Here is a 230,686-nt window from a genome sequence, read left to right as displayed (position 1 = left end):
TCTCCTCATGAAGCCGTTTGATTTTATCAGCTCCGCTGTGTGTTTTACCTTGATATTGATGGCCATCACAAATAAATAGGACTTTGGGATCAATTTGTCCAATTCGGTCAAGAGCAGCTTGGCTGCCAAAATCAGGTGAGCAAGAAGACCAAATAGCTCCTAAGGACGCTGTTGCAAGCATTGCTATAATGGTTTGGGCTGTGTTGGGCATTAATGCGGCAACTCGGTCACCAATAGTGACTCCGGCGGCTTTTAACCCTGCAGCACATTGAGCAACTGCAAAATATAATTGGTCGTAGGTGATGCTCTGTTTTTCATCATTTTCATTAATACTGACTAAGGCAGGGTGATTATCTCTGCGACTTAACAACTTTTGAGCAAAGTTAAATCGAGCACCAGAGAACCATCGCGCATCCAACATTTCTTCATAATCATTTAAAATTTGATGAGCAGGGGTATCAAATTTAAGCTCGAAAAAGTTACACAGGGTTTGCCAGAACAAATCAGGGTGGTTTATGGACCAAGTATGAAGATCTTGATAATTATCAAAAAGCTGATTGTTTTTTTCTGCAGCAAACTTCATGAATTGCCACATTTTGCTGTTTTTAGGGTGTTGAGGTGTCCATATTATTTCATTCATTGATAGTTCTCTCTTGCGATTTTACTTCCCTACGCTTTACTTTATTTAGAAACAGTAAAGGGTCGACTTATTTTTGATTAACAGGGGTTTGCTAACATAGCATTAGCTACTTTAGACTGATTTTTCTTGCCTAGTATTTTGCACATCATGTCACCAATCGCCACAATTTTAAAAATATCCACTTCTGTTTTAATTCCTAAACCGTGCATTAGATACAACAGATCCTCGGTCGCAACGTTTCCACTTGCTCCTTGAGCATAAGGGCAACCACCTAAGCCAGCAACAGAGCTATCAAAACGATGCACTCCGTAGTGTAAGGATGCATAAATATTGGCGATTGCTTGCCCATAGGTATCATGAAAGTGCATAGCTAATTGCTCTAAAGGCACTATTTTCAATACCTTATCCAGTACTAATTGAGTCTGTCTTGGAGTACCTACACCTATGGTGTCGCCTAAGGATATTTCATCAACACCGAGATCCATGAGTTGTTGGGTTAATGTAGCGACCTGCTGTGGCTTTATCTCTCCCTCATAGGGACAACCTAAAACGCAGGAAATATACCCGCGTATTTTAATCTGCTGAGTTTTAGCTATATCGATGACGGGGATAATACGCTCAATGCTTTCTTTAATAGAACAATTGATATTACGTTGATTAAATAATTCACTAGCCGCTGTAAATACAGCAATTTCCTTAACGCCTACTTCAAGTGCTTTATTCATACCGCGTTCATTAGGGACTAAGGCAGAGTAATGGATTCCAGGTATTTTCTTGATCGAGGAAAATACTGTATCGTGATCAGCCAACTGAGGAATGGCTTTTGCAGAAACAAAGCTGGTAACTTCAATGTGCTTTAAGCCAGTTTCACTTAGCAAATTGATGAATTCAACTTTCTGTTCACTGGATACAAAAGACGATTCATTTTGCAAACCGTCTCGAGGTCCAACTTCTATTAATGTTACATGTTGAGGATAATCCATAATGATCTCTTAATTTTACCACAACGCTAGGAGTCTGCTTCACTCAGTGACAGTAACTCCGCTCCTTCATTCACTTGGGCACCTACCTCAAAAAATATATCTAACAACACACCATCCGCTGGGGCATGAATTGCATGCTCCATTTTCATGGCTTCTAGAATAATTAAACGTTCTCCCGCTTTCACTTCATCACCAATCTTTTTAAGTATAGCTACTATTGTTGCTGGCATAGGGGCGGTAAGTTGCCCTTTATTAGTTGCTACATGTGAACTCAGTTTATTCCAATGAAAACGCTCTATGGTGATTTGACCTTGGTCAGTATATAAAGTCAGAAACTGAGGAGTATCTTCAGTTAAGGCTTTATAACTTTGTTGTTCCGTTTTAATGGTCAATACATTATCACTTGCATTAGTATAGATAGTTTGTTTTTTATTGTTTAGCAATAAATGAAATTGATTTTTATCTATGGGAGTTATAACTGCTTCTATCAATTTTCCTTCGTCGAGATAACGCACCATCCATGAGCCCAAAGTATGGGCTTGCCAGGAAATGGCAGTTTGAAGCAACGGATCTTCGATATCCTTTATTGTACTTAAATAATCAAAACTTGCCGCCATTAATAAAGCCAATTCTTTATCTGCGCCCACTAAGTAAATTTCTTCGTTGCTTAAAAAATCAGTACTTAATTGAGCTTGAGTAAATTTAGGATGTTGGCAAATAGCTTGTAAAAAGGGAATATTAGTTTTTACACCACCAATGAAATAATGAGACAGCGCCTGCTGTAATCGTTGCAGCGCCTCGGCTCTGTCATATCCCCAGACAATCAATTTTGCTATCATGGGATCATAGTATTTAGTTATTTGAGAGGAAAGCGTAACTCCAGTATCTATACGTATGCCATCAGCGGAGGGTTCTTTTAAAAAGTGAATCTGACCAATTGAAGGAATGAATCCATTATGAGGGTCTTCAGCGTAAATACGACATTCTATTGCATGACCTTTAGCTTGAATCTGTTCTTGAGTTAGGGGTAGGGGATTATTGGCGGCAATATGTAGTTGCCAAGCAACTAAATCAAGGCCAGTGATCATTTCAGTCACTGGGTGTTCCACTTGGAGCCGTGTATTCATTTCCATAAAATAGAAATGATCAGTCCCATCTACTAAGAACTCTACAGTACCAGCCCCTCTATATTGGATAGAGCGCGCTACTTCACAAGCTGCTTCGGCTAAACGATGGCGCATTTGCGAGCTTAACTCTGGAGCCGGTGCTTCTTCAATTATTTTTTGGTGTCGACGTTGAATAGAGCAGTCTCTTTCAAACAGGTGAATCACATTGCCGTAATTATCTGCCATGACTTGCAATTCAACATGTCGAGGATTGAGAACCAATTTCTCAATAATCATCGTATCATCAGCAAAACTAGCCATAGACTCTCTTTTGGCTCCAGCCAGAGATTCGCTGAACTCTGTTTCATTATGAACCGCACGCATTCCTTTACCACCGCCACCATTAGCGGCTTTTATCAGGACAGGGAAGCCTATTTTTTTAGCTTCAGCAAGCAGTTTTTCTTCCGTCTGTTCACTTCCATGATAGCCTGGAGTTAGAGGGACATTGGTCCGCTCAAGAAGTTGTTTTGCTAATTGTTTCGAAGCCATAGCTTCCATAGCTGAAATCGATGGGCCAATAAAAATAATTCCAGCTTGTTCGCATGCTTTAGCAAATTGAGGATTTTCCGATAAAAAGCCGTAACCTGGATGGATTGCTTGCGCGCCACTGTCTAGCGCTGCTTGAATTATATTAGCGATATTTAGGTAACTATCTTTAGCAGGGGCATCACCAATGTAATAAGCACTGTCAGCAAGCCGAACATGAAGACTTTCTTTATCCACGGTCGAATAAATGGCAACAGAATGTATGCCCATGGAGCGGGCGGTTTTGATGATTCTACAGGCTATTTCACCACGATTAGCAATAAGAATTTTATTAAACATGCAAGCCTCTAACTCCAGTTCGGTGTTTCTTTATTCAAAAATGCTTTTAGGCCTTGTTGTCCTTCAGCGGATACTCTTTTACGAGCGATTAGGGACGCCGTATGATAAACAAGTTCTTTGTCTATGGTTTTTCCCGACACATCATGAACCAATTTTTTAGATAGTTGAACGGCTTCTGGCGCATTATTACTGATTTGTTGTGCATATTTTAAGGTAAACTCCAACAACTCCTCTTCAGGAACACAGTGCTGTACCAAATTTAATGACATAGCTCGTTTGGCATCAAAAACCTCAGCACTCATAAATAACATTTTGGCTGCACGCACTCCAATAGCCTTGACCACATAAGGGCTAATAACCGCCGGAATTAAACCTAATTTGACTTCTGAAAAGCAAAAACGAGCGGATTCAGCAGCGATAGCGATGTCACAGGCAGCAGCTAAACCCGCCCCTCCACCAAATGCTGAACCTTGCACCATGGCAATAGTTGGTTTGGGACTTTGATTGAGACAATGCATCAAATTTCCTAGAACCATAGCATCTTTTAAGTTTTCTTCTTCACTAAATAAAGCCATGCTTTGCATCCATGCTAAATCTGCGCCAGCGGAAAAATGCTTTCCATTGGCTTTAAGCACAATAACGCGCACATCAGAGTTATTAATTGCGGAGTCGAGTTGCTTTTGCATTTCAGCTAAAAGCTGATTATCAAAAGCATTGTGTTTATTTATGCGATTAATGGTGAGTAAACATACTCTATCTTGAATTTCGTTTAATAAGTCACTCATGTGTCATCATCCTTTACATACGAAATACGCCGAAGCGTGTAGATTCAATGGGTGCATTTAATGCAGCAGATAATCCCAGTCCTAATACCAAGCGGGTATCTTGAGGAGCTATAACTCCATCATCCCATAATCTGGCACTAGCATAATAAGGATTCCCTTGCGCTTCATATTGAGAGCGCATTTCTGCCTTAAAGAGTTCTTCCTCTTCAGAGGACCAATTTTTCCCTTGTTTTGCATATTTATCTCTATTTACCTGCGCCAGAACATTTGCAGCCTGTTCGCCACCCATTACAGAAATACGCGAGTTAGGCCAAGTCCAGATAAATCGTGCATTATAAGCACGACCGCACATTGCATAATTTCCAGCACCGAAACTTCCACCGACTATGACGGTGAATTTGGGTACATTAGCATTGGCAACGGCAGTTACCATTTTGGCTCCATGCTTTGCTATGCCGGAAGCTTCGTATTTGGAACCAACCATAAAACCGGTAATATTTTGTAGGAAAACTAAAGGAATTTTTCGCTGACAACATAACTCTATAAAATGAGCTGCTTTTAGGGCACTTTCACTAAATAGAATACCGTTATTAGCAATAATCCCTACTGGGTATCCGAACAAATGAGCAAAGCCGCAAACAAGCGTAGTTCCATAGAGTGCTTTGAATTCATCAAACTCTGAACCATCAACTATACGTGCTATGATTTCTCTAATATCAAAAGGCTTTCTTGGATCGGCCGGTATTATGCCATTGAGTTCTTTACTGTCATAAAGTGGTTCTGAGCTTGCTATACGCTTCAGCGGCTCTGTTTTTTTGCGATTTAAATTATTAACGGCAACTCGTGCCAAATGAAGAGCATGAGCATCATGTTCGGCATAATGATCTGCAACGCCAGAATGTCTACAGTGAACTTCGGCTCCACCTAATTCCTCCGCACTAATAATTTCTCCCGTTGCTGCTTTTACTAGGGGAGGGCCACCAAGAAAAATAGTCGCTTGATTTTTTACCATAATGGATTCGTCAGACATCGCGGGAACATAAGCTCCTCCAGCGGTGCATGATCCCATTACTACAGCAATTTGTGGGATATTTTGCGCTGACATTTGTGCTTGGTTATAAAAGATACGGCCAAAATGTTCTTTATCCGGAAAGACTTCATCTTGCAATGGCAGAAAGGCACCACCAGAATCTACTAAGTAAATACAAGGTAAATGATTGCTTAATGCTATTTCTTGAGCTCTTAAGTGCTTTTTTACCGTTAAAGGATAATAAGTACCGCCTTTGACCGTAGCATCGTTGACCACTATCATGCATTCGGTGCCGGCAACACGGCCAATGCCTGTAATAATACCTGCAGCAGGTACTACATCATTATAGACTTCATAAGCTGCAAGTTGGGACAATTCAAGGAAAGGGCTTCCTGGATCTAATAATTGTTGTAACCGTTCTCTAGGTAATAATTTACCGTGTTGTAAATGTCTTGCTCGAGCCTTCTCATCACCACCTAAAATGATTTGATTAATTCTAGATTGAAGCTCGTTAACCAGAGCTTGCATAGCCGCCTGGTTGTCTTTGTATTCTTGGCTGTTGGGATTAATTTGACTCGTTAACGTGGCCATGTATCTGTCCTTATCGCACTAATATATTGCTCAATACGATGACCGCCCAAACTATCCAAACGATAGCGATAAAATTGGGCATGTCATGACCTTTGATTAATCGGTAAATGAGCGCGGGGATTGCTGTGATAATTATAGGCATTAACATGAGCACTATAACTTTTCTGATGATGGGTCCCCATCCTGTTTGGCTGAATATAGGAGCCAAATGATAATTAACATAAGCGAAGAACATATCGATATAAACGATAAGAAGGTGAGCGTATCGTGCAAAAACGACTACTAAAATACTTAATAGTAGATAAATGATACTTTGTCTTAACATGTACATCCTTAAATAATCAATCATATTATGCTTCCCCCAAATTCATGAGGAGAGCATATTATGCACAAATTTTAGAGAATTAAATTCTCGTTCTGTCACCAGAACTCTCTTTTCGTTTAGAACTCTCTTGTCATCCCGAGCTTTCTTGTCATCCTGAGCTTTCTTGTCATCCTGAGCTTTCTTGTCATCCTGAGCGCAGCGAAGGATCTCCCGTAAAGTGGTACCCAATCTTTTCAGGAGATCCTTCGCTGCGCTCAGGATGACAAAGGGACAATAATTGCCCCTGAAACTATAGGTTAATTTTTTAAATCAACTCTATAGCCATAGCTGTAGCCTCACCACCGCCGATACATAAAGAAGCCACGCCACGTTTTTTGTTTTGCTGTTTTAGAGCATGCATTAAAGTGACTAAAATACGTGCGCCAGAAGCTCCAATAGGATGACCTAAAGCACAAGCCCCGCCATGAATATTAACCTGTTCTGGATTTAATTCAAGTTGGGTAATTGCAGCCATTGCTACTACTGCAAAAGCCTCATTAATTTCATAGAGATCAACATCATTTTGCTTCCAGCCCGCTTTATTCATCACTTTGCGAATAGCATCGACGGGAGCGGTGGTAAACCATTCTGGAGCTTGGGCATGGCTTGCATGAGCAACAATTCTAGCTAAGGGTTGAATACCGCGTTTTTGAGCTTGTTCCGCACTCATGATGATTAAGCTAGCCGCACCATCAGAAATTGAACTGGAGTTCGCTGCCGTGACGGTACCATCTGATTTAAAAGCTGGTTTTAATTGAGTGATTTTATCTAGCTTGGTTTTATCTGGGCCTTCATCCACGCTAACAGTCACCTCGCCTTTACGTGTACTTAATGTAACTGTGGCGATTTCTTTAGAGAAAGAACCATTTTCAATGGCTTTAAGAGCTTTGATCATGGATTGAGTCGCATATTCGTCTTGTTGTTCTCTACTGAATTTAAAATGACTGGCTGTAGCCTCAGCAAAACAACCCATTAATTGGCCTCTATTGTAGGCATCTTCAAGTCCATCTAGGAACATATGATCCTTCAACTCTCCATGTCCTAATCTGTAGCCTGAGCGAGCTTTAGCCAATAAGTAAGGAGCATTACTCATGCTTTCCATCCCACTTGCTAAAACGATATTTGCCGAGCCGACACGTATTAAATCATGCGCGAACATAACGGCTTTCATTCCAGAACCACACATTTTATTAATTGTGGTAGCTCCTGCAGAGTTTGGAATTCCTGCTTTGATCGCAGCTTGTCTTGCCGGGGCCTGACCAATACCGGCTTGTAATACGCAACCACTGATTACTTCATCAATTTCTGAGGGAGATATTCCTGATTGCTCCAATACAGCTTTATGAGCTACTGCTCCTAATTCTGGGGCTGACAAAGCAGATAATTCGCCTAACATTCCTCCCATAGGAGTTCTTTTTGCTGCAACAATTACTATATCGTTATGTTCCATGTCGCTCTTCCTTATGCTGTTTCTTTAAAAAGTTCACGCCCAATGAGCATTCTTCTGATTTCAGAGGTTCCTGCTCCTATCTCATACAGCTTTGCATCTCGTAATAATCTACCTGTAGGGTATTCATTAATGTATCCATTTCCACCTAAAATCTGTATTGCTTGTAATGCCATTTGTGTTGCTTTTTCAGCTGTGTATAAAATAACTCCCGCTGCATCTTTACGGCTTACCATCCCATTATCACATGCTCTGGCAACTGCATATAAATAGGCTCTGCACGCGCTGATTTCTGTATACATATCAGCTAATTTGCCTTGAATGAATTGAAATTCCCCTATAGCCTGATTAAATTGCTTACGCTCATGGACATAAGGCAAGACGACATCCATACAGGCTTGCATAATGCCCACAGGACCAGCTGCCAAAATAGTGCGCTCATAATCGAGGCCACTCATTAGCACCTTAGCTCCTTTATTGACCTCGCCAAGCACATTTTCTTCAGGGATTTCACAATGCTCAAAAACTAATTCACAGGTATTAGAACCACGCATGCCAAGTTTGTCTAATTTTTGAGCCGTTCTAAATCCAGGCATTCCTTTTTCAACGAGAAAAGCAGTAATTCCTTTACTTCCTGCCTGTTTATCCGTTTTGGCATAAACAACCAAGACATCAGCGTCAGGACCGTTAGTGATCCACATTTTAGTGCCATCGAGAATGTATTTATCTCCAGAATGACGTGCATGTAATTGCATACTAACAACGTCGGAGCCAGAATTAGATTCACTCATAGCCAACGCGCCAATGTACTCTCCGCTAATTAGTCTAGGCAAATATTGGCGTTTTTGCTTGTCATTTCCATTTAAATAAATTTGGTTAACACATAAATTAGAATGAGCCCCATAACTTAAACCTACAGAGGCAGATGCTCTTGAAATTTCTTCCATAGCAATGGCATGAGCGAGATACCCCATGTTGGCTCCACCATATTCTTCACTTACGGTAATGCCTAATAATCCCATATCCCCTAGTTTTCTCCAGAGATGATTGGGAAAAACATTATGTTCATCGATTTGGGCGGCAATCGGTGCAATTTCTGTACGGGCAAATTGATAGACACTGTCCCGCAACAGGTCGTATGTTTCGCCTAATTGGTGTTGTAACCCTGTATGCATAAATGACTTCCTGTTACTTTAGATAAATATCGCTAGACTATACCCAATCAATCTAAACTTGCAACCCCAAACTGTTATTGAATATCAATCATATAGGAAAAAATAAGTATGCTCCTATCGTACGCCGTGCTTTTTTCTGAGACTTGTATTTGTGACCATGGTTTATAATGAATTGTTTATTTTTTAGCGAATGTTTTGAGACCAATTTATTAGGGTGATTTCTATTTATATGGCAAATGATGCTTTACCTGATTTAAAAAATCCCCTAATCTAAAGTCAAAAGTTTAATCATTAGGATTGCTGTTTATTTGATCCCGAATTCAGTGTAGTCATCCTTCGTAGCAGGTTCAGTATTCCTGGCTTGCGCAGTAGGGCTCAACTGCTTTTTTAGGCTTGTATATAAGGAGAGTTACTTATGCGTAAACTGGTACTCTGGGGGCATAGTGCCGATGAATATCGTGAGATGTTTGATCTATCTCAGGATGAAATAAATTCTAATATTTTAGAGTATGGCTGTGGACCAAGTGCAGTTAATTATCAGCAAACACAAAAAGATCGTAAAGTAGTCAGTTGTGATCCTTTATTTGTATTGGATAAAGATACCTTATCTTCTAAAGTTGTTATGATTTTTGCTGGTATGGCCGAGCAGGTAAAAAAGGAACAAGATCGATTTGACTTTACCCGTAGTGGTAGTTACGAGCATTTGATAGCAGAAAGGCAGCAAGGGATGAAACAGTTTTTTACTGACTATGAGGCAGGAAAAGCTCAAGGACGGTATGTTGGCGTCGCTGATTATCATTTGCCTTTCGCTGATTTTTCTTTTGATTTTGCCCTAAGCTCTCATTATTTATTTGCTGATTTGGATGAACAAACCGTAGAGTTTCATCTAGCAGTAATTCGTGAGCTAGCGCGAGTTGCCAAAGAGGTTAGGATTTTTCCTTTGATTGATAGGGAGGGGAATACTTCAGAATTTCTTGGGCCTGTATTATTAGGGCTGCAACAAGATAACTATGGGGTAGAAGTCAGGGAAGTTGCTTTTCATTTACATAAAACAGGAAATGCCATGCTTAGAGTATGGGCACAACAATGTTCTATCTGAAGTAGGAGCTCTACTAGCTTGAGCGTAAATGCCATGAAAATCGTGATACTTACGCTCAAGCTAATGAATTGTAAACAACGTCTAATATCCTTAAAATGGCATACATTTCAATGGGGCCTTTACTTACAGTCCCGGCGTATTTTGTCCATTGGAGTCATTTATGTATTCAATAGCACGTCCTTTACTCTTTAAGCTGGATGCAGAAAAAGCTCATAATCTTGCTTTATCCGCTTTGTCTTATTTACCGCGATTTTGTTTTAGGCATCCGCAAGGAGCTGGGGTTAAAGCAATGGGTTTGGACTTCGCTCATCCAGTAGGGTTAGCTGCAGGCTTAGATAAAAATGGAGAGTACTTGGATGGGTTGGCTAAGATAGGATTTTCTTTTATTGAATTAGGAACCGTGACTCCTAAACCCCAAGAAGGAAACCCTAGGCCGCGTTTATTTCGTCTACCAGAGGCTCAGGCGATTATTAATCGTATGGGATTTAATAATCAGGGAGTTGATGCTTTAGTTGGTCATATAAAAAAAGCGCGTTACCAGGGAATATTGGGGATCAATATCGGCAAAAATAAAGATACCCCCCTAGATAAAGCAGCAGAAGATTATCTTTATTGTTTAGGCAAGGTCTATGCGCATGCTTCTTACATCACCATTAATATTTCCTCTCCTAATACCCCTGATTTACGTCAACTCCAGCAGGGCGAATATTTTGCTAATTTATTATCGCAATTACATGAAGAACAAAAAAAGTTAGCAGATCAATTACAACGACACGTACCATTAGTAGTGAAAGTATCTCCTGATGAAACTGATGAGACATTGAAAGAAATGACGGAGGTCATTTTGCATCATAACATTGAAGGTATTATTGCTACCAATACAACCTGCTCGCGAGAAATGGTTAAGAATGTCCCTTATGCTGATGAGTTAGGTGGGCTTAGTGGTAAACCGGTAACAGATCTATCGAATCGTTGTTTGCGTTTGTTAAAACAGTATGTTGGAAATGAGCTGACGTTAATCGGCGTGGGGGGGATTGATAGTTGTATCAGTGCTCAGGAAAAACTTAACGCAGGAGCTTCGTTGGTACAAGTATATAGTGGGTTAATCTATCAAGGTCCCTCTCTAGTTTCTAACTTAATATCAGGACTAAAGGTTTTTTCTGGAAGGAAATAATGTACGTTGATAAAAATTTAGCATTGCAAATGGAGTCATGCATCAAACAGACTCATATCGAGGTAACCAAACAATATACACAAGGTAAAATTTTAGAGATCAATGGAGGAGCGGCCTGTTTTTCGGGCTTTGATTCTTTTCTATCACAAGTTGTGGGTTGGGGATTTGCAACAACGCCTAAGCAATTTAAATCAGAAATTACAGCTATAGAGCAATTTTATAAATCATTAGGACATCAACGAATAGATATAGAGCTATGTCCTTTTACGGGCAACGAATTGGCTGTTTTTTTAAATAAGCGTGGCTATACTATTGATGAGCTTAATAATGTATCTGTCCTCGATTTGAAACATCATAAAATGGAAGCTGTTCCTGAGGGTGAAATCGTTATACGGGAAGTACTTGAGTATGAGATTGATGAATGGGCTAAAAAAGTTGCTTTAGGTTTTGGTTATCCGGAGGCTCAGACTCAATTTTCACATTACGCTAGGGCAAAAGGAGTTAGTGCTTTTGCTGCCTTAGTACACGATCAAATAATCGCTGGGGCAACTATTGCCATGCATGAAGATGTTTGTGATTTGGGAGTCACCAGCACTCTTCCTTCTTACCGAGGAAGGGGATTGCAAAAAAAATTATTACTGGCGCGTCTTAATTTTGCTAAGCAGCATGGTTTGGCCTTGGCGACTGTGACTACAGAACCAGGTACGGTTTCTGATCTTAATGTGCAAAAAATTGGTTTTCGCTGTGCTTACACACGTATTAAGATGTCTTTAGATCCTTTTAGCTAAATTATTTGATCTTGGAGGGGTATTGCCTATCTATTATCTATCTTATTTTGTTGGATGCTTTTGTTATTATTGTGATTTCTCATTACAATATGTGTCAGCAAATCATCTGGGAAATCGATTATAAAATTGGGGGATTGGCGCTTCTCCTGAATAAGAGTTACAATTCGACTCATTTTGCTTTGTTTGAACCCTAATTAATGAAAAATAAAGAACCTGTTAAAAACGCTTATTTATATAGACGTTTATTCACTTATATCACGCCATTTTGGCCAATACTGTTTTTGGGCGTTTTTGCTAATGTTCTGTATTCAGGCATAGATGCAGGCTTTACCTACATGACTAGGCCTTTTTTGGATAAGGGGTTTATTCATTTAGATATGGAATTTGTTAAAAAAATTCCCTTTATTGTTCTTATAGGTATTACTTTTAGAGGATTAGTTAGTTCATTAGGGAGTTACTGCATGACGTGGGTAGCTCGTTCCGTAGTGAAAGTTCTAAGGCAAAAAGTGTTTGCCCATATCTTACGGTTGCCAGCAGATTTCTATGATGAAGCCACTTCAGGCCAGATGCTTTCTAAAATTCTCTATGATGTCGAGCAAGTTGCTCAAGTAAGTGCTGATGCGTTAACTGATTTTGTCCAAAATGCATGCTTGGTTGTTGGATTAATTACAGTCATGATGGTAATTAATTGGCAATTGTCTTTGATGTTTTTATTGACTGTGCCTTTTGTTGGTTTAATTGTTAATTATACTAACAAACGAGTGCGACGCATTAGCCATAAGGTCCAAAAAACGATGAGTGAAGTGACTGAAATTGCTGGTGAGGCAATTGAAGGGTATAAAGTAGTGCGTATTTTTGGTGGAGAGGATTATGAGCAAGGCAAATTTAATCAGGCTACAGAGCGTTCTCGCCAAAATGATATGAAGGTCGCCGTGAGTGATGCCGTCAATGTTTCGGGTGTGCAATTTGTTATTGCTCTTGGAATCGCCATGATTATTATGGCCTCCATTCAATTATCTACTGTTATGGTCATTACAGCGGGCTCCTATTTGGCAATTATTGCTGCGATGTTGCAATTGATTAAGCCTATGAAGCGATTAACTACTTTAAATGTGACGATTCAACGAGGACTTGCTGGGGCAGAGAGCGTTTTTAATTTACTAGATCTGCCTATAGAACAAGAGCAAGGGGTAACTTTAGCGCAAAAAGCATTAGGTAAAATTGAGTTTAAAGATGTTTCTTATGCCTATAGACAAGGTCAAACAGTATTGCATGGGGTCAGCTTTACTATAGAGCCAGGTACGTCAGTTGCTTTAGTAGGCCATTCAGGAAGTGGTAAAACCACTTTGGCTAATTTGTTGCCACGATTTTATGAGATAACCAAAGGGGTAATTACTCTTGATGGTATTCCTCTAAATCAGCTTAGTTTAGCGAGTTTGCGTGAGCAAATGGCCCTTGTAAGCCAAAACGTAACTTTATTTAATGATACTTTGGCCAATAATATAGCCTATGGTTGTTTTGATGTAACACGGCAACAAGTTATAGAGGCTGCCAAGTTGGCGTATGCTCATGAGTTTATTTCCCAATTACCTCAAGGCTATGATACGCGTATAGGTGAAAATGGTGTATTATTATCTGGAGGCCAAAGACAGCGATTAGCTATAGCTCGGGCTATTTTAAAAAATGCACCTATTCTTATTTTGGATGAGGCTACTTCAGCATTAGATAGTGAATCAGAGCAATATATTCAAGCGGCCTTAGAACAGGTTATGAAAAATCGTACTACATTGGTCATTGCTCATAGATTATCAACGATTAAACATGCTGATAAGATTATTGTTATGCAACAAGGGCGTATTGTAGAACAAGGCAGCCACCAGCAATTAATACAGCTAAACGGCCACTATACCCAATTGTATAAAGTGCAACAATTAGGTTTAGCTCATGAGGAAGCTCTCGTCTAATGTCCCTAACCATTGATAAATTATGGTATGGTAATCATCCTTTAAAATGGACGCTTCTCCCTGTTTCTTGGGGGTATCGTCTGATTGTAGGGATCAGGCGTTGGTATTTGCAGAATTTTTGTCAGGTTAGTTGTTCGGTACCGCTTATAGTAGTTGGTAATTTGACGGTAGGTGGTGTGGGTAAAACACCTTTAGTCATTGCTTTAGCAAAAAAAATGCAGCATCAAGGCCTAAAGGTAGGGATAGTCAGCCGAGGCTATGGGGCAAAAACTAAGAATTATCCTCATGAAATTCAATTAAGTGATTCTGCGGAGTTAGTAGGCGATGAACCTTTATTGCTCGCTCGCAAAACAAATTGTCCTGTAGTGATTTCTCCTGTACGAACTAAGGCTGTAGATTATCTTTTAGAAAAGCATCGCGTACAAATCATTATTAGTGATGATGGTTTGCAGCATTATAGAATGGGGCGAGCCATAGAAATCGCTGTGATTGATGGGACGAGAGGCTTAGGTAATGGCTTATGTTTGCCTGCGGGGCCGTTAAGAGAATCAGAAAGTCGATTAAAACAAGTCGATTTTGTTATTGTTAATGGAGGGACTTGGGGTAATGCTTATCGTATGAGTCTAGTCCCCGGCAGCCTAACAAAACTATCTACCCAAGAAACAATAAGTTCTAGTTCTCTTGCAGGGACAATCGCGGCAGTTGCCGCCATAGGTAATCCACAACGTTTTTATTCCACTTTAGGGCAATTAGGGATAGAATTCACTACCTATACTTATCCTGATCATTATCAGTTTAAGTCCAATGATTTAAATTATGCAGAGTCTTTTATTATCATGACGGAAAAGGATGCCGTGAAATGTTTTTCCTTTAGTTCTGATAAGATGTATTATTTACCGGTCGAGGCTCAATTGGATGATGCATTTTGGCAAGCATTATGGTCACACCAACAATTAAAAGGTTATTGTTACTATGCTCATTAGAATTTGCTCTAACTTATTATTTGTAATTCTATTTATTAGTACAGCGGTATTTGCTGTAGAGAATGAGGCGATGGAAGAGGGGAACGCATTTCAACCGGTTGAACCTTTAGTGGGTAGTTGGACTTTTTCAGGCATGGTGACTAATGAAAGCGGGGAGCGCTATGGCTATTTTTTTCAAATGCAGAGACAAGGTTCTGATTTTCACACCAAAACCGCTTTAATTGATGGGCAAACTAATAAGTTAGTATTATTTTATGAAGATAGTGAGAAAATAGATAAATCAACCCAATTCAACTGGCACGTTGGCCGCTCCTTTATGCGTTACAATCCTATAAATGATAGCTGGGTTTTTGGAGTAAAAACTGAAAAAGAGCAGGGCTTTAATTTTAAAGTGGATATGTTAAAACAAGCCAATATTGACAGTCAGCATGAAACTTTAGTGTTGCGTCCAGGAGTAGAACTGCAAGCCTTGCAAACTAGCCGTTTGAACGGTCATATACAAACAGGTGCTGATAATAAAGAACAGTTTGTTACCGGAAATAATGCTTGGTTTGGTAAGTTATGGTTTAGTAAAAATCAAAAAGCCCCTCATGACATCAGTACTACTTTTTGTCGCTTGAGCAATGATAATGGATTTTATTCTGCTAATCTGAAGGAAACTGATGCCACTGGCGCTGCTGTAGCGGGTTGGCGAGATGCATTAGGGAATAAAGTAAAAATGTCGCAGTTTCTTTCTATTAAACCCTTACCTCAAGATCAATGCTTACTTAGTTTAGGGCTACCTAAACTGAATTTAAAAGTATTGAATACTTTAAAGGAAGTTGATAGTTCTTCTTTTTCCATTGCAGGTTTTTCCAAAGAAAATCAGGTGGGATTTTGCTTTATCAATGAACAGTCATTTGCCAAATTCCAAGAGCCTGACAAAGAAGATAAGAAGGGTGCTGTTTCGGTTGGTTAGTGTTTTTATCTGTCTTCTATTAGTTAGCCATAGCAACTACCATTTAAAGCCCTCTCCCTAACCCTCTCCCGCGATTTATTATCGATTTCCAAACAAAGCTTCTAGTGCGGGCGAAGGGACTTTTCGTGCCATCGAACATAGTTAGACCTCGCTCCAAGCTCGCTGTGGGGATACACGGAATGCAGAACCGGGGTGTGCACAAAGAGGGGGCTCATGAGGGTTTGATCGCTTTAGCGACGAGGCAATTTCTTTCCTCAGTCGAATTGTTGACGAAAGTTGGCATCCCTCAATCTTTCAAAATCTCATGAATACCGGCTTTCGCCGGTAATTAGGATTTCGTTCCAAAAAATCTCTCTTGTGAGCGAGGAGTAAATCTATCTCAATCTAACACAAGTCAAATTATTACCTGAACGGTAGTTCTTTTAATCAAGTTACTGAATTTTTAAAATAGTTGTACTATATTTTAATCATAGGCATCTAAAGTTGTACATTTCGAATGGATTTGTGCCGAATAATAACAAAAGAAGGGCGATACTATTTAGGGAAAAAAAATGTTAACGGCTGCTTTTATTTGTTTGATATTCGCAATAATAGCTGTTTTTTTGGGGTATAAAAGGACTCAGACTACTTATACCTTAATTGCTAAAATCTTTTTTTATTTCTTCGCAATTACATTTTATACCTTAGTAGTAAGTCATATAGTGAATACTTCTCCACCTATATCTCCTGCCCATGCGAGCCAACGCCTTCTATAACGAAGTAGCTTTTGGCCGATATATGGAGTCTAGCATTCTGCTTCAATAGCAATAAGTTTGCTTTTTACTTCTAGTTCTGAATTTTTTTCCGGAAGATATTGTGTTAATAGTGATGCTACAACCAAAAGGACAGGGATAAGCAACAGGGCGGATTGATAATCTGTTAAAGTATAAACGCCGGGAGTATTGCTAAAATAGTCTAACAAATATCCAACCAGTGGCTGTAAAAGAGGTGCGGAAAGCATAGCCAGGGTATTAGTGAAACCAGTACAGGTCGATAGAGATTCGGCTGGAGCTAATTCATTGGAAATAGAATAAGCGAGCATATATGCTCCACAACATAATCCAATAATAAACAAAAGAAAACCTATCAACAATTGATTATGGGTTGGTAAATATAAAGTAATAAGAAGCAATACTGCTGTTGATAAACAGGAGAAATGAATTAAGGGTTTGCGCTTAGTTAAGCGAATGGAAAGTTGGCCATAAATAGGACAGCTTAATCCGGCGCCTAATAATGTCATAGACGTCAGGATACTGGCTGCTTTAAGTGTGCAGTCCAGCTTTAATTGTAAAAAGGGAACAGCCCATAAAGCAGCAAAAACAGTAATAACAGAAAATTCTAGACAAACAAACATGCCATTAATCCATGCCAATTTGTTTTTTACGATGGTAATCAGTTGCTGCCTGTAATTCAGTGTAATCTTGACGACAGGTTTATAGTTGGGAATTACAATCCAGCATAAGCTCGCGATAATGAGACCCAAAAATCCTGCGCCACTAATAAAATATCTCCAACCTAAATGACCGATGAACGATCCCATGCCTATCATGCCAAATACCGTAATAGTAAAACCTAAGGTTTCAGAAAGTCCTATCATAAATGCATAGCGCTTTAATGGATAGGTTTGGCGCAGGACATGAGATAGGCCAACGAAAGCAAAAGCGGAGCCCGCACCTATAATTAAGCGACCAATAAATAAAGACAATATGCTATGGCCAGTGGCAAATAGAAAACAACCTATGGCACAAATAATAGCATTGATAGAAAGTAAGGTTCGGGTGTTATAACGATCAAAAAAAAGACCGACTGGGATCTGAAAAGAGGTGTATACATAATAAAAAGCGCTACTTAAAAGACCAGCGCAAAGAGCTGATAGCTTTTGTTCATGCATAATGGAACCGATAATGATTCCTGACGATAGTTGTAAAAAAAACTGAAATAGTAAAAAGAACACTCCGACTAGCCAGATAATTGTCCTCGATCTTACAGTTGTTGAATTTGTTTGTGTCATTCATTTCCTCGAAAAAAAGCGAATATATAGGAACAATAAGGATGTGTAAATTTTTTTACGCTATTTTCTGAAGAAAACACTGATTAATGTTTGTTTCTAGAAATTAATTTTCATAGTCTTTGTCGATGGACTTGTCTGAAGTATCGTCTGGTTTTAAGTGAAATACAATTATAGGTAAAAATATATGAATTTTGCTATATTAATAGATAATATCAATTATTCGGTATTTTTATGAATCTAAGAGATTTACATTATTTTGTGGTTTTGGCAGAAGTCAGGCACTTTGGAGAGGCGGCTAAGCGTTGTTATGTGAGTCAACCTACGTTGAGTATGCAAATTAAGAAACTGGAAGACAGTTTGGGAGTCATTTTATTTGAACGTACTAACAAACAAGTCTTGTTGACGGATCAAGGACAAGAGCTGCTGTCTAAGGCAAAAAAAATACTTATCTTATGTGATGAGATGAAAAATGCAGCTCGTCAGGCCCATGATCCCTTTGCGGGTGACTTGCATTTAGGAGTTATTCCTACTGTTGCACCTTATTTACTTCCCACTGTAATGCCCACTATAAAAGATAATTTTCCAAATTTAAAAGTCTGGTTAGTTGAGGAGCCAACGCATCGTTTAATTGAACAATTAGAGAGTGGTAAAATTGATGCAGCAATTATGGCCCAACCCATTTCCAGTAATTTTGTGTATCAAAATCTATTTGATGAGGCCTTTTATTTTGCTTGTGCGAAGAGTCATTCTTTAGCGCAAAATAAACAAATTACATTAAACGACTTAACCAATCAACAGGTGATGTTGTTGGCTGAAGGGCATTGTCTACGTGATCAGGCTATGGCTATTTGTCATATGGCAAAGGCTAATGAGGTTGCTGATTTTACAGCGACAAGTCTTGAAACGTTAAGGTTAATGGTAGTGGCTGGGATGGGTGTAACATTACTACCTGCTTTAGCGGTCAATTCTGAGATGTCTGAGTTATTAACATGCATTCCTTTTGAATCGCCAGTTCCTACACGCGTAGTTGCGTTATTTTGGCGATCGGGAACTCCTAAAAACAAATGTCTTTTAGCTCTAGCAGATACCATTACTCAATTAATTATGCCTAAATTAGAATCTGTATTAATGGAGTAGAGGGGCTTGTTTCTTCAACATTCTTTGGTGGGGCAGGGAGCTATATAAGGAGTAAATAAGGCGGCTGCCCACTAGCTATTATTGATTTATTTACGCTGGTTTATGAATCTTAACTAACATCCCCACTTGAGGGTGATCTAGAAAATAAACTACCCCGCCTTTTAAGCGTTGATCTTGGGTCACAGTAAAATAAGATTCAGGATGGTTAGGAGGGGATAATTGTAAACGCGCATCAAACAAATAATAGCTATTTTGACGTACGCGCAAAGTACCTTGCATTTGCCATCCATTGTGACTGAGTTTAGGTAAAGCAACACTACTTTGATTAGCAGCTGGTTGTATCCAAGAGTAATGACCGAGAACTTTATAATTAGATTTACGACTTAATAAGTAATATTGATCTTGTAAACTAGACTTGGAGTTTGCAAGTAAGCCATAAGCTTTTCTGGAGTTAGACCGCAGAGCAATCGCATTTTGACTGATTGGGAGCAGAGGAGATGTCATAGCCAAGCTATTACTTTTGTCCCCGCTTTGCGGATAGGCAAAAATAATTAAATCAACCTGGTAACTTGATTGAGCTAAAGTGATGCAGGAATATAAAATACTGATGGATACTATTAATAGTCTTAACATGGTTTTTTCTTTTTGTTTTTGGACATTATCCTAAAAAAATCAATGAAGTACTAGGGGGGAAGGGCACTAAGTTACGCTTTATGTGGCTTGGATGAGCGCTGCGTAATCTGAGGTTTTGTGCACTATGTTAAGGTATTCCCGTATTACACTATGTTAATACGGGCTACAACGTTCCCAGAAATTCCTTAACTTAACATCATTCGTATTAGAGCTTGTTTACAATTCTATATACTAGGCTTCGTTAGGCTCAAGCAGACTCTATTCTTACTCCACAACAATCGGTGGGAATTTGTCGGCATAGTTGATGGGTTTGCTTGCTAACTCTATGGCTGAGCGCATGGCTGTTTTCAGAAAGGCATCTGTTAATTCATTCCGTTCTTGCATTGCTGTGGGACTGCCATCATCACATTGTTGACGTATGCGACCATCTAAAGGCAGTTGTCCTAATAAAATACTATGGTGCGATTCGCATAAAGCAGTTGCTCCACCTGAGCCAAATATGGCTTCCTGATGGCCGCATGCACTGCAGATGTGGGTGGACATATTTTCTATAACACCGAGTACATCGATTCCAGTTTTGGCAAACATGGTCAGTGCTTTTTGCGCATCCAAAGTAGCCACATTTTGTGGCGTTGTTACTACAATAGCTGCAGTAAGAGGGATTTTTTGTACAAGAGTCAGCTGGATATCACCTGTTCCTGGGGGTAAATCAATAAATAAATAATCTAATTCATCCCAAAGGGTGATATCGAGCATCTGGATTAATGATTTAGCAAGCATAGGACCACGCCAGATTAAGGTTTGATCGCTCGTTAAATAGCCAATGGACATGGCTTGTATGCCGTGAGCTTGTATTGGTAAATAAAAATCACCGCTAATTTGTACTGGCTCAGTTTTTCCCAACATTAATGGCATACTGGGGCCATAAATATCTGCATCTAATATGCCTACTCGCGCACCCAATCGGGCCAGAGCTGTTGCTAAATTAACTGTTACTGTAGATTTTCCCACTCCTCCTTTACCAGAGGCTACTGCTATGGTGTTTTTTACCCCACGGAGGCCTTTTCCTGCCATTTGCGTTCTATGGGCTTTAATGAACTGGTTCAATGTGAGGCTAATCTCTATATTAGGGAATAGCTTTTTGAGATGGGCCAACGCTAAGTCTTTAAATGTATGTTCTATTAAGACTATGGGAAATCCGGCAGTTATATTGATGGAAAGGGTATTGGGTGTTGAATCCACACGATATTGTAAATGCATTTCCTTACCGTTTAACCCAAGAAACGGATCTTTTAATGAGTCCAACAGATTGGTCACAGCTTGTTCTACAATCATCTCGTTCACCTTGTTCATTGCAAAAAATGCATGATAACGCAGGAATCCAGGAATCACTAGGGCGGCAGAAGGGATATGAGACATTATTAATCAGGATTCATTATTCTCTAGCATATCAAGCTTAGTGGCGGCGCTATAATTATGCATTAGCCATTAATAAAATATTGGCTGTGGATTCCTGGAAATCATCGAGCTTTTTAGTTGAATCAGTTCGAGTAAATAGGTTGAATTGATTTCTAACGAGTCCGAATGTAAGTAAGGATAGAAGGTCCATGATAAATTTGGCAATGGCTCCCGTCCACTCTCTATGATCTATTATTTCTGGTCGCAGCAGCCCAATCGCTAACTCACAATCATCTTTAAGTTGAACTTTAGCCTGTAAGATAGGTTTTTTTGTAGATAGAAAGTTATTTTTGGCCTGCTCTAAAGAATTACAAAATCGCTCCATTTCTTTTGCAGCATTTGTATATGAACTGTTGTATTTTGCTTTTTCCGACATTTCAGTAGTTTTAGCAATAAATTTATTTAAATGATCATTGAAATGTACTTGAGAAAGCATATTAAAACGTTCATCTAATATTCTACAAACTTGATGAATTTCTTGTTGTTTACGAATTAATGCATTAAGTAGATCTCGATGCTGTGTATCTAATTTTAAAACTTGATGTGCCTGAATTAGCTCGTCACTTTTAGTTAACTGAGTTGTTTGCTCTAATAAACTTTGTTCGTAAGCAGAGATGCCTTCTTGATTGACGATATGAGTACAATCAACATTAATACTATTAATGTTATTAATGGTTTGTTGAATCAATTTCTCTGCTGCTTCAGTTCTTCTTACTTGATTAATTTGAGCATGAGCAAGAGAATTAATTTGTTCTTCTTTTTGTATTAGAGCGGTTTCTATAGTTTTACTTAATGAGGCTAAATTTAATTGCTTATGCGCCTCAATCACTCGGGGTTCTTGGGAGAATCTCTGTATGTGATTCAATAAGCGCGTTCGATGCTGAATGACCCCGTCTTGAGTCTTCTGATTGGTAAAATCTATTCCGATGTTATTTATATATCCAACAGTTTGCTGAATTGTTTGGTCTGCCGCATAGATTTCAAATATTCGCTGTTTTGCAGCCTCTTTAAGCTTCATTTTTTTGACTTCAATAAAGCGAAAAGCGTTTTGATTCAGCTGTAAACTATCTATTGTCTTACTATGCTGCTCAATTAAATATAAATTTTTGTTAAGCAGTTCTTCGATGTCAGTGATTGAATAAAGAGATTCGAAATGTATCCTAATACTCTGAATTGCAAACAGAGCTTGCTCTGTTTGAAGATGTTTTTGTTGGGCCAACATTTTATAGGCCTGAATTTCTTCTAGCAGTCTATTTTGATAATCGACAGATAAAGAAATAGTATGACGTTGTTTATTGGTAAATAAATAGCCATTTGTATTTTCAATGCAAAAGATACCTGTATTCACATCTTCGTAATAATAGCCATCTAGATAAGGCCCATGATATTGAATTGCTGGTCTTTGGTAAGGTTTTTGAGGTTGAGGGAGTAATTCTGCTACCAATGTTGCATAACTATTTTCTAATTCAGCATGCTCCGTTGGTTGAATAATCGGTTGTATCCCATTAGCAAGAAATCCTTTCATATGAATTAGATGGGTACGAATATCGTCTTTTGCTGCTTGACTTAATAAGTAGTTTTGAAAAGAGGCATCCTGTAAAGCGATTACCTTTAACTCTTCACTCCTTTTTTGTAAAAAAGTAATAAAACGATCGGCATAAGAACCAACTGGAATAAAGGCATCAACAAAGCTTTTAATATAATTATTAGGCAATAAAAGAGTTTTTAATATGGCTTGATTGACTTCATTACGAAAATGAGGAGCATGAGATAAAGCAGGTTCCACAATATGGCCATCGCCTTCAAAGCTTTCCTCCTCGATAATATCAAGCCAGTTGAATGCATAAAATTGGTTGAGATAAGGTAAGCCCTTTAATAATTGTGCAGTAAGGGCTTTAGGTTTAGAGCTATAGTTAGGAGCTCTAATACTAGCGAAACACCAATCCCCATCAATTTTTACTACCCGGTTTTTGTTATTAAGACATATGTTACTGTTTTTTAGATCAATTTCTTGTAAAAATGCAGCTAGAAAAGAGATTTGACCTAGGCCCAAATAGGTTCCCTTGGTAAATTCTTTTTGTTGAGTGATTGGTAACTTACGGTAACCTAGAACTTCTTCTGACAATATGTAATAAATATTGGTTATTCGATTTCTAGCGATACGTGTTTGGGGTTGGGTAGGAATAATAAGGCGGAAGAACTCCTGAGCTAGAATCTCGAGGCGTGCCACCATAGGAGACTCCATTTCTTTAACGTACCAAGTTTTATATGAACTGGGTAGTTGACCTTTAGTAATCGTGTGGAAATAGTTGCCAGTTCCGTGACCTGGAATTTTTCGTAAAGTTCTAATATCTATTTCTGGTACGGACATCTACATTCCCTTACATTATGCAACACAGGACTGATTGACTCCATTATCTAAACTATGATCTAGCTAAAGAAGGTTAAATTAAGAGACATCTAATCTCTAATTTAAACTAAATGCTCCTGTTTTTGGTATTTCCAACTGAGCCAATGATTATTTGTTAAGTAGTAAAGACCGCAATGGATAGGAAGGTTAGTGCAACTGGATAAATAAAATCCGTATTCATTTAATTGCTTTTGATGCTGAGTCATAGCCGTATGGTCTTCCTTACCTGTTTTAAAATCAATAATCCATAGTATTCCCTGATCTTCAAAAGTACGATCTATAATACGTGTTGCCAAATTATTTTGGAATTCTACAAGCAATTCATATTCATTTCGTTCATTGTCATGCTTAGCAATAATCCATAAACCTATTTTATCCTGAAATAATTGAGTTATTTGAGCTTGCAAAATAGATAATGCATGGTGTTGCATTGCCTCATCAAAACCTGATTGTTTGAACTCATCACGAGCCAGACTCCACGGAATTTGAGCGCTACTTTGAGGATGGTTATCACAGATCCAGTGCAAAAGCTTATGGGCCACTATGCCTGTTAGACGAGGAATACCCGTGATTAGTTTGGAAATAATGGCATTGGTGGATGAAATATCATTGGCTGGTTGTTTTAAATAAAACTCTAAAGGAAGTTTGTTCAGTTTAGGTAGAGGAATAGATGCTTTTCCTTCTACATCTTTCGTAGATTCTATAACAGTAAACTCTTGATGCTTTAACAAGCTACGAAACGATCTTTTATTTGATTTTGTAGAACCATCCATTAAATACAGTCGTGATTTTGCTCTTGTTGCCGCCACGTAAAGTAATCTTTGAGCTTCATAATTACTTTTCTCTTCGTCAAGTTGGCCTAAATAATGATAGAGCGCGCAGCCATCTTGATGGGCCCCTTGAATGGGAGAAAGCAGTAATAAATCGCCATGATTTTGAGTGGGTATCTTAAGCCAACGCAGCATAGGGTTATCGCCTGAGTTGGGCTGAGCCCCTAGTCCAGGAAGAAAAACAGTATCAAACTCCAGTCCTTTAGATTTATGAATAGTCATAATTTGTAGACGAGAAGGAGTAGACTGTTGAGAGTAGAGGCTATTAAATTCCTCAATGAACTCGTTCATGTCAGGCAATCGACCTTCTTGCTCGTAACGGTCTAATAGAGTCCAAAGTTGTTCTAAATCGTTTAATTGATTTTGATTTACTATTTTATCAATATGTAGTTCTTTTAATGTGTAAATTACCCAGTCAGATAAGTGGTATTGATATCTTTGTGACAGGGCATTCTGCATTACATGAATAAAAAATTGAGCGCGAATGCGTCCTTCATCACTTAAACCTTGAATTTTATCCAACTGGACTAGTGCATAATAGATGGATTTATTTTTATTAAATTGGGCTATGCATAAAATATCTTGCAGAGAAAGGCCACAATAAGGACTACGCAGTAAAGCTAACCATGAAAGTCTATTGCCTGGAAATAACAGAGCATTGGTTAAAGACCATACATCGCGTAAATGTTCTAAATTAGCGAGTAAATCAATATCAGTCCCTTGATAAGGAATCTGATGTTGACGCAGGAGGTTTATAATCAGTCTTAATTGACTTCTGGAACGTACTAAAATGGCTAGGCTTTGATTAGGGTTAATATTTAATTCATATTGAATTGATTGAATGAGTTGTTGTGCTTCTTGTTCTTTATCGCCAAATTGTAGGGCATGTACAGCACTTGATTCTTGATCTTTAATGACGTTAACCGACGGATGGAACGAGACGGCTCCTGACTCAATATCAACCTGCTGAGGGAAGATTCTGGAAAAATGGGAATTGACCCAGTTAACTATAGTGTCTGCAGAGCGGAAATTACAACTCAATTGTAGTGAGTGTAGTTGCACCGACCCAATACCTTGTTCTTTTGCACGAAAAAACAATCCCACTTCTGCTTGTCTAAATCTATAAATAGATTGCATGGGATCGCCAACAATAAACAATGTTCTGCCGTCATTATTTTGCCAGCCTTGAACCAATTTAGTGAGCAATTCAAATTGACTAATCGAAGTATCTTGAAATTCGTCAACTAATAAATGATGAATGGCATTATCGAGATACAAAGCAAGATCTGTCGGATTGTCCGCATCTCCTAAAGCAGTTAATGCTTGCTGTGCAATCGCTGTGAAATCGACCTCATTATGTTCACTAAAAAAAACATGTAAATGGCCGACCAATAAAGGCAGTAAGACAAATAATGCTTGCAGCACCTCCCATTGTTGCAAATCATACTCAGGTTGGGGTAATTGGCTTACTTGTATTAATGAATTCAGAAAATCAGGGTAGTCATTTAATTGAGCTAGAAGTTCTTTACTCGCTTGTTTCAGAATATTAAATTCGCTGTCGGTGCAACTACCTTTTTTTAAACCCACGTGATGATCAAAGCTCTTGCGGAAATTATCTCCTGTTAGTAATGTTTTACTTAGTGCCGCCACTATTAGTTGACTCGCTTGATGAAAATCATACCAATCTCTTAGGGGATAACGCGGTGACGTAGGATCATTTTCTATCAGTGCCAATTCACGTGTTAATCGGGTTAGTTCTGAGGCTAGTAATTGGGGAAGACTTTGCTTGAAACGAGTTAATTCATGCTGTTCTATGAAGTGCAATGCCTGCTCAAACGTTGATTTTTCCTGCGCCCTAGCTTGAAATAGGGGAGATAACCATTGGTCTCTTTGCGCTAAAAGAGCTTGAAATAAACTCAGTAACCGATCTTGTTTATTGTCTACATGCAGCAGTAGCGTTTTAATTGCCTTCTGATATTCAGGCGTTTCTGTCGCAAATTGAATACAACGTCGAGCGGCATTGAGGTAATGGCTATCAGGTTTATCTGTAATTTGTGGGTAGGCTATTTGTTGCTCTAATAATGGAATAGCCTGATTAATACTCTGACATAGTGAATCTATAGTTATAACTTTTAATCTATTGGGTTGCTGCAACAAATCCCAATGAAATTGCTGACTACGAATGAGCGCTTGTCGGGCGAAATCTAAAGTCATTTGTTGATGGGGGTTGGATGCAGGCTGGTTCGTCTCCGCACGTCGTAAGGCGATAATAATGCGCTCTCGCATCTCACTTGCCGCCTTACGGGTAAAGGTTAATGCGATGATTTGCTCTGGCGCAGTAACCGTACCTAGTAAGCGGAGATAGCGTTGGGTCAAGATTTCTGTTTTTCCTGACCCGGCGGGAGCTTGTACTATGAATGACAAATTAGGATCAGTAGCTTGGCTCCTTTGTTCACCATCAATCAACGACATATCTTTAGTCCAGTACTATTTCTTGGGCAGCAGGCCGTAAATTATAGTTGGAGCTCATGCAGTGACCATAGGCTCCAGTATTAGCAATTAACAGCACGTCCCCTTCATGAGTTACTGGTAACAAGCGATCATAACCTAAGGTATCTCCTGACTCACAAATCGGACCAACAATATGAGCAAATCCCGCTTTTTCTTCATGCAGACGACTGAGGTTGACTATCTCATGATAAGCCCCATAGAGAGATGGCCTGATTAAAGAATTCATTCCTGTTTCAATACCTACAAATTTTACTTTACCTTTTTCTTTACATTGGGTCACTTTAGCAAGAATAACACCACTCTCTGCCACAAAATAACGGCCTGGCTCAAGCCAGATTTTTAACTGCGGGTAGCGTGATTTGACAGCAAGCAAGGAGGCATCTAGCGTACTAAAATCTAAAGGATGTTGTCCTGGTTTCTCTACTATTCCTAAGCCACCACCTAAATTAATGGAGCGTACATCAGGAAATTGATCTGTTAATGAAGCAAGCATCAATGCTGTTTGTTGCCATAATTCAGGAGTCAGAATTCCACTGCCAGAGTGAGCGTGTAAGCCAATCACTTTAATATGGTTCTTTTTTGTCAAGGCAATGATTTGCCCTACATCATTTTGCGTGATACCAAATTTGGACTCATTACCTCCTGTTGAAACATGCTTATGATGGCCTGCACCAGTGCCTGGATCAATACGTACAATGACTTCGCAATTTTTAAATAATTGAGACCAATGTTGCAAAGGATATAAACTATCTATGGTGATATGGCATCCAATTTTTAACGCATATTCATACTCGGACTTTGGAGCAAAATTAGGAGTAAATAAAATTCTTTTTCTATCAATTGTCGGGAATAAGTCGAGCACTAAATCCAACTCTTGTATCGAAACACATTCAAAACCAATTCCTTCTTTCTCCAATGTTTTTAGTATAGAAGGGTGGGGATTCGCTTTGATAGCATAAAATAAATTATCAATAGATTTTAACGCCAGTAACTGTTTTGCTTTTCCTGCTTGAGTAGGGCTATGGTACACATAACAAGGAGTATGTGGCGCACTACTTGCGAGTAAACGATCTCGTTCTATTTCCCACCAAGGCACAGGGCGTTTGTTGGGTTTGCCAAACTCCTCATGCCAACTTTTAGAGTAATAAAAAATTTGTGGATTACTTTCTATCAGTAGGTGATGTAGTTTTTGACATAATTTATCTGCATGTGATTCATCCACGACAAAAGTCATATTCAGATCATTGGAGGCTAACGACATCAAATAAATTTGTTTGGCTTCAAATACTTCTAATGCTGGACCGAGATGGGGCAATACGGTTCTTATATGATGACCAACCATACTAACGGCGCTACAAGGTTCAATTAGTTTGGCTCGTCCAAATTGATTTAAATCTGCTAACAGAGCATTAATTGCAGGCCTGTCATGTAATTTTACGTTGTTATCTAATGATATTGTGACGTTAAATTCAGAAGAAGATAACAGATCAACAGAAAAGCCATGCTTTTTAAATGTAGTAAAAACATCCGCCAGGAAACCAACTTGTTGCCACATGTTTAGAGTATCAATGGATATCAACAAAATACTATGCTTTACCTGAATTGATTTGATTAGTGGCGCGGATTCATCAGTATCTTTGGTAATCAGTGTCCCTGAATGTTCTGGCATTTGAGTATATTTGACCGACATGGGGATTTTTGCAAGTCTTACTGGAGGAATGCAATTAGGATGTAAAACTTTGGCTCCCATAGAGGCAATTTCTTGAGCTTCATCGTAGTTTAATTGTTTTAACAAACGAGCATGGGGTAGTTGGTGAGGATTCGCTGTATAGATACCTGGAACATCGGTCCATATTTCACAAGACGATGCTTGAAGTTTAGCCGCCAAAAGTGCTGCGGAAGTATCTGATCCACCTCTACCTAGTAACACTGTTTCTCCATGTGGATTAGATGCAATAAAACCTTGAGTAATAATTGCTGGAGCACCACATGTTTGAAACCGCTCTACCAATTGGGGATCGTAGGCATGTTCGCAACGAGCAGAAAGATAATTAACGGCCTCTCCTCCTAGAGTAGAAGTGCTTACTAGCAGCTCACGGGCGTCATACCATTTATTCTGAATACCTTGCTGTTCTAAAAAAGCATGGCCAAGGCGAGTCATCATTAACTCACCAAGGCTTAATATTTGGGCATGTGTTTTAGCCGGAGCTTGCTTTAGCAAAGCAATTCCTGTTAACCATTGCTCCAGTTGCTGTAAATCATCAGAAATCAGATCGGGGTTTACTTCAAGCTCTTCCGCTAGGTTTAAATGACTGTTACGAATATCAGTATAAATACTATGATGTTCATTTAAGAGTGCTGCATCTATAGCTTTTTCGAGCTTATTAGAAATTTGAGTGAGGGCAGAACAAACAATAACGGGCTGTACTCCTGTACTCATATGTTTTTGGGTAATAGCTGCAATATTATTCCAAGTGCTTCTACTTGAAACACTGGTACCTCCAAATTTAGTAACGAGCTGTTGCATAATATAATTCCGCACAAAATTAATACACGTTACCATGGACTAAAGCATCTGCACAAGTATTTTGACATTAGAAAGACAAATTCTTTTATGCATTAAATTGCCCATAGTGATCTCAAAAAGATCACTATGGGCTTAATTTTGTTAGTCGTTGAATCTATTAAAAAATAATTCTTTTTTATCATTTGAAATTAGGGTAATTTCATTTATCATCGAAAACTTAAATTTGAATTGGAAGTACTATAAATTATAAGGAGTGTGGAGTGAACGACATGCACAAACCCCTAAGAACGCTAGTCAGTGTTGCAATAGTAGGCATTATGGCAACAAGTACTGCTTATTCTGGTGGATTTTCGCTGTATACTGAGGATAGCCCATCAGCTATTGGCAACTATGCTGCGGGTATTGCTGCAGAAGCTGCGGATGCTTCTACTGGTTGGTATAATCCAGCGGGTTTAGCATTAATTCATAATCAACAAATAGTCGCTGGGGGCGTTGGTATATTTCCTTCTGCTAGACTTAGTGGCACTAGTACTTTTATGACCCAAGGGCTCAATAATTACGTACAGAATTTCCAAGATCTCCAAGGTGGTGATAATGCATTTGTTCCTGCATTTCACTATGCTTTACCCGTAGGTGAAAATGTTACCTTTGGATTCAGTAGCGTTTCTCCTTTTGGTTTGTCAACTGATTGGGATCAAGACTCTGCAGTACGTTACCAAGCTACTTTATCTGAGTTGATTACGGTTAACCTGTCACCAGAATTCGGTGTGAAATTGTCCGATCATTTCTCTTATGGCGCAGGACTTGATTTTCAATATGCCAGGGTAAAATTTAATACTATGCTTGGCGCTCCTAATTTGTTTGTGCCTTTCTTCCCTGCGACCACGGTAGATACTTTAAGTTATAATAATGGCAACTCCATAGGAATAGGATTCCATACTGGCGTTATGGCTATGTTTAATGACAATCATACCCGTATTGGTTTGAATTATCAGTCTAAAATGAGGCACACTTTCCATGGCCAAAGTAGACTAGTAGGTAAACTAGCTTCCCCAGGTTTAGTATTGGCTAACCCTGCTTCTGTAATTGGAGCAAATCCTGACGCGGTATTTAGAAATACTAATCTATTTTCCAATCCTATCGAGTTACCTGATGTAGTTACGTTGAGTGGATATCAAGATGTCAATGAAGCCCTTGCTTTATTAGGTTCTGTTGTTTATACAGCATGGAGTTCTTTTGACACGATTACATTAAATAATGTAGCAGCTCCGTCTATCAATCCTTTTACTAGTCAAGTATCTCTTGTTCAGGCCGTCAGTTCAAAGCAACAGAACTATCTTGATGCCTGGCGCTTTGCTTTAGGTGCAAATTACCGTTTAAATCAACAATGGATGTTACGTGCAGGTGGCGGTTATGATGCGACTCCTACGAACAATGCATTTAGAGATGTCAGATTACCTGACGTAAATCGATGGGCTCTTTCAATTGGTACTCATTACCAAGCGCGTCCTTCTATTGGTGTTGATGTAGGCTATACTCATATATTTTCTGCTGAGGACTCTACAGTGAACCGAACAGATCCTATAGGTCTTACTTCAGCGTTTAATGTTAATGCTACTTCTAATGCTCATGTAGACCTAGTGGGTGCTCAAGTAGTTTGGAACATCGATCAAGCACTAGAAGCTCCAACAAAATAGTACTCATTAATAATGATGAAAAAAGCCACGCCAAGCGTGGCTTTTTTATTGTAAAGTGAAGCAGTTAATGACATGAAGATCCCGATCTAAATCATCTGTGTAGCCTTGATGCAGCGCAGCGCAATCAAGGTTTATTGGAGACTTCGATTAATATTTTTAGACGGGTCTTGGTGGTTTATCCAAGCATTAGCCTCGTTGTAGTGAGCTGCATAAGAACTTTAGTAAGCTTAATAACACCTTGATTACGCTGCGCTGCATCAATGCTACATTGGTGGGTTTGGCATTCCATGCGCTTTGGCTAGACCAACGGCTCAACCTGGGTTACAAAAGCTTATTAGACAACTTATCCCTTCTTTAATTTGAGAGAAGGGATAAGGGAGAGGGGGAGGTGAACGATGATATATAATCTTTAGGGACATTGCCTAAATATCTTTTCTTAATTTTTACTAATGGTTGCTTCACCTGGTCCATTCACCCGTATGGTGTATCCATTATTCGAAAGCTGTTTCGGAGTGATATCACCAGATTCTAAATCTAAAGTTACATATCCTATGTCTACTGGATTAGCTGTATTAGTACCCACTTTAATTAAAGCAGAGCATTTTTTGTCTGCAGTAGTATGGCCATAACATGCCATTCTTACCATATTCCAATAAACACTACGAGTATCATGAGCTGGTGTCCCATATGGGGATGGTATAGTGCCTGCTATATAGGCATTGGACTCTAAATCTGTGTTATTATGTGTGGTCAAATAAGCCGGCATTGCTAAAGCGGTTGCGGCAATTAAATTTAAGGCTATTGCCGATAAACTTTTAAGCATGAACTTCATTTATATCTCCGTTAAGATTATAAGGGATTGGCAGTTACCAATCGGGAATTACTATAGGTGATTGTCCTTCTAGAGGCAAGTCTTAAACTCAAATTGCAGTTCTATTACTTAATATTCTTGCTATATCTTTGGCAAAATAAGAAATAATAAAATCTGCTCCTGCTCGTTTTATTGCTGTTACGCTTTCTAAAATGGCTTGCTCCTCATTAATAAGATGATTCTTTGCTGCAACCCTTATCATGGAGTATTCGCCACTGACTTGATAGGCACAAAGCGGTATTTCGGCATAGCGTTGCTTTAGTTTGTAAATAATATCCAAATAAAAACCGGCAGGTTTTACCATAATCATATCGGCTCCTTCCTCAATATCCAAAGCCGTTTCTCTTAAGGCTTCAGCACTATTAGCAGGATCCATTTGATAGGCTTTTCTATCGCCAAACTGAGGTGCTCCTTGAGCTGCCTCTCTAAAGGGACCATACAAACAGGAACAATATTTGGCACTGTAACTTAATATGGGAATGTGTTGATATCCTGCGCTATCTAGAGCGGAACGAATAGCGCTGACCATGCCATCAGTCATACCACTGGGGGCAACCCAATCTGCTCCTGCCTTGGCATGGCTTACTGCTTGTTTGCCAAGCAATTCTAGCGTTTTATCGTTATCAATACGCTGGCCATGTAATACCCCGCAGTGCCCATGATCGGTATATTCGCAAAAGCACAAATCAGTAATAATTAATATGTCTTTATTAATCGAGCGAATTTTTTTAATTGCTCGGGCTATTATTCCATTTTCATTGAATGACTCGCTGCCGTAGGCATCTTTTTGATTTGGTATACCAAAAAGTAAAACAGCCGGGATACCTAGAGCACTGAGCGTTTCAATTTCCCTGGGCAGACAATCTAGTGAGAGTTGATATTGGCCAGGCATCGCTTGGATTTCTTTTGCTTCAGTTAATTGCTCGCTAATAAATAAGGGAGCTATAAATTGTTGTATGTGTAATCGGGTTTCTTTCACTAAAGCGCGAGACATGGAATTGCTTCTTAAACGGGTCATTCTAAGAGGGATGTTATAGTGACTCATACGTTTTATCCTTATTTATTAGAGGTATATAAAATATCAATGCCGCTACTCGTGGTACTGCTGCTGATTTGGATACTGTAAAATTTATTAAGTAAGTATTTCAAAGTAAGCACGTTGGGATCGTTTTGAGATAAGCCTACGTTATAACTTACATAAATCTTTTTGGAAATAGATTTACCTACTACAACGGCTGTTGAGTCAGTAATCTGATTAGTTGCCAAATTGTAATTACTGGTTGTTTGCACATTTACATCGAATCCTAGGTTCTTTTTTAGCTGTTCTAAAAGTTGAGCACCATTAGTTCCACCACCTAAATTCATCGAAGAGATTGCCGCCATCAGTAACTGTCCGCCTGCTTTATTGGCTTGACTGGCTGGACGTCCTAATACAAGCATGGACAGTATATCGGCTTGAGAAAGGATAGAGGGATTCGAAAATAGTGATATTTTGGGTTCGGTCAAACGTCCTGATACTTCAACTCCTACGCTGATATTACCACGAACATTAGCGTTTTGCAGATTATCATTATTGAAATCAAAAGGCTGATTCGATCCAGGGGTTGTGGCTGTAGTGGTATCAATTTTTTTGGATGCTCTTACATTAATTCCGGGATTATCCAAGCGTCCACCAGTGAAAATGAGTTGCCCTTGTTCTATAGTCAGATCTTGCCCATATGCTTTATATTGTCCTTTTTTAACCGTTAATTCTCCAGTTGCATTCACCGGACCTTGAGGCAGTTGAGTGAGATTGACCGATCCAATCAATGTTGCATGTAATCCTTTGTAGGTTAGCTCTACATCATTGCCCATTTCTACATGTAGATTCATGTTGGTATTGAATGGGGTAGAGGGCGTTTCATTTGGAGTTTTAAAGACTACATCATCGGATAAAGAAATGCTGTTGTTGAATGTTTGTGGTTGTATGTGAGCGAAGGGAACTAGAATTGATCCGCTAATCTTTAATCCTGACGAGGAGATATTCAAGGCGACTTGGGGTGATACTTTAACTTGGAATTCTTTGGTATTCATCACAGGGAAATCGGTCCCAATTAGTGATAAATCGCCACCGAATGAAGCACCAAGAGGGCCTTTACCCTTGATGTTTAATTTTTTATTTTCTGAAGAAATAGAACCTTCTGCTTCCCATTGTTGTCCTTGAGCATGAGCAATAAATTGCATTGAATTAAGCTTAAGACCTAATCCCGGAAGATCTACACGACCTTGGCTTAATGTAAGGGTACTTTTAATAATCTTTTTGTTCCAAGTCCCTGTAGCTTGTAATGAGGCAGTTAATTGTCCTTTGGGATTATTGATTTCAGAGCTGAGACTTTGTAAAAATTCAAATGAATTAACTATAAGGGATAAATCGGCGTTGATCGGCTGGCGAGCAACTAAGCCTTGATTTAGATCAAATTTGGGGAGCTTAAAGGCCAGAGTTAACTTTTTGTTTTCATCTATAGCTATAGAGCCTTTTCCTGCTAATTGTTGTGGTGAAAGAATGATACCCAGCGTTCCGCCTTGGAATTCTAATGAAGGTATTGGACTGTCATCAGGCATCTCATAATGGCCAGGCTTTAAGGTTATGATCATATCGCCTTGGTTACTTGCTGTAATTTTTCCTTTTGCAGAAAGGCTAGTATATAAACCTTCATGCTTAGAAGATGATTCCATAGGTTGTGAGATATTGATATCGAAATACCATTTCCAGGGAATGGTTCCATGAATCGTTGACGCGATTTGCCAATGTTCATTTGGTGCTTTATTGATTTTAGAGGTTAAGGTGACATTTAAATCAGGTAAGGTTCCTGAAAGAGTAAGCCTTCCTTCTGGGCTATTGATTATGGTTTGAGGATCCTTCTGCCATTGGACATTATGCCATTTTATCGTTTGCTCAAGTCGAGCTAATTTTGTTAGATTTCCATTGAGGGATAATGATGCTGGGCCATGAAAATCACCAGTCCACTGCAGGTGATTGAGATCCCCTCCTATATCTAAAGCTCCAGTGAATATCTCGGGATTTTTAGTATCAGGATTTAATTTTAATTTAGCCGTTAATTGAGTAAGAGAATCGAAGCCTATTTGCAATCGGCTGGTAATGATTTGATCTAAGTAATTAAATCGTAATGAGTCTATTGCTAAGCCCGTTTTCTTTATTTGTCCACTTAGGGCAACTTGTTCTATGTAAACGATAGGTTTTTCCTGTTGAATTTCTATGGACTTCGCATTTAACTTATTGATTATTAATTTATTTTGTAAAAGTGATAGTAGCTGCCAATTAACGGTTAGATTTTTTATAGTTATGGTTGTTTGATTTATTTTATAGTCTACTTTTTTCACGCTAAATTGTTTGAATGCAGTGCCGCTTAGCTGCTGTACTTTCAGGGATCCGGGCAAATAGGCTCTACTTATTTTGATAAGCGTATACAAACCTGGCGTCGTCGTAAGGAGAAAGGATAAGAGACTCCCTACAAGGATTATGAAGATTAAGACGCTATAGAACGCTTTTTTGATCAATTTTATCATAAGTCTGGCCCCATGCTAACGACCAAGCGAGGGCTACTTCCATCAACTCTTTGTAGTCTATTGGTTATGGGTTGCGCCACTCCAACTTTAATCGGACCAATAGGTGAAACCCACATCAAGCCACCACCTGCATCATATTTCATTGCTCTGGCTATGGGATTATAAACATCTCCTGAATCAGCAAATCCTACCAGGTACCAATTTTTTTTGATTTCCTTTTGAATTTCGAAGCCAGTATAAGTGATGATTCTTCCTGGACCTATGGAGTTAAAACTATAGGCTTTCAAATTGTCCGTTCCCCCTAAGAGCAACGCTAGGGACAGGGGAAGCTGATTAATATTGCTGGTCGCAGTGAATCCTTGAATGGTATGTCCATAGAGACGTAAACGCCATGGTTCTATCATGTACGCTGCTTTGGCATCTAGGGATGCTTGTACAAAGTTGATCTTGGATATGGTGAAGTGGCCAGCTCCTAAACCGTTTAAGGTAATGTTATAACCTGATGGAGTAAATAGTGCATCTGCTGTTTTGTTGAATGAAAAAGCCGCTTTAGGATAGAGCATATGCTGATAGTTATTCGTCTGTAAGGTGTAATGAAATCCTTCATAAAGGCTGTTAAGTGATAATACTCGCTTAAATGACTTTACTTTATGCTGCTGAGCAAGGGATATAAGAAAGGCATTACTGTAACCGCTAGTGTAATTTAAATTGGAAAAATTACCGGTAAGGCTGTATTGATCGGATATGGGATTTTTACCTGGGACTATGTATTGCGCCTGAAATGCATTTTGAGTAAACGAGCCTTGTGCTAAGGCATTAAATTTATGTCCGTATTTATTGACAGGTATTATATTAAGACCTGCTCTACCACGCACCCCAGTATCTGTTCCATAACCGGCTCCTACAGTATAAGTATATTTGTGTACAGGCTGTAAATGCACTAGAACTGGAACGGTCTGAGAATCAGTGATTTGTGGCTTCACAAGTACAGAACTAAAATATCCACTAGCGGAAAGATAATTATTAAATTTAAGAATTTCATCTGTGGAATAAGGTTGACCGTGCTTAAATGGCACAAAGCGATGTAGTAAATCAGGATTGATGTTTGTAGGATCAAATTGTATCTGACCAAAATAGTAGAGCGGGCCTGTGTCAAAAATAAGGGTAATAGCGGCCGTGTTTACATTTTCATCTACTAAAATTTCAGCTTTTTTAAATGAACCATGCAAATACCCCAAGTTTTCTGCTGTGTTAATAATATTTTGTTTGGCTTGGTTATAAGTTTCTGTAAATAGCGGATCGTCTACGTGTAATGGTATTTGCTTTACTGTTTTAAGTATCAGTGGATTTTTTGCGCCTTCGCCGATTAGTTCAACACGTAAAGAAGTAATATGAATTTGATTACCAGGATTAATAAAGATGGATACTCTCTTTTTATCGAGTGTTTTTATATCGATATCTGCTTTGAAATAGCCAAATGGTTCTATAGCCTTCATTACCTGAGTGCGTAAGTCATCTAAACTGAGTTCATCTAATGGTTTTATTTCCTGTAACTCATTAAGACGCTTTTCAACATTAGCCAGCACCTTACCGGTGACTCCTTTGATATCAAGAGAAGCCGGCGTAGTGCTTGCTGCAAACAATGGAAAACAGACAATAAAAAATATCAGATAAACTAATTTATTCATGTGATGCTGGTATGATTAAGTAGCATCCGCTGCCTCCATATTTTTTAATTGATAAATTAAATCCAAAGCTTGTTTTGCAGAGAGTTTATCGGGATCAACTTTAGCTAGTGTTGTTACTATGGGCGAAACCAATGGTATTGAAACGGACTGAGGACTGAATGCTTGCTTTGGCTCTTGCATTAGATTTAAATGAGCATGCGCCAGTTTTAATACTTCTGTTGGAATGCCAGCTAGAGCAGCAACTTCAAGGCCATAACTGCGATCAGCAGGACCTTCTTCAACGCGATATAAAAATACAATTCGCCCTGTATTTACAGACGCTTGTAAGTGTACATTACGGATACAAGGCCACTCTTTGGGAAGGCTGGTTAGTTCAAAATAATGAGTAGAAAATAAAGTATAGGCTTTAATGACCGTTGCTAAATAAGTGCAGCAGGCGTAAGCCAAGGCCATTCCATCATAAGTACTGGTGCCCCGTCCAATTTCATCAATTAAAACTAGGCTTTCTGCTGTTGCTTGTCTCAAAATTTGAGCCGTTTCCGTCATTTCCACCATAAATGTAGAGCGCCCTGAGGCCAGATCATCGCTAGCACCTATACGAGTAAAAATTCGGTCTATCGGGCCTATAATTGCTGATTCAGCGGGTACAAAGCTACCTATGTAAGCCAAGAGGACTATCAATGCAGTTTGACGCATGTAGGTGGATTTACCCCCCATGTTGGGGCCTGTAATTAATAATATATTTTGATCAGGTTGCAAATGAAGATCATTAGCAATGAACTGTTCTTGGAGTAATTGTTCGATAACAGGATGACGCCCTCCTTGGATGGTAATGCCTGGAGTGGGGACTAATCGGGGGCTTTTCCAATTAAAACTTTGAGCTCGTTCCGCCAGAGTAACTAATACATCCAATGATGCTAAGGCTTGAGCCAGATGTGTTAATTCAGACATATAATTCTGAATTTCAATGAGTAAGTTGTCATACAACCATTTTTCTCTAGCTAAGGCTTTAGTTTGGGCGGATAGTACTTTTTCTTCGAAAATCTTTAATTCAGGTGTAATGTAGCGCTCTACATTTTTTAAAGTTTGTTTTCTTTGATAATGGACAGGGGCTTTTTCTGACTGTGATTTAGACAGCTCAATATAAAAGCCCTGAACGCTGTTGAAACCAAATTTTAAGGTTGATAGACCAGTACGTTCTTTTTCATCTTGCTCCAGTTTCAGCAAGGTTTCATTAGCATTGGTACTGAGAGTTTTTAACTCATCCAGCTCCTCATCAAAACCAGCCGCTATAACGCCTCCATCACGAATCAATACGGGTGGATTTTCTACAATTGCTGAATTGAGCAATTCTAAGAGTATTGGTAATGGAGTAATATGTTGTTTCAGCTGCGTAATTAGCGGTGCCGCATTTTTTTGTATAGAGGAGTTCAGCTCAGGAAGTATGCCTAAGGTATGGCGCAAGGCGATGAGATCACGAGGACGAGCAGACTTTAGAGCAATGCGTGATACGATTCGTTCTATGTCACAGATTTGTTTTAAAAATTGATGTAGCGATACATCTTGCTGATAATTGATGATTTCTCTAATTGCTTCTTGACGCGCTTGAATTAAATGCTGTTGCTTTAACGGCCTTCCTATCCAACGTTTTAATAAGCGACTTCCCATGACACAAGCCGTATGATCTAGTACTGAGAGCAAACAATGCTCGTTTTTACCCTGAACATTTTCAAATAACTCTAAGTGTTTTTGTGTTGCCGCATCCAATTGCAGATATTCTTGTGAATTCTCAAGAGTTATGGCGGATAGATGAGGTAGCGCTTGCTTTTGAGTCGTTTGTAAATAGGCCAGTAAGGCTCCGGCCGCAATTAATGCTGTAGGGTATTCTTGCTCCCCAAATGCCGTTAAATCTTTGGTTGTAAATTGATCGCATAATAATTTACGAGCACTATCTGCGTTAAATTCCCATCCAGGTCTAGTTTTTACAGGAAAATGGCTGCAATGGTCGTATAGAGGTGATGATTCTTGTAGCAGAAGTTCTGCGGGTTGTAATCGTGTTAGTTCTGCTGCTAGTTGATTGTTTTCTTGCAGTTCGAGTAAGTGAAAACGGCCACTACTTAAATCAACCCAGGCTAGGCCTATTTTTTGCTTGAGTTGGTGTAGCGCTACTAAAAGGTTATCTTTTCTTGCATCAAGGAGCGCTTCATCAGTTACTGTGCCTGGCGTGATAATACGGGTTACCTGTCGTTCAACGGGGCCTTTGCTTGTAGCCGGGTCGCCTATCTGCTCACAAATTGCTACAGACTCTCCTTTTTTAATGAGTCGAGCCAAGTAATTTTCTACTGCATGGTAGGGGACACCTGCCATAGGAATTGGTTTATCAGCAGATTGACCTCTATGAGTTAGAGTTAGGTCTAATAATTGAGATGCACGCTTCGCATCATCGAAAAATAATTCATAAAAATCGCCCATACGATAAAATAAAAGCATGTCTGGGTATTCAGATTTGATGCGTAAATATTGTTGCATCATTGGGGTATGAGAAGTCTTCATAAGGGGTTGCTATAATTGAATTGCGGTGATTCTAACAAACTCATAGTTATAAGTCAGTAATGAGAAGAGTATTCAAGAATTCGCACGGCCTGTTTGCTGATGGGATGAAAAAGAGGACGAATTGCAAATAAATACTTCATTTAATGATACTATTTGCTACACTTAAAATGATTTAAAATAAAATGTTATCTTAAGGAGAATGGTAATGAATCGTTTAGCTATGATTGCTGCAACTTGTATTTTAGGTCTGGCTTTAGCTGCTTGCGGTGAGAATAACACACCTAAGCCTGCCGCAGATAAAACAGGGACCACTACCCCAGCTCCTACTCCAGCTAAAACTGACAATACTCAACACCACTAGAGTGGGCTGATAATTTATAATGTAACACATTTTTAGAATGTTAAAATGCCGCGAGCATACCGCGGCATTTTATTTATCGAACCAGAGCGTACTTTAGGAGCTTGGGTATTTTCTTTATTATCTTTAGCTTATGCTCAATATGAAAGAACATACTCAAAGTGATAATAGGGTGTACTAATATGAGTCAATTCGCAGGAATAATTCAAGAAATAGCGTCACTTTTAAAGAGACGCAATTGGCAACTAGTTACAGCAGAATCATGTACTGGTGGATTAATTGCCAGTTATCTCACGGAAATTCCTGGTAGTTCTAACTGGTTTGAGCGCGGTTTTGTTACCTACAGCAACTTAGCAAAGCAGGATATGTTAGGTGTTCCTAAGGAACTAATAGACCAATTTGGCGCGGTGAGCGAGGAAGTTGCTCAGGCTATGGCTATTGGCGCCATACAACATAGCGCAGGTGATATTGCCGTATCTGTTACGGGTATTGCTGGTCCTGATGGAGGCACTATAGAGAAGCCAGTTGGTACTGTATGCCTTTCTTGGGCTACGCGCGAAGGTTTACCACTGACTGTAAAAAGACAATTTCACGGAACAAGGCAGGATATTCGTATTGCTTCATGCCAAGAGGCCTTGCATGGCTTGCTGAATAAAATTCAATTAATTAGTAATTAATCACTTTGCTGCTTACCCTTATCTGTGTGATAATTTTCGCCTTATATTATTATTTGGGTGAAATTATGGAAGAGAATAAACAAAAAGCACTAGCAGCGGCTCTTTCGCAAATCGAACGCCAATTTGGCAAAGGTTCGGTAATGCGTATGGGTGATAGTACAGTATCTCGTGATATAGAAGCTATTTCTACGGGGTCATTAGGTCTTGATATCGCACTAGGCATTGGCGGTTTACCTAAAGGGCGTGTCGTTGAAATATATGGTCCTGAATCCTCTGGTAAAACTACATTAACACTTCAAGTCATTGCTGAATGCCAAAAAATGGGTGGGACAGCAGCATTTATTGATGCGGAACATGCTTTAGATCCAAGCTATGCGCAAAAGCTAGGGGTGAATGTTGATGAGTTGTTGGTTTCTCAGCCTGATACAGGGGAGCAAGCTCTGGAAATCACTGATATGCTGGTGCGTTCTTCTGCCGTTGATGTAATCATCATTGACTCGGTCGCTGCTTTAACACCTAAGGCTGAAATTGAAGGGGAAATGGGTGACTCTCATGTTGGTTTACAAGCCCGATTGATGTCACAGGCTTTACGTAAATTAACAGCAAATATTAAACGTTCTAATACTTTGGTTATTTTTATTAACCAAATTAGGATGAAAATTGGTGTTATGTTTGGTAGCCCAGAAACAACAACAGGCGGTAATGCACTTAAGTTTTATGCATCGGTTCGTTTGGATATTCGCCGCATAGGATCAATTAAGAAGGGTGAAGAAATATTAGGTAGTGAGACACGTGTGAAAGTAGTTAAAAATAAAGTGGCTCCTCCTTTCAAGATGACTGAATTTGATATTTTATATAATGAAGGTATTTCCCGCGAAAGTGAGATCATCAATTTAGGTGTTCAATTGAATCTGATTGAAAAATCAGGAGCTTGGTATAGTTACAAGCAAGAAAAAATTGGTCAAGGTAAAGATAATGTCCGCCTTTATCTCAAAGAAAACCCACAAGTGGCAGAAACACTTGAGCGGCAGATTAGGAGTGAATTGCTAGAAAATAAATTACCTATGCTAGCTACTACAGATGAAGAAGACTTAGAGACTATGTAATGACTGAAGCATTTGAAAGTGCCTTACGCCTGTTAACCAGGCGTGAGCACGGCGCTTTGGAGTTATGTGATAAGTTAGAACAAAAAGGATTTAGTCAGAAAGAAGCCAAGAATGCATTAGAAGCGTGTCAACGTCTTGGTTTACAGAGTGATAGCCGTTTTGTTGAGAATTATACCAATTCGCGTCTTCGCCAAGGCTATGGACCTTTAAAAATTAGTCAGGAATTGAAAATAAAAGGTCTTGATAAGGAGCTCATTCTCGAAAAATTAGAGCAAGAAAAGGATAATTGGCTGGCTCATGCAGTGAAGGTATGGGAAAAAAAGAGTAGAGGAAAAAAAGATTTATCTTTTGACGAGATGCAAAAGCTGCAAACTTTTTTGCTTTATCGAGGATTTACAATGGATATCATCGCGCAAGTGGTCAAAACATTGAAATGATTTTTTAGAGTAGGTTTAAGTACTCTATAGATTTAATTAACTTAACTGGTAAGTAGTAAACATGAAAAGTTCTGAAATTAGACGGGCATTCTTTGATTATTTTACACAACGTGGTCATCAACTAGTAGAATCCAGTTCATTGATTCCTGCTAATGATCCAACTCTATTATTTACTAATGCAGGAATGGTGCAGTTTAAAGATTTATTTTTAGGTCTTGAAACACGCCCTTATCACCGCGCAGTGACTGCTCAGCGTTGTGTTCGCGCGGGTGGAAAGCATAATGATTTAGAAAATGTAGGTTATACAGCAAGACACCATACATTTTTTGAAATGTTAGGTAATTTTAGTTTTGGCGACTATTTTAAACGAGAAGCAATCCAATTTGCCTGGGATTTTTTAACTACCGTACTACGTTTACCAGAAGATCGTCTATGGGTTACTGTTTATAGGGAAGATCAAGAGGCGGAAGACATCTGGCTTAAAGAAATAGGTGTTTCTCCCGAGCGATTTTCTCGTTGTGGGGAAAAGGATAATTTCTGGTCTATGGGCGATACAGGTCCTTGTGGTCCTTGCACAGAAATTTTTTACGATCACGGTTCTAAAATCGCGGGTGGACCCCCAGGAAGTCCTGAAGAAGATGGTGATCGATACATCGAAATTTGGAACCTAGTGTTCATGCAATATAACAGAGACAAAGATGGACACTTGCACCCATTACCTAAACCTTCTGTTGATACTGGTATGGGGCTAGAGCGACTTGCCGCTGTGGTGCAGGGGGTTCATAGCAATTATGAGATCGATTTGTTCCAATATTTGATTAAATCTATCGCTAAACTCGGAAATAATATTGATTTAAACCACACCTCTTTAAAAGTAATCGCGGATCATATTCGCTCTTGCTCTTTCTTGATTGCCGATGGGGTAATACCAGGAAATGAAGGGCGTGGTTATGTACTCAGAAGAATTATTCGCAGAGCAGTAAGACATGGCAATAAATTAGGTTTATCTAATTCATTCTTTTCACGATTAGTTCAGCCCTTGATTGATGTTATGGGTGATGCATACCCTGAGTTGGGTACTGCAAAGGAACATATAGAAAAAATATTGGCACAGGAAGAAAATCAATTTGCTCGTACTTTGGAGCAAGGATTACGTTTGTTACAAGAACAAATGCATACCATGGGTGGGGATGAGATACCTGGTTCTATCGCGTTTAAGTTATATGATACTTATGGTTTCCCTGCTGATTTGACTGCCGATATAGCGCGTGAACAAGGTTTGCATGTTGATATGGAAGGTTTTAGTCAATTAATGCAACAGCAAAGAGAGCAATCGCAAGCAGCAAGCCAATTTACTACAGATTATCATGCGACGTCCCAGTTAGATCATAAGTCAGAGTTTCATGGTTATGAAAAGGAAATTGCTGATGGCAAGATAATCGGATTGTTAGAAGACGGGGTTGAGGTCAAAACCTTAAGTAAAGGTGTTAAGGGGGCTGTTATTCTTGATCATACGCCTTTTTATGCCGAAAGTGGTGGACAGGCTGGTGATAAAGGTATTCTTGCTGGAAAGGAATTTAGTTTCCGTGTTGATGATACTCAAAAAGTAGGCCTTGCTATAGTGCACTATGGTGAGGTTCTTGAAGGGACATTGATTTTAAATCAAGGGGTTAAAGCGCAAATAGATAATGTGAGACGTGAGGCTATTCGTTTGAATCATACTGCGACTCACTTATTGCATGCGGCCTTGAAAACCATAGTAGGCCCGCAAGTGCAACAAAAAGGTTCTTTGGTCGAAGCAGAACGAGCTCGTTTTGATTTTTCTCATTTTGAAGCATTAACTCCTATACAAGTTAGACAAATTGAATTATTAGTGAATGAACAAATTCGGCAGAATAATGAAGTTGTCACGCAGATTATGGATATAGATACAGCCAAGAAGAGCGGAGCTGTTGCCCTATTTGGGGAGAAATATGCTGATTCTGTTCGTGTGTTATCCATGGGGGATTTTTCAAAAGAACTTTGTGGTGGGACACACGCTCGTAGAACAGGAGATATAGGCTTATTTAAAATCGTCGCTGAATATGGTATTGCTAGTGGTGTACGACGTATAGATATGGTTACTGGTAGTTATGCTTTGGCTTGGGTTAACGAGCAGCAAGATCTTTTAGGTGAACTGGCTCAAAATCTGAAAACTACAGTCGGCAGTTTACGAGATAAGGTAACACAGTTGCTTGTAGATAATAAAAACCAAGAGAAAGAAATTACTAAGTTGTTAAGTGAAAAAGCCCAAAAATCTGGTGCGGATCTTTTAGCTGAAGTAGAATCGGTCCATGGAGTTAATTTGTTGATAAAACAACTCGATGGTATGGATAGTCAAACATTGAGAACGACCTTAGATAAACTTAAATCTTCCTTGGATTCCGCTGTGATTGTTTTATTCACGGTAGATGATAATAAAATGAATGTTATCGCCGGAGTCAGTAAAAATATTTTAGGAAAAGCGCCTACCGCCGCTACCTTAGTTCGTCATCTATGTGGAAAAGGAGGGGGCAGAGATGATATGGCTCAAGGAGGAGGAGTAGTTCCAGATAATTTGCCAGAAAAAATAAAGCAAATAAAGGAAATGATAAAGGGGGCGTAGTTATTTGCAGTGCTTTGTCGGGTCACTGCCATTAAGTTAAGGGATTATTTAATGCCGCGGGGATCGAAGATGGCAGTACGTTGTGGGATTAAGGGAGGCGAGGGAGAAGGATAAGGTTATTCAGGAGCTTAGCCTCGTCGGGCAACAAATTGCCCGACATTGAGCTCCGATCCCACTACCGGATTCCATGATGCGTGGCAAAAGAGTAAAACCTCTTAAGAAAAATCTTGATTTGAGATAAAGTAATTTAAAGTAGCGCTGATACAAGGAGCACGAGATGAGTTTCTTAAAAGAATTTAAACAATTCGCAATGAGAGGTAATGTAGTCGATTTAGCTGTTGCTGTCGTCGTAGGGGCTGCATTTGGCAAAATTGTTGCTTCGTTAGTTGATGGGATAGTGATGCCTTTAGTAGGCTTACTGCTCGGTGGAGTTAATATCGCTAATAAATCACTTACTGTAGGGGACGCAGTCGTTAAATGGGGTAGTTTTCTGCAAAGTGTTATTGATTTTACAATCATTGCCCTTGCCATTTTTTTAGCTATAAAATTGGTGAATCTTTTAAAGAAAAACGAAGAAGAACACCCTCCAAAGTTATCTCGCGAAGAAATATTGTTAACGGAAATTCGTGATTTATTAAAAGATAAAGTGAAGCCACTTAATAACTAATTGTAATATCCTGTATTAGGCCTTTTGTAGGGTATGTAAGAGGTCTGTTATTTGTACGAATCAGAGCATCCACCAGCTGTACTTTCATCGAAGATCTTAATCTATTTACATTTTTGGTTTTTTTAATCAAATGATGCGGATATTTGCTATACTCAATTTAGCAGTCACTTAATAAGGAAGTTTTATGAACGATCTATTCAATTTAATCGCGCTTATTATCGTTTTTGGCGTAGTTCTGTGGTTGATTAATGCTTTTATTCCTATGCCAGGAGCAATTAAAAGCCTGCTCAATGTGTTAGTTTTGATTGTTTTAATTATTTATATCCTACAATTTTTTGGTATTGTGAAAACAATTTTACCGACAATTAGGATTTTAAAATAATGAAAAGGTAGTTGATTTTATGAATTAGCTACATCAATCGAATTGGAGTTGCTACGCTTCTTGTTTGATTTGCTCTTCGATACAATTGTTACGAGAAGGCCTCTGATTTGAGTATGATATTTATTATCAACATTCATATCTTATGCAGAAGCCTATTCGTAGCATTCAATATAAAAGGATTATCTTTTTATCGAGAATACTCTTATTCGATGCGTTATTCCTCAATTTTAATTTCTATTCTTTTTTCCACTGCTTGTTCTTTTTTAGGAATGGTTATTTCTAAAATGCCATTTTTATATTTGGCACTGACTTTATTACCATCAGCAGTTTGAGGTAGGGTAAACTGTCTATGGAATTGACCCAGTGTACGCTCAACTCTGCTATAACCTTCCTGAGTTGTACGTTTTTCCTCAGAACGAGAACCGTGCAGTGTCAATATATTATTTTCCAAGGAAATATGGATATTTTCTTTTTCCACTCCCGGTAAATCGGCAATGACAAGAAATTGGTTTTTCTCTTCTTTTATATCTACTGCAGGAGCCCATTTTCCTGAGTCACTAAAGGTAAGATCATCAGTTTGGCTACTTAAGAAATTATCAATTAACGAGCCAAAATCTTTATAAATTGGAAAATAATTACGGCGTAAGCTATTCATAATAAACTCCTTATAAAATGATTGGTGTTATAGGATATATGTGGTTAAGCAAAAAAATTTCAATATTAAAGATAAGGAAAATTTTATAAGTCTCTCTAATTTATGTTTTCAATATTCAGGTATAGGCATATGAGTTATTGGTGCACTGGCGATGATATAATTCCTGGAGTGTTGTAGTATTGAATATACGCTAATTTAAACTGACTTTACCCTGTTCCATTGGGTGAGTTTAGGAGAAGACCGTATCTACATTGTCTCGCGATCTTATCCTAAATTAGTATTTAATTGCCTCCACTTTAATGGAGAGAGTGCGTTTTTTGCCTGTTTAAGCATTCGGTCACGGGTTTGTTCCTCCGCTTTTGCTAAAATTTTTTGCATCATGTTGAGTTGTTCTTGTACATTTAAAGCAGGTAACATATAGGTAATGCTATCTAAGATTTCTTCTTGAGTGAAACTTTTGAGAAGGGTCTCAAGAGCGTGTATTAGTTCTTGATCACTAAAAGATTGTTGAATTATAGGCGTCAAAGACTCTTCATCTTCAAGGTGACGCAAATAATTTGCAATAAAGCAGTTGAGTTTTCGATAAAAAAGTAATCCTTTATAAATACGTTCTTGTTTATCGGAAGAGCATATAATTTCTAAGCTGGCTTGCTCTAGCGCGACTAATTCTGATTCTTGCATTTGATGCTCATGATTGAGCTCATCTACTTGGTTTAATTTTTTTTTGATTAGCGGATGAAGGAATTTCTCCTCATGAACTGCATGAAGTTTTAATAAATCTAAAACACGCATCAAATCATTATGATTATGCTGACCAACACTGGGTAACGTGTAATCACTGCTACCAATTTGTATGGAAAAGGTAAATAAACAGTGACGCAAGGCTTTATGAATCTGAGTATAAAAATCTGTTTTCATGATTTTTCCTTATCCCGAACCGATATTAAATTTACTGCACTATAGGATAAGGATATCTATTTGACAAATTATTAATTATTATGACATCTATAAATTTTTTTATATAAAGATCATGTCTCATCATTTAATGTTTCAGAGCTTTCTTGCTGTTTATAGAACAGGATCACAAACTAAGGCCGCTGCAGAGTTATCACTGACTCAACCCGCGATTTCTCAGCACATTAAAAATCTTGAAATGCATTTGCAAAAAACATTATTTCGACGAGTAGGCAAATTTTTGGAGCCTACGGCTTTAGCACATCAATTGGCATTTTCCATTGGTTCGCATGTCGATATTTTAGACAATATATGGAATGCCTTTAAACCTAAGTCACTTTCTCAAGGAGGAATTGTTTATTTAGGGGGAATTGCCGAATTTTTTGCTACGGCTCTTGCTCCTTATATTTCGAGTTTAAACGAACATAAGATTCAAATTCGTTTTGAGATTGGCCGTGAAGTATTATTGGAAAAGCTATTGCAAGGTGAGTTGGATCTCGCACAGTTTTGCACACATGTTGTTCATCCAGGAATTACTATTGAGCGTTTATTTCACCAAGAATATTATCTTGTTGGCTCTCCTCAGTTTATTGATCTGATATCAGAAGAGGAGTTAAAAAGAGGGGATACTCGGTCTATAGACGCGCTCCCATGGGTTGCCTATGACGAAAGTTTATTGTTTATTAAAGAATATTTTCAGACGGTATTTAATAAAAGTTTTAGTGGGCACATAGCCTTAATGATTAAAGACTTATGGTCTATAGAGGCTGCTGTTGCAGGCGGTTTAGGAATTACTGTACTTCCTTCCTACTTTTGCCAAGAAATATTAAAAAATAAGAAACTAGTCATACTGCATTATCCTAAAAATCATCCAAACCACTATTTTTATCTAGGATGGAAAGATGGGGCATTGCACAACAACAAGATAAAAGTGGTGAGACAATTGTTATTAAAGGCCGCAAGTAATAAATCCTTATAAATTATGATTCGTAGGACAGAGAACCTCAAACATATTGTCTTTCTGGACTGCTTTTGCCAACATTGGTTGCGGTTCATATGGTAGGTTCTATAGCGTTTATACTAGTTAAATGCATAAGCCATGGAATATCATTTTATTGAGTAAATTGATTATTATATAACCTTTTATAGGAGAAAGTCCGTTACGAATACGGATAACTTCGCTAGGGAGAGAGATTAGAAGCACAGGGAAATTGCATCATGCTACGTTAATCATTATATAAAATGGATTGGGTGACTGGAATTATCACACATGCTGTCTTAATGAGTGTATACTCATTATAAAAGGGATTTAAATGAGGGGTTGTTTACATTTCTACTGTCGTTACCAAGCTGTCCCGATTTCTTGGCTTAGGTGGCAAAAAATGAAAACACCCTATATTGGCGAAGGTAGTTAATATGAACAGTCTAAGAAGCGATAGGAGTGCTGTAAGCAAATTGGACAAATTTAATTACTATGGGGATTTTTTTCTGTTACCGCTAATTGTTTTAGGAGATTTATTTTACATAATTAATTATTGTGTTTTTGATATCCTCGTCATTTTGAGTTTTATTGCGGGAGTTATCCTCTATGGGGCTGTGATTGAATATGGATTTCATCGTTATGTTTATCATGGCAAGATAAGAACGATAACTAGACTTCATTTAATTCACCATAAATTTCCAAAATCTTATATTTCTTCACCTCCCTATGTTACTGCGATTATTTTATTTGTGTTTCATTTGCTTTTTATCAATGTACTGGGTGTTAAATTGGGGTGTGCGCTTGCTGCTGGAATAACTTTCGGCTATTTATGGTACATTAGCATTCATCATCTCATTCATCATGTATCTTATAATGGATCTAGAGTATTAAATTATTTCAAAAGAGAACATTTGTCTCACCACGAACATGCCAAAATCAATTACTGCGTCAGCCAGCCTATATGGAACACTCTTTATCGTTGGTTAAGTTAAATAATCTTACCTTAGAGCGCTCGTAAGAAATCTAATGACCTTCAGTATTAAAGTAATAATGCAAGTTGCCGTTATTGATGTAACAGGTCGGACAATTGTGTCAGTTTAGAAGTAGGATGAGTTCCTGTCCATTGGATTAACGTGAGGTCCGGATAAGAATGTCACCTACATCGGAGGGGGAACCCCGTCTCGAAGTATCCACCAAGACAAATGTTTTGTGCATATGCTTCGAGATGGCGCAAAAAAGCTCCTCCTCAGCACGAACAAACTGGTGAGATGCTTGTCCCCATTAACTTCCTTATTCGAGGCTGACGTTAGGCCAAGCAATAAGTATAGGATGGACTATTTACCATGACCGTCCGGCTAAGGAGTTAATGAGGTAGATTTCTCTTCTTCCTCGATGGCGAGGGGATACGAAGTGGAGCAATAGTTCGAGGGCACGAAAAATCTCCTCGCACACGCTAGGAGTTTTGTTTAGAAATCGCCAATAAACCGGGGGAGAGGGTTAGAGACACCGCCATTAAGGTTAAGATATTTCAAGTTCCCGCGGTCTCGACCGCAGGGTCCATGATGTGGTTCCTGTTATGGATACCGTGGTCGATGCCACGGTAATTCGGCATTAAATAATCCCTTAACTTAATGGCAGTGAGGGCTAGGGAGAGGGCATTGGAACGGCTAATGAGCATAAAAAAACCCCGGCATAAGCCGGGATTCAGGTAGAGGAGACGGTTATAATATTAATCGCGGCCTGAAAATGCACTTAGCAGATTAAGCAGGCTGACGAACAAGTTATATATTGAGACAAACAAACCAACAGTTGCTGATATATAGTTTGTTTCACCGTTATGAATTATTTCACTGGTTTGGAGCAGAATTAGTCCAGAAGACAGGAGGACAAAAACGGCGGAGATGGTTAATTGTAAAGCAGGCATTTGAAAGAAAATACCAGCCACCATCGCTAATAAAGCAACCATGGTACCTATGAATAAAAATCCGCTTAAAAAGCTAAAGTCTTTCCTAGTGGTTAGGGCATAACCTGATAAGGCAAAGAAAATCATTCCAGTGCCACCTAAAGCAGTAGCCACTAACTGTGGGCCATTGGAAAAACTGGTTAGGTAATAGCTCAGTATTGGGCCTAGGGTGTATCCAAGAAAACCAGTAAAGGCAAAAACACTTACTAATCCCCAAACGCTATTTCTTAATGCTTGTGTTAAAAACATTAAACCATAAACACCGACTATCATTAGGATTGGGTTCATGGGACGCGCGCCAGAAGAAAAAGATAGATAGGCTGTAAAGGCGCTAAATAAGAAAGTTAAACTTAGCAACATGTAGGTATTGCGTAATACCTTATTAGTAGATAGAACTGATTCACCACGTCGTGTAAGAACGTTGACTTCATTTCTGTTCATTCTTTAGAACTCCAGTTATTTATAATTAGTCTAGCATATCTATGGGCAAGTTTCCTACATTTCAAGTTCATACCTTGAAATTTTCTAATTAACCTTTATTTAAAGATTAATAGACAAATTATTATTAGTGGGAAAAGGGGATTCTGTCAATTTTGTTTTTGGTTCCATGCTTCTATTATAGTAATATGAACCCAGGATTAATATTGGACTTCTGAGGGCAAGGTTATGGCACAAGTTGGACTAGTACAAATGGTATCCTCTACTAAAGTTACTGAGAATTTGTTACAAGTTGAACACTATATGGCTCAGGCTAAGAATGAGCAAGTAGAACTAATTGTCCTTCCTGAGAATTTTGCGTTTATGGGTATGAACGATACAGATAAATTGCAGATCGCAGAGACTTATGGGGATGGCCCAATACAGCAAAAAATAAGTCAGTTAGCTAAAAAATTTGGTATATGGATCGTTGCCGGCACTATCCCGCTAAAAGGCATGGGAACAAAAGTGAGAGCCAGCAACATTGTTTATGATGATCAAGGTTTAAGTGTTGCGCGCTATGACAAAATTCATTTATTTGACGTACGTGTTTCAGAACATGAGGCGCACCAAGAGTCTTCCACAGTAGAGCGGGGAAATGAATTAGTTGTTGTGGATACACCTGTGGGTAAGATTGGACTCACTGTTTGCTATGATCTGCGGTTTCCTGAGTTATATCAGCAACTTATGATAAGAGGTGCGCAAATATTTACAGTACCCTCCGCATTTACATCCGTAACTGGCCAAGCGCATTGGGATGTATTGCTGAGGGCTCGTGCCATAGAAAACTTATGCTATGTATTGGCAGCAAATCAAAGTGGTCAACATGAGAATGAGCGTCAAACTTATGGGCATAGTATGGTAGTTGAACCTTGGGGCAGAGTGCTGGTACAAAAAGAAGTAAGTACTGGATTAGTAACCGCTGACATTGATTTACAACGCTTACAGCAATTACGGCAGCATTTTCCGTGTATCGACCATCATGTTCTGTTTTAGACAGTTTATTAAAAAGGTAATCAAATGACACAATCATTAGCAATAGCAAAACAACTTTTACTATCTCCTGCCTCTTTAGATGAATCAGGAATAGAACAGTTATTTAAGACAATGGCAAGTCATCATATAGATGATGCTGATCTTTATTTTCAAAGTTGCAGTTATGAGTCCTGGTATTTGGAGGATTCCGAGGTAAAAAGTGGTAGCTTTTCCCTGGAAAAAGGGGTTGGTATTCGTGCTGTGAGTGGTGATAAAACAGGCTTTGCTTACTGTGATGATATTTTGTTGCCTTCGATGTTACGAGCTGCAGAAGCCGCGCGCTCCATTGCTCTTACTGGTTCTAAAGCAGTGCAATCGTTTAAAGTGAATACCACGCCAATCAGTCGTTATCAAGGACTAAATCCTATTGAGGGAATGAGCAAGCAAGAAAAGATTGCCTTATTGGAAGCAATTGATAAAGAGGCTCGCAGAATAGATCCGCGAGTGATCCAGGTGAATGCTTCATTAAGTGGTTGTTATGAAGTCGTTATGGTTGCTGCTATGAATGGCCAGATGATAGCCGATGTGCGGCCCTTGGTAAGCATTAATGTTAGTGTCATAGTTGAGGACAAACAAGGCAGAAGAGAGTCTGCTCGATCAGGAGGGGGCGGACGAGTCGCCTATTCTTATTTTACGCAAAAAGAAAATGCCTTAAGTTATGCACGTGAAGCCGTACGTGAAGCGCTCATTAATTTGGAGGCGCAACCAGCTCCCGCCGGAACCATGCCGGTGGTTCTAGGCCCAGGTTGGCCAGGGGTATTGTTGCATGAAGCAGTGGGGCATGGTTTAGAAGGTGATTTTAACCGAAAAGGTTTGTCCGCATTTTCTGGTCGCTTAGGACAGCAAGTAGCTGCTCCTGGGGTTACTGTAGTTGATGATGGAACCTTGGTCGATAGACGGGGCTCTTTAACCATTGATGATGAAGGCACTCCTTCTCAGTGCACGACATTAATTGATAATGGCGTATTAGTAAATTACATGCAGGATAAATTAAATGCCAAATTGATGGGCATGCAATCGACGGGCAATTGCCGTCGTGAATCTTATGCTCATGTACCTATGCCAAGAATGACCAATACTTATATGTTAGCAGGCCAGCATGATCCGGAGGAAATTATTCGCTCGGTACAACATGGTTTATATGCTGTAAACTTTGGTGGTGGGCAAGTTGATATTACCTCCGGCCAGTTTGTATTTTCTGCCAGCGAAGCTTATTTAATTGAGAACGGTAAAGTGACTAAACCGGTCAAAGGGGCAACTTTAATTGGTAATGGTCCTGACGTGATGAAAAAGATCAGTATGATAGGTAATGATCTCGCTTTGGATAGAGGTATTGGCGTTTGTGGTAAAGAGGGGCAGTCAGTACCTGTGGGGGTTGGCCAGCCTACTTTGAAAATAGATGCTTTGACTGTTGGTGGAACTGGTTAGTCTTAAGATCTTTAGTGGTCGGGCCTTTGGTTTAAGAGCCTGTACTGTCATCCAGAGTGTAGCGAAGGATGACAGTACTGTAGGCCGCAAAACTTAACTCAAGACAGTTGCTACGTTTTGAGCATGTTATAGGCAATAGCGGGGTTGATATGCTACTTCTTGTTCTTCAGATTGCTCGATGGAGTTGATTGCTTTTATTCTTTGCTCAACTAGTATCTTAAATTGCTTCCATAAGTCTTTTTGCATGACGAGCCATTTATATCTTAAGGCAAGTTCTTCCTCTTTGGGAGGTTCTTTAAATGAAGATAAAATATCATCTAATTTGTTTATTGAACCACACAGTTTTTCTCTTTGAGAGTTTAAAGACTCAATATTATCATCTAAATTAATGAACAAGTTAGAATGGGATAGCTCCATGACCACTTGGTTGAACATACTGTTGTCTTTAAGTGCTTCAAAGAACTCTTGTAGCTCCTCTATAGAAGGAGGGCGTCTATTTGTTGCATTAATTTCGTAGTTGACTATAAACAAAAATATTGCATGACAGTTAACAGCATGGATATAGCGGAATTCATCCATGCTATCTATGGACAATGAATTACGTAACAGAGGGTCCTTAATTTGCTGTTTAATAATGTCAAATTGTAGTTCATGCTCATTCATCAGTAGAATTGGGGAAATAGGTATTCGTAGTGGCGGTAACTGAAAGAGCGTGGTTCCTTTACACACGGATGTTGGTTGCAGCTGCGACACAGATGGAACAGGGGTATTGACAACTGGGGTGGGTGTTAGTGGTAGTGCTTGTTTTTTTTCACGAGCTATGGCAATGAGCTGATCTATGAGAACTAAATCATGGTTACTGATGGGCAAAGCTATTGTTGTTTGTCCTTTACCTAATGTTTCTCCGAGGACAAATCTGTTCGCCGAGGGTTTTAATGCTATAGTTCGACAGCCTAGCAGATCAGTTTTTTCCCGCTTGCTTAAGGCTATACCCATTAGGTTTCTAAATGAGTCGCACTGTTCAAAACCTAGTAGAGTAAGAAGCATAGGATGAACAGTAAGTCCCTGTTCTTTTAATTCGCTCATTATTCTGTCATTAAAGTGTAAATCAACTGCTTTTTTACATTGCTCAGGTGCTTGCAAAAATAGTTCAAAATGATGGGCATGATTTTCTACTAATTGCTGCAAAGCCATAGGTAGTTTCTTATCTGCATAAGTAAAATTTATTAAAGAATGATGTATTTCTGCTTGTTGTAATATAAGAAGAACAGCGTAATAAATCAGTTGCGGCCATTCTTTTTTGGTTAAACCCGGAACTTTTGTCAGATCTTGTCTTAATAATAGTTCTAGATCCTTGTCTAATTGACTGGGAATTTGAATACCTAGACTGGTGCAAAGAGACTCTAGAGTTGTTGGAAACTTGGGGGCTAATAACATAAAGACTTCACGATAATAATTTAATATTTCTGGACAAAGATTATTTTTGTCCAATTTATCCAATTTATCCAATTTATCCAATTTATCCAATTTATCCAATTTATCCAATTTATCCAATTTATCCAATTTATCCAATTGATGATTTATTTTAGTTAGAAATTCATAAATCATACGTTGTGGATAAGGATGGGAGTGTAACAACTCAATCTGAGATAAAAGAGCAACAAAATTAGCTATACTTTTTTCGCGATCGCCATTACTGTGCATTGTGCCCAGATACTCAGTAAACATCTCCTCATCTAAATCACTAATCTCTTCTCCTTCATACCACTTTAAGAAAAATATTAATTCTTTAGGGCATTGTAAGTAGGACGCCAGCAATTTATAGGTAGGTTTGTCTTTAAGAAAATGAGTTACTTGAGTTGGATTGACCCATGGTGAACGGTCAACAGAAAGAGGATCCACTTCGGAACCTGGAATGCCATTATCCTGAAGGGAATTATCTAATACTATAGATACTTTGGATTTAACAGCGCTATAAAATTTTTTAACTTGTTCTAAGGAAATTTCGCCCAGAACTGTTTTAGGTTTTGGTGCTTTCTTAGGGTTGATCCAACCGTCTCCATAAAGGAGGATAATGGTTATTAAATCAGGGTACTCTTCCTCTTTAAACAATGAGAGAGGGAGAAGCAGTAGAGGTGAATTTGGATTAATCTCGTGATAAATATTTAACTTTGCTAATAAACTGGCTATGGTATTCGACATAATAGAGCTCTTGAAAAAAACAAAAATACGAATATACATTATTCAATATTAAGGAACAATAAATGTTTATTTGTTGGTCTAGAATAAAAATTAAGGCTAAATGTGTTGTAAGAAGACTTTAGGATAAGGAATGAGCATGTCGCAACAGTCTATGACTAATTCGTTAAGTCAGTTACTTTTAAGAAAAGAAAAAGAGTCGGGCACTAAAATTTATTTAAGACAGCCCAAAAATGGAGTTTGGCATGAGCTAACTTGGGCCGATGCCATGTTGCACGCTAGGAAATTAGCTGCATTTCTTCATCAATTGGGGCTGAAAAAAGGTAGCCATGTTTCTATTTTTTCTAAAAACTGCGCTGAATGGTTTATTGCGGATTTTGGTATTTATTTGGCGGGTATGGTTAGTGTTCCTCTTTTTACTAACCAGCATGAAGAAAGTATTCATTATATTCTGGAGCACGGAGATGTTGAGTTAGTTTTTGTTGGTAAATTAGATGATCATCAGCTAGTACGTCATTATATCCCCAAGCATTTAATCACTATTAGTTTCGATTACCATGATGATTTAGAGGTGAACCACCATTGGAGTGATGTGTTGGCATCCCCACCTCTTTTTGATGTCCTGGAGCCTGATCCTGAAGACTTATATACTATTATTTATACTTCAGGGACTTCAGGCGCACCTAAAGGGGCCATGTTTACCAATCAAGCTATAACTAATTATCTGACTCTTTTTCCTCAAGACTTGAAGAACATTCGAAAATTAGATCATTATAAATTAGTTTCCTATCTTCCTTTAGCCCATATCTATGAGCGATCGGCTATTGAATTAGGGAGTGTTGCAATCGATAGTGATGTATCTTTTATTGAAAGCTTATCTCTATTCGCTAAAAACCTACAAAATATACAGCCTACATTTTTTACAGCAGTTCCTCGTATATGGAGTGTATTTCAAGAAAAAATTGAAGCAAAAATTTCGTCAAATTTATTAAAATTCTTATTAAAAATCCCTTTTCTTTCTTGGATGATAAAAAATAAAATCCTCAAAGAATTAGGATTAAACCAATGCACTAATTCCTTTTCAGGAGCCTCTTCTTTACCTTATTCTCTAATAAAATTTTTTGACAAACTTGGCGTTTATATTCAAGAAGGATATGGGCAAACAGAGGATTTAGCCTATGCTACTACTTCATTGTTGCATGATAGACGACTCGGCTATGTCGGTACGCCAAGGCTAGGAGTAGAAATTAAAGAGGGAGAAGATGGGGAGTTATTGCTTAACTCTCCTTGTTTGATGTCGGGCTATTATAAAGAAATGGAAGCAACCAAAAGAGCTTTTTCTGCGGAAGGATGGTTGCGCACCGGTGATATTGCAGAAATAGATACACAAAATAGAGTTAAAATAATAGGAAGAGTTTCTGAAAACTTTAAAAATCAGAGCGGGGAATTTGTTGCTCCATCTCCTATTGAGCAACAATTTCTATCTAATGAATTAATAGACCAATTATGCTTGGTGGGACGTGCTTTGCCTACTAATGTATTACTCGTTACTTTAAGTAATCGTGCGCGAGTGATAACTAAAGAAAAAACTGAGCAATCATTGCAAAATCAGTTAGTACAGGTAAATAGCCATCTAATGAAATATGAACGAATTAGTCATATTCTTATTGCCAAGGATGAGTGGACTCCTGGTAATGATCTACTAACCCCTACACTTAAAGTGAAACGGCGAACTGTGGAGCGGTATTATAGTAACTTAATTCAGTCTGTTTTAACGCAATCACAGCATATTGTTTGGGAAGAGGGGTTAAGTTAACCTACTGAAAAAAAACTATAATCATCTTATGTAAATGGATTTTAGTATGAGAAGAGGATCATGATGAATTACACACGTTTTTTCCCTTTAGTATTTTCTTTTTTCACCGCCACTGTTTTTGCCCAAAATTTAGTCATAGGTACTATAAATGACGATCCTCCTTTTGAGTATCAAGATGAAACCAAGAACCTTTCGGGTTTTGACATCGATGTTATGCATGAACTATGTAAGAAAACGGGAAATGAATGTACTTTTAAGACACTTAATTTTCATCAATTATTTGAATCTCTTGAGCGAAAAGAGATTGATCTGGCAATTGCCGCAATTGTCATTACCCCTGAGAGGAAAAAGCAACTATTATTTAGTATTCCTTATAAACGTAATGATCAGCAGTTTATCACATTAGCTTCCTCAACATTGAAGGACTCCTCTCAGCTTCGTGGTAAACGAGTAGGCATTTATAAAGGCGCTCCAGAAGACGCTTATGTTTATAGCCGATTTAAAGGAGATATAAATATCAAATTATATTCGGACGTTGATGATCTACTTAGTGCTTTAAAGATGAAGCAAGTTGACGCTGTTGTATTAGAATATCATCGTGCTAAGTATTGGCTTTCTGTTACGAATGATTTTAAATCGCTTGGTCGTCAATTTGAAGCCGGGGAGGGATATGGGATAGCTGCAAGATTGGGGAGTGGGAATTTAATACAACAAATTAACTCCGCCTTAGAGCGAATGGAAAACGACGGTACTTACCTGCATATATATGAGCTTTACTTTTAATCCTTAAGACGTTTGAATTGTAAACGATCTGGTTTTAACCTAAAGAATCAATCGTGTATGGCCTAGTTGTAGCTTGGCTGCAGCATCCGGAAACCCGTACAGCAAGTACTGATTAAGAGGCCAATTTATTGAGCAAGGAACTGATCTCAAAGATGCGCTCTTCAGGGGTGGTACTGTCTAAAGTAAAACGCAAGCGTTGAGGGCCTTCCATCTGATAACGTTTAGCGTGAACCTGAATTAAATTGATTAAAACAGCAGGATTTATAGATGGTTTTTCAATAAAATCCAATTTGGCTTTTTCAGCAGCTGCACTGATCTTGTGAATTCCTAATAGTTCCGCCTTTAATTTTAATTCAGTAATTAATAATAAATGTTTCACAGGGGCAGGCAATAACCCAAAGCGATCGATTAATTCGATTTGTAAATCATGTAATTGCTCTTTTGTTTTCGCGTTGGAAATTCTTTTATACATAATTAAGCGATTATGGATATCCCCTATGTAATCGTCTGGAATAATGGCGCTAATACGTAAATCAATTTCAGGCCCTTGATGTATCGGGGCTGCTAATTCCGGTATTTTTCCTGCTTTTAAATCACTTACTGCTTTATCGAGCATTTCCATGAATAAGTTAAAGCCAACAGCCTGCATATTACCACTTTGCTCTTCTCCTAAAAGCTCGCCAGCTCCTCTGATTTCAAGATCATGAGTCGCTAGGGTAAATCCTGCACCCAAATCCTCTAATGAGACTATCGCTTCCAAGCGTTTGACTGCATCAGGAGTTAGTGATTTTTCATCAGGGGTTAATAAATAGGCGTATGCTTGGTGATGAGAGCGTCCTACTCGCCCTCTTAATTGATGTAGCTGGGCTAAACCAAATTTATCTGCTCTATCGATGATAATCGTATTGGCTGTAGGTATATCTATTCCAGTTTCTATAATGGTGGTACAAACTAGGACATTAAAACGGTGATGATAAAAATCAGACATCACTCGTTCTAATTCTCTTTCTCGCATTTGTCCGTGAGCACTACGGATTTTTGCCTCAGGAACGAGAGTTTGTAAGTCCTGGCATATTCTATCTATAGTCTGTACGTTATTATGGAGAAAGAATACTTGACCGCCTCTTAATATTTCACGTAGTACGGCCTCTCTAATCACTATATCTTTTTTCTCTTGCCAAAATGTTTTAATCGCTAAGCGTTTAGCGGGCGGAGTAGCGATTAAAGAAATGTCTCTAATTCCCGCCATAGCCATGTTTAATGTCCTGGGAATGGGAGTGGCTGTCATTGATAAAATATCAACATGAGTCCTAAGCGATTTGATATGTTCTTTTTGCTTGACCCCAAAGCGATGTTCTTCATCAATAATTAGTAAGCCCAGATTCTTAAAAGCTATATTGCTTTGAAATAATTTATGAGTGCCTATCACTATATCTACTTTTCCTGAAGCCAATGCTGCAAGGACGCTTTCAGTCTCTTTGGCACTACGAAAACGAGATAATAACTCTATATTAATGGGAAAATCGGCAAAGCGGTCTCTAAATGATTCAAAGTGCTGTCCTGCTAGTAGCGTGGTAGGAACAAGTACGCAGACTTGTTTCTCATTTTGCACCGCTACAAAAGCTGCGCGCATGGCTACTTCTGTTTTGCCAAAGCCGACGTCACCACAGATGAGTCGGTCCATAGGACGAGAGGATTGCATGTCTTTTACAATTTGTTCTACGGCATTTAGCTGATCTTGAGTTTCAGTGAAGGGGAAACCACTAGCAAACTTTGTATATTCTGTTTGATTAAAATCATATTGATGGCCAGGCTGAGCCTCTCTTTTGGCATATAGATCTAGCAATTCAATAGCCACATCGTGGACTTTTTCTGCAGCTTTTTTCTTCTCTTTTTGCCATAGATCCGAACCTAGCTTATGTAAGGGGGCATGTTCACTATCTACTCCAGTGTAGCGGCTGATTAAATGTAATGAAGTGACAGGGACATAAATTTTGTCCTCGCCTGCGTAGGTTAAAACTAAAAACTCGCTGGAAATATTATTGGTAGTGATGTGCTGTAGACCTTGATAGCGTCCTACTCCAAATTGTAAATGAACTACAGGCGCGCCTAATCGCAGCTCAGCCATATCGCGAATAATTAAATCGGGATCAACCGTTTTTTGCGAACCACGGCGTTGGGGGGTACTCTGCTCACCAAATAATTGTGACTCAACAATGATGCTTATGTTGTTATTTGTTAATTCACAACCATAAATCAATGGCCCCGTTGTAATATTGATTAGTGCATTATCATGAATAAAATCATACCAGGATGATTGTATTTTGGGGGTGATGCCACTGGGTTTTAGTAGATCGAGTAATACTTCTCTGCGCCCTGCACTTTCGACGACTATTAAATAGCGACGAGAGTGAGATTGACAATACTCGCGTAAGCGACTGAGGGGCTCAGGAGTCTTCCTGTCTATAGGTAGTTGAGGTGCCTCATTAATATCAAAGTTAACTACTGTTCCCTTTTTTTCTGAAGATTTGTGATACAAGCGGAGTTGTTCGTAGGTATTTGCCTGAGTTAATAATTCGGTCGGGTTAATAAAACATTCTTGAGGAGAGAGAATAGGACGACTGATATCATAGCGCCTTTGTTCATATCGTTCAGTAAGCTCCTGCCAGAATTGTTCGCCACTATCTTGAATATTTTCAATAAGACAAATTTTGGCATTTTGAGGGAGATAATCAAAGAAAGTGACCGTCTTTTCAAAAAATAAGGGAAGAAAATATTCGATACCTGAAGGAAATTGGCCTTCAGTTATTGCTTCGTAAATGGGGCATTGACTTGGGTTTACTGGAAATGCTTCTCTAAACGCCTTTCTAAAGAGAAGTTGGCTTTGCTCATTTAAAGGAAACTCGCGCGCAGGTAAGACATTAATTTGTGGTATTTTTTCTATAGTACGCTGAGTTTCGGTATCAAATTTTCTCAAGCTCTCTATTTCGTCATCGAATAATTCAATACGAAATGGCATGTTACTTCCCATGGGGTACACATCAATAATAGAGCCACGTAGCGCAAATTCACCATGTTCTAAAACTTTATTAACACAATGATATCCGGATTGTTGTAGTTGGTTTCTAAATGCGTTCAGATCTAGTTTTTGCCCTTCTTTTAGCATTAGAGCATATTGATTTAAAAACTCTGGTGGGCAGAGTCTGTGCATTAAGGTACTGGCTGATGTGATAATTACCGCGTCAGTCACTTGTTGTAGCCGGCTTAAAGTATAGAGTCTTTCTGAGATAATATCTTGATGAGGGGAGAATTGATCGTAAGGTAATGTTTCCCAATCTGGGAAAAACAATATCTCTTGAGGCGTATTGGAGCCATTCAGAAAGAATTGTAATTCATCTTGTAATTGGCTTGCGCTAAGATTGTCTTGCGCAATAAGTAATTTTACGCCAGACGTTTGCTGACAATATTCTGCCACGGCAAGAACAAGACTACTACCCTGGAGTTGTCCCCATATTTGCTTGGTATGTGTTGGTCGATAGAGTAGTGTATTAGTCACCATGGGATTACGAAGATTATATAGCTCATCAGAAGGGGCATATTATACCTGCATATTGATTATTCTGCACCTTTAATCTGTTTGTTAGTTCGATTCAACTCAGGAAAAAGTTACAGTCTACTCAGGAAAATAATCTAGACTTTGTTGATGTTGTGAATCAAATCTTATCATTGGTTACTTTGGACTCTGACAATCAAGCGGCTATATGTGTGTAAAAAAAACACAAAAGCAGGCTGTAATTGCAAGATGCTGTATTTTTTGTTGTCAGTTATGGAGTGATTGTGTATAACATACAAATAAGGATCACGGGTGATATATCTGTTGAAGGATTGACTGAAAAATGAGCAGAATACCCGCTGAAGAACATGAAATAGTTATTCCATTAATATCCATCTCTTTCTTATTACCAATCGCCCAGTCTTTTAACTGATTTGTGACTTCTAGAGCAACCTGTTTGCCTTGATCATCATGAATCTTAGATAAAGTTGCCGAAATTTTTTCACTTGCCAATTCTCCTTCTGGTAAGCCATAGTCTGTTAGGAGACGAGGATAGCAGAGCTTTGACTCAGTAAAGAAAGCTTCTTTACTTGTTGCTTTTAATTTCCGAGTAGCAATTATAGTTTGTACTCTTTTCACTACGAAGTGTGAAAAGAGACTAAAGCCTTGCTAATTGATTCCACTTCTGTCGTGCAACCTCGGCTGTCTAGGTGGACGTTCGACCCGGATGTTACTTTGTTTCACCCGGGCAATTGAGTTTATTTGGCTTAGAGATTACTCATGCATTAAGCTGCAGCCCCCTCTATTTCAAAATTGATTTCTCTATGTTGCTCATGATTGAGTACTAGCTGGGATAAATAGAGAGTCACAAGACTAAGAGGCAAAAGAGCAATTAAATCATAGGGAAAACTCAACACTCCTATACCACCGAAAGAGCCTAAATAGGAAACGAGGAGTAGCGAGGTCATATAAAACATAAACCAGTACAGGGGATAGTTGGGAGTAAAGAGACTTTTGCCTTGATAGAACAGGGTAATGGCAAGCCCTATAACTAATGCTACATCCAGTTTCCAGAGAATGGAAAAACCGCACCAGTACAACATCAAATTACAAAAATAAAATGCTGAATAGGAGCAAAGTTTATGACCAGCCAGTTTGAATGGTCTGGGGGTGTCGGGTTGTAATTTTCTCATGGCAAGAAGGCATATAGGGCCGATGCTATAAGAAAGAATACTGGCTGAAGACAGAAACGCGACAAGTTTTTGCCAACCGGGGAAGGGGAGGAAAGAAAAAATCCCTACTAAAAAATTGGCATAAAGAGTGATGTAGGGAATTTTATGGCGATTTACTTTTAAAAACACTTTAGGTAAGTGTTGATTTAAAGCCATTCCATAGACAATACGCGATGTTGCTGCAGTATAAACAAGGGTTGTGCCGAAAGGAGAAAAGGCTGCATCTATCATTAATAAGGTTGCTACAGTACCGAGTCCAAGTAATAAGGTTAATCCTACTAAGGGGCCGCTATCGCCGGGGTAACTTAAAGCATGCCAACCTTGGGTTAAATATTTTTGTGGCATGGCGGCTATAAAGCTTAGTTGCAACAGGAAGTATAAAATAAAACCTATCAGAACCGCCCCTAAAATAGCTATTGGAATATTGCGTTGAGGGTTTTTTACCTCACCGGCGAGAATTAAACCATTTTGAAATCCGGTAAAGGCAAAAGCGATTCCTCCCGCAGAAAGTGCAGTAAAGATATTGACCCAACTGGTTTTATCTCCTAATTGAATAGCAACATTTGCCATAGACGGGGCGCTCTGCAAAAGAGCAATAATGGCGATGCTGGGTAAGGCAAATTTGATGATACTTGCGTATTTATTACATTCAGCAAGCATTTTAATGCCATAAGAGTTTAACAAGACAACAAAAAGCATAATGCCTATGGCTACTACATAACCATAACCAGAGAGCGTTAGCGTGGATGAATCAGCGACGATGAGGGAGGGGAAAAAATGGCTGGAATATTGCAAAATAGCTTGAATTTCTATAGGTGTCATCACCACATAGGAAAGCCATGAGGTCCAAGCAAATAAAAAACCCACTTCACGGCCATGAGTGTAAGTCGGGTAATTAGACATACCGCCAGAAACAGGGAACATGGTGCCCAGCTCGCATAGAGGTAAGGCAATGAATAGCATGAATAGGGTAGCGATTATCCAACTAATTAATGCATTAGGTCCCGCCATTTGAGCACTTATGAAGGGGCTGAAAAGCCATCCCGAACCGATCATGCCTCCCGCAGAAGCAACTAGAATATTGGTTGTTGATATATCTCTCTTAAGCACAGTCACTTCCTTTTCTAGGTTTAATGATATTAGATCTTTTATCTAACCCCCATTGCTCTTCAAATTACCCCTCTGCATCTGCCGCTATTAATGATGTTTCTAATTCTTTTAAATCCATTTCAACAGACTCAATTTTTTGAAAACGAGAAGTGATTTTTTTAGCCGAAGTATTCACTTCATTGACATCCTGATGAGCCAGATCAATATGTTTTGATAATTTATCCATGCGCTTTTCAAAACGTTGGAAATCATCAGCAAGAGCGTGCAGATGCTTTTGGATAATGTGTACTTGTTTCCGCGTTGCGTCATCTTTTAGTACCGCTTTGGCTGTAGTAAGAACGGCCATTAGCGTGCTTGGTGAAACGAGCCAAACCTTGAGTCTTTGTGATAAGGAAATTAAATCAGGGTAGTTAGCATGAATTTCTGCAAAGATAGACTCCGCAGGGATAAACATCATTGCACCATCAGTAGTCTCATTAGGAACAATATATTTTTCAGCGATGTCTTTAATATGTTTTTGAATGTCTTGTTTAAATTGCTGTTGTAAGGATTTTCTTTCAATAGATGCAGCATCTGCATTAATTAACCGTTGATAAGTTTCTAAAGGGAATTTGGCATCTATAACCACATTTCCAGTAGGATCTGGTAAAAATAAAATGCAATCAGCTCGCTTTTGATTGCTTAACGTATACTGCATTTGGTAATGAGTCGCAGGTATCATATTGCTGATTAAAGTCGACAGCTGTACCTCACCAAAAGCTCCTCGTGCTTTTTTGTCTACAAGTACATCTTGTAAACTGACTACATGACTGGAGAGTTCGGTTATTTTCTTTTGCGCTTCATCAATAATAGTTAATCGTTTGACCACATCAATAAAGGTAGAAGATGTTTTTTCAAATCCTTCATTGAGTTTATGATTGACTTGTTGTGTTAATGAGTGCAGATGAGTGCGAATTTCTTCAGTCAAGGTTTGCAAATGAGAGGTAAGTGAGCTGGCATGCTGTTTAAAACTATGGCTCATTTGTTCGCGAACGTCACTCATTTGTTTTTGTACAGTATCACTGATAAGTGATTGAACAGTTAGTTGTCCCTGAGCAATCTTTTCATTGACTACAGTTTGGCTGCTTTGGTATGACTGAGCCAAGTCGAGTTGCAGCTGATGAAGTTGCGTGGTAAAGGTTTGCTGCATTTGTTGACTGAGTTGTTCACTTAATATCCTTTGTTGATTTTGTTTTTTTAAAAACCAAAATAGCAGAAAAAACTGAAGGGCTATAGCATAAGCCATGCCCTCCATAAGGGTCATAGAAGAAAAAAATAACATCATTATTCCAACAGTTGGGTTACCTTAATGGGCTTATTATAGTGATATACAGTTTTTAATTGGCCGTAATCAATCAAATGTAAATAGCCTAGATATAAGTTATCCTCTGATAATTGACTCGAATTGTCAAAGGTAAATTGAATAACATGTTTGCCTGGTTCAAACCACTGTGCTTTTTGTGATATTTCAATGGGTCTAATCGCAGCACCTTCCCCAGTTTGGTAAAACAAAACGCTTTGTAAGGCGTAGCGACTGGCTGTTGCTACGTCAATAGTTGCTGTAAAGGTTAAATGGGTAGCGGATAATTTTTTGATAGAGAGTAGACTTGCTGATGGAATAGCATACGAGAAGGCCGCATGACCGCTCCTTCTAATTACTTTTTGATCCAAAGTCGTATTTACATTAGCGTCAATATACCAATTTTTTCCCTGATCGTTAATTTCTGAGTTAAGAAAGGTCGATCCTTGAAACTTATTATGCTTTATTTTGGTTAGTGTGAGAGGAGTTATTTCCCCTTGAGGGCTTACCAACGATACATTGACATCATCAACCGAGTAATCCTCTTCGCTATCTTTCAGGGAAACGGTTGCTGTTAATTTATCTCCATACTGATAATGAAGCGAATCAGACTCTACCAGTAAATAGGTTAAAGAAAACTTATCGAAGACATTAATTAAGTAAGTATCCGAACTCTTTCCATCAATATCATCACTTTTAAGAGTGAATTTACCAGCTCCTAATTCGGGTTTAATTTGTAGCATGGTTTGATGTTTCATGAAGAGCGTCTCTTCTCTTGTACCTTCATCTTGATTAAATAATGCGGAAGCTTCTTTTAAGGGAACTAATTGTTCCTTTGGTGTTTTAAGCATCAATCGGGGCATGGCTTTTTTTTGTAAAGGGGTAATTCGAATTACTGCTCCGGGCGCTAGTGTGGAAATAACTACGCCGTCCTTTAATTGCTTTGCAGTAACTTTTTCCCTATAGCTATAACTTTTTTGCCTATTGTTTACTTCATCGTGTAAAGGTTGGTCAGTAATACTCCATTGGTCCTGTAGTTTGTCATGCGATAAGCTACTACACTCCTTACAATCATAGGACTTTGTTAATTGTTTAGGTAAAGGGTAGGCATGAATTTGAGACGTGCAAAATGCGGACATCAAAATAAGAAGAGTAGTTTTCATTGCGCAACTCCTTTTGTAGCTAATTCATTAGCAAGAATTTGAGCCAGTCCGAGACATGTATGACGACTCTGATTATGGCTTAGCGGGGCATTATTTTCCGTTTTATCTATATCATAAAACCATACAGTTCCCACTGCTGCTTGTGAGGCGCAATTTAGGAAGCCATCTGCACATTGATCAAGATACAGTTTGGTGAGCTTTAAACCGCTATTCAGGAAATAACCATTGCAATAGCTGGCAGAAGAGAACGGAGAGGCATGGACGTCAGTACCCACGATTACGTTAAAAGGTAGTGATAAAGAAGGACGGCCTTTTGATCCTAGTAATAATTCTTGATTATAAATAAGCATATCGCCAACACGTTGTTGTCGTACGGCGTCAGAAACATAACCCAGCAACCAGCCTAAGCTTGATTCAAATATTCCGCCATTAAGTACTTCATCAGCAAGCGGTGTTCCTCCACTAGATGGCGCTATGGCAATGATCTGATTAATTTTGTGTTTTAAGGTCAAATATCTTTTATCGTAGGTAGGATTGGATAGAATCCATCTTATAACATTTGCACCATCTGAATGAGTATAAATAGTAAGGGCACTAATATTTTTTTCAGTAATAAACTCGAGTAATTGATCGGCGACGCAATCAGCGGAATCTTTATGCCACATGTAACGACTAAAATCACAGTGCACTACATGATGATTTTCTGGCTTTTTTAAACCCTGACTCACGCTTTGAATAAAATCGATCTTCCAATAATCTCCATAGGCATCTTCTCTATGATCACGAGTACCATGAATAAAAGCAATACCCGGATTGGGATAAGTATCTGGAAGAGCTTGTATTAAGGTAGAAAATAAAAATAAGAGAAGAGTAACTAAAACACGTCGAAGATCCATTTCTTTCATGCCTCATTTGATGCCAAACAGTATCTATAGCATGTTTTTTATATGGGGTTCAAGCGGTTAAATTAATAGCCTTAATATTCGAAAGAAACAATAATAATGATAAACTCACGTTTTAATTTTTTCGGTGGATTAGATGGGTGAAGAAGAGATAAAACGAAGGATCGATGCATTGAAAGAGCAAGTAAGAATGTTTGATTATCATTATTATGCTCTGGATGAACCTCTCGTCCCCGATATTGAATATGATAGATGTTTTAGAGAGTTACAAAAACTAGAATCTGAATATCCACAATTTTTAACCACAGACTCTCCGACTCAACGAGTGAGCGGTACAGCATTAGACGCATTCATGCCAGTGGTTCATAAAAAGCCTATGCTTTCATTGTCTAATGTGTTCACCACTGAAGAATTACAAGCATTTATTAAGCGGGTAACCGATAAACTGGATGAACCGAATCAGCAATTGATTTTTGCCTGTGAACCTAAATTAGATGGTTTGGCAGTGAATCTAACCTATGAACAGGGCGCATTAACTCATGCGGCTACACGAGGCGATGGCACAACAGGCGAAAACATCACCGCAAACATCAAGACTATAGCTGCCGTTCCTTTAAAATTAAGGACAGAAAACCCTCCTGCTTTTATCGAGGTACGTGGTGAGGTCTATATGCCTAAAGCAGGATTTGAAGAGTACAATAAAAAAGCAAGACAGTTAGGAGAAAAGACTTTTGCTAATCCACGTAATGCGGCTGCAGGTAGTTTAAGACAATTAAATCCAGCCATTACTGCCAGTAGACCTTTATCTATCTATTGTTATGGGATTGGTGCGTGTGAGGGTTATGAGTTACCTGATAGTCACTTAGCCCAATTACAATTACTCAAGGATTTTGGCTTTAGGGTTTCTTCTGAAACCAGGAAAGAGATAGGATTAGACGGGTGTTTGGCCTATTATAAAAACATGTTAACTCAAAGAGAGCAGTTACCTTTTGAAATCGATGGCGTAGTCTATAAAATTGATAGCATTCCTTTTCAGCAGCAATTGGGTTTTGTTTCGCGTGCCCCCCGATTTGCTTGCGCTCATAAATTTCCCGCTTCTGAAGAGATGACTCGATTACTCGCAGTGGATTTTCAAGTGGGCCGAACAGGGGCGTTGACACCCGTTGCTCGTTTAGAACCTGTAAGTGTTGGTGGTGTTACAGTGAGTAATGCTACGTTACATAATCTTGATGAAATTGCTCGTAAAGACATTCGTATTGGCGACATGGTCATTATTCGTCGGGCAGGTGATGTAATTCCTGAAGTAGTTTCCGTAGTATTAACTCAACGCCCCGAGTTAACTCAAACGATTAGTCTACCTCAACAATGTCCAGTATGTGGTTCTGACGTCATTAGAGAAGAAGGGGAGGCTATTGCTCGTTGCATTGGTGGATTATTTTGTAAGGCTCAGTTAAAAAGAATGATGTGGCATTTTGCTTCGCGAAAGGCAATGCACATTGATGGATTGGGAAGCGTTCTTATAGAGCAATTAGTCGATGAAGGAATTGTTCATCATCTATCTGATCTTTATGAGCTCGATTTAGCCACCTTGGCAAGTCTTCCCAGAATGGGAGACAAATCAGCCCAAAATCTATTAGCGGCATTAGAGCACAGTAAGACAACAACCTTCAATCGTTTTATTTATGCTTTAGGAGTTAGGGAAATAGGGGAATCTAGTGCTAGAGTTCTTGCAGAACATTTCCCTGATATAGAAGCAATACAAGCAGCTACTGTTGATGAGCTGATGAGCTTAAATGACATAGGGCCAGTTGCTGCGTCTTATGTTATGCACTTTTTTGCCCAGCAGCATAATCTTGATGTAATTCATCGGTTAATCGAGTTAGGAGTGCACTGGCCTAAAGCAGAGAGAAAAACAATTAATCAAGAGCATCCTTTATTCGGTAAAACAGTAGTGCTCACTGGGACGTTGAATACTATGGGACGTGATGAAGCTAAAGCAAAATTATTGGCCTTAGGTGCGAAAGTCAGTGGTAGCGTTTCACGCAAAACAGATTATGTTATTGCTGGGAGTGAGGCTGGTTCTAAATTAACTAAAGCAACGGAATTGGGTGTTCCTATTTTGGAAGAGGAGCAATTATTAAAAATGCTCTCTTAACTTGTCCATAGTAACCACGGCGATTCTATTTTATTAATTAGGAGGGAACCTTAGTGTAAATTAACGTCTTCCTTTAGACTATACTTTCAATAATTGATTGATTTTTAATCATTTGGTATAATTAGTAAATTAGTTTTTTATTTGGAGTAAACTATGGGCAAAAGATTGGCGTTAAATGTAGCGTTGGATTCTTTTGAAGAAATGTGTCTACGAGGGGTGAGAGATAAAATTAAATCTCTTAATCAAGAGTTTCAGGACACTCACGATAGTAAGGAACGAACACGACTATCAGGAATAATAAAAGAATTCCGTCAATTTGAGACTTATCTTATTGCAGATATTCGCGGTTTGATGGAGCAAAAAACGTACCCTACCAATGAGGAGGTTATTGATGTATTTGTGAAGTGTATTAAAGACGCTGAGGGTTTGAAAGATTATATTAGAGATAATAGAAGTTTTGGAGAACTTATAATAGATACATTGAAAAATATCGCTAATTTTTTTATTAAACTTCTCACAATAGGAAATACTCCTTGTTTTTTTGATACAACAACTACAACTGTGGCTCGTGTACAGGAAGCTGCTGCAGTAATTGCTACTAAACTTGATGAGGCGGTGGCATTAATTGATACTATTCTTAACGAGGAAGAGGGCGAACGAGTACATATACAAGCGAATGCATAAATACCTACGATTTGATGCCGTGCGGCGTATAATCAAGGCATACTTTATAACTCATAATGATTATAAATTTAATGAGCTCCTGCTGATGAATCGGTCGAGCTTCCAGGCGCTGCTTTTTTAGTAATCCACACTACAGGAATAAGCGCGATAAAGATTATGGATGAAATCCAAAAGACATCATTTAGTCCCAGCATATCTGCTTCAACATTCAAAATACTATTAAAAAGTCCATAACTTTGTTGGGTCGTGATGTGAAGAAGGCTCTTGCTTGTATTTATGAATCCAACGAAATTCGGATTAGAGAGGGTTGCTTGTTCTGTTAATTGTGCGTGATGCAAAATAGAACGGTTATTCCATGCTGTTGTTGCAATTGAGGTGCCTATAGCTCCACTGAAGATTCGGGCAAAATTAGATAAGCCAGCCGCTGCGGGGATCCTTTCGGGAGGAAGTCCAGAAAGGATGATTGCAGAAAGAGGAATAAAAAATAAAGCTATAGGTATACCTTGGATTAGGGTGGGCACTACCAAATGCCAGGTATCAACGTACGAGGTATAAAGCGAACGTAAAAAGAATACCAAGCCTAACAAAAGGAAGGCTATAGTTACTATGATTCGAGCATCAACTTTGGGTAGAATTTTTCCAACAATGGGAGAGCAAATTACAGCAAAAATGCCCAAAGGTGCCATGACTAATCCTGCGTTTACTGAAGGATAAGCCTGATCTATTTGCAGCCATTGTGGTAGCAATACTAAATTACCAAAAAAAACACCATAACCCACTGAAATGGCAATAGTTCCACCAGTAAAGTTGCGACTGGCAAATAGAGTTAAATCAACAATTGGATTTTTTTCTGTTAACTCCCAAACCAAAAAATAGCAAAAAGTAATTGCTGAAGTGATCCCAAGGGTGATAATCACTGGCGAATTGAACCAGTCTAAATCTTTACCTTTATCCAGCATAATCTGTAAAGCGCCTACCCAAATAACCAATAACACAAGACCAACAACATCTATAGGAAGCGATACTCTAGGGGTCTCGCGATCTTTATAGATAATCCAGGTAAGAGTCGCAGCGAATATTCCTACGGGGATATTGATGTAGAATATCCATGACCAACTGTAGCTATCCGTAATCCATCCACCAAGAGTAGGGCCAGCAATCGGGCCAACTGTTGCGGTCATACCCCAAAAAGCTAGCGCTAATGAGCTTTTTTCTTTCGGATAGGAACTCAATAAAATGGACTGAGATAGAGGAATCAGTGGTCCAGCAACGATTCCCTGAAATACTCGGGCACATAGTAAGAAGGTAAAATTATTAGCTAAACCACATAACCATGAGGCAAGGACAAAAAGTACTATAGCGACTACGAATAAGCGAATTACACCGAAGCGTAGCGTCAACCAACCTGTTAAAGGGATGGCAATAGCATTCGCTGCAGAAAAGACTGTAATGACCCATGTCCCTTCATCGGCAGAAACCCCGAGGTTACCCGCAATAGTCGGGAGCGCCACATTAGCTATTGATGAGTCAAGGACAATCATAAACGTTGCTAAAGCAACAGCTATAGTTGCGATGACAAGTTGTACCCCTTGTAAAGGTGGGGGCGTACCTTTAGCCGGTTGCGGTGGTTGAGCACTCATTTTGCAGATCCTTTAAAAGTGCTTTTTTCCATTGGCGGTTGACTATCCGCACTTTTATTGTCGTGATTCAGGCTTGAAGTCTTGCCTACATTTTCTTTAATGATTTCTGCTATTTCAGCATTAGATTCTTTTTCTAAATTCTCATAAATTACTGTTTTATAGTTTGGTGGATTGATTGCTTCACTAATAAATTTTCCACTACGCTCATGAGTATTAACGGTCACGTCCATTGATAATCCAATACGTAAAGGATGTTGTTCCAGCTCTTTGGGATCTAGTTGAATACGTACGGGAAGACGTTGCACCACTTTAATCCAGTTTCCAGTAGCGTTTTGCGCGGGTAACAGTGACAAGGCACTACCTGTTCCACCAGAAAAGCCCATAATTTTTCCATGATATTCAACAGATGTACCATATATATCTGCTGTTAATGTCACAGGTTGTCCAATACGCATATTACGTAACTGTTTCTCTTTAAAATTAGCGTCAACCCATACTTCTTCTAGGGGAATAATCACCATTAATTGAGTACCTGTAGTGACACGTTGACCAACCTCTGCTGTACGTTTGGATATTTCTCCTGCAATAGGAGCACGAATAGTGGTACGTTTAAAATCAATAAAGGCTCTTCGTAATCTTGCTGCTGCCTCCATCACATTAGGATGATGCTCCAGATCTGTATTATCAGTTAATGCTTTATTTGCCAAAAGAGCTGCTTGGGCTTGAGTTAGCGAGGCTACAGCACTTTTAAATGCATCTTGAGCATGAGTTAGCTCTTCTCTAGAGACTGCACCATATCCCACAGCATTATTACGACGTTTTAAATCGTCTTTGGCTTGCTCTAGGCTGGTTTCGTGTACTACAACACTGGCCATTAATCCCTTGTTATTAAGGAAGTACTGATGAGTAGCTCTTACTGTTTGAGCTAAATTAGCTTTTGCTTGTTCGAATGCTACTCTAGCATCAATAGGATCTAATTGAACTAAGGTTTGTCCTTCTTTTACAAAACGAGTATCGTCTGTTTTAACCGCAATGATAATACCATCCACTTGTGAGATAATAGGAATGATGTTGCCATTAACATAAGCATCATCTGTTTCTTCATAAAACCGAGCAATAATTAGCCAATAAAGAAAACAAAGCAAACCAATAGTTACGAAAACAGCCGTCATAATAGTAAGATAGAATCGTCTTTTTTGATTTTGTCGATCGCTATCGGTGGGTAAGGTAATTTTCTTTTTTATTTCACTTTCGCTCATTACTTATCCTTTTGGGCTTTGTGATTAGGCGCATGGCAGCATGCATCAAATCCACCGCCAAGTGCTTTAATCAGCGCTATTTGTTGATTTCGTCTATTTGCAATCAATTGTAATAGTGTTTGTTGTGCATTGAGATAGAGTGTCTCAGCATCTAAAACAACTAGTTGCGAAGCCAGACCAGTGCGATATTGCAATCGCGCTAAGTTATAAGCACGTTCTGAAGTATATAGTGCTTGTTTTTGAGTAACTAATTGATTATCAGTAGAGTTAATGGACGTAATTTGAGAGGCTACATCGGATAAAGCATTATTTAAAGTCACATCATAGTTGGCAACAGCCTCTTCATAATTACCGTATTGTCCTCGCAATTGTGCTCTTAAACTACCCCCATCAAAAATAGGTAATCTTAGCGCTGGGCCTATTTGATATTCAGCACTAGCTTGTTCAAATATGCGGCTAATCCCAAGAGAGAGAAGACCCGCTATTCCCAGGATATTAATGTCTGGGTAAAACTTGGCTTTTACATTTTTTACACCTTGGCATGCTGCTTCAACTGTCCAACGTGCATTAACTATATCTGGGCGGCGACCTAATAGATTTAATGGTAAATTAGGAGGTAATTGCGGGGTATAGGCGGATTTTAGCTGAGGACGTCTAATTGCTAACCCTCTGTCCGGTCCTGCTCCAAGTAATGTACCTAATTGCTGACGAGTTAGTATTATTTGTCCTTCTACATCACGCAATTGTGTTTTTGCATTTGCGGTGGTATTACGTGATTGAAAGTATTGTACCTTGGTATCTAATCCTGTTTTGAGCCGAACAGCTGATATTTTATCTAAGTCTTCTCTTTGGGTTACAGTAAGGCGTAACACATGACGTAAATCATAATAATAGGCTAGTTGATTGTAGGCAGAAGCGACAGATGTAGCGATAGAGAGTCTCGCTTCTTGTTCTGCTGCTTCTGCTGCTCTTTCTTGGGAAATTGCTTGCCTGTGGCTGGCTAAGTTCTTGCCCCAAAAGTCTAGCTCATAACTAGCCGAGGATAAAAACTCGCCAAAATTATACCAGCTGCCCCCACCTATTATAGGGGGAAAAAGAGTCGCTGAAAGCCGGCCGCGAGCTACTTGAGTGGTAAAATTTGCTGAGGGCAAAAATACGGAGGCTCTTTGGGAGGCTAATGCTTTGGCTTGGACTATTCGTGCTTTGGCAACTTCCAGGCTCGGATTATTTTGTAGTGCTTCATCAATTAATGAAGCAAGTTGAGGATCGCCAAATTGTTTTGCCCAATTAGTGGTTGGCCAATGGCCGTGTTGTCTAGGGATGCTTTTCTTCGTTTGAAACTTAGTAGGAGGTGCAATTTTTTTATTGCTTTTAATTCCTATATAATTAACACAGCCTATAAGGTTAACAATGATCGTAAAAAAGAAACAAATAATAAAAAAAGCGCGTTTATTTGAGTATTTACTATTTAAAGTTGAGCCCATCATTAAGTTCCAAAAAATCCTATTGGCTTGCATTTGTTCCCTGAACCTCAATAGGCGAATGCTTGAAGCTCATGAATGTGATTTACAAAATTAGCTTAAATTCGGAGCAATAAATCATTGGGTTACAATATTGCATCCAGATCTCGTTTTTCAATCCCAATAACTACTCGTTCTTTCATCTTTTGCAGCGAGGGATGTCAATTTAATTAATAGACTTCTTCGGAAACTCTACCTCAGAAGAGAATTGCATTGTCGATGCAGTGCTCGAACCCGCGTGTACATTCCGGTTCCGTATTTCTCTCTGGAGCGAGTTTCTGAAGAAGAGTAATTTATTGTTAACCTTACTTGATGTGGCTTAAATTATCCATACTTTTTAATGGTAATTATTAAGGTTTTTGAGAGTTGCTCATGTTGGGACTGTTTAAAAATAGATTAAATATTTTCAATGGGTTATATATAAATCAAATTGGTACAATTAATAACTTATAGCAACGTCCTTGCAGCTTACACAAATGATTATTTAGGGATATACTTAGTTTTAATTGCAGTTAATTGAGCAGGGATGGCTGGTGGGACGATTCGTCTTAGTAGGAATATTGTTTGCTTATATGCTGAACGGTTGGGGTTTAGGGTATGCTAGCAGTTGGGTAATGAATGATCCTTACCCAAAAAGTGAATCTAAAGAAAATATTTATTATTCATCTTTTACTCAACAACCCAAAACATTGGATCCTGCACGTTCTTATTCAGTTAATGAGTATGTTTTTATTGGTCAAATTTATGAGCCGCTCCTTGAATATGATTATTTCATTCGCCCTTACCAATTAATCCCTTTAACTGCTACCCAGCTACCGCAGATCAAGTATCTTGATGCTCAAGGAAATATCATTTTAAATAAGTACATCATCGAACCTAGTTATACTGTGTACACGATACAAATCAAAAAAGGAATTATGTACCAGCCTCATCCTGCATTGGCCAAAGACAAACAAGGCTCTTATTTATATCTTCACTTGCCAGAGGATTATCTGGATGATCATGATATTAATCGATTAGCTGATTTTAAATATACAGGGACTCGAGAGTTGGTGATAGACGATTATATTTATCAGATAAAACGCTTGGCCAATCCCGAAGTAAGTTCCCCCGTTTATGGGCTAATGAGTGACTATATCCTTGGATTTAAAGAGTTTGCTAATTCTTTACCTACTAGCAAATCAGATGGCACACATTATGTCGATTTGCGCAATTACCCATTAAAGGGAATAAAAAAAATAGATGATTATACAGTCGAAATTACTTTAAAAGGGCAATATTCGCAATTTTTATTTTGGCTAGCCATGCCTTTTTTTGCCCCAGTACCTTGGGAAGCTGATCTATTTTATTCGCAATATGGAATGGAAGAAAAGAATTTAACTTTTGGTTGGTATCCTATAGGAACTGGGCCATTCATGTTAACTGAAAATAATCCTAACCGACGTATGGTTTTGCAAAAAAATCCTAACTACAGAGAGGTCTATTTTCCAGTAAATGCTTCTGGAGAGGATAAGAAAGAAGGGTATTTAAATAATGCAGGTAAACGCTTGCCTATTATAGATAAAGCAATTTATACATTGGAAAAAGAGTCTATCCCTCGATGGAATAAATTTCTACAAGGATATTATGATGCTTCAGGGGTTAGTGCCGATAGTTTTGATCAGGCCATTCGTATTAATCAATTAGGCGAGCCCGTACTCAGTAAAGAAATGACCGACAAAAAAATCTATCTAACGCAAACGTTACTGCCTTTTATTTATTATATGGGATTTAACATGCTTGATGGAGTTGTGGGAGGAACCGGTGATCGAGCAAGAAAGCTAAGACAAGCTATTTCCATTGCGGTTAATTATGATGAAAACATTGCTATTTTTTATAATGGCCGCGGACTCCCGGCTCAGGGCCCAATTCCGCCAGGTATTTATGGTCATAGGGCGGGTGAAGCGGGAATAAACCCTTATGTCTATGAGTGGAAAGATAATGCAGTAAAAAGACGCTCTTTAGAGGATGCTAAAAAATTAATGGTTGAAGCAGGGTATCCTGGTGGTATAGATCCTAAAACAGGCCAAAACTTGATTTTACACTATGATGTAACTACAACGGGTGGTCCTGAAGATAAGTCAATGATGGATTGGATGCGTAAGCAGTTTGCCAGCATTGGTATTGACCTTAATATTAGAGCAACCCTTTATAATCGTTTTCAGGAAAAAATGCGTACTGGCAATATACAAATCTTTAGCTGGGGCTGGAATGCTGATTATCCGGATCCTGAGAACTTCCTCTTCCAGCTTTATGGACGTAATGGCAAAGTAAAATTTGGCGGTGAAAATGCGGCCAATTATGAGAACTCCGAGTTTGATCATTTGTTTGATTTGATGAAAAATCGTGACAATGATGAGCAAAGGCAAGTACTTATAGACAAAATGTTAAAAATTGTAAGAGATGATGCTCCTTGGGTTTGGGGAGTGCATCCAGAAGAATTTACCTTATCGCAGAATTGGGTTTCTAGGGTCAAACCCAATACTATTTCCTTCAATAATTTAAAATATGTGGGGATCAATGTTACTGAGCGTAATAAATTACGTCTTGTTTGGAACCAACCTATTTTATGGCCTCTTGGTCTTTTGTTTCTATTTATTCTAGCACTAATTGTACCGTTGATTTTCGCTTATTTAAAAAAGGAAAAGCAGCCGGCAGCGAGGATTAAAATACAATGATTAGGTATATGATACGCCGAACCCTTTACGCCATTCCCATTCTTTTTGGCATTAATCTGCTTACTTTTGCTTTATTTTTTATGGTGAATACGCCTGATGACATTGCGCGTATGCACTTGGGAAATAAACATGTAGAACAACATGCGGTCGATGATTGGAAAGCGGTTCATGGTTACAATTTGCCATTATTTTATAATGAGCAACAGTCAGGTTTTCATCGTATTCAAGACACTTTATTTTTCCAAAAATCATTGAAGTTGTTTACCTTTGAGTTCGGTATCTCTGACGAAGGACGAGATATTAGTCAAGACATTACTTATAGGATGTGGCCTAGTCTGGCCATAGCTTTGCCTATTTTGTTTTTAGATGTGATAACCAATATTATTTTTGCTATGTCTATGGCCTTTTTCCGTACTACTTATCTTGATTTAAGCGGGGTAATTATCTGTATTATCCTAATGTCCATCTCTAGTTTATTTTATATCATAGGCGGTCAGTATCTGTTTGGTAAGCTCTTACGATTATTTCCTATTTCAGGCTATGATGGAGGGCTTAATGCGTTGAAATTTATTACTCTTCCTGTACTCGTAGCCGTCTTAGGACAGATAGGTGCTGGTTCTCGTTGGTATAGAACTTTATTTTTGGAAGAGATTAATAAAGATTATGTGAAGACTGCTAGAGCTAAAGGTTTGTCGGAGCAGCGAGTTCTTTTTAAGCATGTATTAAAGAACGCGATGTTACCCATTCTTACCGGTATAGTCGTCATCATTCCTTCTCTGTTTATGGGCAGTTTAGTCTTGGAGTCCTTTTTTGGGGTACCTGGATTAGGTAGTTATATTATTGATGCCATTCAACAGCAGGATTTTGCTATAGTCAGAGCGATGGTTTTTTTAGGCTCCATACTTTATATCATAGGATTAGTGTTGACTGATTTTTCTTACATGATAGTCGATCCCCGCGTACGATTATCATGATTAAAATTAAGGAAAGGATTTAAGAGACTATAAATGACATTAGAACTGCTCTGGACAGACAAGTGTTTTCTGACCCTTTTAGTATTAGGATTTATTACTATCCTAGTTAGTCTTCGTAAACGACATATTAGAATGTCTTTTTCTATTATTCTACAAAGACCTTTAGCCGTGAGTGCAGGGATCGTTTTATTATTGTTTTTGACTATAGGGGTGTTAGATTCAATTCATCTTAATTCAGTACAAGATAAAACGGAGAATGCCGAATCTCTTCTAGATAAACTATTAGACCCTTTAGGTAGTAGTTACGAAAAAACTTACTCTGAACCCTTAGCCCTAAACATGTTTGTAACAGAGACCGTAGTAAGTGAGGGACTCCCAAAGCAAATATATCCACGTCTTGCTTATGTTCCTGAGACTATAAAAACTGACGCGGATAAAGACTCAGTTATAAAAGAAGTTGCCCTACGTTCTTTATTATTTAGTTTTTTAATCGTTACTGGATGTTGGTTACTGGTTATTATTAGCAAGTTTTGTGGGGGCTCAAGCCAGATTTTTAAAATGAATTCGTCTGGAGTTAGCGCCTTAGTAACCCTGGGCATTCTTATTTTTGTTGTTTTGTTGTCTTACTGGTTGTCACGATCATTCCATGTATTGGGAACTGGGCAAATTGGACAAGATATATTTTATTTCACCATTAAAAGCGTACGCACAGGCCTAGTCATAGGCCTTCTGACCACTTTATTTATGTTGCCTTTAGCGTTATTTTTAGGGGTTGCTGCAGGTTATTTCGGTGGGATAATCGATGATATTATTCAATATATTTATACTACTCTCAGTTCTATACCAGGGGTTTTATTAATTACAGCTTCTATTTTGTCGTTACAAACTTATATAGCCAGTCATCCTGAGCAGTTTACTACGTTAGCCCAAAGTGCTGATGCCCGTTTATTAGCGTTATGTTTTATTTTAGGCGTGACTAGTTGGACTAGTTTATGTCGTTTGCTACGAGCTGAGGCATTGAAACTACGTGAAGTTGATTATGTTATGGCAGCTCGAGCTCAAGGAAGCAATTGGTTTACTATTATTCGCAAACATCTATTACCTAATGTAATGCATATAGTGGTGATTACTCTAGTCCTTGATTTTAGTTTCTTGGTTATGGCTGAGGCTGTTTTGTCGTACGTTGGGGTGGGAGTATCGCCAATGACCATTAGCTGGGGAAATATGATTAATGGAGCGCGATTAGAACTAGCGCGAGATCCATTGGTTTGGTGGCCAATGTTTGCTGCTTTTTTATTAATGTTCCTTTTGGTCTTGGCCATTAACTTATTTGCTGATGCAGTTCGCGATGCCTTTGACCCTCATCAATCCAACTGGTAAGAACGATTTACCTCTGTGGACTCACTATCTAATCCCAGCGCTATAAACGGCTGCCTGGTAAAAACCTTACTATCGAATCCCGGCGCTATAAACGGCTGCCTGGTAAAAGCCTCACTATCGAATCCCGGCGCTATAAACGGCTGCCTGGTAAAAACCTTACTATCGAATCCCTGCGCTATAAACGGCTGCCTGGTAAAAACCTCACTATCGAATCCCCGCGCTATAAACGGCTGCCTGGTAAAAGCCTTACTATCGAATCCCCGCGCTATAAACGGCTGCCTGGTAAAAATCTCACTATCGAATCCCAACGCTATAAACGGCTGCTTGGTAAAAGCCTCACTATCGAATCTTTGCGCTATAAACGGCTGCTTGGTAAAAACCTTACTATCGAATCCCAGCGCTATAAACGGTTGCTTGGTAAAAGCCTCACTATCGAATCCCTGGGTATAAACGGCTGCTTGGTAAAAAGCTCGAATCCCCGCGGCATCGACCGCGGGGTCCATACGACTCTAACATAAACTGGCTGATTTTTTGCTTAAATCCATATTTTATCAGGACTTAAGCATCCCATACTGATATAATTTACACTGTTGTACGTTATTATTCCTTATACGCTTTAGCGAATATAAAGAATAATAAGTTTACTAATAACCCTTATAATGGAATTGGGAAAAAACCTCATGAAAGAAAGCTACGTGTATATCCTCGCGAATAAGCACAATGGGACCTTGTATATAGGATTGACCTCTGATTTGATTAAACGAGTTTGGGAACACAAAAATAAATTTGCCCCAGGATTTACCCAAAAATATAATGTTACTATCCTTGTGTATTATGAAATTTTTACTGATATTACGTTAGCTGCTGCTCGAGAAAAAAGATTAAAAGAGTGGAAACGCCAGTGGAAGGTAGATCTCATTCAAAAAAATAATCCTAAATGGAAAGATTTATACCTGGAAATAGTTCAGTAAATGGACCCCGCGGTCGATGCCGCGGGGATTCGAGCTTTTTACCAAGCAACCGTTTATAGCGCGGGGATTCGATAGTGAGGTTTTTATCAAGCAACCGTTTATACCCGATTCGATAGTGAGGCTTTTACCAAGCAGCCGTTTATAGCGCTGGGATTCGATAGTAAGGTTTTTACCAAACAACTGTTTATAGCGCCGGGATTCGATAGTGAGGCTTTTTACCAAGTAAGAGCTTATACAGCAGGGGCTCGAAAAAGAGTCTTTTTCAAAAAAAGCAAGTTTTCGGAATGAGGGGAGAGCTGAACCTGAAGTTCGGTATTTGTTTTGAGCTGGTTTTAGGTTAAAGTTCACCAATTATGCTTAATGAGTTTAACCCCTATGCAACAACGATTTGTTCATTTGCGCGTACACACTGAATTTTCTCTAGTCGATGGTCTAGTGCGTGTTAAACCATTGATGAAGGCATTGCCTGCTAGAGGAATGTGTGCCGTAGCCGTGACTGATTATTGTAATTTATTTGCTGCAGTTAAGGTGTTTAAAAATGCAGTGGATGCGGGTATTAAACCCATTATTGGTTGTGATTTACCTTGTCACGATCCGGAACATCCTGAAATTGTTTCGTCTTTAGTATTGCTATGTATTAATTCAGAAGGGTACCAGAACTTAACTTGTCTGGTATCGAAAGCGTATCAAGAGGGGCAATATCAAGGAAAGCCACGCGTACATTACTCCTGGATAGAGGAATTTTCTGCTGGATTAATTGCTTTATCTGGTGGGAAATTTGGTGATATCGGACAAGCATTATTAGCTAATGACCATGATTTAGCTAAAGCACGTGCTTTACACTGGAGCACCATGTTTTCGGGACGTTTCTATCTTGAGATTCAGCGAACAGGGCGATCCGATGAAGATATTTATAATGAGAAGCTAATCGCTTTAGCCGATGAGCTGGGGTTGCCTCTTGTTGCGACCAATGATGTCCATTTTATTGACAAAGAAGATTTTGATGCTCATGAGGCTCGTGTCTGCATTCATGAGGGCTACAGTTTGGCTGATCCGAGACGGGTTCCGCGTTATAGTTCACAACAGTATCTGCGATCTGCGGAGGAGATGGAGGCTTTATTCTCTGATCTGCCGAGCGCATTACAAAATACGGTAGAAATTAGTAAACGATGCAGCTTAAAAATTAATTTGGGTAATAACTATCTCCCTAATTTCCCTATCCCTGAAGGCTCTACTGTTGAAGATTATTTATCTCATTTATCCCGAGTCGGCTTAGAAGAGCGTTTACATCAACTGTTCCGAACAAAATCGGAGGAAGCGTTAAACTCTGCTCGAGGAGAGTACGATAAGCGATTACAGATTGAATTAGACGTAATCAATAAAATGGGTTTCCCAGGTTATTTTTTGATCGTAGCTGATTTCATTCAGTGGGCAAAGAACAATGGTGTTCCTGTTGGCCCGGGACGGGGCTCTGGTGCGGGATCATTGGTTGCTTATGCTTTGGGAATTACCGACCTTGATCCCTTGGAGTATGAACTGCTTTTTGAGCGTTTTTTGAATCCCGAGCGCGTTTCAATGCCAGACTTTGATATCGACTTCTGTATGGAAGGTCGGGATAGGGTAATCGACTATGTAGCAGAAAAATATGGACGGCAGAGTGTATCGCAAATTATCACTTTTGGTACTATGGCGGCCAAAGCGGTGGTGCGTGATGTTGGTCGAGTTTTTGGCCATCCTTACGGCTTTGTCGATAAACTGGCTAAATTAATTCCTTTTGAAATAGGAATAACTCTAAGTAAAGCGATGGAGCAGGAGCCAGAGCTTCGTAGACGTTATGATGAGGAAGATGATGTCCGAGAGTTAATTGATTTGGCATTAAAACTTGAAGGCATAACGCGTAATGCAGGAAAACATGCCGGGGGAGTCGTTATTGCTCCGTCAAGACTTACCGATTTTACTGCTATTTATTGTGAAGAAGGTTCTTCACAAATAGTAAGTCAGTTTGATAAAGACGACGTCGAAGCTGCTGGCTTGGTCAAATTTGACTTTTTGGGACTCAGAACACTCACTATTATTGACTGGGCATTAGCTATAGTAAATAAACAACGTGAAAAGGCAGGTTTAGACCTTGTCGATATTAGTCAAATACCTACCGATGACTCGGCAACATTTGATCTATTGAAAGCGTGTAAAACAACAGCAGTGTTTCAGCTTGAGTCCCGTGGGATGAAAGAGCTGATTGGTAGGTTACAACCGGACTGCTTCGAGGATATTATCGCTCTTGTTGCTCTGTTTAGACCCGGTCCACTACAGTCTGGTATGGTGGATGATTTTATTGACCGTAAGCATGGTAGGGCTGCAGTCGATTATCCACATCCTGATTTGGAACCCATTTTGAAACCCACTTATGGGGTTATTTTGTATCAAGAGCAAGTGATGCAAATTGCTCAGGTATTAGCTAATTACACTTTAGGCGCCGCTGACTTATTGCGACGAGCTATGGGTAAGAAAAAGCCCGAGGAAATGGCTAAGCAACGTGAAATTTTTACCACCGGGGCAACTGAAAGAGGCGTGGATGAGAAAGTTGCAACGCATATCTTTGATTTGATGGAAAAATTCGCGGGTTATGGATTTAATAAATCGCACTCCGCTGCATACGCTTTAGTTGCTTACCAAACTGCTTGGTTAAAAGCCCATTATCCAGCAGCATTTATGGCTGCCGTTATGTCGTCTGATATGGATAACACCGATAAAGTAGTAACCTTTATTGATGAGTGTGCTCATATGAAGTTAGACATTCTTCCGCCGTCTATTAATCACTCATTTTATCCCTTCACCGTTAATGATAAAGGCACTATTGTTTATGGACTTGGTGCTATTAAAGGAGCAGGGGAGTCAGCTATTGATTGCATTATAGAAGAACGAATACAAAATGGTGCTTATGATGATTTATTCAGTTTTTGCCAAAGACTTGATTTGCGCAAGGTCAATCGAAGAGTACTTGAAGCGTTAATCAAAAGTGGCGCTTTTGATGATTGGAAAGAAGAGCGATCCGTATTTACTGCTTCGTTAGAGAAAGCGTTAAAAGTTGCAGAAAAAGAGCATCAAAATCAGTCAAGTGGACAGTTTGACTTGTTTTCCCTTTTAGAAGATAACGCCAGTGAGCAAAAGTATGTCCCATGCAAACCCTGGTCTGAAGCGCAGCGGTTAGAAGGAGAGCGAGAGGTATTAGGTTTTTACCTTACAGGACATCCTGCAGACCACTACCGCCGTGAGTTTAGCGATTTTATTATTCCATTAGGACAACTGAATCCATCGAACCATAAAAAAGCAAATATTTGTGCTCAGGTTGCTAGTATTCGAAAGATTATTACCAAACGGGGTAAGAAGTTGGTGATTATTGGTATGGATGACTCAACTGCACGATTAGATGTTGTTGTTTTTGGAGAGGTGTTTGAGCAGTTTACCGACCCTTTAGCTTCAGGAGACATGCTTGTTATAGAAGGGGAAGTCGCTCACGATGATTATAGTGGTGGAGTGAAAATGACCGCTAGTCAACTTTACAATATTTCCAGCGCCCGTACTAAATTTGCACGTTGCTTAGAATTACGTTTAACACACAACAGTCAATCAATCTTAACCTCCATGCAAGCCTTATTAAAAGCTCACCCAGGTCGCTGCATTGTTCAGCTATCGTATACTAATGAATCCGCACGAGTGCACCTCAGTCTACCGCAGCAATGGCATGTTACACCATCAGATGAGTTAATTTCTCTTTTGTCTAATCTTTTGGGCGAAGAGCAAGTTGTGATGCAGTATGGTTCTTTTCTCCGATAATTAATAAAATTATTGGGGAGCTGATGTCGCTTGCTGAGCTAAAGAAAGGGCTTAGTGGGAGTGTATTCAATGGTATTGTGGAGCCAGCTCTAAAATTATAATTTTAGAGCTGGCTTATTACGTCGCTATCACATAGTGCACGTTGTGGTTTCTTCTTGTGGCATATTGGTTGTAGCTTGTGATGTTGTTGACTCAAGTTCTTTACCTGCAGCCTGAGTTTTCAACAATTCTATCGCATAGATTTTTAAATGCTCTTTTAATTGATCAACTACTTCCACAGGGAGTTGGAGCCCATTTTCTGAAGTAATAATGGGCTTGCCCCCTAAATACATAGAGCCGTCTTCTCTTAGCTCTATAATTTGCTTTTTATCATATTGCGCTAGCTCCTCTTCAGAGGTGATACCCACGGCTACACCGCCTATTATCGTCATACCATCAGAAAGACGCATACCGGTGATCGCCGGTTGTTTGGGCATGGTATGACAGTAATTATTTATTAAATTGCATACTTTCCACAGTAGGTGGTATGCCAAATCCAGTGGGAAACCGACTACGGTACCTACTCCATAACCTAGCATTCCCATAGTGGTGCCAAGGACGTGAGCTAAAGTGATACTACAAAAAGCTGTAATTAATTTACTGGCTATAACCGGAGCAAATAAAGCAACACCTGTTGGTCCAGCAGGACCAAACATCAGCAAGCTACCGCCTATCAATGCTGTAAGTTGATACTTTGCAGACATAGCCTTAGTCGATTTGCTAATGACATCGCCGCTTAATAATCCGACAGTTGCCCCTGTATAAGTGAAGGTTGCACTAAATAAGGGTTGGGTAATAGAGGTGATAGGGTAATTGGTGTACATATTAGTTGATTCTTTTTTTACATGGAATTTAGCAATAAACTCAGTAAACTCGCCCCATTCTTGTTCGGTGAAAGGTCTTTGTTTTGCTTGAATCAGAGCGACGTTGGCATCATCTAATGCATCTTTAGCATTGACAAACCGATTGGCTGTTGCATAGAAATTATCTTTATCCTCTTCATCTGCGAAATTCTCTGCGGTGATTCCTAAGTCATGATTAATCAATAGATTAAATTCACTGCCGCTCGAGTTTTGCGATTGAACATACCAACATGCTGTAAGATAAACTCTCCATGCGGTAATCGCAGCGGGTAATTGTTCTGGGCTGGTAATTTCATCTAATCTTTTCAGATTAGGGCTAAGAATAGTATGTATTTTTTCTAGGAATACAATTTGTCTTTTTCTCGCTTTGACATCGATCCCCCCAAACATGGTAGGCATCCTTATCATGGAGGGTTCATCATCGATATTAATATTTTTTAATTTCTGAAATTGCTGACGTAATATACTGATTTTATCTGGAGCATCTATTGGAAAAATATAGCGCATAATAACCTCATATCCGTTGAGAGTAGTCCACCCACATTTCGTCATAGTTAATATTCGTTAGAAATGACTCCCCCCATTACGAATCATTTTGGTGTTCACTAAACGAAAAATAACTTCTATTGCCGAATGTGATATCCATGTGTCTATTAATCTTACTTCTTAATTGTTTAATTGCAACGTTATTTGATTATTTTTTACTAAAATGTTGCAATCTCTTACCTCTTTATTTTTTATTTGATAATTAAGGTATTGAAATGATGATTTTTTTCATGATTATGCTAATTTGTAATGATATATTCAGGCGTCTTGAGTGCCGCGACAGGTAGTGGCTTGAGTTGTTGCCAAAAAGAGATGAGTCGCATTGAGTTATATGTTTTATAGGTTTTGGAAGATTTCATATGTTTGAACTAGCAAATAACATTATAAAGGTAGGTTGCATGGAAAAACTGAGCCATTTTTTTTTATTACTGCGAATATCTCATTGGACTAAAGCTGCATTTGTAATGCTCGGTTTTTTTTATGCCCCCGCGACTGGCTACTTTGTTCCTGCTTTACTTGCGTCCTTATCTTTTTGCCTCATTGCTAGTGCTGTATATGTCTATAATGACATACAGGACCGTACTGAGGACAGTTTACACCCTCATAAATGTCGTAGGCCTTTAGCCAATGACAGCATTACCGTTTCAGAAGCAATCTTTATGTTATTCTTGCTGTTGATTACGGGTTTAGTTTTGGGTTGGTTAATATCAAAAACTCTGGCGATTATCCTTACTGTTTACTTAGTTATTAATTTAGCCTACAACCATGTATTAAAGTTAATTCCTATTTTGGATGTTGTCTGTATTGCTGCAGGTTTTATGTTGCGGGTCTTAGCTGGTACCATAGGGATAGGACTACCCATTTCTATTTGGCTAACCGTCGCGGCAACTTTATTGAGTTTATTTATTGCATTAAACAAGCGACGCTTGGAACTGCAATTGGGATTAAAACATTCTACACGTAAGGTTTTAAAAAAATATAATCCAATACATTTACAGCAGCTTATTAATGGTACTGGGGCTGCTTGTTTTTTTACGTATTTGTTGTATACGATCTACGCCCGTGATGAGGCTTTTTATTTTATGTTAACTTTGCCTTTTGCCGCTTTTGCCTTATGGCGTTTTTCTTGGCTGTCAACTCAAGAAGTAGATAATGATGACCCAGTTAATGTTTTTTTAAGCGATAGATTATCAAGACTTAATCTGTGGTGCTTTGTTATTTTAACCTGCATGGCTATCACGCAATGAAGGGAAGGGTACGTTGGTTTGATAGTCTATTTATTCTTATTTTTTCCTACTTGTTTGTTCTGCAAATACAGGCAATTTGGCCATTCACTATAGATGATATGTTTATCTCTTTGCGCTATGCCAAAAACTGGGCTGCGGGAGATGGCTTATTATGGAACATTAATTCGCCGCCAGTAGAGGGGTATTCCAACTTTAGTTTTGTAGTACTAGGGACTATATCAATTCTTTTTCATATTGATCCGGTAATTTCTTTAAAAGTTGCTGGTTTAATTGGACTTTTTTTTACTTGTTTTTTCATTTACCTGATCAGTCGATTTTGGTTTGATTGGCGACAATCTTTGCTTCCTTGTATGGCTCTATTATTTTATAAAGGGCAAATAATATGGGCTGTCAGTGGATTTGAAACTACAGTATATCAAGCATTGCTTTGCGGTACGGTTTATTTTTCTTTTCGCGGCTTGGGATATCATTTTTTTCCTAATACACGTGGTACACCTAGAGTATTATCATTCCTTGGAGCTGGATTTTTGCTGTCGTTAGCGGGGTTAACTCGCCCAGAAGCTCCATCGTTGATGGCTGTTTTTTTTATTTTATTGTATTGCGATAGACCTAAAGCTGAGAAAACTGCTTATTGGCAGGGGATGTTTCTTTTTGTACTTATGTTGCTGTTAATTTTTGCCCCTTATTTTTTGTGGCGTTGGCACTATTATGGTTTTTTGTTTCCCAATTCGATTTATTGTAAAGGCTTTGCTAATACCTCTATGTTATTAGATATTAATTACCTTAAATTAATCTGGCCTTTTGCCTTATTAGCCCTTTATGCGTGGACTAAAAAACGAAATGATATTCGTTATTATTTTTTAGGCCTACCTAGCGTACTTTATTTAATCATGCTTATGGGGGCTGATCCTATAGTTGCCTTCGACAATCGCTTGTTCTTGCCTGCCTTCGTATTGTTATTGCCTTTGGCCTGGAAAGGCATCAGTGAGATTCTTTTATTGTATTTAAAACAACGAGATCAGTTTTTTACTCTGTCTTTGTTCATTGTTACATTTTGTATTGCTTTTTTCTTAATCCCCATGATGACTCTTGCTGATTATCGTTATTTTAAGAACAATCCACTAGAGGGAGAGAAATTAAGAGGTAGTGTAGTACAATGGCTAAATACTCATACCAAGCAAGGCGATACGGTGGTTATTGCTGATGCCGGATATGTTCCTTATAAAAGTAATTTAAAATTTATAGACTCTTATTGTTTGAATAATGTTTCTATGACGAAATACCCTAAGGCGTATATGTATGAACAGTTTTGTCATGATATTTTAAAAGAAAAACCAGACATTGTTATTTTGACTTCACTATTAAAGCAGGGGCAAGTTATTTATACACCAAGTGATGTGTGTTTGAAACAGCTGCTTGAAGGCGGAAATAAGTATAAATTGTCGAAAACAATATCTACTGATAATCAAGATTCATCATATCGTTATGAATTGTTTACTATGGTATACTAATTTTTAATGCGATGCTGTTGAACATAGTGTACTATCTCTGTATTAAAAAGGATTAGGCCTTTTGTTTTTATGATGAAAAAACTAATTTTACTCTTAAGAAAATTCTACTGTCTATTGCCTGTTATTTTATATGATATAGCAGCAATCCCTATTTCTTGGTATGGTGCTTATTGGCTGCGTTATAATCTGCATCCTTATCCCAGTATTTTAAATTCCACTCACTCCGTCATTGCCCTGATTTCACTCAGTGTTGTCCAGATCGGTTGTTACTATTATTGTAAAATTTATAGAGGGTTGTGGCGATTTTTTTCATTAAATGATGTTCTTCGCATTGTAAAAGCGACTGTCAGTACTGTTGTTTTAGTGATTCCTTTTTTCTATTTGACCTCATTACTGAATTATGTTCCTCGTTCAGTTTTTCCCTTATATTGCATGATCCTCGCTACCTTGCTTTGTAGTGGTCGATTAATATGTCGCTTACATTGGGACAAGCGTAGCCACGATAATAAAGAGACAGATATTAAAAAAGTGCTTATCGTTGGGGCTGGCCTGGCTGGTGAGGGACTGGTTCGTGATTTAAAACGTGGAAGTCCTTATAAACTCATCGGATTTGTTGATGATAATATCAGCAAGACTGGTTTAGAAGTTCATGGGATTCGAGTGCTCGGCACCACGCGACAGATTGTTGAGTTTGTTAATCGTTATTCTGTCGATTTGATTTTTATTGCCATACCATCCGCTCGATCTTCGACCATGCGGCGCATTGTTACTCATTGTGAGGCGAGTAAAGTAGCTTTTAGAACTTTACCTGGTATTTCAGCCCTAGCCGCGGGACGAGTGGAGGTGAATGCCTTAAGGCCCGTGAATATTGAAGATTTATTGGGTAGGGATGAAGTTACTTTACAATGGGATAAAATAGCAGCCAGTGTTTTGGGTAAAAGAATTCTTGTCACGGGCGGTGGGGGCTCAATAGGATCTGAATTATGTAGACAGGTTTTAGCGCTTAAGCCAGCAGGTTTGACTATAGTAGAAAATAGCGAATTTAATCTTTACAAAATAGAACAAGAACTTAAAGAACATTTCCAAGAAATACCGATAACATCTGCATTAGTCAGCGTTACTGATGAAATCGCAATAAACCACGTCTTTGAACACTTTCAACCAGAAATAGTATTTCATGCTGCAGCATACAAACACGTGCCTATGCTACAGAATCAGATACGTGTTGCCGTCTATAATAACGTGTTGGGTACGCAGACAGTGGCTAAAGCCAGTGTGAATTATGGAGTGGAAAAATTTATTTTAATTTCCACTGATAAAGCCGTAAATCCAACTAATATCATGGGGACTACCAAGCGTGTTGCTGAAATTTATTGTCAGAACTTAAATGATAAAGTTGAAACTCAGTTTATTACGGTTCGATTTGGTAATGTTCTTGGCTCCGCAGGTAGTGTTGTTCCTTTATTTCAAAAACAATTACAGGCAGGGGGACCATTAACGGTAACTCATCCAGACATGCAGCGTTATTTTATGACTATCCCTGAGGCATGCCAATTGATATTGCAAGCTATGGTGAATGGCCATGGCGGTGAAATTTTTGTATTGGATATGGGAGAGCCTGTCAAAATAAGTTATTTAGCAGAGCAGATGATACGTTTGGCTGGAAAAGAGCCAGGAAAAGATATTCTAATTGAGTATACTGGTCTGCGTCCTGGTGAAAAATTATACGAAGAATTATTTCATGAATCAGAGCAATTGGCATCTACAGAGCATGAAAAGCTATTCAAAGCCAAGTTTCGTGAGTTAGAGTGGAATGAACTGACTCAAACCATGAGAATGATCAATACAGCATGTTCTGAGTATCAAGAAGGTGAGTTGTTAATTTTATTGAGAAGTTTAGTCCCTGAGTTTCAAACAAGTGAGCTCATTGTAGTTTGATGATGCTTGGCTTAGATATTTGACATAGGTTTTAAGCCATGGTTCACTGCATCTGGACGTCTTTAAAAGCTCGTTTGCAACGTATCACTCAAGGGGAAAAAGACTCTTTTAACTGGGTGTTTTTGCCTGGTGGACCAGGCATGGGCTCCGAGTCATTGTCTGGTTTAACTTCACTACTTAGGCTTCCAGGTTCAATGTGGCATCTCGATTTACCTGGGGATGGCTCAAATACTACTGAAAATGACAGCTACTATTTTTCTCACTGGTCTTCTGCCTTAGCTGATGTGGTTGCTTCTTTAGATAATGTTATTTTAGTCGCTCATTCCACTGGTGGCATGTATGCCTTAGCGACGCCTATATTACAATCTTGGCTAAAAGGTCTGGTATTGATGGATTCCGCGCCTAATTCTTCATGGCAACATCTTTTTAGCAAGTACGTGCAGCAAAATCCTATAGATGAATTGAACAACCTGCATGAGCAATACCTAATCTCTCCCAATAATGAGCTATTAAAAAAAATGGTCTTAGCCTCCATTCCTTATTTATTCTCTGAGGCAGGCTTAACGAGGGATTTATCTTTTCTTGAAAATCTGCCCTATAACCATCAGACTTGTGATTGGTCGGCACAAAATTTCGATAACATTTATCAAGCACAATGGATTCCGGAATTTATACCTACGTTAATTTTTTCTGGGGAAAACGACCATATTACCCCATTGCAACTTTTTCATGATGCTACTCAATTTAGACGCAACAATATATTAATGAAGACAATCTCTCAAGCGGGACATTTCCCCTGGATAGATAATCCTGAGGCTGTTTGCTTAGCCTTTAGCGAATACTGCACGATGCTGTAGTGATTGCGGGCAATTTGCCAAATTAAGCACTCATTGTTGGCCTGATGTTTTAATTGTCCATGGCTCGAAAAATTCTTTCTCCCACCTAAGGAGTTTTGTTAGGAAATCGATAATAAATTGCAAGAGAGGTCTGGGGACATTGCCATTAAGTTAAAGGATTATTTAATGCCGAGTTCCCGCGGCTTCGACCGCAGTATCCATAACTGGAGCCACACCATGGATCCCGCGGGGATTCGAAATTTCTTAAATTAACGTCGGTTTCGGATAAGGAACTCAGAATTTACCTTGCCCCGCTCGAACTGATGAGGTTTTTGCCCATCTCGAAAGCTAGGCACTGTACCAAAACCCTTCGAGACGTGCTAAAGCGACTCCTCAGGAATGGATCGAGATAGAGACTGGATCTAATAAGCTTCTTATCCAAACTGACGTTAAATTAATGGCAGTGAGGTTTAGGGAGAGGGCATTAGTACGCTCTTTGCTCTAGCCCGATAATCAAATACGTACTGAGAATGCATGCCAAGATTGACAATCCCAAAGTAATTAGTTTAGTTTCTGAGAAACAGCGTATTACGCACCGATAATAAGAACTATTAAGAAGATTGATAAAGGCTTAAAACATGATAGTAACTTATGATGATTTTGCAAAAATAGAACTTCGCTCTGGAACTGTAGTTAAAGTAGAGCCATTTCAACGAGCGAAAAAACCAGCATATAAGGTTTGGGTCGATTTTGGTAAAGATATTGGCATCTTACAGACATCTGCTCAGGTGACGGTACATTATACCCCAGAATCTTTATTAGGGCGCTCCGTAGTAGGGTGTGTGAATTTGGGAGAGAAGAATATAGCCGGGTTCATTTCACAATTCTTATTAGTCGGTTTCTCTGATGAAAATGGTGCTATTTGTTTGGTTACCACTGATCCTAAAGTACCTAACGGGAAAAAACTTCATTAGTATGTATCTAGCTCCTATCAGAGAGAGTGCTCGCTAGAGCATCTATGGGGAGCCTCTTCTATCGGCCTCGTGGGGCATATACGCTTAGCCTGATTACAATCAACCAGGCTATATGTACTGAAGTTGAGCCACTTTTTTTCGCGAATTTTAGAGCGGAGGGAATACATCTTGGAATTTGACCCTACTTTTCACATGTAAGGCTTTACGTCGGTTCTTGGACAAATCAAATAACTTGTATAGAGCTATAGGCACTATAAAGCTCACCATACCAAAGCCAAAAGCTAATTTATAGGTTGGATCTTTATTCAATACAAGGAAAAACAAAGCGATGAGCATTAGGACAATCGCTATAATTCCAGTGTAAGGCGAGTAGGGGGTGACATAACGTAAATCTTTAGTAGTATAACCCGCCTGATACAACCTTCTTCTGAAATTGATTTGCGACGCACACAAAGAAATCCATGCTAAAGCGCCAGTGAATCCAGAGACCAATAGTAATGCTATATAAAGCTTCGTTTGGCCAAAAAAGTATCCCACACCTAATAGCATCCAAACACCAATCAATGTAGCAATTACTGCATTTTGTGGGATGGCGTTCTGATTGAATTTGGCAAAAGTATGCGGAGCCATTCCATCACGTGCTAAGGCATTAAGAGAACGCACCGTGCCATAAAACCCAGAATTTGCACAAGATAAAGTGGCGGTTAGAGTAACAAAGCTCGTCACAGCTCCTGCCCATTTGAGGCCATAGAAATTAAGAGCATCAGCGAATACTGAATTGGATAAACCTGCTTTTTGCCAAGGAAATATTAACACCAAGCAAAACACTGGAATAATATAAATAAACAGAATTCTAAGGGTGACATTACGAATAGCGTGAGGAATCATACGAGCAGGATTTTCTGACTCACCTGCTGCAAGACCAATGATTTCAGAGCCTTGATAGTTAACAAGCAATAAGACCATGGCGGTTAGCAGTGACATAGGACCATTGGGAAGCAGCCCCCCGTCTCCCAGCATGTATTTAAAGCCAATAAATCCGGGAGGCTCTGTGCCATTGTAAAGACCAAGGAAAATTACAATCGCTAAGACGACGAATACCATCAAGGCAACGATTTTAATTAGAGCTAACCAAAACTCTATTTCGCCAAAAGTATCGACCTTAGCCAGGTTGATATAGGTAATTAAAAAGCCGAAACAAATAGCCCATAGATAACCATTAATTCCGGTAAACATCTCCATGATAATACCACCAGCAACACACTCAGCAGGGATATAGGCCACCCAACTGATCCAATAAGACCATCCCACGCCACAGGCGACCGCCGGGGAAATAAAATCAGAAGTATAAGTAACAAACGAACCTGAAATGGGAATAGCAACCGCCAACTCTCCCATACACAGCATAGTCAAATAAATAATTAATCCGCCCAAAATATAGGCAATAAATACAGCCGGCCCTACGAGATTGATGACCTCTCCAGTCCCTAGAAAATAACCTGATCCAATAATGCCGCCTAAAGCAATTAACTGAACATGGCGATCTTTTAACCCTCGGCGGTAACCGCTATCCTTAATTGGTTTGGATATAGTTGGAATATTCTTTTTCACAGGCTGTTTAGTTCTCTCAATAAATTAAAGAAGGTAATGTTATATTTATCTTAAAAAGATTAAAACCATTACACCCTAAAAAAATTAGAAAATTACTTATCTATTTGATTTATAGCAGGAATTATTTTATCTCGGTATTGAAATAAATAATCAAGATGAGCATTTTTAGTGTTTATAGCATAATATTTGAGCTTTTGAAAGAAATAATTTTTATGCCCATTTTCTCAACAGTATAGAAATTAACTTGCCAACTGCTTTATTTAATCCAAATAAAGGCAAGTTTTACTGTAATAATAGATATTTACCGACTTGTTTTAACCGGTCAATCATTAATAAAAACATGTTTTCCAACCCTATAAAACTACAGTATACTTTTTCTCAAGCCGCTGTAGCTCAGTTGGTAGAGCAGTTGATTCGTAATCAAAAGGTCTGCGGTTCGATTCCGCGCAGCGGCATTGAGTTATCGGTGAATTAAGTCCTCCATGGGGCACTAATAAATAACAAATCACAATAAAGATCACTCTTACTGATCCTGTAGCATCGCTAAAGCTTTCGTAATTGGAATAAATCCTTGACTGATAGTGGACTTGTCATTTTTTTCTGATCCTACAATTGCTATACCAATTACCTCGTTGTTGGCATTGAGTACTGGACCACCGCTGATGCCGTGTGTAATGGGAATATCTACTAACCATACATCAAATCCATATAGTTTTTTTTTCTGAGTTATTTTCCCATTATCACAATGACACTCATCACCAGTGTTATAACCTGGAAACCCGAATAGTTTAATTTCTACCCCACGCTTTAATTTTGAAGCGTCACCTAATTTAAGAGGTGTTATATCTTGAAAATTATTATTTAGTGTAAATATTGCTATATCGTTTTTTTGTGACGTCTTAAATAAAGTTGCTTTTCTTTTTTTATCTACTTCATTGCATCTAAAGAAATCAATTAGACAGCTATTTTCTTCATTAATATCCTCTATAACATGGTAAGCGGTAACTAAACCGAGTTGTTCGACTAAAAAGGCAGTTCCTTGAGCAATGCCTATATTATTTTCTAGAATAAAAACACTTTCTGATAGAATATCATCCAAGGATTTTTTTAGATTTTCATCTGGAACGCCAATAAGACAACTATATTTATAACGAATTTTTCTATATATCTCATCATTAATGCCTCGCACCATCCCTATATAATTAATCCTACCGCTTATAACTTGCTTAAAAAAAAGTGATTCATTGCTGTTAATTCTGTTCTTATCGTTATTGCTATAGTCTTTTTCTATGTATTTGCTTAGATATTCTTTCGCAGCTTGCTCTAATCCATATTTATCCCAAGCGTGAAGCATCGAGCGAGTTTTAATTATATAACTCCTATGGATATTTAATTTTTGATTAACCGTTATGCCTGTGACTTGCTGTCTTTGAGTCTTATTTTGTAGTCGTACCTTGTTATTATTAATTTCAAAACCATTTTTCTCTATTACTTCCCTTAATTTTATGCCCGGCACTATTTCTTTAGCTTTATTAAAATACAAAATATCTTTTGGAAAATTACGCTTGTTACAAGAAAAAGAAAATGAAACATCATCTGCATATCTTGTTACGGAGCATTTATTATCAAAAGATAGCTTGAACAAATCATTGTCAAGTTTAAAAGAAATGATGTTTGTTAATACAGGTGAGGTAGGCGCACCCTGTGGCAGTCGATTATTATGGCAGCATATATGCGCTAAAACAGTAGCTACTTCATATGTAAACGCAAATAAGTCACTCATAAATAAGTTTCTTATTCTTCCAAAATGTATAGAGTGGAAGAAGTCCTTAAAGTCTATATTAAAAATATATCTTTTATTGATATGCTGATTAGCATTTGTGACTATACTTTTTCCGCAGATAAATCCATGAGTATTTTTTCTAGGGTTATATATTTTATTGAATTCTATAGATAACTTACGCTGAATTGCTTTCAATATTGGCTTAGGCGCATCAATTGTTCTATCTTCTCCACTTTTTTTCGGAATGATGAATGTTACATAAAGGCGATTTGTGTTTGGATAAATTAAAGAAGAAAGTTTCTTATAATTCATCCCTAAAAAATGGGATAAATCTTTAACTGTTCGACAGTCCTTGAAATCAATATTATCCATATAATTTGCCCAGTTATTATGGGTGGTAAAAAATTTTTCTTATATAATTAATGCGAGCTCATTGTAACTATTAATATCGAGCGCGTAATAGATAATAACCATCATAAAAATAGCCATCGCAGATAGACAATGGAAAGTTAATTTATACCACCCATTTAACAGTAAAGTTCAGATTAATGAAGAATTCAAATTATTATTATAATAAATTGATAGTCCGCCCTTATTAAGGCAGGAGTAATCGTTATTCATGTTTATTTTGTATTTGAGGAGATTAGTCAAATTCGCAGAAGGAATCATTTAGCGAGCGTAGCCTGTATTAGCGCAGAGTAATACGGGATTTTATAAATTGATATTGCTAACTTGTTCATTTTTTAATGTTGTTCATTTAAAATGAACAACATTAAAAAATGAACAAGTTAGTCTATTAGACATTTTATTTAGGTTAATAATACATTGCAGAAAGCAAAGTGAATAGTCCATATTAAGTGCGAAGTAGTAATAAGAGATAATTCTTTGTTTATCATAAAGAAGCATATTTAAAGTTAAAGATAAGTTAGTAGTGACTGCATAAATCCCTTCTTACTTTATTTAACATTTTAGCAAGTGTAGCCCGTATTAGACGAAGTCGTAATACGGGAAATCATCTTCATAAAAGCCGATACAACCTAATATATTTTTACTTACATCTTAAAAATACGTCGAACAAATAGGGCAAGTGGTACACCCTTGTGGTTACTGGGCTTTAGGCGTACCACCATCAAAATCACAGGTGGAACGAGTGGGACAATTAGAATTCATGAGACCAGACTTTCTCGGTAAAAATATGGCATCTAGGAATACGTATCCCTTAATTCTTCGTTTTTGTGAGGCATTACCGTCATTGCCAGGTACTATCCAACCTGCGTTAGTAAGCACTTTATTCACCATTTTAGGTTCAAATCCTTGGCATATTTTGCATCTTATTATTTAAATTTACATGATGAAAGTGAATATGAAATATTTAATATACTAATTCAACACGCAGCTCTTCTTCAGTGGGTAAGCGAATGCCTAGGATCAGATCTTGCTTTTTTCCAACTTCTAGTCAGAAGACAAAAAGCAAGGCCTGCCACGAGATATGCTCTTAATTCAGAATCTGGAAATGCCAGGTCGTTAGCCTTATTTAAAATTAGGCAGTGATTAATAAAGCTATATTTTATTAATCATAATCATGCTATATTTTGATTAATAAAAAGAGAGGTTATTAATCATGAAATGGAATTGGCAGCTGGAGAATTGGCCTAATTTTACTTGGGACTCCGATAAATTAGTTGTGTATGAACAGTCTTTTACTGAGCATGCGGGTATCATTATTGGTTCTTCACAGCATATTTCGCAAGAAGGTAAGCAAAATTTATTTATCGATTTAATGTGTACGGATGCTTTGGATAGTTCTGAAATTGAAGGGGAGTATTTAAACAGGGATAGTGTTCAATCTTCTATAAAAAAAGAGTTAGGGTTATCTGCAGAAGCTCCTAGAGCTAGCATGGCAGAACGTGGGATCGCTAAAATGATGGTTAATTTATACCAAACGATTTCTAGTCCACTAACACATCAGGTCTTATTTGAATGGCATCAATTTTTAATGGGCAATAGCCATCATTTGGAACATATTGGTCACTATCGTAAGCATGAAGAAGCAATGCAAATTGTTTCTGGGCCTGATTATGATCGAAAAATCCATTTTGAAGCGCCTCCTTCACACTGTGTTCCGGACCAAATGGAGCAATTTATTGATTGGTTTGAACGGAGTTCTCTCACAGGTTCTGCTCCTTTACCCACATTAACCCGAGCAGGAATAGCTCATTTATGGTTTGAGAGTATCCATCCTTTTGAAGATGGGAATGGAAGAATAGGGCGAGCTATAGCAGAAAAAGCCTTATCTCAAGGATTTTCAAAACCAGTAATGACGGTATTGGCAAAAATATTATTAAAAAAAAGAAAGGAATATTATCAACAATTAGGTTTAGCAAGTAAAACCTTAGATCTAACATCTTGGTTGATATGGTTTGCTAACATCGCTCTGGAAGCGCAACAAGGTACTTATTTATATATTGATTTTATTATTAAGAAGGCTGTTATTTTAAGGGAAGCGGAAGGAAAAATTAATCCAAGGCAAGAAAAAGTTTTATTAAGATTATTTAATGCGGGGCCTGATGGATTCGTAGGTGGTTTAAGTGCTAAAAATTATATGAGTATAACAGGCGCACCGATCGCTACAACAACCAGGGATCTAAACGACTTAGTTAAAAAAAATATCCTCAAACGAACTGGCGAACTTAAAGCAACTCGTTATTTTTTAAATCTCGATAAGACTTAAATGGAATAATTTGAGATTTGGTACGCAGTGCGTACCAAATTTAAGTGTCTAGCAGTGAGTTCCAAAATGGAACTGATCTTCCCTCGAAATACCGGACCCCAACTTTATGCGGCTAACTCAAATTCATCTGGTGTCTGATATCCCAGAGTTGAGTGAAGTCGATGCTGATTCAAGACTATTCGCATTTTGAAAAACAATTTTGTCTCAGCATCGTTGGGTTCTGCAGACAAGCCACAGAACATCGAGGCGGAGATCTGTGTACACATTTAAACCGTTTGGCACTCTAGTGATCAGAACACTTATTGAGATAACCCCTTAGACTCTTCCTCATCCTCCTTAGGCTCCTCGGCATGCTCGGATGACACTAGATCAGAACTCGTCGTTGGCTGCGACGAGAAAAAAACGATATCGGCATACTTTTCTTTGGATGAGCGTTTTATGCCCGGCTCTTGTGACACGAATTGTGACGCAAAAAATTCACTTAGCTCTTTTTTGATGTTCTCTGTCAGGTCTTGTGTGGCACGACCTAAAACAATTACTTCATTTTTTGTATTCACGAACACAGCTAAATTTTTATTGTTGCTGTACATCCCGATAATGGGAGAGTCGCCCAGCTGAATTGGCTGCGGCACAACATTTTGCTTATTTACATGTTCTGGACCAAGAACTCCCGAGTGGCCTGACCCCCAGCCAAATACAACATTCTCTGTACTTAAAGCAAGAACAAACCCATTGCCTGCGATGAGGTGCTTAATCTTAACTCCTTCTGGCAAGCGAACACGTGTGAAATCAGGAACTTGTGCAGTACCTGTTTTCACACCTAATTCACCAGCGTCACTTTGTCCACACCCATACACTTGCCCATCTTCTGTTAATAAAAAGCTGGAGCCGAAAGATACAACTATTTTTTCGATTTTTTTTCTATCAGGAGAAGGAATTTTAGTAAACTGATGGACTGGGTTACGATGTTTTAAGCCAAGTTGACCATAAAAATTGCGACCGCAACCGAGAAGCACACCTTCTTCAGTTAATATAAAACTATTGTTATTCGCCGCCGCGATTTGCTTTACCTTTGAGGATAAGTTAAGAGGTTCAAAAGTGTAAACTGAGGGATCATTATCTTTATCAAAGCCCAGTTGAAAGAATTTATTACTCCCTGAACCATACACATCCCCTTTAGTACTCAAGAACAGTGTATGCCCCTCTCCAATTGCTATTGCTTTTATTGATGTTCCTTTGGGATTAAGTTGTTGGGGTTCATAAACAATCTTTGGACTCGAATCTTCACCTGTCTCATTGTTTTTGCCAAAGTCTTTGCCTAACTCGTTGTTGCCTGCGTAGCCACAAGCCAATACATCACCCTTATTCGTAAAAAGAACGCTAATATACTCCGAAGCAAATACATGAGAGATAGGGTCACCATCAAATGGGACGCGGAGAAAAGTAGAACTATAATCCTCTTCTTTACCTTTACCCAATTGCCCGCATTCATTAGAGCCAGCCCCCTTTAGTTGATAATCTTTACTAAGCAAGACATGTTCAGGACTCATGGCAAAACAAGAAAAAGGGAATGAACGAGACATTATAAACCTCCAACGACAAGAGTTAAGGATAATATATGTGTTAGTTTATGATCATATTGATTTAAAATCAATCATTTCATGATAAGACTTACGAGTAGACCTTCGCATGCAATAAGAGAACCAGGCTTTGCATCCAGTTGTCGGAGTACATAGAGGTACGTTTTTGGGGATACGCGCACCACCTCATATTTCTATGTCAGCTGCTTAAAGTTTAGAAATAACATCGCAGGGGGTACTTTTTCGTCTTGGTGCATCAATTGTCCAGAAAAATCAAAGTTGATTGGGTACCATAATGTAAATATAGCTGTAGCCATATGGCCGGAGTGATGTAGGAAAAAATGGAGCCACAGTGGGATGAACGATAAAACATACTGCTTTATTTTGATCTATTCCTGTACCGAAACGTCCCCCTTCTTCATCTATATTACCTAAATTATCTCTTGAGTCTTTAGATTCAATGGCATCAATATACCATTCGGGATCATTGTTTATTTTTCTGGGAGTGAATGGCCTATAAGGTAAGGCTAGTGTCACTGAGTGGCTCTGATTCGTTTATGTTGAGTTCCTTCTGGAAACTTTTTTGTAACGTATCCAGAGCAGACAAGATTTTTTTAAGCGTCAATGAGAGTGGGCTTGCTGTGATTGAACTCCAAATAGGATGCTTTTTAGCAAAAAGGGCATCTGCTTTGTTTATGATGCTTAATGTTGCTTTAAAAAAGTCATTTAATTCGTCTGGGCTCGTGGCTCGAAATAAGTGTCCAAAGAGGAGCGTCCATTCTTTTTTTAAAGTTATTTCTCTTTTAGATATGGGATTCGAACTATTATTTAAATAATTATTGAAATATTTTTCCAGTGTTGGGCGAATATTATGGAGCATGACTGCAAAATACATGCGCTGAGTAATTTGTATGAATGTTTCATCAACATTATTTTTTTTAAGTCCCGAGGTTTCCAAATAAGCAATACCAAGTTGTTGAGCCATTTGTTGAGCCTGAACAACAGAGACCATGCGCCGATGTGTTAAATCCGATTTACAACCAATGAGCATTATCGGGACATTAGGTTGGACTTCTCGCAGTTTTTCAACGTATGCTCTCACATTATTCAATGAGAATGGGTTGGTTACATCAAAACAGATCAGGGCGCTATTTGTATCAGGGAGGTATCTTTTAACAAGGTTCCAAAGCGTTGGGTCTCCTGTTGCATCCCAGATTTTTAAATTGATTTGCTTATTAAAAATGCGCAGTGAATTTAATTTTTGGTCAACACCGCAGGTTGCATAATAGCAATCAGGGTCCAGTTCATTGACGAATTTTTGCAACAAAGTTGTTTTTCCAACAGCCCGATCGCCAAGGATCAGTATCTTAAAAGAAATATCTGGTTCTTGTTTTTGTCGCATAGCACACCTCACATCCATTTGTAGTATTTATTATCGAGCAATAACAGACGCGGTCATTCTGCAATACAGCTTTTTTTCCGTCTTCATTACAAATAGTAATTTCCCAGACGTGGGTTGTCTTTTCTAGATGAACAGTAGTGATTACCGCAGTGACGATGCCTTCATTTCAATGAATTGAATACCAAGAAATTCAGACTTGGGATTTTTCCAAAAGTGGTTCAGTTTCTCGATAGAAAATTCTTTAACCCAAATAGCCATTTTTGATCTCCTTTCTTCCTCAAGATAAGATAAACTGTATTATAGAGAAAACCAATAAGAAAATTTTATTTGTTATGAGCTGAAGACACCTTATAAAAATGTACTACACATGTGGTCTTTGAGCCGCTGGATTTTATTGCTCGCTTAACGGTATTAGACCTAAACCTTGAGTTCACTTAACGCGCTTTCATGGATTTTTGGCACCAAACAGTACGTTTCGGAGGGGGGTAACCACCGAGTCTAAGATAAGCAATCAGTCAGCCGTTGATGTTTCAAAAGATCGTGAAGAGCGTCGTTCAAAAATGAGCTGGGCGAAGCACTTGAAGTGAGTCTTCAATATTGACGTTGCGGTGTGCGGGCACCGGGACAGTAATACTTGGAGAAGGGAAAATCCCTTTTGATAAATCATTTTATTCTTCCGGAGGTTGGATGCTAATCAAAGACGACCTTGTCCTTACTAAATGTACAAGAAATGTCATTGTAAATATTTAATTAATAATGACGGTCTATAATTTATTCACATTGATCGTTTTTTCTCAATTAGGGCGATTTCGAATAAATAACTTGCAAGAGATTAAACAATGCCTCAAGTAGTTATCATAGGTGCTGGACTCATAGGTTTAGATCTGGCGCATCAACTTGTAAAAGCTGGTGTAAAAAGCAGTATATTGTTATTTTTGACCCTCGTGCCAATGAATATAAGAGACCTGGTCATATCGAGGCTAGAGTTTTTTTTCAGCTGTATCAACAACTAAATGACCAATTCTGGTCAGGTGGACATGGCCATATTAAAGATGTCGAGCGAAATTTGTATGAGCGTGTTACAAAATTAAATATTCCTGTTGAAAAGAAAAGCTTTATTCGCTTTAGTGATGATCCAGCCCATAAAGGGATTATCGTTAGCGATGGGGGTGGGGGTGAGGAATTAAATGATGGTTTATGGACTTTCGTTTTCCTCATCAAAATAAAGGTGGACGTTATTTGTTCAGCAGTTAAACTTAACTCTTTTAAATTTGCAACGCTATCTAGTTTTTATGGCTCACACGATTGATGTATGAATTCTACATCAGGAAAAGTGTTTTCATAGCGTTTATCGTTTTTGGAAAAAAACGAAGGGTAATCATTAGATTTTTTGTTATCTGATTTAAGTAGGTTAAAAGATTTTGGACTGGTTGGTTCAGAAAGAGGTAAGTAATTATCCTCTGCATTGGTTTTAACTGATGAGTGGTGAGTATGTAAGTAATTCGCCAATGGGAGTAATGCGGGTCTTCGTAATTTCGTTGCATAGATGTCGTATTCATTTAATAGTTTTTGTCTTGCGTTGACTGTGTTGGTTTCCAGGAAAAAAAATTGCATAAAATTGATTTCTGATTTTGCATATCTAGATTTAGAACATTCAAAATCTGAGTAAAGTTCCATGCAATAAAGATCAAACAAATTCTTTAAAAATTCCGTTACATTATTCCAACTGTTCTTTTCATCACAAAAATAAATTTGACCTAGGCAACTATCAAAAATTTGATAACCTATGATCTGATTTTTATCATTTTTATATGCTCTGATCCCAATAACGTGTTGCATAATTTGGGGTTCATCACCATCTGGAGCAATCAAATTTACCCCGAATATCAGACTCATAGAGATACAAAAATCTATTTTTGCGTCGATGTGATTTTGTATCTCTTCAAAAACGTCTTCCAGTTGTTTTAATCTGGTACGGCACCTCTCGTTTGTTTTGGTATAAATTCGGTCACAACTAGATTGATGCTTTAAAAAGAATTTATCGAAGTACTCATCTTTTGCTGCCTGGTTGATATCAAGCACCTCCAATGGCAAGTCCCTTTTATTTTTTTTAAAAATAAATAGACCAAAGTCAAGTTGACCGGGAGTTATATTATCTGATAGATACACATATCGTCTGTACTGAGATGACTGAAGGGCTGAAATAAATTTTGCAATAGATGGAGCAAGGTTATTTTTGTTGTCTTCCTGAATAATGCTCGATTTTTGGGAGCTATCTAGATCCGTTAGTGGCCCCATTAGGCTTAAATTGTAATTAAAGTCTCCCATTGTGTTATACAAATCATGTAACCATAGTGTTGTTAAACCATCACATATACCTTGCTCCGGTAGGATTACTCGATTACTATCACCAAATTGAGCATTTACTAAATCTATGTATGTCCCTTGAAAGAAAACCATATATTTAGAAAAACAATGAACATTCCTATCCAGAAATTGTTGAAACATATCTATTGGATGTTCCTGATTATCAGTCATCGAATAAGCACCATACTATTTATTTGACAAATAATTATACAATTAAATTATTAACATTATATTAAAAACCACATTTAAGCTTAACATCTCCTCTCCTTTGCTGAAAAAAGAGCAGAATAGGTAATGTTAAGGCATTGCGGTCGATGCATTTTTTAGGGGCGCTTACATTGCTTATCGCAAGCAGGAAAATATACCGCCTTCTCTAATACAAAATTTGCGCGTTGTGAAACAGCAAGATATTAAAGTTAGCAATCTAATTAGAATTGTTGAGGTGTTGGGTTACAGCGTAGTCCTACAAAAGTGTGAAGAAAAGTTAACTTTAGATGATGAAGTAAGGGAAAATAAACATCATTTGATGCATGAGCTTCGTCTTATATTAAAGCGTTAGGGGTACTTGACGGGTGAGCCGCATGAAATAATTATCAATCACATGTTGTCCTGCTTCCCCAGCATATTGACAGTGAGTAAATACATTTTTTAGCTTTTCAGGCTCACTAGCAAAAGATATTTGTTGGTGTGTAGCGAGTTTTGCCGCTGAAATTTGCGCCGCTACTTGGTCTTTAGTATTAGACCTCTTGCATAACCAGTGGATTTTGCTTAAGGGCAAAAGTCGCGGTTATGCGAGAGGTAATCAGGCAAGAAGAATGAAATATTCGGCATCCTATACTATATTAAAAGTAGTTGTTCCCTAAATTTTGAGTAAAATATAATGGCTCGGCCTAAAACTATCTTACTTCAACTGTTTGCAGAACAAGGTTGCCTGCTAAGAATGGTTGGGGGAAAGGATGATGCGACGAAAAAAGAACTTCAAGCCATTCAAGAAATTGAAGGTGGTAAGCTCTATAACCGTCCGTCTAGCTTTATTGTAAAGGATATTGCTGTTCCTCCGTACGGTACTGAAACGCAATTTGGCATTTTTGTTGCTCCCACGGCTGCAAGAGCATTTTATAAGCAACAAACCTATTCCAATTCAATACCTAACATCATTGAAAACTATTTCGAAGAAAGACCAAATACAAGTCAACTTGAATACATGATTAACAAACTAAATAGGCTAGATGGATCAGGCCATGGCAAAATCCAATTAAAAAATTTAGAAAGACAAGCCATCTTTGATAAACTATTGGAGATGCGAGATAGATCAACCGGTAAAATTCCTGATATCGATACCAAAAGTCATGTATTGAATTTTCTTACACAGTTAGCCAATAACCCTAAATTTGCCAATATAGAATTCACAAAAGCTTTTGAAAAAGCAGTTTCTGAACAAGATCTACCCGAATATTTAAAAAGACAAATAAGAAATACTTTTTCTAAGTACTTATCTGTATGTGAAGATAAAAGTATCAAAGGATTACAAGCATTCATCCAAGAGCGCCAAGTATTAAAACTTTCTAACTGGAACGCCTTAGCAGCGGATATTTGCTATAATTCGAATAATACGAGCGGCCAAAATAGTTTTGACGGCTTTTTTGGTGGTGATAGTAGTAATGCTGAAGAGAAACCCTTTAATATCGAAAATTTTCTCGATACCTGCTTGCAAGAACAACCCGAAACAGATTTTTTTATTAATCCTTCTCTGTCTAATGATGCGGTTGAAATGCCTATTAGTTTTGATGGTGTATTTAGCATTAATACGACATTAAAGGAAGGCTCGATCAGTCTTCAAATGTTATTTGAAGAGCATCCATTGCCCGAAGCTTCGAGAATACTTTTTATTAAAACGTTCCAGGAACTATATCCTGGAATTAAAACAACTGACATGGTAGGTTACGATAAAATCAAAGTCGTCTTTGATACCTTACATGATAGACAGATAATGCAGGGAATCCGCTATGCTCAGAGTACATCTCAATACACAGATCCAACTAAAGAAAATTACAAGCATATAGAGATTAATGAATGCATTGCCTTTCCTTGTTTTGAGGATATCTTAGGCATCCATTTTCATCCGGATATGAGCGAAGCCAATTGGCAGCAAGCTGAACTTTTTTATAGGGCCATGTTGGATAAAGAAATTGAACTATCCTTTTTCTGTTATGACCCCAAAAATCCAGAGCAGCTCGCAGGCCCCTTTAATTTAACTGAGGCTCGCCAATATAAAATTAATAGATGTGAGGACACATCAAGCCAAGAGTCAAGCGTTAAAATCCTTAGACGGTTAGGTGCATCCAAAACCTTTAAGCCGAGCATAACCAATGAGTATGATGAACCTCCAACAGTAGTAGAAAACTCCACGGTTGACCAGGATGAGCCTACAGATCAAGAAAATGAACTTGATACAGGCAGTAATAAGAATTTTCGTGGTTAATTTCATTATTTGCAGGCTTTAATGAGGTCTTGATATGATATAATCAATATAAACCAGTATATTAGATTATATATTACATACTTCTTAGCTAACGTAAATTAACGAAAATCACTATGAATAACCAGAAAAGAATCACCTGCCCCACTTGTGGTAAAGAAAATACCTGGCATCCGGAAAACCTGTTTAGGCCTTTTTGCTCCGACCGTTGTAAACTGATAGATTTAGGTGAATGGGCGAGCGACACTCGAAAAATTCCAGGAAATTCTATTGATCCAGAGCTTGCTGTTGCAATCCATATACAAAGCAATGAACCACCCAATAAAAAATAAGATCAGAAAATACTGATACCCCACCAAAAGCCTGGAGTCCATTCTAAAAACCAGCGGGTAGCGTAACTGTCTTGAGTTTTTCAAGACAGTTGCTACAAGTATTAATAATATCCTAGATTAGGAATGCAGTTCCATTTGTTAATTAGTGCTATGGAATTGACTTTAGCAACCCCGTTTGTAAGCAAACGGGGTTTAACGTTAGTCATTGAATTCTTGTTTGATCATCATTATTCCATTTCTTTTTTAATGTATTGTTCATAGATAAGTCTCGCTGTTTCCTGATTTCTTTCATTCAGAGAATTTAATAAATCTGCATATACGAGAATATGAGGCACAACGGTTACTTATGGTTTGGGGTTTCTCGGTTATCTTGTTTTAAGAGAATCTTTGAACACCTTGATTCAAGGTAACATTTGCTATTCCGCTCCAGGATCACCGCCCATTGCTACGCAAGTTTTTGTGATCTGAAAGAACCTCATTAATGATACGTAAAGCTTGCGTGGCTTCAGCTGCATTTGAGTTAGTAAGATTTGCAGCACAGATTAATGCTTTCCATAAAGTCCACGCCCGACCCCGGGCCCATGTATCGGCATCAAGATTAATCGTCGAACGAAATGCTTCGCGGCTTTCGTCTTTAAACAGTGTCCATGAAATGGCTAAATCACATGCTGGATCGCCTACTGCTAATTGTCCAAAATCAATGACAGCGTTCAACTGCCCATCCTTTACCAGCAGATTACCCACGCTAATATCGCCATGAACCCATACTGGTGAATCATGCCAGTGGGTCGCCAGGGCTGCTTCCCAGACTTCACTTGCTGTATTCACATCGATTGAGTCCCTAAGAACTTCAAGTGCTTGTCGCGTTTCAGCATCATAGGTTTGTAGAGGACCTCCGCGATAGAAGCTGTGAGGGCCTGCTAATGGTCCATCAGTTGAATCAATTTGTTCTAATGCAGCAAGAAACTGCGCTAGATCGGTTGCAAATTTTTTTAAGTTGTTTATAGGAGCAGATGCTGCAGCTTCCCCATCAATCCATTGATAGACTGACCAGTGCCAAGGATATTCTACAGCGGGTTCTCCTAAGGCCAATGGTGTCGGTATCGGTAGCGGTAACTTGGGTGCTAGTTTAGGAAGCCATCGTTGTTCTTTGTCCACCTGCAGTGCATATTCAGCATCACTTGGCATGCGTACAAGCATCTCATTACCCAAGTGAAAAGTTCGGTTGTCCCATCCACTACGTGCAACTGGTCGAACAGGAAGATTCTTCCATTGAGGAAATTGAGTAGCCACTAAATGGCGTACAAGAGTATCATTGATTACCAATGGCTTATTATGATTCATTTGAATTTTAGCCTAATTAAAGTTAAATTAAGGAATGCATCTCGCAATTTCCCATCCTTGTAATATAACGATTTCCCTTAAAGAAATATCATAAAACTTTGTTGTCTTATCATTATCAAACGTAACAAAGGCTGGTTGACAATGTTCTCCATGATCTTTAACGCCGGTTAATACCAGTTTATGTTTTTGTATAAATGCAGGTAACTCTTCTCCCACAACAACACCGATGCTTTCTAACCCACTTGGATACATATGAACAGCCCGTGGGGCAGGTAACTCAATCAGCCTATAGGACTATAGGCTGATTGAGTTATTGTCGGGGAGCGCCCCAGCTCGCAAAATGGTTAGTTATAATCCATAAAGATTATTTTTGAATCAGTATAAACTATACTAATAACAATATATTTTTTCTTGGAGAGTGTAATGAAATTAACACTGATGATGAAGAGCGGTGAAAAAATTCAAGTTGATATTAAAGTCTCATCAGTTTCTCCATCCATAGCAATCATGAGTGAGTTGAGTAAAAAGAATAAAGAACAGGATGATTTGGAGTTTATACAATATGAAAATTTACGTATAGATGATTTAAGTCACGTCGATGATTGGTATTCTAAGCTGGAGGCTCTCTCAAAACACAATATGCGGAAGTACAAAACTGTGATGACGGACGAGGTCGTTGATATTCAACCCACGGATCCTCATAAGGCTTTAGATACATTTAAACGGTTATACCCACGAAATCGGGTATGGCAATTGGCTGTGGATGGTCAATACTATACCAGAGTAACGGGCAATTCTAATGAACAAAGTAGGCGAGATAAGGGGTGGTTGCAATATGAAAGAACAGAACCCGGATCGCTAAAAGCTTTTTTTAGGGGACTTAACCAAGCTTTAAAGAATATTGATGATAAAGAAATATCTCATGAGTTAATTAAAGCGTTGCATGAATGTGTCACTAAAGACGTTTTCGGTATTAACGCGGGGATAAATATCGGTGATTACAGAGATAGTGAGGCAACTTTCGCAATTGATGTAAAACAGGGGCGTATTACTCAAGAAGGTTTAACCGATTTACTCAATAAAATCGAAAATAATGAACTGGGTAGTGGATTAGATGATAATAGGCAAGTTCTATTTGATAAGAGTAGCGGCCTTCCTGCTGGGATATTCGGCGTAGCGTTGGTGGTCGGAATAGGCTCTGGATCATTATGGAGTGTTTTGCCGACAGCTTTCGACAGCACAACAATAGGAATTAAGGAAAAGAAAGAAGAGTTGATGCGCGAGGGGGAAATTAAGGATACGAGTAATGAAGCTCTGGCTGAATATATTATAACCCAATGGGGCGGTTACCGCTATCAAGGAACATCTGCTCTTGAGATTGAACGTATAATGAACGAGGTTATTGCCCATTATAATGACAAAATAAAATATCTGACCGACCCAGATGAAATCTTGGAGCTAATTGGAACAACGACCGAATGTTTCGAAAGAATACATCCTTTTGGGGATGCTAATGGGAGAACCTTTGTTAATTTATTGCAAAATCGATTATTGATACAAAATGGTTTCCCACCGGCAACCTTATTTCAACCTAATGTTTACGATGTATTTGGTAATCATGTGGCAGTGCTGAAGCGAGGCATGCAAAATACGTTTGATATATACCAAGGCAAAGATATTTTTGGTTATTACATGCATCGGGAAAACACGCTCAAAGAGCAAGATTTTTTTTTAAACATGGATGAGCTAAGTGAATTCGTGGTACAAGAATTTAGCAATCCGCTTTTTGCATTATTAGAGGCTAGTGCTGCATCACCTGTCCAAGACGCTCAAGTCATTCAGGAGGCCCTTGGCTTTACTGATGATTTGCTGCTTAAATTGGATTGCATCGATGAGGCAATTGCAAAGATAAATCCAACTGATTTCAAAGCCATCTCTTTATTTGATAGTGTATTCACACAGCTTATTTCTGATATTCCTTTGCCTCAATACAATCAAACCAGTGATGATTTTGCATTGCAAGAACTACATATGCAGATAGAGCAACGAGTCAGTGTTCATCAGAATACAATGAAAAAGGTTGAGCAAGAAAGGGACAAAGAAAAAGAGGAACGAATATCAGAAAGTGTGCTGCTTAATGAATGCATAGAAGATTTGCAACATTGTATTGATGACATAAAAAAGAGTGTAAAGGAAAAATATAACATTCAATTTTTTGAAGACCCAACTCTACTTGGTTCAAAAAAGGCAATTGAAACAGCTGAAAAGCTACTTAGTATACTCAATGGAGAAAAAAACGTTAGCCTGGATACTGACGAGATGAAAGCACTTAACAATCCTCTATTAAATAAAGTTGTTGCGAAATATAAAACGTTACTTGATGAATATATCTCGTACAGCTTCCAGAAAGTTCAGTCATCAAGGGGCTAAGAATTAAAAACTCAACTACACCATAAGATTGAACGAAATACTCTCCCTCCATCAAGAGGAAATCCAGAGATGAGGTTGAAGATTCCAATGGCAATGTTAATCATACTCAAATAACTGATACACCATTAATTGCTAAAGGCCCAGCGAATGAAATCCCATACCGTCAGTTACATTCTGTGTTGACTTCAAGGGGTTGGACTGCTGTAGTTCTGTCAAAATGAATTAGGCTATCGAATTGATAAGGTAAATGGGTAAAAAAATAATGGCTCAGTCGCTCAGTTTCAGGCCGATAAATAACACCTATCGCCCTTTGTAATCTCGGAATTTTTAAAAGGTGATCAAGCTCATCATTACCTATTAAATTTAAAATAAAATTTTGATGACGGACATGATGAAATAATTCTTCATAACTACCCCGTAGACCAGGATTAATTTTCTTGTATTGAGCGGGCTCATCCCAATTAGAAGCAGCCGTAACAAAACCATCATAAGTAGAAAACCCTATGGTATAGGTTTCATTATGCTGTTCTCTCACCAACTGGCCAATATTTATCTCACCACGTTCGCCCATTTCAGTAGCGCGAGCATCACCTACGTGTGAATTATGAGCCCAGATTATTATTTTAGCTGGTTTATTAAAATGACTTTCTAAATGATCTGCAATAATGTTAAGGGTTTCATTCATATGCCTATCACGTACATTCCATGAGGTAATATGATCTTCAAATATAGAGCGATAATAGGCTTCTGCATTTTTCACTAAACGTGCATTTTGCGTGGCAAAAAAATAATCATCTTTCGCTGTTTTATCTTTTTCATCAATAAATTTAAAAGCATGGTGTTGTATTTCGTAGAGTTCCTCTAATACCTCCACGATACAGGATTTTTTTATCTTCGTGTTTGTCAGATAACCATACATTTGTGGATCAACATTTAAATGGTCAAAACATGCATATCTGTTCCTTGCCTGCTGTGCAGCATCAGGATCTACTTTCATTAAATACCGGATAACGGCTTGCATCGATGCATTGATACTATATAAATCAAGGCCATAAAATCCTACTGCATTGGATGTGTCTGGTGAATCATTGTATTCACGAAGCCACTTAAGAAAAGGCGGCAGGGTTGTATTACGCCACATCCATCTTGGGAACCGTTTGAAATCATCTAAAGCGCTTTCCCAATTGTCAGCTTCACCTCCTCCTTGTATGTAGCGGTGAACCCGATAAGCATCAGGCCAGTCACCTTCTATTGCTACAGCCATAAAGCCTTTTTTCTGGATAAGTTGTTTTGTAATCTCAATGCGTGCTTGATAAAACTCTTGGGTTCCATGTGTGGCCTCACCCATCATCACAAATCGAGCATCACCAATTTGATCCAACAGAGAGGAATAATCAGATGGAGCTGAAATGGGCTTCGTAGCCTCATTGATAACAGCAAGTAGTTTTTGCTGTGCATTGATATCCATGTAAATTCTCCTTAATCCACTTAGATAGCAGGTTAATATTAATCACTAGATCCAAAGCGTTTTCAAGTAACTAACAAACCATATTTTTGCTAGACGAGCTATCTCATTTTTTAGTATAGGAGTTGCTATTTTTTAATCAGTTATTGTCTCAATGACAAAAATTAAGGTTCCGCCTATTTAGGTATCATAGATGGGTATGCAAAAACTCTAATAATTCATGTTCCTTTAAATGAAGTAGATCTTTTTCTATATTATGAGTAATTAGCTCTTTCACGTGTTTATTAATATGTTGAAATAATAGACCATTCATATGAGGTGGTGCTATCACAATGAGTTTTTCATAAGCGTTAGTATTTCTGTCACTATCAAGTTCTTTGGCAATACTTCTGGAAAAATCTTCAATTTTTATTTCTTTTGGATCTGTCTGTTGAGAGAATGCTCCACGAGCGGAGCTACTGGTACCATAATGACCAGGTTTATCAGAGGTTAAATCAGTATCTCTAAGCTTATTTTCAGGATGTTTTATTTCTTTAATTAAGGTGAGTTGATGAGGTTTTTTAATGTATTGATATATACGACAGTCATTAGAATCTGTAATGAGAACCCATGTTGCATGTTGATTGGAAGTCATTGTTAGTACTCCTTTACATAGAAATAGTTTAACTATGAATATAGTACTGTTTAGTAATTAAAGACAGGAATATGCTAAAAAAATCCTCATAAATCATCATCTTGATAATTGATAAATGATACAATTTTGAACTATTTATCACTCTTATTCTTGCCATAAGGACCATACAATAAGAATCGTATGAATCGAGATATTCACGTACGGATCTGTGAGAAGCTAAAGGGTAAGATTCTTGGGCTTACTCGATCATTTAGATATGCTTTCTGGTTGGATCCTCAGGGGCAGGCTCCTCTGTATTAATAGATTCTTCTGTCAGATCCTTCATCCTCTCAAGTCTATTTTTAATTTTCATTACTTTTGCTCCTTTGCTCTGATCTTCTGGAGCAAGTTTCTCTTTAACTCTCTCTTCTAAAGCCTGTTTTTTCTGATCGACTGAAGTTTTCACAGCTTCGTCTGTAAGTACTTGATTGATTATAACCTGCTGTGGGTCTGTCGCTATCAGTTGCCGAATAATTCCTGATTCTGCCTGCTGCGCCGTTGGGTAGGTTTTTGATATTTTTTGTATGGTGGCGGTGTCCAGGGAAAAACCGGTTTGTTTTAGTGCATAATAGGCGTCACGAAAAATTTTTTGGTTACCACTATTCAAAGCGGATGCGAGGATTTGTTCCGCTATCGTTAGCTGATAAAAGGGTGTCGGGAAGTTCTGATTTAATATCCCAGGAACGTGGGGTAGGGAACTTAAAATAATCTGCCAATCAGCACTAGTATCTTTTTGCAGTTCATTGATTATAACCTGCTGTGGGTCTGTGGCTATCAGTTGCTGAACAAGTCCTGTTTCTGCCTGTTGCTGCACCATGGGGAAGGTTTTTGATATTTTTTGTATGGTGGCGGTATCTAGCGAAAAACCGGCTTGTTTTAGTGCATAATAGGCGTCATGAAAAATTTTTTGGTTACCATTATTCAAAGCGGATGCGATGACTTCTTCTGCTATCGTTAGCTGATAAAAGGGTGTCGGGAAGTTCTGATTTAATATCCCAGGAACGTGGGGTAAGGAGCTTAAAATAATCTGCCAATCAGCACTAGTACCTTTTTGCAGTTCATTGATTATAACCTGCTGTGGGTCTGTCGCTATCAGTTGCCGAATAATTCCTGATTCTGCCTGCTGCGTCGTTGGGTAGGTTTTTGATATTTTTTGTATGGTGGCGGTGTCCAGGGAAAAACCGGTTTGTTTTAGTGCATAATAGGCGTCACGAAAAATTTTTTGGTTACCACTATTCAAAGCGGATGCGAGGATTTGTTCCGCTATCGTTAGCTGATAAAAGGGTGTCGGGAAGTTCTGATTTAATATCCCAGGAACGTGGGGTAAGGAGCTTAAAATAATCTGCCAATCAGCACTAGTACCTTTTTGCAGTTCATTGATCATAACCTGCTGTGGGTCTGTCGCTATCAGTTGCTGAACAAGTCCTGTTTCTGCCTGTTGCTGCACCATGGGAAAGGTTTTTGATATTTTTTGTATGGTGGCGGTGTCCAGGGAAAAACCGGCTTGTTTTAGTGCATAATAGGCGTCATGAAAAATTTTTTGGTTACCATTATTCAAAGCGGATGCGATGACTTCTTCTGCTATCGTTAGCTGATAAAAGGGTGTCGGGAAGTTCTGATTTAATATCCCAGGAACGTGGGGTAAGGAGCTTAAAATAATCTGCCAATCAGCACTAGTACCTTTTTGCAGTTCATTGATCATAACCTGCTGTGGGTCTGTCGCTATCAGTTGCTGAACAAGTCCTGTTTCTGCCTGTTGCTGCGCCATGGGGAAGCTTTTTGATATTTTTTGTATGGTGGCGGTGTCCAGGGAAAAACCGGCTTGTTTTAGTGCATAATAGGCGTCACGAAAAATTTTTTGGTTACCACTATTCAAAGCGGATGCGATGACTTCTTCCGCTATCGTTAGCTGATAAAAGGGTGTCGGGAAGTTCTGATTTAGTATCCCAGGAACGTGGGGTAGGGAACTTAAAATAATCTGCCAATCAGCACTAGTACCTTTTTGCAGTTCATTGATCATAACCTGTTGTGGGTCTGTCGCTATCAGTTGCTGAACAAGTCCTGTTTCCGCCTGTTGCTGCGCCATGGGGAAGGTTTTTGATATTTTTTGTATGGTGGCGGTGTCCAGCGAAAAACCGGCTTGTTTTAGTGCATAATAGGCGTCACGAAAAATTTTTTGGTTACCACTATTCAAAGCGGATGCGATGACTTCTTCCGCTATCGTTAGCTGATAAAAGGGTGTCGGGAAGTTCTGATTTAATATCCCAGGAACGTGGGGTAGGGAGCTTAAAATAATCTGCCAATCAGCACTAGTACCTTTTTGCAGTTCATTGATTAATAAATCTTTATTCGCTTCATCCTCTTTAGCTAATATCAGGCATTTATCTATTTCATAGATTGTAATAGGGTCATCTCCAAATTCAAGCTTGCCTCGAGAAACGACATTTTGCGCAATACCTTCTTTGCATTTTATAGGGGAACAAGTTGGATCAACATGCATCACAACTGTTCCAATGCATTGTGATTTTTCCAAATCTACCCAATTGGATACCACTACGTGAGAAATTGGCTGTTTCCATATATCTGGAAACCTTATTGCAAGTGCCTCAAGATTCTGCTTCGCTACTCCTAGCGTATGATCCAAGCAAATATCCACTGCTGTTAGAAATTGAGTACCGCCAGGGGTTCTGCAAGGTACTATATTATTAAAAGTTAACTCTCGACTATATCCATTAACCATGATCTGAGGCATGGGTATAATAGGATTATAATGATTTCGATCAAACACCTCCAGCAGAGTATTGTTTCCTTGCCCATTAGGTATCTTGTAACGAACGTCTATAGACGAGGTATTGTTTTTAACAATGAAGTTAAAATTAGGTGATTGTCCACAAGTAATATGCGGCGTTACATTCATTACTTTGTTGTCATAGGTTTTCACAGCAAAAGAACCGAGAATGAGTTGCACTCCTACCGGTTGTTTTTTTGCTTGCTCCGCGATTTTATTTTGTAACTCTTCGAATTCTTTCAAAGTTAGAGGTTCTTTAGCATAGAAAAAGAATTCATTAGTGCTTAGACGAGAGATGTAATCAGGATCTACTTCATTAGTGTTTGGTTTGTAGCAGTTTGCTTGGTAGGTCTTTGTTGCCTCAATCATTAAATCACTAATTGTCCTTTCCAAACGAGCAACCATATCTCTACGCTCAACAGTTGTCATTGGGTGTGTAGGTATTGGTTTACCTGGTCGAAATGCTTCACCAATGGGGGAGTACGTGATTGTGTCAGCTACTACTGCCTTATCTTGAATTACGGGTCTTACTGGCATGAAGCTTTCCTCAGCGTGACAATTTATATTTAGAGTTGTTTATGGGCTACAATTAAGCAAAGAAATCATAATTAACTCAGATCTGTATATTAAATATAGAACAAAAAGAAAGAAGGATTAATAGCGCCGCTTTAAAGCTGCTTGTACTAAATTTAAGAGTCGCTGTTTTTATATATATTGAGCTATATTTAGTAGCATGAAAAATGTGAATCTTATAAAGTATCTCGGAGAAAATATGAGACAAAAAATATTAAGTAAAATAACTGAAAGTATAAATTCGTCGCAGGTAAATTTAGCGAATATTAATATTACTGATGATGAAATTAAAGAAGTAATGGATAAAATTCAAGAGATAAACCCTGATGCATCTAGGTTTGATTTAGATAACAATGCGCTTAGTGATAAAGGTGCGCTTATATTAAGCGAGTGTCTCCATAATTTTCGCGAGGTGAAGGAGCTTAGTTTGCAATTTAATAATATAGGAAAAGAAGGTGCGATTGGTTTATTTAGTCTAAAAAATAATTTCTCAACACTGGACATTCCTTTTCATGGAAATAGAATTAAAAGTGTAGCGGAAATGTTTGAAATAGAAAAATTAGCGCAGCAGGAGAATAGTTTTAAGCCATGATTTCCGCTGATCCGCAAGGAAATGTAGTTTAATTTATGTAGGCAGCATGCGCCAATATCAAGTGATGGAAAACAGCACCATGCATCCTGAGCTTGGTGCTAAATATCCGGAAATCAGAACTTATGATGCCTATGGCGTGGATGATTCAAGTGAATTGGTGACGTTAGATATAACGCCGCAAGGATTTCACGCAATGATTCTGAGTCCAGGAAAAAGTCCAATCTTTATTGATCCTTTGAAAAGAGAGGATACTCAATATTACATGGTCTACAGTTGGTACTTTTTTTAATGTATCAAACAATAATTTTCAATTACAGCTGTACCACCCTCTGAGCCTCATGTTAATACCTTGTTTTCGTCTTCAAAATTTATTCTTTAGAGGAGTTGGAGATTGAATTATCAAAAGATCTTTCTGAACAGGAGGAGGACGTATAAATTACACCATGTTCCATTGCTCCCCAAGACCTTGTTATACTAGTTTAACAATCTGTTTTGTTTATGTGCTTATATGACGCTTTTTGAAGAAATTTATAGTGCCGCAGTAGATCAAAGACTTGAACAGCTCTCAAACTTCAGCTCTATCGATGTTCAAAATTATAGTGGTTTAACACCTGCAGGAAAATTAGCCTCCGAAGGTAACTTGAATATTGCCATGATACTGCATAGAAAGTTTAGCTCCAATGTGAATTATATCGCTCTGGGTGCCGCTTTGGGTGGGCATATTGAATTTGCCATGGAATTGTTCAATAAACATCGTGCCGATGTGAGGTATATCGCACGGGGCGCCGCTCGAGGCGGGCATACTGAATTTGCCATGAAATTGTTCAATGAACATGGCGCCGATGTGAATGAGATCGCTTGTGGCGCCGCCTCTGGCGGGCATACTGAATTTGCCATGGAATTGCTTAATAAACATGACGCCAATGTGAATTATATCGCTCAGGGGGCCGCTTTTGGTGGGCATATTGGATTTGCCATGAAATTGCTTAATAAACATGCCGCTGGTGTGAATTATATCGCCCTGGGCGCCGCTTTGGGCGGGCATATTGCCTTTGCCATGGAATTGCTCAATGAACATGGCGCTGATGTGAATGATATCGCTTTGGGCGCCGCTTTGGGCGGGCATATTGGATTTTCCATGAAATTGCTCAATGAACATGGCGCTGATCTAAAATATATCGCTCGGGGCGCAGCTCAGAGTGGGCATATTGCCTTTGCCATGGAATTGCTCAAAGAACATGGCGCCGATGTGAATGATATCGCTCTGGGCGCAGTTCAGGGCGGGCATATTGGATTTGCCATGGAATTGCTCAAAGAACATGGCGCCGATGTGCGGTATATCGCTCAGGGTGCAATTTTTGGCGGGTATTTTGAGTTTGCGATGGGGCTGCTCAAAGAACATGGCGCCGATGTGAATGATATCGCTCAGGGCGCAGCTTTTGGCGGGCATTTTGAATTTGCCATGGAACTGCTCAATAAACATGGTGCGAATGTGAATTATATCGCCCTAGGCGCCGCTGTGCGCGGGTATTTTGAATTTGCCATGGAATTGCTCAAAGAACATGGTGCCGATGTGAATGATATCGCTCATGGCGCAGCTCAGGGCGGGCATATTGCATTTGCCATGGAGTTGCTCAATAAACATGGTGCCAATGTGAATGATATCGCTTTGGGCGCAGTTCAGGGAGGGCATATTAAATTTGCCATGGAGTTGCTCAATAAACATGGCGCCAATGTGAATGATATCGCTCAGGCCGTAAATGAATATTTTTATAATGCATCAAGTACGATGCAACACATACTCCCTATAGAAAATGCTGAAGACCGAAAAAAAATCATCGCAATGTTTGAAAATGAGCCTTCGTTCAATCCTGTTGTAAAAGAGGCGCTTCCGCGTATTGCACAAAAAATTGATAATATATATCACTTTAAACGAACCTATGGCGTTGGAATGCAGCAAGCGCAATTTTTACAGATGTGCCCTGAAATCCGTTCATTTATGATTCAGTGCTATGCGCCGCTTATTAATAATGGGCGTTGCACAAAGATGTCATATGCTTTACCCAAAGAGATTTTCCTGCTTATTACTCTCTTCTTGGCACCGGCTTATATGAGTTTTGAGGGTGTTGAAGAGTTGTTATTTAAGCTACAACAACAAACGTTGATTAACGCCCTAAAGAGCTATATTAGACCTGCTGGATGGTTCAGCCAATGGTTTACTAGAAAACCGGTACACGAAGAACGCGCTCAAAGCGTTCAAGAAGCCATTCGAAAAACAAAGAACCTAGGTGAAATGGCTGCCCTAGTTTGCAAACAACATAGCCTGTTTTCCAGGATTGATAAATACAATTCAGCGGGTCAAACGCCGTTGATCATTGCAACATCAAATGGGGATATTACTGAAGTTGAGGATTTGTTAAAAGCAGGTGCAAATCCAGATAAACCTGAATTGAAAAATAAGAGAACACCTTTGTCGATTGCGGTATTAGCTAACTGTGAAAACCTAGTCAAATGCTTACTTCAATACCATGCTCGAATTGATCTAAAGGATAGTGATGGTAATACACCTTATCATCTCGCGCGAAATAATGGCAGCAATGCTGAAATTATGCATCTATTATCTTCCGAACCTGTAGCTCCTGTGCCAAGCAAGCATGAAAAACCATTGGAAAACGACACACAAGATGCATATTATTCATTGTTGCATCGCTCAATAATGCGATTAGATTAGCACTTGCGAGAGCAACCGCGTTCGTTGCCATGCCAAACAGTCCACAATATTCGGGGTATAATAAACCATCCCACTCTCTGTGCCGGCAACCAGTTGTTACCCGCTTAGTATTCGAATTGGAAAATTGGAAACTGAATTGGAGGTCCAGCAAAGAATATTAGTGTATTAGGCGTGGACATAGCCCAGAATATTTTTGATTTACATAGTGTTGATAGTTCGGGCAAGCGGCAAGCGCATTTGGACTCCAGTCATTTATAAATTTCGTAGGATTGTATTCATCTGAAATTTTATAATCAATATTATAATTAAGTCACTGTAGAGTTCTATTTTGATTTTCCTGTTGACTAATGGTTTTTATTTCACGATTTAAGGTATAACTTAATAAGGTTCGTATTAAAACAATACTCGCTAGGATTCCAACGGAATAATAGTCCGGGGCAGTTGTTGTTCCTATTAAGTCGGCAGCAATAATAAACTCCAAGCCTAATGTTAATACTCTACTTAATCTTAATCGAATTTGATTTATATCCATTTTCTTAGTGGTTTCAGAGTTATAAAATGGGTAGGAGATATAACGAAATAATGCGGTTAAAACACCAAAAAAAATAACAAGTACTCCACAAAATGAAATACCATGTTGTATATATAATAATAGGGAGTGCAAGCTTAATATTTCCATTATTTAGTATTCCTTAAATTGGGATTGATTAGGGAACGCTTTCTTTTGTTTCTTATGTAACTGCTTACGCCAGTTATATAGGTTGTTTTCAGTAACTCCAAGTTCCTTGGCAACCTGTCTTATTTTCTATCTCCGTAGCCCCAGCGGTGTAATGTGTTATTTGTACAGCACCTAAATGATGAATATTTAAAAAATTACAAATAAAGCGTGCTATAGGAAATCCACCTCTTGCAATAGCGATTACCGTATCAAAAATATAGTGTGACTCCATAATAAGCAAGGCAAGTTTATAAGTTGCTGCATAGACTTCTTCCAGAGGGACTATTCTTGCTGAAAAATTTTGTTTCATATCATTTCCAAATAAGTATTTCAGGGGGCTTACGAGGAGATGGTGGCGTCTTGCCGGCGGGCCAGCCTACAATGATTGGCGCTATGGCGGTCATTTCAGCAGGAATTCCTAATTCATCTTTCCATTCCGGAGTGTTCAGAGCCTTAACCGCAAAGCCAATGACACAAGTCCCAAGTCCATTTGCATGGGCGGCGAGCATTAGATTCTCAGTGGCTAGCCAACAATCTGCTGCGACAAAATCCCCATAAAATTTGCTATATATAATTATCAACGTTTCTGCATTATAAAATACATTGAAATCTGCTGGCTTGACCAAATCGATAATATGCTTTGCTTGTTGGTGCTCAGCGTTTTTCGTTTCAGTGAGTACTAGGTGCTTGGTGCTTTCTGACAAATGATTTAATAGGTCTTTATTTTGAATGATCACAAATGACCACGGTTCTTCATGCATAGCAGTAGGAGCCTGTATGGCTGCATTAAGCAAAGTATGGATGAGATCTTGATCAATTTTTTGGGGGAGATAATCGCGCACCGCGCGACGATTATATATGACATCCATCACGTTCAAGGAGATTTTGTTATGATTAATTGTTTTTGAGCTGTCCATAATTTATTCCTTGTTAGTCGTTTCCATTAAGCAGCCGTTGTTGATAATTGATGTTGCAAATTGATTGGATGGCATAATTAGTATTCCATTCCATAGATAGTATTAATCTATCTTAATTTTAAATAAAATAACTAGCACAAACCCTGTTCTTACTAGTCGAACTACTTCATTGAGTGCTACAGGCTCTTCAAATAAATGGGGAGCACAGGGATTATTTCTATTTAAATAAAATTGCTGCGTACAACTATCAATTATAGTCAATTATTGGGGAGGGCATATTTTCTTTGCACTAAAGACACTATTTTAATAGGAAGTTGTTTCAATTTAAATCATTCAGTACCAATAATTTCTTTTTTGTAATTGTACTACAAGTAGTTCAATATCATTTTCTACCCGTTGAGAAAGAGTTGCACCTGTTACTGTAGTATCAATTTCTATTCCATATAAAATAATGTTATCTGGCAACATCCCAATGATAACCCGTATCGGTGAGGCTTTTAATCTCTGGGTGGATATGAATACCAGACTCTTTAAATGATCTAAAGTCCTGCTTCTTTCCGTTGCAAAAATGGGTACAAATAATTTCCTTTTTCTTCTTTATAAGAAGCGTTTCATTCTAGCGTAAGTCGGACTCGACATTTCATCTCGTACTCCAAGTCGTTAATTGCTATACATAATGGGTAATCTATAAGTCCCCATGCGCTTTATTCCCAGTGAGGGTTATCTTTGCGGTCAATTTAAGAAAAATAAAGAAAAACTAGCCGCGTTGTAAGCAAAGGCTTGCTTTATGCGATTTTTTGCATAAAATAATGGCAAATAATTTATTTTATATCCAAGAGGATAATATTTTGACTTTTAGTAATTCAAATCAAAATGTAGATACGGTAAGTGATCATAACGCACGTCTACTCCAGAAATATAGAGTTAGTTTTAATTCCACTGAAGAGATTAATTTTGTTAATCGCACATTTTCTAGCGAAATTACCCTAAAAGGTTCTTCTCATCCAATTGAAGAATGGCTCACTACTAAAGATCCAGCTAAACGAGCCGGTTTTCAAGCCTCAGCAGTTCTTTATATACCGGAATCATTGTTTTTTCTCGAAAGGTTACTTCCCTATATGATAAGCATGCGGAACTTGCTCCCTTTTTTAGAAGAAGAGGATCGAATTTGGGAGGTTTTAAATACAGATATCTCCACCATTGATGTAGAACAACTTGAACAAATATTACATGAGAAGGAAAAAAACCTTAAGGAAGCAGGTTCTTTAAGCCCAGATGTAATGAAAAAACGTGAAGCAGAAATTAGAACAATTAAAGACCTCATTCGGCTTAAAAATGATCCTGCTGATGCGACAAAACAATTAGTAAAAGATATCCATCACCTACAATTAGGCACTCAGCGGATCTTAAACGACGCTTACCCGCATCTTTTGGAAATATGGAATAATTCACTTCGAGAAAATTGCCCTTTACCCCTTAATCGTTCTGAGACGGCTATTTCTGATATCAAAAGTAGTAATATAGAGCAACTTATCAGTGTAATCGAAGAACTCCGACACAATTCTGAGGTTAGGTTAAGAAAACCAATATTTGGTCGGGAAACGGATAAAAATAGTTTTTTTAACGACACCCATAAAAGAACAAATACACTTTCCCAGCCTATAGCTAAAGAGGAGGAGATAGAAGTTAAAGACCCTGTGGAGTTATATTTAATGCTCCAACAAAAGCAAGTTTATTTGCTAAATGGGTTTAATAAAGTCTTGAATTCGGTGATTTATAATGCTGTAGGGAACGAAGGAATTAAACAGTGTGAGCGTTACGAATCTGATTATGAAGAAGGAGCCAAGAAATGGCAAAATAGCAAACAATTGCCTGGCCCTATTCAAGTGAACGATAATAATATTGCAGTGGTTGCAAGATGGATTCACAAAAATGTTCTAAACCTGCACAGCCTAGAACCGCTGCAAAAAAAAACTAGCTTTTGGGGAAAACTTTTAACTAAGAAGTCTTCTCCGAGCGCTCCTATTACACCACGAGTTAATAAATCAGAATCTTCTTATTCACAGGAAGCATTAAAACTTGAGAATAAAATAGCGCCTCTAGCGGAAAAATTAATGAATAGCAAACCGCCTTTAAGCCCAAATGAAAGGGAGGAATATTCAGAGCTGCTTTCAATGTTTGATTCTCTAGTAATACTAAGACCTGAGTACATAGCTTTACAGAAAGAAATAAGAAACTTATTAGCTCCACCAGAGACTAAATCTAAAGTGATGGAAGAATTACAAAAGAAAAAATCTGATGATGACTCACAGGAGATTACTCTATCGTTTTAACTAGGAACCAAAGCTATCGCTTTACTATACTGACCATCAGTATAGTCACAGATAACTGGTCTTCTTTTGGGCCTATTAGGTAATGGAATAGCCTGAGGTTGTGATTTAGTTTCTTCAGCTAAAGTTCACCGAAGCCTGATAGGAACAGATGGCTTCTGTTAAATAAGTGGTTAAGCATAAACTAATATATGCCCCTACTTATTTAACACCTTTGGCTGCACACAGTACTTTTGGCGAAGTTGAGTTAAAGGCATTTCAGCAACTTCCCACAAAGTCCAATTATGAGATCATCGCTGTGTGAAATATGGAAATAGGTTCTATATTCGCGCAAATATTCCAGCGCCATAAGTCATCTATCTTCTATAGACAGTTTATTCGGCTTACCTGCTTGTGCTTTTAGTTGAACCTCCGCTTCTAAATTGATGTGACAACTCGCATCCAATTATTTCCTGTAATTAATTACAAATTTGTACCATACTAATGGGAACATCATTTGGTAACGGTATACACCATCTAGAGCATTGAATGATTTAAATATACACACCTTCTCGTACCCTCGATGTCCGACGAGATTAAGAGACTTCTTGAGTCCGAAGACAAGCTTCTTGACATTGAATTTGTTTACTGGGTGCCATTTGAGGCCTCTTGATTAATAGTCAAGTTTAATGTGTTTAAATCATTCGATGCTCTAGAACCCTGGACAAATGGAGTACTTGATGGAAAATAAACAGTGGGGGAGCCTTCTCTGGTACTTCTTAATCACTTTATGGATTATCATCCTTTTTCAGAGCTTTTTTCTAACATCTCATCCTGTAAACATTGCTTATAGTGACTTTGTGAAACTATTAAAGGCAAATAAGCTAGATAATGTATTACTTAGCGAAAATTATATTATAGCCAATGTTAAAGCAGAGGGATTGGGTGGGATACTTACTGAAGACCAATTAAATGAAATTGAGAAATCCACCAGTAAAGAACACCAGGTTACTACCGTTCGTATCAATGACCCCTCGCTAATATCCCTTTTAGAGACCGCAAACATACATTTTACTGGAGAGGTACAAAACAAATGGTTTATTGTATTGCTCTCATGGATTGTTCCTGCACTCATTTTTTTTGCTTTGTGGGGCTTATTTATGAAACGTATTAGTACTTCTGCAGGCACAATGATGGATGTTGGAAAAAGTAAAGCCAAAGTCTATATGGAAAAAGAAACAAATGTGTCATTTCAAGATGTGGCTGGTGTTGATGAGGCAAAGGCTGAATTAATTGAGGTCGTGGAGTTTCTCAAGAATCCACAACATTATACACAGATTGGTGCTCATATCCCTAAAGGAATACTTTTGGTTGGACCGCCAGGAACAGGTAAAACATTACTTGCACGAGCCGTAGCTGGTGAAGCAGGCGTTCCATTTTTTTCTATTAGCGGTTCAGAGTTTGTGGAATTGTTTGTTGGTGTAGGGGCTGCTCGAGTACGTGATCTCTTCGCTCATGCTCGCGAGAAGGCTCCAGCAATTATTTTTATCGATGAACTTGATGCTCTGGGTAGAGCGCGTGGTGCTTACCCTCTGGGTGGAGGTCATGATGAAAAAGAACAAACCTTGAACCAGCTACTCTCAGAAATGGATGGCTTCGATCCAAGTGAAGGATTAATACTTCTTGCCGCTACCAATCGTCCAGAAATACTTGATCCCGCATTACTACGTGCCGGTCGTTTTGATCGCCATGTGCTGGTTGATCGACCTGATAAAGTAGGTCGAGTACAAATTCTAAATGTTCATCTAAAGAAAATAAAGCAAGCTCCTGATGTGGATCTTGAAAAAATTGCAGCGCTGACACCAGGATTTTCCGGTGCCGATTTAGCCAACTTGGTGAATGAAGCCGCTTTACTTGCTATCAGGCATAATGCTGATTCTGTAAGCATGGATGATTTTACTAGTGCAATCGAGCGAATAGTTGCAGGTTTGGAGAAAAGAAACCGTTTACTAAACCCGTTAGAACGAAAAATTGTAGCTTATCACGAAATGGGCCACACTCTGCTAGCCCTTGCTTTGCCAAGTGTAGATAAGGTGCATAAAGTCTCTATTATTCCCCGAGGAATTGGAAGTTTGGGCTACACCATTCAACGACCTATTGAAGACCGTTATCTGATGACTGAAGAAGAGTTAAAAAATAAAATGATCGTGTTAATGGGGGGGAGGGCAGCAGAGCATATTATTTTTGGCCATTATTCAACTGGCGCAGCAGATGATCTTGCTAAAGCGACTCAAATTGCCCGCAGTATGGTCATGCATTATGGTATGGACGAACAATTAGGACCGGTAACTTATGATAGAGAGCCACAAAATTTTCTGGAGGCTTCTCTACCGGTTCAATCCCATCGTGAATTTAGTGAGGATACTGCACGAGAGATTGATGCAGCAATCCGTAAAGTAACACAAGCGGCCTTTGCTGAGGCAGTTGATAGAATTAAAAAACAGCTTGACCGCTTGGAACAAGGAGCGCAATTGTTATTGCAGAAAGAAACGCTTAATGAAAAGGATTTATTTAATTTACACGTAACTAGGTAACGTCCCCGGTTGTAGTTTGTTAATTGGGGTCGCTACCCCATCTTTTAATTCGACTGATTGTCACACCTTGAATACAACTCAGTTAACAATGTATTTCCCTGAGTAATAGGCACGCTGAAGCGCACATCGATTTTGATCAATATGAATAAAAATAGTATAATGTGTGTAAATTAATTAAATGGTCCTTGATTTGACTCCTATTCATCGATTACTGATCTCATTGCGAGAAAGTTTAGGTTACTTTAAGTCCCCGTTAGGATGCTGCCATGGCTTTTCAGTACGTTGGCTTGAAGGCTATTTAGTGGGTGAAGGGCCATTATTTGAAAAACGCCTGAATGATATTTATTCTTATAGCGACACTTTTATTCATTTATTTAACGATCTAAAAGAAAAAAAAGGTCTCGCTTTAACTGAAGAAGATAGAAAACTATTGGATATTCATGCGTTTTTAGATCATCTGGAATTACAGCAATCCCCAGAACAATGCACTTTACTTTTTGGCAAATATCTTTTCCAAACAGATATTGACTCTATCTCCAATATTGCCACATCAGATACCATGCGTCATCATGGCGGCTTACACACTCTTTATTCTAAACCCGGAATTTACACCACAGAAGAAATAAAAAAATATCTGGATGAATTCATCACGACCATCGATCATTCCCCCGTCTTATTAAAAGAAACGTTGGGAATCACATTAAGTGGTATTGACCATACTGTGGCGCTGCTCTACAGGCCACAAGAAGGATGGACGTTTATGGACATCAACAACTATCCCTCCATCACCTTCAGTAAAGACGAAACGCGTTCACTTTCAGAAAAAATAGCCAACGCTTTAAAACTGAATCCATCAGATTTATATACTGCGTTTAATACCTCAGTTTTTACAACAGGCAATAATGTATTATTACCTGAACTGAAAACAGTATTGGAGCAATTCCAAAAAAAACAGATATTCACTAAAGAAATGTTTGCCCGTGAATGCAATGACTATGATCTAGCATATATTGCGCTTGTAAATAAACATGTCTCGGTTTTGCAGGAATACATTAAGTATGGATTTCGTTTAGATAAATGTTATAACCAAAGTACCATGCTTAATCTGGCGATCATAGTAAATGCTCCAGATATTATTGAATTGCTTTGCGATAATGGAATAACCCTCAATGCATCAAATTCAAGCTCACCACCAGTCTATTTAGCTGCATATTCCGGCAATGTCGACGCCATTGATACTCTTTCCCAAAGGGGAGCGGATCTCCATCAAGCCAATGAACATGGCTTTACTCCCTGTTATATTGCGACCTGCATGAACTACGTTTCGGCTATTATTGCGCTTGCCAGGCATGGAGCCAATCTCAATTTAGGGGATTTAAATAAAGGCTCAACCCCACTGCATGCTGCGGTAGACAAGGGACTTATTCAGGCAATAGATGCATTGATCAAACATGGTGCAAATCCTGATTATGGAGATAATAATAAAGCAACACCCTTTCACATTGCGGCAGAAAAAAATAATGTCGATATAATCATCATGCTGGACGAATATGGAGCCAATCTCGATTTAGGAGATAATACTGACTCTACGCCATTACATATTGCGGTCGTGAAAAATAATATCCAAGCCATTTCCGCATTACTCAATTGTGGAGCAAACCCCAACAAAGCCGATCAACTAGGATTTTTCCCGATACATATCGCCGCATCATATGATGATGTTGATGTTATTAATGAGTTAGTCCAACACCACGCACATGTAGAAGCTAAAAATAATGACGGATTTACGCCCATGCATTGTGCTGCTGAAAATAATTTCGTCAACTCAATAGGGGCATTGCATCAGCTTGGCGCGAATATCAATAGTGAAGACAACCAGGGTAATACCCCACTTCATATCGCGATAAATGAAGGATGTACTGAGGCGGTGATTAAACTTGCTGGATATGGCGCGGATGTCAACAAAAAGGACAGCAGAGAGCGACCTCCTGTTTTTTTTTGCAATACAAAAAGAACATGTTGCTATAGTAAAAGAATTAATCGATGCCGGAGCAGATACTTCATTGCCTTATACAACTACGGTAGAAAATCTAAGAGAATTTGTTTCTCAGCATGATAATGAAGTTATTGAATCCATGAATTGCTTTCTAAAGCAAAATACCGCCAACCAAACAATCTCCATTACCCTATACGAAATGGCACAGATCATGAAAAAAGATGAATTGCTTCCGTTGCTATCCCGCAAAGATAAGAGAAAATCAGGGACGACTGAATTTACTTTTTTTACACCGGAACACTCTAAAAAACCCAAAAATGAATCATCTTCGGTCCAGAAGGAACAGTCAAACGTGTTCGAGCCTAAACGCTGAACCCGACCGCGCACCACGTATGGGAGTTTGATAGGCTTTGTTTCTTAACCGCCTGCCATCGAACTATTTTGACAGTTTAGGCGGATCTATAGCTTTCCGGCATTCCCCCAACCCGATTAATCTCAAGTTAAGCTCCATGTGTTATAATTTATCCAATATGAATGCAATTGTACCATTTTAAGAGCCTGCCAGGGTATTAATCAGCTGTGTTCGTTTATAGCAGTATTCTTTTATAGAGATACGAGGAGGCTGAGAATGCCAGTTGAAATCCATCAAAGTAAGGTAATTAATAATTTAAACAATTACCTTAAGTGGCATAATTTACCAGTGCGCATGAATGAATCAGGGATCTGTAATGGTTTAGCATCTGTTTATGCAAAATATGTATTAGAAGGTCGGCAAGATGAATTTATGGAGAAATTAAGCCAAATTGCAACAATGACTACCCGAGCAGAATTAGACTCCCATATTAATCATTTTGTAACTGAAATTGTATTAAGCTTCCTACCGCAGCAATTTAATAAAGAATTAAGCCAGAGTCAATCAATTGAAACTTTGCAAATAGATGGTAAGAAATTAAGCTCTTCATTTGACTTTGGTATGGTAACTAGTGATAAAAAATGGATTTCAATCCTCCAAGAGCTACAATTGAGAGAAAATGAAGCATTAATTGTTAGATCTTTAAATCATGCAATTACCATTACTAAAGAAAAAGATGGGTACAAAGTATATGATCCAAATTACCAGTCAGGTTTTAGAATATTTCCTGATGAAAAAAGTTTAATCCATGAGCTGCATCACAATGTCTTTCGTTATACCGGGCAATTAGCCCAAATTACCGATCCTCTAGGGATAACACAAGAACTAAGTAGTATTACAGCGCCTCTTGGACTAAATGGTCCTTTAGGTATGGGCATTCAAGTAATTAGACATCCATCATTAATAGATACTCCTAGAGAATTTCCTGATGTGAACGTTCTATACAATCAATTCTTGGATCCAAATCAGATTGCACAAAGTGGTAATCGACGTGTTAGCAACTCTTTATTCGTAATTGAAGCAGATAATGTAGATGCTTTGAATTTAATGTATAAAAAAGGTTTTGATGGCGATCCGATCGATTTGATATGTACAGCCTGTGGATTAAACAAGACAAAAACCTTAGCTATGCTACTAGATAAAGTGACTACGGCCGATGATTCAAAACTAGGAATCCCTTTTCTGGCCGCTTTAGGATGTGGTCATGAAGAAGCGTTTAATGTTTTATTGAGTAACAGTAAATTTAAAACTTGTTTTGAAAATTCTATCATTTTGGAAAAAAATGCACTTAAAAATATTAAGATGGCTGCTGTAGGTGGGAATGAGGTCTTACTTGAACGAATGATCAGCTCTTATAAATCAATTGGAAAACCTACACCATTAACAGATGTCCAAATAGCTGAAAAAATTTTAACATATTCTCCTGAGGATAAAGGTGATGTGATTAAGTCTGCAATGGATAGTGGCTCAACTGCTTGTGTCAACTTGTTGCTAAAACAATTAGATAAAACACAATATAAGTGTGATGAAAAACAATTGCTCACCTATTTGACTCAAGCCATTAAATCAAACCAGCCTCATATGGTTAATCTATTTGTAGATAAAATCAAAAAAGAAATGAATCAAGAAAGTCAACATAAGATATTCAAGGCAATAGAAATGAGCACTACCGCAGTTGAAAAAACTGATCTCTCAATATTGCGTCAATTGAAAGAAAGTGGAGTAACCTTTTCAAAAACTGCAGAGGGGGTTATTAATCAGAAGGAACAACGTCCTGTTGGTCTCTTATTAAAGATGGGCATCATGTTGCATCAATTTACAGATTTTATTAAAGAAACTATATTTCAAAGCAATGAAGTGCAAAATAACATTAGAAATTTTATGAAAGCGAAAAATAGTGTTACAGAGTTGAAGTCAAACGCGACTCCTGAGAGTAATGAATCATCGGAGTTTACTCCCTCGTTAATAAATAGACCATAAAAAACGGCACCGTTGTAAAAAAGACAGTTTAATATTTGGATGTACGGAGCACGTACGGAAGAGTTCTTCATTAATGAACACTTTGAATTATACAGTTGAGATCTGTCCAAAGCTTAAGATTTTGTAATTTCATTCTTTTTTGCAACGAAGCTCTTCATATAGCGTTTATTATAGTTTTAATGTGCCATAATTAAATTAGATAAATTCTGGAGCCATATAATGATTTATAAAAATATTTTGCTAGCAGTGGATGGGAGTAACGCATCCAACTCTGCAGTAGAAGAAGTCATTAAACTAATAAAAGATCAAAATACTCATTTACGGGTTATCCATGTTGTTGATGAAAATATGGCCTATCATGGTGGACCAGGTTTTGATGCGGCCTTAATAATCAATGCATTAAAAGAGGAAGGAAAAGAGATTTTAGATAATGCGGCAAAAACCATAGAAAGCCAATCATCCATAAAGGTTGAAAAGTTGCTCCTTGAACTTAGGCAATCTCAGGGGAGAATCGCTGAGATGATTGTTGATGAGTCGAAAAAATGGCCTACTGATTTACTGGTCTTAGGCACTCATGGACGGCGAGGTTTTAATCGTTTTATTTTAGGCAGTGTTGCCGAAAATGTTATTCGAATTGCGACGACTCCTGTGTTACTTGTTCGTAGTTCAAATATGTAATTATTTAACCGTTTGATTATAAAAAATTATAAGATTAATTCTATATGGCGTTCAATATACCACTATGAATCAGCCATATTAACGTTGAACACTAATTCCCTACGTAAGTAGAGAAAACAGAAGTCAACGCTTCAATTACGCTAGTTGGCTAAATAAAAAGTGGATTTCAATTTTGTAAAATAGGTGGGGCCAGAGGGGATATAGCTAAAAATCTTCGGTGGCTCCCAACGCGTTCAACTTATTCAGATTAACTTGCCACAGGATAATGAATCATATTATGAAATTTTGATGATTTTGACATAAGATTTCGGTAACCATGCGGTTGGTTCGCATTAAATCTAATACCTTCACCTTTGGCAATAGCATGCCAATTTCCATCAACTAAAACGTCTATTTTTCCTTCAATAACCACAATATGCTCAATAACTCCATGTTTATGAGGTGGTGATAAGTGCTCACAGCCTGGCAGTAATTCGATAACAAATAGTTCAAAATTTAACTGCGGGTCAAATGGAAAAAGAGGTAAGACTCGAATTTTTTTATCATCGGGATGAATCGTTTGCACTTGCCCTGTTCGGTACACCGCTTCACTAGAGGTCATCTGAATTTCTTCAATAAACGAAGAAAAAGAGGTCTCAAAGCCACTCGCTATTTTCCATAAAGTGCTAATGGTTGGGCTTGATTCTTCTCGCTCTATTTGTCCTAACATGGCTTTGCTAACACCCGTAGCAAGAGCGGCTTTATCTAAACTCCAACCTTTTTTTTGCCGTAATTCTTTTAGTGTTGTTGCAATGTGCTTGTATATATTTTCCACAGGAACCTACAAAAATGGTTGTACGTTATAGCGCACAATGATAATATAAGCTATTATGCGTTATAACGCACAAACTGTAAATCTTTAGCTGAGGAGGGAAGCTTATGTCTGCCGAACCGTTCCAAAACAAATTAGTAGCAGTACTTAATAAAAGTATTGAACCTGGTAAAGCAATGAATGCATTAGCCCATATGTGTATTGGTTTAGGCTCAGCAATCGGTCAAATCGATTTGAGGCTAACTGACTACCGGGATGCGGATGGTGGCTCTCATCCTTTTATCTCGGAAATACCCTTTATTATCCTATCAGAAAACTCAAATAAAATAAGAAAATTGCGTAAAGAGGCTTTAACGCAAAATATTTTGTTAAACGATTTTACAGATACCATGACAGTAGGTACTTATCAGGAGCAAATTGAAAGGACAAGCCAGACGAAAGAGGAGCAGCTTATTTATTACGGCATTGTTTTATTTGGTGATTGGGTAAAAGTCACTGAGTTAACCAAAAAATGTTCTTTATGGCGATAAACTTAAAAGGAGTTTTGAATGTCTAATTAAGCAGGAGTGCGCAAAGTGTACAGCGGGCTCTAGTTGAAAAAGGCCTGGTTTTTGAAGTCATTGAGCTTTCTTTAAGTACCTGCTGGTAGACCTAATGCTGTTTTTAGTTTGAACTCTAGTAAGGTTGAATCTCTAACTCATGGCAAAATCATTGCTATTAAGTAGGCTATTATGCGAAAAGTATTTTGGGAAAATCCTTATCAGTCTGAGTTAGAAACTCGTGTCGTTTTAGTAAATAATAATTGTATTTTATTCGAAGAAACGATCGCATTTTCTTTTTCAGGTGGTCAAGAAAGTGATAAAGCCCATGTTAATGGACTTGCTGTTATTCATTCTGAGATAGAGGGTAATCTCATTTACTATACACTTCCAGATGGCCATGATCTTAAGCTTGGTGATGTAGTGACAATGAAAATTGATTGGTCTCGGCGATACAGACTGATGCGCTTACATTTTGCTGCCGAATTAGTTCTTGAGCTTGTAACACGAGAATTTACACTTAAAAAAATAGGAGCACATATAGCTGAAACTAAGGCTAGAATAGATTTTTTCTGTGATAAGAATATTTCTTTCTTATTTAAAAATATACTTTGTGATTACAATACAATCATACAAAAAGATCAAAAGATTAAAACAGGTTTTAGTGATATCCAAAATCAAAGACGTTTTTGGGAAATTGAGGGGTTTTCTAAGGTAGCTTGTGGTGGGACTCATGTCAACAGTACCTCAGAAGTGGGCTTTATTGCTCTTAAAAGAATCAATATTGGGAGTGGAAAGGAACGCATTGAAATTAAACTTTTAAATAATAATTTGGGATTAAATTAATCAATATTATCGGGGATTAAGATTTTTATCATGAGCAACCAGTCAGGAATTTCGTTGATTTGCTAACCAATCTTCAATGGTCAACGCAAAACGAAAATGGTCTTGCCAGGTACCATTAATTTTCAAATAACGGGGGAGAAAAGCCTTCTTTTAAAAAGCCGTTTCGTGTTGCCAGATGAATGGATGAGGTGTTGACTGGTTGAATATTGGCTTCAATTCGATGGAGATCCAATGAAGTGAATATCTCTTTAAGAGCAAGCTTTAGTGTCTGGCTCATTAAACCTTTTCCCGCATAATCTACAGATGCATAATAGCCTAAGTAGGCGCTTTTAAAGACGCCGCGCATAATGCCACTGATATTAAAAACACCGATAATCTGTTGGTCGTCTTCCCAAGCAATGTAGTATTGCTCATTTTCCAATTTGCTTTTATTTAAATAAGTGTGGAATTCTTCAGAGGTGCAGGGAGCAGTTATAAACGGAAAATGAAAATCGCGGCTATTTTGCATTGTGGACATAAATACAGCTTCATCTTGGGCAGAGGGTTCACGTAGTGTAATCATTTCTAACAGGGTAGGTATTTTTCTTGGCCATATATTTTACCATGCTTTTTTCAATTAGTTAGCGTAGGTTCAGATAGAGGTTTGAATTTATCTTTTGTGAATCAACAGCTTGATTTTAGAACATTTATTTTTGGGGGGGGCTTTGTAAAAAAAATAAGACAAAATTTGTTCTATGCTTAATAGTAAACCTTACCATGTTTTGATTAGTCCTAGTACTGCTTTTATTAGGTGCCATACCAACCAGGAGTCATAGTAGAGAGTAGGAGTATATAGTGATGGCAGTATATAAATCAGCAAGAATCGGTTGTAATTTAATTTTAATGTTATACCTCATGTAAGAGAATAAAATGCAAAAATACTTAATTAAAACAAAACATCTTGGTTTACGATTTATAAGAAAAGAAGATGTTGATTATTTAAAAGGTATCGATAGCGATCCGACGGTAAAAGAATTTTTTCCAGAAGGGACTCTAAATACTCGTGAGATCAATGAGTTCATCAGTAAATCTATTTCTGCATGTGAAAATAAAAATTTACCTTGTTTTGTTGTCTTTAAACTTAAACCTTGCGAGTTTGTTGGAGAGGCTTATTTTGGTCAACTTGATACTGGAGAAATTAAAATAGGCTACCTTCTTCATCAAAAGTATTGGAATAAAGGTTATGCAACTGAAGTATTACAGGCATTGCTTGATTGGGCTAAAATCCATATGGATACAGATTATATTATTGCTTTTGCAGACAAAAATAATGAGGCCTCATTTCATGTAATGGAAAAATGTGGGATGCAACATTATAAGAGCGGTAATTATTTGGACATGGAGTGTAAGTTTTATCGGATAAAAATTAGATAGCGATGGAGCATTGAAACCCTAATTTACGTGTTCGTTATGGCAAAAGATAGACCTTTTGCTTTACGTAATATCGCGATTATTTATTATTCGTTTGGTTTGGGACTACGTGTCAAAGATATTTCGGCATTAACACATAAAGACATCGTAGATCACGAGTTCAAGGTTTTGGACGAAGTCAATTTAAAACGTGCCATGACTAAAGGTGAGAAATAGCTTCATGTCTACATCACCAATAAAAAAATTACGGCGGCACTACAAGACTACGTTAATTACTCACGTACTCAAGAAAAAGAAGCTGTTTTCATCTTGACATATTTTCTTTATTTTGTTCGGTTTTTAAACTACAAATAACCCTTTAACAAATGAAAATTTTATTCGTTAATAAATGCTTAATATTTAATCTATATAATCTCGAAAACTACAAACTGAAATTATTTGCTCCTTAACGGGGAAAATAAAATCATCTATGCGCGTTAAGAGATTTATATGAAAAGAAAAATTGACTCATCTTCCAATGTTCGGGTAAACGAAGCAGAAGCCTATATAGACTTTGTCAAACTAAATAAAGCAGTAATTTTATTTAGAAACTGGGCTAAAAATAAAAATACACTTATCAATAACCCTTGTGATAAAAAATCAAGCTCCATGTATTCAATCGCAAAATTAGTTAATAATGAAAATCCTCTGCCTCTTATGATGCCCGGAGTATTTTTCGATGATTCTTACTGCTCGAATAATTATGACAGCTGGGAAGAACTTTATCTAAACGATGACCTATTTATTTCACTCGAAAATTTACACCATAACAATCCTCGAGCCTTTTCATTAGAAACACTTTTTTTAACAAATAAATATAATGGTTTTTTACGAACAAATTTGCGTTATGATGATAGACAGTTAATGGCAATGAGTGCGTATGATCAAGAGCGCTTCCTCACTCAGTTAAAAGAACGATATCCATCTTATTATAAGGAATATTTAGAAGCACAGCCTTCTAAAGATGAACTATCGCAAGAAATAACTACAGATAAGCTGAATCGTATATTAGATGCCGTTGAAGTCATGTTGGTATTAAGTTGCCATAAAGGTGGATTGAGAAGCACAAGCCTACCTAATAGTTTAACCGATTTATTAAGCGCATATGGCTATGAGTTATTGATTCAAGCCTTATCAGACAATTTAAGCAATAATGAAATGGAAGAATTAAAACAATTGTGGGCCAAGAATATCCGATACCAATCAGAAAAAACGGTACAGGATTTGCTTGATTCAGCATTGAGTGGAGATTGTACTACAACTTTGGGTCTCTATTGGCTAGGACTTCTTAAGGAGTTTCGACCGAAGTTCTCTTTTACGCTCAATGAGGATTTTTTATCTAAAACACATGAAAATTTTGTTGCAAATAACCCCATCGATTCGGCAAATATATCCAAATCATTCTTCACAGTATATATTAAAGAGAACATGCGATATATTGCCACAGAAATGCTAACTTCAGCAGAGGAGCATCTTATTGTTAATAATTCCAGGTTTTATTAGAAGGCATTGCAAGAGAATAATTTCTGAAAAGCAGGTATTTTTATTTCTTTAGAATCCACATGTGCGCCATGAGAAACACTCATCCAGTCTTCTGGTAATCCAGCTTTTATTGGATGAGCTTGAGCCAATAATATCATTGGGGCTATAGGCTAACGAATCATGTTGTCACTAGTCACGCAGGCTTGCCGGAAGGTCAGAGTTTATGGCCGCATGTGTTCCAACCGTTCAAGTCTTGTTGATAGAACCTGTATCAACGCAGAATAGGCTGATAATATCTCGAAACATACTCTCACAAATTTTGAGTTGTTCAATACTTATAAATTCATTCGTCCGGTGAGCTTGTGCTATATCACCGGGACCACAGACTATTGTAGGAATGTGCGAATCCTCGAAAATTCCTGCTTCAGTTGTATACGAGACCTTCAGTCGCTCTTCTGTCCCGGTTACTGTGCGTACAACTCTTGTAATTGTTGCATTATCTTCAGCACTAAATCCTGTTGCATCTGAAGTTTTAGCTAGATAAATAGCTGCTTTTGGATATATTTTTTTCATTTCAGGTAGCAGCTCATTATTAATGTATTTTTCAATTTGCTTGGGAAGATTATCGATAGGAAGTTGTGGCAAATAACGTACATCAAATAGGAACTCACAATTACCAGGAACTATGTTAGATGCACTTCCTCCACTAACAATAGTTGTAGTAATTGTCGTAAATGGTATATCAAAGTCATGATCAAATGGACCTTCCTTTTGTATACGGTTGGCAATTTTTTTTATATAACATATTAAGCGACTTGCATATTCAATAGCATTGCAACCTTGATTGACCAGCGATGCGTGGGCTGCCAATCCTTGTATCTGACAGTGATAAACTTGCCTTCCTTTTTCACCGATTATGGGTCGCATAGCAGACGGCTCACCGACGATGCAGCCTTCAGGTTTAATCTTAATTTTCTTTAAATGGGCCAGTAAATAATTGACGCCAATGCAGCCAATTTCTTCATCATAGCTAAAGGAAAAATGAATTGGTTTTAAAAGTTTTAATGTTTTGAACTCCGGTGCAAGTGCCAGTAAGACAGCAATAAAGCCTTTCATATCACATGCACCACGACCATAAATGTTGCCATTTTTCTCCGTTGCTACAAAGGGATCGGTATCCCAAATTTGTCCGGCAACAGGCACCACATCGGTATGACCCGAGAGTAAGATACCTCCTTGGGTCTCACCATTTTGCGCGGGTATAGTGGCAAATAAATTTGCTTTCGACGCGGCTGGTCCGTGTATGATTTGAGAATCAATGGCGTGCAGTTTGAACCAGTCATCAATTGCTTCGATTAGGTTCATATTGGACTTACTTGACACTGTATTGAAGCTAATAAGCTTTGTAAGCCATTGTAGCGTATTCATTGATATTCCTTGCTAATAGCCAGTAATAGATGTCATCGGCCTAACTGACCTAATTCAATTAAGTTATAATTAAATATAGTGCATAATAGGGGAGATATCGGGTAATTTATTAATTCATTACAAGAGACTAATAAAGGTGTTTATAATGAAAAAATATTTCATTATAAGGTTTTTTGTTATTCTATTTTCTGCCAATTGCTATTGCCAAACCTTAAATGTTGGAGTTTCCAATTTTGATCTTCCTTTTATAATGCATTCAGATAAAATTCATTTTTCCGGTTTTGATATAGTGATGATTGGCCATATGTGTGAAAGGTTACACGAAACATGCAAACTTATTCCATAAAATCAGGTGCTTGTGACGTAGTGATTCCAGCGGTTAACACCTACAAATGTAGGGTGAAGCATGGGGTATTGCTCTATTTCTTCCAACTAGTTAGTCTCCGCCTAGCGTTTTCATGATGTCATGTTACTGTTGATGTAGTGGGTGAGCTGGTATCTTCCTTGTTAGTCACTTCTCCATTATTAGAGACAGTAACGGGAGCGCCGTATACCAGTCTTGATATTGGGTTCCAGAAGAAAGAAAACGTCCCTGAAAAGACGCTACTTGCCTCTGCATTGGTATTTTCTGATCTTTTTCTGCGGTCGATTACACCAAAATGCTCAATGGCATGTTGTTCTGCTAATTGGATAAACGAACCTCTTTCAGCAATGGGGGGAAGTTCCTGTGGTCTGTCTTTATAAAATCGTTCTGCCGCCGTTGCGATTAATCCATTAGCTTGCTTTAACAAGTTTAATTCGTGTACTTCAATTTTTTCGCTGGGAATTACACTACGTAAGGCAGCCAAGTCATAAATGAAAGTCTGAATTTGCTGATAAAGCTTTGCAAAATCCTCGATAGTATTAGCATATTGCTCTTCATAGCTCTTAGTCAGTTGCTCAATGCTGTATTTATCCAGGCCTTTTCCAGTCAGTTTTTTATAGATATGAGTTATTTTGATTGCAGGGGGATAATTAGGTAGTATTTTATATTCTTCAGCATTTATAATTTCATCCAGAATAACTGAAGGGCTATTTTCGATGTGATTTAATTGCATTAATAAGGCACTAAAAAAATGTGTTAAGTGATTATCAATAGGTTCCTGTAAGCAATTAAAATCTTTTTTCAAGTCATGGGCTCGAAGCACCAGCGTATGGTTTATGCTGGTGAAACTTAAGAGAAGAAGTTCTGTAACAAACTGTCTGATTATTAAATTATCTGATTCAGATAGTTCTTTAAATTGAGTTAAGAAATCAATAATCGCTTGATACAAAGTTTCCTTTTCTTTTTGTTTTTCAGTAGAACACCAATCATCAGTTAAGTATTGCTGGCTAACCTGCCGAATTACGATGCAAAATGTTTCCAACACATTTTTACGTGTCACTTCAGAATCGAGAATGGATACATCTTTGTCGGCGATTTTTTTTATGTTTTCTTTTAGGACTAAACTTGCGTTAATGATCATCTCCGCAGGATTTCTTTTTTTGGCATTAAGACCAAAAATTTTAAAGAAATGGGTTTGCATTAATGAAGCATGCTCCTCATTAACATAACCGGAGTAGGTCGTAAAGATATCATTGAAGAGACCGTAGACATGTCCTTTAAGCAATGTTTTACGTTGCTTGGCAAGGCCCATATAGGAATAATGGGTTGAGTTATAGGCATCATACCCAAGTTGATTTTTGGCAATCGCAGCGTAGATAGTTCGTAAAATAGTGGGGAAATCAAGTGTCGTCACATCAATTGTTTTTGCTTCGCCATCGATGCTCAAATATTTTCTTCCTAAGGCGGTGTGCTGATGAAAGAGCAGGGTGCCATCATTAAACTCTACATGATGTTTACTTAAGAAATTAATTATCTTATATAGCAATAATTTTTGCACATGGGTGGTTTTATAACCATCAGCGGAGACAATTATTCCTTGCTGAGAACCATTATTTCCACTGGAACCTGTCCCGTGATGTCCTGGCATGGAATAACGAACAAAATTCTGTTTTTCTTTGGAGACTACGTCAGGGCAAATTGGAGTAAATCCCCAATCAGAGCGTTCGTTTGCATAATAAATTAATTCAGTATTTTTAATAATCTCAGGTAATATAAAAAATCGTTCGTCATACCAAGTAATGGGAAAACAATCTCCAGGGACAGGGTCTATACCAAAAAAGTTTATTGATGCGCTAGCAATATTAGTTTTTAGCTGATTGAACCATTGCTCTTGTTCTTCTTTAGGTATCAAATTAATCTGAGATTTTAGAGGCTCTATAATATCTGGCGTATTATTTGTCGGTGTGCCTTTTTGTCTTTTAGTTTGTTGCTCAGCCAACTTCTTTAATACATCTTCAAATGTAGAACACATGGCAATAATTGTTTGTATATTTTGTAATTCATGGGCGATTAAAATCGATTCAACAGCGCCTCTACTATGAGCAATAATATTGATTTGTATTTGCCCTCGGGCTATTGCTTTTAGTACTGCCGCTAGACCCAAGCCAATTTTCTCTCCTACATTAGATCCATCCGTTTTAGGTCCATTAATTACAGTAGTTTCTTCAGCCTGATAGGGATAAGGATTTTTCGAATCTACTTTTGCTGTTGTAACCGGAGTAAGTGTTTTAATTAAAAAAGAGATTAAACTTAATAATTCTCCTTTAGGATAATCTTTTACCTTGGCTCCTTTAGTATAAGGAATAGCTTTGGGAGCTTCTTTTAATTCAGGGGTAAAGTCAGTGAGCGTTCCTAGCATTGTGAGTGTAAATGGCTTTTCAATTTTACCTTCCATAGTATCTGCTCATATAGGGACACAATAATTCATTATAGATTCCACTTAATATAAAAATAAACAAGTACGACTATTTTTTGTATTAAAGTTGAATTTTTCTTAATTCTTTTTCTTGGTGAATAATCAAGCGAATGTAACTGTGACAGATGATGAAGGATTATCGGGCGTTATGGTTGACTGTCCCATAAGTATTTTCTTAAATCAACCCGACCATTGAGTACGACAATGCCTTCTTGCTCTAACAGTTCTTTCTGTAGGAAATAATTGGGACTATTGGCTGGGAAAGAAAGCTCTCCTCCAGATTTGAGTACGCGTTGCCAGGGGAGATTGTGGCTCATTGTGCAGGAATGAAGAAGCCATCCGACTGCGCGTGCTCCTCTCGGACTGCCTGCTAGTCTGGCTATATACCCATAGGTTGCGACTGTACCTCGCGGTATTGATTTAATCAGCTTAAGTACTTCTTTTGAAAATTCAGTTTGTGTATCCATTGGCAATCACTAGGTTTCATTAGGCTTCTTTATCAAACTCTACTGTTATCATGGTAATGATACTCTTTTTTCGTCCAGAACAAAAAATACCCCTGGCTCGTTGTTAATGCTTAATACTGCATTAAGATTGATTTGGCATACTACGCACACTTTAAAAGTTAAATTGAGCAAAATATATGAATAGTGCCAGTCTTCTAGAACTTCTCAATGGGGTAAAGAGAGCGTATAACGTTGTAGAAAAGCTTAGCGAAGCAAATTTTGTAATCACTGATACTACTGATGAGGGCGATTCAGTGTTACATGTATTGGCTAAGTCAAAACATGCACAAACTAGCGATTTTTCTGATTATCTCCAAGAACTGGTGGATGCTGGGGCAAATGTGAATGCTGTCGATAAACAGGGTAATGGTTTTCTTCATTACTATTTAGAAAATAGCGCGCGCTACAAAGAAAATAAAACCTTCAAGATATTGCTTAACAATGAGGATTTTGATATCGATCAAATACTTACAAATGGCCAGACATTTTTCGAATCTATTTATCATTCAAATGATTTGTACTCTCGTGATTCTATGGGGATGTTTATAAAACACAAAAAATTCAACCCTAATCAAAAAACCTCTAAGCATAACTCTGTATTGTTGCATATGGTTGTGGAGAATGCCTATAAGCATAAAGAACATATGCATGACGTGGCTAGGAACCCGCAAGCGAATCCCAATACTAAAAATGATAATGGGCAGACAGTCTTAGGCTTGGTTTTAAGTGATGCTAAATATAAGGACATGGAGTTAATTACTGCATTAATCAATCATCAGCAATGTGACATTAATGTCTTAGATCACGATGGAAATAACTATTTGCAGCTGATGATCATTTCTTGCCTATTTCAGGCCGAGGAAATCGCTCAACTACTTATTAATAAGGGCATTGATGCGACACATAAAAATAATCAAGGTCAGTCCGCATTTGATTTAATTCTTGAGAATAGATCGGGTAGATCAGATTATGTCAATAAGACATTATTAATTGAGGTTCTTAAACTTCATCCTGCATCACTTCTTGAACAATATTCGGATGGCAAGTCTATATTGGGGGAAGTACTGAAAAGCGATGATTATACTTTTAAATGCGAATTCACTACACTTCTTAAACTCTGCAAAAATCAGGAAAACAGTGACGAGTTTCTTAAAAATATAGTGGCGGAATGCTTTGAGGGTTTTCATCAAGGCAGGGTATCTTCAGAAGCAATAGTCGCTTTAACTGAGGCGCTTATTGACGCCAATATTAATATTGATCTCGAATATTGCTTTGCTCTTACTGCGATTGCTAACCCAGATTTTGAAAAAAGAAAAATTAACAGCAACTTCAAATTGCTCAAACCTAATCTTGATCTAAAAACAGTCATTAGCCATGTAAAACGTTTGACTAAAGATAACAGTGGAGAGCGTCTACGCGCATTGGCTTATCTCAACGAATTTGGTTTTTCTTTGGATAGTTTGGATGACGGCACACTGACCTTGGAAGATGAGTGTCTCCACGCTAAAACAAGACAAGATATTAATATAGCGACTAAAATGTTTGGCCATTTATTTTCATTAAGCGGTTCAGTACCTATTAACGATGCTTTTACCAAGCTAACTGGTAGTTCTCCTCTGGATACTGCACCATTTATGACGCATTTAATGAATGCTTATGTTGCACATTGCGAAACAAATAAGAAACATACGGAGCATTTAGATACTATCCGACAAGTAAGAAACATGACAGTAAAGGCAATGCGCTTTTATTTGATGTCAAAATCATGGGTGAGCTATTACCCGTCTTCGAGTACTTCTAAAGAGGACATGCTGCTGTCTATGATAGAAGATAGTAAAAACTCCGGTGTCGAAGTCATTACTGGCTGGCCTGGGCATACGATGAATCTTGTTGTTAAACAGGGTGATCTTTATCGTAATAATGGTGGTGGATGTAGTACTGACGCCACAACGGAACATTACAAAATATCTAAACCTGAGAATATAACTAAAGATGTGTTTACTACACTCTATCAGGATAGCAATGAGTTAAATAAAACATACATTCAACGAGATTTGCATAGCCTCCTTGGATTGGTATTTTCTGGTAGCATTCCTGGTGATTTTCAAACAGTTGGTAACTGTAGTCTTTACAGTCAAATAATCTCTTTAAAAACTAAATATCGTCTGTTTTTATCCGAGAGTATCGCTGATGAATTATTTGCTGAGACGATAAAATTTTTTGAACAGTTTTATTTGGAAGAATACCTTTCTCTTCATGCTAATAATCCAACTGTGCCCCATCTATTAATGCGATTAATTATTCAAAAATTAATGCCAGAGAATCAACTTGAATTAGTAGGAAAATTGCTGGCAGAGCACTTTACCTCTGGAGCTAATCAGGAAATCTTGCAAACCGAATTCATGCTGAAACGATGGCAGTTAGTAATCAATGGTAGCTCTACAGAACAACTCGACGAGCAACTACGAGCTCTTGGGGTGGTGCTCAAGCCTATTAGTGCTCGTCTACAGATTTTAGAGCATTTTCTTAGTGATAAAGTAACTGCTGAAGATTTAGAGCAATTGAAGTCATGGCCTTTAGATGAGCAAACATTTCAAGGTGATCATTTATTGCATTTTGCGGTGATGAATAACAATATAGCTCTTGCTTCATCACTTATCCAGATGTTTCCGAATGCTGTCAATCAAACCAACTGGTACGGTGAGGAGCCATTGTGTTTGGTCAATTCTGTTGAAATGATTGATACATTAGTCAACGCGGGGGCTAGTGTTACTAGAACACACGATGACAATGCCCTAGATTGCGCCATTAGGAAAAACAGAATAGATTTGGTTCGTGCTTTACTCCGCCATGGTGCGAAACCCAGCGAGTACAGTGCTTATTATGCAGCCTCTAGAGACTCCATGATTTTACAGTCTTTAATGGAGCGTTATCCAGAAAGCGTGACAAAACCTACTCACAGCTATAGTACTAGTATTCATGCTGCAGCCCGAGTGGGGAATAATGAAAATCTTCATACGCTAGTCTATTATGGTGGCGCTAATCCAGATACTAGTGACGTGAATGGTATTACGCCTTTACAATTAGCTCTTAAAAATGGACGTAGAGATACAGCACGATTATTGATTGAATATCCAGGTACTTTATTCAAAGCGCCACATCGTGGAGATTCAGTAGTTAAGATGGCCCAAGATGAAGAGATACAAAAGGAGATCGAACTTAAAGAACAAGAAAGAAAAGCTGATCTTGAGTATTTTCAGACAACATTTAAAAACAGCAAGCCTGGTATTATCGAGGAAGATATAGATTATCTTATTGTTGCTATTCGTACCAATAACGTACGAGCTATTCGTGGATGTCTACTTGCATACCCTAATATTAAAGTAGTCGATACGAGTAGTCTTTATTGCACAACTCCTATAGGAGAGGCTATACGCAGGTTAGCAGGAATAACAGGGGAGGAGTATGACAATGCATTTGCAATAGTTAAAATGCTCCTTAAAACCCCTGCAATTGATATCAATGCCGTACAGGCAAGCTCAGAACCCATTCTGTTCTGGGCTACATCCCTTGGCGATGTCAACGTTCTTGACCTGTTTCTTGCTGATAAGAAACTAAATCCTAATCAGCAGGATAATATCGGATATACTGCCCTGCATGATGCAGTGGAGCGTGGTCATCTGAACTGTGTTAAGCGTTTACTACAAGACGAACGTGTCGATAGCACCATTGTCAATAAACGAAATGAAACGGCGGCTGATCTCGACAGTTTCAGATATGGTTCAAGAGAGTGCCGAGAGGAAGTAATTCAGCACCAGAGCCGTTCGGAACAGAGTGGATTGAGTTTTATAGCATAATCATATTTTTCATAAAATTTTTATGGCATGATGATTCTATTAGAGGGGGACTCTTATAGCGTTTTATTTTCATTTCTAGGCATTATGATCAAGTACTTGGCTAAAAAAAACACTGTAATCTTTGTATTATCCCTAATAGGGATAATACTGACTAACTATAGCGCTATTCTTGCCTTCTCTCATCAGCACTATTTTGTTTTTGAGCATGATGCCTACATGCATATGGTTTTAGCGTTAAACGCGCTCAAGAGCCATCAGTGGTATGCGGGCATTAATCCTTTTATAAATGCTCCTTATGGTGCTGATACTCATGCTTGGACCCAAGCAACCATGATTGTTTTGTTAAGTGGCGCTTACTTTTTTAAACTCTTTTTCCCTTTAAAAAAAGCACTTTATGTATGGTGTTTTATTTTACCTATGCTTTGTAATTTACTTTCTGTTTTTGCATTGCTTTGGACTGTACGACCTCTCAAAACAACAAATAGCCAGGATTTTTTTCTCGTAATCGCTTTTTTACTAAATCCAGTGATGCACTTTGTCTATCAGCCATTGCGCGTGGACTATGATTTTTTACTTGTTTTTACCAGCATTGTCTATTGGGGGTGTTTGCTACGTTTTATCAGTGTTAATAATCGATTCTGGGCTTGTCTGACGGCAATTGTTGCGGGCTTGGGAATATGGATAAGTATTAGTTTTACTATCGTTGTATTTATTGGTTTAGCCGCCATTTTTTGGCTTTATTTAGTAGGCAATCAACTGAATGCTACAAACATTTACCTTTCTTTATCGGTTCTTTGTCTTTCTTTGGCCTTAATAATTCCTCTTGAATACCGCCACTTTGCTACCATCAGTTATGATGTGGTATCTATAGTTTATTTGGCATTCTATTTGCTGGTATTGGTTTGTTTTTTTATTTATAACCGTTGTCTGAAAACAACAAATAATGCACTCAATCTCATAAGCATCTTAGGTTTGGCAGTACTCCTATTTTTGGTAATGAATTATTATTTCCCAGGGTTTTATAAGGGGCCATATAATGCAGTTAATCCTTATTTGTTAAAGAATTTTTTTCCTAATAGCATTGAGTTTTATTCGCCCTTTGTTATTGATAATAGCCTTGTCTTGGCGCTGTTTTTTTACTTTATAGTTGGGGCAGGTTATTGCTATTACTTATATTTAAATCGTGAAATAACAATTCTGCAGTTACTTATACTCTTTGGAGCAACAGTTACCTCTCTATTGACTGCTTATATGAATCGTTGGGGGAGACTGGCAACGCCGCTTAATATCATATTAATTTCATTTTTTGTGGCTTATTTGGCGAATAGCAAAATTCATCGATTGATTAAATGGCTTATTATTGGTCTGATTATTCTTTTACCCTCTATTTTATCCATAATATCGAGAAATCCTGTTTCGGAGGGGGTGCTGCAATGTCAGAAACAATTTTACTCCATAATTGAAGATAATATTTTAGAGCTGCCGCAATTTAGTCAGGATAAAATTCTTTTTACGTCAAGTAATTATGGGCCATTCATTTTATATTTTACTCATTTTGCTGTTGTAGCTACTAATGATCATCATAATCCTATGGGACTAGAAGATACGTTTAATTTTTTTAAAGAAGATGAGAGCGCAGCAAAATCTATGATTAGACGTAGAAATATTGATTTAATTTTATTATGTAGTGGTGGTGCTTCTCCGATTTTTGATCTGGAGCACAGTGGCTGGGTAGAGCGAATTCACTTACCAGAAAAATATTCCAAATGGCGTTTATACCATGTCTTACAAGGGGTGCCTTAATCCGCTGGCACACTCAAAATAGATTGCCTTTTTCCTAGAGAATTAGAAATTGCTTGATGTTCGGTATGTAAAGCAATTTGCCTTAAATCTAGCCTGGAAATAATTTTCATCATTGTAGTATTGTTGATTTTTCTTTGCTTTCTCAGGGTGCGTAATTCTTGATGCGCTCTTTCTAAAGCGGCACTGCGTAACTGTCCTTCGAACGTTAAGGCTAATATGCTTTCTAGTTTTTCACTTTCGGTTCCATGATTTGATGCAATAAATTGATTAAATGAGGCTATTAGTTTATCGGCAACCTGAATGCATAAAGCTCTTTCTTGTTCATTCATTTCCTCGCAGAGGCTTTTCACTTTAGTTTTGATTGCATCAACTGCAGCTTTAGCTAATACAAGCACGGCTTCATTTTCTTCATCTTGAGCTTGTTTATGAATCAAGTTTTTCAAACCGGGTGTTATTAAAGGCAAGAGTAGGCTACTAATTAGTAATGAACACAGAACAACACCAGTAACAAGAATAACTAAAAGCTTACGCTCAGGAAAAGGATCGCCATTGAGCATATGAGGTAACGATAAAATAGCGGCCAAAGCAATAGCGCCACGTACTCCACCTAATGAAAAAGTGCTGATTATTTTTATATTGGGTAATCGCCATGAACTGTGTTTACGCCTCGATATTAATGCTTCAAAAGGCCAAGTTAAATAAAGCCATAAGGTGCGTAGTAGAATTAGTGTAAAAGTAATGAATACAATGATCATTATATATTCGGATAAACTATAGCCCGTGATTTCGAGGAATTTAATCGAATGGGGCAAATAGAGCCCTAAAAGAATAAAGATGATTCCATTTAATGTGCTATCGAGTACACCCCAGAAAAAATGACCTTCAATGCGCATTTTAGCCATTGTTCGATCTAAAAAACCTGCTCTATCAATAGTAAAACCCGCAGCAACAGTAGCTAATACTCCTGAGAATCCCAATTTTTCTGCAATGAGGTATACAGTAAAAGGTAAAAGCAACAACAGCAAGTTTTCAGTAGTTGTCTCATGAACACTATGTTTCGTTAGCTTTCCTAAAAATGAAATAAAAATATAGGTCAGAACAACACCTACAGTGATTCCTCCTAGGCTCATAACTAATAAACTTAACAACGCACCTTTTAACGAAAAAACACCAGTTAACATAGCCGCGACAGCCAATTTAAATGAAACTAGGCCTGAAGCATCATTTAACAGTGCCTCTCCTTGTAAGATATGCATTATTCGTTCAGGTATTCGCGCTCCAGCAGTCATTGATCTAAGGGATACCGCATCTGTGGGAGAAAGGGCTGCTGCTAATGCAAAAGCAGCCGGTAAAGGAATAAGAGGGATTAGCCAATGGACTAAATAACCAACTCCGCCGACGGTAAAAAATACCAAGCCGATTGATAACATAACAATGGGGCGGGTGTAGAGTAAAAACTCACGTTTAGGAAAATGCCAACTGTCATTAAATAATAAGGGTGGAATAAACAACAGCATAAAGAGTTCAGGATTAAATCCCACATCAAAAGATGGAAATGAAACAGCTAGAAGTGTTCCTGTGGCTATTTGAATTAGTGGGGTTGGCAGGGAGGGTACAAAACGGGTAATTACTCCCGATATCACCATTAAGAAAATAAGAACTAAACAAACCAACACACCATCCATTATTTTTGTAGCTCCCAAGATGATTTGAGATGAAATCCTAATTGATTGTAAAACACTTCAATGGATTCGAATAGATATAATAATTATATGTTTATTAATTGTACGTTTTAGGGGGCGCTATAAATGGATCGTGCAATAATATTACAACGACTCGTTCATTTTTTTGAGATGAAGTCGCAAATTGCGACTTCAAAATCCTATAAGGGATAGTTTATTTATCGATAAGCAAAACCACTTGATAACTCGGGTGGTTCATTAGTTGCTATTTGTTGATTTCTGCAGCTACCCAGAGCAAATAATCCTACTCCTCCAAGAATAGACGCGATTCCCAAACCTGCTGTTACTAGTCCTGCAATACCTAAGGTTGCTGCATTTAATACGGTAAAAGCGACTGCTACAGCGGCACAACCAATAGCGGCAATAAATCCACCTAAAATCTGCATACTAATGCTTGATGTTGAAGACTGTTGCGCTTCTTGTGATGGGGGAGGAGTATGTCTCGTGTCACATTGAGGGGTAGGTATAGCTTGTAGTACTTGGGGATTTTGGACAATAAAGTCTTTGAATTCTTTGATGGGAAAGTTCTTTAAATGAGGATAGAGCTTAAGTAGTTCATTAACATCGTTGATACTTTCAATACATTTTTCCAAATTAGCAAAAATAAAATCCTTGATGCGAAGGTTCTTTTCATTAGGATAGAGTTTAACTAGCTCACGAACCTCATTGAAACTTTTTAGATGCTTTTCCAAATTAGCAAAAATAAAGTCCTTGATGCGAAAGTTCTTTTCATTAGGATAGATTTCTAGTAAATCAATAAGATCTTTATGGCTATTAATTACGCTTGAAAGATCAGCAAAGACTGAATCTTTAATTTTAAAATCTTTATCTTGTGGATATAACTTGATTAGCGCAAGGATTTCTTCAATTGTCATATTCAATAACTCGTTGGTTCATAATTTTACCAAATTGTAACTCATAAATACATAATTAAGCAACTAATGATTACTCGCTTTAATTGAAGAATACAATATCCTCCTTCCTAGTAATATTCTGATCAGCATCGTTTATCTATTCTGCATTATCAATGTATGATTGTGCTTCTTTCTAGACTCTACAACAACTAGGTAATTGGAGTTGTGCTAGGTCTGAAGGCTAAGAAAGGCTACTATTGTAATTTAACGGACTCATTATGAAATTTTTTAAGCAGTTATATGTTCAGGTTATTGTTGGAATTATTATTGGCATCATTCTCGGTGTCGTTGCTCCAGCGTTAGCTATCTCTTTTAAACCTTTTGCCGATTTATTTATAAAGCTGATAAAAATGATGATAACACCTATCATTTTTTTAACACTTGTTTCCGGTATTGCCGCAATGAGTGATTTAAAATCAGTGGGCAAGGTTGGAGGCTTATCACTGATTTATTTTTTGCTAACAACCATATGCGCCTTAGCTTTGGGGCTGGTCGTTGCGAATATATTCCAACCAGGTAGTGGAATGAATATTGATCCTTCCTCCTTAAACATATCCGATGCACGCTCCTACCTCGGTAAAGCAGAACAGATAAACAACGTTCAGGACTTTGTTCTCAATATTGTTCCTGAAACCTTTTTTAGTGCTTTTGTTCATGGGGAAATTCTGCAGGTATTGTTTGTTGCGATTATCTTTGCATTAGGTTTGATGTCTTATGGAAGTAAAGGACAGTTTATCCTGGAAGGGTTTGAACACCTGACAAAAATATTTTTTAAAATAATTCATGCGATGATGTATTACGCGCCAATGGCCGTTTTTGCTGCCATGGCCTATACAGTGGGGCAATATGGCGCTCATTCTTTGCTGGGACTGAGTGCATTACTAATTTGTTTTTATTTAACCTGCATTGTATTTATCGTAGTCGTACTGGGCGGCATCCTTTATTTTTCTTTAGGTATCAGTATATTTAAAGTGATCCAGTATTTTAAAACCGAAATTTTTATTGTGTTTGCTACCTCGTCTTCTGAAACAGTAATGCCTAATTTACTGGAAAAATTAACTGAATTAGGCTGTGATAAATCAGTGGCTGATTTAGTGATACCAACAGGATATTCTTTTAATTTAGATGGGACGGCAATTTATCTTACTCTAGCTGCTTTATTTATTGCACAGGCAACTAACTCTGATTTAACCCTACATCAGCAAATCTTTTTGTTAATCATTATGGTTATCAGTTCAAAAGGGGCTGCCGGTGTTACTGGTAGCGGTTTTATTGTATTGGCTAGTTCTTTAGCTGCTATAGGCACAATTCCTGTTGCAGGAGTGGTTATCATTCTTGGGGTAGATCGCTTTATGTCTTCCGGGAGATCGTTAACCAATATGATTGGTAATGCCATTGCTGCATTGCTTATTTCAAAGTGGCAGAAATCGATTGATATGGGAAGAATTCATGAAAAGTTAGCGCAGCAAAATAGCGCATAATCTGAAAACGATTTGGTTTCGGTTATAGTAATCGATTACGAAAGTAAATAACTAACTAATGTGATTAAACATGGTAATGAAGAGAAATAAAAACGAGCCGGGTGCTCATTGGAGTGTGAAAACATGTTTTTGGACTGCATTGGGCATTATTTTATTATCAGCGATCATCGTAATATTGTTTGTGCATAAAGCGGTGTGGGTTGAGTTAGAAACGCTTGCCTTAATTATTGGAATAATGACGACCTTTTTCTACTCTTATATTTTGTATCATGGGGTACGATTTTTAGATGGCGAGAGGATTACCTTCAGACGCGTGATGGATAGACCATTAGAGCCTGAAAATGACGTGGTCTCAACAGAGTCTTTTGGCTATTTCACTTCAAACTTGAGTGATGAGGGACTAATAGGGATACTCTTTGGTTTAATTCTTGATATTCTTACCTGTTTTATGTTGGCGTCCATATTAAGTGTTTTAATGTGGTTTGGAGTTAATCTGATAGCGGTGAGCATTTTTATCGTTGCAACACCGTTGTATTATATCTTTAGTCAATCACTGAGATTTGTAATGCGTCATGTGGAAGAATGCCGAGGCAATTTTGTAAAATCAGTGCAGTATGGTCTCGGTTATGCCTTATTAAAGACGGCAACACTGTGTCTTATCGTTTTTGTCTCCCATGACTTGGCCAAAGTCATTAAACGATTAGTCTTGGGTGGATAAATTGCGTGATAGGCAAGTTTGTTTATTCCATTGAAAATAAAACTAAGGCCAAAAGCGCAAATGCCATGCCCAAGCCTTGTTTAAGGCTTAACTCGTGTTTGAGAAAAATCATGCATAATATTAAAGTTATCATGGGATACATGGAGGTGACTAATACTACTGGCATAGTAGGGCCGTTGCGTAATGCTAAAATAAAAAAGATACAGGCAATTCCATTGGCTAAGCCATTTAATAATCCATAAGCACCGCCTTTAACAGAAAGCTCAGGTTTAAAGCCCAATAGGACTAGAGCAATAACTCCAGAAACTAAAACCCCTAGACTTGAATAAAAAGTGATGGATAGGGGATTGATAAAATCAGAGGCTCTTGTTCCCCAATATCCCCAGGCACCATAAAGAAATAATGCAATCAAAGAAGGCAAATACCAGGTGCTAAAATTCATAGTTTTATCTTATCAATCAGTTTGTTCCAGGTTTGCACAGGATAACTGTTCACTAGCTAAAATAATACTGTTCTTGTTAAATTTTATTTTCATACTACTTCTAAGAATGAAGGAGGACTAAATCCTGATTAATTGCTGGATCGATTGCTTGCTTGTCATTCACTGATGATGGTCAAAGTCGATTTTGTTATCATTGGGGCGTGAAAGAATAAAATCATATCACTTCGTTGTTATAATGGTCAATTTGCCTGCTCGGTATTAAAAACTGTAGGGTAGTCTTAGGTCTATTTCAGGGAGGAGTCCCTTTGTAGGTCCGTTGCTACTCTATGTTCCTGATTTATTATTAATACTCTCTTAATGCTACTAAATTATAGTTAGCTCAGTTGATTATCATTATGAAAACAAAATGCCTGGAATTACTCGAACAGAATTTATAGAAATTTGCAACGCAATGATTGAAAAAACTAGAAATAAGATTGCAGTCATTAACCAATTAAGTGGTTACGTTAAATTTCATAAAGCACTAAGAAATGAACATTATCTTGAAGATATCCGTGATTGTTTAGAACAAACAAGAGATGAAGAGATTGAATTAAAGCATGACATAATTGAACAAAGTGGGATAGGAAACTGTAGAGAAGTTGCGGAGTATCTATTGGTTGAGATTGTCAGGGAATTAAAAAAATATGGAGCTCAAGCAACGATTAAAATTATAAAATCCAGTGAAATAGACCATGTCTATAACGAAGTTATCATTTATGATGGTTCCTTGGTAGGACAAAAATATTTAGATACAGCAACACATCTCAAACAGGTCGGATATAAAATATACTTAATCTATATCCAAATCCCTGAGAAAATAGCGAAAGAACGAGCGCTTAAACGATATCAAAAAACAGGAAGGTACGTATCTGGTGATTTTATTGGCTATACCTCACAGCATATAGAACAATCATTTACAAAAATGAAACCGTTATTGGATGGCTACATTATTATTGATGGGGCTACTGGTGCCATCATTGAGAAAAATAACTTTATTATGCACTAAGCAAGGTTGGCTCATTTTGATCCTAGCCTCATGCTCAGTAAAGACTCTAAGCGTGTAGAGTCAACGTGAGGCTTGATATCGTCCTGGATTTTAAAATGAGCACAAAAATGCAGTGTTGCCAAAACTGTCTACGAAATTGCTCCTGAAAGTGAGTTAAAGATTAATAAAAAGAGTGGTTTTTTAAGCAGGATATGTTGGAAAAATGGGAAGTAGGTGCTTTATAATTCTTATACCCCAGTTTGCTATCTTTAGTTAGCATAACTAGACTATCATGAAGGAATTAATATTTTATCTCTAAAGGAGTAGGTAAGATGAGCGGCCAACAGCATATTCTTACAGCACAGTCTTCTGCGCAAGACGCGCGTGCAGCAGCAAGGGAATTTCATACAGCAGTATTCCAGCCGAATATGTCACTTGTTATTTTTTTCTGTTCCAGTCACTATGATCTTGATGTGCTAGCAAACGAAATGAACACTCTTTTTCCACAGGTATTGGTAGTAGGATGTACAACTGCTGGCGAAATTGGGCCTGGTGGATATACTGAATATAGTCTTTCAGGAGCAAGCTTTCCGTCTGATGGATTTACAGTTGCAGCTGGACGCTATGACAATTTGCAACACTTTGAAGAGACTAAAGGTCAAATTTTTATTAACGATTTGCTACAAAAATTAGAAGCCAAGGCGCCTGATGCTGATTCTACAAACAGCTTTGCTTTCCTACTGATTGATGGATTATCTCTTCGCGAAGAACCTACGGCTCGAACATTCCAGAATGGATTAGGAAACATTAAGCTTTTCGGCGGTTCCGCCGGTGATGATTTGAATTTTAAATCTACCCAGGTATTCTGTGATGGGACTTTTCATAGCAACAGTGCGGCGCTTATCCTGGTGAATACAGCTTATAATTTTAAGCTATTCAAATCCCAACATTTCGTCTGTGGAGATGAACGGTTGGTAGTTACTAAAGCAGATCCGGCAAAACGTGTAGTTAGTGAAATTAATGGATATCCAGCAAATGTCGAATATGCACGTGTTATAGGTTCCGAAGTTAATGCACTTGACGCAAATCAATTTTCCTCTTTTCCAATGGTGGTACGTATTAATAAAGTTGACTATGTACGTTCCATTCAAAAATGCAATCCAGATGGAAGTTTAACTTTTTATTGTGCTATAGATAATGGTTTAGTATTTATGGCTGCCCGTGGAATCAATCTGGTTAATAATCTCGAACAGACGTTTAACGATATTCAAGTTGAAATTGGCAAACCGCAATTGGTGCTAGCTTGCGACTGCATACTCCGCAAGCTAGAGGTAGTACGGAAAGGATTGACGAATGAAGTTGAGGAAATTTTAAAAAACAATAACGTTGTTGGTTTCAATTCTTATGGTGAACAGTTTATGGGCGTTCATATCAATCAGACCTTTACCGGCATTGCTATTGGTTTATCACGGGAAAAAGATCATGTCTGATTTACCTCCTGTACCTGACAATGAGCAAGTATTACGAGAGGAAATCAAACGCCTGAATAAAATTATCAAGGCGTTGATTGATCGCGCGGAACAAGATATGAATGCTCCTAATTCCGATTTCGGTGTATTTCAGACAACCATTATGCTCGAAGATAAGGTTAGACTTCGTACTAAGGAGTTGGAAGAGGCACTTCATAAAAATGCAAAGATAACTCGTGCGTTACAACAAGCCAGCATATTAATTGAGGAAAGTGAACAGCGGTTACATGATATTACATCAGCACTTGGTGAGGGATTGCTAGTCATGGATAAAGAGGGCTCTATCATGTTTATCAATGCGGCTGCCTGCAAAATATTGCTGCTCAATGAAGATGAGGTTCTTGGCACAAATGCACATGAGTTATTTCATCATTCATATTCAGATGGTAGCCCTTATCCTATTCAACAGTGTATGAATTTAAGCGTGCTACAAACAGGACAACCTTATTCTAGTGAGGACGAATATTTTTGGCGATCGGATGGAACAGGTTTCCACGCATCAGTTATAGCAACGCCAATCAAGCTCAAAGAAAATACCCAAGGTGTCGTCGTCGCTTTTCATGATATCACTCAATCGATACAAGAGAGAAACCAATTACGCGATATGAAAGCCGCGATTGAACAAAGTCCAGCATCAGTACTGATTACTGATAAGGACAAGAATATTATCTATGCTAACCCAGAGTTAATGAGAGCGACAGGATATACTAAAGCAGAATTACAGAATGAAAAAGCCAGTATTTTTCATGGAGACCTGACTCCAGGAGATAATTATATCGAATTATGGAAAACAATATTGACTGGAGCTCCTTGGAATGGAGAGATACTTTACCAACGTAAGGATGGCAGCACGTTTTGGCAGTCGTGGAAAGTTGCACCAGTGATGGATAATCACGGAGTAATCCAAAATTTTGTTGCTGTAGGTGAAGACATTACTGAAAAAAAGAAACTTCAAACCATGCTTCAGGAAATGTCATATCAAGATGGATTAACTGGAATAGCCAATAGGCGAAGATTTGACGAATATTTTAGCCAGGAATGGAACAGAGCACTACGTCATGGTCAACCGTTGGCAATTATTATGGCCGATCTAGATTTCTTTAAATCTTACAATGATAGCTTTGGGCATCAGGCTGGTGACGAATGTTTAAAGAAAATTGCTCTCAAGTTAAAGAGCAATATACTTAGGCTCACCGATTTGCTTGCAAGATACGGAGGGGAGGAGTTTGTATGTGTTTTGCCAGGGACTAATCTGGCTGCTGCAAAATTACTTGCAGAGAAACTACGACTAGCAGTTTGTTCACTAAAGCTTCCTCATCCAAATTCAACTGTCTCGCCTTACGTCACGATCAGTTTAGGAGTTGCCTGCTGTAGTCCTTGTGAGGATATGCCAAATAATTTGTTAAAGGCTGCTGATGCAGCACTGTATCAAGCAAAAACACTGGGGCGTAACCGTGTTGAAGTTGCTACAGATTTTTAAAAAAACTATAAAGTTGCCGGAAGGCATTGGCCTTTAGTTTAGGACTTTCGAGTATGTTGGCGCTGGCAATCTCAGCCGATTGTATAAGAAGTTACTGGTTTAGTGGTGAGTGATTCGGTATATGGAATCATGTGTTGCTTAAGTAATTGCTCCAGCATCGATTCGTCATAAGGCACATCAACCACAACCCAGTTTTTGACTTTATTCCTGTTTGGCGTTTCTTTCTTGCCAATTTCCTGAGTTAAAAATAAGTTGTGGGGATAATCAGGAAGAGGCTTGGAAAATAGTCGAGGAGCGGATAATTGCTCATAAGATGCGAACCACAAGGAACAATGTCTGGGTTGTATCGAGCACAACAATTCCTTAAGAGCAGCGCTATTTTTGTTTAAAACATGATAAAAAAAATCGTAGGCATTGAGCGTACCTGATGTTAATTCTTCTTGTAAATCAAGAGCCTTAATTATTGCACTGGTTAGATGATTCTGAAAGCAATGATCTAGCCAAAGCTGGTTATCTCGAGCTATTCCATTTAATTCAGAACAGGTTATACTGAATTGGGCTAGAGATTCTTCATCGAGGTATTTTAGAGAGTATAAAATGATCTCGGTGGGTACTAACTTTAAAAAAGGCTCTTGCATTATTGATTAATTCTACTTACCGGTGAATTCTGTTGTAATAACTCATCTGATGGTTGAAGATCATTTGTATAACTGGTTACAATCATTTGAGATATTTGCGGCTCTACCACATGATCCTCATTGATATGCAATTTTACTTGGCTTTGAAAACGAAGTAAAGGGGACTCTGTTGTCTTTGGGGGCGAATCTGTTTCGACTAATTTCATATGCTTGTTATTAATATAAATTTTGTTATTCATTATTAATGAATTTATGCTGATATCAATGTTCATTACAATTTCACCATTTTCAACGGTCCAGTTCAATTCATCAGTTTTTGCTCCACCAAGAACCACCTCTTTTTCAGAAATAATGGCACCTGCGTGAGCTAATAGATTAATAAAATCTTTATTGCTTTGATGTCCATTGTGTTCAAGCCATTGTTGTAGGATGTCTTTATCATCTTCTTGATAATTGGTGCAATTTACCAAATATTGTAATAAGGGCTTAATGTCTTCTTCGATTCTGGCATGCATTCCCCTGACGCCGACATTTCTTAGATAATCCTTGGATGCTTTTTCAGTACTTTCTCCTAATTTCATTCGGCTGGCTTGCCAATTACCAACGACTTGATTAGTTATTTCACCTTCTCCACGATAGCGCTCTTTCCAGGCTGGTTTTGATTTTTCTTGGCTATTGGGAGTAATGCTGTTTTGTTTCAATATCTTATTTTCTATAGCCAGATCATATAGAGTGCAATGAATTGGGCCAAAAATTTCATGATATTTTCTAGGTAGCTTGCCCGTAACGGTAACTGGAGTTGGTTGTGCTCTTTCTGACTCAGGAAGAATGGCTTCTTTTCTTGTGACAAAAATATCTGCTAATGTTGCAGCATCTTTCTCCCAAAAAAAACTTTTCTTTTCCACAGATATTGTTTCGATGAAGTGTATTGCCTCATGAAGTTTAGCAATGTTTATTTTATTGCCTTCTACTTGGCTATCGGAAAGAATGTTCCTCACAATATCTAAATACTCAATCAGAGTATCGGACTTTGTATGTTTCTTCTTCGCCTCATCAATGAAATTGATAATTTTGCCTATTCTTTTAAATAGAGGTGATTGGTTAGTATTTTCGAAATGTTCTTTCATAAGTGTTATCTAAAATTGGACAATATGATTAATTATAAGACATTTTTTGGTGGAATGTTCTAATAGAGTATTCTTTGTCCTATTTTGGAGAAATGAACTTCTTCGTTGGATACACCATGATTTACATTCGAATTGCCGACGAAAGTCGGCATCCATCAATGTTGAAAAGCAAATGGATACCGGCTTTCGCCGGTAATTCGTCTAAGAGTAGGGGCGTTCCTCACCAAAGCGAGTTTTCCATGAGTTCTAATTTAAAAACTTAAAGAAGGAGCATGTGAGGGGTCGTGGATTTCAACTAAGAGTTTGGAAATTGCCGTTTTATTTAATTTTGCATCCATTGCATATTTGAGACTCACCTCAGACTTTTCCAATGATTCGCTGAGTTGCTTTCTAAAATCAGCAGTAAAGTGCCCAAATAGTACTTTATCTTGCTTTAATACATTCTTTATTTGTAGTTCTAATGCTAAAGCAAACCATGGGGTGGTATGGGGGATAATTGCTTCTATAATTTTTTGCAGTCTTACTTGTTCTGCCGGGCTATCTTTATCAATTTGGCTAATGAGTATGGCAAAGTCTTCATGCCTTTCTAGCGGAGCATTAGCAATAATGGTTGCAAATTGTTGAGGAGTCAGCGTTTGGGCTGCCATTTTGCAAAACTGTTCCTGGGTATTTCTAAAAATTTCCCAAAATTTGTTTTCCCTTACAGAATCTTTTAATTGAGATTCAGATAAATTTTCTAAAACAATCTTGAGACGATTTTCTCGGCTATCTAGATGAGATTTCTGGTTTAGCGTTTTTGATTCCATGACCCAAAGATGTTTTAGTAGATCTTTAAAGTTTGGTAAAGTGGCTTGTTCTACAAGCATTTTAATTCGATGATTAGGCAAGGTCGTTAAATCTGCTAATATCTTTTGATCATATAGATAATAGGCCGGGTCGTTTAGTTCATTAATAAGTGTCTTAAACTCCTCCTCTGTCCAATCTTCTTTTTGTACAGGCTCATTATGATTGTACACTGGCATAGTAGCAGCACGAACAGGGGTCCATTTTTTTGCAGGAAGCGATTGGGTCTTGGTTACTGTCGTTGGTGGAAGGGTTGCTAAACGTTTCTTTTCTGCTTCATGATTCGCTATAACATAATGTTGTACTAACTTGTTTAATTCGGTCTTAAACGAAACAGGATATTCTTCATTATCTAAGTGGGTGATCCAATCTTGCAATGCTATTCTTATTTGACCTGAGGCGTAAGGAATAATTGAAACAAGTCTACCCAATAAATATGGACTGGGTTTGAGCTTTTTGATCATTGAATTTAGAATTTCATGCCGTGTAATACTGGATGCAAATAACGCTAATTGATGACGATTTAAAGTGTTGGCGGCTGCATCAATATAGGTATCTTTATTTAAAACGCTTAAGAAAATAGCTGAATCAAAAGAGGCTATTAATTGCGTTTCAGAAAGCGCTGCAAGCATTACTGCGAATTTGTTCTTTTTATTTTCTTTTTTAGATTCTTCGGATTCATTACCCTTAAAATGACACCATAAATATTCTAATTCGCTAGGACGATATTTTCCTTTTTCTTTAGCAGGATTTAGTTTATTCACAAATAATTTCATATCGTGATGACTCATTTGTTCTAGTCGTCCCCAAAAATCATCTTCTGGTAAGGTAGTGCTTTTAGTGATTTCAATGAGTTTTTCTATGTATTGTTCTGTTACTTTAGTGGACGTGTCTTCTTGTTTAGGCTCAGTTTGTGCTTCAGTTTGGGCAATAGATGTATTGACTTTTGTCATGAAGTCCATGAGTTTCTCAGGAACGTCGGGGTGCTGGGGGGGGATAACTGGGAATGCTTCCGTTTTTGTTTGAGCTTTAGTTTTAGGGAAAAAAGTACTGGGAAGGGAGCTTGCTTTTATGACTGGATTCGTATCTGCAGAATCTTTGGGTTTATCCATTACGGATTTTTTTATGGATTCATTGGTTGTGGGTTCTTCTATGGGTTTATCGACCACAGATTCTGTCATGGATTCATTAGTTGTGGGCTCTTCTTTGGAGGGGGCGACAACAAATTCTTTTATGGACCTCTCGATTACGGGCTCTTTTTTAGGTTCATCGAGCACCAGTTTTTCTTCGAGTTTATCGTCGATAGGCTCTTTTTGAGATGTAACGACAACAGATTTTCCTTTGGGTTGAACAACGATCGTTTGATTAACATCAGTTTCTCGTTCTTCTGAGGTGTTTTCTATGTCCGGTGTATTTTCGATTAAAGGTAATTCTTCTTGACTAATTTGTTCTATTTCCACGGTAGCTTTGGTTAACTCTATTCCGAACGATACACCATTTATAGAGCCTAGAGAGCCTATTTTGGCTCCTTTCAGTCCTGATTCCAATGGATCTGTTCCCGAAAATAAACTGGTGACTAATCCTGCAATTCCTCCTATAAAAAGGAGAGGGGAGGTTAATATGAGGCCTAGAGTACTGACAAAGGTCAGTAAGACACCACCAAAACGCATTACATAATCTGGTTCTCTTAAATTGAGGGTGGGCAGATTTCGTTCCCTTGTGCTTGTTAAATGCTTATCGGTTTTTTCAGTGGACATATTGGACCCTATATTTCTAAAGTTATAATCAATGGGAAAATAAAGAGCGGATGATTCATTTTTTCAACTAAATGTTTATGGAGGGTGCTTCAAAATAAATCAATTTATGAAAGGGCGTATGATGATGGATCTGTATTAAAACATCAATAGACTACTTCAGCATTGCAGCAATCAGGCAAAAGATACCGTGATGCAAGAGGTCTAATATTTATATCTGAGGTTTTTCGGTGACCAACGTAGCCCATCCAAATGTATGGGCTACTTAATAGACAATAGGGATTATTGCTCTGTAATTTTTTCGATTTTTAAGCAACTATCTGAGTGGCTATCTTTGACAATATCTAATGTAACAATTTTCTTGATAGTTTGCTTAGAAGCTTGGGATTGATAATTTAATAGTAAAGGAATTTGTACTTTATATATGTCATTCTTTTTGCTTAATAGTATGGGGGAATTTGCTGTACCTGCGGAGATGACCAATTTTTCTTTTTGGATAGGGGCGATATTTAAATACAATTGCTTTTGATAGGCCATCCAAGCATTTTTTGTATAGTATTTGGCGGCATTAGGTAACTGCGTCTTATAATTGACAAAATTAAGATTATACGTTGCCAACATAGATTCATAAGCCCAGCTTAATATCTTAATGTCTGACAATTGTGAACAATGATCTTGCGCCCAAACAACAGAAGATAATAAAACACCAAAAGGTATTACAAAAAAATTTCTATATAAAATATTCATAATATTTTTTCATCCTTAAATTCTTTTACAACAAGTATAGCCCGTCCTCTTACCAGAGTAATAGAGATAAATGCTCTTTTCAATTAGGCCAATTTATATTTTTACTCTCTTAAGTCAAAACGCCTGAAGTTGCTGCGCTTAGATGCTCAAAAATCAATCTTAATCTAGAAAAATACAAACAGGTCACTGCTCAATCTGGTGGGAAATCTGATTTTTATTATGCCAATGATACCAGTATCCATTTCCCAGCAATAATTGTTGATAAAGTACTTCATGATGGGGATCAGGTCACATTAGGTGGAGCGACACTCACTGCTCATTCGATTTATAGATTATTTATCGATCACAATGATTGGTAATATGCTAAATTTAAAATAACGTTGGTGAAGGAGCATTCATATCATGAAAAAATTTATAGTCAGTCTGCTGATCATGTCCTTTTCTTTCCTATCTCCAATCGTAATGGCAACCACGGAAGAGGTTAGGAAGCTATGCATAGAGAAAACTGTAGCTCGTTGTGTTGAACGGTGCCAAAAAACTAATACTATTAATTGCTCAACTGTTTGCCAAAATACCGCGCAAAATCAATGCCGTTCCGCAGGAGAGTAAACAGAATAGGACGTTCATTCTGATAGGACGTTGAGTTAGCTTAATTTCTGTCCGATGGTTCATAGTCGTCAGAATTGAACCGTTCGGCGTGAGATTATTTCTCTTTAGTGCAGTTTAATTCCTTTACTCCATTTTTCTGAGATCTTTAAAGTATATTGTTCAATGAGCGTCAATTTTTCTTGCGCTTCTTTAATATCAAGACAGTGTGATGCTCGTTGCTGATGCTCGTCTTTGCTCGCCATAAAAGTAATTTTAAATTTAGGATCTAATTGTTCAAATAACTCCAACCAATGTTGAACAGACACTTGCATGATGAGATCGTTTAAGGCGCCAAATTGTTCTTTATTTTTTTCAAGGCTAATAATGGTTTGGCTTAATGTAGATAATTTTGATCTAGTACTTAGCAAAGAATGCTCTATTGCATTGAGATAAATGAGACAGCCCGCAGGCATGCCAGCCTCAACATAAAGTTCGATCTTGGAATTTTTATTCAAATAAATTAGTTCATCTTCTGGTTTTACCTCCTTTTTTGCTTCCGATAAATGAAGCAAAGCAAAAAATTGCGCAATAAAAGCAAAACGAATAAGATGCTCTTTTCTAAGCTGAGATGCAAAGTGAGCAACCTCTTGTGTTGAAAACAGTAGACTTTTTGATGCTCCATTGATGCTATCAGTAATAGCGCCCCATACTTCCTCTGCTTCCCACTCTCGACTATAAGCATTTAGTGTGTCGTAATTCCCTCGCTCTAAATCAATTTGATATTCAGATAACGCATTTAAGAGCATTGAAGCCTTATCATTGACCAGCTGAGTTTTAAAAAACATTTTTTTACTCCTTACCTATGAAGAAGTCACTATCCATTGTTAACCTTAAAGAGAATGGCTTATTTTGTCAGCATCAGCATCAGCATCAGCATCAGCATCAGCATCAGCATCAGCATCAGCATCAGCATCAGCATCAGCATCAGCACCAGCACCAGCACCAGCTGCTGCGGTGCCGTAACCAACAGTATTAGCATCGACGTCTAACTCATCTTTTACATCATTATCAAACCTCTCAGCTTCCATCTTCTTGTATGCTTCTTTATATTGTGTAAACTCCCTAATCGCTCTTTCCGCTTGATCCTTATTCTTGCTATAACCAGAACCAGCAGCACCGTAACCGGCATCAGCGGTATCCTCAGCATCGTAAGCGACACTCGCAGCACCGTAAGCGACACCGGCAGCACCGTAAGCGACACCGGCAGCACCGTAAGCGACACCGGCAGCGCCGTAAGCGACACCGGCAGCGCCGTAAGCGACATTGGTAGCACTGTAAGCGACACCGGCAGCACTGTAAGCGACACCGGCAGCGCTGTAAGCGACACCGGCAGCACTGTAAGCGACATCGGCAGCACTGTAAGCGACATCGGCAGCACTGTAAGCGACATCGGCAGCAGCGTAAGCGGCATTAACAGCATCCAATTCATTTCTTTCATTATTCCCAAACATCCCTGTTTCTACCTGCTTGTATGCTTCTTTATATTGTGCAAAAGCCCGAATATATTTCTCATACGCTCTTTCTGCCTTATCTTTATCATCTTCATCATCACTATCAATGTTTTGTTGGTAATCACTATATGCTATAGATGCTTCGGTTAGATGATCATATACACGTTTATTGATCTGATTTCGCCGCTGCATCTCTGCATGTGTAAGGATCGTGAGCCCTGATTCTTCTAACTCAGGACTTGTCCGAGCATTATGAACACTTAAAATCTTTGGGGAAAAATCTTTTCTTGGTAACAGCGAGAGCTCCTCAAGAGCCGCGTTTCCCTGCTGAAAAGCACGGGTCAATTCGCCAGGACTGGCTTCCTCAAGTATATAAGAAAAGTGTTGTAAGTGAGGAGGGGCCAAATAAGCACAGCTATGAAGTCCTAACTTTTTTGCCTCTAAAATTGAAAAAGAACCGGTTGCCATTGAATATTCTGCATCTTGCAAACCCCGCATTAAAATTTCCGTTGTTGCCGTTCGAGGGAGAGAATACGATGTTAAGCCATTTTCTCTACATAATGTCTCCCATTTTTTATAATTTTCTGAGTTTATACTTCCTTCTTTAGTCCCAACTAAAAGTACAGGATAGTTTTTCTTGTTGACTTGGGCTATCTGCTCAATAAAAGTCAGTCCTTTGTGCCCTGGATTATCTTTACTGCAATAAATAACTATCAACTCGTCTTTTACTTTGTTGCCCATTTCTTTTAATCTGGGGGCTAGTTTTTGTTGCAATCCCTCCCTATACAAATGGTTCAACCACGCTATTCGTGTTTGTTCTTGTTGTACTGCATTTAAAGTGGTAGAAGGTGAAATAATTAGTCCTCCAGCTAAATAGATTCCAGGTTGCAAACAATAGACTTTTTGATAATCCCTTTTAATTAGTGCTTGTTTCATACTTTCACTTTGATTACCTTTACTTATATTTCTGTTATCTATATAACCTCCAGGAGGGGCACAAAGTAAAATTTTTGCAGTTTTTGGGACTTTTAACATCTGTTCTATATGGACGGCGCCATTCGTATTAAGCTGATGTGCCCATCCAGCAATAATAAATAAATCTAAGGTTGGGGCCTTAGGACTGGCAGGTTTAATAAATTTGGTGATTTTTAGATTAGATGCGTTTTGTGCTTGGCTGGTAGTAGGGATGCATTTAGAAAGAAGCGCTGTGCCTTGTTCTTCTTTGTATTTTGACTTTTCGACGGGGACTTCATGTAGCCAAAATTTAAGTTTACCCACATCAAACCCCATCCCATCCATTTTTTGGATTAGCTTCTGCACAGCAACTTGAGCACGGCCTTCTGATTTTTTATCATAGGCAACATAAATCCCAATTTCTGCGTCCTTGGCTAAGCCTTGAATAACAGCATCATGGATAATTTCTAGAAATCGCTCATCTCCTGCCGTATTCCCTTCAAACTTGGTATAAAACAGGATCTTCTTGTCGGTAGCTTGTAAATTGTTTCCTCCCATTTTATTCCTGGTTGTATCAACTTCAACAAGGGCTTCTTTCTTATTATCCTTGCTACCCTTCTTATCTTTATCAGATTTTGAATGCATTTTAGTTTCCTTACTTGAGGTCCTTGCTATCAAGTTGGTATCATACTTATTTCCTTTTATTTAAATTATAGTTCTTTTGTTGAGCATATTTCTCATTAAGCGAGCCTATATAATAGCACCTAACTCTTAAAGCATTTTTCTAGAAAAAATAGAGTGTTCAAATGCTCCATAGTGGTATAAAGCTAGATTTTTTTCTTATTTACTATGAAATAACAGTCAAAATTAACTCAATATGGTATGATCTATACAATTTGACTTAACTGATTCCTAATTTAAGGAGAATGATCAATGGGCTACAGGTTACGCCTTGCTTTTATCTTATTAATGAGCATGCCATCGCTTTTATTTGCTGCGGAGACGCTTATTTTCGCTATTGATATTATTCGTCATGGCGATAGAACCCCTCTTAATTCGTTACCAGCGGTTAATTACCAATGGCCACAGGGTCTTGGTCAGCTCACAGCAGAAGGAATGCAGCAAGAATATAAACTGGGGATGGGGTTTCGTAAGAAGTACATTGAGCAGACTCATCTATTACCTGAGCATTATGAGCGTGGAACGATGTACGTACGTGCTACTGACTACGATCGTACGTTAATGAGCGCAGAATCTTTATTAATGGGATTATATCCACCAGGAACTGGGCCCAATGTTACAGAAACCTCTTTGCCGGCATTGCCCAATGCGTTTCAGCCTATTCCTATCTTTAGTTCTCCTACTAAATATGATGAGGTCATTTTGCAAGAAGTAAGCCCTAATGAGCGTGAAAAATTGATGGGGCAGTATGTCTATTCAACAAAAGAATGGCAGCAAAAAAATAATGAATTAAAAGATAAATATCCACTGTGGAGTCGTTTAACTGGTGTTCCAATTAATAACTTGGCAGAACTCGCCTTTGTTGGGGACAGCTTATACATTCATCAACTACATCATGCGCCTATGCCAGAGGGATTAAGTACAAAAGATATTGAAACAATCCTCAATGTAAGTAATTGGGCTTTTATGGCACAAGAAAGACCACCGCAAGTAGCTAGAGTCTACAGCAGTAAGCTCATGACTAACATTGCTAGTTACCTCACTAAAGGTTGTGAGCAAAAAACAAAACTTAAATACGTGTTATTGTCAGCTCATGATACGACTATTACTGGCGCATTGAGTTTTTTAGGAGCTCCTTTAGAAAAGGCCCCTCCTTATGCATCGAATCTTAACTTTTCACTCTATGATAATGGCACTGTCAAAGTGACTTATAATGGTAGTCCAGTTTCTATTCCTGCTTGTGGTGGTACTGAGTGCGATTTGCAGCAGTTCGTCCAATTGATCAATAGGGTGAAGGATTCTCTAGAGTAATTGTGTATGAGTTTTCAATGGCGTCAATTTGAGCCTTTGTAGCGTAGATCGTGTTCTCTGGTTAGAAAGTAACCGTAGGGGAGGACTAAGGTCAAAATACCTTTCTATGGCTCTTTCCCTAACCCTTTCTTGCGGTTTTAGTATCTTTTTTACGCAAAACTCCTTTCGGGGCGAGGGGGAAGGGAACACTATGGGGCATTAAAGACTATAACGACAAGAATTGATCACATCTATTAACTGCTCGCTAATTTGCTCTTCATTTAATTTTAAAGAAGTTATTTTTTCATAAATTTTTTCAGTAGGTATTGCGGCACACTTACAAAAATTAGAGACTTCATCTTTCATGCTATCATCAGCTAAATCATATGGAAAACCAGAAAGACAAGCATTTCTTATTTTCTCACCGTCAGTATTTTCTTCCGTGCTTGATTGAGCTCTGTCTCTTATCGCATTTCTTAATACGCCATAATGAACGCAATTTTTTGCATTTCTAAAATCAGTTGCTTCAATAGGAAGAGTGCTTTTTTGTGAGGCTTTATAAGCACAAAAACAGGCATAAATTGAAATATATTGGGCATCTTCTTCCGTGATATTGGGAAATTTAACTCTTAAATTGTTTTTTCCACTGGTGATGCACGATTTATCTACGGTTAATTTTGAATTTGGTTCAACAACAAATTCTGCATAACTGCAAAGGGGTAATATTTGTGAGCATAATAGGAGCACGATTGGTTTTAAGATAAAAATACGCATGATTTCTCCATGACTGATACTCAGAACCGTTTTCTAATAGTCTTTATTTAATTTTGCGCCCGTTACTAATTATTCAGAGTATAGCAAAAATGAAGAAGTAAGTGATTTTAAATTGATCGATAATCGCTGCCAAATCAAACTGATAGGACTCTAAACCATAAAAATAATTGAAGATAGTCCTTGTCTAGGTTATTGTTCATGGGCTTAAAAATAACTGCTTATAAAAATAAGATAGAGCCGAATGGTTATAGAGGAGCTCAAATGAATAAACGTGGACTGATTGACTATACTGGTACCTATACTGATGCCTATCAACTGACTATGGCTCAAGTTTATTTTTTAAAGGGACAAAAAAATCACAGTGCCGTTTTTGATTATTTTTTTAGAAAATTGCCTTTCGATGGTGGATACGCTGTTTTCTCTGGATTAGAAGATGTGTTAGAAGTATTAGAGAACTTTCATTTTGATCCATTAGATATAGAGTTTTTAGCAAGCCAGGGATTTAATGCAGATTTTCTTAATTACCTTAAAAATTTTCGTTTTCAAGGAACTATCTATTCTTGCCTAGAAGGGGAGATTGTATTTCCAACATCACCGATTTTAAGTGTAGAAGCCAATCTGATTGAAGCACAGCTTATTGAAACGCTGATTTTAAATATATTAAATTTTCAAACACTTATAGCGACGAAAGCAAGTCGTATTCGTCATGTAGCAGGGGATAAGTTACTTATTGATTTTGGCTTGCGAAGAGCTCAGGGGGCAGGGGGATATTGTGCCAGTCGAGCAGCAATTGTTGGTGGATTTGATGCGACGAGTAATGTTCGTGCTGGCCGTGATTATCATATTCCCATTTCTGGAACAATGGCTCATTCTTTTGTGCAAAGCTATGATAATGAATTGTCCGCCTTTCGTGACTTTGCCAAGCATTGGCCTAATCGTTGTGTGTTATTGGTTGATACCTATAATACTATAGAAAGTGGCATACCCAATGCGATTAAAGTAGGCAAAGAAATGGAAGCACAAGGACATCAACTGTATGGTATTCGCTTAGATAGTGGCGATCTCGCTTCTTTAGCAAAACAAGCACGCCATATGCTTAACGACGCCGGCTTAAATGAGGTGAAGATCATCGTTTCTAATCAATTAGATGAATATGCGATTATCAGCCTTATGGAGCAACGAGCACCTATTGATGTATTTGGCGTAGGCACTAGTCTTGCTGTAGGTTGGCCCGATGCGGCTTTAGATGGTGTATATAAACTCGCAGTAGCTTATGATAAGCCACGTATTAAATTGTCAGAAACACCAAGTAAAATCTCTTTACCGTATAAAAAGCAGGTACATCGAGTTTTTGAACGTGAAGGTCTATTTGGGGGGGCCGATGTAATTACTTTATTTGATGAGCAAGCAACAAATAAACTGTATTCTCCTTTTGACTCCTTACAGTCTTTTGAATTGCAATTTTATAAGCAAGAACCTCTATTACATGAAGTAATGCAACAAGGATTGCGTTCGATTTCATCTAAGACATTGAAGGAAAGTGCGCAATACTGTCAACAGCGTTTGAATAGTTTACCAATGGGGTATAAGCAGATTATCAATCCTAAGCATTATCTAGTGGGCTTAAGTGAACAGCTTAATAAGCAACGTGTTCAGTTAATAAAAGAATCTCAAAGGATAGTTTAGTGAACGTATTAGTTATTGTAGATACACAAAATGATTTCATGCCAGGCGGTTCATTACCCGTGGAAGATGGGGATTTAATTATTCCTGTTATTAATAGGCTCCTGCCCAAGTTTGATTTAGTGGTTGCTACCCAAGATTGGCACCCGGCAAATCACAAAAGCTTCGCTTCTAATTATAAAGACAAAAAGCCTTTTGACAAAATAAAGCTGAACGGCGTAGAACAAACACTTTGGCCCGATCATTGCGTACAAGGAACTGTTGGTGCCGCATTTCATCGAAACCTTGAAACCAGATCCATAGAAGCTATTTTTAGAAAAGGTACAAATCCCGAGATTGATAGTTATAGCGGATTTTATGACAACGCACATCAAAAAAGCACAGGATTAGCTGGTTTTTTGCGCGAAAAAAAAGCGACAACACTTTATTTTTGTGGTTTATGTGCTGACATCTGCGTTTACTTCACCATTAAAGATGCTTTGACAGAAGAGTTTGACTGCTTCTTGATTGAAGATGCCACCCAACCTCTTGATAAAACCGCTTTTCAAGAAATTAAAAAAGAGCTGACACAACAAGGCGTTAAGATTTTGCAGAGCGGTGATATTTAGATAATGAGGTCGATTTCTCCGCTCTCTAATCCTCACTACCATTAAGTTAAGACTCAATCATGATCATGAACCGTTCGGACTGAGGAGGCATTTATGTCGTCTCGAAGTCTTTGGTCAAACGTCCCAAGGCCTCGCGATCTGAGGTATCCCTACAGAATTATAACTTCTCTCGAATTACCGTGGCTTGACCACGGTATCCCCACGTTGCATTATTAAATCACCTCTATTTCCTCAATGAAGTGGTTAAAAAAGAAATTTAATCGAGTCTATTTCTTGGGCTTAAACTAACCATTACCCCTCTTGTAGATACCGTGGTCAAGCCACGGTAATTCGATCTTTAATCAAAATTGGTGGGGATACCTCAGCTCGAGATAGCGCTAACGCTGCATCCAGGCCGCGATCTTATCCGACACAGACGTTTACTATAAGTTGAGTTTTGTCCATAACTATAAATTTTTTTTAATCTCTTGATTTCAATTGAGTATTGAGTAATTCTCATCATATTTTGACTCTCTTTCTTATTTTTGGAGAATAAAGAAAAAGAATCTTGTCGTATTAAAGAGCCGGAAGGAAAAACCTATGGATGGTCTGACATGCCTAAACTAATGTTCATTGGGGTTACTATTTTACTCTTGATGGGCTGTAAAAAAGAGAATAAGCCCTTTAACGGTTATATTGATGCGCAGCTTGTTTATTTATCTGCGGATTTTGGTGGGCGTTTGATAGATCTAGCCGTACAGAAAGGGCAAGTCGTTCAGAATAACCAGTTTCTATTTAAATTAGAGCAAACGAGTGAGCTGTATGATGTGGAAATGAGTCAGCTAAACAGTAAGGATTTGTTGGCTCAGCGCCAACAGATTTTAGCTCAGCTGAATTACAATGATATCAATTATCGCCGTATTTTAGGGATGCGCCAAAAAAATGCGGCAAGTCAAAATGACCTAGATGCAGCTCGTAGAGATTTAGATGTTTCAAAACAACAGCTTGCTGATGTAGATGTTAAAATAAAAAATAGCCAAGTGGATACCGATGATAAAAAATGGAAAGTGACTCGTAAAGAGAACTTTGCCCCTGAGTTTGGCATTGTATTTGATACCTATTACACCAAAGGCGAATTTGTGCAGTCCAGTTATCCTGTGCTTTCATTAGTGACGAAAAATAATATTAAAGCCATATTTTTCATACCGGAAGAAAAACTGAGCCAATTGAGGATTAATGAGCAGGTGAAAATCAAAACGGATAAGAATATTGAATTAGCTCAAGGACATATTTTCTATATCTCTAATATTGCTGAATATACGCCGCCCATTATTTATTCCCGTGAAGAGAGTTCGCGCTTGGTTTTTAGAATTGAAGCCAAAATTGACTCTCCTGACTTGGAGAAAATACATCTTGGACAACCAGTGACTTTGGAATTAATAGCATGAGTGATTTTGCTATTGATGTTAAAGGATTAACTAAAAAATTCAATGAACGTATTGCAGTGAATAATCTTTCTTTGCAAGTAAAAAAGGGATCTATATTTGGCTTTCTTGGCTCCAATGGTAGTGGTAAGACAACAACCATTCGCATGATGTGTGGACTTTTAACGCCCACTGATGGAGAAGGGCTTTGTTTAGGCTATGACATTAGAACTCAAAGTGATGAGATAAAAAAGCATGTGGGATATATGCCGCAACAATTTAGTTTTTATAAGGGGTTAACTGTATATCAAAACCTGCGTTTTGTTGCTGATATTTTTGAAGTTCCTAATGCATCTCAAGCTATAGAAACAATGATTCATGATTTAGAGTTAGAACCTTATCGTTCTATTCAAGCGGGTAATTTATCTGGAGGGTGGAAACAGCGTTTAACTTTAGCATGCTGTATACTGCATCAACCTCAATTATTATTTTTGGATGAGCCTACTGCGGGGATAGATCCTAAGGCACGAAAAGAGTTTTGGGATTATTTACACCGAATTGCGATGAAGAATGGAACTACTATTTTGGTGACTACCCACTATATGGACGAAGCAGAAAAATGCACCCATCTTGCGTACATTAATTTAGGGAATTTATTGTATTCCGGGACGACAAAAGATTTAATCCCTCACTCGCAAGTCAAGGCCTATGTATTAGAAGGTGATCAAAAAGAGCAGAATAGGGTTATTGAACTCATTCATAAGTCATTTCCTCAACTACAAACTTCTATTGTTAATAATGACCTGCGAATTTCATCGCGAAATCAGGAGGTATTAGATCAACTGAGGAAAGAGCAACATCACTTATCTTTTAAAGCCGTTTCTCCCTCTTTTGAAGAGGTTTTTATTGGATTGATACCATGAACCATAAACGCTTGCATTTCTTCGGGATATCAATAACCCGTTTGTTGGGGCTAATGCGTAAAGAGTTCATTCTGATTGTTCATGATAGAGGAACCATCGCTATGTTAGTGGTGTTGCCGGTTTTGTTGCTTATCCTCTTTGGATTTGCTATCGATTTTGATCCTAAACATTTGCCAACCACTATTATTAGCTATGATCATTCGCCATTAACACGAAGTTTTATTAGTTCGCTTGAGGCGTCAGGATATTTTAAAGTGGTGGATACCTCAGGAAATGAGCATAAAAAGAATCAAGATTTTGCGAGTGGATCTATTAATCTTGCCTATACCATACCCCCTGATTTTACACGTAAATACATTCGTAATGAAAACCCGCAACTGTTAGTCGAGATTGATGGTTCAGATCCAGGCAGTAGCGCGAGTGCATTAGGCAACTCACTCCCCATATTAAATCAAGCCTTAAACAAATTTAATCAAGAGGGTTTAGGTTATGCCTCGCCTGTTATCCCCAAACGTACTGTTAATCTAACCACTCATCGATTGTACAATGAAGCTAACGTTAGTGCTTATAATATTATTCCTGGATTAATTGGAGTCTTACTCACTCTAACTATGGTGATGCTGACTTCAACGGCGATTACTTCAGAAAAAGAATCAGGTACCATGGAGCTATTATTATCTACTCCCTTAAAGCCTCTAGAAATTATCCTTGGTAAAGTGATCCCTTATATTGTTTTAGGTTATTTACAGCTTACAAGCATTATAATTTTTGGTAGGCTACTTATTTCGATTCCTATACAAGGAAGCATTTTATTGCTGTATCTTGCCGCAGCTCCTTTTATTATTGCCAATTTAATGGTAGGAATGATTTACTCCACTATAGCAAGAACGCCTATGCAGGCCATGCAACTAAGTGTTTTTTACCAATTGCCTTCTATGTTTTTATCCGGTTATATCTTTTCGTTCTTTGGCATGCCTAAATGGGCTCAATTATTAGGTTATTGTATGCCTATGACTTATTTTACCCGTATCTCGCGTGGAATTTTATTAAAAGGTAATACCTTAGGACAAATCGTGCCCAATATTATACCAATTTTACTGATTGCATTTGTTTTAATGATATTGGCTGGAAAAATATTTAGAACGACACTTGATTAATACTTATGAAACTAAAGAAAAACTATTTATTGCTATTATTTTTTTTACTCATCCTGCTTGTTGGCGGATGTTGTAAAAACTGCCTGACGCCAGACAGAAAAGTAAACTACCCTACACAAACACGTAATGGGGTAAAGTATAGAGACAATAAAGAGGATTTAAGTCGTGTTGCTTGGTGGAAAAAACTTCATGATCCGCAGCTGAATCAGCTTATTATGGAGGCGCTATCCTGTAATAATCAAATCAAAAGTGCGAATGCGACGATTAAACAAGCCCAAGCACAATTAAAATCCGCTCAATATGCTTGGATTCCTACATTGGATGGATCGGCTAATGGTTTTTCGGGCACCACCTGGCATACCCATATCAACCCAACAGGCCCACTTGCTACTAGTTCGCTTTTTTCTAATATTTCTAACTTGAGGTTTCATGGCTATTATTCTGGTTTTGTTCCGAGATATTCGGTTAATATCTTAAATAATATTGCAACAATTAAAGCAGCAAAGGCTTCATTAGCTATTGAACAAGCTCAAGCTCAGGCAACTAAATTAGGAATTATTAGCCAAATGAGTGGTTCGTATTTCATGCTTTTGAGTCAGCGAGAGCAATTAAAATTAGAAAAAACCCTTGTTAAAGATTTACAGGAATTACGCAAACTCGAACAAGTTCGTTACAAAAGTGGAATCAGTGACATTGAAACCGTTACTAGTATTGAGCAGGATATAGCCCAAGAGGAAACTAAAGTACCGCAAATTGAAAAAGTAGTAGTGCAAACTGAAAATACCATTCGTCTTTTATTGAATCAAAATCCTGGTCCTATTGTGACTCGCAACTCCTTGCTTGCGCTCAATATTAATCATCTTATTCCAAAAAACTTACCTTCTTCAATTTTAAAAAATCGTCCAGACGTTATTATTGCCTTAAATAATGTTAAATCGGCTTATGCCAAAGTAGGTGTCAGTTATTCCGCATTTTTTCCTACCATTTCCCTAACTGGTTTATTCGGTCATTCATCTGTCGATTTAGCTAATCTTTTGAAGTTAAGCACTAATTTATGGGTGGATCAGGCAACGGCTACGACGAAGTTATTCAATGCTAGTGCTTACCAAGATATAAAAGCCGCTAAAGCGGGCTTTTCTGCACTGTATTATGAATATATTCAAACATTGCGCTCCGTATTTGCTGATGTGGATAACAATTTGACTAATGAACAAAAAGATAGAGTCGCTTATTTGCAAACCTATAAAGCGTACCTTGCCGCAAAAAAAACATACTCTATTGTGCTGACTCAATATGAAGCAGGCGCAAAAGACTATCGTAATGTGGTGAATGCGAAAATTAATCTTGATAGAAATCGCTTAAGTCTAGTTCAGGAAAAAGCACAGTTACTCGACAGCATTGTGCAGGTCTATAATGCGGTAGCCGGTGGGTATGATGTATAATTAAAATTAAACATTTTAAAATAAATTATGCTTCCTGATACTATTGAAGAGAGTTTTTCCTGGGCGCATCCGTTGGTCAGTGAATGGTTTCTCAACAATATTGGTTACCCCACTGAGCCGCAACGTTTGGGCTGGCCTCACATATTAGCGGATAAGAGTACCCTTATATCCGCACCAACTGGTTCGGGAAAAACGTTCGCTGCTTTTTTAATTTGTATTGATCACTTAGTTAGAAAAGCGATAGCCGGTACTTTAACTGACGAAACTGAAGTGCTCTATGTATCCCCTTTAAAGGCAGTCAGTACCGACGTTCAAAAAAATCTGATGCAACCGCTCGCAGCCATTCAACAACTTGCTGCAAGCCGAGGCATTAACATGCTTTCCATCGATGTCGCTGTACGCACTGGGGATACTGCAGCCAAAGAACGTGTCGCTATGGTAAAAAAGCCACCACATATCTTAGTGACTACGCCTGAGTCTTTATATATTTTACTCACTGCTGAGAAAAGTCGCGACATGTTACGTAGCGTCAAAACGGTTATTGTTGATGAGATTCATGCCATAGCTAATGATAAGCGTGGTGCACACCTTTCTTTATCTTTAGAGCGTTTAGAAGCAATTACCATGAAACCGCTTGTGCGTATTGGCTTATCTGCTACACAAAAACCTATGGAGCTTATTGCCCATTTTTTGGTGGGCAATGAACGGCCATTGCCTATGATTATTGATATTGGTCACGCCAAGCATTTACAGCTTTCGGTGGAGGTACCAAAGAGCGAATTGGGGGCCGTAGCCTCTAACAACCAATGGGATGAAATTTATGATCGTATTGCTGAGCTTGCACAGCAAAATCGAACAACCTTAATTTTTGCCAATACACGCAGAGTAGCAGAAAGGGCTGCTCATCATCTTGCTGAACGCCTAGGCCAAGATCAAGTAGTGGCCCATCATGGCAGTCTATCAAGAAAATTAAGATTGTCTGCAGAAACCAAATTAAAAAATGGAGAGTTAAAAGCTCTAGTCGCTACTGCTTCTTTAGAGTTAGGAATTGATATTGGGACTGTGGATTTAGTCTGTCAATTAGGTTCGCCTCGTTCTATTTCAGTGATGCTGCAAAGGGTGGGGCGAGCTGGTCATTGGCATGGGGCCATTTCTAAAGGCTGCATTTTTGCCACTACGCGCGATGAACTAGTAGAGTGCGCTGCATTGGTGTATGCCATTAAACAAGGTGATTTAGATCAATTAATTATCCCCCATGAACCTTTAGATATCTTAGCGCAGCAAATAGTTGCTAGCTGTGCTACCAATGATTGGTATGAGGACGATTTATTTAAGTTGGTAAAAAGAGGATTCCCCTATAAAGATCTGACACAAGAAACATTTAACTCCCTTATTGAAATGCTTTCTGAAGGGATTGCTGCGTCACGCGGACGTTATGGGGCTTATCTATTTAGGGATCGTATTAATGGAATAATAAAAGCGCGACGTGGCAGTCGACTTACTGCGATTACCAGTGGTGGTGCCATACCGGAAAATGGTTTGTTTACGGTCATAGCTGAACCTGCTCAGGTTACAGTAGGAACCTTAGATGAGGATTTTGCCGTTGAAAGTAACCGAGGGGACATTATTTTATTAGGTAGTACCTCCTGGAATATCCGTCGTATTGAAAGTGCCACGGGGCGTGTCATTGTAGAGGATGCTCATGGTTCTCCTCCTAGCGTACCTTTTTGGCGTGGGGAGGCGCCAGCTAGAACCGATGAGCTATCACGGACTATTGCTGATTTACGTCAACTTGTTAGCAATAAACTGCCATTTGATTACTCACCTATAGAGTCTTTAAAAGATAATCCTTTGGCTCAGGAAGTGCTACGTTGGTTAAGCGAGAACTGTGAGCTAGATAACATCGGAGCAGAACAGTTTATTGACTACATAATGCAGGGTAGAGCGATTTTAGGCGCTGTTCCTACGCAAAAAACAATTATAGCCGAGCGGTTCTTTGATGAGTCCGGCGGCATGCAGCTTATTATTCATGCCCCTTTTGGTGCTCGTATTAATAAAGCTTGGGGCTTGGCTTTACGTAAATGTTTTTGTCGCAATTTCAATTTTGAACTACAGGCCGCAGCAACGGATAATGGCATCAACATCTCGTTGACGGAGCAACATAGCTTTCCCTTGGCTGATGTATTTCATTTTTTGCATCCCAATACTATCAAAGAAGTATTAGTTCAGGCGGTATTGCAATCTCCATTGTTTACCACTCGTTGGCGTTGGGATGCGGGACGTTCTTTGGCTTTAGTGCGTTTTCGTAATGGCAAAAAAGTACCACCGAATATTTTGCGTATGCGCTCTGAAGATTTGTTGGCTGCAGTGTTCCCTGATGCTGCTGCTTGTCAGGATAATCTGTTTGGTCAGGATATAATCCCTCCCGATCATCCTTTGATTAATGAAACCATGAAGGATTGTTTAACCGAAGCACTAGATTTTGAAGGATTGATTGCATTACTCAAGGCAATAAAAAATAAGAAAATTCAATGTATTGCCATTGATACACCTACTCCTTCAGTTTTTTCACACGAAATTTTAAATGCCAATCCCTATGCCTTTTTAGATGATGCTCCTTTGGAGGAGCGACGTGCTCGTGCTGTCGAAATGCGCCGTATGTTGCCCAGTAATCTATTGCAAAATCTGGGTAAGCTAGATCCTGAAGCAATTAAAACAGTGACGCAACAGGCATGGCCTGATGTGAGAAATGCAGATGAGTTACACGATACCTTACAAACATTAGTTGCTTTTCCTGCCAGCTATTCTGAATACCAAGAGTCTATAACGCTTTGGCTGCCTTTTTTAGAAGACTTAATGATTCAACGACGAGCAGGTACAGCAAATATCAATAATCAAGAATTTTGGTATTCCGTTGAAAAAGCAAAAACCTTTTCCCTGATTTATCCAAATGCCATTTTAAATCAGCAATTACAAGAAATAGAAGAACACTCCTTAGAGCAAGAGGAGTGTATTTTTAAAATGATACAAAACTGGATGGCACATTTGGGACCTACCACCAGTAATGCACTGAGTGATATGTTATCTATACCTTCTTCTAATGTGGAACAAGCTTTATTGCGGTTGGAAGCCGCTGGCGTTATTTTACGTGGTTCATTTAATAATGTGGATGAGCAGGAATGGTGTGACCGTCGGTTATTGGCTCGCATCCATCAACTTACTTTAGGACGACTACGTAAAGAAATTGAACCGGTCACTCCTGCTCAATTTGTTCGTTGGTTATTAAATTGGCAGCATTTGACTCCTGGAACGCAATTAACAGGAGAGCAAGGACTTTTAAGCATTATTGAGCAATTACAGGGATTTGAAATTCCTGCTAAAGCTTGGGAGTCTGCGATTTTTGCTAAGCGTTTAGTTCATTATGATCCACAATTGCTCGATAAATTGTGTTTAATGGGGATTATTGGGTGGGGCAGGCTTTCTTTAATGAATACTGAACCAACGCAGGATGCTGAGCCTGATGTGGTAAAGAGAGTGACACCGACTAGTATTATACCTATTACTTTTTTCTTACGTGATTCATTATCCTGGTTAGCAAAGCATCATACGCCGATGAAAGAAAAGAATTTGCATTATTTAAGTCATAGGGCAGAAAAAATTGCTGTTTATCTGCAACAAAACGGCGCATCATTTTTTAACGATATGGTGTATGAAGTAGGCCTATTGAAATCAGAGGTAGAAATGGGCTTGTGGGAACTGGTTGCTGCTGGTTTAGTCACCGCCGATGCTTTTGATAATTTGCGTTCGCTTATTGATCCTCGACGACGGTTAGTGCGGAAAAGGAGACGGCCAGGAGCTTCTCCTTTATACAGTGCCGGACGTTGGGCGCTATTAAAGACTGTACCTATGAACGATACTAATGAGTACATTGAGGCGATGTGTCAATTACTGTTAAGACGATATGGCGTTGTATTCCGCGATCTGTTAGTTAGAGAAAAAAATATTCCACGTTGGCGTGATTTGCTCATTGGCTTTAGGCGTTTAGAAGATAAGGGGGAGATTAGGGGAGGGCGTTTTGTTGATGGTTTCTTAGGAGAGCAGTTTGCTTTACCTGTAGCTATTGACAGTTTACGGGCCATTAAGAAAAAAGAAACTACTCAAGATGTAGTTACTATTTCAGCTGTAGATCCTTTAAATCTTGCAGGATTTATTGTACCAGGTCATCGAATAACAGCGAACTCTAATGGAGTCGTAAAATTACAGAATGGTATTCCTGTATAAGTAGGTTGGGCCGCACTTTGTTTAGCCCAACCTACCGCGTTACCGAGTATGTGCTTTTATATTTGACTGGATGGTTCAAAAGAATCAGTATCGTCCTTTTTACTCTCATCTTTAGGTTGTTGAATTACTGTGCTCTTATTAGATCCCCATATCAAGCTTCGAGTATAATCCCCAAATTTATATTCTGTTGTTGGTTGGGGAGCTTTTTCACTGGGGACTTGCACAGGGGCTTTGTCTGAACCACTGAGCATATATCGTGTTAAATCACCAAAACGGTAACCACTCGATTGAGTTGGATCTGACTCTTGGTTTTGAGTTGAGGGTTGATTAGCAGGCTGTCCCCATCCCAATAAGCCCCAAGTAATGTCACCAAACTGATAATCTTGTTTGCCGGTAACTCGTTGATTGATGTTTGTTAATAGGCCCAAAGTAACATCACCAAATTGATATTCTTCTTTGTCATTAACGCGTTGACTTATCCTATTTAATAGTCCCCAGGTAATATCACCAAATTCATATTCTTTTAGATCTTCAACACCCTCTTCTTGAATTTGTGCGCCATTAACCATTTGATTCACTCTACCCAACATGCCCCAGGTCATATCACCAAATTGGTATTGACGATTGACTTGAGTATTTTTTAATTCAGGATCAATCATTAGTTGCAATTTAAATAAGTCGTTTATGCGAATAAGAGCTATCTTATAGGCCTCAGGTATATTCTCTACTGCCATTATTTTACTAATTAGGGTCTCAAATTCAGGGAGAGCTTTTACATTACCAATTTGTAATTTTTTAATCAAAACCAATAATTCTTCTTGCATGGTTGCAAACGTTAATTTTTCATTTTCAGGTAGTTCGCTACCATCAACCAATACCTTGTAGACTTGCTTTAAATAAGCACCAAAATCAATCGCTACATAGCTAGAACACTCCCCTTTAGTATTCTCTGCAGTTACAGGTCTTTCTAACAACTGTTGTACTACTGCCTCTTGATTACCTTCTTGGACTGTAGTTTTTAGACTCTTAAAAAAATCTTTAATAAACGGCCAATTCTCATCAGTAATCGTGACTTGCATCGCTCCGTATTTATCTGGAGGAAAAACACCTTTTTCTAGTAGAAGTTTTGCTTGATACAGTGGATTACTAAAATATAAGGAACCCGCTGCAGTATATGTATCGGAGGCACCCGTTAATGAGTGGCCTTGGCCAAATTGATCATGGCCTTGTTGTTCGTCTTCGGAATATTTTCTACCCCCTGTGAACAACTCTAAAGCTGAAGCAGCGGGAGCACTTTGCTCAAGACCAGCAAGAAGTAATTTATGTTCGGTGTTGCGATGGTAATAAAAATGACCGCTAAAACCATTAGCAGAAATCTTTTTACCATAGAAATTGTCTTGTCCAGTACCACCCATGGCAATATTAAGACCAAAATCACGCGGTGTTTTTATTATGGAGGGCAATTGGCCTGTGACGCCAATCAATACGCCTTTCCCTTCTACAACTTTTTCCTTAACCTGATTGACATTATGGGTCGCTGAGCGTGAAAAAACACCATTTGTTTCGCTTGCCTCAGGAAAATAACTCAATAATTCTTGTGTATTCACTTCTGATAAAAAGTTATAATCGATGATAATACGACTGGCATGAGATAAATAATCGGCAATGGTTAATTGATCAGATGGAGCGCGCAACTCGCTTGATGTAGACATATAAGGTCGAGTTTTAAAATCACCTTTGGCCACGCAAGCCATTAGCAATTGGGTCATATTAGAAGCTAAATCATTATCTGGGGTATGTAGAAAAGTCTTAGCCCATTGAGTGGCTACGTTGAATTGATCTTGATCAATCGTAGAAGAAACTATATCAAATATTTTATCAGGCATTTTCCACCAACTCATTTTATTAAATAGTATATGTTACCAATATAAACTTAATGAAATATTAAGGATTTACTAAATAATTAATTGTTTTGTAATTGTTCTTTGCATAGTAAAAACTAAGAATGTCAACTTTTGCATTTCATTTTGCTAATGCTTATGAACAGGACAATAAGCTTATTATTGATTATGTCTGGCATGAAAAAGTGGTGCTGCTTATCGCAGAAAAAATAAAGAGGGCGTGCCACCTTGTTTAAATCGTACGGTTATTGATTTAGATAAAGGAACGCTAAGCCATACTACTTTGGATGATAGACTGGTCGAGTTCCCACGTATTAGGGAAGACCGGGATACATTAACGCATCAATTTTGCCCGTATTAAAATGCCTCGCCGCATCCCCAATGGCTTGCATGGTTCTTGGATGCCCGGAGAATGGAAGTAAGTCTATTGCATATTTAGTAGTGATGCGTATTATGCTGGACTACAATAAAAAATGAGTCGATCAATGATTAAAATAGGGCAGTTTAATAAATTAGAAGTAATAAAGACGGTGCCGTTTGGTGTTTATCTGGATGGTGATGATTGGGGCGAAATTTTGTTGCCCAGTAAATTTGTTCCTAAAGGAACGCAAGTCTATGATGTTTTAGATGTCTTTGTTTATTTTGACTCGGAAGATAAAATTATCGCAACAACTCAGCGTCCTCGTCTCATGATGGGCCAATGTGCCTTTTTGAAAGTGATTGATGTCAATGCAGTGGGCGCTTTTCTTGATTGGGGGTTGGATAAGGATTTATTGGTACCGAAGCCAGAGCAGCATAAACCCCTGCAAAAAGACAAATCGTATATTGTCTATGCAAAGCAAGATAATAAAGGGCGTATTATTGCTAGCTCTAAAATCGATTATTTTTTAGATAAGACTCCTGCGCGTTATAAAGCAGGTGATGAAGTGAATTTATTGATTGCTGAAACGACGCCCTTAGGAAATAAAGTCATTATTAATAATCAGCATTGGGGATTAGTTCATTCCGCAGATATTTTCCAGACTCTAAGCTATGGTAAAAGAGAACGAGGTTATATTAAATCCATTAGAGAAGACGGGAAGATCGATGTGGTTTTAAGAAAAGTAGGACGAAGTGGTATTGATGATCTAGCCGAACGTATCATCACTGAATTACGGCAAAAAGGGGGCTTTCTGCCTTTGCATGATAAAAGCTCTTCTCTTGAAATTCAGCAAGTATTTCAAGAAAGCAAGAAAAGTTTTAAAAGTGCAATTGGTCAGCTGTATAAGCGAGGGGAGATTGATATTGAGCCTAACGGTATTCGTTTGCGAGGTGGCGAGAGGTCGTGAACAGTTAATGGCGTCACCGTAAGAGGAAATTGTAGCCGGGATGGAGAGAGGCGTAATCCGTGAGCGGGGATCGAATCAGGTTCCGATCCCTCAGGCTACAGTCCTTTAGCTGACATCATTACATGACGAATACAGTACCACCTTGCCACTTAAAAAGTTAAAGCCCGAGAGCATCTAACTCCCAAAGTCTCATTCTTACCTTCCACACATTGTGTACTTCCTCCATTGGGGGTAAAACACTCGGCCCATGCGATGTCTACCGGATTGCCCGAAAGTTCAGTAGAACTCCAATACTCCCCAGACAAACACATTGCCCCGGTGCAATTGTCCAATAATACAGGCAAATTATCGACCATATTTTGTTCAAGATGCATCAATGGTGGAGACGTACAAATGAGGCTACCGGCATCAGGCCCCATTTCACAAATTGCCGGTAGATACCAATCTGAATAATCATTAATGGTTGCTTTACATAGTCCCGCAGCATAACTGGATAAATGAGGTGGCGGAGTTGCAATTGTGCTGTAATAAATATTAATGTTCTTCGTATTACAGGCTCCATCGGATGCCCCATTGCAATTAGACTGTCCTGGATAATTCGTCGCTGGATCGGTGGAGCTTGCATTGGGACTGGGACTGCTAACAGTGGACGTATCATCAATCCCCCAAATGCTTATACCACCATCGTAATTGCCTAAGCTATTAGCGCTCCAAATAATTCCAGGGGAGTTCTCTGTTGCTTGATTGCTCATCGTTACAACTTTCCCACCAATACTTCCTGTATTTGGCGTTTCATCGTTAACAGAATACAGATAGCCACTCTGATAAATACAGCTATAACTCAACACGATCACATTTACTAGAGTACTAACGGCCTCATCTGCTGTTACCATGACACTACCACTGGTTGGAGCGATACCGCTTGTACAATCAGAGGATGCTACAGTACCCGGTGTAATGGTGATGATGCATGAATCCATAGTCCTTAATGTACCGCTACAAGTGGATGAGCTAATGCTTGTTCCTGACGGAAATCCAGACGATACAACCGACACATTGTTTGCCGAAATGGTTCCATGATTAGTAAACGTTATCTGTCGTGAGCTACCAGTTAATGCTGGATTGCTATAAACACATCCAGATGTTGGTCCTGATGGACAATGAACTGAAAGGGCTAAAGAGGAGATATTGGGAGTTAAGGTTGCTTGAGTGAAGGTTACCTCCACCGTATGATTGGCTGTGACATTAGAAAGCGTATAGGTACTCCCTGCAGTTTGAACGGGCACCCCATCAAGCAGCCACTGATGAACACCATAATTTGCAGCAGGGGTTGCTGTAAATTGTTGGCTACCACCTCCGTTTATTTTTATAAATCCTTGTGGGGTTATTGTACCATTGGCACCGCTAGTTGCTGCTATCGTGTAGGTAGTGTTAATGATTATATTTGCAGGTTTCGTATTGCTTGCAGAAAATAAACAATATCCATTGCTAATTGGCGTGCAGCCTGATAAGAAATAGCCAGGATTGTTAACCTTTATTCCAACCGATGGATACACGTGATTCGGTATTGTGGTGCTTATATTTAAATTTAACGCGGAGACCGCGTAGTTTTGGCATGATAACGGTCCTTTGCCATTAAGGCATAAGGTAATGCTCAGATTATCAGGTATTCCCGTGGCTAAAATCTTAAAGAAAAGTCCATTGCCAGCCGTTGTTGTTTGATTCATTAGTAATATGCATAGTATACCGAGTAAAATTAAAATGCGTTTTAATGCGGTTTGTTTCCTTGAGGCTATATCATCACGAGATATGCTTATCATTTATTTGTCCTTTTTGTCCCTAGCCTAATTAAAACATTGGTAGCTATTTTTATCTAGCTTCATGGCATTACATAGCAGAGAGGATTTGCGGTTTGAGCATGGCGATAAAGAAGGATTTTAGGCTCCCGATCTAATCGTCAGAGCCGTCAACCTGAGAACGAAATCTCATCTGTAGACTTAATGCCATTTTTTCATATTTGATGGGGTTAAATTATTCGAATGCTCAACTGCCTTGCTGATTTCTCTAGCAACCACGCTATCGAAGTTTAGATTAAAATATTTTTTTATTGCAGTATCATTCGAGGTGATGGATGTCCAAATCCAGGCACAGTACTAATGTCTGGAGATCTCTCACTTCGTTCGAAATGAGGTTTTTCCGTATTTATTGAGAGGTTACAAAATAAATAAAATTAATCTTATTGAGCAAATATATATCCAAATTTATTTGTACTATACTAAGTGGGCAGATAACGGATTGTATTGATCCTCAGGTATCACTAGCTCTTTTTTCTGATTGTTGCATTGCAAATGTTTCTTCTGTGCTTTATCTGCAACATTGTCTCTCGAAACACTTGTATCTTCATATTCAGGAAAAATCTACTAGTGATGCAAGAGGTTTATTGAATAAAAGGAAATTAAAAATGAAAAAACACGTAGTGCTTATTACTGGGGCTCTTGCTGGTATTGGCAAAGCAACTGCGTTTGCTTTTGCTCGAAAAGGAGCAAATATTGTTATTTCCGGGCGCAGAAAAGAAGTTGGTGAATCCTTAGCAAAGGAATTAAGCGCTTTAGGTTCAGAGGTAGCATTTATCCAAGCTGATGTGCGTCATGAGTCAGAGGTTCAATCATTGGTTGAACAGACGGTGAGTCGTTTTGGTCGTTTGGATGTTGCGGTGAATAATGCAGGAACAGAAGGAGTCTTGTCGCCAATTCTTGAAGAAAACTTGGATAATTATCAATTAACCTTTGATACGAATGTCTTAGGAGTTTTTCTCTGCTTAAAATACGAATTGAAGGTGATGATGACACAAGGATCTGGAAGTATTATTAACCTTTCTTCTGTAGCTGGTAAAAAAGGATTCCCCGGGGCTGCTATTTACTGCGCAAGCAAACATGCCGTGGAAGGTTTGACGAAAGTCGCAGCACTTGAAGCCTCTATTGCCCGTGTTAGGGTTAACGCTGTGGCCCCTGGCCCAATTCAGACTGATATGTTTGAGCGTTTTACTCAAACAGACGAGGCAAAGGCTGGCTTTTTAGATATGGTGCCTTTAAAACGAGCCGGAAGTGCAGAAGAAGTGGCTAATACTATAGTATTTTTAGCCTCAGACGAAGCTCCTTATATTACAGGACAAATTGTTGGAATAGATGGTGGTTTATTAGCCTAGCTAATAAATAGGGAGGGGGGCAAGAAATTGGAGCGATGTAATGAACAACACCTATTTTCTTGTAACCCTTTACTAGACCTCTTCGGAAATGTTACAGCGGGAGCGAATTGCTTCGTCGAGCCAGTGCTCGAATCCTCATGTACTGGCGTGTACACTCTGGTTCCACGCGTCGCCTCTTCTCGCACTTCATCCTCTTTAACGAGTTTCATAAGCGGTCTATTATTATTTTTTGTATCCTTATTAATAACAAGTAATGCAAATGCTTTACCGCCTGAAGGAATAAGCAAAAAACCTCCTATTACTGCTGCAATGGGTTTTTCCTTTACCAATTTATATGATATTAGCATGCCCCAAAAATCATTTAAGTTTAGTGGCTATATTTGGTGGTATGTTACGCCGTTAACGTCTACTTATGTTCCTTATGACAGAACAGATGTGATTAATGCAAAGGAGTATAGTATAAAACCTCATCATATTTACGATGCAGAACCTAACTATTATGAAGCAAAAATTAATGCTAATGTGAGTCAAGAATGGGAGCTACGGCAATTTCCATTTGATTCGCAGGAGTTACACATTAATTTTGAAGACAATGGTTATGATGCTAGTCGTTTGCTCTATACAGTGGACCGCGAGCATAGTCGTATTAATCCCTATCTTAAACTCGATGACTGGAAAGTCATGGGGGATTCTATTTCTACGCACTTGGATTCTGGTTATTCCGAAGTACGGATTACAATTAAAATTAAGCGCCTTAATAGTGGTTGGTTGTTTTTTCATTTATTTATTGGCACATTTGTTGGTGTTCTTTTATGCCTGTTAGGCTTTTTTATGCGCCTGGATAGTGATATTCGTTTTAGTTTATTCCTGGGAGCTATTTTTGCTGTCGTAACTAATCAACACATACTTTATGAGGTATTACCAAGAACTTCTTATTTAACGTTAAGCGATAAGATACAAATTGCCACGTTTATTTTATTAATTTTTACTATTATTATTCATGTTATTTTAAAAAAATTAGCTGAAAGACGGCGTGCAAAATTCGGGCATTATTTAAATAAACGTATGGGTATTGCACTGTTTCTTAGTTATTGTTCTTTTGTCATTTTTGTCGTTCATCATGCGATAGTCAGCTAATCTCTTTATTCAATCATGCCCGGTGAGCGGCTACAAAAATATTGGCTATATTTCTTGCAACACTTTACTGTGGCTGAGCAGGTATTTTTTGATACAGGCCAGTTAATTGAGCACTAGCAAGCACGTGCCCTGTTATTGCATTGAGTATATCGTCTCTAATGGCGCCATTATTCAAAGCTAATACATTATCTAAAGCATATATTTTAAAAGTATATGAGTGGGCGCCAATCGATGGACAGGGACCACGATAATCGATGTTGTTCCAACTATTCTTTCCGGCTGCCGCACCTTTTGGGAGCAGGCCATTTGCATTTATTTGTGTTTCTGAGGGCGGTATATTAAATAAAATCCAATGAGTTATTGGAGTATCATCTGGGCCATTGGGATCTTCAACAACTAAGGCAAAAGACTTGGTTTTTGGTGGTGCATTATGCCAGGCTAAAGGCGGTGATTTATTATCACCACTACAAGTATATTGAGCTGGAATTAGTGTATTGGGCTGAAAGGCACTGCTTTCAAGCGTGAACTGGGCTGCAAAAGTGCTATAGCTACAGATACAAAGTGATAAAAATAAGAAATATTTTTTCATTTGGTAATTACTCCAATAAGCATGATAGAAACATAGAGATATTTATAAAAACTCACTGTATTCAATAAATACAGTGTAGTATTTGAATGGCATGATTGTAATAGACTCATTGCATAATCTATATCTTTTGTGTTATTGCCATGTTGTAAGCGTTTCTTCGGGACTCATTTACTCTGCTTCTCGAAATGCATACGCTGTGCACTAAAACAAAATATACAGGTTATGGCAAGAGGTTTAATATAAAAATGATGATGTCATAGAGTAATAGGAGCATAAATAACGTCTTAATTAGTTTAGTTGTTAGTGTTGTATCAAAGATTTAATAAAAAAAGTTGTTACAGGAGTAAAACTAAATATTATTTGATAGGGGCAGCATTATGGCATTTACCAAAAAACAGCAAAAGAAGATCACAGAGTTTATTGATCACAATAAACTTAGTATCAAATATGAGGCTAATACTCAATGGAGTAATTTTTGTAAAACAGTTACTACTAAAGATGTCATGATGCTAAGGGTTCATGATTTAGCATCTGCTCAGGCATTAATGAAAAAAATTTATGACATTAATAAGGTCAGAGATCCTCAATATAGAATTACCTGCCGCGTTGCTGCTGGAGGGAAAGAGGGCGAACAATACAGTAACTCCTTTTCTCTCACTCCATGGGTGAGTAAATTGAATGATGATGATAATCCAGATATTCCTCAAACTGACATTATTATTAATATGCATCTGGATCCAGATCTAGAAGCTATAGAATTGGTTGATGACACGACAGTCAGAATAAAACCAGGTGCTCAGATAAAGGCCCTAGACGAGATACTTTATTATAAATACGGGCTTCAGACCAAATGTCCTGCCAGTTTGATAAACCGTGTTACACCTTTTGGTTTAGCGGCTTTAGGAGGGCACGGTACTGATATACGTTCTGGGGGATATTCTGACAATATCAAATCCCTTACTTTTCTACAAATGGATGGCACCCTTAAAAAAATTGACAGAACTACAAATCCTGATGATTTTGATTTAATTGCCTCTGCTCATTTAGGTCTTTTTGGCATAGTAGTTGAGATGGAACTTGAATGTAAGCCTGCAATGAAATTAGAGTGTGTCGAGACACCAATGAGTCTTCCTGAGTTTCTGGAAAAACTAGAAAGCGGTGAAATCCCTCGAAAAGGCTATCCTATGTTTAGTGTGTTTTATACGCCTACTCAAGATAATGATTTAAATAATAGAGAGATTAAAAATGTTAAAGTAATGGAGTATAGAGAAGTACCATTGACTGAAGAAAACCGTAATTTTAGCGAATTTGATTTATTGTCCAGACGTATTCAACAGGCATTAGAAATTCAATTAGAAGGAGGATTGCGAGTTACGGATCTACTAGCACTTTTCCCTCAGTTGGTTCCGTTGTATATGAAATATGTGGTTGCCCGTTATGCCATAGGCACAGAACAGAAGGTGACCGTTGGCCCAGCCCCAGAGGTTTATCATTATCAGGAGTGGTATCCAAACGATATTAATGATGTAGATGCCATGTTTCCAGTAAGTGAAAATAATAAGGAGATGGCCGACGCCTTTAGAAAGGTAGCAACGGAGACCCAAGCCGCCAAAGAGAGGGGGGAGGCCCCTGTGACTTTTGGAGCTTATGCTCGGTTGATTAAAAATATGAAATATCAATTCAGTTTGGCTCCGGGATCACATCATAGCGATAAAGACACTGTATGTGGTTTTGACGTGGTTTCTAGTCCTGGGGCTGTTGGTTTTGACGCTTTTCGTGATGATTTGGTAGATTATTTAATTAAATCATTTCAGGCTAAATTACACTGGGGAAAATATGTCCCTCTGAATAAAGGAATTGATTATAATAAGATGTATGAGGGGGATATAGAGAAGTTTAATAGTGTATTACGTTCGTGGCATAGAAAAAGTCATCTTGATATGTCTCGCTCTCCATTTCTGACTGCTTTTCCTTGCCAGCTTTTAGGTTTAAAGCAATATATGCCTGCCCCAGAATTTAAAGAAGACATTACGTCAAATGTTAAAGTGCCACAATCTAGCGTTCGTTTTGATAAAGTAGGTCATGATATTGTTATCGCATTGACTGATTTTATGAGTCAACTAGAGGGGCAAGGAGATGTAGACACCTGTGAGTCACATAAAGAAGCATTAAAACAGGGGGTTCAAGAAGTACATAGACAAGAAGTAGAAAAAAAATCTGGGCGTCAAAATCATGGATTTTTCTCTAGTTGGTTTTCCAGTCAAACACCTGATAATGCATCGACTCCATCTATTTTCAATATCCCATGTTAGTTTAACGCAAGTACGACATAAAAATAGTGTAATTTCTTATGTCGCACTGCTCACTCTTAATACTGTCCATGTGTAAATGCTGCAGATTTTACGAGGTGACGTTCGTTTAGTGTGTCGGGCAATTTGTTGCCCGACCTATATTACTATTGGATGTATTTCAAGACAGTTGTTACGCTATACCAACTCTGTGAGGATAGATTCACTGTGTTCTAAGGAGAATAGACTATTCAAACAATCAATAACTCGGTCAATATCATGAGCATTGAGATTTGAACCTGATGGCAAGCATAAACCTTGATCAAATAAATAATCTGAAACACTGAAATTTTTTGCATGAGGATAATAGGCTGCTTTTGCAAATAAAGGTTGTCTGTGCATAGGCTTCCAGGTTCTTCTTGCTTCTATATTATATGCTTTTAAATGATTGATCACTGTTTCTGGTCGTAAATCGGAATATAGCGGATTTATCGCTATAGTAGATAACCAGCGCGTACTATATCCCTTGGAAATTTCAGGCATTAGATCTATAAATTGATGGGACTTAAATGCTTCCTTGTATTGATTAAAAACAGCTCTTCTGGCGATGACACGCTCTTCCAGTACTTTTAATTGCCCCCGACCTATTCCTGCAAGAACGTTACTCATACGATAGTTATAACCCACTTCAGAGTGTTCATAATGGGCTACAGGCTCACGAGCTTGAGTTGCCAAATAGCGAGCCCTTTCTATTAGTTCTTCGTCGTTAGAAACTAACATTCCACCACCGGACGTGGTAATAATCTTATTTCCATTAAATGAAAAAATACCTAATTTTCCAAAGGTTCCACTATGTTTATTGTTATAAGTAGATCCAAGTGATTCTGCCGCATCTTCTATAATAGGGACTTTATAACTCTCACATATTTGGCACAGTGCGTCGTAATTAGCACTTTGCCCATATAAATTCACAATGATTACCGCTTTAGGTAAGGCATTGTTTGCCTTTGCTTCCTTTAGAGCGCGCTCTAAAGCAACGGGAGACATATTCCATGTTTCTAAATCTGAATCGATAAATACGGGAGTAGCCCCTTGATACATTATTGGATTTGCTGAGGCAACAAAAGTAAAACTGGATGCAAAAACGATATCACCAGCCTTCACATCCAATAAGATTAGAGCAAGATGTAGGGCTGCCGTACCTGAACTTAGTGCCACTGCTGATTTAGCGTCAATATAACTAGCCACTTCTTTTTCAAACGCATCCACATTAGGACCTAAAGGTGCAACCCAATTAGTGGAGAAGGCTTCTTGTACGTATTGTTGCTCATGTTCTCCCATATGAGGAGAGGACAGTAAAATATTAGACAGGAAGTCTCTTCTATGAATGCACCGAACGGGCTTGCCTTGTTCATCTACTAATGGAATGTGATCCAGCTCATACTGCTTCATTAAATGATAAGCATCTTGGAGTGTTGCAGATTCTGGCAGCGTTTTAGAGTGGCTCGTGGGAAGGGCACTTAAATCCGAATCAAGGGTACATTCTTTGAGCAAAAGTCTTCTGATATCTCCGTCGGTTACCGTTCTTTGTAAACGTTCTTCGTCATCGACCAAAAATAAAACACCTTGGGCTGTGCTTTCCAGCTTATTCAATGCTTCTTTGATACTCAAATTTTTTCTAATATATAGATCTTTAATTGTTATCATTTTATTCCTTGATACAGCTAGTATACCTTTAGTCGGAACTTACAATCCTTCCCCCTGTGTTTTCTCATTTAGTGCATAATATGCGCTTTAGGAGGAGTAAAACTGAAAGATATTAAAAACTTTACTTTATATTAAAAGGATAATGCGCTCAAACTCATTTCTCTGACTCTTTAGTATAAAAATCAATGCCGGTGTCAACATCTCCAAAAAATTGTATTTGGCCTCGATCCAATACTATCACTTTATTACAAAAACGCTTAATAATATCGTTTGAATGACTTGCTAACACCAAGATATGGCTTTGTTCAATCATAGACTCAAGACGCTTTGTTGCTTTGTCCATAAAATGCATATCACCCGTTCCAATGATTTCATCAATCAAAATAATATCTGATGGAATAGATGTAGCTACAGCAAAAGCCAGTTTCAATAGCATGCCTGTGGAATATGTTTTAACAGGGCTATTTAAAAATTCACGTAGTTCAGTGAAAGTCTCAATATCTTCCATCATATTGAGAGCATTCTTTTTGGAAATTCTGCGCATTATTGCTAAATTAAGAATGTTTTCATATCCAGTTGACTCAGTATTCATTCCTGAGCTGACATCAAATAAATTGGATACTTTTCCATTGATCTCTATTTCACCTAAATTGGGTTTATAAATTTTGGCAAGAACCCTTAGCAAGGTACTTTTTCCCGCACCATTTCTTCCTAATAACCCGATGCGCTCTCCCTTGTTAATTTGTAGATTAATATTATTAAGAGCTCGATAGCTTGAGTTTTTAATATCTGTTCGGTTACTAGCTGATGTCCTAAAACATCTATTAAGCAAATGAACCGCTGATCTTTTGATAGAGTTAGATCCTGTCTTAATCAGATAATCTAAGGATACATTTCTTAATTCTATTGAAGACATTGAAACTCCATTATAACCAAAACACGATACGGCTTTTATATTGATTCAGAAAATAGTTGTAGAGCGAAAAGCCTATAACGGAAGTTAAAAGAACCATCATAAGCGTTTGCCCATTAAAAGCATGATTGAGTAAAGGATCTCTAATTAAATTAAGAAATTGATTAAAAGGGTTATACACAGTTATCCATTGAAATCGTTCGGGTAACAAAGCGGGTGTCCAAATAATTGGTGTTAAAAAAAAGACAATTTGCATTAAACTGTTTGTTATTTGACTGAAATCCCTATATCGAGTCGTCATCATAGAGAGTAAGGTTCCCCAAACAATTGCATTAACCCCAATGATAACTAACGCGGGTAGCAGCAATAAAATATTCCAACTCAGGCCTATATGACATAAAAACATGATGGGGATAAATACAATTAAATTATGCGCAAATATAATTACATTCCGTAAGAATAAACGCATCATGAATAAAGAAGTGAATAAATCTTGGTTTTTTATATAGCTTTCAGCTTCAATAAAAGCATTACTTCCTTCTAGAATCAACGAGGAGATAAAAGTCCAGCCAATAATACCTGAAGTTAAATAGGGGAGGTATTCTATAGTATTTATTCTAAATAAGTGGCCGTATAAAAAACTCATGCAGAAGATAGTAACTGCCATATTAATAGTCAGCCAGAAAGGGCCAATAGAGGAACATCTATATCTTAATTTGATATCTTGTGTTCCTAACATAAACCATATAGGCCAATCTAAGAAAATTGCTTTAATCTCTTCCTGGATAGTCCGTGTGTTCAAAATAAAAGCTCTCTATATAATGAGATTGAGAAAATAAAAGAAGCGTACTTTATCAAGGGTATTGCTCTACTTGCAAGAGTTTTGCAAGAAAGATGGCGAAGAAATTATATTTTTGTACAGTAATCGGGTATAAATTCGCTAGATAGGGGGGCGTATTTCTTCTTTGGATAAGATAAAAGGAACTCACGATGATTGGCGTCACATTGAGATTTTACTAAGAAGCTTGCTGTTTTATCCAGTCCATGAAGTGTTTACCAATAAACTGGCTGCCAGCAATACTCAGATGATGGCTATCCCTATAAACTAAATGATGCTTATGGAGAAGTGGGCAGCTTTGCTGAGGACAGATTACATCAATGCTATTAAAAACGAGGATATCTGGGTATTTTTCTTTTAATTTGGTTAATAATGCTTTGTAATTTTTTTGCCTTTCTATGACTTCTTTTTTATTAATATAACAAGGGCTGCGCGGAGCTAATGGGCGGTGTAAGCAACGTTCAGGCATAAATGGAATTTCAGGTATATCCTGAAATAGAACCACCTTTTTTCCTGCTGCGCGTAATTTATTTATAGTAAGCTCAAGTCCTTCATAAAAGGTGGTCTCTTTATCTTTATTTTCAGGATTAATTTTTGATTGTAATATGAATTTTGCCGGAGAATATTGTTTTAAATGCTGCATTGCGTAGCCTTGATCGCTAATGTAAAAAGGGCCTAGTGATGCAAGGACAACGGTATCAATGGAGGGCGTGGTCAAAATGGTTTCTAATACTATTTCATTTGTTTTGGCACAAGTGTCTTTAAATCCAATCCAAAAGCCTAGAGTTCCCATTAGTGGAGGGCAAGAGGATTGTCCCAGCAACAGCCAATTATTTTTAGGGTCATGGCGTAAAAAACCTGGTAAAAGATGATCCGCATGGCTATCACCCCAGATCACTTTATTGGGAACACCTTCACGCGTTTGTATACACCAATCTAAGCTTTTGGCTTCCTTATTAGTGATCTCGCAGGGATATGTTGCAGTTTTATAACGTTCAAAATGAACTATATCTGCATTTAATTTTTTTTGCGTTTGGGCTAGTACTCTTGATTCCAGGCCATTACTCATATAAATCATAAAGGATGTTCCACCCAAACCTAATAGGAGTAACGCAGAGATATGGGCTGATAAGGTGGCATATTTTTTTCCTTTTACTGAAAAGCGTATGGGTTTTTCAACAAAAAAATAGGTTAGCCATGCAAGACAAAAACTGAGGATGAGTAATATAAGTGTTAAAGCATGAGGAAGTGTGCCGGATAGAATAATATGTGCAAATGAAAATAACTCCCAATGCCATAGATATAAAGGATAGCTGATGATACCTATCCCTGTTAAAAAAGATTTAGTTAAGAGATTACGATTGACCCAAGAGGTCTTAGTGCAGAGCAAAATTGCGGTGCAGAAAGTAGGTAATAAAGCCGCCCAGCCCGGATAAATAAAGGTGCTTTTAAAATAAAAAACAGCAAACACTAAAGAAACAAGGCTCAAAAGACTTAATAAATTCAATAGAATAGAATAATTTTTATTAATATCGGTTATTTTTTGAAAAAAAACAGCATAAAACGAAGTGGCATAAGCTACAGCACCGCCTAATCCCAATTCCCAAAAACGAGAGAGTGGAAGGTAAAATGCAGCAACACCATGATGTGGGGCACCTAAGAGATTGATTAAAAAAGAGAAAAAAACAATTAAAATAATCGCCATCATGGGATTAAGTTTTTTATTCCAGAGCAGCAAGATAAACAGCGGCCATATGAGATAAAACTGCTCTTCAATTCCTAATGACCATAAATGTAATAATGGTTTGAACTCATTAGTAACATCAAAATATCCGGCTTCTTTCCAAAGTAAAAAATTATTGAGAAAGAAAGTGCTTCCTAAAATATGTTTACTTAAGTTTTGATATTCATCTGCAAATAATAAGAAATACCCACCAAGTAACGCACATAATAAAATAATAATTAATGCTGGGAATAGTCGATTAATTCTTTTAATGTAGAAAGTAGTCCAGCGAAACTGTTTTTCAGCTATTTGTTGAAAAATGATTGTCGAAATTAAAAATCCCGAAAGAACAAAAAAGACATCGACTCCAATAAAGCCACCGGGGATGGCTTTGGGAAATGCATGAAAAAGAACCACTGCTAAAACAGCAATGGCTCTGATTCCATCTATATCCTTACGATAATTTAATGCCATTATCTTCAGTTCTATCGTCATTACCAACGCAGTGAAGCAATCCAGAACAGGGCTCTAATGTAGCATTATTCATAATTGCTTGGTTGGCGCCTTTGGGAATAAGGCTTTGTAGTAAAAACTGAATTACCTTTTCCATGGACGCCATACAACTTTAATTAACAAACGTCCTATAAAGGAATAGAGCGTATAAAGTAGTTTCTTTGGAAAAGATACATTTTCTGGATGCAAGCGAGGAAGTAACCAAATGTCTAAAAAGAAAAATCTTAATGTAATAAAAAAGCCGAATAGACCTCCTAGAAGGAGACGAATGGAAGACAGAGAGACTCTATAACCTTTGTTATGAGATGCATAAAGACTTTGATACAGTTTATCGAGTTCTTTCACTGTCGATTTAAGTGTAAAATATTCGAGCATTCTGGCTCGTCCTGCCTTGCCTAATGATTGTGCCGAGGCAGGATCACGTAAGAGACGTAAGATACCTTGGGCTAGATCAACCGAATCAGCTGGATTAACCTGTATGCCTGTTTTGCCATCCAGTACTGTATCTACTAATCCGCCGACGCGAGTGACTACTGTGGGACACTCCATTAAAAGGGCTTCAATAGTGCCCCCTAAGTTTTCATTTAACGAGGCTTGGACTGACACATCGAGATCTCTATAAATTCTCGGTACATCTGTTCTATGCCCGGTAAAAATAACACTCTCTTGCAACCCTAGTTCTTTCACTAATGATTGCATGGAATGCATAAGCTCTACTCCTTGCTCTCCCCAACCACTTCCAACTAAAAGAAATTTGGCGTTAGGAAACTCTCGAAGCACAATGGGGGCCGCTCGAATTAAATCTTCATGGCCTTTAATTGCTTTTCCATGAAGTGCTGGAGGGGTCCAACGGTTTGCACCTAATTTAGGATAAAAATAAGCAATCATGCCAATTAATGGCGTATCCTCAGACCAACCAAATTCTTGGCGTAGACCGGCAGGAAGGGTTGTACTTGCATCGAAAAAGCGCTCGTCTGGGCCATAGTAAACCACCGCCAGGCGCTGTTCAGGTATTCCCATTTTAAGATAAAGCTGACGAGAATACTCGCACGAAGGCAAGATAGCTGTATCCATCTTGGCTGTTGCTTTATCTATCCATCGTGGCGTTTCTGCCTCTAAGTGAAAGGGGCCTGCAATCATCGACAGACGTATCGGTACATCGGCAACCCAACTAGCAAGACGGCCTATGACCATGGAAGGGAATAGATGGGTTTGTGTTACATCAAATCGATTTTTGCGTAGAAACTTTATTAAGTTCAAAATTTTAATAGGTAAACGAAAGAGATCTGATGGGCGCATAAAATCAAAATCAGCGGCATGAACCGGGATGGATTCGGATTTAAATTTATCAACTAAGGTACCAGTGTCTCCGCTTAAAACTACAGAAACATCATAACCATAATGATTGCGTAAATCGCGCAACTGTTCAAAAGCCCAAGTTCCACCTTCGGTGGTGGAAAGGATATAGCAAATTTTTAGTTTTGGTATTTTATAATTATCCATAATATCTACAACAAAATGGGCAGGATAATGAGAGACGCAATTACCTCATAAAAGGTAGGTAATTGTAAAGAATTTTTATACTTTATCTGGTTAATTTTTAAGAAATCTAGAATAGATTGTCATGAATAGATTGACATCATATGATATTATTGTCCGTTTGGTTCTTTGATCAGAGAGCTGGTACTTTTTTATTTCGTCATTTGTCATTGCTATTACAGAAGAGGATAGGTCTTTGGTTAAACGTATATTTGATATTCTTATTGCAGGTACTTTATTAATTTTTCTGTTACCTATCCTCTTTTTGGTAGCGCTTTTGGTTCGCTGCAATTTGGGGGCTCCTATTTTTTTCCGCCAGAGTCGCCCGGGGCTACATGGAAAAATTTTTCAAATAATTAAATTTAGAACCATGCAGGAGATTACTGATCACGATGGTAATGTGATCGCTGATTCTTATCGCATGACACGATTAGGTAAATTTTTACGAGCTTCTAGCTTAGATGAGCTTCCTGAGTTATGGAACGTGATTAAGGGCGAAATGAGCCTGGTGGGTCCTAGACCCTTATTAACTGAGTATTTACCTCTTTATAATAAACAACAAGCAAGACGCCATGAATTAAAACCAGGAATTACAGGCCTAACTCAAGTTAGTGGACGCAATGCTCTAGAGTGGCAGGACAAATTTAATTTGGATGTTTGGTATGTAGATAATCATTCTTTATGGTTAGATATAAAAATTTTATTTTTAACAATCAAAAAAGTGTTCATGCAAGAGGGTATTACTAGCAAAGGAAGCGTCAGTGCCGAGAAGTTTACAGGTAATGATTTAGATTAGATTAATCTAATCCTTACAAGTCGCGGCACTTAGGCTCTTTAACTAAGACTAATTGGAAGGTGAAGCAAAGGATGACAGCTAACCTTCAATAATATTTTCCTCAGCTTGTATAGGTCGGGCAACCAATTGCCCAATGGCGCTACCTTAAGTTTTTGTAGCCTGGATGAGCGCAGCGTAATCCGGGATTTCAGTGCACTGAGCTAGGGTATTCCCGTATTATGCTGCACTAATACGGGCTACGATTTTTTCTTCCTTTTATTAAGGTAGCACCATTGGGCAACCAATTGGCCGACAAAATACCTAGAAGAGTGTGGTTATGAGTAGTTGAAATATTGCTCTTTAGTGTACAACAACGTCGGGCAATTGGTTGCTTGACCTACTTATTAACTGCTCTGTTTTTAAATCCACATCTGGCTTGCATAGAGGAACATCAATGCTCGCACACTTTTTCTCATTCTTAATTTCAAGTTCCTCGCCAAGAAAGAGAGCCATGAAGAAAATAAAAAAGTAGCCAGAACCTGAGTAAAACAACAAAGAATCGGATAAGTTTCCTATCATGAAGGGAATTATCATGGCGAAAGCAAGGAATTTCATCTCATTTAATTTTCTGCTTGCTTGAATGCAACAGAAAAAGAAGTACAGTAATGCTCCAAGACCTAATATACCAAATTCGCTAGCAACCAGCCAATATTGACTATGTGGTTCTAACAGATTCCATGTCCAGAATGCTATAGGTTTTTCTTTATTAAAATAATAAGTAAAGCTGGCTGTACCATTTCCTAATATTGGATGTTTATTGAATAATTTGTGGGCGTAATTGTGAAACTGCAACCGAAGCCCCAAATCAGTATCCTTTTGATTATTCTTATATTCTTTAATTTGTTGCGCAATACCATTAACGCGCGTTTTCATGACGGAACTTGTAAAATAACTAACAGAAAATAATGTGCCAATGATTAAGATGCCTGCTATTGCTTGTCGCCAAGTACATAGCTGTAAAACCAAAATCATCATGATTAATAAATAGATGACATAGCCAGTACGGCTCCCGCTTACAAAAAGAGTTTGATAGGTGAAAATAAGACCTAGCAAGCCATAAGTGAGTCGTGCTCGTTTTTGGTTGCGGTAGCTGAATAAAAAAGAAATATAGGCAGCAAAAGCAACCATAAATCCTGTCATGATATGATTACGAAAGACATTATCTGGATTTAAGGTCAAGAATTGCAAATAACCATGGAATTTGAAGATGGATAGAGCACAGGTAATGATCATAGCTACCAAAAAAGCATGGAGGCTGAGTCGTCTTGTAGTCGCATTTTGAAACCCAACGACAAGAATAGGCAAATAGAGTAATTTACTGTATTTTTCAATGCCAACAGCTTTTTGGGCAAAAGTTGCAGGACTCCACCAGCAAAAAATAACTGCAATACCAAACAACAATAAGGCTGCTTTACACCAAGAGGTGGCCAACAAGGTCTTTAAATCCCTTAAGAAGTCGGGCGTAAATAAAATAGTACCCACAGACAATGCCAAGCAAACACTTTTTGCTGTAGAACTTATGGGAAATAAGAGCAATGTTCCTATAAGAAACAGCTGTACCCAAGCCGCTATAGGGGCAAAAGGGGACCATCTAATTAGATATGCCAATTAGTTCTCTCCATCTATTGAGCTATTTTTTAATTGCGTTGATAACAAAATAGTTCAGCTAATCGAAACGAGTATCGGTATTTTACGGTAAAAATAGTGATTTTCAATGGTTCAATTTGGCCAGGGCACATCCTTATTTTATGCTATCCTTGGATAATAAGCGTTTTAAGCTAGTAGAACAAAATGTAGCGTCTCAATAACCCCGGTAAAAATGTCATCCCGAACGAAGCGAGGGATCTCCAAATTCAGGCACAGGATTAATGACTAGAGATCTGGTGATGCAGGAAATTATTTGGGAATTTGGGTGCCCAAAGAAGATGGATCTATACCTAATCCACTTGAGGCTCATGGTATTACCATGCCTATCACTCTACTTGCCGGAATTCTTGGTTCGGGAAACAGCGGTGGTCCTGCATGGATTCATACTAAAAATGGTTGGTCCATTGCAAGAATTAATTCTGATGGGAGTGGTAATGCTGCTTATGGTGATATTTCATGGTTTCCACGAGTCAGTGAGGTACAGCAGTGGATTGAGCAAATCGTACCAACCGCACGGTTTATAGAATAGACCTCTTCGGAAACTCTAATTGCTTCGTCGATACGGCGCTCGAATTCGTGTACACCCCGATTTTGCGCTTCATTTTTCCTCTCACTTCTCTTTTTGTATCGAGTTTTTGAAGAAATTTAATAATTTTTTATACAGTTTATAAGCAGTTAATATAACCTTAATATGAACAGCATAAAATACGAACAAGTTAATAGTTATTTGGTCTTTATATGAAACAGAAAATGGAACAATTATGTTCAATTACTGCTGACGAGTTTTCTAAAGTTATATTGGCTAAATGGGAAAAAGAGCCTCATTCCTCAGCAACAACAATCAATTATACATTCGATTTAAAATCCATGCCTCCTCTGTTAGAAAAAGATTTACGCCAAGATTTTACAAAGGCAGCTATTTCGTCATTAAACGAATTGGTTCGCAGTAAAGTGCAGGATATTTTAACACTGTGGGTCACTGCTTGCGGCAATAATATTAAGTTTAATTACGTGGAGCAATTAGATGCTGGCCAGCAGGGTATCGTTTTAATTGCTTGTGACAATCTCACTAATAAAGACATTAGCGCAAGTGGAATAACCTACTTTGACATATCTGGGAGCTATTTTAATCAGGTTTTAGTTTGTCTGCCTAGTACGTTAGCTACTCCATTTCAAGTGAAAACTTATGTGCATGAAATAGGGCATGCCCTTGGTTTAGATCACATTCATGAGGTTGAAACCATTAAACAACGATTAAAGGTAGCAGAGCAAGGTTTAGGTTGTTCGGTGATGGGCTATACCGAAGAGCTTCGGTCGCCACTAAATAATTGCACTATACCAGAATATTGTGGCGACCAAGATTATGGGATATTACCAGGACCTATGGATAATCAAATTTGTACGGCTTTATATCAGTTTCCCCCTTTTTCAATGTCCCATTATTTCAATGCCTGTTGTAAAGGGATCTTGAATGGCTGTATGGAAAGCGCACTTTCCTCTTATTTATCTCATTTAGATGGGGTGGGCTTGGACAAAGATACATCCTATAGCATCTCGTTAGTTATGGGGTTAGTAGTACGTTATTGCATGAATGAAAGCAATGTGTTTTTATCTAATGGTTTGATCTTGGGCGAATGTATAGCGCAATTGAGTGATCGACATGAAAGCGCTCAGCTATTTAAAATACTCAGAATACTCTCTAACGTATCCGGTATTTTCATGAGTTTATATACCTTATATGGAGATGAGCAGGCACTGAATAAATCTATCTATTTAATCGCTTTTTTAGCTGCGAATACGTGCGGAACTATGTACGGCTCTTTTTGGGGAGAAGAAATGGCTGCGTCTACCAATACTTTAATGGATTCTTTATCGTCTCTTTTTAATAGGGGTACTAAAGCAGCGTCAAAGATAGTACCGAGTATTACTGGAACTATTGGCTCGCTTCGTGATTGTTTTTTTGGTAAAGCTGAAACGATGAATGAAGAGCAATGTGAGGAGGATCAAGAGGATAGAGAGGAGTTTATGTATTTTTAGTCGTAATACGTTGAACATCTCTTTTTGGACCATGCAGGGTTTCTAAACCCTTTGTGACGCTTCATATTCACAGGTTCTTTATTCTTTATATTTTAAGCTAAACTTTAAGTAACAGGTGTTTAAATGAGGCATTAACTCCAATGGATGAAAAAAATCATATAAACTCATTTTTCTTGGCAATTCCTAGTTAAAATGACAAGGAAAAACGGCTTAAAAAATAAGGTATTATACAATCTCGCCGTTATTTTTCTTTATATTGTAACAGGCTTGGGAGGGCTTGTTCTGGCAGTAACTCCCGGTTATGCAACAGCTATTTGGTTACCTTCAGGACTTGCCTTGGGGTTTGTTCTTGTCTTTGGGCTGAGTACCTTACCTGGAATTTTCATTGCCTCATTTATACTTGATTTTTATGTCACCTATAGTAATTCCGGGCACTTATTTAGCTTTTTAAATGTTACTATTGGCTTGATTACTGGATCGGGGGCGGTGCTGCAAGCACTGACTGGATGGTGGCTCGTAAAGCGTTTTGTATCATTAAGTTCACCATTACATTTTCCCAAAGATATTCTCTTCTTTGCTCTTCTTTCTGGACCTATATCGTGTGTGGTTGCCGCCACTATCAGTAATATGGGCTTATATTTAATTGGTATTATTTCTACTGATAATCTGCTGATAAACTGGTTCACCTGGTGGATAGGTGATAGTATGGGGGTGCTAATATTTACGCCCGTTTTTCTCATCCTATTTGCTAAACCAAGAACATTATGGCGAAGCAGAGTCACTCCCATTATGCTTCCTCTGTGCGCAACTTTTTTTATAGTGTTTTTTGCACATTTATTTTTCAGTCAAATAGCACTAAAACACGTACAAGAAAAGTTTAGTACTGTAACTGAACATAAATTAAATCAATTGAATGAAGAAATTAAATTGATAATGAAATCAACGAAAGTTATTTCTTTTGCTTTTGTGTCACAACCCACAGTTGATAAAGAGATGTTTTTGCACCAAGGAAGCATATTATTACAAGAAAATCCTATAATCCAATCAATACAGTGGGTGCCTAAAATAATTAATCGCGATGCCTTTGAGAAGCAATATCATCTTAAACTGGTTGATAGACAATCTTCTGTACACGATAAATTGTGGTATTACCCTATCGTATCGCAAAAAGAGACTATTTTTCCTACAGGGTATAATTTATCATCCAATCCCGATTTTGTTAAAAATCTTAACTTTAATGTTGGCAGTGACTCTCCTGTTTTTATTTTGCTTACCAAAAACAATAAAGTAGAACGAACTTTTATTGCTTCAGCGATTTATAAAAATAGTGAATTGACTGGCTTTATTGTTTTGCAATTTGATTTTATGAAGTTAGTCAATGAGATATTCAATAATTTTGAAAATTACTCTAGTCTCACCATTAATAACAGTTCTGAAAATAAGAACCCAATTATTATATATAAGAATAATATTCCTAATGGTTCCGCACAACGTGTTCATGATTCAGTGAATTATCAATTGGCAGGGACAACTTGGCAGATTAATGCCGTGCCTTCTACGATTTTTATGAATCAAGAGTATTCTTGGCAGATATGGTTATCTTTAACTGAAACTTTATTTTTCTGTGTCCTCATGAATATTATTTTATTCATCCTGTATGGTCAGCGTTATTTAATTCAATATGTAATAGACGCAAAGAATATTCAATTGCAAACAGAAAAAGCCAAAAATCTTCTACTATTAAATGCAGCAGGAGAGGGAATATTGTGGATTGATACAGAGTATAACATTACTTTTATTAATCCGGCAGCAGAAAAATTGTTAGGCTATTCCAGTGATGAGTTGAAAAATGAATCAATCAACTCAATTTTGGATGAAAAAATAGTAAAAGTACCTTTTTGTTCAATAGAAAACACGGCTGTTTATCACGCTATTCAGGAAAAAACGATAATTAAAGCTAAGGAGGTTGTATTTTGGAAAAAAGATCATAGTTGTTTTTGGGTCGAATATACCTGTATTCCTATTATTTTAAATGATGAAGTTAAAGGGGCCGCTGTTATTTTCAGTGATATTACTGAACGCCTTGAAAATGAGATTAAGTTGATGAACATGGCTCACTTTGATCCATTAACTAAGTTGCCTAATCGTCTGAGTTTTTTTGAATATTTAGAGCATGCTTTGGCTCGAGCTCATAGAAATAAGGCTCAGTTTGCTGTTTGTTTTCTCGATGTTGATAATTTTAAATACATTAATGACTCTTATGGTCACGTTTATGGAGATCAAATATTAATTGCTTTGCCAAAGATTATTACTCCACACCTACGAGATACCGATTATTTCGCTCGACTAGGTGGAGATGAGTTTGGATTAATTATCGAAGATACTCATAAATTAAATGACATGGCTAAAATCTTCGAACGGATTATAGCAACTTTTGATGCACCTATTAAAGTTGAGGATCAATACATAAAAACCGCTATTAGCATAGGAGTAGCACTATATCCTGAAAATGGCTGTGACTCTGAAGCTCTTTTTAAAAATGCGGATATTGCTATGTATCATGCAAAAAAAATGGGTAAATCTACCTTTTCATTTTTTTGCGAGAAAGCCAATGAGGAGGTATTAAAAGTTCACCATATTGAATCGGCATTGTTAGATGCGATTAATCAAAAAAGATACCAGGTTTATTACCAACCCATTATGAATACGATAAACAATAAAATATTAGGTGTTGAGGCTCGTATAAGATGGAGTGATGAGGTACTTAAAGAATTCTCTCAAGAGGATTCCTTATTAATTGCAGAGGATAAAGGATTTATTTATGAACTGGGTAAATTAATACTGGAACAAGCGTTTAAAGAATTTCATTCCATAGCAAAAAGCGAAGCAGATATTTATTTAGCAATAAATATTTCGAGAAAGCAAATTGAAAATCTTGCATTTACTCAGTTGATTCAATCCCTAGTGAAACGCTATGAAATTGACCCGAAACAGATCTATTTTGAGATCTCGGAGATTTCATTGATACACGATTCTGAGCGTACAATAAACATTATGACGGAGTTAAACACATTAGGAATAGAGTTCGCATTGGATGATTTTGGTATAGGTTACTCATCCATCCATCTTTTGAAAAAATTACCCATATCGTTTATTAAAATCGATCAGTCATTCGTCAGAGATTTAGAACACAATGTTGATGATGATGCTGCTGTGTTTATTCAGACAACGATTCAACTGTCTTCTGCATTAAGTATTAAAACGATTGCTGATGGAGTGGAAAATCATAATCAAATTTGTCTGCTCAATAAATGGGGTTGTACTATGATACAAGGGAATTATTTCGCTTCTCCTATGCTCTTAGCGGATTTATTAGAATGGATGCAAAAAGATGAAGAAATTATAAGCGCTATATCAAGTCAATCGACACAATAAAAATTAATTATAATATGGTATCTACCCCTCAATGATTAGAGAGATTAATTTATAATGGCATCATTTAAGCAGACTTCCTATTTATCTTGGGTCAGACGATTTCGAGAGATGGCTGAAAAAGTGGTGGCACATTACCCCATAAAGACTGAATCAATAGATTTAATTAAATATAATGCCAATGCAATATTTAAAGTAACCGATACTCAGAAGAAAAAATATATTCTGCGAATCCATCCTTATGGGTATCATACGGAGCAAGCTATCCTCGAGGAAATAAAGTGGCTTCATCACATTACGAATACTACTGATTTATTAGTTCCCAAGCCAATGCGTACCATCGCCGGTGGTTATCTGGTTGAGGAGAAACATCCAACTATTCCAACGGCTAGATTTTGTGATCTCTTCGAATGGCGCCCAGGGAAAGTCTTATGGAAAAGCATTGATACGCATTATTCTTATAATCTAGGTTCTGTTATGGCTCAACTGCAAAAAAATGGGAAGTATTTGAGCATTGAGTATAGAAAGTACTGGTGTGTTGATGGATTAATTGGTACCGATAGAGCCAAGCTTTATAATGTAGAGCAGCTCACCGATGTTTATCCTGCAGAGCAAAAAAAAATTATTGATGCACGAAGGTTGGCTTATCATGTACTGAAAAGTTATGAAAAACTCCATAAAGAGAGGAGTGGTTTAATACATAACGACTTGCAACCCAATAACTTCATTTATCACCAAGGGAGTTATGCCGTTATTGATTTTGATGATTGTGGGATAGGGCTCTATGGCGACGATTTGTCTGTTGCTTTGTTCGCGTTTGAATATTTAGTAGAAGGAGAAAATAGGAGGGATTTTTCTATATTGAAAGACGCCTTATTTAACGGATATTCAGAGCATATGCCATTACCTCAAGAGGAAATTGATTTAATGCCTTATTTTTTGTTGGCTAGAAAATTAAACTCAATTAGTTGGTTGGAGTTAAGGAAAAAAGATAATCCGAAACTTGATATCTATCATCGAGAGGCGGTCTTAAGAGCCATCCAATTTTTTGAATATTTAACGAGCACAAGTGATAATTAGTGTACTTGAAAATCTATAAGATGATGAATCTATCACCCAATCGGATGATGTTAGTATGAAATACAGTGAAAATATTAAAAATCGTGGGGCTATAAGTAATCCAGAGGGACGATTCGAATCGATAACCACCGAACGTTATTACGATGGGTGGGAGGGAGAGGGGGATGAGGAGTTATCACCGCCTCTAGAAACCATGTTAATGCCTGAACAATCCAGAACAGTGATTTCACGTAATGATTCACCAGATCTTGGATTTGAGCAGTCCATTAATCCTTATCGTGGTTGTGAGCATGGTTGTATTTATTGCTATGCTAGGCCAAGCCATGCCTATATGAATTTATCACCTGGAATTGATTTTGAATCAAAAATTTTTTACAAAATTGATGCAGCCAAGCTTTTAGAAAAAGAATTAAATAAAGACAACTATGAGTGTAAGCCAATTGTCTTAGGAGCCAATACAGATCCTTATCAGCCAGTAGAAGCGAAACTAAAGATTACGCGTAGTTTACTAGAGGTATTAAATCGTTATCAGCATCCTGTTGCTCTTATTACTAAAGGCTCTTTGATTGAGCGTGATAAAGATATTTTGGTAGAGATGGCAAGTCAAAATCTTGTCAAAGTGGCAGTGAGTGTTACTACCTTATCACGAAAACTAAAACACATTATGGAGCCTCGAGCCTCTACTCCCGCGGCGCGATTGGCTGTAATGAGACATTTGTCGGAAGAGGGGATTCCTGTTCGTGTGATGGTGGCACCTATTATTCCTATGGTGAATGACGAAGAAATGGAGAAAATTATGCAGGCAGCGCATGAGGCTGGCGCTCAGCATGCGAGTTATATATTAGTACGTCTGCCTCATGAGGTAAAAATTCTTTTTAAAGAGTGGCTAGCTACTCATTTCCCACAAAGAGCAGAACATATTATGAGTCTTATTCGTCAAATGCGAGGTGGTAAAGAGTACGATGCAACGTTTGGGACGCGTATGCGAGGAGAGGGAGAGTATGCTCATTTGCTAGCAACACGATTTAAATTGGCCTGTAAGCGCTTCCAGTTAAATACGCAGCCGTCTCCACAATTGGATACATTGAAGTTTAAAGTACGTAAAGAGAATATGCAGCCTAAGCAACTAACTTTGTGGGGATGCCTCAGGGATGAGGGGATTTAGCTATTTATGTAAGTGGTTATAAACTCCACTCCAGCCTTTTTTCGGAGGAGTTTTTTTGAAAGATGCTATTCGCTCTAGATAGATTTGGTAAATATAAATATGAGGATTTTGGGCATTGAGTGTAGTAAATTTGGCTTCGGCTGATTGCCAATTTTGTGCATAATAATCCGCTAATGCACTATTGTATTGTTCCAGCTCTTGTAGCGTTTCAGATGAGGCCTCTGCTAAAATCCCTATGGGTTGATAGATAGTTAATGCGGTTTTCCGTCCTTTAACGGACACTTTATCTATAGCCCTCCACAGAAAATCACTACTTTCAAGACAGGTCGTATCGTTAACTAAAATATTTGATTGATAGTATTTTGTGAGATCTTGTAGGCGTGAGGCTAGATTGACTGTATCACCAAGTACTGTATAGGCACGTCGAAACTCAGAGCCCATGTCACCCACATTCATCAGGCCGGTTGCTAAGCCGATGCCGATATTGACTTGAGGCAGGTTACTATCCAGCATTTTTTCATTAATTTCAGGTAAATGTTGGAATATTTCCATAGAAGCCGTTACTGCGTTATAGGCATGGCGATCATCAGCCAAAGGAGCTCCCCAAAAAGCGACGATCATATCGCCAACGTATTTATCAATCGTGCCTCTATGCCTAAAAATTATTTCTGTAATAGGGGTAAAAAAGGTGTTTAATAAATGCTTTACTCCAGTCGCATCAAGACTTTCACTAATTGTTGTAAAGTTTCTTATGTCAGCAAAAAACACAGTCATATTCAGTGTTTGTCCTTCCATACTATGCTCATTTGGCGACTCTACAAGTTCTTTGACATATTGTTCAGGGACGTATTGACCAAATAGCTGATTGATTTTTTGTTTTTGTCGTCGTTCTAGAACATAAGAATAGGCATAGTTAATTATGGCTTGAAGTATTATTAAAGCGATCAATAACGCCGAAGGAAGATAAAAATTTTTAAAAACATATAATAAGAAAGCTGTACCTAAAATGAGGAAAACAGTAGTTAGGGCCACAACTAATTTTCCTAAGATGCCTAGGAAAGGAAAAATAAGAGAGAAAATAATTCCAAAAGTGATGAGGACAATAGCTCCTTCAGTCGCATGCCAATGATATTCCGAAACGAGTTGCTGGCCAACCATGCCTTGAACTATATTGCCTACTATTTCAACACCAGGAAATAATGAGGCTATTGGACTATCATGCAGATCTGCTAATAATGTCATGGATGAGCCAATGATAGCAATTGAGCTATCTAGGTCATTTTTATCTATTTGATTATGTAATATGTCGGTGGCTGAATAATAATCCAAGGTACCTGCTTTACCCCAAAATGGAACCAGGATTTGGCCATGTGAATTTGTGGGGATAAAGATTCCACCCAGCTTAACTCCATCTAATCGTTGATTATTCATTACTAGTTGTGCTTCGTCGATGAGTAGATAACTCATTGCTGTTTTAAGGGCCAGGCTTGGATATATTTTGTTATCATAATTTGCCAATACCAGAGAGTGCCTGACTACTCCGTCAGGATCAGGAAGGTTAGTGACAAAACCCGCTTGTGTCGATGCCTGGAGAAATAACTTTAGGACACCATTGTACCCTTCAAATTGATACAGAGGGAGTTGGCTTGCCGATATAGGTTCATTACTTTGATAAACTAAGGGACTAGGTAATGTACCTTTTTTAACATCTGATTCATGCTGAAATAAAAATCCTAACACAACATTGTGATCTAATAATGTTTGTGCAAAAGTTTGATCATTATCGATCTTAGGGGCGAGTGTTTTTAACGTAAAAAGAAACTGTTTCTCATCAGGAACGGCTATAGAGCGTAGTTGCTCTAATTTTTTTTGCAAACCTAGGGCATAATTGATTTCAGCTTCGGACATAACTATATCCAAGCCAATGGTTACCACTCCATTTTGTTTTAATTTGGTAATTAAATCGGCCATTTTATCTCTTGGCCAAGGCCATCTTCCTTCTTTCTGTACTGATTTTTCATCAATGTTAATGATGACTACTCGAGGATTTTGTGGTTGAGGATGCCAATTTAAATTGATGATTTGATCATAAATTTGGCCATCCATTCGCATTATAAATGAAGTAACAAAAGGGATGTTGTAGAGATCGATAACAAGTAAAAATGCGGTACAAAAAAGACTAAAAAGAATCTCAATGAATCTGGTATTACCAAACTTAATCCAATAATGAGGTTTTTTTAGCACGGACAATGATCCTTTTTAACTGAATGGGCAACTTAAGTTGATTAGAGTATCATTGCTGGTAAAGGTTCCTCCCGCATTATAGTATTTTTGCTCCAATCGTAAGGTAACTAGTTTCAGTTTTAAAGAAATTCCTCCTCCTAACCTATAAGCGTTTTGGTTCAATTGCAGCTGAGGTAGAGCACCAATAATTGCAACAGTATTGACAATGGGGCGGCTGTTTGCAAAGTCGGCAACTTGAATTAATCCTCCATTGATAAAGGGAGTTATTGTTCGAGATAGGCTATATCCTAATTCTAGATTTTCCATAACATAAGTTGCTCTATTCGTCAGGGGCTTTACCATTTGTGGTGTATTTTCTGTTTGAAAAAACATATAGGAAGTATCTGATTTAACCCTATTAAATAAAATGCCAGTACTTGCTTTTATTAGTACTTTCCTCCAATTTTTTCTATAGATGCCATTAACGCTGTAAAACCAGTTATGATTGGTGCTGCTTGATATGCCCAAAATAGGCTTTGGTGTTAGCTGGGTTACACCAGAAATATTATTCTGGCCATAAGCACCAGCAGAATCTATATAAAAGTTTTGATTAAAGGCCTTTAATATATGGCCAAAAATAGTATTATTTTTAATATTGGTATGAGAGAGCACGAGTCCTGCTGGACCCAATACTGTTTGTGAGTCGACACTAGTCTCTATATCAAATAAATACAGTCCCGCGAATAAATTAGGCGCTAAAATTATGTGGTCAGCGCCGGCAGAATAGAGGTTCGAATGACCTTGAAAGCGGTTAAAATTAGGTCCAGTTGTTGAATCAAAATTAAAATCAATATAGCTGTATAAGAATTTGGGAATTAGCCGTTTGAACATAGGGGCATTTGTAGATGCAGAATTTAAGCTTGCTTTTTGCGGTTGGTTCGTGTGAGATATGGCTGGGGTGACGGCATAAGCAAATGAACAACTCCATGCTAAAAAACTGGATATCACTAGGGCTTTTCTTTCCATAACTTCTATATTCCTCATATTCTATTTGTAATAGCACTATTTACATTTATCTTAAAAATTTCAGTAAAGGAGTAACTTCTCAATAACCTCGGAGAAAAATGTCATCCCGAACGAAGTGAAGCATCTCAAACTCAGGCACGGTGCTAATGACAGGAGGTCGCTCACTTCGTTCGAGATGACGTTGCCCATTCTTATTGAGAAGTTACGTAATAAAGAGCTAACCCATTGCTAATGAAGAAATATTTCATTACCGTGCTCACATTGTGTTTCCTCTGTGCCTATGTCAGATACAACCAGTGTTGTATCTGTTAATCCGACTAAGTCTTCAACCCCTGTATCAGCGGCACTAATATCTATTGGCGGCTCTATATCAGCTTCCGCAAGATCTGTACCGGCTTCTGGCGTTTCAGCCTCAGCACTTTCGGTTCCTTCGGATCCACTACTGTCACTATCCACTTCTAAATCGAGTATATTGTTTTCAGTTTCCAATCTCCCTTGTTGGGGGAATTGAGCGTTGGTAATGCCATTGGGCGTAATCAGTATGCTGCTGCCTGGTCCAAATACTACCCCATTTGCTTCAACATGACCTTCAGAAACCGTAACGTAAGTTTGACGTTTGTTCTTGACGTCTACCGCATATTTTGTTCCCAATATTGCAAGAGCGGTTACTGGGGTTTTTAGCTCTTCTTTAGTTTTTCCCGTAGTTTTTGAGTAAATCGTTCCTTCATTTAATTGGGCTTTAATTTGTACATCGGAAGTTTTAGATGAATAAGCAATGATTTTATAATTACTATTTGCACTGATATTAACTAGAGTTCCGTTTAAGTATCGGATATTCGCTTGAGCATTGGCAGCAGTAGTAATTGCATCACCAGGCTCTAGTGGGGAACCGCGAGAAAGGGTTCGGGTGGCTCCATTATGAGTTGCTGTTACTTTATTAGATGTAGATAGTACTACAGCGACTTTTTGGGCAAAAATATGAGTAGTTGCGAATATCAAACAAAATAAAACTAATTTTTTCATTTCCGTCCCTGTCAGGTGTTTCAACTTTCTTATTAAAATTAGGTACAATGACACTACACCGATCGAGATGACTACAAATAAAACTGTACAGACAGAGTTATATGCTTGATTGGGTCTCTAAGAATACCTATATAAATAGCGATTTTAAATGCCCTCTATTTCAATGTCAAAATAGTGCAACAAATTAATAACATCTGGCATAGAATATTTCCCTTTACGAATATCATTTTCTTGGGGATTAATTACAGTATTAATCGCATCAGTAAAATTTGCTGCGTATAATTTACTGTTCAAGAATAGGCTGCTTTGAAAATCGGTTGACATAAAACTACCATTAGACAAATCGCATCCTCTAAAATCAACATCGTGTGCTTTACATTCCTCAATAACGATTTCTCTCAATTTCAGCTCAAAAAAACTGGAATGGCTAATATTCGATTTATAAATTTTAATAGGGCTGGCAAGGTTTATATTGGGCCATTTTAGTTGAGTCCAATTAATGCCAATCAATTTAGATTCTTCAAAAACAGTGTCACTAAAAGAACTATATTTGAATTGAGTCGAACTTAAATTACACTCTTTGAATTCACAGTCAACAAATTTACAGGAATGAAAAATTGTTTCAACGAAACTTGATTTACTAAAGAGGCAATTTTCAAATCGTTTATTGCGTAGTTCTATTTTATCCAATTTTAATTCTGTAAAATTAATATCGTAGAATTCCTCCTGATTAAGGATATCAATTGGGGGTTGTTGCAGCATTTTACTGTTCCAAAATTTATAGATTAGGTCATTAATAAAAACCATAGTGTTGCATGGATCGCTCTTTAAAAATAGCTCTTAACCTAGGATCATCAATAAGTTTTCTTATTAATAGTTGGACCTCATGGGGCTTGGTTGTAGGCACAGGAATTTGTGCGGAATACTCAAATAATAGTTCGCCAAATTTAATAGTGGTTGGTGCAAAATTATATTTTAAAGTCTCAAAATCATTCTTTAAATAAGGACTTTGCGCCCATTGTAAAAAATTATAAAGCCAAACTTGATCACCCGTCTGATCTAGCTCTCTTAAGGTCAAATAATCTTCCCAGCATTGAATGAGAACAATGGAAATATATTGTTCTTGCAGAGTTGAATCTATTGTCGGCTTAGTGTGTATGTCTTTTGTTAATTGATATAACTCCGGATTATTGTAATAAAAACTAGCGAGAAATTCGGGTCTTGCTTGTTTTTCTTTAAGTAACAATTGATTCGGATAAAGCCACAATTTATCAATTGCCTGTTTTGTAAATTGAGCATTATTAATTTTTCTTTGTACTTCCATATTCATGGTCGTTAAGAAAATATTACCGGCTAATATGACTACAGCGAGACTAGCCATTATTGAGATAAAAACAAAAGTGCGAGAACTTTGAAAACTATGGGGTTTGATGAAAATGGCGGCTAGGATGCTAATTATTAACACTAATATAGCAAGAAGAGGAATGATATGAATATAATTAAAAGTGTTCAGAAATAGCATAAGTTTTATCCTGACGTCTTTGGTTAGCAAACCACCCGATGCAATTTTATATAATAGCGGTATGTTTACGACGATTCTATAGAAATAATTACAGGATTTTAATTTTTGTTCCTGTTCCGATAATGGCATTTTTATAACATAGTTGCTGAGTTGACTGAATGACACAATGTTGGCACATGAATGTTAAATCGAATGTAGCCATAATGTAGCGCGGCGTAATTAAGGTATTAATCACAGGCTTAAGCACAAAGTGAGTCTAATAAGGCCATGTGGACCTAATGAGAATAATCGATGTAGGATAAACCTTGATTACGCTGCGTTGCATCAAGGCAACAAAAAAACATTTAGTGAACAAAGTTAAGTAATTTGTTGCCTGACCTACAATACTGGAGCAATTGATTGCCTATGATAATCTGTTTTGATTTTGAATTTAAATCGCCAAAAAAGCAGTATGACACTGAGACCTGCTCCGAAAACCATTCCCCACCAAAGGCCAACCCCACCTAAATTTAGATGAGTAGTAAGAAAATACCCAAGAGGGAGGGCAATACCCCAAAAACTAATAATGGAAATAAATAAGGTAAAGCGAGTATCTTTTAATGCTCTAATGGCACCAAAAAGAGCTATGCGTGTTGCCTCAAACAATTGAAACCATGCGCTTACTACTAATAATTGGCTAGCTAGATGAATAAGCTCACTATTTTTGCTGTCATGTACATCAAAATCAATAGAAATTAATAGAGTAGGCATGGTCCAATAAAAAATTGCGATAATGATCATGATCAATAGAGCAAGACTAATCCCTGCGTAGCAGGCTTGTTCCGCTGAGTCTATTTCTTTTGCGCCTAATAAATGTCCCATGCGCACAGTAATCGCCTGAGCGATGGAAAAAATAATGGACATCAGAGTTCCCATATATTGCAAAGCAATTTGATTTGCTGCAAGCAATTGGCTGCCTAAAGAGCCAGTGATTAAGGTTAGGACGAAAAAGAATCCGACTTCAACGCAATACATGAATCCTATGGGTGCGCCTACTTTGCACAACTCCATGATGTATGATTGCTTTGTTGGGGTGAATAAGTGACTGAGGTACGATCTATATTCTTTATTAAACAGTACATAAAGTAATAGAAAAAATACGGAGATCCAATAACTAATGGTTGTTCCCCAACCGGCGCCAGCTATACCAAGAGCAGGGAGTCCGAATTTACCGAAGATTAAGGCAAAGCTTAAAAATACAGTTAATGATGCAGACAATATACCAAATACCAGGAGAACACGTGCATGCCCAAGGCCTACGATAAACTCTAATAAAGCAAACATTAGTAAGTTAGGAAGCAATCCCCAGGCTAATGCATGTAAATACGTTTGTGCCAAATGAACTACGCTAGGATTTTGACCAAGAAAGAGGAATATGGGCGATAAATTCCAAAATAAAATAAATGAAGGGAGTGCTAAGGCTATAGCTAGCCAGACCCCATCTCTGACGATGAATGAGATGGCAGCAAAATTTTTTGCTCCGTATTGATGAGCAACTAAGATGTTAATTGAACTTAATAGGCCTATCAAAATAACAATGAAAGTACCAAATAACCAGCTGACAAGGGCTCCTGCCGCTAATACATCAGAACTTAAATGAGCTAGAAACATGGTTTCAAAAAAATAGGTGGAGGATTGGAGTAACCCTGTGAGAATAAGGGGCATGGCCAAGTGCAGTAAAGGGGAAAGATTGTTTTTAAACCACGTCATTTAGCCCCCCTTTCTCCTGAAACTTCTAAATTAAAAAGAGAACTGATGCTGAAGCTTAATTTTACAACAGTTCAAATGAAATTCTAGGTCGTTATTTTTTAAGTATTTTTGTAAACCACAATACCAAATCATCATCAAGACAGACTGTTTGACCAGGTGCTATATGATTGTAATTATAGGTTAGTCCTAAGCCATCAGGTTTATAACCTCTGCTAGCATAGAGTTTTTGAGCACTACCATAATCCTCGTACAGTCCCACCCCGATGCCTATTATCCTACTTCTTTGAGCTGCCTCTTGTTCCGCAATATCGAGTAAGGCAGAACCTATACCGTGATTACGATATGGAGGTAGAACATTAAGATCCATTATTTCTGGAATATTTTGCTTACTAAAAGAGGGGTAAAATGAGCTCCATTTCAAAGTACAATAACCTGCAAAGTGCTGATCATAAAAAGCAAGCCATACTACTCGTTCATTGTGTTTTTGTTCATTTAAGTATGTTTCAAAGGTAGAGTGGGGCTTGAACCAATGATGTAGAGCAAATTGTTCTACTATCAAATTAATATCATTTGCAGAAAATGATTTAATTTGTATCAGTAAGTTTTCTGCTTTAGAGTATAGTGGTTTTTTTAAAAAATAGAAAACTGAGTTTTTGACAAAACCATGCCGTTCAAATTCAATCTCAAACCCGAGGTTTTTATAAAAATCTAAAGCTTCCCAATCCATGGTATTTACTGTGGCAAAGGTACATCCTTTTTCTTTACCAAAATCTTCTGCTGCTTGGATTAGTTTTGTTCCAAGTCCTTTATGTCTTAATGTTTCGCTAACCCAAAGTTGATCTATATACAGGCAACCATAAAGATTACAGCCATTACAGCCACCTAAAATGGTATTTTGGTTATCACGGATAAAAAAAGCAAAAAAATCCAAGGGCTCTTGATCTTTGGCTTGTTTCGCGTGATTCATTATGCCTGTACTGAGCACCTGAATGTCATCGGGATGAGGATTGCTTTCAAATGTTATTTCATAAGTCATGATAATCTTCGAACAATTATATTTGTGCTATAGAATGGTCAGCGTACATTTATCCGCGTTTAATTGAACTTCCTTGCCAATAGGTAATACATATCGTTCCTCAGTATGGCCGTAGGGAAATTCTTTAAGGCAAGGAACAAGTAAACGAGAGGACCATTCATTGATTACATCATCAATCGCTCCATCTCGTTCAGGATAAAATTTGGCAATACAACGTGAAAATTGACCGAAAACAACACCAGAAACTTGGGCAAAAACACCCGCTAAATCCAGTTGCGATAACCTACTGTCGACTTGAAAAGGTTCTGCGTTAACATCTTCTAATAACAAGACACACCCATTAAAGTCAGGTTGATAGGGGGTACCCATTAAGGCCATAAATGTTTCTAAATTACCACCAATTAGTGGGCCTTTAGCTATGCCTGAGTGAACACATTGTCCTTGAGTTATTTGAAACGCCTTATCTGCGAGACAGGCCATGAGCGATTGTTCAATACTTAGCGCCAGATTACTGCTATCCAAATCGCCAAATACAAATCCAGAGCAGGTGATAAGGTCTGATTTTTTTAATAAGCTTAAATGCAGTGCAGTGGTATCGCTAAAACCCGTAACCCACTTGGGATTAGCACGAATTAATTCATAGTCAAGATAGGGTAAAAGACGTTGGGCACCATAACCGCCTCCAGTAGCTACAATAGCTTTTACGTCTCTATCTACAAAAAAGTGCATAATATCTTCCGCTCGGTCTTGATCTCTTCCTGCAAGAAAACGATCAGCGTCATGTAGATGAGCACCCAGTTTTACTTTAAAGCCCTTATCCTGTAAATAAGCAACACCTGCTTCTAGACGTCCAGGGAGCAAGGGGCTTGAGGGGGCCACTAATCCAATAGTACTACCAATTTTTAACGGTGAAGGACAGATGTAAGGCATTTCTTTTCTCCGCAACCAATCTGTTTTTAATAATTCATCAAGAGGGGTATCGACTATTTTTTAGTAGTAGATCTTGTCAGAGATGATGGGCTAATTTAAAACTAGTATATTACAGGATCGATCGTTTAAGAGGATAGGACTATTTATGAAAAAACTATGCATGCGTTGTTATATCTCTGGGAAAGTTCAAAGAGTATGGTTTAGAGCCTTTACTCAACGAGAGGCAGAGAAATTAAACATTAACGGATGGGTGCGAAATTTGCCAGATGGAAGGGTGGAGGTTTTTGCTTGTGGTACTGAAAGCGAATTGGAGTTGTTGTATGCCTGGCTGCAACAAGGCCCTCAATATGCACGAGTAGATGACCATAGCAGAGAGCATTTACCTTGGGAAGATTATGATGGATTTGATATTCTGTGAGTAAATGGCGTCACATTAAAGGGAAAAACCTTTCTAAGGCCTTCTTCTTACTCCTCACTGCCATTAAGTTGAGATATTTCGAATCCCGCTGTCGAGGCTGTGGTAATTCGGCATTAAATAATCCCTCAACTTAATAGTAGTGGGGGTTAGCGAGAGGGAGAAATTTATCTCGTTTTTTCTTTAACCTGACGCCTATGAGTCAAGGCTAAAGCTACCTTACTATTTCCCTTAATTGTTCATTGATTGGAAATATCAGAGTAGAATAGTTAATGAATTCTCATTAAAAATCATATGTTATTCAACTACATAAAAGAAGGTTTACTTTTAAGGATTTGTTAATTTTTCTTTCTTTAAAATGTTTTATGATTACCTCCTCACACTTTAACTTACTAGGACGTCTTGCATGTTTTATTTTACTCGTCAGCTTTTTCGGGATCCTGTCTATATTATATTTTTCTTTTTTCTTTTCCCTATAACCATCGCATTGGATATAGCAACATTACCATTCCAACTATTTTTTAGCGTTCTGAGCGGCTTATTTAATATAAGCATGGATACCAAGGATCTCGTTATCATTGCTGGAGCAGAAGAAAATGGGGTGCGACATTTATTAATAGCTAATAGAACTAATGTTCCCGAAGTGTTCAAGTCATTAGCAGGGGCAACTATAGAAACCAGCGATTTCCGAATCGTTCATGGCACCAGTTTGTGGGGGACAAAAGAAGTAACTGTAGTTGATCAAAATCGACAAGAGCTAAGATATCATTATGTGGGTAGTGAGTCAGAGATCGATCATTATGAGGAATATAGAAATCTTGAAGAAGTAGATGTCTTATCTAATGCTGATTTAGGCTTGAATGCCGAGCATATTAGAACCTGGCAGCAACAACGACAACATACTTTTGGTAAAGGCCACAGAGATGCTTTAACGTTTTTTGCCCGGCATGGAATTAAAGGTCAGGATGCGATGAATGTTATCAATGGGCTCAACGAGCATCAAGCAGAAGCACTAGGCCTACTCTATGATTCAGGACTTAGAAGTCAACATCTTAGATCATGGCGAGAACCAGAATATGGGAGCTTTAGAGCAGAACATGTTGATGCGTTACAATTTCTTGCGAGTAATGGCATTACGGGACAAGATGCCATTGATGAAATCAATAGCCTCGATGACAGTCAAGTAAAAGCACTAACCTGCTTATATCCAGGTCTTAGAGGAAAGCATCTTAGAGCCTGGCAGCAACCAGAATATGGGAGCTTTAGAGCAGAACATGTTGATGCTTTAAAATATCTAGCCAGAAGAGGAGTTACTGGACGAGATGCTATTAATCAAATTAATGGTTTAGATGATAGAGGGATAAATATAAAATTTAATACTAAGGAGCAACCCTACGGACGCGATCGTTTTTGGAGCACAGACGAGAATGATAGATACCACCAGGATTCATATTCATCAAACTCTTTCAGAATGTAGCCGCATGTTTAAATAATGGGATGGGCGGCCCATTATTTCTACTAGTAAGTCACCTGATTGATCGCGAGACAATTAATGCTCAAGGCTACAAGTTAAGTATTTTTACGTATTGATTTACTTTTGTTCTAATTCGTATAATGAATACATCATTAATTGCCATACTAACATTATGAGTTGTTATTGTTGTTAGTCTTTCTAACGGAGTATTTAAATATGAGTCAATGTAAACGTCTTTTTATAGTCGGTCATCCTGGCGCCGGAAAAGGTCTGTTAGCAAAGAGTGTTGCTCAGCAATTGGGTTGGCAATTTATTGATGCAGATTTAGGATTAGAATTTACTATTGGGCGCCGACTCACAGAACTATTTGGCAATGAAGGACGGGAGGATTTTTATCAAGTTCAATCTGAACTATTGTCCTTTCTATTAACTAAAGAAAATATAGTTGTGGCAACGGATGGAAGTATCGCCAGCTCTGAAAAAAATAGACAATTATTATCTCAGGAGGATGTGGTATTTTTGGATGTAAGTACTTCTGTACAAATGGAGAGAACAGCCCTCAATCCATATTCTTTATTGCCAATTGCTGATCTTAAAGTGTTTTTTGATGCATTGCATCAGGAGCGAGATCATTGGTATGAGCAAGTGGCCAATGTCGTTATAAATAGCGACAACAATGCTCTTGAAGAACATGTATGTACTGTGGTGGATTTTTTTTTAGGGAATAAAGCATCAAATCCGGTAGATACTGAATTTACCTTAGAAAAAAAAGATTTAGCTTTTTTTCATAGAAAGCTGCATACCCCAGTATATCTTTCAGAACAACAGGCTTTATGCCTTAAATTATTAGCTCAAGGAAAAGCATCGAAAATTATTGCTCGAGAAATGGGAATTTCTTATAGAACAGTTGAAGGGACTCTTGCTAAAACAATGGAGTTATTAGGCTGTACTTCGAGTAAGGAACTGATCGCACTATATTACGATCGCACGTAAATCGAATTATGGTAAGAGCTGATCTCTTACGAAATTAATATTGATTTAATAATTTGTCAGTATAATAAAGCAACTATTCTAGGGTACGCATTATGCCATCATTAGCAGCAAGAGAGTTTAGGCAACGACAAAAAACATATGAGCCAACGGATGATGGGTTGAATTTTACCACGTGGTATCATGTGCTCGATGTACAACGAATAATATGGAAAAAATATAATCAATTATCTTCCAAACTAAAGAGCGAAACGCTACAACCATTTGTTTTTTTTGATGGGCTTGATCAGCTTACTCTTGAGGGTATGTTAAGTCCTTTAGTGACTATTCTTAAAAAGTCCTCTCAAAACTATTTCCCTTTTATCTTTAAGCCAGAATTAGCTGGTGCACATTACATAGCCGGTTTTTTGCGCAAAAATAAAGATCAAACAATCAGCATTATATTGTTTAATCCTACAGGAACTTTACCTCGTATTGATTACGGTAATTATGCTTATGCATTTCGTTTAGCAGATGCGGAAAGCGATGAATCAGAGTTTGAAAAGAATGTGATTTATTTCGAAATTAAGGATAAAACGCTGCATTACTCAGTAATTGATCCTAAGGGAGTTCTAAGAACGAATATATTGACTTCCCAACATTTAAAAGATTTAAAGATAGAACTTGATTTAAACAAACCACTAACCACGGAATTGATTAGAGACCAACTAAAACCTAAAGCAGCGCAAATTTTACAGTTGACCTTAGCACGCAAAGAAACAGAACAGAAAATTGAAATTATTTCCTCTCCTAAAAAAATCCAAACTCATGAAAAAGACGGAGGGCCTCTGGTTTCTTGCGGGCCTTTATCCATAATTTTTATTGAATACATTATGAGTCATCCGGAGTATATGGAGCATCTGGATAAAGAATTTCAGTTACCTGAGATTCTAGATTTAGAAAGCAGTCATGAAGCTCATGTACTGCGATTCTTAGCATTAAAAAAGAATAAGGCTTTTGATTTAATGCAATTTTTAAATGCAGATACAAAGAAAGATTTTAATTTTCCGAACTTTTTAGATGAGCAAGAAAAAAGTAGTCTTATTGAGTACAAAAAATTAGTCATCACCTATCGAGAGTTAATCAAAAAAATACGCCAGGAACATTACATGCTTCTTGATACTATTGATGATTCTTTTGTGGAAACTGCAGGGGTGATTGATGAAAGTTATAGAGAAGTAACTGTTGCGATTCTGGATGGTCAAAACGATAGTGAAGAGGCAGAGTTAAAACAAAACTCAGACTACCCAGAAAATGAAAATCTTATAGACAGCTGGGATGAGGAGGATTTTGAAATTGAAGACGCTAGTGATCATAGTTTGCCAGAAGAAGAACCTATCCTAGCAGAAATAGAGCAACTACTACCTGCTCCAGACGTAGTACTATCTACTAAAAAGCAAAGTGATACTAAAGATATTGATCGAACCCAGGCAGGCACTATAATCAGTGGTACTGATATTGGTAATATTCAATTCATAGACAGAGAAAAAAATAAAACAATACCTAAACAGGATCTATCAGAAAAACACGGTACTGCTCCTTCTAATCCAGAAGAACGAGAGGATGTAAAATTTATAAGAAGCCAAATTAATAGATTTAGAGAGAACGCGAAAAGCTTTTTTTCAATTAATAATGGAATGAAAGCTGATGCAATTGAGCATGCTCTTGAATTGGCTCTGCAAGATGAGGTCAAGTATGGGGTTCAAGATGTTAGGATGGACCAGCGTGTCAAAGATGCTTTGGCTATTCATAGAATATTCGGCTTTTTTGGGTGTAAATCAACTACAGCTACAGCCGATCTTGAAAAGTCATTTGAACATACACCACGAGTACGCTAATTAACGAGAACCACTTTCAATTAGCATTAGGTTTTCCTTGATACAACAAAAGACCGGCGTGCCGCGCCTTGTCCGTGGCATCCAGTAGTACATCAAATTGATGGCAATCAATCTAATAAGCTTCTTATCCAAAACTGACGTTAACTTAAGAGGTCGGTTTAACTTAGATAGGAAGTTGGCGTCTTTATATAAACAAGTACGAAAATTATAGCCAGAACCTCTTGACCATATAGATATTAAACTATACATTTAGGTTCCTTAATCAACACTATCTTAGATACCCTATGAAAATTTTTTTTAACGATATAACCTTTATGAATATCCCCCTTGTTTGGGAGTATGATGAAAAAAATAATAAGGCTGTGTGTTTATTTTTTACCACAGCAAAAGAACAGAAATATAACAAAGAAACTATCATAAAAGGATTATATGAGAAAAAATATCCTGGTATCTCTCTTTCTGAGAATTCAGCCATAATTGAGGATTACTCATCTTTTGTTGCGCAGCATAGTGGAGAACAATATAAGTCTCGCTCGTTAACTTCAATTCCTGGATTGAATTTGCAATCTATTATAGAAAAACGAGATTCATCGACTAATCCATTAGTTGCTTTATCTAGCAAATCGCGTAGCGCGCGATCCAATAAAGAAAAATCTAGTGAACCTGATGAAACAGTACATGAAGTAGTTAATCCCTTAATTGCTTTATCTCATAAAATACCTCCTGCTAAATCTAGTAAAGGACGGTCTGATTCTCCAATATCAAGTTCATTAACAGCAGAGTCATCAGTACACGATAAAAGAAAGCAATTGAAACGCTCTGTTTCCAATAGCGCGCTAACTCCTAAATCATTAGTATCGTCTAAATCACCACTATCGCCCAGAGAGAAAACAACGTATTCACCTCGTTACGATTTTAAGCCTAGAAAAGCTTCTTATGAGTCAATTTTAATTTGCTATTTAATCACTGAACGAGATCATACTGATATCTTTCGTGACACTTTAAGCTGTAAGGATGAGTTTATAAAAAAAACAGCTGAAGATCGTATAAAACGTACGGCGACCTATTTAAGAAACGTTAATTCGTTTAAAAAAGAAACACAATACATTCAAAATGATAATCTTTATCCTATAAAGAAGAAAATTATAATTCTCTTAGAGAAGCTATTTGAGCAGGAGTTAGATCCTGTCTACCAAGAATGGAAAAAGGAACCAGATACTCAGCGAAGTCCAGCGGCTCTAAAAGAATTATTCACTTATTTGCGTCATGCAGTATGGTCTACCCTGCGCAATGAGCATTTTGGTAATAATAAGCCCACAGAATATGAACTGATGAATGACAGTATGCGCTATAGCCGTTTCAAAGGGAATGAGGCAAAGTATCATCAAGCAAATAATGGCATCAGAACAGCACGTACTACTCAGATGATGAATGATTTATCTTTTTTGGTTAATGCATGCTCAATAGAGTTGACTTCCGCTGAAGATAGGTCAGAAGATGGACATAAATTGATGTCAGAAGAAGCGACTAATATGTTGCTTTCTTTCCAAGAGCATCTACTTCGAGACGCTGATCGAGTAAAACGTATACAAGCAGTCTATAGTGAATTACAGCAGCTATTGATTGAGTCAGGTAAGATGGAATGGGTTAATTTACAATTAACTCAGGTCTTAGATAGTCGGTTGGTAGATAAAGATCAGAGTATTGGCGAGTATTCTTCACTTATAGGGACGGTTAGAGCATTTCTTATTGAGGCGAATAAAACAATTAAGAAGCCAGTAGAATCAGGAACTTGCCATCAGTTGGCAGATCAGGTTGTAACTGAAGTGGTCAGGTTATTAGTTAAAGACACTGAATTTGGAAAAACTCCTTATATAGAAAAATTAGAGAAGCTTGATAGAAATTTATGTCCTACTGCTGATGAAGATATTTATCTTAATCAAGACTGGATAGCAGCATGTAAAGGATATCTTGAGCACATGGAGTGGGAAAAGCTACTAAAAAATATTAAAAGTGCATCCGGCGTTGAAAAAGTTGCGGAAAAACTTTTTCAAGTGATCAGAGCAAAGGGCAAAATGCTAATCCAACAACCCTTGCTTGTTGCAGAATCACCTCTCACTGCATCATCAGATGAAGTAGAGGCACATTCAACTGGAGCTATGACTAGTCTAAATTTCTAGTTAAAAATAAGTTCTTAGCTTCATTTACAGGCCTCGCTGTCATTAAGTTAACGTCAGTTTGGATAAGAAACTTATTAGATCCAGTCTCTATCTCGATTCGTTCGCCTTGAGGAGGGCTTTAGCGACGCCTCGAAGGGTTTTGGTTCAGTGCTAAGCCCTTCGAGACAGGCTAAAGCCCTCCGCGGACCGAACGGGACAAGGTAAAATCTGAGTTCCTTATCCGAAACTGACGTTAAGTTAAGGAAACTCAACCTACATTACAAACATTTATAAAAAAAACAGGTAGTGAGAGTCACTACCTGTCAGTACTTCAACTTCAGTGGAGTAAGCTCTTATTCATCATCTTTATCTTTTTTGCAGTCTTGATATTTGGCTGCCATTTTCTCTTCCCATTTTTTCATCATATTTTGGTACTCTGTTTTTTGTTGTGCGCTAAGAAGAGAATATATTTGATGTTTTGCATTTGCCTTAGCTTTCATCATGTCACCAATCAATTTGGTCTTTTTATCCATTAATCCATCAAGAGCTGCTTGATCTGTGTTATCAGATTGAATTTGCTGATTTATTTGAGTATCTAGATCTTTGAATTGATCGGCACTTGCTTTAATAGATGTTTTTAATTGGTCTAGAATAGGCATCACTTTGGCTTTCTGTGCATCATCTAGTCGTAGGCTTTCAATCATTTTTTTCATGTTATCGCCGCAATGCCCATGAGCAAGGGCTGTCTGACCGATGACTAAAGAGAAGCTTAATGCAACTATCCATAAAAGGCTTTTTTTCATGATAACCATCCTTAGTTAAATTAAAAAATCCATATTATTATAGATGCTAGAAATGATTTCGTGTAGTTTAATTGCTAAAATATTTAAAATACTCAGATTCTGTTGAGTAAAGGTAAGCTAGATAAGAGAGCTAATTAATATTCAATTTGTTATTAAGGAAAATCAATGAATTACTTGCATACTATGGTTAGGATTTCAAATATTGAGGAGTCTCTTGATTTTTATTGTAATAAATTAGGACTCATAGAAGTAAAACGTACGGAAAATGAAAAAGGGCGTTTTACTTTAATATTTTTGATGGCGCCAGGTGATGCCGAGCAGGTGCGGCATGCCAATGGCCCTATGGTTGAATTAACGTACAACTGGGATACTGAAAAATATTCAGAAGGAAGAAGTTTCGGCCATTTGGCGTATAGAGTGGATAATATTTACGAAACCTGTCAACGGCTACAAGATGCTGGAATAGTCATTAATAGGCCACCTCGTGATGGCCATATGGCATTTATTCGATCACCGGATAATATTTCTATCGAGTTATTGCAGAAAGGAGAGGCTTTATCTATACAAGAACCATGGGCATCCGCACCTAATATTGGTCATTGGTAATAATTGAACATTATAATGCGGTTAAAATTTCCTTTAAAATTTTTGATATTGAGTCTGATCATGAACAGTGCAACGGTCTCTGCTTTAACTATTGTCAACATGCAACAGCCTGAACATCTCCAGGTTTTAAAAACTACTGCCCAATTCGTATCATTTCCTCTAGGCAAGATGGACTCTCAGTTAATTGAGCAAATGAAGGCTAAATTACAGGAACTTGGTGGAGTCGGGCTTGCTGCACCACAGGTAAACCAGCCGAAGCAGATTTTAGCTATTTACATACCGGAAGATGCGGCACTTTTACGAGAGCGGGTTAAACCTTATCCCATGCATGTAATGATTAATCCTTCTTATGAGGCTGTTTCTGGCACTGCCATAAGTTATGATTTTGAAGCCTGTTATTCTGTGCCACATAAAGCAGGAAAAGTGCCTCGATATGAAGAAATAAAATTAAGTTACTATGATGAACAAGGACAACATCATCAAAGTGTAGAACATGGTTTTTATGCTCGTGTTATCCAGCATGAAATTGATCATTTGAATGGCGTTTTAATTGTAGATCGCCTAACTCCTGATTGTGTACAAGGTACTATGGAGGAGATGATGACACTAAGGCGCGCAGAGTTATCAGAAGATAAGCGTATTTTATTTGACAAATTAATAGAGAAAAAAAAGAAAGCGCAACACGAGTAATGAGTTTTTAGAGCCCGCGCATATTTTTACTATCTCGGTCAAGTTAGCGAAATGTAAGCAAGTCCTAATTTTTTCAAAAAAATAATTTCAATAAACCCAATAAGATAGGAAAAAAAAAAGATTAGTTATTTGCATTTTTTCATTATTGTCCTATCCCTATATTAGAGCCTATAGATATGCACTAATCATGGTTGCAAAGGCCTTAGGCTAGTAAATCCTATAAAGAAAGGAGGCCATTATGAAGAAGATAGTTTTGGCTTTATTGGCTTTGTTTATTTTACCCTGCGTTAATGCTTATGCTATTGATTCAGGAACGACAAATAGTAGTCCCTACCAATTAGCGGATAATAACAGTACTGGTTCTGGCAATGGCACAGGTACCGCTAATGGCATGGGTGGTGTGAACAGCACTGGCTCAGGCAACGGCACAGGTACTGCTAATGGCATGGGTGGTGTGAACAGTACTGGCTCAGGTAATGGCACAGGTACCGCCAATGGCATGGGTGGTGTAAATAGCACCGGCTCTGGAAATGGAACAGGGACCACTAATTATTAATTTAATGTGTGTTTCTGATCATGAAATTGTTTAGGCATCACCAGCACGAACGGTTGCGAACTAGGCGACATTTTTATACGAAACTGACGCTAAGCTAAGGTAGGTTGTGCCCAATGGCGCTACCTTAAGTTTTTGTAGCCTGGATGAGCGCAGCGTAATCCGGGATTTCAGTGCACTGAGCTAGGGTATTCCCGTATTATGCTGCACTAATACGGGCTAGGATTTTTTCTTCATTTTATTAAGGTAGCACCATTGGGTAGGTTGTGCCAAAGGCACAGCCTACTAATAACCTAAACAACAAAAAAACGATTAACAAGTGTATTGAATTCCTAATAAACCAAGGTTTAAAGTAGTGTTTTGAGTGTTAGAGAAGAAAGTTGCATTGAGGGTATTTGCATTTACAACACCATCCATCCTTGGAGAGGAGCCTGCTACAAAAACATAAGCACCAGTGATTGACCAATTATTGTCAATATTGTAGGACGCACCTAATTTTATTTCTGGTAACGCCGCTGTTTGGATTCTCTTTACTTGAAAACTAAAAGTGTCGACATCACTGAAAACAGCTTCTGTTTCACTTTGTATATTTTGAATTAAAGCACCTGCTTTGAATGAAAGACTGTAACTTGGCTGAATGAAGGCAATACCAATGAGCGCATCAAAGCCAGTTATAGTGTATTTAGAATTTACATTGGCAATGAGGGTGTTAGCGGGTTTAAGCGTTGTGCGTCCGTAGTATCCCCAGCCTAATTCACTAGTCACTCCAAATTGTTCATCCATCATGAACAACATGCCTGCCGCAAGGCGACCCGCGTAATTTTGATTACTTTTGGTGGAGGCTATTTCTGTAACTCCTCCTGCTCCAATAAAACCAAAATCATAGTTTTTAATTGAATTTGTAGAGTAACCACCTTCAACTGCTATAAATCCTGAGTTGGTTAAGTCGCCTCCCATACCACCAGCGTAGGCGAGGGAACCACAGGATAAAGCAGAAACCAGAGAAATCAGGGTTATTTTGTTCATCATTTAGTAAATCAATCCATTCATTGTTATTATTAAAACACAGATAATTTAAAACAGTTGGTTGATAATTGCCAGAAAAATTATTTCTAAACTGAGATAACGATAATTACATCATCTCTGTAGAGCTAAAGTTAAATTCTTTAACTGATTAGTGATAAAAGATGGTCAAAGCAAAGGAATGAGTAATGCCAAGACGACCTGTACTCGCTGTTTTATCCCAAATACCCTCTAGTATTTGGGTTTTAGGTTTTGTTAGTTTATTAATGGACGTCTCCTCAGAGATGATTCATAGCCTTTTGCCTATGTTTCTAGTGACGGCCTTAGGAGCAAGTACTATTACTCTCGGGATTATTGAAGGATTTGCAGAGGCCACTGCATTAATTATTAAGATCTTCTCCGGGGTTTTAAGTGATTATCTAGGTAAAAGAAAAGATATAGTACTCTTTGGCTACGGTCTAAGTGCATTAACTAAACCTTTATTTGCGCTTACTTCTTCAGTGACATTGGTATTTATTGCTCGTATCACTGATCGATTAGGCAAGGGAATTCGTGGGGCTCCACGTGATGCTTTGATAGCTGATTTAGCACCAGAAGGATTAAGAGGTGCTTCTTTTGGCCTAAGGCAATCCCTTGATACCCTCGGAGCTGTTTTAGGCCCCTTGCTCGCTTTTTGTTTTATGCTGCTTTTCGCCAGTCATTTTAGAATGGTGTTTGCATTAGCTGTAATTCCTGCCTTGATTGCCGTGCTATTAATTGTTGTAGGAGTCAAAGAGCCACAAAACACCCCTCACCATAAGGTTTTAAATCCATTATCGCTATCTAATCTTAAATTATTATCTTTCTCTTATTGGTGGGTATGCGGAATAGGGGCAATGATTACTCTTGCTCGATTTAGCGAGGCTTTTTTAGTGCTTCGTGTCATGCAAGGCGGGGTGGATATGGCCATAGTTCCCTTGTTTTTAGTGGCGATGAATATCATCTATTCTTTATCTGCTTATCCATTGGGTAAATTAGCTGATCAGATGAGTCATGCCAATTTATTAATTATAGGATTAATCGCATTATGCATCGCTGACTTGATATTGGCTGCTAATAATCATTGGAGTTATACCTTAATTGGGATCTGCTTCTGGGGATTGCATATGGGCGCGACTCAAGGGTTACTTGCGGTCATGGTTGCGGATACTTCCCCTTTGAATTTGCGAGGAACGGCGTATGGTTTTTTTTACTTATTGAGTGGGATTGCGATGTTATTGGCAAGTATTATTGCTGGTTTAGTATGGGAGAAAGTAGGAGCCTCTTTTACTTTTTATTTGGGAGCTATATTTAGTTTTTTTGCTTGCTTTGCTTTATTTTTTTGGAAAAAGTCGATGTGTCATTAAAGTTGGCAGAATGTTTTAAAAAAACATCCACTGTTCTAAATGTTGTCTTTTAAGGTGTCTTAAAGTATTATTTGGGTTTTTTGATTCCTTTGAGTCCACTATGCCTAAAAATTCTCTCTATAATGTAATTAATAAAGTCACTTATCACAAAAAAAATATTCCGGGCGTAGTTAATCTATCTTTACGTACCCATCATGAGGGAAAACAATATTTCTTTTTTGAACTGCCTTTGCCACATGAGATTGTTATTGGTGATTACACTTTAGTCGATCATCATCTTAGTGTGTATGAATCTCCTATGAGCAAATTTGACATGAAAAGCCAGCATCATTATACCGCTTATTTTAAGGGACAAGATGGGGAACGCTATAGATTACATATTTACTATGATGCAAATGATGATTCTATCTGTGAGCCTTTATTATCAATAGTTCAAGATGAAAACGTGTTCCAATCAGTGAACTGCTGGGAGCAGTATGAAGCATTTAAGGGGTTAGCTGAGCAATTTATTAGTGATGTGGTGAATCATTTAAGAAGAACGCAACGTGAGACGGTAACTGCTTATAATGAGCAATATAAAGAATTAGAAGAGCAGGCTATTTCATTATCTGTAGATTGTGTAAAAAATAAAGCAGAATATTTAGCTGTTATAAAGATGCAAATAGAGATACTTGAAGAGTCAAAACTTTATTCTAATGACAGTAGAGCTACGAATCGATTACTTTCTTTTCTAAGAAGAGTTACGAAATCTCTTGAGTTACCTGCTATTGAGCCTGTTGTATTAGAGGATAGTGCTGCTCCAATACCGGCTCCAAAGGAAAAAACAAACAGGCGCAACAGACGAGCAACTTCTCAGGCACAAAAAAAACAGGTGGCGGAGTCATCTTCTCCTGCGTCTGTACCTCGGGTGAAAAGTAAAAAAACAAACTCCAAACCAAGATTAGATGAAGTGATAAGCTCATTGAAATTACAGTTTGAGCAATTAGAACAAATGAAAGACAGGCAATTGATTAGGGCTATCACGGTTTTCTTTGGGGACTTGATTGTTAAAGAATGTACTCTAGAGCAAGGCAAATATCAGGCTTCTGTCCAAGATATACAGGCGTTATATGTGTTGCGAACTCAGAGCGAAGATTTAGCAGAAAGATTATTGAAGCGACTGCTCATAATGGGCCATTATGCACAAGCGAATCTATTAAGCTCTTTTTATCATACTTTGCCTCACTCAATGATGCCTTATGCTTTGACACACAATAAGCCTGAACTAATTAATTTTTTGTTAAAAAATAAAATTGTACCGCTTAACTACAAAAATTTTGTAATTAAAGAGACGCACTATAATTCTTTGTTCGATTTTTATTTTAGACAAGAGCCTACACAGCAGTTATTGATGATAGATAGCATTGACGTCCTTATTAAAAATGGCAGCTCATTATTAATGGAGATAGACAGTAATACTGGATTACCGTTTGCAGCGATTATTCTTTTAGAACCTAAGCATCCATTTAGAATGGCGCTGGAGCGGAATGCCGGCATAACTATTAATAATCCCATGTTTTATAAGCAATTAAATCAAATACTACAAGCACTGATTGCTCAGTCATCTTATCCTAAGGAAAAGGCAACGGAAATTAATAATTTGATCCAGCAAAATAAAGGAAAAATTAATTTACTAGCAATGCCAACTCCCTCAGGAGAGCCTAGTTTGATGCAGTTAACCGAAGATATGACGGATAAACTTAAAGCCACCTTGGGAGAGGAGTTTGTTAATGACCTGCTTTTCGATCCTGAAATTGCAGCGTTAAGAATATTAATACAAGAGCGTCAAGCGGCGTTGTTACTAAAGTTACCGACATCAGCTCGCGCAGAGGTTCGTCAAGAGACTAAAGAGAATTTTGAGGCGATTAAGAAAGATTTGGATGAAATTGAAAACGTCGATTTAATTCTTTCAATTAGAGAAAATATTAGATCCCGCGTTATTCAACAGCAATTGGATACGATTAATATTATTAGTTTGAGAGAAGAATTAATTCAGGTGCAAACTTTGATTAAGGGTACAGTTTTACATCAAGGTAAACGAAATAAAGAGTATAACGCATTGTTAAAACGCCAGGATAAAATTATTGCTGACTTAAAAGCTTATAACAAAGCGGATAAATCTGATAAAAAAGCTGCCAAGTACGAATCCACTGTATTTGATCTAGAGACTTTGCAGGATCAACTAGCAGAGATGGAAAAATCATTTGAGTCATTAGCCTCATTTCTGAAACCATTATGTGACTTGGATGCTTCTGATAAAGAGAATGATGAAACAGGGGCTTATGATGGGCGTATGGAAGAAAAAATGTCCTCTCTTTTTAATCAAAAATTAGTTAAAACTCTTTTCCCTATAGCGAGTAGTTCTACATCTATTGGGGATAAGCTAGCGGATAGCAGTGAGACACCTGATGAAGATGAAAATAATACGATACGAAACATTTAAATATCAATGATGTAGGGTAAGAGTTCAGTTCACAGTGTCAACTTAAGCTTTTTTGCTTACCTTCCCGGATTACGACTTTGTCTAATCCGGGATACACATTCTTAAGTTGACGTTGTGAGCTGAACATTAATGAGCATGAAACTGCAATGAGCCGTCCTTATAAGTTACCTCAATAGTTTCTCCTGCCTTAAAGTGTCCTGTTA

177 protein-coding genes, 1 tRNA gene and 3 pseudogenes (2 of these 181 cut by a window edge) are annotated in these 230,686 nt (G+C 38.0%); 91 read left to right on the top strand and 90 right to left on the bottom strand.

Annotated features, from left to right (window positions below):
• The 8 genes from LFA_RS08875 to LFA_RS08835 all read right to left on the bottom strand — a co-directional run.
• Positions 1-640, bottom strand: partial view of an acetoacetate--CoA ligase gene (locus LFA_RS08875; RefSeq protein ID WP_045095881.1) — the beginning only. 1,301 nt of this gene lie to the left of the window's left edge; the window shows 640 of its 1,941 coding nt (coding positions 1-640); the start codon lies at positions 638-640; its stop codon lies beyond the left edge, outside the window.
• Between the two features lie 77 nt (positions 641-717).
• A complete protein-coding gene (locus tag LFA_RS08870; RefSeq protein WP_045095880.1) occupies positions 718-1,623 on the bottom strand; it encodes a hydroxymethylglutaryl-CoA lyase in 906 nt (301 codons plus the stop codon).
• Between the two features lie 26 nt (positions 1,624-1,649).
• Complete coding sequence (locus LFA_RS08865; protein ID WP_045095879.1) at positions 1,650-3,614, bottom strand: acetyl/propionyl/methylcrotonyl-CoA carboxylase subunit alpha; 1,965 nt, start codon at positions 3,612-3,614, stop codon at positions 1,650-1,652.
• Positions 3,615-3,622: 8 nt separating this feature from the next.
• Positions 3,623-4,399, bottom strand: a complete 777-nt coding sequence (locus tag LFA_RS08860; RefSeq protein ID WP_045095878.1) for an enoyl-CoA hydratase-related protein — start codon at positions 4,397-4,399, stop codon at positions 3,623-3,625.
• Between the two features lie 13 nt (positions 4,400-4,412).
• Entirely contained in the window at positions 4,413-6,020 is a 1,608-nt protein-coding gene (locus LFA_RS08855) for a carboxyl transferase domain-containing protein (protein WP_045095877.1), read from the bottom strand.
• A gap of 10 nt (positions 6,021-6,030) precedes the next feature.
• Complete coding sequence (locus LFA_RS08850) at positions 6,031-6,345, bottom strand: hypothetical protein (RefSeq protein WP_045095876.1); 315 nt, start codon at positions 6,343-6,345, stop codon at positions 6,031-6,033.
• A gap of 304 nt (positions 6,346-6,649) precedes the next feature.
• A complete protein-coding gene (locus tag LFA_RS08840) occupies positions 6,650-7,834 on the bottom strand; it encodes an acetyl-CoA C-acyltransferase (protein ID WP_045095874.1) in 1,185 nt (394 codons plus the stop codon).
• Positions 7,835-7,845: 11 nt separating this feature from the next.
• Positions 7,846-9,006 (bottom strand): isovaleryl-CoA dehydrogenase, encoded by a 1,161-nt coding sequence (locus tag LFA_RS08835; RefSeq protein ID WP_045095873.1) that lies wholly within the window; start codon positions 9,004-9,006, stop codon positions 7,846-7,848.
• A 415-nt stretch (positions 9,007-9,421) separates the two neighbouring features.
• On the opposite strand from LFA_RS08835, the gene LFA_RS08830 reads away from it, so the two are divergent.
• The 6 genes from LFA_RS08830 (at position 9,422) to LFA_RS08805 (ending at position 15,972) form a co-directional block, all read left to right on the top strand.
• On the top strand, positions 9,422-10,105 hold the full coding sequence (locus LFA_RS08830) for a class I SAM-dependent methyltransferase (RefSeq protein WP_045095872.1): 684 nt from the start codon (positions 9,422-9,424) through the stop codon (positions 10,103-10,105).
• A 160-nt stretch (positions 10,106-10,265) separates the two neighbouring features.
• On the top strand, positions 10,266-11,279 hold the full coding sequence (locus LFA_RS08825; RefSeq protein WP_045095871.1) for a quinone-dependent dihydroorotate dehydrogenase: 1,014 nt from the start codon (positions 10,266-10,268) through the stop codon (positions 11,277-11,279).
• Positions 11,279-12,067 carry a GNAT family N-acetyltransferase gene (locus LFA_RS08820; RefSeq protein WP_045095870.1) on the top strand — a complete coding sequence of 263 codons (789 nt, stop codon included), beginning with the start codon at positions 11,279-11,281 and terminating at the stop codon, positions 12,065-12,067. Before LFA_RS08825 ends, LFA_RS08820 begins: the two co-directional genes overlap by 1 nt.
• A gap of 197 nt (positions 12,068-12,264) precedes the next feature.
• Entirely contained in the window at positions 12,265-14,031 is a 1,767-nt protein-coding gene (msbA, locus tag LFA_RS08815; protein WP_045095869.1) for a lipid A export permease/ATP-binding protein MsbA, read from the top strand.
• Entirely contained in the window at positions 14,031-15,014 is a 984-nt protein-coding gene (gene lpxK / locus LFA_RS08810) for a tetraacyldisaccharide 4'-kinase (RefSeq protein ID WP_045095868.1), read from the top strand. Before msbA ends, lpxK begins: the two co-directional genes overlap by 1 nt.
• Entirely contained in the window at positions 15,004-15,972 is a 969-nt protein-coding gene (locus LFA_RS08805) for a hypothetical protein (protein ID WP_045095867.1), read from the top strand. Before lpxK ends, LFA_RS08805 begins: the two co-directional genes overlap by 11 nt.
• Before the next feature lie 784 nt (positions 15,973-16,756).
• On the opposite strand, the gene LFA_RS08795 is transcribed toward LFA_RS08805, so the two are convergent.
• A complete protein-coding gene (locus LFA_RS08795) occupies positions 16,757-18,022 on the bottom strand; it encodes an MFS transporter (RefSeq protein WP_084602149.1) in 1,266 nt (421 codons plus the stop codon).
• 231 nt (positions 18,023-18,253) lie between these two features.
• Between LFA_RS08795 and LFA_RS08790 the strand changes: the two genes are divergently transcribed.
• Positions 18,254-19,159 (top strand): LysR substrate-binding domain-containing protein, encoded by a 906-nt coding sequence (locus LFA_RS08790; protein WP_045095864.1) that lies wholly within the window; start codon positions 18,254-18,256, stop codon positions 19,157-19,159.
• A 90-nt stretch (positions 19,160-19,249) separates the two neighbouring features.
• Here LFA_RS08790 and LFA_RS08785 read toward each other — a convergent pair whose 3' ends face one another.
• The 5 genes from LFA_RS08785 to LFA_RS08765 form a co-directional block, all read right to left on the bottom strand.
• Positions 19,250-19,792 carry a CsiV family protein gene (locus tag LFA_RS08785; protein ID WP_045095863.1) on the bottom strand — a complete coding sequence of 181 codons (543 nt, stop codon included), beginning with the start codon at positions 19,790-19,792 and terminating at the stop codon, positions 19,250-19,252.
• Positions 19,793-20,056: 264 nt separating this feature from the next.
• Complete coding sequence (gene apbC, locus LFA_RS08780; protein WP_045097510.1) at positions 20,057-21,127, bottom strand: iron-sulfur cluster carrier protein ApbC; 1,071 nt, start codon at positions 21,125-21,127, stop codon at positions 20,057-20,059.
• Between the two features lie 139 nt (positions 21,128-21,266).
• A complete protein-coding gene (locus tag LFA_RS18850; protein ID WP_052673910.1) occupies positions 21,267-23,621 on the bottom strand; it encodes a hypothetical protein in 2,355 nt (784 codons plus the stop codon).
• A gap of 101 nt (positions 23,622-23,722) precedes the next feature.
• Complete coding sequence (locus LFA_RS08770) at positions 23,723-26,962, bottom strand: UvrD-helicase domain-containing protein (protein ID WP_045095862.1); 3,240 nt, start codon at positions 26,960-26,962, stop codon at positions 23,723-23,725.
• A 4-nt stretch (positions 26,963-26,966) separates the two neighbouring features.
• On the bottom strand, positions 26,967-29,528 hold the full coding sequence (locus LFA_RS08765) for a bifunctional aspartate kinase/diaminopimelate decarboxylase (RefSeq protein ID WP_045095861.1): 2,562 nt from the start codon (positions 29,526-29,528) through the stop codon (positions 26,967-26,969).
• 260 nt (positions 29,529-29,788) lie between these two features.
• Between LFA_RS08765 and LFA_RS08760 the strand changes: the two genes are divergently transcribed.
• Positions 29,789-31,225: an OmpP1/FadL family transporter gene (locus LFA_RS08760; protein ID WP_172653471.1), complete on the top strand. Its 1,437-nt coding sequence runs from the start codon at positions 29,789-29,791 to the stop codon at positions 31,223-31,225.
• 436 nt (positions 31,226-31,661) lie between these two features.
• Here the strand turns inward: LFA_RS08760 and LFA_RS08755 are convergent, their stop codons facing one another.
• The 5 genes from LFA_RS08755 to mutS all read right to left on the bottom strand — a co-directional run bounded on the left by LFA_RS08755 (position 31,662) and on the right by mutS (position 39,904).
• On the bottom strand, positions 31,662-32,057 hold the full coding sequence (locus LFA_RS08755) for a hypothetical protein (RefSeq protein ID WP_045095859.1): 396 nt from the start codon (positions 32,055-32,057) through the stop codon (positions 31,662-31,664).
• Between the two features lie 88 nt (positions 32,058-32,145).
• Complete coding sequence (hemB, locus tag LFA_RS08750; protein ID WP_045095858.1) at positions 32,146-33,141, bottom strand: porphobilinogen synthase; 996 nt, start codon at positions 33,139-33,141, stop codon at positions 32,146-32,148.
• An 11-nt stretch (positions 33,142-33,152) separates the two neighbouring features.
• Positions 33,153-35,534, bottom strand: coding sequence for a translocation/assembly module TamB domain-containing protein (locus LFA_RS08745; RefSeq protein ID WP_231865828.1), 2,382 nt, complete (start codon positions 35,532-35,534; stop codon positions 33,153-33,155).
• A 125-nt stretch (positions 35,535-35,659) separates the two neighbouring features.
• A complete protein-coding gene (locus LFA_RS08740) occupies positions 35,660-37,351 on the bottom strand; it encodes an autotransporter assembly complex protein TamA (protein WP_045095856.1) in 1,692 nt (563 codons plus the stop codon).
• A gap of 15 nt (positions 37,352-37,366) precedes the next feature.
• On the bottom strand, positions 37,367-39,904 hold the full coding sequence (gene mutS, locus LFA_RS08735; RefSeq protein ID WP_045095855.1) for a DNA mismatch repair protein MutS: 2,538 nt from the start codon (positions 39,902-39,904) through the stop codon (positions 37,367-37,369).
• Between the two features lie 205 nt (positions 39,905-40,109).
• Here mutS and LFA_RS19840 point away from each other — a divergent pair, with 205 nt between their 5' ends.
• The 7 genes from LFA_RS19840 to LFA_RS08705 all read left to right on the top strand — a co-directional run bounded on the left by LFA_RS19840 (position 40,110) and on the right by LFA_RS08705 (position 46,175).
• Positions 40,110-40,265 (top strand): hypothetical protein, encoded by a 156-nt coding sequence (locus tag LFA_RS19840; protein WP_157010329.1) that lies wholly within the window; start codon positions 40,110-40,112, stop codon positions 40,263-40,265.
• 179 nt (positions 40,266-40,444) lie between these two features.
• Positions 40,445-40,939: a CinA family protein gene (locus LFA_RS08730; protein WP_045095854.1), complete on the top strand. Its 495-nt coding sequence runs from the start codon at positions 40,445-40,447 to the stop codon at positions 40,937-40,939.
• Between the two features lie 65 nt (positions 40,940-41,004).
• Entirely contained in the window at positions 41,005-42,045 is a 1,041-nt protein-coding gene (gene recA / locus LFA_RS08725) for a recombinase RecA (protein WP_045095853.1), read from the top strand.
• The gene (gene recX, locus LFA_RS08720; protein ID WP_045095852.1) at positions 42,045-42,482 is read left to right on the top strand and encodes a recombination regulator RecX; all 438 of its coding nucleotides are present in this window, start codon (positions 42,045-42,047) and stop codon (positions 42,480-42,482) included. The genes recA and recX overlap by 1 nt, the downstream gene beginning before the upstream one ends.
• A gap of 61 nt (positions 42,483-42,543) precedes the next feature.
• Positions 42,544-45,126: an alanine--tRNA ligase gene (gene alaS / locus LFA_RS08715; RefSeq protein WP_045095851.1), complete on the top strand. Its 2,583-nt coding sequence runs from the start codon at positions 42,544-42,546 to the stop codon at positions 45,124-45,126.
• 277 nt (positions 45,127-45,403) lie between these two features.
• The gene (gene mscL, locus LFA_RS08710; protein WP_045095850.1) at positions 45,404-45,793 is read left to right on the top strand and encodes a large-conductance mechanosensitive channel protein MscL; all 390 of its coding nucleotides are present in this window, start codon (positions 45,404-45,406) and stop codon (positions 45,791-45,793) included.
• Positions 45,794-45,977: 184 nt separating this feature from the next.
• A complete protein-coding gene (locus LFA_RS08705) occupies positions 45,978-46,175 on the top strand; it encodes a Thivi_2564 family membrane protein (protein WP_045095849.1) in 198 nt (65 codons plus the stop codon).
• 214 nt (positions 46,176-46,389) lie between these two features.
• Here the strand turns inward: LFA_RS08705 and LFA_RS08700 are convergent, their stop codons facing one another.
• Both LFA_RS08700 and LFA_RS08695 read right to left on the bottom strand, forming a co-directional pair.
• On the bottom strand, positions 46,390-46,830 hold the full coding sequence (locus tag LFA_RS08700) for an Hsp20/alpha crystallin family protein (RefSeq protein ID WP_045095848.1): 441 nt from the start codon (positions 46,828-46,830) through the stop codon (positions 46,390-46,392).
• 264 nt (positions 46,831-47,094) lie between these two features.
• The gene (locus tag LFA_RS08695) at positions 47,095-47,748 is read right to left on the bottom strand and encodes a hemerythrin domain-containing protein (RefSeq protein ID WP_045095847.1); all 654 of its coding nucleotides are present in this window, start codon (positions 47,746-47,748) and stop codon (positions 47,095-47,097) included.
• A gap of 112 nt (positions 47,749-47,860) precedes the next feature.
• On the opposite strand from LFA_RS08695, the gene LFA_RS08690 reads away from it, so the two are divergent.
• A complete protein-coding gene (locus LFA_RS08690; RefSeq protein ID WP_045095846.1) occupies positions 47,861-48,763 on the top strand; it encodes a LysR family transcriptional regulator in 903 nt (300 codons plus the stop codon).
• Positions 48,764-49,200: 437 nt separating this feature from the next.
• Complete coding sequence (locus LFA_RS08685) at positions 49,201-49,758, top strand: sterol desaturase family protein (RefSeq protein ID WP_045095845.1); 558 nt, start codon at positions 49,201-49,203, stop codon at positions 49,756-49,758.
• Positions 49,759-50,495: 737 nt separating this feature from the next.
• Here the strand turns inward: LFA_RS08685 and LFA_RS08680 are convergent.
• Positions 50,496-51,170, bottom strand: coding sequence for a Bax inhibitor-1/YccA family protein (locus tag LFA_RS08680; RefSeq protein ID WP_045095844.1), 675 nt, complete (start codon positions 51,168-51,170; stop codon positions 50,496-50,498).
• A gap of 225 nt (positions 51,171-51,395) precedes the next feature.
• Between LFA_RS08680 and LFA_RS08675 the strand changes: the two genes are divergently transcribed.
• On the top strand, positions 51,396-52,202 hold the full coding sequence (locus LFA_RS08675; protein ID WP_045095843.1) for a carbon-nitrogen hydrolase family protein: 807 nt from the start codon (positions 51,396-51,398) through the stop codon (positions 52,200-52,202).
• Between the two features lie 24 nt (positions 52,203-52,226).
• Positions 52,227-53,669: a metalloprotease TldD gene (gene tldD / locus LFA_RS08670; protein WP_045095842.1), complete on the top strand. Its 1,443-nt coding sequence runs from the start codon at positions 52,227-52,229 to the stop codon at positions 53,667-53,669.
• Positions 53,670-53,795: 126 nt separating this feature from the next.
• Here tldD and LFA_RS08665 read toward each other — a convergent pair whose 3' ends face one another.
• Complete coding sequence (locus LFA_RS08665; protein WP_045095841.1) at positions 53,796-55,871, bottom strand: hypothetical protein; 2,076 nt, start codon at positions 55,869-55,871, stop codon at positions 53,796-53,798.
• Between the two features lie 136 nt (positions 55,872-56,007).
• Between LFA_RS08665 and LFA_RS08660 the strand changes: the two genes are divergently transcribed.
• Together LFA_RS08660 and LFA_RS08655 are read left to right on the top strand one after the other, a co-directional pair.
• A complete protein-coding gene (locus LFA_RS08660; RefSeq protein WP_052673909.1) occupies positions 56,008-57,684 on the top strand; it encodes an AMP-binding protein in 1,677 nt (558 codons plus the stop codon).
• A gap of 60 nt (positions 57,685-57,744) precedes the next feature.
• Positions 57,745-58,467: a transporter substrate-binding domain-containing protein gene (locus LFA_RS08655; protein WP_045095839.1), complete on the top strand. Its 723-nt coding sequence runs from the start codon at positions 57,745-57,747 to the stop codon at positions 58,465-58,467.
• 112 nt (positions 58,468-58,579) lie between these two features.
• Here the strand turns inward: LFA_RS08655 and mfd are convergent, their stop codons facing one another.
• The 6 genes from mfd to LFA_RS08625 all read right to left on the bottom strand — a co-directional run bounded on the left by mfd (position 58,580) and on the right by LFA_RS08625 (position 67,760).
• On the bottom strand, positions 58,580-62,026 hold the full coding sequence (mfd, locus tag LFA_RS08650; protein ID WP_045095838.1) for a transcription-repair coupling factor: 3,447 nt from the start codon (positions 62,024-62,026) through the stop codon (positions 58,580-58,582).
• A 300-nt stretch (positions 62,027-62,326) separates the two neighbouring features.
• Positions 62,327-62,659, bottom strand: coding sequence for a hypothetical protein (locus LFA_RS08645; protein WP_045095837.1), 333 nt, complete (start codon positions 62,657-62,659; stop codon positions 62,327-62,329).
• A gap of 146 nt (positions 62,660-62,805) precedes the next feature.
• Entirely contained in the window at positions 62,806-64,362 is a 1,557-nt protein-coding gene (locus LFA_RS08640) for an APC family permease (RefSeq protein WP_045095836.1), read from the bottom strand.
• A gap of 64 nt (positions 64,363-64,426) precedes the next feature.
• On the bottom strand, positions 64,427-65,683 hold the full coding sequence (locus tag LFA_RS08635) for a DNA recombination protein RmuC (RefSeq protein ID WP_045095835.1): 1,257 nt from the start codon (positions 65,681-65,683) through the stop codon (positions 64,427-64,429).
• Positions 65,684-65,685: 2 nt separating this feature from the next.
• Positions 65,686-66,864, bottom strand: a complete 1,179-nt coding sequence (locus LFA_RS08630) for a DUF4785 domain-containing protein (protein WP_045095834.1) — start codon at positions 66,862-66,864, stop codon at positions 65,686-65,688.
• The gene (locus LFA_RS08625; RefSeq protein ID WP_045097508.1) at positions 66,861-67,760 is read right to left on the bottom strand and encodes a hypothetical protein; all 900 of its coding nucleotides are present in this window, start codon (positions 67,758-67,760) and stop codon (positions 66,861-66,863) included. Before LFA_RS08625 ends, LFA_RS08630 begins: the two co-directional genes overlap by 4 nt.
• A 142-nt stretch (positions 67,761-67,902) precedes the next feature.
• On the opposite strand from LFA_RS08625, the gene ligA reads away from it, so the two are divergent.
• On the top strand, positions 67,903-69,921 hold the full coding sequence (gene ligA / locus LFA_RS08620; RefSeq protein ID WP_045095833.1) for an NAD-dependent DNA ligase LigA: 2,019 nt from the start codon (positions 67,903-67,905) through the stop codon (positions 69,919-69,921).
• Between the two features lie 153 nt (positions 69,922-70,074).
• The gene (locus LFA_RS08615) at positions 70,075-70,605 is read left to right on the top strand and encodes a hypothetical protein (protein ID WP_045095832.1); all 531 of its coding nucleotides are present in this window, start codon (positions 70,075-70,077) and stop codon (positions 70,603-70,605) included.
• 68 nt (positions 70,606-70,673) lie between these two features.
• Here the strand turns inward: LFA_RS08615 and LFA_RS08610 are convergent, their stop codons facing one another.
• The 3 genes from LFA_RS08610 to LFA_RS08600 are packed head-to-tail and all read right to left on the bottom strand — an operon-like array spanning position 70,674 to position 74,991.
• Positions 70,674-72,245: a DHA2 family efflux MFS transporter permease subunit gene (locus LFA_RS08610; RefSeq protein WP_045095831.1), complete on the bottom strand. Its 1,572-nt coding sequence runs from the start codon at positions 72,243-72,245 to the stop codon at positions 70,674-70,676.
• Positions 72,242-73,504, bottom strand: coding sequence for an HlyD family secretion protein (locus tag LFA_RS08605; protein WP_045095830.1), 1,263 nt, complete (start codon positions 73,502-73,504; stop codon positions 72,242-72,244). The genes LFA_RS08610 and LFA_RS08605 overlap by 4 nt, the downstream gene beginning before the upstream one ends.
• A complete protein-coding gene (locus LFA_RS08600; RefSeq protein ID WP_172653470.1) occupies positions 73,504-74,991 on the bottom strand; it encodes an efflux transporter outer membrane subunit in 1,488 nt (495 codons plus the stop codon). The genes LFA_RS08605 and LFA_RS08600 overlap by 1 nt, the downstream gene beginning before the upstream one ends.
• A gap of 605 nt (positions 74,992-75,596) precedes the next feature.
• On the opposite strand from LFA_RS08600, the gene LFA_RS08595 reads away from it, so the two are divergent.
• Genes LFA_RS08595 through LFA_RS08585 form a run of 3 tightly spaced genes read left to right on the top strand, consistent with a single transcriptional unit; the run spans position 75,597 to position 80,095 of the window.
• The gene (locus LFA_RS08595; RefSeq protein WP_045095829.1) at positions 75,597-77,741 is read left to right on the top strand and encodes an ABC transporter substrate-binding protein; all 2,145 of its coding nucleotides are present in this window, start codon (positions 75,597-75,599) and stop codon (positions 77,739-77,741) included.
• Positions 77,738-78,715 (top strand): ABC transporter permease, encoded by a 978-nt coding sequence (locus LFA_RS08590; RefSeq protein WP_045095828.1) that lies wholly within the window; start codon positions 77,738-77,740, stop codon positions 78,713-78,715. The genes LFA_RS08595 and LFA_RS08590 overlap by 4 nt, the downstream gene beginning before the upstream one ends.
• A 33-nt stretch (positions 78,716-78,748) precedes the next feature.
• Complete coding sequence (locus tag LFA_RS08585; protein WP_045095827.1) at positions 78,749-80,095, top strand: ABC transporter permease; 1,347 nt, start codon at positions 78,749-78,751, stop codon at positions 80,093-80,095.
• Here LFA_RS08585 and LFA_RS08580 read toward each other — a convergent pair.
• Entirely contained in the window at positions 80,080-80,598 is a 519-nt protein-coding gene (locus tag LFA_RS08580; RefSeq protein WP_045095826.1) for a hypothetical protein, read from the bottom strand. The genes LFA_RS08585 and LFA_RS08580 overlap by 16 nt on opposite strands.
• Positions 80,599-80,775: 177 nt before the next feature.
• On the opposite strand from LFA_RS08580, the gene LFA_RS08575 reads away from it, so the two are divergent.
• Together LFA_RS08575 and dnaE are read left to right on the top strand one after the other, a co-directional pair.
• Complete coding sequence (locus LFA_RS08575; RefSeq protein WP_045097506.1) at positions 80,776-81,066, top strand: GIY-YIG nuclease family protein; 291 nt, start codon at positions 80,776-80,778, stop codon at positions 81,064-81,066.
• A gap of 375 nt (positions 81,067-81,441) precedes the next feature.
• On the top strand, positions 81,442-84,903 hold the full coding sequence (gene dnaE, locus LFA_RS08570; RefSeq protein WP_045095825.1) for a DNA polymerase III subunit alpha: 3,462 nt from the start codon (positions 81,442-81,444) through the stop codon (positions 84,901-84,903).
• 128 nt (positions 84,904-85,031) lie between these two features.
• On the opposite strand, the gene LFA_RS08565 is transcribed toward dnaE, so the two are convergent.
• Positions 85,032-86,312 (bottom strand): hypothetical protein, encoded by a 1,281-nt coding sequence (locus tag LFA_RS08565; protein ID WP_045095824.1) that lies wholly within the window; start codon positions 86,310-86,312, stop codon positions 85,032-85,034.
• Positions 86,313-86,710: 398 nt separating this feature from the next.
• Between LFA_RS08565 and LFA_RS08560 the strand changes: the two genes are divergently transcribed.
• The 5 genes from LFA_RS08560 (at position 86,711) to LFA_RS08540 (ending at position 92,857) form a co-directional block, all read left to right on the top strand.
• The gene (locus tag LFA_RS08560) at positions 86,711-87,598 is read left to right on the top strand and encodes a decaprenyl-phosphate phosphoribosyltransferase (protein ID WP_045095823.1); all 888 of its coding nucleotides are present in this window, start codon (positions 86,711-86,713) and stop codon (positions 87,596-87,598) included.
• Entirely contained in the window at positions 87,595-89,109 is a 1,515-nt protein-coding gene (locus tag LFA_RS08555) for a hypothetical protein (RefSeq protein ID WP_045095822.1), read from the top strand. Before LFA_RS08560 ends, LFA_RS08555 begins: the two co-directional genes overlap by 4 nt.
• 72 nt (positions 89,110-89,181) lie before the next feature.
• A complete protein-coding gene (locus tag LFA_RS08550; RefSeq protein ID WP_157010427.1) occupies positions 89,182-91,047 on the top strand; it encodes a polysaccharide biosynthesis protein in 1,866 nt (621 codons plus the stop codon).
• A gap of 38 nt (positions 91,048-91,085) precedes the next feature.
• Positions 91,086-91,904, top strand: a complete 819-nt coding sequence (locus tag LFA_RS08545) for an alpha/beta fold hydrolase (protein WP_045095820.1) — start codon at positions 91,086-91,088, stop codon at positions 91,902-91,904.
• 617 nt (positions 91,905-92,521) lie between these two features.
• Positions 92,522-92,857 (top strand): tRNA-binding protein, encoded by a 336-nt coding sequence (locus LFA_RS08540; protein WP_045095819.1) that lies wholly within the window; start codon positions 92,522-92,524, stop codon positions 92,855-92,857.
• A 147-nt stretch (positions 92,858-93,004) separates the two neighbouring features.
• Here the strand turns inward: LFA_RS08540 and LFA_RS08535 are convergent, their stop codons facing one another.
• Positions 93,005-94,468, bottom strand: a complete 1,464-nt coding sequence (locus LFA_RS08535) for an amino acid permease (protein ID WP_045095818.1) — start codon at positions 94,466-94,468, stop codon at positions 93,005-93,007.
• Positions 94,469-94,850: 382 nt separating this feature from the next.
• Between LFA_RS08535 and LFA_RS08530 the strand changes: the two genes are divergently transcribed.
• Positions 94,851-94,923: transfer RNA gene (locus LFA_RS08530), tRNA-Thr, on the top strand.
• Between the two features lie 68 nt (positions 94,924-94,991).
• On the opposite strand, the gene LFA_RS08525 is transcribed toward LFA_RS08530, so the two are convergent.
• Positions 94,992-96,623: a reverse transcriptase domain-containing protein gene (locus tag LFA_RS08525; RefSeq protein WP_045095817.1), complete on the bottom strand. Its 1,632-nt coding sequence runs from the start codon at positions 96,621-96,623 to the stop codon at positions 94,992-94,994.
• A 732-nt stretch (positions 96,624-97,355) separates the two neighbouring features.
• Entirely contained in the window at positions 97,356-97,550 is a 195-nt protein-coding gene (locus tag LFA_RS20050) for a hypothetical protein (RefSeq protein ID WP_045095816.1), read from the bottom strand.
• A 322-nt stretch (positions 97,551-97,872) separates the two neighbouring features.
• On the opposite strand from LFA_RS20050, the gene LFA_RS08510 reads away from it, so the two are divergent.
• Positions 97,873-98,982, top strand: coding sequence for a Fic family protein (locus tag LFA_RS08510; protein WP_045095814.1), 1,110 nt, complete (start codon positions 97,873-97,875; stop codon positions 98,980-98,982).
• A 299-nt stretch (positions 98,983-99,281) separates the two neighbouring features.
• On the opposite strand, the gene LFA_RS08505 is transcribed toward LFA_RS08510, so the two are convergent.
• From LFA_RS08505 to LFA_RS08495, 3 genes are all read right to left on the bottom strand, one after another.
• A complete protein-coding gene (locus LFA_RS08505) occupies positions 99,282-100,565 on the bottom strand; it encodes an RCC1 domain-containing protein (RefSeq protein WP_045095813.1) in 1,284 nt (427 codons plus the stop codon).
• Positions 100,566-100,835: 270 nt separating this feature from the next.
• On the bottom strand, positions 100,836-101,099 hold the full coding sequence (locus tag LFA_RS08500; RefSeq protein ID WP_045095812.1) for a hypothetical protein: 264 nt from the start codon (positions 101,097-101,099) through the stop codon (positions 100,836-100,838).
• A complete protein-coding gene (locus LFA_RS08495; protein ID WP_045095811.1) occupies positions 101,077-101,964 on the bottom strand; it encodes a GTP-binding protein in 888 nt (295 codons plus the stop codon). The genes LFA_RS08500 and LFA_RS08495 overlap by 23 nt, the downstream gene beginning before the upstream one ends.
• 331 nt (positions 101,965-102,295) lie before the next feature.
• Here LFA_RS08495 and LFA_RS20615 point away from each other — a divergent pair.
• The 3 genes and pseudogenes from LFA_RS20615 to LFA_RS08490 form a co-directional block, all read left to right on the top strand.
• A pseudogene (locus tag LFA_RS20615) lies at positions 102,296-102,456 on the top strand (transposase); the annotation flags it as partial.
• A gap of 347 nt (positions 102,457-102,803) precedes the next feature.
• Positions 102,804-102,977 carry an NAD-binding protein gene (locus LFA_RS20610; protein WP_407927614.1) on the top strand — a complete coding sequence of 58 codons (174 nt, stop codon included), beginning with the start codon at positions 102,804-102,806 and terminating at the stop codon, positions 102,975-102,977.
• Positions 102,978-103,030: 53 nt separating this feature from the next.
• On the top strand, positions 103,031-103,273 hold the full coding sequence (locus LFA_RS08490; RefSeq protein WP_045095810.1) for a hypothetical protein: 243 nt from the start codon (positions 103,031-103,033) through the stop codon (positions 103,271-103,273).
• Here LFA_RS08490 and LFA_RS08485 read toward each other — a convergent pair.
• Positions 103,255-104,502, bottom strand: coding sequence for a hypothetical protein (locus LFA_RS08485; protein ID WP_045095809.1), 1,248 nt, complete (start codon positions 104,500-104,502; stop codon positions 103,255-103,257). The two genes, LFA_RS08490 and LFA_RS08485, sit on opposite strands and share 19 nt — an antisense overlap.
• Before the next feature lie 709 nt (positions 104,503-105,211).
• On the opposite strand from LFA_RS08485, the gene LFA_RS08475 reads away from it, so the two are divergent.
• Complete coding sequence (locus LFA_RS08475; protein WP_045095808.1) at positions 105,212-106,813, top strand: Clp protease/crotonase-like domain-containing protein; 1,602 nt, start codon at positions 105,212-105,214, stop codon at positions 106,811-106,813.
• Positions 106,814-106,926: 113 nt separating this feature from the next.
• On the top strand, positions 106,927-107,142 hold the full coding sequence (locus LFA_RS08470) for a DNA gyrase inhibitor YacG (protein WP_045095807.1): 216 nt from the start codon (positions 106,927-106,929) through the stop codon (positions 107,140-107,142).
• Between the two features lie 227 nt (positions 107,143-107,369).
• Here LFA_RS08470 and LFA_RS19455 read toward each other — a convergent pair whose 3' ends face one another.
• The 3 genes from LFA_RS19455 to LFA_RS08460 all read right to left on the bottom strand — a co-directional run bounded on the left by LFA_RS19455 (position 107,370) and on the right by LFA_RS08460 (position 108,738).
• Complete coding sequence (locus LFA_RS19455; RefSeq protein WP_231865917.1) at positions 107,370-107,477, bottom strand: type IV toxin-antitoxin system AbiEi family antitoxin; 108 nt, start codon at positions 107,475-107,477, stop codon at positions 107,370-107,372.
• Positions 107,478-107,574: 97 nt separating this feature from the next.
• A complete protein-coding gene (locus LFA_RS08465; protein ID WP_045095806.1) occupies positions 107,575-108,486 on the bottom strand; it encodes an aminoglycoside phosphotransferase family protein in 912 nt (303 codons plus the stop codon).
• A 27-nt stretch (positions 108,487-108,513) separates the two neighbouring features.
• Complete coding sequence (locus tag LFA_RS08460) at positions 108,514-108,738, bottom strand: hypothetical protein (protein WP_045095805.1); 225 nt, start codon at positions 108,736-108,738, stop codon at positions 108,514-108,516.
• 171 nt (positions 108,739-108,909) lie between these two features.
• Between LFA_RS08460 and LFA_RS08455 the strand changes: the two genes are divergently transcribed.
• Complete coding sequence (locus LFA_RS08455; RefSeq protein ID WP_045095804.1) at positions 108,910-110,916, top strand: Fic family protein; 2,007 nt, start codon at positions 108,910-108,912, stop codon at positions 110,914-110,916.
• Positions 110,917-110,927: 11 nt separating this feature from the next.
• Here the strand turns inward: LFA_RS08455 and LFA_RS20605 are convergent, their stop codons facing one another.
• The 4 genes from LFA_RS20605 to LFA_RS08440 all read right to left on the bottom strand — a co-directional run bounded on the left by LFA_RS20605 (position 110,928) and on the right by LFA_RS08440 (position 116,379).
• Positions 110,928-111,020, bottom strand: a complete 93-nt coding sequence (locus LFA_RS20605) for a site-2 protease family protein (RefSeq protein WP_407927638.1) — start codon at positions 111,018-111,020, stop codon at positions 110,928-110,930.
• 59 nt (positions 111,021-111,079) lie between these two features.
• Entirely contained in the window at positions 111,080-112,384 is a 1,305-nt protein-coding gene (locus tag LFA_RS08450) for an erythromycin esterase family protein (RefSeq protein WP_045095803.1), read from the bottom strand.
• A gap of 184 nt (positions 112,385-112,568) precedes the next feature.
• Complete coding sequence (locus tag LFA_RS08445; RefSeq protein ID WP_045095802.1) at positions 112,569-113,015, bottom strand: host attachment protein; 447 nt, start codon at positions 113,013-113,015, stop codon at positions 112,569-112,571.
• A 250-nt stretch (positions 113,016-113,265) separates the two neighbouring features.
• A complete protein-coding gene (locus LFA_RS08440; RefSeq protein ID WP_045095801.1) occupies positions 113,266-116,379 on the bottom strand; it encodes a hypothetical protein in 3,114 nt (1,037 codons plus the stop codon).
• A gap of 235 nt (positions 116,380-116,614) precedes the next feature.
• Between LFA_RS08440 and LFA_RS08435 the strand changes: the two genes are divergently transcribed.
• From LFA_RS08435 to LFA_RS08425, 3 genes are all read left to right on the top strand, one after another.
• Positions 116,615-117,007, top strand: a complete 393-nt coding sequence (locus LFA_RS08435; RefSeq protein WP_045095800.1) for a hypothetical protein — start codon at positions 116,615-116,617, stop codon at positions 117,005-117,007.
• 46 nt (positions 117,008-117,053) lie between these two features.
• On the top strand, positions 117,054-117,296 hold the full coding sequence (locus LFA_RS08430; protein ID WP_045095799.1) for a hypothetical protein: 243 nt from the start codon (positions 117,054-117,056) through the stop codon (positions 117,294-117,296).
• A gap of 219 nt (positions 117,297-117,515) precedes the next feature.
• Positions 117,516-119,738 carry an ankyrin repeat domain-containing protein gene (locus LFA_RS08425; protein WP_045095798.1) on the top strand — a complete coding sequence of 741 codons (2,223 nt, stop codon included), beginning with the start codon at positions 117,516-117,518 and terminating at the stop codon, positions 119,736-119,738.
• 310 nt (positions 119,739-120,048) lie between these two features.
• Here LFA_RS08425 and LFA_RS08420 read toward each other — a convergent pair whose 3' ends face one another.
• Genes LFA_RS08420 through LFA_RS08410 form a run of 4 tightly spaced genes read right to left on the bottom strand, consistent with a single transcriptional unit; the run spans position 120,049 to position 121,373 of the window.
• The gene (locus LFA_RS08420) at positions 120,049-120,417 is read right to left on the bottom strand and encodes a DUF1622 domain-containing protein (RefSeq protein WP_045095797.1); all 369 of its coding nucleotides are present in this window, start codon (positions 120,415-120,417) and stop codon (positions 120,049-120,051) included.
• A gap of 3 nt (positions 120,418-120,420) precedes the next feature.
• Entirely contained in the window at positions 120,421-120,540 is a 120-nt protein-coding gene (locus LFA_RS20600) for a transposase (protein WP_084602235.1), read from the bottom strand.
• Positions 120,506-120,766 (bottom strand): phosphoribosyltransferase, encoded by a 261-nt coding sequence (locus LFA_RS08415; protein ID WP_231865916.1) that lies wholly within the window; start codon positions 120,764-120,766, stop codon positions 120,506-120,508. Before LFA_RS08415 ends, LFA_RS20600 begins: the two co-directional genes overlap by 35 nt.
• A 1-nt stretch (position 120,767) precedes the next feature.
• The gene (locus LFA_RS08410; RefSeq protein WP_045095796.1) at positions 120,768-121,373 is read right to left on the bottom strand and encodes a nitroreductase family protein; all 606 of its coding nucleotides are present in this window, start codon (positions 121,371-121,373) and stop codon (positions 120,768-120,770) included.
• Positions 121,374-122,182: 809 nt separating this feature from the next.
• Between LFA_RS08410 and LFA_RS08405 the strand changes: the two genes are divergently transcribed.
• A complete protein-coding gene (locus LFA_RS08405; protein WP_045095795.1) occupies positions 122,183-123,706 on the top strand; it encodes a hypothetical protein in 1,524 nt (507 codons plus the stop codon).
• A 292-nt stretch (positions 123,707-123,998) separates the two neighbouring features.
• Here the strand turns inward: LFA_RS08405 and LFA_RS19835 are convergent.
• Positions 123,999-124,103, bottom strand: a pseudogene (locus tag LFA_RS19835) (transposase family protein); the annotation flags it as partial.
• Positions 124,104-124,422: 319 nt separating this feature from the next.
• Between LFA_RS19835 and ftsH the strand changes: the two are divergent.
• From ftsH to LFA_RS08380, 4 genes are all read left to right on the top strand, one after another.
• A complete protein-coding gene (gene ftsH, locus LFA_RS08400) occupies positions 124,423-126,276 on the top strand; it encodes an ATP-dependent zinc metalloprotease FtsH (RefSeq protein ID WP_045095794.1) in 1,854 nt (617 codons plus the stop codon).
• Between the two features lie 190 nt (positions 126,277-126,466).
• Positions 126,467-128,392, top strand: coding sequence for an ankyrin repeat domain-containing protein (locus LFA_RS08395; RefSeq protein WP_172653469.1), 1,926 nt, complete (start codon positions 126,467-126,469; stop codon positions 128,390-128,392).
• 508 nt (positions 128,393-128,900) lie between these two features.
• Complete coding sequence (locus LFA_RS08385; protein ID WP_045095791.1) at positions 128,901-130,664, top strand: hypothetical protein; 1,764 nt, start codon at positions 128,901-128,903, stop codon at positions 130,662-130,664.
• Between the two features lie 222 nt (positions 130,665-130,886).
• Positions 130,887-131,342 (top strand): universal stress protein, encoded by a 456-nt coding sequence (locus LFA_RS08380; RefSeq protein ID WP_045097503.1) that lies wholly within the window; start codon positions 130,887-130,889, stop codon positions 131,340-131,342.
• A gap of 247 nt (positions 131,343-131,589) precedes the next feature.
• On the opposite strand, the gene LFA_RS08375 is transcribed toward LFA_RS08380, so the two are convergent.
• Positions 131,590-132,156: a helix-turn-helix domain-containing protein gene (locus LFA_RS08375; protein WP_045095790.1), complete on the bottom strand. Its 567-nt coding sequence runs from the start codon at positions 132,154-132,156 to the stop codon at positions 131,590-131,592.
• 104 nt (positions 132,157-132,260) lie between these two features.
• Between LFA_RS08375 and LFA_RS08370 the strand changes: the two genes are divergently transcribed.
• The gene (locus LFA_RS08370; RefSeq protein WP_045095789.1) at positions 132,261-132,683 is read left to right on the top strand and encodes a DUF2000 domain-containing protein; all 423 of its coding nucleotides are present in this window, start codon (positions 132,261-132,263) and stop codon (positions 132,681-132,683) included.
• A gap of 201 nt (positions 132,684-132,884) precedes the next feature.
• Positions 132,885-133,538, top strand: a complete 654-nt coding sequence (locus tag LFA_RS08365) for an alanyl-tRNA editing protein (protein ID WP_045095788.1) — start codon at positions 132,885-132,887, stop codon at positions 133,536-133,538.
• A gap of 115 nt (positions 133,539-133,653) precedes the next feature.
• Here the strand turns inward: LFA_RS08365 and LFA_RS08360 are convergent, their stop codons facing one another.
• Positions 133,654-134,055, bottom strand: coding sequence for a GNAT family N-acetyltransferase (locus LFA_RS08360; RefSeq protein ID WP_231865915.1), 402 nt, complete (start codon positions 134,053-134,055; stop codon positions 133,654-133,656).
• Positions 134,056-134,447: 392 nt separating this feature from the next.
• Between LFA_RS08360 and LFA_RS08355 the strand changes: the two genes are divergently transcribed.
• The 3 genes from LFA_RS08355 to LFA_RS08350 all read left to right on the top strand — a co-directional run bounded on the left by LFA_RS08355 (position 134,448) and on the right by LFA_RS08350 (position 136,490).
• Complete coding sequence (locus tag LFA_RS08355; protein WP_045095787.1) at positions 134,448-134,951, top strand: GNAT family N-acetyltransferase; 504 nt, start codon at positions 134,448-134,450, stop codon at positions 134,949-134,951.
• 36 nt (positions 134,952-134,987) lie between these two features.
• Positions 134,988-135,164 carry a hypothetical protein gene (locus LFA_RS19830; RefSeq protein WP_157010326.1) on the top strand — a complete coding sequence of 59 codons (177 nt, stop codon included), beginning with the start codon at positions 134,988-134,990 and terminating at the stop codon, positions 135,162-135,164.
• A gap of 273 nt (positions 135,165-135,437) precedes the next feature.
• Positions 135,438-136,490, top strand: a complete 1,053-nt coding sequence (locus LFA_RS08350) for a hypothetical protein (RefSeq protein ID WP_045095786.1) — start codon at positions 135,438-135,440, stop codon at positions 136,488-136,490.
• 225 nt (positions 136,491-136,715) lie between these two features.
• Here the strand turns inward: LFA_RS08350 and argE are convergent, their stop codons facing one another.
• From argE to LFA_RS08330, 3 genes are all read right to left on the bottom strand, one after another.
• Positions 136,716-137,897, bottom strand: coding sequence for an acetylornithine deacetylase (argE, locus tag LFA_RS08345; protein WP_045095785.1), 1,182 nt, complete (start codon positions 137,895-137,897; stop codon positions 136,716-136,718).
• Positions 137,898-138,361: 464 nt separating this feature from the next.
• On the bottom strand, positions 138,362-140,716 hold the full coding sequence (locus LFA_RS08335; protein ID WP_045095783.1) for a hypothetical protein: 2,355 nt from the start codon (positions 140,714-140,716) through the stop codon (positions 138,362-138,364).
• 167 nt (positions 140,717-140,883) lie between these two features.
• Positions 140,884-141,204 (bottom strand): MGMT family protein, encoded by a 321-nt coding sequence (locus LFA_RS08330; RefSeq protein ID WP_045095782.1) that lies wholly within the window; start codon positions 141,202-141,204, stop codon positions 140,884-140,886.
• A gap of 176 nt (positions 141,205-141,380) precedes the next feature.
• On the opposite strand from LFA_RS08330, the gene LFA_RS08325 reads away from it, so the two are divergent.
• Positions 141,381-145,100, top strand: a complete 3,720-nt coding sequence (locus LFA_RS08325; protein ID WP_045095781.1) for an ankyrin repeat domain-containing protein — start codon at positions 141,381-141,383, stop codon at positions 145,098-145,100.
• Between the two features lie 96 nt (positions 145,101-145,196).
• Entirely contained in the window at positions 145,197-146,903 is a 1,707-nt protein-coding gene (locus LFA_RS08320) for a hypothetical protein (RefSeq protein WP_157010325.1), read from the top strand.
• On the opposite strand, the gene LFA_RS08315 is transcribed toward LFA_RS08320, so the two are convergent.
• A complete protein-coding gene (locus LFA_RS08315) occupies positions 146,900-148,588 on the bottom strand; it encodes a Na+/H+ antiporter (RefSeq protein ID WP_045095779.1) in 1,689 nt (562 codons plus the stop codon). The genes LFA_RS08320 and LFA_RS08315 overlap by 4 nt on opposite strands.
• 215 nt (positions 148,589-148,803) lie before the next feature.
• Positions 148,804-149,520: a hypothetical protein gene (locus tag LFA_RS08310; RefSeq protein WP_045095778.1), complete on the bottom strand. Its 717-nt coding sequence runs from the start codon at positions 149,518-149,520 to the stop codon at positions 148,804-148,806.
• A 257-nt stretch (positions 149,521-149,777) separates the two neighbouring features.
• On the opposite strand from LFA_RS08310, the gene dctA reads away from it, so the two are divergent.
• Positions 149,778-151,040, top strand: coding sequence for a C4-dicarboxylate transporter DctA (gene dctA, locus LFA_RS08305; RefSeq protein ID WP_045095777.1), 1,263 nt, complete (start codon positions 149,778-149,780; stop codon positions 151,038-151,040).
• Positions 151,041-151,110: 70 nt separating this feature from the next.
• A complete protein-coding gene (locus LFA_RS08300) occupies positions 151,111-151,758 on the top strand; it encodes a hypothetical protein (protein WP_045095776.1) in 648 nt (215 codons plus the stop codon).
• Positions 151,759-151,780: 22 nt separating this feature from the next.
• Here the strand turns inward: LFA_RS08300 and LFA_RS08295 are convergent, their stop codons facing one another.
• Entirely contained in the window at positions 151,781-152,200 is a 420-nt protein-coding gene (locus LFA_RS08295; RefSeq protein WP_045095775.1) for an EamA family transporter, read from the bottom strand.
• 406 nt (positions 152,201-152,606) lie between these two features.
• Between LFA_RS08295 and LFA_RS08290 the strand changes: the two genes are divergently transcribed.
• From LFA_RS08290 to LFA_RS18845, 3 genes are all read left to right on the top strand, one after another.
• Positions 152,607-153,248 (top strand): zeta toxin family protein, encoded by a 642-nt coding sequence (locus LFA_RS08290; protein ID WP_045095774.1) that lies wholly within the window; start codon positions 152,607-152,609, stop codon positions 153,246-153,248.
• Positions 153,249-153,559: 311 nt separating this feature from the next.
• Positions 153,560-154,717, top strand: coding sequence for a nitric oxide-sensing protein NosP (nosP, locus tag LFA_RS08285; protein WP_045095773.1), 1,158 nt, complete (start codon positions 153,560-153,562; stop codon positions 154,715-154,717).
• On the top strand, positions 154,710-156,236 hold the full coding sequence (locus LFA_RS18845; RefSeq protein WP_052673906.1) for a sensor domain-containing diguanylate cyclase: 1,527 nt from the start codon (positions 154,710-154,712) through the stop codon (positions 156,234-156,236). Before nosP ends, LFA_RS18845 begins: the two co-directional genes overlap by 8 nt.
• A gap of 71 nt (positions 156,237-156,307) precedes the next feature.
• Here the strand turns inward: LFA_RS18845 and LFA_RS08275 are convergent, their stop codons facing one another.
• From LFA_RS08275 to LFA_RS08260, 4 genes are all read right to left on the bottom strand, one after another.
• On the bottom strand, positions 156,308-156,874 hold the full coding sequence (locus tag LFA_RS08275; protein WP_045095772.1) for an F-box protein: 567 nt from the start codon (positions 156,872-156,874) through the stop codon (positions 156,308-156,310).
• Positions 156,874-158,001 carry a hypothetical protein gene (locus LFA_RS08270; protein ID WP_045095771.1) on the bottom strand — a complete coding sequence of 376 codons (1,128 nt, stop codon included), beginning with the start codon at positions 157,999-158,001 and terminating at the stop codon, positions 156,874-156,876. Before LFA_RS08270 ends, LFA_RS08275 begins: the two co-directional genes overlap by 1 nt.
• A gap of 251 nt (positions 158,002-158,252) precedes the next feature.
• Positions 158,253-160,601: a hypothetical protein gene (locus LFA_RS08265; protein WP_045095770.1), complete on the bottom strand. Its 2,349-nt coding sequence runs from the start codon at positions 160,599-160,601 to the stop codon at positions 158,253-158,255.
• A gap of 279 nt (positions 160,602-160,880) precedes the next feature.
• A complete protein-coding gene (locus LFA_RS08260; protein ID WP_045095769.1) occupies positions 160,881-161,345 on the bottom strand; it encodes a DotI/IcmL family type IV secretion protein in 465 nt (154 codons plus the stop codon).
• A gap of 194 nt (positions 161,346-161,539) precedes the next feature.
• Between LFA_RS08260 and LFA_RS20315 the strand changes: the two are divergent.
• A pseudogene (locus LFA_RS20315) lies at positions 161,540-161,665 on the top strand (subclass B3 metallo-beta-lactamase); the annotation flags it as partial.
• Between the two features lie 82 nt (positions 161,666-161,747).
• The gene (locus LFA_RS08255) at positions 161,748-161,954 is read left to right on the top strand and encodes a hypothetical protein (protein ID WP_045095768.1); all 207 of its coding nucleotides are present in this window, start codon (positions 161,748-161,750) and stop codon (positions 161,952-161,954) included.
• 104 nt (positions 161,955-162,058) lie between these two features.
• Here the strand turns inward: LFA_RS08255 and LFA_RS08250 are convergent, their stop codons facing one another.
• Both LFA_RS08250 and LFA_RS08245 read right to left on the bottom strand, forming a co-directional pair.
• Positions 162,059-162,778, bottom strand: coding sequence for a hypothetical protein (locus LFA_RS08250; RefSeq protein WP_045095767.1), 720 nt, complete (start codon positions 162,776-162,778; stop codon positions 162,059-162,061).
• A 45-nt stretch (positions 162,779-162,823) separates the two neighbouring features.
• Positions 162,824-165,043 carry a hypothetical protein gene (locus LFA_RS08245; RefSeq protein ID WP_045095766.1) on the bottom strand — a complete coding sequence of 740 codons (2,220 nt, stop codon included), beginning with the start codon at positions 165,041-165,043 and terminating at the stop codon, positions 162,824-162,826.
• 288 nt (positions 165,044-165,331) lie between these two features.
• Here LFA_RS08245 and LFA_RS08240 point away from each other — a divergent pair, with 288 nt between their 5' ends.
• Complete coding sequence (locus LFA_RS08240; RefSeq protein ID WP_045095765.1) at positions 165,332-166,390, top strand: histidine phosphatase family protein; 1,059 nt, start codon at positions 165,332-165,334, stop codon at positions 166,388-166,390.
• 198 nt (positions 166,391-166,588) lie between these two features.
• On the opposite strand, the gene LFA_RS08235 is transcribed toward LFA_RS08240, so the two are convergent.
• Positions 166,589-167,143: a hypothetical protein gene (locus LFA_RS08235; RefSeq protein ID WP_045095764.1), complete on the bottom strand. Its 555-nt coding sequence runs from the start codon at positions 167,141-167,143 to the stop codon at positions 166,589-166,591.
• Positions 167,144-167,419: 276 nt separating this feature from the next.
• Between LFA_RS08235 and LFA_RS08230 the strand changes: the two genes are divergently transcribed.
• From LFA_RS08230 to LFA_RS08200, 7 genes are all read left to right on the top strand, one after another.
• Positions 167,420-168,829, top strand: coding sequence for a nicotinate phosphoribosyltransferase (locus LFA_RS08230; protein WP_045097501.1), 1,410 nt, complete (start codon positions 167,420-167,422; stop codon positions 168,827-168,829).
• Complete coding sequence (gene pncA / locus LFA_RS08225) at positions 168,829-169,434, top strand: bifunctional nicotinamidase/pyrazinamidase (protein ID WP_157010324.1); 606 nt, start codon at positions 168,829-168,831, stop codon at positions 169,432-169,434. The genes LFA_RS08230 and pncA overlap by 1 nt, the downstream gene beginning before the upstream one ends.
• Positions 169,435-170,027: 593 nt before the next feature.
• Positions 170,028-170,861: an HlyD family secretion protein gene (locus LFA_RS08220; RefSeq protein ID WP_045095763.1), complete on the top strand. Its 834-nt coding sequence runs from the start codon at positions 170,028-170,030 to the stop codon at positions 170,859-170,861.
• Positions 170,858-171,760 carry an ABC transporter ATP-binding protein gene (locus LFA_RS08215; RefSeq protein ID WP_045095762.1) on the top strand — a complete coding sequence of 301 codons (903 nt, stop codon included), beginning with the start codon at positions 170,858-170,860 and terminating at the stop codon, positions 171,758-171,760. Before LFA_RS08220 ends, LFA_RS08215 begins: the two co-directional genes overlap by 4 nt.
• Entirely contained in the window at positions 171,757-172,917 is a 1,161-nt protein-coding gene (locus LFA_RS08210; protein ID WP_045095761.1) for an ABC transporter permease, read from the top strand. The genes LFA_RS08215 and LFA_RS08210 overlap by 4 nt, the downstream gene beginning before the upstream one ends.
• 5 nt (positions 172,918-172,922) lie before the next feature.
• Positions 172,923-174,359, top strand: a complete 1,437-nt coding sequence (locus LFA_RS08205) for a TolC family protein (protein WP_045095760.1) — start codon at positions 172,923-172,925, stop codon at positions 174,357-174,359.
• Between the two features lie 27 nt (positions 174,360-174,386).
• Positions 174,387-178,640, top strand: coding sequence for a DEAD/DEAH box helicase (locus LFA_RS08200; protein WP_045095759.1), 4,254 nt, complete (start codon positions 174,387-174,389; stop codon positions 178,638-178,640).
• Positions 178,641-178,696: 56 nt separating this feature from the next.
• Here LFA_RS08200 and LFA_RS08195 read toward each other — a convergent pair whose 3' ends face one another.
• A complete protein-coding gene (locus LFA_RS08195) occupies positions 178,697-180,526 on the bottom strand; it encodes a hypothetical protein (RefSeq protein ID WP_052673905.1) in 1,830 nt (609 codons plus the stop codon).
• A 500-nt stretch (positions 180,527-181,026) separates the two neighbouring features.
• On the opposite strand from LFA_RS08195, the gene LFA_RS08190 reads away from it, so the two are divergent.
• A complete protein-coding gene (locus tag LFA_RS08190) occupies positions 181,027-181,869 on the top strand; it encodes a CvfB family protein (protein WP_045095758.1) in 843 nt (280 codons plus the stop codon).
• Between the two features lie 149 nt (positions 181,870-182,018).
• Here the strand turns inward: LFA_RS08190 and LFA_RS08185 are convergent, their stop codons facing one another.
• On the bottom strand, positions 182,019-183,689 hold the full coding sequence (locus LFA_RS08185) for an InlB B-repeat-containing protein (protein ID WP_052673904.1): 1,671 nt from the start codon (positions 183,687-183,689) through the stop codon (positions 182,019-182,021).
• Positions 183,690-184,330: 641 nt separating this feature from the next.
• Between LFA_RS08185 and LFA_RS08180 the strand changes: the two genes are divergently transcribed.
• Positions 184,331-185,074: an SDR family NAD(P)-dependent oxidoreductase gene (locus LFA_RS08180; protein WP_045095757.1), complete on the top strand. Its 744-nt coding sequence runs from the start codon at positions 184,331-184,333 to the stop codon at positions 185,072-185,074.
• On the opposite strand, the gene LFA_RS08175 is transcribed toward LFA_RS08180, so the two are convergent.
• The gene (locus LFA_RS08175; RefSeq protein ID WP_045095756.1) at positions 185,071-185,421 is read right to left on the bottom strand and encodes a hypothetical protein; all 351 of its coding nucleotides are present in this window, start codon (positions 185,419-185,421) and stop codon (positions 185,071-185,073) included. The two genes, LFA_RS08180 and LFA_RS08175, sit on opposite strands and share 4 nt — an antisense overlap.
• On the opposite strand from LFA_RS08175, the gene LFA_RS08170 reads away from it, so the two are divergent.
• Complete coding sequence (locus LFA_RS08170) at positions 185,420-186,211, top strand: ligand-gated ion channel (protein WP_157010323.1); 792 nt, start codon at positions 185,420-185,422, stop codon at positions 186,209-186,211. The genes LFA_RS08175 and LFA_RS08170 overlap by 2 nt on opposite strands.
• Positions 186,212-186,275: 64 nt before the next feature.
• Here LFA_RS08170 and LFA_RS08165 read toward each other — a convergent pair whose 3' ends face one another.
• A complete protein-coding gene (locus LFA_RS08165; protein ID WP_045095754.1) occupies positions 186,276-186,800 on the bottom strand; it encodes a YbhB/YbcL family Raf kinase inhibitor-like protein in 525 nt (174 codons plus the stop codon).
• 377 nt (positions 186,801-187,177) lie between these two features.
• Between LFA_RS08165 and LFA_RS08160 the strand changes: the two genes are divergently transcribed.
• A complete protein-coding gene (locus LFA_RS08160) occupies positions 187,178-189,112 on the top strand; it encodes an FAD-binding protein (protein ID WP_045095753.1) in 1,935 nt (644 codons plus the stop codon).
• A 174-nt stretch (positions 189,113-189,286) separates the two neighbouring features.
• Here the strand turns inward: LFA_RS08160 and LFA_RS08155 are convergent, their stop codons facing one another.
• From LFA_RS08155 to LFA_RS08135, 6 genes are all read right to left on the bottom strand, one after another.
• Positions 189,287-190,795 carry an aminotransferase class I/II-fold pyridoxal phosphate-dependent enzyme gene (locus LFA_RS08155; protein WP_045095752.1) on the bottom strand — a complete coding sequence of 503 codons (1,509 nt, stop codon included), beginning with the start codon at positions 190,793-190,795 and terminating at the stop codon, positions 189,287-189,289.
• A gap of 154 nt (positions 190,796-190,949) precedes the next feature.
• Positions 190,950-191,711 carry an ABC transporter ATP-binding protein gene (locus LFA_RS08150; RefSeq protein WP_045095751.1) on the bottom strand — a complete coding sequence of 254 codons (762 nt, stop codon included), beginning with the start codon at positions 191,709-191,711 and terminating at the stop codon, positions 190,950-190,952.
• Positions 191,712-191,721: 10 nt separating this feature from the next.
• Positions 191,722-192,510 (bottom strand): ABC transporter permease, encoded by a 789-nt coding sequence (locus LFA_RS08145; RefSeq protein WP_052673903.1) that lies wholly within the window; start codon positions 192,508-192,510, stop codon positions 191,722-191,724.
• A 214-nt stretch (positions 192,511-192,724) separates the two neighbouring features.
• A complete protein-coding gene (locus LFA_RS08140; RefSeq protein WP_052673902.1) occupies positions 192,725-194,743 on the bottom strand; it encodes an acyltransferase family protein in 2,019 nt (672 codons plus the stop codon).
• The gene (locus tag LFA_RS19825) at positions 194,724-194,879 is read right to left on the bottom strand and encodes a hypothetical protein (RefSeq protein ID WP_157010322.1); all 156 of its coding nucleotides are present in this window, start codon (positions 194,877-194,879) and stop codon (positions 194,724-194,726) included. Before LFA_RS19825 ends, LFA_RS08140 begins: the two co-directional genes overlap by 20 nt.
• On the bottom strand, positions 194,867-196,285 hold the full coding sequence (locus LFA_RS08135; protein WP_052673901.1) for a glycosyltransferase family 4 protein: 1,419 nt from the start codon (positions 196,283-196,285) through the stop codon (positions 194,867-194,869). Before LFA_RS08135 ends, LFA_RS19825 begins: the two co-directional genes overlap by 13 nt.
• A gap of 232 nt (positions 196,286-196,517) precedes the next feature.
• On the opposite strand from LFA_RS08135, the gene LFA_RS08130 reads away from it, so the two are divergent.
• The gene (locus LFA_RS08130) at positions 196,518-197,117 is read left to right on the top strand and encodes a sugar transferase (protein ID WP_045095749.1); all 600 of its coding nucleotides are present in this window, start codon (positions 196,518-196,520) and stop codon (positions 197,115-197,117) included.
• A 339-nt stretch (positions 197,118-197,456) separates the two neighbouring features.
• Here the strand turns inward: LFA_RS08130 and LFA_RS08125 are convergent, their stop codons facing one another.
• Positions 197,457-198,764 (bottom strand): O-antigen ligase family protein, encoded by a 1,308-nt coding sequence (locus LFA_RS08125; protein WP_052673900.1) that lies wholly within the window; start codon positions 198,762-198,764, stop codon positions 197,457-197,459.
• A 304-nt stretch (positions 198,765-199,068) separates the two neighbouring features.
• Here LFA_RS08125 and LFA_RS08120 point away from each other — a divergent pair, with 304 nt between their 5' ends.
• From LFA_RS08120 to LFA_RS08100, 5 genes are all read left to right on the top strand, one after another.
• Positions 199,069-199,332, top strand: a complete 264-nt coding sequence (locus tag LFA_RS08120; RefSeq protein WP_197541207.1) for a hypothetical protein — start codon at positions 199,069-199,071, stop codon at positions 199,330-199,332.
• A gap of 209 nt (positions 199,333-199,541) precedes the next feature.
• The gene (locus LFA_RS08115) at positions 199,542-200,840 is read left to right on the top strand and encodes a zinc metalloprotease (RefSeq protein WP_157010321.1); all 1,299 of its coding nucleotides are present in this window, start codon (positions 199,542-199,544) and stop codon (positions 200,838-200,840) included.
• Between the two features lie 192 nt (positions 200,841-201,032).
• Complete coding sequence (locus tag LFA_RS08110; protein ID WP_065814367.1) at positions 201,033-204,275, top strand: EAL domain-containing protein; 3,243 nt, start codon at positions 201,033-201,035, stop codon at positions 204,273-204,275.
• 54 nt (positions 204,276-204,329) lie between these two features.
• Entirely contained in the window at positions 204,330-205,352 is a 1,023-nt protein-coding gene (locus LFA_RS08105; RefSeq protein ID WP_045095746.1) for a phosphotransferase enzyme family protein, read from the top strand.
• A 55-nt stretch (positions 205,353-205,407) separates the two neighbouring features.
• Positions 205,408-206,517 carry a PA0069 family radical SAM protein gene (locus LFA_RS08100; RefSeq protein ID WP_045095745.1) on the top strand — a complete coding sequence of 370 codons (1,110 nt, stop codon included), beginning with the start codon at positions 205,408-205,410 and terminating at the stop codon, positions 206,515-206,517.
• Here LFA_RS08100 and LFA_RS08095 read toward each other — a convergent pair whose 3' ends face one another.
• From LFA_RS08095 to LFA_RS08055, 8 genes are all read right to left on the bottom strand, one after another.
• On the bottom strand, positions 206,518-208,761 hold the full coding sequence (locus tag LFA_RS08095) for a CHASE2 domain-containing protein (protein ID WP_052673899.1): 2,244 nt from the start codon (positions 208,759-208,761) through the stop codon (positions 206,518-206,520). It abuts the gene before it with no gap.
• Between the two features lie 15 nt (positions 208,762-208,776).
• A complete protein-coding gene (locus LFA_RS08090; protein WP_045095744.1) occupies positions 208,777-209,766 on the bottom strand; it encodes an autotransporter outer membrane beta-barrel domain-containing protein in 990 nt (329 codons plus the stop codon).
• A gap of 228 nt (positions 209,767-209,994) precedes the next feature.
• A complete protein-coding gene (locus tag LFA_RS08085; protein WP_045095743.1) occupies positions 209,995-210,789 on the bottom strand; it encodes a FecR family protein in 795 nt (264 codons plus the stop codon).
• A 144-nt stretch (positions 210,790-210,933) separates the two neighbouring features.
• The gene (locus LFA_RS08080) at positions 210,934-211,551 is read right to left on the bottom strand and encodes a pentapeptide repeat-containing protein (RefSeq protein WP_045097492.1); all 618 of its coding nucleotides are present in this window, start codon (positions 211,549-211,551) and stop codon (positions 210,934-210,936) included.
• A gap of 31 nt (positions 211,552-211,582) precedes the next feature.
• A complete protein-coding gene (locus LFA_RS08075) occupies positions 211,583-212,311 on the bottom strand; it encodes a hypothetical protein (RefSeq protein WP_045095742.1) in 729 nt (242 codons plus the stop codon).
• A 378-nt stretch (positions 212,312-212,689) separates the two neighbouring features.
• Positions 212,690-214,060 (bottom strand): MATE family efflux transporter, encoded by a 1,371-nt coding sequence (locus tag LFA_RS08070; RefSeq protein ID WP_045095741.1) that lies wholly within the window; start codon positions 214,058-214,060, stop codon positions 212,690-212,692.
• A gap of 91 nt (positions 214,061-214,151) precedes the next feature.
• Positions 214,152-215,096 carry a GNAT family N-acetyltransferase gene (locus LFA_RS19445; RefSeq protein WP_084602142.1) on the bottom strand — a complete coding sequence of 315 codons (945 nt, stop codon included), beginning with the start codon at positions 215,094-215,096 and terminating at the stop codon, positions 214,152-214,154.
• 27 nt (positions 215,097-215,123) lie between these two features.
• A complete protein-coding gene (locus LFA_RS08055; protein WP_045095740.1) occupies positions 215,124-216,026 on the bottom strand; it encodes a S66 peptidase family protein in 903 nt (300 codons plus the stop codon).
• Between the two features lie 145 nt (positions 216,027-216,171).
• On the opposite strand from LFA_RS08055, the gene LFA_RS08050 reads away from it, so the two are divergent.
• The 5 genes from LFA_RS08050 (at position 216,172) to LFA_RS08030 (ending at position 222,962) form a co-directional block, all read left to right on the top strand.
• Positions 216,172-216,444: an acylphosphatase gene (locus LFA_RS08050; RefSeq protein WP_045095739.1), complete on the top strand. Its 273-nt coding sequence runs from the start codon at positions 216,172-216,174 to the stop codon at positions 216,442-216,444.
• A 403-nt stretch (positions 216,445-216,847) separates the two neighbouring features.
• Positions 216,848-217,918 (top strand): hypothetical protein, encoded by a 1,071-nt coding sequence (locus LFA_RS08045; protein ID WP_045095738.1) that lies wholly within the window; start codon positions 216,848-216,850, stop codon positions 217,916-217,918.
• A gap of 213 nt (positions 217,919-218,131) precedes the next feature.
• On the top strand, positions 218,132-218,908 hold the full coding sequence (locus LFA_RS08040) for a shikimate kinase (RefSeq protein ID WP_045095737.1): 777 nt from the start codon (positions 218,132-218,134) through the stop codon (positions 218,906-218,908).
• 92 nt (positions 218,909-219,000) lie between these two features.
• Positions 219,001-220,782, top strand: coding sequence for a hypothetical protein (locus LFA_RS08035; protein ID WP_045095736.1), 1,782 nt, complete (start codon positions 219,001-219,003; stop codon positions 220,780-220,782).
• A 314-nt stretch (positions 220,783-221,096) separates the two neighbouring features.
• Complete coding sequence (locus tag LFA_RS08030) at positions 221,097-222,962, top strand: hypothetical protein (RefSeq protein WP_157010320.1); 1,866 nt, start codon at positions 221,097-221,099, stop codon at positions 222,960-222,962.
• A gap of 332 nt (positions 222,963-223,294) precedes the next feature.
• Here LFA_RS08030 and LFA_RS08025 read toward each other — a convergent pair whose 3' ends face one another.
• Positions 223,295-223,744 carry a Spy/CpxP family protein refolding chaperone gene (locus LFA_RS08025; protein WP_045095734.1) on the bottom strand — a complete coding sequence of 150 codons (450 nt, stop codon included), beginning with the start codon at positions 223,742-223,744 and terminating at the stop codon, positions 223,295-223,297.
• A 165-nt stretch (positions 223,745-223,909) separates the two neighbouring features.
• Between LFA_RS08025 and LFA_RS08020 the strand changes: the two genes are divergently transcribed.
• The 3 genes from LFA_RS08020 (at position 223,910) to LFA_RS08010 (ending at position 225,596) form a co-directional block, all read left to right on the top strand.
• Complete coding sequence (locus LFA_RS08020; RefSeq protein WP_045095733.1) at positions 223,910-224,350, top strand: VOC family protein; 441 nt, start codon at positions 223,910-223,912, stop codon at positions 224,348-224,350.
• 60 nt (positions 224,351-224,410) lie between these two features.
• Entirely contained in the window at positions 224,411-225,040 is a 630-nt protein-coding gene (def, locus tag LFA_RS08015; RefSeq protein WP_045095732.1) for a peptide deformylase, read from the top strand.
• A gap of 238 nt (positions 225,041-225,278) precedes the next feature.
• The gene (locus LFA_RS08010) at positions 225,279-225,596 is read left to right on the top strand and encodes a hypothetical protein (protein WP_045095731.1); all 318 of its coding nucleotides are present in this window, start codon (positions 225,279-225,281) and stop codon (positions 225,594-225,596) included.
• A gap of 309 nt (positions 225,597-225,905) precedes the next feature.
• On the opposite strand, the gene LFA_RS08005 is transcribed toward LFA_RS08010, so the two are convergent.
• On the bottom strand, positions 225,906-226,622 hold the full coding sequence (locus tag LFA_RS08005; protein ID WP_052673898.1) for a hypothetical protein: 717 nt from the start codon (positions 226,620-226,622) through the stop codon (positions 225,906-225,908).
• Between the two features lie 182 nt (positions 226,623-226,804).
• Here LFA_RS08005 and LFA_RS08000 point away from each other — a divergent pair, with 182 nt between their 5' ends.
• Both LFA_RS08000 and LFA_RS07995 read left to right on the top strand, forming a co-directional pair.
• Complete coding sequence (locus LFA_RS08000) at positions 226,805-228,001, top strand: MFS transporter (RefSeq protein WP_045095730.1); 1,197 nt, start codon at positions 226,805-226,807, stop codon at positions 227,999-228,001.
• A gap of 100 nt (positions 228,002-228,101) precedes the next feature.
• Positions 228,102-230,483, top strand: coding sequence for a hypothetical protein (locus LFA_RS07995; RefSeq protein WP_045095729.1), 2,382 nt, complete (start codon positions 228,102-228,104; stop codon positions 230,481-230,483).
• A gap of 126 nt (positions 230,484-230,609) precedes the next feature.
• Here LFA_RS07995 and clpB read toward each other — a convergent pair whose 3' ends face one another.
• Positions 230,610-230,686, bottom strand: the 3' portion of a protein-coding gene (gene clpB / locus LFA_RS07990) for an ATP-dependent chaperone ClpB (protein ID WP_045095728.1). It continues 2,500 nt past the right edge of the window; the window shows 77 of its 2,577 coding nt (coding positions 2,501-2,577); its start codon lies beyond the right edge, outside the window — the gene reads right to left on this strand; its stop codon occupies positions 230,610-230,612.

Source organism: Legionella fallonii LLAP-10 (genome assembly GCF_000953135.1).
Taxonomy (GTDB): domain Bacteria; phylum Pseudomonadota; class Gammaproteobacteria; order Legionellales; family Legionellaceae; genus Legionella; species Legionella fallonii.
The sequence above is the reverse complement of the archived record's forward strand: the minus strand, read 5'-3'. Positions and strand labels throughout refer to the sequence as shown.

What these genes read in the sequence shown, in the direction of transcription:
- LFA_RS08870 (WP_045095880.1), bottom strand. Translation starts at nt 1,623, where the DNA reads ATGGATTATCCTCAACATGTAACATTAATAGAAGTTGGACCTCGAGAC.
- LFA_RS08865 (WP_045095879.1), bottom strand. Translation starts at nt 3,614, where the DNA reads ATGTTTAATAAAATTCTTATTGCTAATCGTGGTGAAATAGCCTGTAGA.
- LFA_RS08860 (WP_045095878.1), bottom strand. Translation starts at nt 4,399, where the DNA reads ATGAGTGACTTATTAAACGAAATTCAAGATAGAGTATGTTTACTCACC.
- LFA_RS08855 (WP_045095877.1), bottom strand. Translation starts at nt 6,020, where the DNA reads ATGGCCACGTTAACGAGTCAAATTAATCCCAACAGCCAAGAATACAAA.
- LFA_RS08850 (WP_045095876.1), bottom strand. Translation starts at nt 6,345, where the DNA reads ATGTTAAGACAAAGTATCATTTATCTACTATTAAGTATTTTAGTAGTC.
- LFA_RS08840 (WP_045095874.1), bottom strand. Translation starts at nt 7,834, where the DNA reads ATGGAACATAACGATATAGTAATTGTTGCAGCAAAAAGAACTCCTATG.
- LFA_RS08835 (WP_045095873.1), bottom strand. Translation starts at nt 9,006, where the DNA reads ATGCATACAGGGTTACAACACCAATTAGGCGAAACATACGACCTGTTG.
- LFA_RS08830 (WP_045095872.1), top strand. Translation starts at nt 9,422, where the DNA reads ATGCGTAAACTGGTACTCTGGGGGCATAGTGCCGATGAATATCGTGAG.
- LFA_RS08825 (WP_045095871.1), top strand. Translation starts at nt 10,266, where the DNA reads ATGTATTCAATAGCACGTCCTTTACTCTTTAAGCTGGATGCAGAAAAA.
- LFA_RS08820 (WP_045095870.1), top strand. Translation starts at nt 11,279, where the DNA reads ATGTACGTTGATAAAAATTTAGCATTGCAAATGGAGTCATGCATCAAA.
- msbA (WP_045095869.1), top strand. Translation starts at nt 12,265, where the DNA reads ATGAAAAATAAAGAACCTGTTAAAAACGCTTATTTATATAGACGTTTA.
- lpxK (WP_045095868.1), top strand. Translation starts at nt 14,031, where the DNA reads ATGTCCCTAACCATTGATAAATTATGGTATGGTAATCATCCTTTAAAA.
- LFA_RS08805 (WP_045095867.1), top strand. Translation starts at nt 15,004, where the DNA reads ATGCTCATTAGAATTTGCTCTAACTTATTATTTGTAATTCTATTTATT.
- LFA_RS08795 (WP_084602149.1), bottom strand. Translation starts at nt 18,022, where the DNA reads ATGACACAAACAAATTCAACAACTGTAAGATCGAGGACAATTATCTGG.
- LFA_RS08790 (WP_045095864.1), top strand. Translation starts at nt 18,254, where the DNA reads ATGAATCTAAGAGATTTACATTATTTTGTGGTTTTGGCAGAAGTCAGG.
- LFA_RS08785 (WP_045095863.1), bottom strand. Translation starts at nt 19,792, where the DNA reads ATGTTAAGACTATTAATAGTATCCATCAGTATTTTATATTCCTGCATC.
- apbC (WP_045097510.1), bottom strand. Translation starts at nt 21,127, where the DNA reads ATGATTGTAGAACAAGCTGTGACCAATCTGTTGGACTCATTAAAAGAT.
- LFA_RS18850 (WP_052673910.1), bottom strand. Translation starts at nt 23,621, where the DNA reads ATGTCCGTACCAGAAATAGATATTAGAACTTTACGAAAAATTCCAGGT.
- LFA_RS08770 (WP_045095862.1), bottom strand. Translation starts at nt 26,962, where the DNA reads ATGTCGTTGATTGATGGTGAACAAAGGAGCCAAGCTACTGATCCTAAT.
- LFA_RS08765 (WP_045095861.1), bottom strand. Translation starts at nt 29,528, where the DNA reads ATGCAACAGCTCGTTACTAAATTTGGAGGTACCAGTGTTTCAAGTAGA.
- LFA_RS08755 (WP_045095859.1), bottom strand. Translation starts at nt 32,057, where the DNA reads ATGAAGTTCATGCTTAAAAGTTTATCGGCAATAGCCTTAAATTTAATT.
- hemB (WP_045095858.1), bottom strand. Translation starts at nt 33,141, where the DNA reads ATGAGTCACTATAACATCCCTCTTAGAATGACCCGTTTAAGAAGCAAT.
- LFA_RS08740 (WP_045095856.1), bottom strand. Translation starts at nt 37,351, where the DNA reads ATGAATAAATTAGTTTATCTGATATTTTTTATTGTCTGTTTTCCATTG.
- mutS (WP_045095855.1), bottom strand. Translation starts at nt 39,904, where the DNA reads ATGAAGACTTCTCATACCCCAATGATGCAACAATATTTACGCATCAAA.
- LFA_RS19840 (WP_157010329.1), top strand. Translation starts at nt 40,110, where the DNA reads ATGAATCGTTTAGCTATGATTGCTGCAACTTGTATTTTAGGTCTGGCT.
- LFA_RS08730 (WP_045095854.1), top strand. Translation starts at nt 40,445, where the DNA reads ATGAGTCAATTCGCAGGAATAATTCAAGAAATAGCGTCACTTTTAAAG.
- recA (WP_045095853.1), top strand. Translation starts at nt 41,005, where the DNA reads ATGGAAGAGAATAAACAAAAAGCACTAGCAGCGGCTCTTTCGCAAATC.
- recX (WP_045095852.1), top strand. Translation starts at nt 42,045, where the DNA reads ATGACTGAAGCATTTGAAAGTGCCTTACGCCTGTTAACCAGGCGTGAG.
- alaS (WP_045095851.1), top strand. Translation starts at nt 42,544, where the DNA reads ATGAAAAGTTCTGAAATTAGACGGGCATTCTTTGATTATTTTACACAA.
- mscL (WP_045095850.1), top strand. Translation starts at nt 45,404, where the DNA reads ATGAGTTTCTTAAAAGAATTTAAACAATTCGCAATGAGAGGTAATGTA.
- LFA_RS08705 (WP_045095849.1), top strand. Translation starts at nt 45,978, where the DNA reads ATGAACGATCTATTCAATTTAATCGCGCTTATTATCGTTTTTGGCGTA.
- LFA_RS08700 (WP_045095848.1), bottom strand. Translation starts at nt 46,830, where the DNA reads ATGAATAGCTTACGCCGTAATTATTTTCCAATTTATAAAGATTTTGGC.
- LFA_RS08695 (WP_045095847.1), bottom strand. Translation starts at nt 47,748, where the DNA reads ATGAAAACAGATTTTTATACTCAGATTCATAAAGCCTTGCGTCACTGT.
- LFA_RS08690 (WP_045095846.1), top strand. Translation starts at nt 47,861, where the DNA reads ATGTCTCATCATTTAATGTTTCAGAGCTTTCTTGCTGTTTATAGAACA.
- LFA_RS08685 (WP_045095845.1), top strand. Translation starts at nt 49,201, where the DNA reads ATGAACAGTCTAAGAAGCGATAGGAGTGCTGTAAGCAAATTGGACAAA.
- LFA_RS08680 (WP_045095844.1), bottom strand. Translation starts at nt 51,170, where the DNA reads ATGAACAGAAATGAAGTCAACGTTCTTACACGACGTGGTGAATCAGTT.
- LFA_RS08675 (WP_045095843.1), top strand. Translation starts at nt 51,396, where the DNA reads ATGGCACAAGTTGGACTAGTACAAATGGTATCCTCTACTAAAGTTACT.
- tldD (WP_045095842.1), top strand. Translation starts at nt 52,227, where the DNA reads ATGACACAATCATTAGCAATAGCAAAACAACTTTTACTATCTCCTGCC.
- LFA_RS08665 (WP_045095841.1), bottom strand. Translation starts at nt 55,871, where the DNA reads ATGTCGAATACCATAGCCAGTTTATTAGCAAAGTTAAATATTTATCAC.
- LFA_RS08660 (WP_052673909.1), top strand. Translation starts at nt 56,008, where the DNA reads ATGTCGCAACAGTCTATGACTAATTCGTTAAGTCAGTTACTTTTAAGA.
- LFA_RS08655 (WP_045095839.1), top strand. Translation starts at nt 57,745, where the DNA reads ATGATGAATTACACACGTTTTTTCCCTTTAGTATTTTCTTTTTTCACC.
- mfd (WP_045095838.1), bottom strand. Translation starts at nt 62,026, where the DNA reads ATGGTGACTAATACACTACTCTATCGACCAACACATACCAAGCAAATA.
- LFA_RS08635 (WP_045095835.1), bottom strand. Translation starts at nt 65,683, where the DNA reads ATGTTATTTTTTTCTTCTATGACCCTTATGGAGGGCATGGCTTATGCT.
- LFA_RS08630 (WP_045095834.1), bottom strand. Translation starts at nt 66,864, where the DNA reads ATGAAAACTACTCTTCTTATTTTGATGTCCGCATTTTGCACGTCTCAA.
- LFA_RS08625 (WP_045097508.1), bottom strand. Translation starts at nt 67,760, where the DNA reads ATGGATCTTCGACGTGTTTTAGTTACTCTTCTCTTATTTTTATTTTCT.
- ligA (WP_045095833.1), top strand. Translation starts at nt 67,903, where the DNA reads ATGGGTGAAGAAGAGATAAAACGAAGGATCGATGCATTGAAAGAGCAA.
- LFA_RS08615 (WP_045095832.1), top strand. Translation starts at nt 70,075, where the DNA reads ATGGGCAAAAGATTGGCGTTAAATGTAGCGTTGGATTCTTTTGAAGAA.
- LFA_RS08610 (WP_045095831.1), bottom strand. Translation starts at nt 72,245, where the DNA reads ATGAGTGCTCAACCACCGCAACCGGCTAAAGGTACGCCCCCACCTTTA.
- LFA_RS08605 (WP_045095830.1), bottom strand. Translation starts at nt 73,504, where the DNA reads ATGAGCGAAAGTGAAATAAAAAAGAAAATTACCTTACCCACCGATAGC.
- LFA_RS08600 (WP_172653470.1), bottom strand. Translation starts at nt 74,991, where the DNA reads ATGATGGGCTCAACTTTAAATAGTAAATACTCAAATAAACGCGCTTTT.
- LFA_RS08595 (WP_045095829.1), top strand. Translation starts at nt 75,597, where the DNA reads ATGCTGAACGGTTGGGGTTTAGGGTATGCTAGCAGTTGGGTAATGAAT.
- LFA_RS08590 (WP_045095828.1), top strand. Translation starts at nt 77,738, where the DNA reads ATGATTAGGTATATGATACGCCGAACCCTTTACGCCATTCCCATTCTT.
- LFA_RS08585 (WP_045095827.1), top strand. Translation starts at nt 78,749, where the DNA reads ATGACATTAGAACTGCTCTGGACAGACAAGTGTTTTCTGACCCTTTTA.
- LFA_RS08580 (WP_045095826.1), bottom strand. Translation starts at nt 80,598, where the DNA reads ATGGACCCCGCGGTCGATGCCGCGGGGATTCGAGCTTTTTACCAAGCA.
- LFA_RS08575 (WP_045097506.1), top strand. Translation starts at nt 80,776, where the DNA reads ATGAAAGAAAGCTACGTGTATATCCTCGCGAATAAGCACAATGGGACC.
- dnaE (WP_045095825.1), top strand. Translation starts at nt 81,442, where the DNA reads ATGCAACAACGATTTGTTCATTTGCGCGTACACACTGAATTTTCTCTA.
- LFA_RS08565 (WP_045095824.1), bottom strand. Translation starts at nt 86,312, where the DNA reads ATGCGCTATATTTTTCCAATAGATGCTCCAGATAAAATCAGTATATTA.
- LFA_RS08560 (WP_045095823.1), top strand. Translation starts at nt 86,711, where the DNA reads ATGTTTGAACTAGCAAATAACATTATAAAGGTAGGTTGCATGGAAAAA.
- LFA_RS08555 (WP_045095822.1), top strand. Translation starts at nt 87,595, where the DNA reads ATGAAGGGAAGGGTACGTTGGTTTGATAGTCTATTTATTCTTATTTTT.
- LFA_RS08550 (WP_157010427.1), top strand. Translation starts at nt 89,182, where the DNA reads ATGAAAAAACTAATTTTACTCTTAAGAAAATTCTACTGTCTATTGCCT.
- LFA_RS08545 (WP_045095820.1), top strand. Translation starts at nt 91,086, where the DNA reads ATGGTTCACTGCATCTGGACGTCTTTAAAAGCTCGTTTGCAACGTATC.
- LFA_RS08540 (WP_045095819.1), top strand. Translation starts at nt 92,522, where the DNA reads ATGATAGTAACTTATGATGATTTTGCAAAAATAGAACTTCGCTCTGGA.
- LFA_RS08525 (WP_045095817.1), bottom strand. Translation starts at nt 96,623, where the DNA reads ATGGATAATATTGATTTCAAGGACTGTCGAACAGTTAAAGATTTATCC.
- LFA_RS20050 (WP_045095816.1), bottom strand. Translation starts at nt 97,550, where the DNA reads ATGGTGAATAAAGTGCTTACTAACGCAGGTTGGATAGTACCTGGCAAT.
- LFA_RS08510 (WP_045095814.1), top strand. Translation starts at nt 97,873, where the DNA reads ATGAAATGGAATTGGCAGCTGGAGAATTGGCCTAATTTTACTTGGGAC.
- LFA_RS08505 (WP_045095813.1), bottom strand. Translation starts at nt 100,565, where the DNA reads ATGTCTCGTTCATTCCCTTTTTCTTGTTTTGCCATGAGTCCTGAACAT.
- LFA_RS08495 (WP_045095811.1), bottom strand. Translation starts at nt 101,964, where the DNA reads ATGCGACAAAAACAAGAACCAGATATTTCTTTTAAGATACTGATCCTT.
- LFA_RS20610 (WP_407927614.1), top strand. Translation starts at nt 102,804, where the DNA reads ATGCCTCAAGTAGTTATCATAGGTGCTGGACTCATAGGTTTAGATCTG.
- LFA_RS08485 (WP_045095809.1), bottom strand. Translation starts at nt 104,502, where the DNA reads ATGACTGATAATCAGGAACATCCAATAGATATGTTTCAACAATTTCTG.
- LFA_RS08475 (WP_045095808.1), top strand. Translation starts at nt 105,212, where the DNA reads ATGGCTCGGCCTAAAACTATCTTACTTCAACTGTTTGCAGAACAAGGT.
- LFA_RS08470 (WP_045095807.1), top strand. Translation starts at nt 106,927, where the DNA reads ATGAATAACCAGAAAAGAATCACCTGCCCCACTTGTGGTAAAGAAAAT.
- LFA_RS08465 (WP_045095806.1), bottom strand. Translation starts at nt 108,486, where the DNA reads ATGAATCATAATAAGCCATTGGTAATCAATGATACTCTTGTACGCCAT.
- LFA_RS08460 (WP_045095805.1), bottom strand. Translation starts at nt 108,738, where the DNA reads ATGTATCCAAGTGGGTTAGAAAGCATCGGTGTTGTTGTGGGAGAAGAG.
- LFA_RS08455 (WP_045095804.1), top strand. Translation starts at nt 108,910, where the DNA reads ATGAAATTAACACTGATGATGAAGAGCGGTGAAAAAATTCAAGTTGAT.
- LFA_RS20605 (WP_407927638.1), bottom strand. Translation starts at nt 111,020, where the DNA reads ATGATTAACATTGCCATTGGAATCTTCAACCTCATCTCTGGATTTCCT.
- LFA_RS08450 (WP_045095803.1), bottom strand. Translation starts at nt 112,384, where the DNA reads ATGGATATCAATGCACAGCAAAAACTACTTGCTGTTATCAATGAGGCT.
- LFA_RS08445 (WP_045095802.1), bottom strand. Translation starts at nt 113,015, where the DNA reads ATGACTTCCAATCAACATGCAACATGGGTTCTCATTACAGATTCTAAT.
- LFA_RS08440 (WP_045095801.1), bottom strand. Translation starts at nt 116,379, where the DNA reads ATGCCAGTAAGACCCGTAATTCAAGATAAGGCAGTAGTAGCTGACACA.
- LFA_RS08435 (WP_045095800.1), top strand. Translation starts at nt 116,615, where the DNA reads ATGAGACAAAAAATATTAAGTAAAATAACTGAAAGTATAAATTCGTCG.
- LFA_RS08430 (WP_045095799.1), top strand. Translation starts at nt 117,054, where the DNA reads ATGCGCCAATATCAAGTGATGGAAAACAGCACCATGCATCCTGAGCTT.
- LFA_RS08425 (WP_045095798.1), top strand. Translation starts at nt 117,516, where the DNA reads ATGACGCTTTTTGAAGAAATTTATAGTGCCGCAGTAGATCAAAGACTT.
- LFA_RS08420 (WP_045095797.1), bottom strand. Translation starts at nt 120,417, where the DNA reads ATGGAAATATTAAGCTTGCACTCCCTATTATTATATATACAACATGGT.
- LFA_RS08415 (WP_231865916.1), bottom strand. Translation starts at nt 120,766, where the DNA reads ATGAAACAAAATTTTTCAGCAAGAATAGTCCCTCTGGAAGAAGTCTAT.
- LFA_RS08410 (WP_045095796.1), bottom strand. Translation starts at nt 121,373, where the DNA reads ATGGACAGCTCAAAAACAATTAATCATAACAAAATCTCCTTGAACGTG.
- LFA_RS08405 (WP_045095795.1), top strand. Translation starts at nt 122,183, where the DNA reads ATGGCAAATAATTTATTTTATATCCAAGAGGATAATATTTTGACTTTT.
- ftsH (WP_045095794.1), top strand. Translation starts at nt 124,423, where the DNA reads ATGGAAAATAAACAGTGGGGGAGCCTTCTCTGGTACTTCTTAATCACT.
- LFA_RS08385 (WP_045095791.1), top strand. Translation starts at nt 128,901, where the DNA reads ATGCCAGTTGAAATCCATCAAAGTAAGGTAATTAATAATTTAAACAAT.
- LFA_RS08370 (WP_045095789.1), top strand. Translation starts at nt 132,261, where the DNA reads ATGTCTGCCGAACCGTTCCAAAACAAATTAGTAGCAGTACTTAATAAA.
- LFA_RS08365 (WP_045095788.1), top strand. Translation starts at nt 132,885, where the DNA reads ATGCGAAAAGTATTTTGGGAAAATCCTTATCAGTCTGAGTTAGAAACT.
- LFA_RS08360 (WP_231865915.1), bottom strand. Translation starts at nt 134,055, where the DNA reads ATGTCCACAATGCAAAATAGCCGCGATTTTCATTTTCCGTTTATAACT.
- LFA_RS08355 (WP_045095787.1), top strand. Translation starts at nt 134,448, where the DNA reads ATGCAAAAATACTTAATTAAAACAAAACATCTTGGTTTACGATTTATA.
- LFA_RS19830 (WP_157010326.1), top strand. Translation starts at nt 134,988, where the DNA reads ATGGCAAAAGATAGACCTTTTGCTTTACGTAATATCGCGATTATTTAT.
- LFA_RS08350 (WP_045095786.1), top strand. Translation starts at nt 135,438, where the DNA reads ATGAAAAGAAAAATTGACTCATCTTCCAATGTTCGGGTAAACGAAGCA.
- argE (WP_045095785.1), bottom strand. Translation starts at nt 137,897, where the DNA reads ATGAATACGCTACAATGGCTTACAAAGCTTATTAGCTTCAATACAGTG.
- LFA_RS08335 (WP_045095783.1), bottom strand. Translation starts at nt 140,716, where the DNA reads ATGGAAGGTAAAATTGAAAAGCCATTTACACTCACAATGCTAGGAACG.
- LFA_RS08330 (WP_045095782.1), bottom strand. Translation starts at nt 141,204, where the DNA reads ATGGATACACAAACTGAATTTTCAAAAGAAGTACTTAAGCTGATTAAA.
- LFA_RS08325 (WP_045095781.1), top strand. Translation starts at nt 141,381, where the DNA reads ATGAATAGTGCCAGTCTTCTAGAACTTCTCAATGGGGTAAAGAGAGCG.
- LFA_RS08315 (WP_045095779.1), bottom strand. Translation starts at nt 148,588, where the DNA reads ATGGATGGTGTGTTGGTTTGTTTAGTTCTTATTTTCTTAATGGTGATA.
- LFA_RS08310 (WP_045095778.1), bottom strand. Translation starts at nt 149,520, where the DNA reads ATGACAATTGAAGAAATCCTTGCGCTAATCAAGTTATATCCACAAGAT.
- dctA (WP_045095777.1), top strand. Translation starts at nt 149,778, where the DNA reads ATGAAATTTTTTAAGCAGTTATATGTTCAGGTTATTGTTGGAATTATT.
- LFA_RS08300 (WP_045095776.1), top strand. Translation starts at nt 151,111, where the DNA reads ATGGTAATGAAGAGAAATAAAAACGAGCCGGGTGCTCATTGGAGTGTG.
- LFA_RS08295 (WP_045095775.1), bottom strand. Translation starts at nt 152,200, where the DNA reads ATGAATTTTAGCACCTGGTATTTGCCTTCTTTGATTGCATTATTTCTT.
- LFA_RS08290 (WP_045095774.1), top strand. Translation starts at nt 152,607, where the DNA reads ATGCCTGGAATTACTCGAACAGAATTTATAGAAATTTGCAACGCAATG.
- nosP (WP_045095773.1), top strand. Translation starts at nt 153,560, where the DNA reads ATGAGCGGCCAACAGCATATTCTTACAGCACAGTCTTCTGCGCAAGAC.
- LFA_RS18845 (WP_052673906.1), top strand. Translation starts at nt 154,710, where the DNA reads ATGTCTGATTTACCTCCTGTACCTGACAATGAGCAAGTATTACGAGAG.
- LFA_RS08275 (WP_045095772.1), bottom strand. Translation starts at nt 156,874, where the DNA reads ATGCAAGAGCCTTTTTTAAAGTTAGTACCCACCGAGATCATTTTATAC.
- LFA_RS08270 (WP_045095771.1), bottom strand. Translation starts at nt 158,001, where the DNA reads ATGAAAGAACATTTCGAAAATACTAACCAATCACCTCTATTTAAAAGA.
- LFA_RS08265 (WP_045095770.1), bottom strand. Translation starts at nt 160,601, where the DNA reads ATGTCCACTGAAAAAACCGATAAGCATTTAACAAGCACAAGGGAACGA.
- LFA_RS08260 (WP_045095769.1), bottom strand. Translation starts at nt 161,345, where the DNA reads ATGAATATTTTATATAGAAATTTTTTTGTAATACCTTTTGGTGTTTTA.
- LFA_RS08255 (WP_045095768.1), top strand. Translation starts at nt 161,748, where the DNA reads ATGAAAAAATTTATAGTCAGTCTGCTGATCATGTCCTTTTCTTTCCTA.
- LFA_RS08250 (WP_045095767.1), bottom strand. Translation starts at nt 162,778, where the DNA reads ATGTTTTTTAAAACTCAGCTGGTCAATGATAAGGCTTCAATGCTCTTA.
- LFA_RS08245 (WP_045095766.1), bottom strand. Translation starts at nt 165,043, where the DNA reads ATGCATTCAAAATCTGATAAAGATAAGAAGGGTAGCAAGGATAATAAG.
- LFA_RS08240 (WP_045095765.1), top strand. Translation starts at nt 165,332, where the DNA reads ATGGGCTACAGGTTACGCCTTGCTTTTATCTTATTAATGAGCATGCCA.
- LFA_RS08235 (WP_045095764.1), bottom strand. Translation starts at nt 167,143, where the DNA reads ATGCGTATTTTTATCTTAAAACCAATCGTGCTCCTATTATGCTCACAA.
- LFA_RS08220 (WP_045095763.1), top strand. Translation starts at nt 170,028, where the DNA reads ATGCCTAAACTAATGTTCATTGGGGTTACTATTTTACTCTTGATGGGC.
- LFA_RS08215 (WP_045095762.1), top strand. Translation starts at nt 170,858, where the DNA reads ATGAGTGATTTTGCTATTGATGTTAAAGGATTAACTAAAAAATTCAAT.
- LFA_RS08210 (WP_045095761.1), top strand. Translation starts at nt 171,757, where the DNA reads ATGAACCATAAACGCTTGCATTTCTTCGGGATATCAATAACCCGTTTG.
- LFA_RS08205 (WP_045095760.1), top strand. Translation starts at nt 172,923, where the DNA reads ATGAAACTAAAGAAAAACTATTTATTGCTATTATTTTTTTTACTCATC.
- LFA_RS08200 (WP_045095759.1), top strand. Translation starts at nt 174,387, where the DNA reads ATGCTTCCTGATACTATTGAAGAGAGTTTTTCCTGGGCGCATCCGTTG.
- LFA_RS08195 (WP_052673905.1), bottom strand. Translation starts at nt 180,526, where the DNA reads ATGCCTGATAAAATATTTGATATAGTTTCTTCTACGATTGATCAAGAT.
- LFA_RS08190 (WP_045095758.1), top strand. Translation starts at nt 181,027, where the DNA reads ATGATTAAAATAGGGCAGTTTAATAAATTAGAAGTAATAAAGACGGTG.
- LFA_RS08185 (WP_052673904.1), bottom strand. Translation starts at nt 183,689, where the DNA reads ATGATAAGCATATCTCGTGATGATATAGCCTCAAGGAAACAAACCGCA.
- LFA_RS08180 (WP_045095757.1), top strand. Translation starts at nt 184,331, where the DNA reads ATGAAAAAACACGTAGTGCTTATTACTGGGGCTCTTGCTGGTATTGGC.
- LFA_RS08170 (WP_157010323.1), top strand. Translation starts at nt 185,420, where the DNA reads ATGCCCCAAAAATCATTTAAGTTTAGTGGCTATATTTGGTGGTATGTT.
- LFA_RS08175 (WP_045095756.1), bottom strand. Translation starts at nt 185,421, where the DNA reads ATGCTAATATCATATAAATTGGTAAAGGAAAAACCCATTGCAGCAGTA.
- LFA_RS08165 (WP_045095754.1), bottom strand. Translation starts at nt 186,800, where the DNA reads ATGAAAAAATATTTCTTATTTTTATCACTTTGTATCTGTAGCTATAGC.
- LFA_RS08160 (WP_045095753.1), top strand. Translation starts at nt 187,178, where the DNA reads ATGGCATTTACCAAAAAACAGCAAAAGAAGATCACAGAGTTTATTGAT.
- LFA_RS08155 (WP_045095752.1), bottom strand. Translation starts at nt 190,795, where the DNA reads ATGATAACAATTAAAGATCTATATATTAGAAAAAATTTGAGTATCAAA.
- LFA_RS08150 (WP_045095751.1), bottom strand. Translation starts at nt 191,711, where the DNA reads ATGTCTTCAATAGAATTAAGAAATGTATCCTTAGATTATCTGATTAAG.
- LFA_RS08140 (WP_052673902.1), bottom strand. Translation starts at nt 194,743, where the DNA reads ATGGCATTAAATTATCGTAAGGATATAGATGGAATCAGAGCCATTGCT.
- LFA_RS19825 (WP_157010322.1), bottom strand. Translation starts at nt 194,879, where the DNA reads ATGGAAAAGGTAATTCAGTTTTTACTACAAAGCCTTATTCCCAAAGGC.
- LFA_RS08135 (WP_052673901.1), bottom strand. Translation starts at nt 196,285, where the DNA reads ATGGATAATTATAAAATACCAAAACTAAAAATTTGCTATATCCTTTCC.
- LFA_RS08115 (WP_157010321.1), top strand. Translation starts at nt 199,542, where the DNA reads ATGAAACAGAAAATGGAACAATTATGTTCAATTACTGCTGACGAGTTT.
- LFA_RS08110 (WP_065814367.1), top strand. Translation starts at nt 201,033, where the DNA reads ATGACAAGGAAAAACGGCTTAAAAAATAAGGTATTATACAATCTCGCC.
- LFA_RS08105 (WP_045095746.1), top strand. Translation starts at nt 204,330, where the DNA reads ATGGCATCATTTAAGCAGACTTCCTATTTATCTTGGGTCAGACGATTT.
- LFA_RS08100 (WP_045095745.1), top strand. Translation starts at nt 205,408, where the DNA reads ATGAAATACAGTGAAAATATTAAAAATCGTGGGGCTATAAGTAATCCA.
- LFA_RS08090 (WP_045095744.1), bottom strand. Translation starts at nt 209,766, where the DNA reads ATGGAAAGAAAAGCCCTAGTGATATCCAGTTTTTTAGCATGGAGTTGT.
- LFA_RS08085 (WP_045095743.1), bottom strand. Translation starts at nt 210,789, where the DNA reads ATGAAAAAATTAGTTTTATTTTGTTTGATATTCGCAACTACTCATATT.
- LFA_RS08080 (WP_045097492.1), bottom strand. Translation starts at nt 211,551, where the DNA reads ATGCTGCAACAACCCCCAATTGATATCCTTAATCAGGAGGAATTCTAC.
- LFA_RS08075 (WP_045095742.1), bottom strand. Translation starts at nt 212,311, where the DNA reads ATGCTATTTCTGAACACTTTTAATTATATTCATATCATTCCTCTTCTT.
- LFA_RS08070 (WP_045095741.1), bottom strand. Translation starts at nt 214,060, where the DNA reads ATGACGTGGTTTAAAAACAATCTTTCCCCTTTACTGCACTTGGCCATG.
- LFA_RS19445 (WP_084602142.1), bottom strand. Translation starts at nt 215,096, where the DNA reads ATGACTTATGAAATAACATTTGAAAGCAATCCTCATCCCGATGACATT.
- LFA_RS08055 (WP_045095740.1), bottom strand. Translation starts at nt 216,026, where the DNA reads ATGCCTTACATCTGTCCTTCACCGTTAAAAATTGGTAGTACTATTGGA.
- LFA_RS08050 (WP_045095739.1), top strand. Translation starts at nt 216,172, where the DNA reads ATGAAAAAACTATGCATGCGTTGTTATATCTCTGGGAAAGTTCAAAGA.
- LFA_RS08045 (WP_045095738.1), top strand. Translation starts at nt 216,848, where the DNA reads ATGTTTTATTTTACTCGTCAGCTTTTTCGGGATCCTGTCTATATTATA.
- LFA_RS08040 (WP_045095737.1), top strand. Translation starts at nt 218,132, where the DNA reads ATGAGTCAATGTAAACGTCTTTTTATAGTCGGTCATCCTGGCGCCGGA.
- LFA_RS08035 (WP_045095736.1), top strand. Translation starts at nt 219,001, where the DNA reads ATGCCATCATTAGCAGCAAGAGAGTTTAGGCAACGACAAAAAACATAT.
- LFA_RS08030 (WP_157010320.1), top strand. Translation starts at nt 221,097, where the DNA reads ATGAATATCCCCCTTGTTTGGGAGTATGATGAAAAAAATAATAAGGCT.
- LFA_RS08025 (WP_045095734.1), bottom strand. Translation starts at nt 223,744, where the DNA reads ATGAAAAAAAGCCTTTTATGGATAGTTGCATTAAGCTTCTCTTTAGTC.
- LFA_RS08020 (WP_045095733.1), top strand. Translation starts at nt 223,910, where the DNA reads ATGAATTACTTGCATACTATGGTTAGGATTTCAAATATTGAGGAGTCT.
- def (WP_045095732.1), top strand. Translation starts at nt 224,411, where the DNA reads ATGAACAGTGCAACGGTCTCTGCTTTAACTATTGTCAACATGCAACAG.
- LFA_RS08010 (WP_045095731.1), top strand. Translation starts at nt 225,279, where the DNA reads ATGAAGAAGATAGTTTTGGCTTTATTGGCTTTGTTTATTTTACCCTGC.
- LFA_RS08005 (WP_052673898.1), bottom strand. Translation starts at nt 226,622, where the DNA reads ATGATGAACAAAATAACCCTGATTTCTCTGGTTTCTGCTTTATCCTGT.
- LFA_RS08000 (WP_045095730.1), top strand. Translation starts at nt 226,805, where the DNA reads ATGCCAAGACGACCTGTACTCGCTGTTTTATCCCAAATACCCTCTAGT.
- LFA_RS07995 (WP_045095729.1), top strand. Translation starts at nt 228,102, where the DNA reads ATGCCTAAAAATTCTCTCTATAATGTAATTAATAAAGTCACTTATCAC.